The sequence below is a fragment of the Rhizobium sp. SG570 genome, from assembly GCF_012275345.1.
GTDB classification, from domain to species: Bacteria; Pseudomonadota; Alphaproteobacteria; order Rhizobiales; family Rhizobiaceae; genus Rhizobium; species Rhizobium lusitanum.
In genome coordinates this window covers 509,314-709,433 of record NZ_JAAZQI010000002.1, presented here as the reverse complement: position 1 = coordinate 709,433, position 200,120 = coordinate 509,314, and the positions used below count along the sequence as shown (strand labels likewise).

Annotated in this window: 193 protein-coding genes, 8 tRNA genes and 1 pseudogene (1 of these 202 running past the window's edge); 78 read left to right on the top strand and 124 right to left on the bottom strand. The window is 60.0% G+C overall.

All coding sequences use genetic code 11. The annotated features are described in order from the left end of the window. Window positions 1-103: 103 nt before the first annotated feature. From glp to FHT28_RS07260, 5 genes are read right to left on the bottom strand one after another with little or no spacing between them, the layout of a single operon-like run. A complete protein-coding gene (glp, locus tag FHT28_RS07280; RefSeq protein ID WP_168595851.1) occupies window positions 104-1,342 on the bottom strand; it encodes a gephyrin-like molybdotransferase Glp in 1,239 nt (412 codons plus the stop codon). A gap of 3 nt (window positions 1,343-1,345) precedes the next feature. Beyond that, window positions 1,346-1,840 (bottom strand): cyclic pyranopterin monophosphate synthase MoaC, encoded by a 495-nt coding sequence (moaC, locus tag FHT28_RS07275; RefSeq protein WP_037202178.1) that lies wholly within the window; start codon window positions 1,838-1,840, stop codon window positions 1,346-1,348. A gap of 1 nt (window position 1,841) precedes the next feature. Beyond that, window positions 1,842-2,657, bottom strand: a complete 816-nt coding sequence (gene trpC / locus FHT28_RS07270; protein WP_113118615.1) for an indole-3-glycerol phosphate synthase TrpC — start codon at window positions 2,655-2,657, stop codon at window positions 1,842-1,844. A gap of 12 nt (window positions 2,658-2,669) precedes the next feature. Further along, window positions 2,670-3,686, bottom strand: a complete 1,017-nt coding sequence (gene trpD, locus FHT28_RS07265) for an anthranilate phosphoribosyltransferase (RefSeq protein ID WP_037202175.1) — start codon at window positions 3,684-3,686, stop codon at window positions 2,670-2,672. A gap of 25 nt (window positions 3,687-3,711) precedes the next feature. Further along, window positions 3,712-5,604 carry a peptidylprolyl isomerase gene (locus FHT28_RS07260; RefSeq protein WP_037202173.1) on the bottom strand — a complete coding sequence of 631 codons (1,893 nt, stop codon included), beginning with the start codon at window positions 5,602-5,604 and terminating at the stop codon, window positions 3,712-3,714. 181 nt (window positions 5,605-5,785) lie between these two features. Here FHT28_RS07260 and FHT28_RS07255 point away from each other — a divergent pair, with 181 nt between their 5' ends. The 4 genes from FHT28_RS07255 to FHT28_RS07240 all read left to right on the top strand — a co-directional run bounded on the left by FHT28_RS07255 (window position 5,786) and on the right by FHT28_RS07240 (window position 9,588). Next, a complete protein-coding gene (locus tag FHT28_RS07255; RefSeq protein ID WP_047556730.1) occupies window positions 5,786-6,067 on the top strand; it encodes a hypothetical protein in 282 nt (93 codons plus the stop codon). Between the two features lie 300 nt (window positions 6,068-6,367). Continuing rightward, a complete protein-coding gene (locus tag FHT28_RS07250; RefSeq protein WP_037202168.1) occupies window positions 6,368-6,832 on the top strand; it encodes a MarR family transcriptional regulator in 465 nt (154 codons plus the stop codon). Further along, complete coding sequence (locus tag FHT28_RS07245; protein WP_168595850.1) at window positions 6,825-8,051, top strand: HlyD family secretion protein; 1,227 nt, start codon at window positions 6,825-6,827, stop codon at window positions 8,049-8,051. Before FHT28_RS07250 ends, FHT28_RS07245 begins: the two co-directional genes overlap by 8 nt. Next, window positions 8,044-9,588, top strand: a complete 1,545-nt coding sequence (locus FHT28_RS07240) for a DHA2 family efflux MFS transporter permease subunit (RefSeq protein WP_113118611.1) — start codon at window positions 8,044-8,046, stop codon at window positions 9,586-9,588. The genes FHT28_RS07245 and FHT28_RS07240 overlap by 8 nt, the downstream gene beginning before the upstream one ends. Window positions 9,589-9,668: 80 nt before the next feature. On the opposite strand, the gene FHT28_RS07235 is transcribed toward FHT28_RS07240, so the two are convergent. Next, a complete protein-coding gene (locus tag FHT28_RS07235; protein ID WP_113118610.1) occupies window positions 9,669-10,265 on the bottom strand; it encodes a DNA-3-methyladenine glycosylase in 597 nt (198 codons plus the stop codon). A gap of 179 nt (window positions 10,266-10,444) precedes the next feature. On the opposite strand from FHT28_RS07235, the gene FHT28_RS07230 reads away from it, so the two are divergent. Next, window positions 10,445-10,534, top strand: a tRNA-Ser gene (locus FHT28_RS07230). A gap of 86 nt (window positions 10,535-10,620) precedes the next feature. On the opposite strand, the gene FHT28_RS07225 is transcribed toward FHT28_RS07230, so the two are convergent. Beyond that, window positions 10,621-11,340, bottom strand: a complete 720-nt coding sequence (locus FHT28_RS07225) for an SDR family NAD(P)-dependent oxidoreductase (protein WP_037202158.1) — start codon at window positions 11,338-11,340, stop codon at window positions 10,621-10,623. A 134-nt stretch (window positions 11,341-11,474) separates the two neighbouring features. Between FHT28_RS07225 and FHT28_RS07220 the strand changes: the two genes are divergently transcribed. The 5 genes from FHT28_RS07220 (at window position 11,475) to FHT28_RS07200 (ending at window position 17,523) form a co-directional block, all read left to right on the top strand. Beyond that, window positions 11,475-12,404 (top strand): LysR family transcriptional regulator, encoded by a 930-nt coding sequence (locus FHT28_RS07220; protein WP_168595849.1) that lies wholly within the window; start codon window positions 11,475-11,477, stop codon window positions 12,402-12,404. 803 nt (window positions 12,405-13,207) lie between these two features. Continuing rightward, the gene (locus FHT28_RS07215; protein WP_168595848.1) at window positions 13,208-14,377 is read left to right on the top strand and encodes a septal ring lytic transglycosylase RlpA family protein; all 1,170 of its coding nucleotides are present in this window, start codon (window positions 13,208-13,210) and stop codon (window positions 14,375-14,377) included. Between the two features lie 130 nt (window positions 14,378-14,507). Next, entirely contained in the window at window positions 14,508-15,659 is a 1,152-nt protein-coding gene (locus FHT28_RS07210; RefSeq protein WP_244655151.1) for a D-alanyl-D-alanine carboxypeptidase family protein, read from the top strand. Between the two features lie 152 nt (window positions 15,660-15,811). Then, window positions 15,812-16,495 (top strand): dTMP kinase, encoded by a 684-nt coding sequence (gene tmk, locus FHT28_RS07205; RefSeq protein ID WP_168595847.1) that lies wholly within the window; start codon window positions 15,812-15,814, stop codon window positions 16,493-16,495. After that, window positions 16,492-17,523, top strand: a complete 1,032-nt coding sequence (locus FHT28_RS07200; protein ID WP_047638123.1) for a DNA polymerase III subunit delta' — start codon at window positions 16,492-16,494, stop codon at window positions 17,521-17,523. The genes tmk and FHT28_RS07200 overlap by 4 nt, the downstream gene beginning before the upstream one ends. 78 nt (window positions 17,524-17,601) lie before the next feature. Here FHT28_RS07200 and FHT28_RS07195 read toward each other — a convergent pair whose 3' ends face one another. Both FHT28_RS07195 and FHT28_RS07190 read right to left on the bottom strand, forming a co-directional pair. Further along, window positions 17,602-18,234 (bottom strand): CatB-related O-acetyltransferase, encoded by a 633-nt coding sequence (locus tag FHT28_RS07195; RefSeq protein WP_168595846.1) that lies wholly within the window; start codon window positions 18,232-18,234, stop codon window positions 17,602-17,604. Window positions 18,235-18,466: 232 nt separating this feature from the next. Then, complete coding sequence (locus FHT28_RS07190; protein WP_037202813.1) at window positions 18,467-19,267, bottom strand: sulfite exporter TauE/SafE family protein; 801 nt, start codon at window positions 19,265-19,267, stop codon at window positions 18,467-18,469. Between the two features lie 250 nt (window positions 19,268-19,517). Here FHT28_RS07190 and metG point away from each other — a divergent pair, with 250 nt between their 5' ends. The 5 genes from metG to FHT28_RS07165 all read left to right on the top strand — a co-directional run bounded on the left by metG (window position 19,518) and on the right by FHT28_RS07165 (window position 23,727). Further along, entirely contained in the window at window positions 19,518-21,071 is a 1,554-nt protein-coding gene (gene metG / locus FHT28_RS07185) for a methionine--tRNA ligase (protein ID WP_047556750.1), read from the top strand. A 7-nt stretch (window positions 21,072-21,078) separates the two neighbouring features. Next, complete coding sequence (locus FHT28_RS07180) at window positions 21,079-21,861, top strand: TatD family hydrolase (protein ID WP_047638116.1); 783 nt, start codon at window positions 21,079-21,081, stop codon at window positions 21,859-21,861. Between the two features lie 4 nt (window positions 21,862-21,865). Next, a complete protein-coding gene (locus tag FHT28_RS07175; RefSeq protein WP_168595845.1) occupies window positions 21,866-22,693 on the top strand; it encodes an MBL fold metallo-hydrolase in 828 nt (275 codons plus the stop codon). Then, the gene (locus FHT28_RS07170) at window positions 22,690-23,181 is read left to right on the top strand and encodes a YbaK/EbsC family protein (RefSeq protein ID WP_047556756.1); all 492 of its coding nucleotides are present in this window, start codon (window positions 22,690-22,692) and stop codon (window positions 23,179-23,181) included. Before FHT28_RS07175 ends, FHT28_RS07170 begins: the two co-directional genes overlap by 4 nt. Before the next feature lie 66 nt (window positions 23,182-23,247). After that, entirely contained in the window at window positions 23,248-23,727 is a 480-nt protein-coding gene (locus FHT28_RS07165; protein WP_168595844.1) for an SRPBCC family protein, read from the top strand. A 149-nt stretch (window positions 23,728-23,876) separates the two neighbouring features. Here the strand turns inward: FHT28_RS07165 and FHT28_RS07160 are convergent, their stop codons facing one another. Both FHT28_RS07160 and FHT28_RS07155 read right to left on the bottom strand, forming a co-directional pair. Then, window positions 23,877-24,731 (bottom strand): D-alanyl-D-alanine carboxypeptidase family protein, encoded by an 855-nt coding sequence (locus FHT28_RS07160; RefSeq protein ID WP_037202121.1) that lies wholly within the window; start codon window positions 24,729-24,731, stop codon window positions 23,877-23,879. A 242-nt stretch (window positions 24,732-24,973) separates the two neighbouring features. Then, complete coding sequence (locus FHT28_RS07155; protein WP_208865003.1) at window positions 24,974-25,165, bottom strand: DUF1127 domain-containing protein; 192 nt, start codon at window positions 25,163-25,165, stop codon at window positions 24,974-24,976. 138 nt (window positions 25,166-25,303) lie between these two features. On the opposite strand from FHT28_RS07155, the gene FHT28_RS07150 reads away from it, so the two are divergent. Then, on the top strand, window positions 25,304-26,197 hold the full coding sequence (locus tag FHT28_RS07150; RefSeq protein WP_047561777.1) for a LysR family transcriptional regulator: 894 nt from the start codon (window positions 25,304-25,306) through the stop codon (window positions 26,195-26,197). 42 nt (window positions 26,198-26,239) lie between these two features. Here the strand turns inward: FHT28_RS07150 and FHT28_RS07145 are convergent, their stop codons facing one another. Beyond that, a complete protein-coding gene (locus FHT28_RS07145) occupies window positions 26,240-26,896 on the bottom strand; it encodes a dihydrofolate reductase family protein (RefSeq protein WP_168595843.1) in 657 nt (218 codons plus the stop codon). A gap of 230 nt (window positions 26,897-27,126) precedes the next feature. On the opposite strand from FHT28_RS07145, the gene FHT28_RS07140 reads away from it, so the two are divergent. Then, window positions 27,127-29,016 carry an ABC transporter ATP-binding protein gene (locus FHT28_RS07140; protein ID WP_047638110.1) on the top strand — a complete coding sequence of 630 codons (1,890 nt, stop codon included), beginning with the start codon at window positions 27,127-27,129 and terminating at the stop codon, window positions 29,014-29,016. 2 nt (window positions 29,017-29,018) lie between these two features. Beyond that, complete coding sequence (locus FHT28_RS07135; RefSeq protein ID WP_168595842.1) at window positions 29,019-30,920, top strand: ABC transporter ATP-binding protein; 1,902 nt, start codon at window positions 29,019-29,021, stop codon at window positions 30,918-30,920. Window positions 30,921-30,938: 18 nt separating this feature from the next. Here FHT28_RS07135 and FHT28_RS07130 read toward each other — a convergent pair whose 3' ends face one another. Further along, window positions 30,939-31,310 carry a nuclear transport factor 2 family protein gene (locus tag FHT28_RS07130; protein WP_037202105.1) on the bottom strand — a complete coding sequence of 124 codons (372 nt, stop codon included), beginning with the start codon at window positions 31,308-31,310 and terminating at the stop codon, window positions 30,939-30,941. A gap of 335 nt (window positions 31,311-31,645) precedes the next feature. On the opposite strand from FHT28_RS07130, the gene FHT28_RS07125 reads away from it, so the two are divergent. The 4 genes from FHT28_RS07125 to FHT28_RS07110 all read left to right on the top strand — a co-directional run bounded on the left by FHT28_RS07125 (window position 31,646) and on the right by FHT28_RS07110 (window position 34,714). Then, window positions 31,646-32,236: an NADPH-dependent FMN reductase gene (locus tag FHT28_RS07125; RefSeq protein WP_092573732.1), complete on the top strand. Its 591-nt coding sequence runs from the start codon at window positions 31,646-31,648 to the stop codon at window positions 32,234-32,236. A 209-nt stretch (window positions 32,237-32,445) separates the two neighbouring features. Then, window positions 32,446-32,952 carry a helix-turn-helix domain-containing protein gene (locus tag FHT28_RS07120; RefSeq protein ID WP_092573731.1) on the top strand — a complete coding sequence of 169 codons (507 nt, stop codon included), beginning with the start codon at window positions 32,446-32,448 and terminating at the stop codon, window positions 32,950-32,952. Window positions 32,953-32,969: 17 nt separating this feature from the next. Then, window positions 32,970-34,235 carry a beta-ketoacyl-ACP synthase II gene (fabF, locus tag FHT28_RS07115; protein WP_113118253.1) on the top strand — a complete coding sequence of 422 codons (1,266 nt, stop codon included), beginning with the start codon at window positions 32,970-32,972 and terminating at the stop codon, window positions 34,233-34,235. A 59-nt stretch (window positions 34,236-34,294) separates the two neighbouring features. Then, window positions 34,295-34,714, top strand: coding sequence for a DUF4864 domain-containing protein (locus FHT28_RS07110; protein WP_092573730.1), 420 nt, complete (start codon window positions 34,295-34,297; stop codon window positions 34,712-34,714). A gap of 135 nt (window positions 34,715-34,849) precedes the next feature. Here the strand turns inward: FHT28_RS07110 and FHT28_RS07105 are convergent, their stop codons facing one another. From FHT28_RS07105 to coaD, 7 genes are all read right to left on the bottom strand, one after another. Next, entirely contained in the window at window positions 34,850-35,740 is an 891-nt protein-coding gene (locus tag FHT28_RS07105; protein WP_168595841.1) for a cell wall hydrolase, read from the bottom strand. 297 nt (window positions 35,741-36,037) lie between these two features. Then, on the bottom strand, window positions 36,038-36,418 hold the full coding sequence (locus FHT28_RS07100) for a VOC family protein (RefSeq protein ID WP_168595840.1): 381 nt from the start codon (window positions 36,416-36,418) through the stop codon (window positions 36,038-36,040). 242 nt (window positions 36,419-36,660) lie between these two features. Continuing rightward, entirely contained in the window at window positions 36,661-37,791 is a 1,131-nt protein-coding gene (tgt, locus tag FHT28_RS07095; protein WP_113118257.1) for a tRNA guanosine(34) transglycosylase Tgt, read from the bottom strand. 6 nt (window positions 37,792-37,797) lie between these two features. After that, the gene (queA, locus tag FHT28_RS07090; protein ID WP_168595839.1) at window positions 37,798-38,883 is read right to left on the bottom strand and encodes a tRNA preQ1(34) S-adenosylmethionine ribosyltransferase-isomerase QueA; all 1,086 of its coding nucleotides are present in this window, start codon (window positions 38,881-38,883) and stop codon (window positions 37,798-37,800) included. Window positions 38,884-38,957: 74 nt separating this feature from the next. Continuing rightward, window positions 38,958-39,458: a peptidylprolyl isomerase gene (locus FHT28_RS07085; protein ID WP_037202088.1), complete on the bottom strand. Its 501-nt coding sequence runs from the start codon at window positions 39,456-39,458 to the stop codon at window positions 38,958-38,960. Window positions 39,459-39,488: 30 nt separating this feature from the next. Then, window positions 39,489-40,061 carry a peptidylprolyl isomerase gene (locus FHT28_RS07080; RefSeq protein ID WP_037202085.1) on the bottom strand — a complete coding sequence of 191 codons (573 nt, stop codon included), beginning with the start codon at window positions 40,059-40,061 and terminating at the stop codon, window positions 39,489-39,491. Window positions 40,062-40,090: 29 nt separating this feature from the next. Beyond that, entirely contained in the window at window positions 40,091-40,603 is a 513-nt protein-coding gene (gene coaD, locus FHT28_RS07075) for a pantetheine-phosphate adenylyltransferase (RefSeq protein WP_037202812.1), read from the bottom strand. Between the two features lie 199 nt (window positions 40,604-40,802). Here coaD and FHT28_RS07070 point away from each other — a divergent pair, with 199 nt between their 5' ends. The 4 genes from FHT28_RS07070 to FHT28_RS07060 all read left to right on the top strand — a co-directional run bounded on the left by FHT28_RS07070 (window position 40,803) and on the right by FHT28_RS07060 (window position 42,557). Next, complete coding sequence (locus FHT28_RS07070) at window positions 40,803-41,027, top strand: hypothetical protein (protein ID WP_047561764.1); 225 nt, start codon at window positions 40,803-40,805, stop codon at window positions 41,025-41,027. A 93-nt stretch (window positions 41,028-41,120) separates the two neighbouring features. Continuing rightward, window positions 41,121-41,279: a hypothetical protein gene (locus FHT28_RS07065; protein WP_167669546.1), complete on the top strand. Its 159-nt coding sequence runs from the start codon at window positions 41,121-41,123 to the stop codon at window positions 41,277-41,279. Window positions 41,280-41,318: 39 nt separating this feature from the next. Beyond that, window positions 41,319-41,453, top strand: a complete 135-nt coding sequence (locus tag FHT28_RS36650) for a hypothetical protein (protein ID WP_280518123.1) — start codon at window positions 41,319-41,321, stop codon at window positions 41,451-41,453. Window positions 41,454-41,666: 213 nt separating this feature from the next. Further along, window positions 41,667-42,557, top strand: a complete 891-nt coding sequence (locus FHT28_RS07060) for an NAD(P)-dependent oxidoreductase (RefSeq protein ID WP_168595838.1) — start codon at window positions 41,667-41,669, stop codon at window positions 42,555-42,557. A gap of 145 nt (window positions 42,558-42,702) precedes the next feature. On the opposite strand, the gene gyrA is transcribed toward FHT28_RS07060, so the two are convergent. Continuing rightward, the gene (gene gyrA, locus FHT28_RS07055; protein WP_037202078.1) at window positions 42,703-45,501 is read right to left on the bottom strand and encodes a DNA gyrase subunit A; all 2,799 of its coding nucleotides are present in this window, start codon (window positions 45,499-45,501) and stop codon (window positions 42,703-42,705) included. 226 nt (window positions 45,502-45,727) lie between these two features. Between gyrA and FHT28_RS07050 the strand changes: the two genes are divergently transcribed. Continuing rightward, window positions 45,728-46,360, top strand: coding sequence for a MarC family protein (locus FHT28_RS07050; RefSeq protein ID WP_037202076.1), 633 nt, complete (start codon window positions 45,728-45,730; stop codon window positions 46,358-46,360). A gap of 56 nt (window positions 46,361-46,416) precedes the next feature. Here FHT28_RS07050 and FHT28_RS07045 read toward each other — a convergent pair whose 3' ends face one another. After that, window positions 46,417-46,977: a single-stranded DNA-binding protein gene (locus FHT28_RS07045; protein WP_037202811.1), complete on the bottom strand. Its 561-nt coding sequence runs from the start codon at window positions 46,975-46,977 to the stop codon at window positions 46,417-46,419. A 271-nt stretch (window positions 46,978-47,248) separates the two neighbouring features. Here FHT28_RS07045 and uvrA point away from each other — a divergent pair, with 271 nt between their 5' ends. Both uvrA and FHT28_RS07035 read left to right on the top strand, forming a co-directional pair. Then, a complete protein-coding gene (uvrA, locus tag FHT28_RS07040; protein ID WP_047561762.1) occupies window positions 47,249-50,170 on the top strand; it encodes an excinuclease ABC subunit UvrA in 2,922 nt (973 codons plus the stop codon). 33 nt (window positions 50,171-50,203) lie between these two features. Beyond that, the gene (locus FHT28_RS07035) at window positions 50,204-51,010 is read left to right on the top strand and encodes a DUF72 domain-containing protein (RefSeq protein WP_037202071.1); all 807 of its coding nucleotides are present in this window, start codon (window positions 50,204-50,206) and stop codon (window positions 51,008-51,010) included. Window positions 51,011-51,020: 10 nt separating this feature from the next. On the opposite strand, the gene FHT28_RS07030 is transcribed toward FHT28_RS07035, so the two are convergent. Next, the gene (locus FHT28_RS07030) at window positions 51,021-52,496 is read right to left on the bottom strand and encodes an NAD(P)H-hydrate dehydratase (RefSeq protein WP_168595864.1); all 1,476 of its coding nucleotides are present in this window, start codon (window positions 52,494-52,496) and stop codon (window positions 51,021-51,023) included. A 349-nt stretch (window positions 52,497-52,845) separates the two neighbouring features. On the opposite strand from FHT28_RS07030, the gene FHT28_RS07025 reads away from it, so the two are divergent. From FHT28_RS07025 to hspQ, 3 genes are all read left to right on the top strand, one after another. Further along, complete coding sequence (locus tag FHT28_RS07025; protein WP_003579240.1) at window positions 52,846-53,184, top strand: P-II family nitrogen regulator; 339 nt, start codon at window positions 52,846-52,848, stop codon at window positions 53,182-53,184. A 61-nt stretch (window positions 53,185-53,245) separates the two neighbouring features. After that, entirely contained in the window at window positions 53,246-54,655 is a 1,410-nt protein-coding gene (gene glnA / locus FHT28_RS07020) for a type I glutamate--ammonia ligase (protein WP_037202069.1), read from the top strand. A gap of 235 nt (window positions 54,656-54,890) precedes the next feature. Further along, a complete protein-coding gene (hspQ, locus tag FHT28_RS07015) occupies window positions 54,891-55,220 on the top strand; it encodes a heat shock protein HspQ (protein WP_037202067.1) in 330 nt (109 codons plus the stop codon). A gap of 155 nt (window positions 55,221-55,375) precedes the next feature. On the opposite strand, the gene FHT28_RS07010 is transcribed toward hspQ, so the two are convergent. Further along, the gene (locus FHT28_RS07010) at window positions 55,376-56,035 is read right to left on the bottom strand and encodes an invasion associated locus B family protein (RefSeq protein WP_034505055.1); all 660 of its coding nucleotides are present in this window, start codon (window positions 56,033-56,035) and stop codon (window positions 55,376-55,378) included. Between the two features lie 264 nt (window positions 56,036-56,299). Here FHT28_RS07010 and FHT28_RS07005 point away from each other — a divergent pair, with 264 nt between their 5' ends. The 3 genes from FHT28_RS07005 (at window position 56,300) to FHT28_RS06995 (ending at window position 59,424) form a co-directional block, all read left to right on the top strand. Next, on the top strand, window positions 56,300-58,111 hold the full coding sequence (locus FHT28_RS07005) for an extracellular solute-binding protein (protein ID WP_037202064.1): 1,812 nt from the start codon (window positions 56,300-56,302) through the stop codon (window positions 58,109-58,111). 91 nt (window positions 58,112-58,202) lie between these two features. After that, window positions 58,203-58,874, top strand: a complete 672-nt coding sequence (locus FHT28_RS07000; RefSeq protein WP_047561760.1) for a DsbA family oxidoreductase — start codon at window positions 58,203-58,205, stop codon at window positions 58,872-58,874. 22 nt (window positions 58,875-58,896) lie between these two features. Further along, the gene (locus tag FHT28_RS06995; protein WP_168595837.1) at window positions 58,897-59,424 is read left to right on the top strand and encodes a GNAT family N-acetyltransferase; all 528 of its coding nucleotides are present in this window, start codon (window positions 58,897-58,899) and stop codon (window positions 59,422-59,424) included. Here the strand turns inward: FHT28_RS06995 and mfd are convergent. Both mfd and FHT28_RS06985 read right to left on the bottom strand, forming a co-directional pair. Then, entirely contained in the window at window positions 59,393-62,893 is a 3,501-nt protein-coding gene (gene mfd / locus FHT28_RS06990) for a transcription-repair coupling factor (protein ID WP_168595836.1), read from the bottom strand. The two genes, FHT28_RS06995 and mfd, sit on opposite strands and share 32 nt — an antisense overlap. Next, the gene (locus tag FHT28_RS06985) at window positions 62,890-63,204 is read right to left on the bottom strand and encodes a succinate dehydrogenase assembly factor 2 (RefSeq protein WP_037202057.1); all 315 of its coding nucleotides are present in this window, start codon (window positions 63,202-63,204) and stop codon (window positions 62,890-62,892) included. Before FHT28_RS06985 ends, mfd begins: the two co-directional genes overlap by 4 nt. Window positions 63,205-63,377: 173 nt before the next feature. Here FHT28_RS06985 and recG point away from each other — a divergent pair, with 173 nt between their 5' ends. Then, the gene (gene recG, locus FHT28_RS06980) at window positions 63,378-65,483 is read left to right on the top strand and encodes an ATP-dependent DNA helicase RecG (RefSeq protein ID WP_168595835.1); all 2,106 of its coding nucleotides are present in this window, start codon (window positions 63,378-63,380) and stop codon (window positions 65,481-65,483) included. Between the two features lie 42 nt (window positions 65,484-65,525). Here recG and FHT28_RS06975 read toward each other — a convergent pair whose 3' ends face one another. The 12 genes and pseudogenes from FHT28_RS06975 to pcsA all read right to left on the bottom strand — a co-directional run bounded on the left by FHT28_RS06975 (window position 65,526) and on the right by pcsA (window position 79,193). Then, window positions 65,526-67,022, bottom strand: a complete 1,497-nt coding sequence (locus FHT28_RS06975; RefSeq protein WP_168595834.1) for an esterase-like activity of phytase family protein — start codon at window positions 67,020-67,022, stop codon at window positions 65,526-65,528. A 223-nt stretch (window positions 67,023-67,245) separates the two neighbouring features. Beyond that, a complete protein-coding gene (locus tag FHT28_RS06970; RefSeq protein ID WP_047561750.1) occupies window positions 67,246-67,947 on the bottom strand; it encodes a DUF502 domain-containing protein in 702 nt (233 codons plus the stop codon). A 180-nt stretch (window positions 67,948-68,127) separates the two neighbouring features. Then, window positions 68,128-69,954, bottom strand: coding sequence for a glutamine--fructose-6-phosphate transaminase (isomerizing) (gene glmS / locus FHT28_RS06965; RefSeq protein ID WP_047561748.1), 1,827 nt, complete (start codon window positions 69,952-69,954; stop codon window positions 68,128-68,130). 117 nt (window positions 69,955-70,071) lie between these two features. Further along, entirely contained in the window at window positions 70,072-71,433 is a 1,362-nt protein-coding gene (gene glmU / locus FHT28_RS06960) for a bifunctional UDP-N-acetylglucosamine diphosphorylase/glucosamine-1-phosphate N-acetyltransferase GlmU (protein WP_168595833.1), read from the bottom strand. 101 nt (window positions 71,434-71,534) lie between these two features. Next, window positions 71,535-72,281: a FadR/GntR family transcriptional regulator gene (locus tag FHT28_RS06955; protein WP_047561746.1), complete on the bottom strand. Its 747-nt coding sequence runs from the start codon at window positions 72,279-72,281 to the stop codon at window positions 71,535-71,537. Between the two features lie 16 nt (window positions 72,282-72,297). Continuing rightward, window positions 72,298-72,593 (bottom strand): annotated as a pseudogene (locus FHT28_RS06950) (sugar ABC transporter permease YjfF); the annotation flags it as partial. 142 nt (window positions 72,594-72,735) lie between these two features. After that, complete coding sequence (locus FHT28_RS06945) at window positions 72,736-73,812, bottom strand: BMP family ABC transporter substrate-binding protein (RefSeq protein WP_037202043.1); 1,077 nt, start codon at window positions 73,810-73,812, stop codon at window positions 72,736-72,738. A gap of 55 nt (window positions 73,813-73,867) precedes the next feature. Next, the gene (locus FHT28_RS06940; RefSeq protein ID WP_047638091.1) at window positions 73,868-74,788 is read right to left on the bottom strand and encodes an ABC transporter permease; all 921 of its coding nucleotides are present in this window, start codon (window positions 74,786-74,788) and stop codon (window positions 73,868-73,870) included. Then, window positions 74,785-75,870, bottom strand: a complete 1,086-nt coding sequence (locus FHT28_RS06935; protein WP_113118259.1) for an ABC transporter permease — start codon at window positions 75,868-75,870, stop codon at window positions 74,785-74,787. The genes FHT28_RS06940 and FHT28_RS06935 overlap by 4 nt, the downstream gene beginning before the upstream one ends. Then, a complete protein-coding gene (locus tag FHT28_RS06930) occupies window positions 75,860-77,434 on the bottom strand; it encodes an ABC transporter ATP-binding protein (RefSeq protein WP_113118260.1) in 1,575 nt (524 codons plus the stop codon). The genes FHT28_RS06935 and FHT28_RS06930 overlap by 11 nt, the downstream gene beginning before the upstream one ends. 41 nt (window positions 77,435-77,475) lie before the next feature. Next, a complete protein-coding gene (locus FHT28_RS06925; RefSeq protein ID WP_113118261.1) occupies window positions 77,476-78,456 on the bottom strand; it encodes a quinone oxidoreductase in 981 nt (326 codons plus the stop codon). Window positions 78,457-78,467: 11 nt separating this feature from the next. After that, window positions 78,468-79,193, bottom strand: coding sequence for a phosphatidylcholine synthase (gene pcsA, locus FHT28_RS06920; protein ID WP_113118262.1), 726 nt, complete (start codon window positions 79,191-79,193; stop codon window positions 78,468-78,470). Window positions 79,194-79,405: 212 nt separating this feature from the next. Between pcsA and FHT28_RS06915 the strand changes: the two genes are divergently transcribed. Then, window positions 79,406-80,608, top strand: a complete 1,203-nt coding sequence (locus FHT28_RS06915) for a UbiH/UbiF family hydroxylase (protein ID WP_168595832.1) — start codon at window positions 79,406-79,408, stop codon at window positions 80,606-80,608. Here FHT28_RS06915 and FHT28_RS06910 read toward each other — a convergent pair. After that, window positions 80,585-81,547, bottom strand: a complete 963-nt coding sequence (locus tag FHT28_RS06910) for an AEC family transporter (protein ID WP_168595831.1) — start codon at window positions 81,545-81,547, stop codon at window positions 80,585-80,587. The genes FHT28_RS06915 and FHT28_RS06910 overlap by 24 nt on opposite strands. A 52-nt stretch (window positions 81,548-81,599) precedes the next feature. After that, a complete protein-coding gene (locus FHT28_RS06905; RefSeq protein ID WP_047557667.1) occupies window positions 81,600-82,352 on the bottom strand; it encodes a cytochrome c biogenesis CcdA family protein in 753 nt (250 codons plus the stop codon). Window positions 82,353-82,624: 272 nt separating this feature from the next. Between FHT28_RS06905 and FHT28_RS06900 the strand changes: the two genes are divergently transcribed. Both FHT28_RS06900 and FHT28_RS06895 read left to right on the top strand, forming a co-directional pair. After that, window positions 82,625-82,912: a PsiF family protein gene (locus FHT28_RS06900; RefSeq protein ID WP_168595830.1), complete on the top strand. Its 288-nt coding sequence runs from the start codon at window positions 82,625-82,627 to the stop codon at window positions 82,910-82,912. Between the two features lie 404 nt (window positions 82,913-83,316). Beyond that, window positions 83,317-83,529, top strand: coding sequence for a hypothetical protein (locus FHT28_RS06895; protein WP_037202019.1), 213 nt, complete (start codon window positions 83,317-83,319; stop codon window positions 83,527-83,529). 32 nt (window positions 83,530-83,561) lie between these two features. Here FHT28_RS06895 and FHT28_RS06890 read toward each other — a convergent pair whose 3' ends face one another. Further along, window positions 83,562-83,765: a hypothetical protein gene (locus FHT28_RS06890; RefSeq protein WP_168595829.1), complete on the bottom strand. Its 204-nt coding sequence runs from the start codon at window positions 83,763-83,765 to the stop codon at window positions 83,562-83,564. Window positions 83,766-84,208: 443 nt separating this feature from the next. After that, a tRNA-Lys gene (locus FHT28_RS06885) sits at window positions 84,209-84,284 on the bottom strand. 377 nt (window positions 84,285-84,661) lie between these two features. Here FHT28_RS06885 and FHT28_RS06880 point away from each other — a divergent pair. The 3 genes from FHT28_RS06880 (at window position 84,662) to FHT28_RS06870 (ending at window position 86,064) form a co-directional block, all read left to right on the top strand. After that, on the top strand, window positions 84,662-84,919 hold the full coding sequence (locus FHT28_RS06880; RefSeq protein WP_037202013.1) for a GlsB/YeaQ/YmgE family stress response membrane protein: 258 nt from the start codon (window positions 84,662-84,664) through the stop codon (window positions 84,917-84,919). Between the two features lie 168 nt (window positions 84,920-85,087). Beyond that, on the top strand, window positions 85,088-85,294 hold the full coding sequence (locus FHT28_RS06875; protein WP_168595828.1) for a hypothetical protein: 207 nt from the start codon (window positions 85,088-85,090) through the stop codon (window positions 85,292-85,294). Between the two features lie 155 nt (window positions 85,295-85,449). Further along, window positions 85,450-86,064, top strand: coding sequence for a GntR family transcriptional regulator (locus tag FHT28_RS06870; protein ID WP_168595827.1), 615 nt, complete (start codon window positions 85,450-85,452; stop codon window positions 86,062-86,064). A gap of 157 nt (window positions 86,065-86,221) precedes the next feature. Here FHT28_RS06870 and FHT28_RS06865 read toward each other — a convergent pair whose 3' ends face one another. The 5 genes from FHT28_RS06865 to cysG all read right to left on the bottom strand — a co-directional run bounded on the left by FHT28_RS06865 (window position 86,222) and on the right by cysG (window position 91,206). Continuing rightward, the gene (locus tag FHT28_RS06865; protein ID WP_037202007.1) at window positions 86,222-87,034 is read right to left on the bottom strand and encodes a ferredoxin--NADP reductase; all 813 of its coding nucleotides are present in this window, start codon (window positions 87,032-87,034) and stop codon (window positions 86,222-86,224) included. Window positions 87,035-87,224: 190 nt separating this feature from the next. Further along, window positions 87,225-87,737 (bottom strand): DUF934 domain-containing protein, encoded by a 513-nt coding sequence (locus FHT28_RS06860; protein WP_047638313.1) that lies wholly within the window; start codon window positions 87,735-87,737, stop codon window positions 87,225-87,227. Window positions 87,738-87,747: 10 nt separating this feature from the next. Further along, window positions 87,748-89,427 (bottom strand): nitrite/sulfite reductase, encoded by a 1,680-nt coding sequence (locus FHT28_RS06855; RefSeq protein WP_168595826.1) that lies wholly within the window; start codon window positions 89,425-89,427, stop codon window positions 87,748-87,750. A gap of 18 nt (window positions 89,428-89,445) precedes the next feature. Beyond that, entirely contained in the window at window positions 89,446-89,760 is a 315-nt protein-coding gene (locus FHT28_RS06850; protein ID WP_034505099.1) for a DUF2849 domain-containing protein, read from the bottom strand. Window positions 89,761-89,763: 3 nt separating this feature from the next. Next, window positions 89,764-91,206 (bottom strand): siroheme synthase CysG, encoded by a 1,443-nt coding sequence (gene cysG / locus FHT28_RS06845; protein ID WP_246704805.1) that lies wholly within the window; start codon window positions 91,204-91,206, stop codon window positions 89,764-89,766. 287 nt (window positions 91,207-91,493) lie between these two features. Here cysG and FHT28_RS06840 point away from each other — a divergent pair, with 287 nt between their 5' ends. Further along, complete coding sequence (locus tag FHT28_RS06840; RefSeq protein WP_168595824.1) at window positions 91,494-92,081, top strand: nucleoside deaminase; 588 nt, start codon at window positions 91,494-91,496, stop codon at window positions 92,079-92,081. Window positions 92,082-92,104: 23 nt separating this feature from the next. After that, on the top strand, window positions 92,105-92,953 hold the full coding sequence (gene mazG, locus FHT28_RS06835) for a nucleoside triphosphate pyrophosphohydrolase (RefSeq protein WP_092573708.1): 849 nt from the start codon (window positions 92,105-92,107) through the stop codon (window positions 92,951-92,953). Window positions 92,954-93,061: 108 nt separating this feature from the next. Here the strand turns inward: mazG and hflX are convergent, their stop codons facing one another. From hflX to dusB, 8 genes are all read right to left on the bottom strand, one after another. Then, window positions 93,062-94,396, bottom strand: a complete 1,335-nt coding sequence (hflX, locus tag FHT28_RS06830) for a GTPase HflX (RefSeq protein ID WP_037201999.1) — start codon at window positions 94,394-94,396, stop codon at window positions 93,062-93,064. 78 nt (window positions 94,397-94,474) lie between these two features. Beyond that, on the bottom strand, window positions 94,475-94,717 hold the full coding sequence (gene hfq, locus FHT28_RS06825; protein ID WP_003539403.1) for an RNA chaperone Hfq: 243 nt from the start codon (window positions 94,715-94,717) through the stop codon (window positions 94,475-94,477). Window positions 94,718-94,824: 107 nt separating this feature from the next. Next, window positions 94,825-95,688 (bottom strand): D-amino-acid transaminase, encoded by an 864-nt coding sequence (locus tag FHT28_RS06820; RefSeq protein ID WP_047557694.1) that lies wholly within the window; start codon window positions 95,686-95,688, stop codon window positions 94,825-94,827. A 35-nt stretch (window positions 95,689-95,723) separates the two neighbouring features. Then, entirely contained in the window at window positions 95,724-97,088 is a 1,365-nt protein-coding gene (locus FHT28_RS06815; RefSeq protein ID WP_037201994.1) for a sigma-54 dependent transcriptional regulator, read from the bottom strand. Beyond that, window positions 97,078-99,351: a PAS domain-containing sensor histidine kinase gene (locus FHT28_RS06810; RefSeq protein WP_168595823.1), complete on the bottom strand. Its 2,274-nt coding sequence runs from the start codon at window positions 99,349-99,351 to the stop codon at window positions 97,078-97,080. The genes FHT28_RS06815 and FHT28_RS06810 overlap by 11 nt, the downstream gene beginning before the upstream one ends. A 284-nt stretch (window positions 99,352-99,635) precedes the next feature. Beyond that, window positions 99,636-101,087, bottom strand: a complete 1,452-nt coding sequence (gene ntrC / locus FHT28_RS06805) for a nitrogen regulation protein NR(I) (RefSeq protein ID WP_037201990.1) — start codon at window positions 101,085-101,087, stop codon at window positions 99,636-99,638. Continuing rightward, window positions 101,084-102,241, bottom strand: a complete 1,158-nt coding sequence (locus FHT28_RS06800; protein ID WP_037201988.1) for a nitrogen regulation protein NR(II) — start codon at window positions 102,239-102,241, stop codon at window positions 101,084-101,086. Before FHT28_RS06800 ends, ntrC begins: the two co-directional genes overlap by 4 nt. Next, on the bottom strand, window positions 102,238-103,266 hold the full coding sequence (gene dusB / locus FHT28_RS06795) for a tRNA dihydrouridine synthase DusB (protein ID WP_037201985.1): 1,029 nt from the start codon (window positions 103,264-103,266) through the stop codon (window positions 102,238-102,240). The genes FHT28_RS06800 and dusB overlap by 4 nt, the downstream gene beginning before the upstream one ends. A gap of 221 nt (window positions 103,267-103,487) precedes the next feature. Between dusB and FHT28_RS06790 the strand changes: the two genes are divergently transcribed. Both FHT28_RS06790 and FHT28_RS06785 read left to right on the top strand, forming a co-directional pair. Beyond that, window positions 103,488-104,708, top strand: a complete 1,221-nt coding sequence (locus tag FHT28_RS06790; protein ID WP_168595822.1) for a bifunctional 2-C-methyl-D-erythritol 4-phosphate cytidylyltransferase/2-C-methyl-D-erythritol 2,4-cyclodiphosphate synthase — start codon at window positions 103,488-103,490, stop codon at window positions 104,706-104,708. Further along, entirely contained in the window at window positions 104,705-105,202 is a 498-nt protein-coding gene (locus tag FHT28_RS06785; protein WP_047638072.1) for a CinA family protein, read from the top strand. The genes FHT28_RS06790 and FHT28_RS06785 overlap by 4 nt, the downstream gene beginning before the upstream one ends. Window positions 105,203-105,217: 15 nt before the next feature. Here the strand turns inward: FHT28_RS06785 and FHT28_RS06780 are convergent, their stop codons facing one another. Genes FHT28_RS06780 through FHT28_RS06765 form a run of 4 tightly spaced genes read right to left on the bottom strand, consistent with a single transcriptional unit; the run spans window position 105,218 to window position 107,472 of the window. Continuing rightward, a complete protein-coding gene (locus FHT28_RS06780) occupies window positions 105,218-105,664 on the bottom strand; it encodes a type II toxin-antitoxin system RatA family toxin (RefSeq protein ID WP_034505627.1) in 447 nt (148 codons plus the stop codon). A 9-nt stretch (window positions 105,665-105,673) separates the two neighbouring features. Then, entirely contained in the window at window positions 105,674-106,240 is a 567-nt protein-coding gene (locus FHT28_RS06775) for an AAA family ATPase (RefSeq protein ID WP_168595863.1), read from the bottom strand. A gap of 31 nt (window positions 106,241-106,271) precedes the next feature. Next, window positions 106,272-106,865 (bottom strand): AAA family ATPase, encoded by a 594-nt coding sequence (locus FHT28_RS06770; protein ID WP_168595821.1) that lies wholly within the window; start codon window positions 106,863-106,865, stop codon window positions 106,272-106,274. 13 nt (window positions 106,866-106,878) lie between these two features. Beyond that, on the bottom strand, window positions 106,879-107,472 hold the full coding sequence (locus FHT28_RS06765) for an AAA family ATPase (RefSeq protein WP_168595820.1): 594 nt from the start codon (window positions 107,470-107,472) through the stop codon (window positions 106,879-106,881). 143 nt (window positions 107,473-107,615) lie between these two features. Between FHT28_RS06765 and FHT28_RS06760 the strand changes: the two genes are divergently transcribed. Continuing rightward, window positions 107,616-107,990, top strand: coding sequence for a VOC family protein (locus FHT28_RS06760; RefSeq protein WP_168595819.1), 375 nt, complete (start codon window positions 107,616-107,618; stop codon window positions 107,988-107,990). A 38-nt stretch (window positions 107,991-108,028) separates the two neighbouring features. On the opposite strand, the gene lipA is transcribed toward FHT28_RS06760, so the two are convergent. The 12 genes from lipA to FHT28_RS06700 form a co-directional block, all read right to left on the bottom strand. Continuing rightward, the gene (lipA, locus tag FHT28_RS06755; protein ID WP_168595818.1) at window positions 108,029-109,000 is read right to left on the bottom strand and encodes a lipoyl synthase; all 972 of its coding nucleotides are present in this window, start codon (window positions 108,998-109,000) and stop codon (window positions 108,029-108,031) included. 36 nt (window positions 109,001-109,036) lie between these two features. Beyond that, window positions 109,037-109,285: a GlsB/YeaQ/YmgE family stress response membrane protein gene (locus FHT28_RS06750; RefSeq protein WP_037201967.1), complete on the bottom strand. Its 249-nt coding sequence runs from the start codon at window positions 109,283-109,285 to the stop codon at window positions 109,037-109,039. 68 nt (window positions 109,286-109,353) lie between these two features. Then, window positions 109,354-109,608, bottom strand: coding sequence for a GlsB/YeaQ/YmgE family stress response membrane protein (locus FHT28_RS06745; protein ID WP_034480636.1), 255 nt, complete (start codon window positions 109,606-109,608; stop codon window positions 109,354-109,356). A gap of 55 nt (window positions 109,609-109,663) precedes the next feature. Continuing rightward, the gene (gene lpdA / locus FHT28_RS06740; RefSeq protein ID WP_168595817.1) at window positions 109,664-111,109 is read right to left on the bottom strand and encodes a dihydrolipoyl dehydrogenase; all 1,446 of its coding nucleotides are present in this window, start codon (window positions 111,107-111,109) and stop codon (window positions 109,664-109,666) included. 54 nt (window positions 111,110-111,163) lie between these two features. After that, window positions 111,164-111,805: an SGNH/GDSL hydrolase family protein gene (locus FHT28_RS06735; RefSeq protein WP_037201958.1), complete on the bottom strand. Its 642-nt coding sequence runs from the start codon at window positions 111,803-111,805 to the stop codon at window positions 111,164-111,166. Between the two features lie 138 nt (window positions 111,806-111,943). Then, window positions 111,944-113,293, bottom strand: coding sequence for a pyruvate dehydrogenase complex dihydrolipoamide acetyltransferase (locus FHT28_RS06730; protein ID WP_168595816.1), 1,350 nt, complete (start codon window positions 113,291-113,293; stop codon window positions 111,944-111,946). Between the two features lie 15 nt (window positions 113,294-113,308). Beyond that, window positions 113,309-114,685 carry a pyruvate dehydrogenase complex E1 component subunit beta gene (locus FHT28_RS06725; RefSeq protein ID WP_037201952.1) on the bottom strand — a complete coding sequence of 459 codons (1,377 nt, stop codon included), beginning with the start codon at window positions 114,683-114,685 and terminating at the stop codon, window positions 113,309-113,311. A 17-nt stretch (window positions 114,686-114,702) separates the two neighbouring features. After that, window positions 114,703-115,746, bottom strand: a complete 1,044-nt coding sequence (gene pdhA / locus FHT28_RS06720) for a pyruvate dehydrogenase (acetyl-transferring) E1 component subunit alpha (protein ID WP_034505126.1) — start codon at window positions 115,744-115,746, stop codon at window positions 114,703-114,705. Window positions 115,747-115,903: 157 nt separating this feature from the next. Continuing rightward, a complete protein-coding gene (locus FHT28_RS06715) occupies window positions 115,904-116,215 on the bottom strand; it encodes a septum formation initiator family protein (protein ID WP_037201949.1) in 312 nt (103 codons plus the stop codon). A gap of 230 nt (window positions 116,216-116,445) precedes the next feature. After that, entirely contained in the window at window positions 116,446-117,720 is a 1,275-nt protein-coding gene (gene eno, locus FHT28_RS06710; protein WP_037201947.1) for a phosphopyruvate hydratase, read from the bottom strand. A gap of 149 nt (window positions 117,721-117,869) precedes the next feature. Further along, a complete protein-coding gene (gene kdsA / locus FHT28_RS06705; protein ID WP_047638060.1) occupies window positions 117,870-118,709 on the bottom strand; it encodes a 3-deoxy-8-phosphooctulonate synthase in 840 nt (279 codons plus the stop codon). Further along, window positions 118,706-119,593, bottom strand: a complete 888-nt coding sequence (locus FHT28_RS06700; RefSeq protein ID WP_037201942.1) for a VOC family protein — start codon at window positions 119,591-119,593, stop codon at window positions 118,706-118,708. Before FHT28_RS06700 ends, kdsA begins: the two co-directional genes overlap by 4 nt. Before the next feature lie 424 nt (window positions 119,594-120,017). Here FHT28_RS06700 and lexA point away from each other — a divergent pair, with 424 nt between their 5' ends. Then, entirely contained in the window at window positions 120,018-120,740 is a 723-nt protein-coding gene (lexA, locus tag FHT28_RS06695; protein WP_037201940.1) for a transcriptional repressor LexA, read from the top strand. On the opposite strand, the gene FHT28_RS06690 is transcribed toward lexA, so the two are convergent. Beyond that, window positions 120,721-123,180 carry a ComEC/Rec2 family competence protein gene (locus tag FHT28_RS06690; protein ID WP_210255678.1) on the bottom strand — a complete coding sequence of 820 codons (2,460 nt, stop codon included), beginning with the start codon at window positions 123,178-123,180 and terminating at the stop codon, window positions 120,721-120,723. The genes lexA and FHT28_RS06690 overlap by 20 nt on opposite strands. A gap of 280 nt (window positions 123,181-123,460) precedes the next feature. On the opposite strand from FHT28_RS06690, the gene gltA reads away from it, so the two are divergent. After that, window positions 123,461-124,750, top strand: coding sequence for a citrate synthase (gltA, locus tag FHT28_RS06685; protein ID WP_034505135.1), 1,290 nt, complete (start codon window positions 123,461-123,463; stop codon window positions 124,748-124,750). Window positions 124,751-124,776: 26 nt separating this feature from the next. Here the strand turns inward: gltA and lpxB are convergent, their stop codons facing one another. The 18 genes from lpxB to FHT28_RS06595 all read right to left on the bottom strand — a co-directional run bounded on the left by lpxB (window position 124,777) and on the right by FHT28_RS06595 (window position 144,218). Continuing rightward, complete coding sequence (gene lpxB / locus FHT28_RS06680) at window positions 124,777-125,958, bottom strand: lipid-A-disaccharide synthase (protein ID WP_168595815.1); 1,182 nt, start codon at window positions 125,956-125,958, stop codon at window positions 124,777-124,779. Next, entirely contained in the window at window positions 125,955-126,836 is an 882-nt protein-coding gene (locus tag FHT28_RS06675; protein WP_037201933.1) for an LpxI family protein, read from the bottom strand. The genes lpxB and FHT28_RS06675 overlap by 4 nt, the downstream gene beginning before the upstream one ends. 2 nt (window positions 126,837-126,838) lie before the next feature. Further along, window positions 126,839-127,654, bottom strand: a complete 816-nt coding sequence (lpxA, locus tag FHT28_RS06670) for an acyl-ACP--UDP-N-acetylglucosamine O-acyltransferase (RefSeq protein ID WP_037201930.1) — start codon at window positions 127,652-127,654, stop codon at window positions 126,839-126,841. Continuing rightward, entirely contained in the window at window positions 127,651-128,124 is a 474-nt protein-coding gene (fabZ, locus tag FHT28_RS06665) for a 3-hydroxyacyl-ACP dehydratase FabZ (RefSeq protein ID WP_034505141.1), read from the bottom strand. The genes lpxA and fabZ overlap by 4 nt, the downstream gene beginning before the upstream one ends. Further along, window positions 128,117-129,184 carry a UDP-3-O-(3-hydroxymyristoyl)glucosamine N-acyltransferase gene (gene lpxD, locus FHT28_RS06660; protein WP_092573699.1) on the bottom strand — a complete coding sequence of 356 codons (1,068 nt, stop codon included), beginning with the start codon at window positions 129,182-129,184 and terminating at the stop codon, window positions 128,117-128,119. The genes fabZ and lpxD overlap by 8 nt, the downstream gene beginning before the upstream one ends. 51 nt (window positions 129,185-129,235) lie before the next feature. Then, window positions 129,236-131,569, bottom strand: coding sequence for an outer membrane protein assembly factor BamA (bamA, locus tag FHT28_RS06655; protein ID WP_037201925.1), 2,334 nt, complete (start codon window positions 131,567-131,569; stop codon window positions 129,236-129,238). Between the two features lie 200 nt (window positions 131,570-131,769). After that, window positions 131,770-133,443: an RIP metalloprotease RseP gene (rseP, locus tag FHT28_RS06650; protein WP_092573698.1), complete on the bottom strand. Its 1,674-nt coding sequence runs from the start codon at window positions 133,441-133,443 to the stop codon at window positions 131,770-131,772. A 24-nt stretch (window positions 133,444-133,467) separates the two neighbouring features. After that, a complete protein-coding gene (locus FHT28_RS06645; protein ID WP_047557726.1) occupies window positions 133,468-134,301 on the bottom strand; it encodes a phosphatidate cytidylyltransferase in 834 nt (277 codons plus the stop codon). Further along, window positions 134,301-135,047, bottom strand: a complete 747-nt coding sequence (locus FHT28_RS06640; RefSeq protein ID WP_168595814.1) for an isoprenyl transferase — start codon at window positions 135,045-135,047, stop codon at window positions 134,301-134,303. Before FHT28_RS06640 ends, FHT28_RS06645 begins: the two co-directional genes overlap by 1 nt. 107 nt (window positions 135,048-135,154) lie before the next feature. Next, window positions 135,155-135,715, bottom strand: coding sequence for a ribosome recycling factor (frr, locus tag FHT28_RS06635; protein WP_034505150.1), 561 nt, complete (start codon window positions 135,713-135,715; stop codon window positions 135,155-135,157). Window positions 135,716-135,770: 55 nt separating this feature from the next. Beyond that, window positions 135,771-136,490 carry a UMP kinase gene (gene pyrH / locus FHT28_RS06630; RefSeq protein ID WP_034505151.1) on the bottom strand — a complete coding sequence of 240 codons (720 nt, stop codon included), beginning with the start codon at window positions 136,488-136,490 and terminating at the stop codon, window positions 135,771-135,773. 134 nt (window positions 136,491-136,624) lie between these two features. Then, window positions 136,625-137,551 carry a translation elongation factor Ts gene (gene tsf, locus FHT28_RS06625; protein WP_037201915.1) on the bottom strand — a complete coding sequence of 309 codons (927 nt, stop codon included), beginning with the start codon at window positions 137,549-137,551 and terminating at the stop codon, window positions 136,625-136,627. Window positions 137,552-137,825: 274 nt separating this feature from the next. Next, window positions 137,826-138,593 (bottom strand): 30S ribosomal protein S2, encoded by a 768-nt coding sequence (gene rpsB, locus FHT28_RS06620; protein ID WP_168595813.1) that lies wholly within the window; start codon window positions 138,591-138,593, stop codon window positions 137,826-137,828. Window positions 138,594-138,781: 188 nt separating this feature from the next. Next, complete coding sequence (locus FHT28_RS06615; protein WP_168595812.1) at window positions 138,782-139,888, bottom strand: substrate-binding domain-containing protein; 1,107 nt, start codon at window positions 139,886-139,888, stop codon at window positions 138,782-138,784. Further along, a complete protein-coding gene (locus FHT28_RS06610) occupies window positions 139,888-140,505 on the bottom strand; it encodes a 5-bromo-4-chloroindolyl phosphate hydrolysis family protein (RefSeq protein ID WP_168595811.1) in 618 nt (205 codons plus the stop codon). Before FHT28_RS06610 ends, FHT28_RS06615 begins: the two co-directional genes overlap by 1 nt. 7 nt (window positions 140,506-140,512) lie before the next feature. Further along, the gene (locus tag FHT28_RS06605) at window positions 140,513-142,087 is read right to left on the bottom strand and encodes a substrate-binding domain-containing protein (RefSeq protein ID WP_168595810.1); all 1,575 of its coding nucleotides are present in this window, start codon (window positions 142,085-142,087) and stop codon (window positions 140,513-140,515) included. A gap of 5 nt (window positions 142,088-142,092) precedes the next feature. Next, window positions 142,093-143,172, bottom strand: a complete 1,080-nt coding sequence (locus FHT28_RS06600; RefSeq protein WP_168595809.1) for a toxic anion resistance protein — start codon at window positions 143,170-143,172, stop codon at window positions 142,093-142,095. 218 nt (window positions 143,173-143,390) lie between these two features. Continuing rightward, complete coding sequence (locus FHT28_RS06595; RefSeq protein WP_168595808.1) at window positions 143,391-144,218, bottom strand: cell envelope integrity EipB family protein; 828 nt, start codon at window positions 144,216-144,218, stop codon at window positions 143,391-143,393. Window positions 144,219-144,353: 135 nt separating this feature from the next. On the opposite strand from FHT28_RS06595, the gene FHT28_RS06590 reads away from it, so the two are divergent. The 5 genes from FHT28_RS06590 to FHT28_RS06570 all read left to right on the top strand — a co-directional run bounded on the left by FHT28_RS06590 (window position 144,354) and on the right by FHT28_RS06570 (window position 147,629). Beyond that, window positions 144,354-144,821, top strand: coding sequence for a RidA family protein (locus FHT28_RS06590; RefSeq protein WP_168595807.1), 468 nt, complete (start codon window positions 144,354-144,356; stop codon window positions 144,819-144,821). Continuing rightward, complete coding sequence (locus FHT28_RS06585) at window positions 144,821-145,540, top strand: glycerophosphodiester phosphodiesterase (RefSeq protein WP_037201894.1); 720 nt, start codon at window positions 144,821-144,823, stop codon at window positions 145,538-145,540. The genes FHT28_RS06590 and FHT28_RS06585 overlap by 1 nt, the downstream gene beginning before the upstream one ends. 130 nt (window positions 145,541-145,670) lie before the next feature. Beyond that, window positions 145,671-146,858 (top strand): GNAT family N-acetyltransferase, encoded by a 1,188-nt coding sequence (locus FHT28_RS06580; protein ID WP_168595806.1) that lies wholly within the window; start codon window positions 145,671-145,673, stop codon window positions 146,856-146,858. A 41-nt stretch (window positions 146,859-146,899) separates the two neighbouring features. Continuing rightward, complete coding sequence (locus FHT28_RS06575) at window positions 146,900-147,328, top strand: HIT family protein (protein WP_037201889.1); 429 nt, start codon at window positions 146,900-146,902, stop codon at window positions 147,326-147,328. After that, window positions 147,297-147,629 carry a Dabb family protein gene (locus tag FHT28_RS06570; protein WP_052212336.1) on the top strand — a complete coding sequence of 111 codons (333 nt, stop codon included), beginning with the start codon at window positions 147,297-147,299 and terminating at the stop codon, window positions 147,627-147,629. Before FHT28_RS06575 ends, FHT28_RS06570 begins: the two co-directional genes overlap by 32 nt. 90 nt (window positions 147,630-147,719) lie before the next feature. On the opposite strand, the gene clpA is transcribed toward FHT28_RS06570, so the two are convergent. The 5 genes from clpA to cysE all read right to left on the bottom strand — a co-directional run bounded on the left by clpA (window position 147,720) and on the right by cysE (window position 152,837). Continuing rightward, window positions 147,720-150,251, bottom strand: coding sequence for an ATP-dependent Clp protease ATP-binding subunit ClpA (gene clpA, locus FHT28_RS06565; protein WP_037201887.1), 2,532 nt, complete (start codon window positions 150,249-150,251; stop codon window positions 147,720-147,722). Window positions 150,252-150,261: 10 nt separating this feature from the next. Continuing rightward, a complete protein-coding gene (gene clpS, locus FHT28_RS06560; protein ID WP_034505170.1) occupies window positions 150,262-150,615 on the bottom strand; it encodes an ATP-dependent Clp protease adapter ClpS in 354 nt (117 codons plus the stop codon). Between the two features lie 285 nt (window positions 150,616-150,900). Then, window positions 150,901-151,266 carry a phasin family protein gene (locus FHT28_RS06555; protein ID WP_037201886.1) on the bottom strand — a complete coding sequence of 122 codons (366 nt, stop codon included), beginning with the start codon at window positions 151,264-151,266 and terminating at the stop codon, window positions 150,901-150,903. A 376-nt stretch (window positions 151,267-151,642) separates the two neighbouring features. Next, window positions 151,643-151,846 (bottom strand): DUF3126 family protein, encoded by a 204-nt coding sequence (locus FHT28_RS06550; RefSeq protein ID WP_034505173.1) that lies wholly within the window; start codon window positions 151,844-151,846, stop codon window positions 151,643-151,645. A 127-nt stretch (window positions 151,847-151,973) separates the two neighbouring features. Next, window positions 151,974-152,837 carry a serine O-acetyltransferase gene (gene cysE / locus FHT28_RS06545; protein WP_168595805.1) on the bottom strand — a complete coding sequence of 288 codons (864 nt, stop codon included), beginning with the start codon at window positions 152,835-152,837 and terminating at the stop codon, window positions 151,974-151,976. 76 nt (window positions 152,838-152,913) lie between these two features. Here cysE and FHT28_RS06540 point away from each other — a divergent pair, with 76 nt between their 5' ends. After that, complete coding sequence (locus FHT28_RS06540; protein ID WP_047557916.1) at window positions 152,914-153,714, top strand: enoyl-CoA hydratase-related protein; 801 nt, start codon at window positions 152,914-152,916, stop codon at window positions 153,712-153,714. Window positions 153,715-153,732: 18 nt separating this feature from the next. Here the strand turns inward: FHT28_RS06540 and FHT28_RS06535 are convergent, their stop codons facing one another. Further along, the gene (locus FHT28_RS06535) at window positions 153,733-154,515 is read right to left on the bottom strand and encodes an alpha/beta hydrolase (protein WP_037201881.1); all 783 of its coding nucleotides are present in this window, start codon (window positions 154,513-154,515) and stop codon (window positions 153,733-153,735) included. Window positions 154,516-154,715: 200 nt separating this feature from the next. Here FHT28_RS06535 and FHT28_RS06530 point away from each other — a divergent pair, with 200 nt between their 5' ends. Both FHT28_RS06530 and FHT28_RS06525 read left to right on the top strand, forming a co-directional pair. After that, on the top strand, window positions 154,716-154,961 hold the full coding sequence (locus tag FHT28_RS06530) for a zinc-finger domain-containing protein (protein ID WP_037201878.1): 246 nt from the start codon (window positions 154,716-154,718) through the stop codon (window positions 154,959-154,961). A gap of 30 nt (window positions 154,962-154,991) precedes the next feature. Further along, window positions 154,992-156,155: an FAD-dependent monooxygenase gene (locus FHT28_RS06525; protein ID WP_168595804.1), complete on the top strand. Its 1,164-nt coding sequence runs from the start codon at window positions 154,992-154,994 to the stop codon at window positions 156,153-156,155. On the opposite strand, the gene FHT28_RS06520 is transcribed toward FHT28_RS06525, so the two are convergent. After that, window positions 156,156-157,346, bottom strand: coding sequence for a cystathionine beta-lyase (locus FHT28_RS06520; RefSeq protein ID WP_168595803.1), 1,191 nt, complete (start codon window positions 157,344-157,346; stop codon window positions 156,156-156,158). A gap of 372 nt (window positions 157,347-157,718) precedes the next feature. Here FHT28_RS06520 and FHT28_RS06515 point away from each other — a divergent pair, with 372 nt between their 5' ends. The 4 genes from FHT28_RS06515 (at window position 157,719) to FHT28_RS06500 (ending at window position 162,003) form a co-directional block, all read left to right on the top strand. Beyond that, window positions 157,719-158,744 carry an amino acid ABC transporter substrate-binding protein gene (locus FHT28_RS06515; protein ID WP_037201870.1) on the top strand — a complete coding sequence of 342 codons (1,026 nt, stop codon included), beginning with the start codon at window positions 157,719-157,721 and terminating at the stop codon, window positions 158,742-158,744. Window positions 158,745-158,840: 96 nt separating this feature from the next. Continuing rightward, window positions 158,841-160,055 (top strand): amino acid ABC transporter permease, encoded by a 1,215-nt coding sequence (locus FHT28_RS06510; protein WP_168595802.1) that lies wholly within the window; start codon window positions 158,841-158,843, stop codon window positions 160,053-160,055. Between the two features lies 1 nt (window position 160,056). Further along, on the top strand, window positions 160,057-161,211 hold the full coding sequence (locus FHT28_RS06505) for an amino acid ABC transporter permease (protein ID WP_037201866.1): 1,155 nt from the start codon (window positions 160,057-160,059) through the stop codon (window positions 161,209-161,211). 18 nt (window positions 161,212-161,229) lie between these two features. Next, entirely contained in the window at window positions 161,230-162,003 is a 774-nt protein-coding gene (locus tag FHT28_RS06500) for an amino acid ABC transporter ATP-binding protein (RefSeq protein WP_037201864.1), read from the top strand. 94 nt (window positions 162,004-162,097) lie between these two features. Here the strand turns inward: FHT28_RS06500 and FHT28_RS06495 are convergent, their stop codons facing one another. Further along, a complete protein-coding gene (locus FHT28_RS06495; protein WP_168595801.1) occupies window positions 162,098-162,559 on the bottom strand; it encodes an Lrp/AsnC family transcriptional regulator in 462 nt (153 codons plus the stop codon). Window positions 162,560-162,669: 110 nt separating this feature from the next. On the opposite strand from FHT28_RS06495, the gene FHT28_RS06490 reads away from it, so the two are divergent. Then, the gene (locus FHT28_RS06490) at window positions 162,670-163,278 is read left to right on the top strand and encodes a LysE family translocator (protein WP_168595800.1); all 609 of its coding nucleotides are present in this window, start codon (window positions 162,670-162,672) and stop codon (window positions 163,276-163,278) included. A gap of 90 nt (window positions 163,279-163,368) precedes the next feature. Beyond that, a complete protein-coding gene (locus FHT28_RS06485) occupies window positions 163,369-163,530 on the top strand; it encodes a hypothetical protein (RefSeq protein WP_167669545.1) in 162 nt (53 codons plus the stop codon). A 46-nt stretch (window positions 163,531-163,576) separates the two neighbouring features. Here the strand turns inward: FHT28_RS06485 and FHT28_RS06480 are convergent. From FHT28_RS06480 to FHT28_RS06460, 5 genes are all read right to left on the bottom strand, one after another. Next, window positions 163,577-163,653 (bottom strand) — tRNA-Arg (locus FHT28_RS06480). Between the two features lie 91 nt (window positions 163,654-163,744). Beyond that, entirely contained in the window at window positions 163,745-164,050 is a 306-nt protein-coding gene (locus FHT28_RS06475) for an ETC complex I subunit (protein ID WP_092573687.1), read from the bottom strand. Between the two features lie 177 nt (window positions 164,051-164,227). Next, window positions 164,228-164,304: transfer RNA gene (locus FHT28_RS06470), tRNA-Pro, on the bottom strand. Between the two features lie 153 nt (window positions 164,305-164,457). Further along, on the bottom strand, window positions 164,458-164,970 hold the full coding sequence (locus FHT28_RS06465; protein WP_047557768.1) for a DUF192 domain-containing protein: 513 nt from the start codon (window positions 164,968-164,970) through the stop codon (window positions 164,458-164,460). Between the two features lies 1 nt (window position 164,971). Continuing rightward, window positions 164,972-165,550 (bottom strand): cold-shock protein, encoded by a 579-nt coding sequence (locus FHT28_RS06460; protein WP_037201851.1) that lies wholly within the window; start codon window positions 165,548-165,550, stop codon window positions 164,972-164,974. 196 nt (window positions 165,551-165,746) lie between these two features. Here FHT28_RS06460 and FHT28_RS06455 point away from each other — a divergent pair, with 196 nt between their 5' ends. From FHT28_RS06455 to FHT28_RS06435, 5 genes are all read left to right on the top strand, one after another. Next, entirely contained in the window at window positions 165,747-166,187 is a 441-nt protein-coding gene (locus FHT28_RS06455; protein ID WP_047638040.1) for a VOC family protein, read from the top strand. 264 nt (window positions 166,188-166,451) lie between these two features. Next, window positions 166,452-167,186: a hypothetical protein gene (locus tag FHT28_RS06450; RefSeq protein ID WP_246703026.1), complete on the top strand. Its 735-nt coding sequence runs from the start codon at window positions 166,452-166,454 to the stop codon at window positions 167,184-167,186. Between the two features lie 169 nt (window positions 167,187-167,355). Then, a tRNA-Glu gene (locus FHT28_RS06445) sits at window positions 167,356-167,430 on the top strand. 84 nt (window positions 167,431-167,514) lie between these two features. Continuing rightward, window positions 167,515-167,589: transfer RNA gene (locus FHT28_RS06440), tRNA-Glu, on the top strand. Window positions 167,590-167,708: 119 nt separating this feature from the next. Further along, a tRNA-Glu gene (locus tag FHT28_RS06435) sits at window positions 167,709-167,783 on the top strand. A 77-nt stretch (window positions 167,784-167,860) separates the two neighbouring features. Here the strand turns inward: FHT28_RS06435 and recJ are convergent. The 4 genes from recJ to FHT28_RS06415 all read right to left on the bottom strand — a co-directional run bounded on the left by recJ (window position 167,861) and on the right by FHT28_RS06415 (window position 172,997). Next, a complete protein-coding gene (gene recJ, locus FHT28_RS06430) occupies window positions 167,861-169,663 on the bottom strand; it encodes a single-stranded-DNA-specific exonuclease RecJ (protein WP_112440315.1) in 1,803 nt (600 codons plus the stop codon). 59 nt (window positions 169,664-169,722) lie between these two features. Continuing rightward, window positions 169,723-171,042, bottom strand: a complete 1,320-nt coding sequence (locus tag FHT28_RS06425; RefSeq protein ID WP_168595799.1) for a homoserine dehydrogenase — start codon at window positions 171,040-171,042, stop codon at window positions 169,723-169,725. Window positions 171,043-171,106: 64 nt separating this feature from the next. After that, a complete protein-coding gene (locus FHT28_RS06420; RefSeq protein WP_034505203.1) occupies window positions 171,107-172,324 on the bottom strand; it encodes an LL-diaminopimelate aminotransferase in 1,218 nt (405 codons plus the stop codon). A 223-nt stretch (window positions 172,325-172,547) separates the two neighbouring features. Then, on the bottom strand, window positions 172,548-172,997 hold the full coding sequence (locus tag FHT28_RS06415) for a hypothetical protein (RefSeq protein ID WP_168595798.1): 450 nt from the start codon (window positions 172,995-172,997) through the stop codon (window positions 172,548-172,550). 159 nt (window positions 172,998-173,156) lie between these two features. Between FHT28_RS06415 and phaC the strand changes: the two genes are divergently transcribed. The 6 genes from phaC (at window position 173,157) to sthA (ending at window position 179,815) form a co-directional block, all read left to right on the top strand. Continuing rightward, the gene (gene phaC / locus FHT28_RS06410) at window positions 173,157-174,998 is read left to right on the top strand and encodes a class I poly(R)-hydroxyalkanoic acid synthase (protein ID WP_168595797.1); all 1,842 of its coding nucleotides are present in this window, start codon (window positions 173,157-173,159) and stop codon (window positions 174,996-174,998) included. 14 nt (window positions 174,999-175,012) lie between these two features. Continuing rightward, a complete protein-coding gene (gene sfsA, locus FHT28_RS06405; protein ID WP_047557787.1) occupies window positions 175,013-175,762 on the top strand; it encodes a DNA/RNA nuclease SfsA in 750 nt (249 codons plus the stop codon). A 2-nt stretch (window positions 175,763-175,764) separates the two neighbouring features. After that, entirely contained in the window at window positions 175,765-176,601 is an 837-nt protein-coding gene (gene map, locus FHT28_RS06400; protein WP_034505209.1) for a type I methionyl aminopeptidase, read from the top strand. Window positions 176,602-176,604: 3 nt separating this feature from the next. Further along, the gene (gene radC / locus FHT28_RS06395) at window positions 176,605-177,444 is read left to right on the top strand and encodes a DNA repair protein RadC (RefSeq protein WP_047557790.1); all 840 of its coding nucleotides are present in this window, start codon (window positions 176,605-176,607) and stop codon (window positions 177,442-177,444) included. Window positions 177,445-177,723: 279 nt separating this feature from the next. Next, window positions 177,724-178,302, top strand: a complete 579-nt coding sequence (locus tag FHT28_RS06390) for a tyrosine-protein phosphatase (RefSeq protein WP_244655137.1) — start codon at window positions 177,724-177,726, stop codon at window positions 178,300-178,302. Window positions 178,303-178,411: 109 nt separating this feature from the next. Next, a complete protein-coding gene (gene sthA, locus FHT28_RS06385; protein ID WP_037201823.1) occupies window positions 178,412-179,815 on the top strand; it encodes a Si-specific NAD(P)(+) transhydrogenase in 1,404 nt (467 codons plus the stop codon). Window positions 179,816-179,852: 37 nt separating this feature from the next. Here sthA and FHT28_RS06380 read toward each other — a convergent pair whose 3' ends face one another. The 5 genes from FHT28_RS06380 to FHT28_RS06360 all read right to left on the bottom strand — a co-directional run bounded on the left by FHT28_RS06380 (window position 179,853) and on the right by FHT28_RS06360 (window position 184,688). Continuing rightward, the gene (locus tag FHT28_RS06380) at window positions 179,853-180,515 is read right to left on the bottom strand and encodes an HAD family hydrolase (protein ID WP_348644864.1); all 663 of its coding nucleotides are present in this window, start codon (window positions 180,513-180,515) and stop codon (window positions 179,853-179,855) included. 419 nt (window positions 180,516-180,934) lie between these two features. Beyond that, window positions 180,935-182,425: a trigger factor gene (gene tig / locus FHT28_RS06375; RefSeq protein WP_047557800.1), complete on the bottom strand. Its 1,491-nt coding sequence runs from the start codon at window positions 182,423-182,425 to the stop codon at window positions 180,935-180,937. Window positions 182,426-182,705: 280 nt separating this feature from the next. After that, window positions 182,706-182,790 (bottom strand) — tRNA-Leu (locus FHT28_RS06370). A 144-nt stretch (window positions 182,791-182,934) separates the two neighbouring features. Further along, the gene (locus tag FHT28_RS06365; protein ID WP_047557803.1) at window positions 182,935-183,552 is read right to left on the bottom strand and encodes a GDYXXLXY domain-containing protein; all 618 of its coding nucleotides are present in this window, start codon (window positions 183,550-183,552) and stop codon (window positions 182,935-182,937) included. Further along, window positions 183,549-184,688: a DUF2157 domain-containing protein gene (locus tag FHT28_RS06360; protein WP_047557806.1), complete on the bottom strand. Its 1,140-nt coding sequence runs from the start codon at window positions 184,686-184,688 to the stop codon at window positions 183,549-183,551. The genes FHT28_RS06365 and FHT28_RS06360 overlap by 4 nt, the downstream gene beginning before the upstream one ends. Window positions 184,689-185,579: 891 nt before the next feature. Here FHT28_RS06360 and FHT28_RS06355 point away from each other — a divergent pair. The 3 genes from FHT28_RS06355 to trmFO all read left to right on the top strand — a co-directional run bounded on the left by FHT28_RS06355 (window position 185,580) and on the right by trmFO (window position 187,738). Then, window positions 185,580-185,726, top strand: a complete 147-nt coding sequence (locus FHT28_RS06355) for a DUF1127 domain-containing protein (RefSeq protein ID WP_080739469.1) — start codon at window positions 185,580-185,582, stop codon at window positions 185,724-185,726. Window positions 185,727-186,027: 301 nt separating this feature from the next. Then, entirely contained in the window at window positions 186,028-186,171 is a 144-nt protein-coding gene (locus FHT28_RS36805; RefSeq protein WP_080739470.1) for a DUF1127 domain-containing protein, read from the top strand. A 130-nt stretch (window positions 186,172-186,301) separates the two neighbouring features. Then, window positions 186,302-187,738, top strand: a complete 1,437-nt coding sequence (gene trmFO / locus FHT28_RS06345) for a methylenetetrahydrofolate--tRNA-(uracil(54)-C(5))-methyltransferase (FADH(2)-oxidizing) TrmFO (RefSeq protein WP_047557812.1) — start codon at window positions 186,302-186,304, stop codon at window positions 187,736-187,738. 6 nt (window positions 187,739-187,744) lie between these two features. Here the strand turns inward: trmFO and FHT28_RS06340 are convergent, their stop codons facing one another. From FHT28_RS06340 to yajC, 5 genes are all read right to left on the bottom strand, one after another. After that, window positions 187,745-188,206 carry a hypothetical protein gene (locus FHT28_RS06340; RefSeq protein WP_047557815.1) on the bottom strand — a complete coding sequence of 154 codons (462 nt, stop codon included), beginning with the start codon at window positions 188,204-188,206 and terminating at the stop codon, window positions 187,745-187,747. A 77-nt stretch (window positions 188,207-188,283) separates the two neighbouring features. Next, entirely contained in the window at window positions 188,284-189,144 is an 861-nt protein-coding gene (locus FHT28_RS06335; protein WP_168595796.1) for a phytoene/squalene synthase family protein, read from the bottom strand. A gap of 16 nt (window positions 189,145-189,160) precedes the next feature. Beyond that, a complete protein-coding gene (locus FHT28_RS06330) occupies window positions 189,161-189,547 on the bottom strand; it encodes an Mth938-like domain-containing protein (protein WP_037201806.1) in 387 nt (128 codons plus the stop codon). Window positions 189,548-189,551: 4 nt separating this feature from the next. Then, window positions 189,552-192,095 (bottom strand): protein translocase subunit SecDF, encoded by a 2,544-nt coding sequence (gene secDF / locus FHT28_RS06325; RefSeq protein ID WP_092573677.1) that lies wholly within the window; start codon window positions 192,093-192,095, stop codon window positions 189,552-189,554. 158 nt (window positions 192,096-192,253) lie between these two features. Then, window positions 192,254-192,601: a preprotein translocase subunit YajC gene (yajC, locus tag FHT28_RS06320; RefSeq protein WP_037201801.1), complete on the bottom strand. Its 348-nt coding sequence runs from the start codon at window positions 192,599-192,601 to the stop codon at window positions 192,254-192,256. A gap of 207 nt (window positions 192,602-192,808) precedes the next feature. Between yajC and FHT28_RS06315 the strand changes: the two genes are divergently transcribed. Further along, window positions 192,809-193,681 (top strand): ATP-binding protein, encoded by an 873-nt coding sequence (locus FHT28_RS06315; protein ID WP_047638029.1) that lies wholly within the window; start codon window positions 192,809-192,811, stop codon window positions 193,679-193,681. A 78-nt stretch (window positions 193,682-193,759) separates the two neighbouring features. Here FHT28_RS06315 and FHT28_RS06310 read toward each other — a convergent pair whose 3' ends face one another. From FHT28_RS06310 to FHT28_RS06280, 7 genes are all read right to left on the bottom strand, one after another. Further along, complete coding sequence (locus FHT28_RS06310) at window positions 193,760-195,448, bottom strand: peptidoglycan DD-metalloendopeptidase family protein (RefSeq protein WP_047638027.1); 1,689 nt, start codon at window positions 195,446-195,448, stop codon at window positions 193,760-193,762. A 171-nt stretch (window positions 195,449-195,619) separates the two neighbouring features. Further along, entirely contained in the window at window positions 195,620-196,273 is a 654-nt protein-coding gene (locus tag FHT28_RS06305; RefSeq protein ID WP_037201794.1) for a protein-L-isoaspartate(D-aspartate) O-methyltransferase, read from the bottom strand. Window positions 196,274-196,277: 4 nt separating this feature from the next. Continuing rightward, window positions 196,278-197,042 (bottom strand): 5'/3'-nucleotidase SurE, encoded by a 765-nt coding sequence (gene surE, locus FHT28_RS06300; RefSeq protein ID WP_047557828.1) that lies wholly within the window; start codon window positions 197,040-197,042, stop codon window positions 196,278-196,280. 16 nt (window positions 197,043-197,058) lie between these two features. After that, on the bottom strand, window positions 197,059-198,342 hold the full coding sequence (gene serS / locus FHT28_RS06295; protein WP_037201790.1) for a serine--tRNA ligase: 1,284 nt from the start codon (window positions 198,340-198,342) through the stop codon (window positions 197,059-197,061). A 100-nt stretch (window positions 198,343-198,442) separates the two neighbouring features. Further along, window positions 198,443-199,270 carry a twin-arginine translocase subunit TatC gene (gene tatC / locus FHT28_RS06290; protein ID WP_037201788.1) on the bottom strand — a complete coding sequence of 276 codons (828 nt, stop codon included), beginning with the start codon at window positions 199,268-199,270 and terminating at the stop codon, window positions 198,443-198,445. Then, complete coding sequence (gene tatB, locus FHT28_RS06285) at window positions 199,267-199,935, bottom strand: Sec-independent protein translocase protein TatB (RefSeq protein WP_047638024.1); 669 nt, start codon at window positions 199,933-199,935, stop codon at window positions 199,267-199,269. Before tatB ends, tatC begins: the two co-directional genes overlap by 4 nt. A 54-nt stretch (window positions 199,936-199,989) precedes the next feature. Continuing rightward, a protein-coding gene (locus FHT28_RS06280) for a twin-arginine translocase TatA/TatE family subunit (RefSeq protein WP_037202803.1) crosses the window boundary here: on the bottom strand, window positions 199,990-200,120 show its 3' portion. Its footprint extends 88 nt past the window's final position; only the last 131 of its 219 coding nucleotides appear in the window; the start codon falls outside the window, past its right edge; its stop codon occupies window positions 199,990-199,992.

Here is a 200,120-nt window from a genome sequence, read left to right as displayed (position 1 = left end):
CGAAGATCATTTGAAAGAGGTCGAGTCATCAGATGCTGGCCTCCACTCCAGCCAACATCTTGAATCACAAATCAACCAAAAACGGAATCCCTTCCCGATTCAGCTAAAAGCAGAAACGCTCTAGCAGGTCCGGCCGTAGTACTATGACTGGGCAGGGCGAGCCGACGGCAAGTTCCGGCGCATGCGGCGGGCGAACGACAAGGCAATCGGCGCGCGAAAAGACCTTCATCATCGAAGAATCCTGCCTGGAGAAAGGCTCGACGAGCCAGCCGCCGTCGGCAGTCTTCGTCAGGGTTGCGCGCATATAATCCTGGCGCTGATCGTTCGCCGCAAAGGGGACGGCCGCCTTCGCGACGCCGTCGCGCTTCACCGGCGGCAAGGACGCGAGCTTGCGGATCAAGGGTTCGAGAAACAGCAACCCGCAAACCAGGCTGGAGACGGGATTGCCCGGCAGACCGAGGACATGGGTTTCGCCGAGACTGCCGACCATCAGAGGTTTGCCGGGGCGCATGGCAATGCGCCAGAAATCGAGCTGCATGCCGGCGGCGATCATGGTCGCTTGCACGAGGTCATGATCGCCGACAGAGGCGCCGCCGAGCGTGATGATGATATCGGCCTTCGCGACCCGCGCGCGGCCGATCGCGGCGGTGATTTCATCGCTATCGTCAGGAACAATGCCGAGATCCAGCACATGGGCGCCGGCATTGCGTGCCAGCGCCGCAATGCCGAACGTGTTCGACGCAACGATCTGCGAAGCACCCGGCTCGCTGCCGGGCACCACCAGCTCGTCGCCGGTCGCAAGGATTGCAACCAGAGGCCGGCGATAGACATCCAGCGCCGGATGATTCATGGCGGCGGCAACGGTAAGCCGGGAGAAATCCATCACGGTGCCGGCGGACAGCACGACTTCATCCTCGAGGAAATCCTGGCCACGCGGGCGTATATGCTGCCCCTGGCGGATTGGATAGGTGGTGCGAATGCGATCGCCTTCCAGGCGTCCAGCATCCTCCTGGAGGAGCACCGAATCGGCTCCCGCCGGTACCGGCGCGCCGGTGAAGATGCGTACAGTCTCGCCCTTGCCGACTGTTCCTTCGAAGGCATGGCCAGCGGCAGAAGCGCCGATAATCTGCAGTTCCGAGCCGGGCGTTGCCGCATCCTCGAAACGGAGGGCATAGCCATCCATAGCAGAGGCATCGAAGGGCGGCTGCGTCAGGCGCGCTGCCAGATCCCTGGCCAACACCCTACCGACCGCCATATCGAGCGGAACGCTTTCGAAACGATGAAGCGGCGTCGCACTGTTCAGCAGGCGCGCTTGTGCTTCGGCAACGGGTAACAGGCTCATGCGTCAGGCCCCCGGATGGCGGAAATCCCCCGATTTGCCGCCGGATTTTTCCAATAGCATTATGCCGCCGATTTCCATGCTTCGGTCGGCGGCCTTGGCCATATCGTAGATCGTCAGGCAAGCGACGGAGACCGCCGTCAGCGCCTCCATCTCGACGCCGGTGCGGCCAGTGAGCTTTGCCGTCGCGGTGACGCGCAGGCCGGGCAGGGCGGCGTCCTCGGCGATATCGACCGCCACCTTCGTCAGCATCAGCGGATGACACAGCGGAATGAGATTGGACGTCTGCTTGGCTGCCATGATGCCGGCGAGCCGCGCCGTACCGATGACATCGCCCTTCTTGGCGTTGCCATCGCGGATCAGCGCCAACGTCTCCGGCTTCATCCTGACATAACCGCCAGCGGTGGCGCTGCGCGCCGTTTCGGCCTTGTCGCCAACATCGACCATATGCGCTTCGCCCGAGGCGTCGATATGGGTGAGGCCCGTTTTCTCGGTGCTCATTTTACTCGGCCGCCAGAACGCCGGTCTCGCCGTTCAGCAGCAGTCGCGTCGCCGCCGTGACATCGTCCTTGCGCATCAGGCTTTCGCCGACGAGGAAGGTGGTGATACCGACGGCTTCGAGGCGCTTGCAATCGGCATGGGTGAAGACACCGCTCTCGCCGACCAACAGGCGACCCTCCGGCACCATGGCCGACAACGCTTCGCTGACCGTGAGGCTGACCTCGAAGGTACGCAGATTGCGGTTGTTGATGCCGATCAGCGGCGAAGACAGCTTCAGCGCCCGTTCCATCTCTTCGGCATCATGAACCTCGACAAGCACGTCCATGCCAAGGCCGAAAGCTTCGTCCTGCAATCGCTGCGCGTCGTCGTCGGAGAGCGAGGCCATGATCAGCAGGATGCAGTCGGCGCCCCAGGCGCGGGCTTCCTGCACCTGATAGGTATCGAACATGAAATCCTTGCGCAGTGCCGGCAAGGAGCAGGCGGCGCGCGCAGCCGTCAGGAATTCGGGAGCGCCCTGGAAGCTCGGCGTATCCGTCAGTACCGAGAGGCAGGCAGCACCACCCGCCTCATAGGCCTTGGCGAGGGCAGGCGGGTCGAAGTCTGGGCGGATCAGTCCTTTCGACGGGCTTGCCTTCTTGATTTCGGCAATCAGACCAAAAACGCCTGCGCTCTGCTTGGCGAGAAGTGCCTTGTGGAAGCCGCGCGGCGCGGACTGACCTGCCTGCATAGCCTTGAGATCGGCAAGGGGAACCTTGGCCTTGGCCGCGGCGATTTCCTCGCGCTTGTAGGCTTCGATCTTCTGAAGGATATCGGTCATGACGTCCTGAACCTATTCTTCCTCGTTGGAGACGGCGATCAGCTTGTCCAGCGCCGCCGCGGTCGCGCCGCTGTCGAGCGACTGAGCCGCGAGCTTCATGCCATCATGAAGCGTTTCCGCCTTGCCGGCAATGACAAGCGATGCGGCTGCATTGGCAAGAGCAATGTCGCGATAGGCGTTTTTCGCACCGCTGAGCACATCTCGGAGCGCTGCAGCGTTGGCGATGCCATCGCCGCCCTTGAGGTCGGCAAGATCGGCATGCGCCAGACCGAAATCGGCCGGCGTCAGCTCGAAGGTACGGATCTTGCCGTCTTCAAGTGCTGCGACCGAGGTTGCTCCGGTCGTGGTGATCTCGTCCAAGCCATTGCCGTGCACGACCCAAACGCTTTCGGCATTCAGGTCCCTCAGCACCTCGGCAAGCGGTACGACCCATTGCGGCGCAAAGACGCCGAGCAGCTGACGGCGCGCACCGGCCGGGTTCGACAACGGGCCTAACAGGTTGAAGATCGTGCGCGTGCCCAACTCGACGCGGGACGGGCCGACATGACGCATCGACGAATGGTGCAATTGCGCGAACATGAAGCCTATGCCGGCTTCACGAATGCAGCGGGCAATCACCTCGGGACCGATATCGAGCTTGATGCCGAGCACCGACTGCGTGTCGGCCGTGCCGGCCTTGGAGCTCTGGGCACGGTTGCCGTGCTTTGCCACCGGCACGCCTGCGCCGGCGACGATGAATGCCGCCAGCGTCGAGATGTTGTAGGTGCCAACGCCATCGCCGCCCGTGCCGACGATATCGATGGCGTCAGCTGGCGCTTCCACCGACAGCATCTTGGCGCGCATCGTGGTGACGGCGCCGACGATCTCGTCGACCGTTTCGCCGCGGACACGCAGCGCCATCAGGAAAGCGCCGATCTGCGACGGCGTCGCTTCGCCCGACATCAGGATCTCGAATGCCTGCCGGGCTTCGTCTCGTGTCAGCGCCTCACGATTGGCGACCTTGGCGAGGAAAGGTTTCAGTTCGGCCATTGGTTATCCATCCTCCCGACCGGGCCTAGCGGGACATCGCCTGCTCGGCGAGGCTCTGATTGACCGTGACGGCGTATTTGGACTGCAGCTGGCTGACCATCTGGTCGAGGATGTCGTCGCCGGCGGCATTGGCGATCTGAGCGATCTGCTGATCGTCATTGCTCAGGGCATCGGTCGTCGGGTTGTCGTTGACATCGGTGACCTTGAGCAGGATCTGCGTCGCGTCATCTGCGCCGACGGCACTGGCGGCCGTATCGACAGGGCCGGAGAAGGCGGCGGCGATGCCGCCACGGCCGAGAACCGGATCATCCGTCGAGCGCATGATGTTGGCCTTGCTTTCCACGGCGATGCCGAGCGGTGCAGCGATATCGGCAAGCGACTTGCCCTTCTGCACCTCCTGCTTCAGCTCGGTTGCCTTGGCGGCAAGCGCGATCTTCTGCTGCGCGGCAGTCCAGTCGGCAACGGCCTTTTCCCGGACGTCGGCGAGCGAACGATCATGATCGGGTGTGATGCCAAGTATGTCGTACCAGACATAGCCGTCGTTGCCGACCGTCAGCGGCGCGGGATTGCCGCCCTGGTCGGCCTTGAAGACCTCCGAGAGCAGTTGCTGTTTTGCCGGCAGATCCTTGACCTCGTTGCCGGACTGATCGAGGCCGGTCGCATCGATCGAATCGATCGCGACCGTCTTCAGCTTCAGCTGCGTTGCAGCCTCCTGCAGCGAGACGCCGGATCCGCGCAGATCCTCGAACTTGTCATGGACGCTGGTGATTTCATTGGCGGCATTGCTGAGCGCAATCTGCTTGCGGATGTCTTCCTTGACGTCGTCGAAGTTCTTCGCCGTTTCGGCCTTCACGTTGGTGACACGCAGAATGACCGGGCCGAACGAACCGTCGACGACGGGTGTCGTGCCGCCATCCTTGGCGACGGCGAAGGCGGCTTCGGCAATCGTCTTGTCCGGAACCTGATCCTTCGTGAACGTGCCGAGCAGCACGTCGGAAGGCTTCTTGCCCTGATCGGAAACCAGCTGATCGAAGGTCGTGCCGGTCTTCAGCGCGTCGGCGGCCGCAGTGGCCAGATCCTTGTTGGCGAAGGTCAGCTGTTCGATCGTGCGCGTTGCCGGCGTCGTGTAGCTGTCCTTGCGCTTGTCGAACTCGGCGCGCACCTCGTCGTCCGACACACTCGCCGCATCGGCGAGATCCTCTGCCTGCAATTTCACATAGGAGAACTTCCGATATTCGGGAGCGCGGTACTTCGACTTCACACCCTCGAACCATTTGGACAACACGTCGTCGGCCGGTGCCTTGACGGGGTCGATGTTGGCGTTGGTGAGCAGCAGGTAATCGATGCTGCGGTGCTCGTCGTGATACTGCTTGACGGCATCGACCAGAACCTTCGGAGCGACGAAGCCGTTCGACACCGCTTCGACGATCTGGCCGCGGACCGCAACCTTACTGCGCTCCTTGATGTAGTCGTCGGGCGAGATGTTGCTGTTGCGCAGAAGCATCTCGAATTTCTGCCGGTCGAAAGCGCCGTTCGGCGCCTTGAAGGCCGGATCGTCGCCGATCAGCTGCGCGAGCTTGTCCTGGGAAAGGCCGAGGCTCATATCGGCGGCAAGCTGATCGAGCGAAGCGCCGGCAACGAGCTGTGCCACGGTTTGCTGTCCGATACCGAAGGCGCGGGCCTGTTCCGGCGTGATCTGCATGCGCAATTGCTGGCTGATGGCCTGAATCTGGCGGCGATAGGCGAGGCGGAATTCATTGGTATCGATGTGCTGGTCGCCCACGGTCACCACGGTATTACTGTTGCCGCCGGTGATGAGCGAACGTTCGACGCCCCATACACCGAAGGCTGCCGCCAGAAGAAGCAACAAGCCCTTGGCAAGCCAGGTCTGGGCGATTTTTCTCAGCACGTCGAACATTGGAAAGCAAACCTCGTCATAAATACGTCTTCGCCCGTAGGCGAAACAATCGAAGTTCCTTAGAACAATCCGAACCGGAATTGAAGAGCCAGAGGGGAAATCACCCGACGAGGCGCCAAGGTGCCGGAACCTTTGACGAGCCGTGACGTTTTAATCAACAAAGAAACACAAGGAGCACACGATGGCAGAGACGAAATCAGCTTCCGCCCAGTCCTCTTCAGCCCGAGCGCAGACTGAAACGGCAGTGGAAGATTTGGCGGCACAGGTCGCCGCTCTCCGCGAAGATTTATCGAGGCTGTCGCAGAGCCTGGCTGCCGTCGGGCAAGGAGCGACGTCCGTCGTCGCGGAGGAGGCCCAGGAGATCACAGAGCAGTTACGCGAAAGAGTTCGCGAGGAGCCGATTTTCATGGTCGCTGCCGCAGCCGGCATCGGCTACCTTATCGGTCTTCTCAGTCGCCGCTAGCCTATGCTGAACCCCTGACGGATAGGACGGGCCCACGCGCCCATCCAGCTTGCGAAACTGCCGAAAAGGCGCGGACGAATCGTCTGCGCCTTTTCGATTTTGGGCATCGATCGGCAGGTGAACCTCGACTTTCATCGTCTCTTGCCGGGCCCGCGAAGGGAGTGCGACATCTTTGCGACACCCCCGCGACATCTTCGACCATCCCTATTTCTTGATCGCCCACCCTCTTGTATCGCGTGGGCGCTTACTATAGGTGTCGGTAATTATAAGGTTGCTTATGAGTAGCAGGCTTCTTATGCCATGAACACACTACCCACCCTCGGCTTTCTCCTCCATGACGTTGCGCGGCTTCTTCGGAAGCGGTTCGAGCAGCGCGCGAAGGATTTGGGACTGACGCGATCACAATGGCAAACGCTTGCCTATCTCGCGAACAATGAAGGTATTCATCAGGCCGGACTGGCGGAGATGCTGGAGATCGAACCGATCACCCTGGTTCGCATTCTCGACAAGCTTAGCGAGCGCGGTCTGGTGGAGCGCCGGCAACATCCGAGCGATCGGCGGAGCTGGCTCCTTTACATGCGCGAGGAGGCCCGGCCACTGATCGATACCATGCGCAGCATAGGCGACCAAACACGCAAGGAAGCGCTCGACGGAACCTCGCAGGAGGATAACGAGCGCCTTTATGAGTTGCTCACCCTCATGAAATCGAACCTGCTTCACGTCTGCCGCTCGAAGGCAGCCGACAAAGAGATACAACATGGCTGACGCATCCTCTTCGCTCCGCGTACCCGCAAACGCAAATTCCACAGAACAGATTCAAGCCCCTGTGGCCGAGGCACCATCTCCAAACCCGACATCGCCGCCTGCAGCGGTTGCCGCGGCAAGCCCCGTCACGCCTCCCGAAAAGCCGCGCAAGCGCCGCAGCCCGACGCGGCCGATCCTGTTTGCGCTGCTCCCCGTCGCCCTCGTCATCGGTGGCTATTATTACGTCACCGGCGGACAGATCATGTCCACGGACAATGCCTATATCCAGGCTGACATGGTCGGCGTTTCCACCGACGTCTCCGGCATGGTGATATCGGTCGATGTGCATGAGAACGAGGTCGTGAAGAAGGGGCAGGTGCTTTTCCGCCTCAAGCCCGATTCGTTCCGTATCGCGCTCGAGGGCGCGCAGGCGCAGCTCGGCAACGCCAGAAACCAGATCCTGAACCTGCAGGCGAGCTACAAGCAATCCGTGGCCGAGATCGCCCAGGCGCAGGCCGACATTCCCTACTACCAGACGGAGCTCGAGCGTCAGCAGAATTTGATCAACAGTTCGGTTGCCTCCGAGTCGGCCTATGACCAGGCCAAGCACAATCTCGAAGCTGCCCAGCAGAAGGTCTCGGTTGCCCAGGCACAAGCTGCCGCGACCCTCGCACAATTGGGTGGTGATGGCACTGCCGATCTGCCTCCCGAGCAGAACCCGCTCTACCTGCAGGCCAAGGCTGCGGTCGACAATGCGCAGCGCGAGCTCGACGACACTGTGGTACGGGCGCCTTTCGACGGCGTCACCGCCAATGTTCCCTCGCTGCAGGTCGGCGCCTACCTGACGGCTGCGCAGCAGGGCTTCTCGTTGGTTTCCACCACGCATATGTGGATCAACGCCAGCCCGAAGGAAACCGAGCTGACCTATGTACGGACCGGCCAGAAAGTCGACATCTCGGTCGACACCTATCCGGGCGTAACCTGGAAGGGCACCGTCGCCAGCATCGCACCGGCATCCGGCTCGAGCTTCTCACTGCTGCCCGCACAGAACACGACAGGCAACTGGGTGAAGGTCGTGCAGCGCATACCGATGATCATCAGCATCGACGATATGGAGGGCAAACCTCCGCTGCGCGTCGGGATGAGCGTCGTCGCCGGCGTCGATACCGGCCATGCCCGCGGCCTGCCCGACTTCGTCAGCAATCTGCTGGGCCATTCGCGCGGTCAGGACCATGAGTAACGCCACTACCGCTCCGCCGTCAGCGCCCATCGCCAATCGCGGCGCGATCACCGCCTGCGTCATCCTTGCTGTCATCATGCAGGCGCTGGACACCACCATCGCCAACGTCGCGCTGCCACATATCCAGGGCGACGTCTCTGCCAGCGCCGACCAGATCAACTGGGTGCTGACGTCTTATATCGTCGCAGCGGCGATCATGACGCCGCCCTCCGGCTTCCTGTCTGCAAAGTTCGGCCGCAAGCGCGTGCTGCTGGTGGCGATCGCCGGTTTCGTCGCCGCTTCGGTCCTCTGCGGCCTCTCTGAATCCCTGGCGCAGATCGTCGGGTTCCGCCTGTTGCAGGGCCTGTTCGGCGCGGCGCTGGTGCCGCTGTCGCAGGGCATTCTGCTCGATATCTACAATGTCGAGGAGCGCGGCCGCGCCATGGCGCTGTTCGGCGTCTCGGTGATGGTCGGCCCCGTGCTCGGTCCCGTGATCGGCGGCTGGCTGACCGACAATATCAGCTGGCGCTGGGTGTTCTACATCAACGTGCCGATCGGCGCGCTCGCCTTCTTCGGCATCGTCGTCTATGTCACCGAGACCAAGCTGGACACGTTCGCCAAACTCGATTGGTTCGGATTCGGCATGCTCTCGCTCGGTATTGCCGCGCTGCAATTGTTTCTCGATCGTGGCGAGCAGCTCGACTGGTTCTATTCGGGCGAGATCATCGTCGAGGCGCTCGTCTGCGCCTGCGCCTTCTATCTCTTCATCGTGCATATGTTCACGGCTGAGCGAAGTTTCGTGAACCCGAGGCTCTTCCTCGATCAAAACTTTGCCGTCAGCATGCTGTTCATCTTCATCGTCGGCGTGACCTATCTGGCCTCGCTCGCCCTGATGACGCCCTATCTGCAGACGCTGATGGGCTATCCCGTCGTCACCGCCGGTATCGTCATGGGACCGCGCGGCCTCGGCACAATGTTCTGCATGTTCCTTGTGGGACGGCTGATCGGCAAGGTGGATACGCGCTTCTTGCTGTTCATCGGTCTCGCTTTGACCGCGTGGGCCATGTACGAGATGACAGGCTGGACACCGGATGTCTCGCAGGAAACCATCATCTCCGTCGGCTTCGTCCAGGGCGCCGGCCTCGGCTTCCTGTTCGTGCCGTTGACGACGATCGCTTTCGCGACGCTGCCGGCACAGATGCGCGGTGAGGGCACAGGCCTTTACAACCTCTCGCGCAATATCGGCTCCAGCGTCGGCATTTCAGTCGTCTCGATGCTGATCACGGAAAATACACAGGTCAACCACGCGAACATCGCCGCCTATGTAACGCCGTTCAACCGCCATTTCGATGCGACGGCGGCCCAGGGAATCAGTCCCTTGACAGCTGTGGGACGCGCCACGCTCGACAGCATGATCACCACGCAGGCGACGATCATCGCCTACATCGATGACTTCAAGCTGCTGATGCTGATGTCGATCTGCGCCATACCGCTGCTGGTGCTCCTGCGCAAGCCAAAGGCGCCACCGGCCGTCGATCATAGCGTTGCCATGGAATAAGATAGCCGCGCAGTCTTCCAGTTCGCTGCGTGGCCGCATGGGCCGCCGGGCACCACCCCGGCGGCCTTTTTATTGCAACATCAGGGAAAACGACGACTGACGAAGCGCGAACCCGCCGCGCCGAACCGCCAGGGCGCATCGACATTCCTGGTGATTCCAATGCGTTTGCCGGAAGCGACGGTAACGGGTTCCGCCAAGGAAATAGCGAAAGGCGCCGCATCCAGCGACAGGCCATTCAGGCCGATGTCGATGGCCATCGCCTGCGAGAGCTTTCCCGGCCCGTTGCATAGCGACACGATATCGGCAATGCCGCGCCGCCGTATCATTTCCTCTATGCCGTTCTCCGGCTCCAGCGCCCGAATAAGCACGGCGCTTCCAGTAAGGCAGACGAAATTCAGACACCAGTGAATGCCATAGGAGCGATAGACATAGACATGGCCGGCCGGACCGAACATCGCCGCATTGCGCGGCGTTGGACCGCGATAGGCGTGGGAAGCCTCGTCATCAGGCCGATAGGCCTCGGTCTCGACGATACGACCTCCGATGCCGGCAACCGTGAACCGCGTTCCGATCAGATCGGATGCGACGCCAACGGCATCGCGGCCAAAGAAGGCTGCAAGGGCAGGGCCGACCAGGGGCTTGGGACCGAGCGACAGAGATTGATCGTCAGAGGTCATGGGCGAGGGCGATGTCCTTCCGGATAGTCGATGGCGAATCTTTCGCACAAGCAACGGCGTCATGGAATCTTTTTCGCGTGGCCGGTGGCTGCGGATGCACAGCGGCCCAGTTGACGCTTCGGCCCGAATAGCTGTAAAGCCAGCCAACCACTTTTGCTAGGCGTCGAGCCGTAGCGACAGGAAGAGTGTCCGAGTGGTTTAAGGAACCGGTCTTGAAAACCGGCGTGCGGGAAACCGTACCGTGGGTTCGAATCCCACCTCTTCCGCCAAATCTATGGCCTCCGATCACGGTAGAATGCACTGTCACCTTAATTCCAGCGATAGAATATATTCAGAAATGCTGCGCCGGTGACGTTCACCAAGGAACGGTTTTCCCCATACGATCGAGGTATTCGAGACCGGGTCTGCCCCGCTTCGTGAGAAGCACCTCCACGATACTGGGAATAGCCTCTTCCATGCTGAGTGGCGCGTTCGGACCGCCCAGTGCCGTGCGGATCCAGCCCGGAGCCATCAGCACCAAGGCGCGCGGCTCGCTTGCATGGCGCGCAGCGTAGCTTCGCATATACTGGTTCAGCGCCGACTTGCTGCCGCGATAGACTTCAAACCCACCGTTCGTGTTGTTGGCGATGCTGCCCTGTCCTGACGACATGACGCCGATGAGGCCATCTGCGGGGACAAGATCCTGCAGCGCCTCGACGCTACGCATGGGGCCAAGTGCATTCGTGACCATCACGCGGATGAACTCCTCGGTGGATACCTCGGCGATGGTCTCGTTGGGATTCGCATTGGCGGTGCCGGCGTTCACGAACAGGATGTCGAACACCCGGCCCGACAAGCGAGCACGAAGTGCCGCTATCTGCTCCGGTTCGCAGATGTCGACGGTCTCGACCTCGACGCGGCCCGGGTTCTCGTCGGCCAGGTCATGCAGCTCAGTTCGGCCTTCGACCGGGCGCGTCGTGCCGACGACGTTCCACCCCTTTTTCAGGAGCTCGGCGGCCATGGCGTGTCCGAGGCCACGCGATGCGCCGATGAGAAGAATCGTGCCTGCGATGTCGTGTGAAATGGTTGATGACATAGGGGCTATCTTTCGTTGTGCGGTGTCGGCAGCGAATATGAGCGCCTCATTGGATTGACGCCAGACGCACAGGATGCACATTGTTGTTGCGTCAGGCGCTATGTTGTGGGCGTCAAGTGATGTAGGTTGCGGTTGTGGACAATCTCGACCTGAACCTGCTTCCGGCGCTCGACGCACTGCTGACCGAGGTTAGCGTGACCGGCGCTGCGCGCCGTCTCGGCCTCAGTCCTTCCGCCATGAGCCGGACCCTCGCACGGCTCCGGTCCGCCACGGGCGACCCGCTGCTTGTGCGCGCCGGGCGCGGACTTGTCCCAACGCCCCGCGCCGCCGAGTTGCGCGATCGGGTTCACGAGCTTGCTCGCGAAGCTCGAGCCGTTCTCAGCCCGCAGGCTGGCCAATTTGAAATCGCCACGCTGGAGCGGACCTTCGCCATTTGCGCCAACGAGGGCTTTATCGCGCTGTTCTCTGCTCCCCTGGTGGCCGCTATTGCCGACGCGGCGCCAAGTATCCGCCTGCGATTCGCACCTAAACCTGTCAAGGATGCCGCGCCGCTCCGGGAGGGGCAGATCGATCTTGAAATTGGCGTTCTCGGAGAGTTTGCGCCGGAGGTGCGTACTCACTTCCTCTTCCGCGACAAATTCCTGGGTGTAGTCAGGGATGGACATCCTTTGCTGAAGGGTCCCGTAACACCCGAGCGCTATGCGGCGTCCAGGCATATCGCGGCGTCGCGAAAGGGGAGTTTTACGGGGCCAGTCGATGATGCCCTGGAGAAACTCGGTCTCAGCCGGGAGGTCATCGCTGTCGTGCCCGGATTCCCGGACGCCTTGCGCATCGCGCGCCAATCTGACCTGGTCGCGCTTGTGCCGCGCTCGTGTCTCGGAAATGGCCTGGTCGGCACCGAACCGTTCAGCCAGGGCTTGGTGAGCTTCGAGCTTCCCGTCGCTACGCCAGAAATCCTAATATCGGCGATGTGGCATCCCCGCATGGATGCCGATCCAGCCCATCACTGGTTCCGCAATACGGTGGTGGGAGTGTGCCGGAGGGCAGTGCCGTTACTTTCATAAAAGTTGGCGCCATCCGCTTCTTCGGCGAGGAGATCAGACGACTGCCGGTGAGTCGGTCTCCGCAGGACGAACACCATCATTATCCGTGGTAGGGTAGGGAACGGCGGAGCAATCCATAGGCGTCAGAAAGCTATGGAACAAGTTAGGTGGCTATAGAGTAGACATAGTGCCATCTTCTTCGTTCGTGGCCCGTCAGTCATCATTGACAAAAACTAAGCTTGTCTTATTGCTAGGGCGCTTCAGTCGGATTTGACCCCTGACCTGGCAAATGTGGCCTAGTCGTCTCCAGCGGCTAGGCCACTTCAATTCCAGCGTTTTGAAACGGCTCAGCGTCGCCTCATCCAATAGCGCGGCATTCGTCTTTACGAATCTTTCGGTTTCAAAGCGTGGGCCATCGATACCGAGGCGCTGAAGGTCGGCGACGTCTATCACCACGAAACACTGATGCGCCGCGATACAGTTTCCTGAACTGGGCCTTCGCTTCTTGTCAAAGGCACATCTCTGACGGCCACAATTTGCTCTGATCTGTCCCGATCCGGGACCCTTGATGAAGACAGAGGGAAGACCAGCTGTTCGAGCGGTTTGCCGTCTTGCCCGGTACTTCAGGCAAATCCTATTTTACCGCAGATTAACCATGATCTTCGGTATTTCCCCAGTGCGCTCAATTTGCATCGCAAAATCGACAAACTCTAATCATGATTAAAGTACCGTTAGGTGATTGAGGCGTAGCTGGATACCGGAATGAGGGATGTACCGGTTATAGCAGACCTCCGTCAGAATTATTGAGTAGCGGCGTGGGACAGATGAAATTCGAAAATCGTGCGGTGACATACGCAACGGGTATGCGTTGGTTTGCTCTCTCACTGATGTGCGCAACCATCACGGCCTGTGGAACGTCTCAGAAGGTTGCCTCGACGCGCCAGCACGGCAAGGAATATTTCTCCGAGAAGGAATATGGCGTAAAGGCCAGTCCGCGGGTTGTCGCCAACGGGCCTGTTCCCAAGGGCGGCGGCCGCTTCATGGTCGGCAATCCGTATCAGGTGAAGGGCAAGTGGTACTATCCCAAGGAAGACTACGGCTATAACAAGGTCGGTATCGCTTCCTGGTACGGCTCGGCGTTTCACGGCCGCCTGACCGCCAATGGCGAAGTTTACGACCAACAATCGCTGACCGCTGCGCATCCAACTTTCCCGCTGCCGAGCTATGCGCGCGTCACCAATGTCGAAACTGGCTCCTCCATCATCGTTCGCGTCAACGATCGCGGCCCCTATCATCCCGGCCGCATCATCGATCTTTCCAACAAGACGGCGCAGATGCTCGATCTCCAGCACAGCGGCACCGGCGACGTGCGCGTGCAATATGTCGGCCGCGCCCGCATGGACGGCCACGACGACCCCTATTTGATGGCCTCATACATCCCCAAGGGTTCGCGCCTGCCTAGCATCAATCCCGGCGGCCAGATCGCAACGGGCGTGATGGTTGCCTCGAATGTCAGAATGACCGCCGACCAGCTGCCGGATTCGGATAATCCCGTCCGCGTCGGCCGCCAGCAGCGCAGCTTCGATCGCGCGCCGTCGATCGCCCCCATTCCGCGCCAGTCTCCCTATTCGGCCACGGCTTTCGCCGGCTCGACGCCGGACACGGCCTACAACGGCAACAAGCGCAACAATCCGCCGCCGATGACCTGGAACGGCGGCGCGATGCCGTCTGCCGAGCCTTCCGAGCCCGTCATGGTCGTTCTGCCGCTGATCGGACCGATCCCTTACGAACGTCCGGATTTCGCTCCGGGCATGGCAAGCATCAACGATCCGTCGATCGGTTCGATGGTCGCCGCCTATCAGAATGCCCCGGTCAAGACTGTCTATGTCGATCTTGCTTTCGACGCCGTCATGGTTCGCAACGACGGACTGACGCAGGAGTCGATCCTCTCGGCCTATCGCCGCCAGCATCAAGGCACGACGCAGGTTGATTGATCGGCGTCATTGCCTGAATCTTCACCCGTCACTAAAATAAAGGTGCCGGTGGTCGGATTGAGGGGACGGTATGCCAAAGCGCTTGATTCTTTTGTTCCTTTTTCTCCTGGGCATCGGCAATGTGGCAGCCATGGCGCAGCCGGCCGTTCCGGGCGCGTTCGATACGAAAGCCGCCCAGGCATTCATGATCGAGGCCTCTACGGGCACCATTCTCCTTGCGAAAAATGAGGACCAACCGATTTCGCCGGCTTCGCTTGCGAAGCTCATGACTCTGGACGTCGTCTTCGATGCTATTGGGCGAGGGGAGATCTCGCTCGATACGGAATATCCCGTCTCGGAAAACGCCTGGCGAACGGGCGGCGCGCCATCGCGTGCGTCGACGATGTTTGCCGCACTGAAGTCGCGTGTGCGGGTCGGCGACCTCATTCAGGGCGTCGCCGTGCAGCAGGCCAATGATGGCTGCATCGTTCTGGCGGAAGGGATTTCGGTGAGCGAACGCGAGTTTGCCCGGCGCATGACGTCGCGTGCGCGGGAGCTCGGCATGACGCGGGCTGTCTTTACCAACTCCACCGGTTTGCCTGACGCCAACGACCCCAACGGCGGCGGCAAGGTCTCGCTGCGGGAACTGGTGGCCCTGGCGCAGGATCTCCAGCAGAAGCATCAGGATCTCTACAAATATTTCGGCCAGGCGGATTTTACCTGGAACAAGATATATCAGCGCAACAAGAACCCGTTGCTGCTGCTCAATATCGGCGTCGACGGCCTTGGGCTGGGCTTTACCGAAGGCGAGGGCTTTTCGATCGTCGCCTCGGTGCAGCGCGACGGCCGCCGGCTGTTCCTGGCGCTTGGCGGCCTGAAGAACGACAAGGAGCGGACAGAAGAGACCCGTCGTGTGCTCGAATGGGGCCTCAGCAATTTCAAGAGCCAGCGCATTTTCGCCGACGGGGAAGTGATCGGCGATGCCAGCGTCTATGGCGGCGCGCAATCGACGGTGGGGCTGCTGGCCAAGACGCCCGTCGATGTCTACGTGCCGGTCGACACGCCTGACCGTCTGTCCGCGCGAATCGTCTACCGCTGGCCGCTGACGGCACCCGTGGCCGGGGACTATGAAGCCGGGACGCTTCGTGTGTTCCTGGGCGCGCGACTGGTGCGCGAATTGCCGCTTTACACAAAGGAATCAGTCGCTCAAGGCACGCTCAGCCGTCGCGCCTTCGATGCCTTCATGGAATTGACCGAATCCCTGCTATTCTCCTGGCTCTGGGACAAGCCTTTGCCGACCTGACGGGTTGCATGGCTCGCGAAATCCCTGTTCACACCCCATATAGAATGGCGGGCGCCGATACATGCACGGTTCCACCCCGGCATGTCTTGGGTTAAACAAGAGACGTATCGCGTGCCGAGCGGACGGCAGGCGAAAAGTGCAGGACATGATCATTGGCTGATGCAAACGGATTATTCGTAAGCTTCGAAGGCGGGGAAGGGGCCGGGAAATCCACCCAGATCCGCCGGTTGGCCGAACGGTTGCGCGAGCTCGGCCACGACGTGCTGGTCACGCGCGAGCCGGGCGGCTCTCCGGGTGCCGAAGCCGTCCGCCATGTATTGCTCTCCGGGGCCGCCGAGATGTTCGGCACGCGCATGGAGGCCATCCTCTTTGCCGCTGCGCGCAACGATCATGTCGAGGAAGTCATTCGCCCGGCGCTGGCGCGCGGCACCATCGTCCTTTGCGATCGTTTCATGGACTCGTCGCGCGTCTATCAGGGCGTAACCGGCAATCTCGAAGCCGATTATATCGAGGCGTTGCAAAGGGTTGCCGTCAATGGCGTTATTCCCGATTGCACGCTGATCCTCGACATTCCCGCCGAGATCGGGCTTGAGCGCGCGCGCAAGCGCGCCTCTGCCGTCACAGCGCCGGATCGCTTCGAAAAGGAAGAGATGCAGACCCATGAGAAACGCCGGGAGGCCTTTCTCGATATCGCCGCGCGCGAACCGGATCGCTGCCACGTCGTCGACGCGCTCCGCTCGGAAGACGAGATTGCCGAGGACGTCGCCGCGATCGTCGACAGGCGGCTCGGGCCCGCCACCAATATCTCTTCTGCGAGATCGGAAGCGGCGCAATGAGCGAGGAACGGCCCGGCGTTCTCGACGGCGCGATCCCTCCACAGGACAATCCCAGGCTCTTCGGCCATGAGGAGGCGGAAGCCTTCCTGGCGCAATCCTATCGCTCCGGCAAGGGTCATCATGCCGTGCTGATCGAGGGACCCGAGGGGATAGGCAAGGCGACGCTCGCCTTTCGTTTCGCCAATCATGTCCTGTCCCATCCCGACCCGGCATCCGCGCCCGAGACGATCGGAGATCCCGATCCGTCCTCGGCCATCAGCCGTCAGATTTCCGGCGGGGCATCCCACAATCTGCTGCATCTCTCCCGTCCCATCGACGACAAGACCGGCAAGGTGAAATCCGCAATCACGGTGGATGAGGTGCGTCGCGCCGGAAAGTTCTTTTCGCAGACCTCCGGCACCGGCAACTGGCGGATCGTCATCATCGATCCAGCCGACGACCTCAACCGCAACGCCGCCAACGCCATCCTGAAAATTCTCGAGGAGCCGCCGAAGCGGGCGCTGTTCCTCGTCCTGTCGCATGCGCCGGGCAGGCTTCTGCCGACGATCCGTTCGCGTTGCCTGCCATTGAAACTCGCGCCGCTCGGAGACGAGGCCTTGCGCCTAGCGCTCGAAAATCTCGGCGTGCCGGCCGGGAAGGGGAGTGAATTGCTCCCGGCAGCCAAGGGCAGCGTCAGCGAGGCGCTCAAGCTGCTGAACTATGGCGGCGGAGACATCATCGATGCCTATCGGCAGGTTCTCTCGGCGGATGGACCGGCGGCCCGCAAGGCGATGCACCGCCTAGCCGATGCGCTTTCGGGCAAGGACAGCGACACGATCTTCGGCTTCTTCATATCCCATATCGGCGATGATATCGCAGACCGCGCAAGGGCCGCCGCACTTGGCGGATATATCGGCACGGCGGAGAGATTGGCCCGTCTCCACTCCGAGACCACCGAACGGCTCAATATCTCGCAGGCCTACAATCTCGATCGCAAGCAGACGCTCATTACCGTCTTGGGCGAGCTCAAACAACAGCTTTCGGCCTAGATCGACTGCGAAATTCCGGACGAAAAACCGCGTGCGGCCCGAAGCGGACGCCGTAAGACGTCCGAGGTTGCTCGGCAGTCAAGCCATCCTGAGGGCAACCAGGTCACCATCACTCAGGGACGACAGATTGGCTTCAATTTTGTCTATCGGCCAATCCCACCAAGCAATATCAAGAAGTTCGTTGATGACCTCGCTGGGATAACGCATTCGAATGATGGTTGCCGGGTTTCCTCCAACGACCGCGTAAGGTGGAACGTGGCTAGCAACGACCGAAGCAGCGGCGACGATCGCGCCGGCGCCAATCTGCACACCCGGCATGATAGCTGCGTTATGGCCGATCCAGACGTCGTGGCCGACAATTGTGTCCTTCACCGGCAAGTCTTTGTAGCCGAAGGTCTCTGGCTTGAATATGCGGAAAGGATAAACGGTGAAGCCGGTCATGGGATGATTGGCCGAACTGGTGATAAAGTAACTTCCCCGAGCGATCTGCACAAATTTGCCGATTATCAACCGCTCGCGAACGCCGCGGCCAAGGTAGGGTGCCAGTATCTGGGCAGTATCTTCTAGTCTTCCAGAATGGGTGTAATAACTGAATTCGCCTATTTCCATGCGAGGATGGTCAATAACGTTCTTCAGGTAGACCGTATCACGATAGAGGGTGCCATCTGGCAAAGTAATTGGATGGATTGCATCGGCGTCGAGAAGCGGCACGAGAAACCTTTTCTATGAGTTCGCCAGCGTGATTTCACATGGGTAAGGCTACTTCCGCCGAGCAATGAAATCCATCGCGCTACGCAAAAGCTTTCATGAATAATTTAAATGACGATGTTCTCGATACCGACGATATCGGCTAACGACCGCGACGGCGCAATGCGGCCCATCCGGCAACCGAACCTGGTTGGTGGCATCTACTAGACAATTCCGCACTTATCTCGGAATTGCGTCAGGGGAAAATGAGCTTCCAGGCGACGATCGTCAGCGTGACGGCGAGAATGATGCGGACGGATCGCTCGTGCAGACGCGGCGCCAGCAGGCTGCCGGCGACGATGCCGGGAATGGACCCGACGAGCAGCGCAAACAGCATGGTCCAGTTGATCTCGCCGATGAACCAGTATCCCATGCCGCCGATCAGGGTCAGCGGCACCGCATGCACGATGTCCGAGCCGACGATCTCGCGGACGTCCGTTTGCGGATAAAGCACCAGCAGCACGGTGACGCCGAGCGCACCGGCGCCGACCGATGTCATCGTGACGAGTATTCCGAGCAGGAGGCCGAGAGTGACGGTCAGCAAGGCGATGGTGCGCGGCGTGAGCGTGCCGCGCTCGCCGCGCCATTTCCGTATGGCATTCAGTATCTGCCCACGGAAGATCAGCATGAGCGCCGTCAGCAGCAGAAGACAACCGAGAGACAGGGTGATGGTGTGGGCGACCGCTGGGCTCTCGCGATTGACGCCGGCCATGATCCAGAGCATGGCCAGTGCTGCCGGGACGCTGCCCGAGGCCAATAGGCTGACCACTCTCCAATTGACGCGTCCATGCATGCCGTGGACGGCTGTTCCCGCCGTTTTCGTAATTGCGGCATAGAGCAGGTCGGTGCCAACGGCGGTCGCCGGATGCACGCCGAACAGCAGCACCAGCAACGGTGTCATCAACGACCCGCCGCCAACGCCGGTAATGCCGACCAGCATGCCGACGAAGAAGCCGGAAAGGGAATAGAGTGGTTGAAAGGAAGTGATCAAACTCAAAACCACGGCCCTATAAAGCCGTTCGACAGGCTGCTAAAAAAATCAATGAAATTCACGATGATCTCTGTCCTGCGCTTTGGTTCCTCGAAGGGGTAAAGCCGAGGCGGGACCCTGTCAAGCAAGGCACGCTTCTGGAGTTCCGAATGCTGCGCGCGCGAAACTTGGTGTTTCGCTCCCGGCAAACATGCGCTAAAGCGAGCGGAGCCAAGAATAACAGAGACGCAACCGTAAAAGCGGATCCCTGCCTGACATGACCGAAAAGACCCCGTTCTACATCACCACCGCAATCGCCTATCCCAATGGCAAGCCGCATATCGGCCATGCCTATGAGCTGATTGCCACCGATGCCCTGGCGCGATTCCAGCGCCTGGATGGGCGCGACGTGTTTTTCCTGACGGGTACGGACGAACATGGCCAGAAGATGCAGCAGACGGCGCGCGCCGAGGGCCTGACGCCGCAGCAGCTCGCCAACCGCAATTCCGACGAATTCCAGGCGATGGGCAAGCTGCTGAATGCGTCCAACGACGACTTCATCCGCACGACCCAGCCGCGGCACCACGAGACCTCTCAGAACATCTGGAACCTGATGGCCGATGCCGGCGACATCTACAAGGATTCCTACGCCGGCTGGTATTCGGTACGCGACGAAGCCTACTACCAGGAAAACGAAACCGAGCTGCGCGCCGACGGCGTGCGCTACGGGCCTCAAGGCACGCCGGTCGAATGGGTTCAGGAGGAAAGCTATTTCTTCAAGCTCTCCGAATATCAGGACCGGCTGCTGAAGCTCTATGAGGAAAACCCCGACTTCATCGGTCCGGCAGAGCGCCGCAACGAGGTGATTTCCTTTGTAAAATCCGGCCTGAAGGATCTGTCGGTCTCGCGCACCACGTTCGACTGGGGCATCAAGGTGCCAAACGATCCAGCGCACGTCATGTATGTCTGGGTCGATGCGCTGACGAACTACATTACCGCCACCGGCTACATCGAGGACCGCAACAATCCGCGGGCGAAATACTGGCCGGCCGACGTGCACATCATCGGCAAGGACATCATCCGCTTCCACGCCGTCTACTGGCCAGCCTTCCTGATGTCGGCAAAGCTGCCGCTGCCGAAGCGCGTCTATGCCCACGGCTTCCTGCTCAACAAAGGCGAGAAGATGTCGAAGTCGCTCGGCAACGTCGTCGATCCGGTCAACCTCGTAAACCATTTCGGTCTCGACCAGGTGCGCTATTTCTTCCTGCGCGAAGTCTCCTTCGGCCAGGACGGAAGCTATAGCGAAGAGGCAATCGGCACGCGTATCAACTCCGACCTCGCCAACGGCATCGGCAATCTCGCCAGCCGCTCGCTGTCGATGATCGTCAAGAACTGCGACGGGCAGATTCCCGAATGCGGCCCGCTGACCGACGAGGATAAGGCTCTTCTCGCGCAAGCCGACGCGTTGCTGGCCTCGACCCGCGAAGATATGGGCAAGCAGCTCATCCACCGCGCGCTGGCGTCTATTATCGCCGTCGTTTCGGAGACGGACCGCTATTTTGCAAGCCAGGAGCCTTGGGCGCTGAAGAAGACCGACCCGGCTCGCATGGCGACCGTGCTCTATGTCACGGCCGACGTCGTGCGCCAGATCGGCATTCTGCTGCAGCCATTCATGCCGGATTCGGCCGCCAAGCTGCTGGATCTCATCGCCATTCCCTCAGACAAGCGTGATTTCGCAGCGCTCGGCGAGGCAGGCCGCCTCGTTGCGGGAACGCCGCTGGAAGCCCCCAAGCCGGTCTTCCCGCGCTATGTCGCGCCGACCGTCGAATAGGTTTTCCATGCTGATCGATACGCATTGCCACCTGGATTTTGCCGACTTCGAGGAGGAGCGTGACGCGATCGTCTCGCGTGCCCACGAAATGGGCGTCAAGCAGATGGTCACGATCTCGACCAAGGTCCGAAAGCTCGATGGGCTGTTAGCGCTCACCGAGCGCTACCCATCGGTTTTCTGTTCGGTCGGCACGCATCCAAACAGTGCCGATCAGGAACTTGATATCCAGACCGAAGATCTCGTCCGGCTGGCAAACCAGCATGAAAAGATCGTCGCGATCGGCGAGGCGGGGCTCGATTATTTCTACGATACCGTCAAGCCCGAAGACCAGAAGACCGGCTTCCTGCGCCATATCGCGGCTGCCCGCGAAACGCAGCTGCCGCTTGTCATTCACAGCCGCAGCGCCGACGAGGACATGGCCGCGATCCTGACGGAGGAAACAGGGAAGGGGGCCTTTCCGTTCATCCTCCATTGCTTTTCGGCCGGCCCTGCCCTTGCCCGGACGGGCGTCGAGCTTGGCGGCTATATCTCATTCTCCGGTATCCTGACCTTCCCGAAGTCGGAAGAGCTGCGCGACATCGCCAAGACGATCCCGCATGATCGGCTTCTGGTCGAGACCGACGCGCCGTATCTCGCGCCGAAGCGCTGGCGCGGCAAGCGCAACGAACCGTCCTATGTCGTCAACACAGCCGAGGTATTGGCGGAGACGATCGGCGTCAGTATGGACGAGATCGCCGAAATCACCACGGCGAATGCCTTCCGCTGCTTCTCGAAGATGACAAGGGTCTGACAGCGTGACATACCGGCGGCGCTTCACCATATTGGGTTGTTCCTCGTCGCCGGGCGTGCCGCGCATCACCGGCGACTGGGGTGCCTGCGATCCGAAAAACGCGAAGAACCGCCGCACGCGCGCGGCTTTTCTCGTTGAACAAATCGCACCGGATGGCGGCATCACGACCGTCGTCATCGATACGGGTCCGGATTTCCGCGAACAGATGATCCATGCCGGCGTCAGCTCCGTCGATGCCGTGCTTTATACCCATGCCCATGCCGACCATATCCACGGCATCGACGATCTGCGCGGCTTCTTCCATAATTCCCACGAGCTGATCCCGATCTATGCCGATCCGCCGACCATGGATCGCATTCGCGAGGGCTTCCGCTATTGCCTGGAAACGCCGCCCGGCAGCAGCTATCCGCCGATCGTCCGGCCGGTCCTGATTGAAAGCCTCGACAAGAGCTTCACGATCGAAGGGGCAGGCGGTCCGATCCGCTTCTGGCCGCACAAGCAGCTGCATGGCGATATTCACTCGCTCGGCTTTCGCATCGGCAACCTTGCTTATTGCAGCGATATCAGTGATTTCCCGGCAGAATCCGTTGAAAGAGTTCAAGATCTCGACGTCCTGATCATCGATGCCTTGCAGTATCGGTTTCATCCAAGCCACCTGTCGCTGGAGCAATCGCTCGCCTGGATCGAACGGCTGCGGCCGAAGCATGCTATCTTGACCCATATGCATACGCCGCTCGATTATGAAACCGTGCTGGCGGAAACGCCCGATCATGTCGAGCCGGCCTACGACCAGATGCAGATCGAGCTCGACGTGGAGGATGACGATCTATGAGCGAAGACAGCAGGAAGCTTTCGAGCCTGGAACGCGTCGAGCTTGCGGCGCGCAATCTGGGTCTGGATATCTCGATCAAGCGCATGGATCAACCGACGCGGACAGCCGAAGAGGCCGCCAAGGCAGCCGGATGCGCCGTTGGCCAGATCGTCAAGTCACTGGTCTTCGTCAATGCCGATACGCACGGCCTGACATTGCTTCTCGTCTCCGGCGCGCACAACGCCGATACGGCCTATATCGCGGCGACTTACGGGATCCGCCTGAAACGCGCCGATATCGACCGCGTTCGCGACGAAACAGGCTTCGCCATCGGCGGCGTCGCGCCGATCGGTCATCTCGTCGAGCTGCCTGTTTTCGTCGATGAAAGCCTCTTGGCCTATGATCAGGTCTGGTGCGCGGCCGGACGGCCAGACAGCATATTTGCCTGCAATCCGAAGCTGCTTGCCGAGAAGATCGCGGCAAAGGTGATCCGCATCAAGGCAAGCTGATGATGCAATAATCGTCACTTGGGTCACGCGCGGATCGCTGTAGCGGTGCATGACAAGGAGGACGCAGTGAGCGACGCTTCAAGCAAGAAGAGAACGGACACGGCATCGAGAGTGATCCGCGCTTCGCCGCACGCGATCTTTCAGGCATTCGTCGATCCGGCCGCCTTGATCTCCTGGCTTCCGCCGCAAGGCATGACGGGACAGATCCACGCATTCGACCCTCGTGAAGGCGGAAGCTATCGGCTGGCGCTCACATATAACGCGCCGGATCATTCAACACGCGGTAAAACCTCCGAGCACACCGACATCGTTTCCGGGCGGTTCCTGGAAATCGTTCCTGAAGTCCGCATCGTCCAGGCGGTGGATTTTCAATCGGACGATCCGGCATTTGCGGGAACGATGGTCATGACCTGGTCCTTGGACGTCGTTCCATCCGGCACGAAGGTGACCATAATTTGCGAAGACGTGCCGCACGGGATCCGCAAGGAAGACCACGACGAGGGACTGAAGTCGACTCTCGGAAACCTTGCTAAGCATCTGGAGTAGTTCGAATATTCTACAATTCTCGTAGTTCGCTCAACCGCATTTTAGTTCCATAATCTATCTTATCTGATATTATGTTATAGCCTGGGTGGGTTCAAGAATGAAGTGCGACTTGCGAATGATTTCAATGGGTTGTCACTCGCAAGCAGAAATCAGTTCGCCAAGCTCTGCTTTGGGGCACTCGTAGATACCGTGGCCGTCGTTGCCGTCGGAGCCCAATAGGTGTCTAAAAGGCTTGCCATTTTGTCATCGCGAATCCGTGCGGTCTTCTCGCCCATCACCACACCGACGACGCGGCGGCCGTTCTTCGTCGCAGATGTCACGAGATTGTAGCCGGAAGCATCGGTGTAGCCGGTTTTGATGCCATCGGCGCCGGCATAGCGATACATCAGATTGTTATGGCCGCGTAGTTTCATGCCGCGGAATTTTATGCCGCGCATCGAGAAAAGCTTGAATTCCTCCGGAAAGTCTCGCATCAGTGCGACGCCGAGCGTTGCCAGGTCGCGGGCCGTCGTCACCTGTTCGGGATCGGGCAGGCCGGAGGCGTTCTTGAAGACGGTGTTGCTCATGCCGAGTTGATGCGCCTTTTCGGTCATCATCTTGCCGAAGCTGTCCTCGGAACCGCCGAGCTGCTCCCCGATCGCAACGGCCGCGTCATTGGCCGAGAGGACGACGATGCCTTGGACCGCTTCCCGCACGGTGACCTTGCCACCGACGCCGACCGCCAGTTTGAAGGGCTCCTTGCTTTCGGCATTCTCCGACATGGTCAAGTTCTGATCCCACTTCAGGCGGCCGTCATGCAGCGCTTCGAAGGCAAGATAGAGCGTCATCATCTTCGTAAGCGAAGCCGGATAGTTCAGCTCATCCTGGTTCGATGCCTCCAGCGTCTGGCCGCTCTGCACATCCACGAGGTAGCTCGCCTGCCCGGCCTCCGCCGTCGAAAGGGTGCCGAAAAAAAATACGGAAGAGATCGCCGTGGCAAGGAGCAAGGAGGTCGTCTTGAACATGAATGTCTGCAGTCTCTGTGATTGGCGGGCCGGACGGAAAGGCGGTCGCCCGGGGGCGTATGAACTGTCGGCTTTCGAAGGCGATAGATCGGGCAAATCTATGGCGGAAAAAAGAGCGGTGCCACAAAAAATGGGTTATCCACCTCGCTCAAATATCGCTGCTGGGGCCCTCCTCCATCGAACAACCCGCAACATGCCGCCGTTCAAGGTACCCGGCCCTCGGCTCAGGCGCCTTGGACCTTCTAGCCCCAGAACCAGGACTTGTTAATTTCGGCACGCGCTTCCGCGGGTGTCACGCCGATGTCCCGAAGCTGGTCGTCGGTCAGATCGCGCAGATTGCCTCTTGTCTCTCGCTTTTCGAGATAGGACAAAAGCGCTGCCAGTGCCGGCCGCAGGAATCCTGGTTTTCGCTTGTCTTTGTCCACGCTTGGCATCACTGCCGTCGATCTTTCGATATCAATTGTCATCTGCATATTCCCCAAGCTCGTCTCATCGGACATGGTTTAGGATGCACTGGCGCTTGCTGCGAAGGAAGCTTATGGTCTTAATGCAATCCATAAGGAATCCTTCTGATGTTCAATCTGGATCAGCTTGCCGCCTTCGTCAGCGTCGTCGATCTCGGCAGCTTCACGGCGGCTGCCGACAAGGTCGGGCTGACGCAGCCCGCCGTCAGCCTTCAGGTGAAGCTTCTGGAGCAGCGCCTCGGGGTAAGGCTGATCGAGCGCGTCGGACGGCGGGCGCAGCCGTCGCCGGCCGGACTTGAGCTGCTTCCCCAAGCGCGCCGTATCATCGAAGCCTGCACCATGGCAGAAGAGGCGATGACGCCTTTTCGCGACGGATCGGTCGGCCGCGTGCGGATCGGCAGCGGCGGTACGGCATCGATCCATCTGCTACCCCGCGCCATCGCCATAGCGAAGCAGCGCATGCCTGATCTCGAAATCATCGTCCGTATCGGCAATATTGACGAGATTCTGCGCGATCTCGAAGCCAATGCGCTGGACCTCGCGGTGGTGGCCCTGCCCGCCGCCGGCCGTTCGCTTGAGGTCGAACCGTTCCATGATGACGAGCTTTTAGCCGTAGGGCCGAAGGGAAGCGTCATACCGGAAGGCGGACCGGATGCGGACTTCATGAAAGACAAGACGCTACTGCTTTACGAAGGCGGAAACACCCGTCGCGTCACGAACGAATGGTTCGCGGCAGCTGGGGTTCGCCCGGAGCCGGCCATGGAGTTTGGAAGCGTCGAGGCCATCAAGGAGCTGATCGCCGCGGGCCTCGGGTGGTCCATCCTCCCGGATATGGCGCTGAGGCGCGACAAGTCCGACCTGCTGGTGACCTCGCCGCTCAGACCGAGGCTCGTTCGGCAACTCGGCATAGTGTTGCGCCGGGATAAGCATCTCACAAAGGGTCTTCGTGAAATCATCAAATCCCTTCGCGAACTCCGAAGCAGCCGGGAACACGAAGCCTAATCTCGATCGAAAAACACCCCTTCGAGCTCCCCGCCTCCACGGTTATTCCAGGCGGTTGCGCCGCTCGATCTCGTCGTCGGACGGATCCGGCAAGGCGAACGAGCCCGTCTTGACCGGGCCGTCCGGCTTATAAGTCGCGATGATGACACCGGTCGGAGAGATTTGGCTGCGCAGGAGCTTCATTGCTGTGGGAACCGCGCCGTCGCCGAACAGTTTCTTGCCGCCGCCAAGCACAAGCGGAAAGGTCAGCAGGCTGAATTCGTCGATCAGCCCGTTGCGAAGCAGAGTCTGGATGAGGTTGCTGCTGCCCTGGATCAGCAGATCCGGCCCCTCGCCCGCCTTCAATTGCTTTATCGCCGCAACGACGTCGCTGCCGAGCGATCGGCTGTTGTTCCAATCCAGTTTGCCGCTTCCGCGCGTCGCGACATATTTGGTGATCCTGTTAAATTGCTTGGCGATGGGATCATCGTCGCCGACATGCGGCCAATGGGCGGCGAAGATATCGTAGGTCTTGCGTCCGAGCAGTAGGTCGAACGGCTTTTCAAAAACCTCGAAAAGCGCCTTGCCGGTCGCTTCGTCGAAATAATGAAATGTCCAGCCGCCATGCTCGAAACCGCCGGACGGATCCTCCTGTGGACCGCCGGGCGCCTGCATGACGCCGTCAAGGCTGATGAATGTCGCTGCTATGACCTTGCGCATGATGTCCTCCGTGCTTTTGGGGTCGTGCCCAAAGGACGTGTCGCCGATTACCGCTCCGACAACACCTCGAAAAAATTTTCGAACACGCAATCTAACGTTCGCGCGGTACTTGTGACCAATTGACTCTTGAACGTCGCCACGGAATCGGCAAAATTCATCCTATCAATAGTTCCCCTGAGATACGAACCCGACTCTGGGACCGCCTCGTTCGAAAATACCTGGATAAAAGCGTGAGCAGCGATTCATCAAGAAGCGCCGCGAAGTCCTTGGCTTCGCGTGCGCATGTCAATGCGGCCGGTTGGGGGCAAGGTCTCTCGACGATCGTGCGGATCACCCATATGACACTGCGCCATCCATGGCAGACAAGCTTCGCCATTGGGGCAACTTTTGTAGCTGCAACGTTACAGTTGATGATACCGCGCCTGCTTGGCCACGCGGTCGACCAGACGCAGACGGCGGTCGCCGGTGGCGCTGCGGGCCAAATTGCCGAGAATGCACTCCTGACGACCGCCCTGCTCCTGCTCACGGTCAGCATCCTGCGCGGCCTGTTCACGATGGTGCAGAACTACTACAGCGAGGCGGTCGGTCATCACATGGGCTACGAGCTCAGGCTCGCCTGCTACGAAAAGATCCAGCAGCTCTCCTTCAGCTTCCACGACAAGATGCATTCCGGCGATCTCATCACCGTCGGACTGCTCGATCTGGAAGGCGTGCGCATGTATTTCTCCACCGCGCTGGTGCGCATGCTGCTGCTGAGCATGCTGATCGGCGTCGGCGCCTACATGCTGCTGTCGACGGATGTCGTGCTCGGCCTGCTTGCCTTGAGCTTCGTGCCCTTCGTGGCCTGGCGCTCCTCTGTCACGCAGCTGAGACTGCGCTCGACATGGCTCGACCTGCAGGAACGCCTCTCGGTACTCACCCGCGTGATGGAAGAAAATCTTGGCGGCATCCGCGTTGTGCGCGCCTTTGCTGCGCAGGCGCATGAGATCCTGAAATTCGACCGGGCGTCGCATAGTGCGCTGACCCTCGCCCATCGGCGTGTCGGCATCCGCGTCATCAACACCAGCGCCATGAACCTCTCCTTTTTCATCGCCATGGGTCTCGTGCTCTGGATGGGCGGTCTCAAGGTAATCGCGGGCCAGATCAGCGTCGGCACCCTCGCCTCCTTCCTGACCTTCATGACCATCCTGCAGATGCCGGTGCGCCAGCTCGGGCTGATGGTCAATGCCTTCGCCCGCGCCTCGACTTGCGGCTCGCGCCTCTTTGCGCTGCTCGATCTCGATATCGCCATCAAGGACGCACCCGACGCAAAGCCGCTTGCGGTAACGGAAGGTGTGCTGCGCTTCGAGAATGTCGGTTTCAGCTATCCGGGTCCGGAAAAGCGCCCGGTGCTGAAGAATATCAGTTTCGAGGCAAGGCGCGGCGAAACGATCGGCATCGTCGGCCCGCCCGGCAGCGGCAAATCCACCATCGCCCATCTCATCCCGCGTTTCTACGACATCACCTCCGGCCGGATCACGATCGACGGCCAGGATATCCGCAAGGCGACGCTGCAATCCTTGCGACAGAACGTTGCCGTCGTGCAGCAGGATTCCTTCCTGTTCACGACGAGCATCGAGAACAATATCGCCTATGGCGACCCCTGGGCAAAAGAAGGCCGGATTGAGCGTGCCGCCGAGTCGGCCCAACTACACAATTATATTCTCGGCCTGCCTGCCGGCTACACCACTGTCGTCGGCGAGCGCGGCGTGTCGCTCTCCGGCGGCCAGCGCCAGCGCCTGACGATCGCACGCACGCTGATGCTGAAACCGGCTGTCATGGTGTTCGACGACTCGACGGCCGCGATCGACGCGGCGACGGAGCAGCGCATCCGCAGCGCCATGAAACGCTTTGCCCGCGATCGGGTAACGCTGGTGGTGGCGCACAGGCTGAGTTCACTGATGCACGCCGACCAGATCCTGTTCATCGAGAACGGCGAGATCGTCGAGCGCGGAACCCATGAGCAACTGTTGGCCGCGGGAGGGCGGTACAAGGCGCTTTACGATCTGCAGGTTCGCCCGGAGGACGATGTCGTCAAGACATCCGGCGGCAGGCTCGCAAGAGCGAAAGGGGAGGTCTGACAATGTCGGAAACTATCGAAACCGAGCGCAACGACGTGCGCGAGGATGGACGTCGCCCTCCCCGCGCCGTGGTCGGCTCGCATCGCGTCGAAGAGGAAATCTTCGGCAAGGTCTTCGACACCAAGATCATTCGCCGCATCTGGGCCTTCGTCAGCCCCTATCGCCGCCAGATCTACATTTCCGTGATTGCCGTGCTGCTGTTCACGGCGTCGCAGATCGTCATACCGCTTGTCATACGCCACGCGATCGACAATGCGATGGCGCCGGGTGCCATCGATTATTCGGCGTTGTGGCTGGCGCTGGCGATCTTTGCGGTGGCGATCATCGTCAATTATGGTGCGAGCTACGTGCAGGAGACATATGTCGGCCAGGTCGCCGAAGAAGTGCTGTTCGACATACGCCGCGCGATGTTCGCGCATCTCCAGTACGTATCGCTCTCCTTCATGGACAAGACCGAGGTCGGCCGGCTGATGTCGCGCCTGCAAGGCGACGTCAACTCCATGCAGGAATTCCTTGAAACTTCCGTGCTTTCGGTCGGCGACATCGCCCTGCTCTTCGGTATCGTCATCGTCATGCTGTCGCTCGATTTCCGGCTCGGCCTGCTGACGCTGTCCGTCATGCCGATCCTCTTCATCGTGCGGCTTTTCTGGCTGCCAAAGGCGCGCGTCGCCTTCATGAATGCGCACGAGACCAACTCCGTTACCAACGGCGCCCTGGCGGAGGCGATCCATGGCGTGCGCGCCGTGCAGGGCATGCATCGGCAAGGGGTCAACTTCTCGCTTTTCGACGACAAGGCGCATACCAATCTCAATGCGCATCTGACCGCGGCGCGCTATGCCCAGATCATGGTGCCGATCGTCGACACGCTGACCGGCATGGCGATGGCGATCGTTATCATCGTCGGCGGCTCGATGGTTCTGAACCACAGGCTCGATGTCGGCATCATGGTCGCCTTCCTGTTCTATATTCAGCGCTTCTTCGACCCGATCCGTTCGCTGACCATGCAATATTCGGTCATGCAACGCGCTATGGCTTCCGGCCAGCGCTTGACCGAAGTGCTCGACGTTCCGATCGACATCAAGGACGCTCCGGATGCCAAGGAACTTTCGCGCGACATGGACGGCTCGGTCGAGTTCCGTGATGTTGTCTTCGGCTACAATCCCGAGCATCCGGTGCTGAAGAACGTCAGCTTCAAGGTCAATCCCGGAGAGACCGTGGCGCTGATCGGTCCCACAGGCTCGGGCAAGTCCAGTTCCATGGCGCTTATCCATCGTTTCTATGATGTGCAGCAGGGCCAGGTTCTGGTCGGCGGTCACGACGTGCGGTCCCTCACTCAGGATTCGCTTGGCCGGCAGGTCGCCATGGTGCTGCAGGAACCTTTCCTCTTCACCGGTTCGGTGTTGGAGAACATTCGCTACAACAAGGCGGACGCGACACGCGAAGAGGCCATCGAGGCCGCCAAGGCTGTCGGCGCACATGAATTCATCGTGCGGCTGCAGGAAGGTTACGACACCATTCTCGGCGAACGCGGCGGCGGGCTTTCGCTCGGGCAGCGCCAGCTCGTCAGCTTCGCGCGCGCCCTAGTCGCGGACGCCAAGATTCTGGTGCTCGACGAAGCGACGGCGAATATCGACAGCTACACCGAAATGCTGATCCAGAAGGCGCTGGTCAAGCTGCTCGAAGGCCGCACCGGCCTCGTCATCGCCCACCGGCTTGCCACCATCCGCGAGGCTGACCGCATCATCGTGCTGCAAAATGGGCAGCTGATCGAAAGCGGTAACCACAACCAGCTCATGGCCAACGGCAAGCTCTATTCGAAGCTCTACAACCTCAACTACGCCTCGTTCGACGATATTCCGGAGGACGAGGTGACGGCTTCGGTGCCTGCTGAGTCGCAGACCTAGGAGTCCGCCTCATCTCGTTCATTCGACCCATTGCGCTCGCGAGGGTCCCGGCGCAAACGGGTCGCCGAAGTACTGGGTCTCGCGGGCCACTTTGCCGTCCCGGAATTCCATTATGCTCACCGAGTAGGATGGACTGTTGTCATAGGTAAGGATGAATTCCGTAATCCAGAGGTCCCCCGCACCAACAATACGCCGCACGCTGAAGCGCTTGGCGTTGGGTTGCGCGATGCGAGAGGCTTGAATGTTGTTCCGCCCCCTGATGCGTTCGCCCGATTGCGGGTATTCGAGCAGTGCATTCTCCTGATATATATCGTGCTCGACATCGAACTCATTTGCGTCCGAGGCGGCCCAGTGCCGATTGAGCGCCTCTCGAATCTCATTCTCATCCATCTTTGCTATCCCAGATTGCCGATCCTTGAAGCCCGGAAACGCCGTGCTGCGATTGTCTTGTGAGACCTGACAATTTCAAAAGTGGACTTGGATCACAGTGTCGTTCTGATCGACGCTCCAACTCCCAAGCGCTCCCGCCACTCGACGGATCGATCGGTGTCGCGATATCAATTGGAATTGAAAGGCGCGCCATTTTGTTGGAGCGCCTATCAAAGTTCCGGAATTAGACCTATATCACTTTTTATCCGATGTTGCGCGTCGCCTTCCCACTATGAATGTGGTCACGGCTCGCATCTGCTTCATTTCGGAGTTGGCTATGGAGGACATAATCAACAATGACCGACAATATCCTGGTTCTCTATGGCTCCTACCGGTCGGATCGCCTCGGCATCCGTCTCGCGAATTATATCGTAACCAGCCTCCGCCAGCGTGGAAACAATGCGGAACTGATCGACGCGAAGGATGTTGGACTGCCGATGCTCGATCGAATGTATAAGGAATACCCCAAAGGTTCTGCTCCCCCCGAAATGGAGCGGCTTGCCGCAAAAATTCGGGGCGCCGATGCTTTTGTTTTCGTCACAGGCGAATACAACTGGGGCATGCAACCTGGTCTAAAAAACCTGACTGATCATTACCTTGAGGAGTGGTTTTGGCGGCCGGCCGCAATTGTCAGTTACTCCGGTGGCCGCCTTTCCGGCGCACATGCGGCGGTCCCCTGGCATGGCACTCTTTCCGAGATGGGAATGATCGTCATCTCAAGCACCCTTGCCGTCGCCAGTATCTCGACAGCATTGGACGCTGACAATAAACCTTTCGGGAGCGGAGGCGATGCCCTTGCGAGAGCTTTTCCCCGTTTTGCCGACGACCTCTCCTGGTGGACCGAGGCAGTAAAACGACAGCGCGCGCACAAGGCGCCTCCGTACTGAGAACTCAGGGTCCCTTTTGCAGGTAGCACGCCCCGAGTATCTCACCTTCATCGCCGACGCTTTACCGCAGAGCTGCCTTGTTGAAACGACCGCAAACGGATTCCGGATCGCTTCCTTTTATTTCTAAATGCCCTGACGCAAATTCCGGTGGACGCTTGTCACTCGCAGTAACTTGCATGATGATAGCTACTCATGCTATTCGCCTTGCCATGCAGAGAACAAGCTTCAGCACCTTCAAATGTCCGGCCGCGCGTGCGCTTGAGAGCGTTGGTGACTGGTGGAGCATCCTCATCCTGCGGGACGCGTTTCAGGGGCTGAGCCGGTTCGACGAATTCCAGAGAAATCTCGGCGTCGCGCCGAACATCCTCACGCGGCGGCTCAAGCACTTGACCGATGAAGGCCTGTTCGAGCGGCGTCTCTACAATGAGCGACCGCCGCGCTACGAATATGTGCTGACCGCTAGGGGGCGCGACTTCTTTCCGGTTCTGATGGCGCTTTTCACCTGGGGCAATCAGTATCTGCCGGCCGAGGAAGTCGCCATGCGGCTCGCCGATGCCGACACGGGCGAGGATCGGGATCCCCTTCTCATCGACAGGGTAACCGGCCGCGCATTTCATCCCGAAGACACGATATTGGTGCCCGGGCCGGCCGCCGATGACGCCGTTCATGAGCGCATCGCCCAGATGAAAGCATGGTTTTTGGGCTTCGACGCCTGATTAAATAGGAGCAAGACATGGATCGTATCGTCGTAACCGGCATGGGCCTGGTTTCCCCTCTTGGCGTCGGCGTCAATGCGAGTTGGAAGCGGCTGATTGCGGGTCGCTCCGGTCTGAGGCTGCTGCCCGAGGAGATGGTCGGCGATCTCGCCGCCAAGGTCGGCGGCATCGTTCCGAGCATCGATGAGGACCCGGAAGCCGGATTCGATGTCGACCGCTACGTGCCGATCAAGGACCAGAAGAAGATGGACCGCTTCATCCTCTTTGCCATGGCGGCCGCTGAGGAAGCGATCCTTCAGGCCGGCTGGCAGCCGACGGAGCTTCTCGATCTGGAGCGTACCGCCACGATCATAGCGTCGGGGGTCGGCGGTTTTCCGGCCATCGCCGATGCAGTGCGTACGGCCGAAACGCGTGGGGTCCGGCGGCTGTCGCCCTTCACCATCCCGTCCTTCCTCGTCAATCTCGCCGCCGGCCAGGTCAGCATCCGCTATGGATATAAGGGGCCGCTCGGCGCGCCGGTCACGGCCTGCGCGGCAAGCGTCCAGGCAATCGGCGATGCGGCACGGCTGATCCGCTCCGGCGAGGCCGATGTTGCCATTTGCGGAGGCGCCGAAGCCTGCATCGATAAGGTCAGCCTCGGCGGCTTCGCTGCAGCAAGAGCCCTTTCCACCGGCTTCAGCAACCGGCCGGAGGAAGCCTCTCGCCCGTTCGACAGTGCGCGTGACGGTTTCGTCATGGGTGAAGGCGCCGGCATGCTCGTCATCGAGACACTGGAACACGCGCTTGCCCGCGGTGCCACGCCGCTTGCCGAACTCGTCGGTTACGGCACTGCCGCCGACGCCTATCACATGACGGCCGGACCGGAAGATGGTGACGGCGCGCGCCGGGCGATGCTCGCGGCTCTTTCGCAGGCACGGATTTCGCCTGCCGAGGTCAAGCATCTCAATGCGCATGCGACGTCGACGCCGGTGGGCGACCATGGCGAGATGGAGGCTATCAAGACGGTCTTCGGCCGCAACGGCGCAATTGCGGTCAGCGGCACCAAGGCGGCGACCGGCCATCTGCTAGGAGCCGCCGGCGGCATGGAAGCGATCTTCACCATCATGGCGCTGCGCGACCAGATCGCCCCGCCGACGCGCAACCTGCAGGAACCGGATCCGTCGGCCGAAGGCATCGATTTGGTCGGCACGACCGCCCGACCGATGGCCATGGACTATGCCATTTCCAATGGCTTTGGCTTCGGTGGCGTCAATGCCAGCGCGCTGTTCCGCCGCTGGCAATAGCCGCTTTCGCGAAGGCGGGAAGCGCGCTATTCTGGCTGTGACATAGCCGGAGATCGCCCATGCGTGTATTTCCCGTAGCCGCCATGCTCTGCCTCATCCTCGCGTCGACAGCGCGCGCGGAAGACCCGGTGCAGACCGCCCAGAGCCTGATCCAGGAACAGATAGGCGCTTTCCTGCATAACGATGCAACCGCCGCCTATTCCTTCGCGGCACCGGGCATCAAGGCGCTGTTTCCCGACAAGGATACTTTCTTTGCCATGGTGAAGAAGGCCTACCAGCCGGTCTATCACCCCGGCAACTACGCATTCGGGAAAAGCCGCGCGATCGATAACGGCGCCGTCGTCTATCAGGAAGTGCTGATCACAGGCACCGACGGCAAAGACTGGACGGCGATCTACCAGATAACCCGACAGCCTGATGGTGCCTACAAGATCAATGGCGTGCAAATCCTGCCGAATGCGACGAGCGAAGGTATTTGAAGGGAAACGGTGCCGTAGAGGGCGGCGCGTCCATCACGAAAGACAGTACGCGCCGCTAAAAGGCATTGGCTAGAGCATTTCCAGGAAAAGTGCGAAGCGGTTTTCCGTCTGGAATGCGTAAAGAAACAAAACGCTCTAGCCTCGGATTCTCAGAGAGTTGCCGGAAAAGCTGCCGCTGTCGAAATTCGGGCGCGGCTGCGGAACGGCTATGGTGGAGGTCGGCACCGGAGTGGCGACTGCATTTGCATCTGTGACAGGCGCCGAAATCGACATGGAAGTCGGAGCCGGTGTCGGAATGGGAACTTCAGCCGGAACCAGCGTAGTCGTTGTCGGCAAATTGACGGTCGGGTTTGATACCGGCGTAAAGGTGGCGACGGAAGGTGCTGGCTGCATCGGTTGCGTCTCCGGCAGAACGAACGGAGATTGCGTCGCCGACATGCTCTGCCCGGACACGTAGTTCATCGCAACTTCATAGGCCGGAAGCGGTGCGGGGGTCTGCAGTTCGCCGTCGCGACCGCGCTTCTCGTAGAAGGCGTTTCCACCAGCTATGGCAACATAGTGCATGTTATCATAGGGAAATCTCAGACCCTGGGTATGGAAGAACATCGCGTCCTTCACGCCAGGATGTCGCTCTCCCCGCAGAATAGCAGTCGCTGCAAGATCAAGGTCCGGCTGTGCCTGGGCTTTGACTTCCTTGACCATCACTCCGGGCGCGAACTGTCTTTCCTGAGCTACGATACCGCAGATCGTATTCGGATAGGCGCCGGACGTCAGCCTGTTCATCACGACTGTCCCGACTGCCATATATCCATCATGGTCGGAATGTTCCGACTCGAAATACATTGCGCGCTCGAGACAGTCTCTGTCCTTTGCGGTGTAATTATATGTAACTTTCGCTGGACGAATGGGTTTCGTCGAACTGCGGGAGCTCGGTGCTGCCTTCTGCGTCGTCGTGCAGCTCGTGGCTACCAGACCGACAAGCAATAGTCCCGAAAGACATGCCCCCAATTTGCGTTGCGCCCTCAACGGCAAGTGCCTCCTAGTTTCAGTAGAACAGCCCTTATCGACAAAGAGAATGCGTTGTAGCCGGATTTCTTCAAAATTCCAAGCGTTACGCAATCAAATTAGCCAGTGATGCTTATCATTGGCGGAAGGACCGTTTATTCCGATTCGCTATTTTTTCCCAATACTTTCCTATCGCAAAGCCGTCACGAGCTCTGCTGGAGCTCCGGGTGCATCCCTGGCGTCATGCCCCCGATCGGCTCGAAACGATATCAATTAATGATAGCAATCAATTGATAATAAATGATTTACCATGCAGGTTCACTCGCTGCGCCAGCCGACCTCGATGAGAATTTGTCCGGGCGCGAAGCAATAGAACGACCAACCGCCACGCATCGCGGCAGGCGGCTGTCTCATCTCGCAGCCAGCCGCTTTCGCCCGCTCGTATTGTGCATCGACAGCCTCGCGAGACGGGAGCATGAAGCCGATATGATAGGTGTTGCGGCCGACCGATACGGTGTCGGCGCCGCCGAATTTCTCGGTTGGTCGGCTGATGACCAGCTCAAGCCCGGCATCGTCGCATAGGATCGCGAGACCGTTTGCGCCACGTGTTTCGACCTCGGTCAGGCCGAACGCGGAGACAAGAACATCCCGGGTCGCGGCGACATCGGGAACGTGCAGATCTAGATGATTCAGTCGCATGACAGCTCCAAGAGGCTTTCCCGCGGAGACATGTCGGTCGAAACGGCCCACGCCAACGCGGGACACTCGGCCACAATGGCCAAGTTCCGCGTCGTGGGTTCTCACGCCGATGGCGTGGAGCAGAGCTTCCGGGTGGAAGGGGTCGGGCTTACCGAGACCGACCCTGCCTTTTTCGACAAGCATCGAATAGCGCGAAATCGTGACGGGAGCAAGCGTACGCCAACGCCTCCGATATTCACGGCTTACACCGGCTCGAGATCGCCCCTCGCCCAATTTTCCTGAGTCTCCGCCATGAAATCGGCAAAGCGGTCTTCGGCGATTGCCTGGCGAATGCCCTGCATCAGCTCCTGATAATAGGCGAGATTGTGCCAGGAGAGCAGCATGCCACCGAGCGCCTCGTTGGCGCGGACGAGGTGGTGCAGATAGGCGCGGGAGTAGTCACGCGAGGCCGGGCAGTTGGACTGCTCGTCGAGCGGGCGCATGTCCTCGGCGTGGCGTGCATTGCGGATATTGACCTTGCCGCGGCGGGTGAAGGCGAGACCATGCCGGCCGGAGCGGGTCGGCATGACGCAATCGAACATGTCGATACCGCGCGCAACCGATTTCAGGATGTCGTCCGGCGTGCCGACGCCCATCAAATAGCGCGGCTTTTCGGTCGGCAGCTCAGGCAGCGTGATCTCGAGCATGCGCAGCATGACCTCCTGCGGCTCGCCGACGGCAAGGCCGCCGACGGCGTAGCCCTTCAGGTCCAATCCGCTCAAAGCTTGCGCGGAACGGACACGCAGATCGGGGATATCGCCGCCCTGCACGATGCCGAACATCGCCTTGCCCGGCTGGTCGCCGAAGGCCGCCTTGCAGCGATCCGCCCAGCGCAAGGACATCTCCATGGCGCGCTCGATCTCCTTCGGCGTCGAGGGCAAGGCCACGCATTCGTCGAGCTGCATCTGGATATCGGAACCGAGCAGTCCCTGAATCTCGATCGAGCGCTCGGGCGACATATGATGCAGGCTGCCGTCGACATGCGACTTGAAGGTGACGCCCTTCTCGTCGAGCTTGCGCAAGCCCGACAGCGACATCACCTGGAAGCCGCCGGAATCGGTCAGGATCGGATGTTTCCAGCGGATCAGTTCGTGCAGGCCACCGAGACGCGCGACACGTTCGGCGGTCGGGCGCAGCATCAAGTGGTAGGTATTGCCGAGGATGATGTCGGCGCCGGTTTCTCGCACCTGGTCGAGATACATCGCCTTGACCGTGCCGACCGTACCAACAGGCATGAAGGCCGGCGTGCGGATCGTGCCGCGCGGCATGGACACTTCGCCGAGGCGGGCACCGCCATCGTTCTTTTTCAATTGGAATTGAAAGCTCTCGCTCATCTCGTCCTAGTCTTTCCGGTAGAGCAGGCTGCCATCGCCATAGGAATAGAAGCGATAGCCCGTCTCGATAGCATGGGTATAGGCCGCGCGCATCGTATCGAGGCCGGCGAAGGCCGATACGAGCATGAACAGCGTCGAGCGCGGCAGGTGAAAATTGGTCATCAGCATGTCGACGGCCTTGAAGCGGTAGCCGGGCGTGATGAAGATGCCGGTGGCACCCTGCCAGGGCTGGATGGTGCCGTCGTCATCGGCAGCACTTTCGATCAGTCGCAGCGACGTCGTCCCGACGCAGATGATGCGTCCGCCCCTCGCCTTCACGGCATTGAGCTTGACCGCTGTCCCGGCGTCGACATAGCCGATCTCGAAATGCATCTTGTGGTCGTCGGTATCGTCGGCCTTGACCGGCAGGAACGTGCCGGCACCAACATGCAGTGTCACGAAATGCCGTTCGACACCCATGGCGTCGAGCGCTGCAAACAGCGCCGGCGTAAAATGCAGGCCGGCTGTGGGCGCTGCGACAGCGCCCTCTTCCCGGGCATAGATCGTCTGGTAATCGGCGCGATCACGCTCGTCTTCCGCTCGCTTGGCTGCGATGTAAGGCGGCAGGGGAATATGGCCGACCGTGGCGATTGCCTCGTCCAGCGCCGGGCCGGACAGATCGAACCGCAGGGTGATCTCGCCGCCCTCGCCCTTGTCCTCGACCGTGGCGTCAAGCGTGCCGAGCGAACAGACGGTCTCGCCATGGCCGAACTGGATACGATCGCCGATCTTGATGCGCTTGCCGGGCCTGGCGAAAGCCTTCCAGCGATCAGGCGCGCTGCGCATGTGCAAGGTCGCCGAGACCTGCTGGCCGGGCGCGCCCTCGCGATGGCGAATGCCCTCCAATTGCGCCGGTATCACCCTGGTATCGTTGAAGACCACGGCGTCGCCTGGGCGCAGGAAGGATGGCAGATCCCGGACCAGATGGTCGCTCAGCGTGTTGCCGCGGTCATTCGGATCGACGACGAGCAGGCGCGCACTATCGCGCGGGTCGGCGGGCCTGAGCGCGATACGCTCATCCGGCAGGTCGAAATCGAAAAGGTCAACACGCATTCAGCTCATCCAGGCAAAGCGAAACCCGCCCCCACGCCCGAAGCGCAAGAGGCGGGTTTCAGGAATAATCACGATCAGACGTCGGCGGCAACCCGCGCGGAGACGATCGAGTCCGGATCCTTCACCGGCTCGCCACGCTTGATCTTGTCGACATTGTCCATGCCGCTGATCACCTGACCCCAGACCGAATACTGCTTGTTCAGCCAGGGTGCATCGGTGAAGCAGATGAAGAACTGCGAGTTGGCGGAGTTCGGGTTCTGCGAGCGCGCCATCGAGCAGGTGCCCCGCGTATGCGAGGTGGCGGAAAATTCAGCCTTCAGGTCCGGCTTGGACGAGCCGCCGGTACCGGCGCGGGCGGTATTGCCGCCGACCTTGCCATGTTCCACGTCGCCGGTCTGGGCCATGAAGCCATCGATGACGCGATGGAAGACGACGCCGTCATAAGCCTTTTCGCGAGCAAGTTCCTTGATGCGAGCGACATGCTCGGGAGCGACCTGCGGCAGAAGCTGAATGACAACTTCGCCCTTGGTGGTTTCCAGGATGAGGGTGTTTTCGGGATCCTTGATCTCAGCCATGTTCGTTTCCTCGTTCTATATGTTCTACACTTACTTCTTGGTGACGGTGACCTTGACCATCTTGTCCGGGTTGCTCACTTCGCCGTTCTGCCCCTCGCCGCGCTTGATCTTGTCGACGAGCTCCATGCCGGAGATGACCTTGCCGACGACCGTGTACTGGCCGTTCAGCGAATCGCCATCGGCGAACATGATGAAGAACTGCGAATTGGCGGAATTCGGGTCCTGGGCGCGCGCCATGCCGACCGTGCCGCGCGTGAAAGGAACCTTGGAGAATTCGGCCGGAAGGTTCGGCAAATCGGAGCCGCCGGTGCCGGCCTTCTGCGCGTTGTAACCCTTTGTCGTATTGCCGAACTTGACGTCGCCGGTCTGAGCCATGAAGCCGTCGATGACGCGGTGGAAGACGACATTGTCGTATTCGCCCTTCTTCGCCAGCGCTTCGATCTGCGCGACGTGCTTGGGAGCAACCTCAGGCATCAATTGGATGACAACGGGACCATCCTTGAGCTGGATCGTGAGAAGATCCGCGGCTGCTGCCGAGAATGCGCTGCCGGCGAAGGCGGCAAGGCTCAGGAAGCCTGCCAATGCGATATGGAAAAGTTTCATGGGTGCTCCGTTCGGAAATGGATTTCAGCTCAGCTTTTGGCGCTGGCCGCATCTTTGAGTTTGCCAGTCAGGGCTTCCAGAACCGCTGACGGCACGAAGGCGCTGACATCGCCGCCCATGGATGCGATTTGCCGCACCAATGTGGCAGTTATGGGCCGCGACGCTGTGCCGGCTGGCAGAAACAGCGTCTGGATATCCGGCGCCATCTGCCTGTTCATGCCGGCCATCTGCATTTCGTAGTCGAGATCGGTGCCATCGCGCAGGCCGCGCACCAGCAGGGTCGCACCCTGCGCGCGGGCGGCATCGACCACCAGATTGTCGAAGGCGACGACGGAAATATCACCCGCCTTTGGCGGAACGGCCTCCGCGAGCGATCTGCGGATCAGCTCCGCCCGCTCCTCGAAGGAGAAGAGCGGCTTCTTGCCGGGATGAATACCGATCCCGACAATAACCTTCGAGGCGACATTCAGCGCCTGCACGAGGACATCCAAATGTCCGTTGGTCATCGGGTCGAAGGATCCGGGATAAAAGGCTGTCGTCATACCAAGCCGGCTCGTTGTTTCGACGCCTTTTGTCACGGATGGGGCCGTATCGCAAGTCATTTGCAACCCCAGGGCCGCCTCTGAACCGCAGATGAATACGGCGTTCAAGCCTGTTTCAGCTCGCCAATGCTTTGTTGGCACCAACATCGAACGAGCCTGGTTCAACGGCTCGCCTCCCCGGCTCTAGGAACATCCCGCCATGCTTGTCTTCATTATCGCAGGCGCCATCATCGGTTCATTTGTCGTCGAATACCTCGTTCATCTTTTCGCCGATAACTACGCGATCGAATGGGATTCGGCCTCGGAAAGTGCCAAGGGCATCAGTTCTGCCCAAGAAATCGCCATTGCTATGCGCAGGACGCATCGCGAATCTGAACGCCAGATGAACAAGGCATTCAAGGTCGCTTCAGGCACGCATTGCTAAATACCCTCTCAACAACGGCGGAACTATTTACGAACCGCCGCGTTTAAAGTCCGAAACACAGATTTGCACATTGCGGCAAGAAGGAAGATTAGTATGCCCGACAAGATCACCCTTATTAACGTCGTTTGGATGGCCATGATTTCGGGAATGCTTGCAGCTACCATCGCGCTTTACGATCAAAAACCAGACCAGTCGAAGATTTATGGTCCCTTTGCTTCGGCTCGCCCCTTCGTTGCCTCGAGCCAATACTAAGGGATCTGAACGCTAGTCCCACCAAAGGAGGGAGCGATCATGTTCACGATTTTGACGGTGCTTACGCTTTTCATCAGCATCATGTTTATCGTCTCCGTCGCATCCACCATTTCGGCGCTCCATCGCGAAAGCGAAGAGAGCAAGAGGCTGCATAAGCGTCACAAGACGCTCTGATCTCCGCGTACCGAGCACACTTACCCCACCAGGTGCTCGGATGGACTTGAACCGGACGCTCCCTTAGCGTCCGGTTTTTTTGTGCCATGAAATATCACGATCAATTCGCTGATCTTGTTGCCAGATTACCGTTGCGGCAGGACCCTGATTTTGCGACCTTGGACATGCCGATTTCCTCAATCGGAATGTTGCCCATGTCGCTAAGGGATCGAGATGCGCATTGTCCTAACAGGCAGCTCCGGGCGGCTTGGCCGCGCGATTTTCAATGCCTTGGCAGGGGATAGCGAGATCCTGGGGATCGATCGCTCTCCATTCTCGACAACGCATCTTGTCGGGGATTTCGCCGATGCATCGCTTCTGCGGGATGCCTTGGCGGGTGCGGATGCAATTATCCATAGCGCGGCGCTCCACGCCCCTCATGTCGGAAACGTCTCCGACGACGAATTTCGGCGCGTCAACGTCGAGGGGACACGCCTTTTGGGAGAGGTGGCTTTAGCCGCCGGCGTCAAGCGACTGGTATTCACCAGCACCACGGCACTCTATGGTCACGCGGTCGTGCCAGGCCGCTGCATATGGATCGACGAGACCACCGAACCGCAGCCTAGAAGCATCTACCATCGCACGAAACTGGAAGCCGAGAAAATCCTGGAGAACATGGCGGGCCCGGATTTGCAGGTGCGCATTCTGCGCATGTCTCGGAGTTTCCCCGAACCGGGAAATGTGATGGCCGTCTATCGATTGCATCGCGGAGTCGACATCCGGGACGTGGCCGACGCTCATGCGGCGGCATTGAGGAATGGCGGCGATCATTTTCAACGCCATATCGTTTCTGTCGGAACGCTTTTCGAGCGCGGAGACTGCGAGGATCTCGCGATCGATGCGGCGTCTGTCATCAGGCTGCGCGTGCCCGCACTCGCCGCCGAGTTCGAACGCCGAAAGTGGCCCTTGCCGCGAACGATCGATCGCATCTACGCCTCGACTTCGGCGGGTGCCGTGCTTGGATGGCACTCCCGCTTCGGCTATGGCGAAGTTCTGGCGCAACTGCACCGGGGCAGCCTGGACGTGCTGCCGCCCTTTTCCTCGAGCAGCAGCCGGCCGGAATAGAGACCTGCTCATCCACCGCTCTTGCGTATCGCCCAAAAACAAACGCATAAGTCTGCTTTTCAAGGCAGGCTTATGCGTTTGTAGACACTCTACTTTTGACCACGGACGGAGTTGAACCCCGCTTGCGTCGCCGGACGCAGCGAACTTATTCCTCGCTTGCGCCCTCGATGTCGCCGGCCGCTTCTCCTGGCTCGCCAGTGGCCGTGCCGTCATCCTCGATCACTGCATCGTCTTCGCCTTCGGGCTCGCTGATGCGTTCCACGGAGACGACATTCTCGTCCTTGGCGGTCGAGAAGATGGTCACGCCCTTGGTAGCGCGGCTGGCGATGCGGATGCCGCCAACGGGCACACGGATCAACTGACCGCCGTCCGAGACAAGCATGATCTGATCGCTGTCCTCGACCGGGAAGGCGGCAACGAGCTTGCCGATCTCGCCGGTCTTCGACGTGTCGGTGGCGCGGATACCCTTGCCACCACGGCCGGAGATACGGAAATCGTAAGACGAGGATCGCTTGCCGAAGCCCTTTTCCGAAACCGTCAGAACGAATTGCTCCAGCGCCTTCAGCTCTTCGTAGCGCTCGTCACTCAGCTGTCCCTCTTCGGTGACCTCCTCGCCAACCAGCGCGATTTCTTCGTCGTCGCCGGTCGTCGACCGGCGGTCGATGACCGAGCGCTTCAGATAGGCCGCACGCTCCCAGGGTTCCGCATCGACATGGCGGACGATCGTCATCGAAATGATGCTGTCGCCAGACGCCAGGCTGATGCCGCGAACACCGACGGAATTGCGGCCGGCAAAGACGCGCACATCCGAAACCGAGAAGCGGATGCACTGGCCGAGCGCAGTCGTCATCAGCACATCGTCATGTTCGGTGCAGGTCTCGACGGAGAGGATTTCATCACCCGCCTCCTCCAGCTTCATGGCGATCTTGCCGTTGCGGTTGACCTGGACGAAATCGGACAGCTTGTTGCGGCGCACAGTTCCGCGCGTCGTCGTAAACATCACGTCGAGATTATCCCATGTGGTCTCGTCTTCCGGCAGGGGCATGATCGTGGTGATGCGCTCACCATGCTCCAGCGGCAGCATGTTGATCAGCGCCTTGCCGCGCGAGGTCGGCGTGCCGATCGGTAGGCGCCAGACCTTTTCCTTGTAGACGATGCCGCGCGAGGAGAAGAACAGCACCGGCGTATGCGTATTGAGAACGAATAGCCGGGTAACGAAATCCTCGTCGCGCGTGGTCATTCCCGAGCGGCCCTTGCCGCCGCGACGCTGCGCGCGATAGGTCGTCAGCGGCACGCGCTTGATGTAGCCGAGATGCGACACGGTGACGACCATGTCCTCACGAGCAATCAGGTCCTCGTCGTCCATCTCGAGACCGCCATCGACGATCTCGGTACGGCGCGGCGTGCCGAACTCGTCGCGAACGGCGATAAGCTCTTCTTTTACAATGGTTTGGATGCGGACGCGAGAAGAGAGAATATCGAGGTAATCCTTGATCTCGACGCCGATCTGGTTGAGCTCTTCGTCGATTTCGTCTCGGCCGAGAGCGGTCAGACGTGCCAGGCGCAGTTCGAGAATGGCACGCGCCTGTTCTTCCGAAAGGTTGTAGGTGCCGTCCTCGTTTATGCGATGGCGCGGGTCATCAATTAGCTGGATAAGGGATTCGACATCCGCCGCCGGCCAGCGGCGCGTCATCAGTTCTTCACGCGCCGACTGCGGATCCGGAGCGCCGCGAATAACGCGAATGACTTCGTCGATATTGGCGACGGCGATCGCGAGGCCGACCAAGACGTGCGCACGATCGCGCGCCTTGCGCAGCAGGTACTTGGTGCGACGGCTGATCACTTCTTCGCGGAAGGCCACGAAGGCGCGCAGCATATCCAGCAGGTTCAGCTGTTCGGGTTTTCCGCCGTTCAGCGCCACCATGTTGCAGCCGAAGGAGGTCTGCAGCGGCGTATAGCGATAAAGCTGGTTGAGGATGACCTCGGCATTGGCATCGCGCTTCAGCTCGACGACGACGCGATAGCCCTGACGGTCGGATTCGTCGCGCAGATCGGAGATGCCTTCGATACGCTTGTCGCGCACCAGCTCGGCCATCTTCTCGATCATCGACGCCTTGTTCACCTGATAGGGAATTTCGGTGATGATGATGTGTTCGCGATCGCCACGCATCGGCTCGATGACGGCGACACCGCGCATGACGACGGAGCCACGGCCCGTCTCATAAGCGGAACGGATACCCGCACGGCCGAGGATCTTGGCGCCGGTCGGGAAATCCGGGCCGGGGATGATCTCCATGATCTCAGGCAGTTCGATCGCCGGATTGTCGATCAGGGCAATACAGCCGTTGACCACTTCCGAGAGATTGTGCGGCGGAATATTCGTCGCCATGCCGACGGCAATGCCGCCGGAGCCGTTGACGAGCAGGTTGGGGAAGCGGGCCGGCAGAACCTTCGGTTCTTCCGTCGTCGCATCGTAGTTTTCCTGGAAATCGACCGTTTCCTTGTCGATATCCTCAAGAAGCTCATGGGCGACCTTCGTCAGGCGCGATTCCGTGTAACGCATCGCTGCCGGCGGATCGCCATCGATCGAACCAAAATTTCCCTGCCCATCGATGAGCGGTACGCGCAGCGACCAGTGCTGCGCCATGCGGACCAAGGCGTCGTAGATCGAGGCGTCGCCATGCGGATGGTATTTACCCATGACGTCGGCGACGGGACGAGCCGACTTCACGTATTTGCGGTTCCAGTGATAGCCGCTTTCATGCGCAGCATAGAGGATACGCCGATGGACGGGCTTGAGACCATCACGGACATCGGGAAGCGCGCGGCTGACGATCACGCTCATGGCGTAATCGAGATACGATCGCTGCATTTCCTCCATGATGGAAATCGGCTCGATGCCTGGCGGGAGCTTCCCGCCGCCGGGTGGTGTTTGCTCAGTCAAAACAGATCACGATCTCTTTTAGAATCACTGCGAAATTTATAGCCGAAAGGCCTGGCGAGCGCCAATTTAGCCCGATGTTTTTGAACAGGCTTTTGCCCTTTAAGCCGTGAAATCGAACATTTCCGTGGCGCAACATGCCTATAGCGCCGCATTGCGCTTTGCGAAAGCCTATTCCTCGCATAACAATGGGTCATAACAACGACAAAGAACCGTTGCCGGGGACCATATGGCGAGCGCAGATACGCTGATCAATGCCTTCACCACACTGCTCGTCACCGTCGATCCGCCAGGCCTGGCGCCGCTGTTCATCGGCCTCACCGCCGGCATGAACCGCGCCGAACGCAAGCAGGTGGCGCTGCGGGGTTCACTGATAGCCCTCTTCATCCTGGCGGCCTTCGCCCTGTTCGGCGCGAGCGTGCTCGGCGTTCTCGGCATTTCCATCGGAGCCTTCCGCATCGCCGGCGGTCTGCTGCTGTTCTGGATCGCCTTCGAGATGGTGTTCGAGCGGCGGCAGGACAGAAAGGAAAAGACGACGGAGATCGCGATCACGCAGGATCATATCCGCAACATCGCGGTCTTCCCGCTGGCCCTGCCCTTGATTGCCGGCCCGGGCGCGATCTCGGCCACGATCCTGCTGGCAAGCTCGTTGCAGACCACGCTCGACCGGGCGCAGTTGATCGGTGTCATCGCCGTCAATCTTGGGCTCGTCTTCGCAGCCCTTGCCATTTCGGACAGGCTCGACCGTATGCTCGGCGCGACTGGCAGAGCCATCCTCACGCGATTGCTCGGTGTGATCCTCGCCGCACTTGCCGCCCAGTTTGTCGTGGATGGTGCGCGGGCAGCGTTGAAGCTTCCATGAAAAAGGCCCGCCGATAAGGCAGGCCTTCGAAAATCCGGCTGCTCGTACCACCAAGCTCAAAACGGAATATCGTCGTCCAGATCGCGCGAGAAATTGCCACCGCCGCCGCTTGGCGCGCCGCCACGGCTACCGCTTGCTGCGCCGCGGCCACCAGATGGCGGTGAAGACTGACCATAGTCGTCACCACCGCCGTAATCGCCGCCACCAAAGTCGCCGCCGCCGCGTCCACCACGACCGCCGCCCTCAACAGAGCCACCGCCCTCGCCGCGACCGTCCAGCATGGTCAGCGTCGAGTTGAAGCCCTGCAGCACGATTTCGGTCGAATACTTATCCTGGCCGTTCTGATCCTGCCACTTGCGGGTCTGAAGCGCGCCCTCGATATAAACCTTGGCGCCTTTCTTCAAATATTGCTCGGCGACCTTGCAGAGACCTTCATTGAAAATGACAACGCGGTGCCACTCCGTCTTTTCCTTGCGCTCGCCGGAATTGCGGTCGCGCCACGTTTCCGAGGTGGCAATATTGAGGTTGGCGATCGGGCGGCCATCCTGCGTGCGGCGGATTTCCGGGTCCGCCCCGAGATTTCCAACCAGAATTACCTTGTTCACACTACCGGCCATGACATCACCCTGCTTGCCGCCCATCGACGGCTCTTAAATTTCACCAGCACACCTTAGACCATTGCCGCCATCAGGTGTTATCCAAGCACCGCCCAAGGCATCTTCATCCACAAAGAAATATCCAAGGGCGATTTTGTTCTTTATTTGTTCTAGTTTGTCTCTATGATCGTGTCAACTGAATCGAAAACCTGGCTCCGGCCATCATTTCAGCCTCGACTCGCGGGCAGCCATCACTAAATAAAGGCAGACTCCAAGGGACCAGCGTAAAACGATGAGCGAACTGAAGACTATTTCCATACGTGGTGCGCGTGAGCACAATCTCAAGGGCATCGATCTCGACCTGCCGCGCAACAAGCTGATCGTCATGACTGGGCTTTCCGGCTCCGGCAAATCGTCGCTCGCCTTCGACACGATCTATGCCGAAGGACAGCGCCGCTATGTGGAGAGCCTGTCAGCCTATGCCCGCCAGTTTCTGGAAATGATGCAGAAGCCGGATGTCGACCAGATCGACGGCCTCTCGCCGGCCATTTCGATCGAACAGAAGACGACCTCGCGCAATCCGCGCTCGACGGTCGGCACAGTGACAGAAATCTACGACTACATGCGCCTGCTGTTTGCGCGCGTCGGCGTGCCCTATTCGCCGGTTACCGGCCTGCCGATCGAGAGCCAGACGGTCAGCCAGATGGTGGACCGCGTTCTCGCCTACGAGGAAGGCACTAGGCTTTACATTCTGGCGCCGCTGGTGCGCGGGCGTAAGGGCGAATACAAGAAGGAACTGGCGGAGCTCATGAAAAAGGGCTTCCAGCGCGTCAAGGTCGACGGGCAGTTCTACGAGATCGCCGATGTGCCGGCGCTCGACAAGAAGTACAAGCACGACATCGACGTCGTGGTCGACCGCATCGTCGTCAGGCCCGATATGGCGGCTCGTCTGGCCGACAGCTTCGAAACCTCGTTGCGTCTTGCCGACGGCCTTGCCGTTGCCGAGTTCGCTGACAAGCCGCTGCCACCAGAGGAAACCGCTGCCGGCGGCTCGGCCAACAAATCGCTGAACGAGACGCATGAGCGCGTGCTGTTTTCGGAGAAGTTCGCCTGTCCGGTTTCCGGCTTCACCATTCCGGAGATCGAACCGCGCCTGTTCTCCTTCAACAATCCCTTTGGCGCCTGCCCCTCTTGCGACGGGCTGGGGTCACAGCAGAAGATCGATCCAGATCTGATCGTGCCGGAGCCGGAGCGCACCTTGCGGGACGGCGCCATTGCGCCATGGGCCAAATCGACATCGCCCTATTACAATCAGACGCTCGAAGCCCTCGGCAAGCATTATGGTTTCAAGCTTGGCAACCGATGGAACGAGCTGTCGGACGAGGCGAAGGACGTTATCCTCAACGGTACGGAAGACAAGATCGAATTCCATTATGCCGACGGTGCGCGCTCCTACACGACGCACAAGAACTTCGAAGGCATCGTGCCGAACCTCCAACGGCGCTGGAAGGAAACGGATTCCGCCTGGGCGCGCGAGGAGATCGAGCGCTTCATGTCGGCCGCCCCCTGCCCGGCCTGCAACGGCTATCGCCTGAAGCCGGAGGCTTTGGCGGTCAAGATCAACAAGCTGCATATCAGCCAGGTCGCGGAAATGTCGATCCGGGTTGCCCGCGACTGGTTCGACGTGCTGCCCGAGACCTTTACCGACAAGCAGAATGAGATTGCAGTGCGCATCCTCAAGGAGATCCGCGATCGCCTGCGCTTCCTGAATGACGTCGGCCTCGAATATCTGAGCCTGTCGCGCAATTCCGGCACGCTTTCGGGCGGCGAAAGCCAGCGTATCCGGCTGGCGTCGCAGATCGGTTCGGGGCTGACAGGCGTGCTCTATGTGCTCGACGAGCCGTCGATTGGCCTGCACCAGCGCGACAATGCCCGCCTTCTGGAGACGCTGAAGCATCTGCGCGATATCGGCAACACGGTCATCGTCGTCGAGCATGACGAGGATGCGATCCTGTCGGCTGACGACGTGGTCGATATCGGCCCCGCAGCCGGCGTGCATGGCGGCCAAGTGATCGCGCATGGCACGCCGCAGGACATCATGGCGAACCCGAAGTCGCTGACCGGCAAATATCTCTCCGGCGAACTCGGCGTGCCGGTTCCCGACGAGCGACGCAAGATCAAGAAGGGCAAGGAGATCAAGGTCGTCGGCGCAAGAGGCAACAACCTCAAGGATGTCACGGCCTCCATTCCGCTCGGCGTCTTCACGGCGGTTACCGGCGTTTCCGGCGGCGGCAAGTCCACCTTCCTGATCGAGACGCTGTACAAGTCCGCCGCGCGGCGTGTGATGGGCGCGCGCGAGATCCCCGCCGATCACGATCGCATCGACGGCTTCGAGCATATCGACAAGGTGATCGACATCGATCAGTCGCCGATCGGACGCACGCCGCGATCGAACCCGGCGACCTATACCGGCGCCTTCACGCCGATCCGCGACTGGTTTGCCGGGCTGCCGGAGGCAAAGGCGCGCGGCTATCAGCCGGGCCGCTTCTCCTTCAACGTCAAGGGCGGCCGTTGCGAGGCCTGCCAGGGCGATGGCGTCATCAAGATCGAGATGCACTTCCTGCCCGACGTCTACGTCACCTGCGACGTTTGCCATGGCAAGCGCTACAACAGAGAGACACTGAACGTCACTTTCAAGACCAAGTCGATCGCCGATGTGCTCGACATGACTGTCGAGGAAGGCGTCGATTTCTTTGCGGCGGTTCCTGCCGTGCGCGACAAGCTGCAGAGCCTGAAGGATGTCGGCCTCGGCTACATCAAGGTCGGCCAGCAGGCCAATACGCTTTCGGGTGGCGAGGCGCAGCGCGTCAAGCTAGCCAAGGAACTGTCGAAGCGATCGACTGGCCGCACGCTCTATATCCTCGACGAACCCACTACCGGGCTGCACTTCCACGACGTCGCCAAGCTGCTGGAAATGCTTCACGAGCTGGTCAATCAGGGCAATTCGGTCGTTGTCATCGAGCACAATCTCGAGGTCATCAAAACAGCCGACTGGATCCTCGATTTCGGTCCCGAGGGGGGCGATGGCGGCGGCGAGATCGTTGCGGTGGGCACGCCGGAGACCATCGTCAAGGAGAAGCGTTCCTATACGGGGCAGTTCCTGAAGGAGTTGCTGGAGCGGCGGCCGATGAAGAAGGTCGCAGCGGCGGAGTGAGTTTTCACCCGATGAACGTCCATGGAGGAGAGAATGACCAAAGCGGGCGAAATCCGCACAGGCATCGGCGGCTGGACTTTTGAACCTTGGCGCGGGACCTTCTATCCCGACACCCTGAAGCAGAAGGACGAGCTCAATTACGCCAGCCGCAAGCTGAAGGTGATCGAGGTCAACGGCACCTATTACAGCACGCAGAAGCCCGAGGTCTTCGCCAAATGGGCTGCGGACGTGCCTGACGGCTTTATCTTCTCGCTCAAGGCCACACGCTTCGTCACCAACCGCCGGGTCCTTTCCGAGGCCGGTGAATCGATGCAGAAGTTTCTGGGTTCCGGCATCAGCGAGCTCGGCGATCACCTTGGTCCCCTGCTTTGGCAGTTTGCGCCGACGAAGAAATTCGATCCGGACGATTTTGAGGCATTCCTGAAGCTGCTACCGGCCAAGCAGGACGGCTTGCCACTGAAGCACGTCGTCGAGGTCCGCCACGATTCCTTCAAGGTGCCGGAATTCATAGCGCTGCTGGCAAAATACAACATCGCGCCCGTCTGCGCCGAACATTTCGAATATCCGATGATTGCGGATGTCACCGCCGATTTCGTCTATGCCCGGCTGCAGAAGGGATCGGACGACATCAAGACCTGCTACCCGCCGAAGGATCTGAAAGCCTGGGCCGATCGGCTGAAAACCTGGGCCGAAGGCAAGGTGCCGGATGATCTGCCGCTGATCGATCAGGACCGCAAGGTGAAGGTGGAGCCGCGAGATGTCTTCGCCTTCATGATCCATGAGGGCAAGGTGAACGCGCCACCAGGCGCCATTGCCCTGCAGGAAGAAGTGGCAAAATAGCTGTCTGCTTTTAGAAAGGGGTGACGCTGGCGACGAGATCTTCGGCCGTCAGCCCTTTTCCCGCGCGCTGGCCCGCCAGGCCGTGCAGCCAGACGCCGGCGGCGGCGGCTTCGAAAGCGGGCGCACCCTGCGCCATCAGTCCGCCGACGATACCGGCAAGCACGTCGCCCGAGCCGGCGGTGGCAAGCCAGGGCGGCGCATTGGCATTTATCAGTGCCCTGCCGTCCGGAGCGGCAATCACGCTGTCGGCGCCCTTGTAGATGATGGCGGCGTGGGCCCTCGCCGCAGCCGCCCTCGCCTTGTCGACCTTGCTCAATGCACCATCGGCGGCAATATCGGGAAAAAGTCGCGCGAACTCGCCTTCGTGCGGCGTCAGCACCAATCGCGTCGGCCCTTCCGCAAAGGCGTCGAACAGAATTTGCGGATCGTCGCGAAACGAGGTGATGCCATCGGCATCAAGGACCAGATGACGATCCGCGAGCGCGAGGCAGAACCGGCGCGGCTTCTCGCCGGCACCGAAGCCGGGGCCGAGCACGAAGGTCGAGAGCCGCCGATCGGCAAGCCATTCCCGCAGCGACGCATCGTCCTCGACAGTATGCAACATGATCGCCGTGAGCATGCCGGCATTGACAGCCATCGCGTCTTCCGGTGAGGCGATGGTGACAAGCCCCGCCCCCGCCTTCAAACCGGCCATGGCCGACATGCGCGCCGCACCGGTCGCATTTGGCCCTCCCGAGAAGACGACGAGATGCCCACGCTTGTATTTGTGCGTGTCCGCGCCTGTTGACGGTATCTTCTCCTGCCATTGGGCCGGCGTATTCTCGGCGATCATGCCATCGGAATGGGCGCGAACGATGCGTGCGGGAATGCCGATGTCGAAAACCTCCAGCGCGCCGCAAAGATCGCGTCCGGGCAGCAACAGATGACCGGGCTTGCGAGTCATGAAGGTCACCGTGCGCTCCGCATGAAAGGCGGCGCCGAGGAAGTGGCCGCTGCGTCCGTCGACCCCGGACGGCAAATCGACGGCAATGACGGGAACATGCGCCTCCGCGGTCCGCGCGACGACAGCGGTAACCTCATCCGGAACCGGACGCGACAGCCCCGCACCGAAGATGGCGTCGATAGCTACGTCGCCCGGGCGTGGCGCATAGTTTCGGATCGCCTCTCCCTCGATCGGACAATCGGCAAAGGCGCGTGCGGCATCGCCCTTCAGCCGCCGCGGATCGCCCACATGGAACAGTGCAACCTCCACTCCGCTCTGCCTGAGCGCGCGAGCCGCCACGTAGCCATCGCCGCCATTGTTGCCTGGGCCACACAGGACGACATAACGCAGCGCCTCGGGGAAATGCCGAAGCGCGCTTGCGGCAACCGCCTGCCCCGCTTTTTCCATAAGCTGATAGGAATCAATGCCGGAGGCGGCAGCGTCGCGATCGACGGCGGCCATGTCATCGGGAGAGAGCAACAAATCGGCGAGCGGCGTTATCATGACGAACATTATAGATGCGAAATTTGCCTCAAAAACAACCGCGTTTAAATCGCTCAATTAGGTCAATTAATATGCATTTGCATAATAATTATGCGAATGTATTCAAGGCCTTGCTGGAGTACGAATATGACGTGCACGGCATTTTTTTGCGAAATTTTACTTATCCAACGCATTTCAGCGCGAATTCGCTTCCATTTTTCCGAAAAATCCTCATCAATCCATCCTCTCGGCGTAAATTCGCCGGGATTTTTTTACGGTGGTCCATCCGCATCTGGCATGATACGTGCATCACGTTGGCCGAGCGGGGAGTAGTCCTGCTGTAACAGGGGAAGCGGAGAGACATTTTCTCATGAAAAAGATCGAAGCGATCATTAAGCCCTTCAAGCTCGATGAAGTGAAGGAAGCCCTTCAGGAAGTCGGCTTGCAGGGTATCACCGTGACGGAAGCGAAGGGCTTCGGCCGTCAGAAGGGCCACACGGAACTTTACCGTGGCGCCGAGTACGTCGTCGACTTCCTGCCGAAGGTGAAGGTCGAAGTCGTATTGGCGGATGAAAATGCGGAAGCGGTGATCGACGCTATCCGCAAGGCTGCGCAAACCGGCCGTATCGGCGACGGAAAGATTTTCGTCTCCAACATCGAAGAGGTCATTCGAATCCGCACCGGTGAAACTGGCATAGACGCCATTTAACCCGCCCGGCCTTTCGGCCGCGGCTAAAAATCGTCATCTAAGTCAAGGGAAGAGAAATTTAATGACGACGGCAAGCGAAATTCTCAAACAAATCAAGGATAACGACGTCAAGTTCGTTGACCTGCGCTTCACCGACCCCAAGGGCAAGCTGCAGCATGTCACGATGGACATCGTCTGCGTCGATGAAGACATGTTCGCCGATGGCGTCATGTTTGACGGCTCCTCGATTGCGGGCTGGAAGGCCATCAACGAATCCGACATGGTGCTGATGCCTGACACGGACACGGTCCACATGGATCCGTTCTTCGCGCAGTCCACCATGGTCATCCTATGCGATATTCTGGATCCGGTCTCCGGCGAAGCTTACAACCGCGACCCGCGCGGCACCGCCAAGAAGGCGGAAGCCTACCTGAAGGCCTCTGGTATCGGCGATACCGCCTTCTTCGGTCCTGAAGCCGAATTCTTCGTCTTCGATGACGTCAAGTACAAGGCCGATCCTTACAACACCGGCTTCAAGCTCGACTCCAGCGAATTGCCCTCCAACGACGACACGGATTACGAAACCGGCAACCTCGGTCACCGTCCGCGCATCAAGGGCGGCTACTTCCCGGTTCCGCCTGTCGACAGTTGCCAGGACATGCGCTCGGAGATGCTGACCGTTCTCTCGGAGATGGGCGTCGTCGTCGAAAAGCATCACCACGAAGTTGCTGCCGCCCAGCACGAGCTCGGCATCAAGTTCGACACGCTGGTGCGCAACGCCGACAAGATGCAGATCTACAAGTATGTCGTCCACCAGGTCGCCAACGCCTATGGCAAGACGGCAACCTTCATGCCGAAGCCGATCTTCGGCGATAACGGCTCGGGCATGCACGTTCACCAGTCGATCTGGAAGGGCGGCAAGCCGACCTTCGCCGGCGACGAATATGCTGGTCTCTCCGAGAGCTGCCTCTACTACATCGGCGGCATCATCAAGCATGCCAAGGCGATCAATGCCTTCACCAACCCGTCGACGAACTCCTACAAGCGTCTCGTCCCTGGTTACGAAGCTCCGGTTCTGCTTGCCTATTCGGCTCGCAACCGTTCCGCCTCCTGCCGTATTCCGTTCGGCTCGAACCCGAAGGCAAAGCGCGTCGAAGTCCGCTTCCCCGACCCGGCCGCAAACCCGTATCTCGGTTTTGCAGCCATGCTGATGGCAGGCCTTGATGGTATCAAGAACAAGATCCATCCCGGCAAGGCCATGGATAAGGACCTCTACGATCTGCCGCCGAAGGAACTGAAGAAGATCCCGACGGTTTGCGGCTCGCTGCGCGAAGCGCTCGAAAGCCTCGACAAGGACCGCAAGTTCCTGACCGCCGGCGGCGTCTTTGACGACGACCAGATCGATGCGTTCATCGAACTGAAGATGCAGGAAGTCATGCGCTTCGAAATGACCCCGCATCCGGTCGAATACGACATGTACTATTCGGTCTGATACCCAAAGCGAAAGCCCCGGCTAGCCGGGGCTTTCTTCATGCAGGCGAAGATGCGGCGGCCACTTCTCCTGATCGCGCTCCTTCCATCAGAACGCGGAATTCCTACATAGCACTGTCACCCGATGCCGGGGTCGAAAGACCGGCAGAATGTGACGGTTCAGTGAAGGAATGGGGCAAAATCCTTGATATCAGCGGTGAAAGTCACCACATGATTGCCTGAAAGGAAGTCGTACCATGAAACAACGAGACGCAAAATTCAATATTGGCGACGTGGTTCGACACCGGATGTTCCCCTTCCGCGGTGTCATCTTCGATGTCGATCCGGAATTCGCCAATACCGACGAATGGTGGAATTCCATTCCGGCGGAAGTGCGGCCCAGCAAGGACCAGCCCTTCTATCACCTTCTCGCCGAAAACGACGAGACTGAGTATGTCGCATACGTGTCGGAACAGAATCTGGTCAGTGACGAGAGCGGCGTTCCGCTCCGCAATCCACAAGTCGACCAGATCTTCGACAAGGCGCCGACAGGACAGCTCAAGCCCAAGATGAGCTTCGCCCACTAAGCGCCAGTCAAACCAATCTTATTTCTGAAGGGAAGGCTTCCCAAGGCCTTCCCTTTTCATTTTGGCCGGAGTCTCTGTTCGAGGAGCCGGCAGCAAAGAAAAAGCCCGGATTGCTCCGGGCTTTTTCTTTTATGAGATGATGAATTTCCGCAAGTTTACTGCGCTTTGGCGGCCTTCTGGGCATCTTCCAGCTTCTTGCGTGCTTCCTCAGCCTTCTTCTGCATGCTGTCCTGCAGGCTCTTCTGGCTTTCGGCAAGCTTGGAGTCGGAGATCGCCGGGCCGTCAAAGGCGGCGCCAAAGCCGGTCAGCGAAATCTTGATCGGGTTCGGTGCGCGGCGGAAGTTGATCGAGGTGAAGGTCACATCGGTCCCCTTCTTCAGCGACGCGACCATAGCGTCGGTCACAGGCACTTCCGCGGTGCACTTGTCCGGAAGGCAGACGGCGTAATCGAGCTTCTGGCCCTTGCCGCCGTCAATCTGCATGGTGATGCCAGGCGGGATCAGGCGAGCCGTCGGAACGGAAATCTGCAGGATCTTGCGATTGACCTTGCCGTCGACGGAGATGAGGCCGACCGCCGTCACCAGCTGGCCGTTATTGGCCATGATGAGGTTCTGCACGATGCAGATATCGGCATCGTCCTGCTTGGCGCAGGTCTTGTACCAGCCCAGACGCGGTTGATTGGGATCGCCACCGCCGTCGGCGGGAGCTGCATTCGACGCATCCTGAGCGAAGGCAGCTGCCGGGAGCGCCGCACCGATCATGAGAGCCAGAGCAGAGAGACCTGCCCGCATTTTGTTGTCAGTCTTGAACATCATAGCGAAACCGCCTCCTGAAATCCGCTGCGGGACGACGCCTGCCGTCCCATGCCATTCGGGTCAAACCGTCGTCCACCTGTCGAATGAATAAGGCAAATGCATGACCCGGGAAACCCGGCCCCCCTGTTACATCGCACCGACGCGGATATCCAGCTTTTCTTTGACCTTTTCTGTCGAGACCCAAGAATTCCGCGGTCGCGTGTTGAATTCGGCACGCTCGTGATAAGGTTCGGCCGAATCGTAGCCCTTACCGGAAAGGATGCCATGCGAGCGCTCCGGATCGCTGTCTTTGTATTTTTCGCAGCATTATGCAACGCCGCCGCGGCGCAACCACTCTACGGTATCGCCATGCATGGAGATCCGGCCCTGCCGGCGGATTTCAAGCACCTGCCCTACGTCAATCCGGACGTCAAGAAAGGCGGCCGCATCAGCTATGGTGTCGTCGGCACCTTCGACAACCTCAACCCCTTCATTCTGAAGAGCATGCGCACGACGGCGCGCGGCATGTGGGACCCGGAGTACGGCAACCTCATCTTCGAACCGCTGATGGTGCGCTCGCGCGACGAGCCGTTCACACTTTACGGGCTGCTCGCCCAGACGGTCGAATGGGACGAAAGCCGGAGCTACATCCAGTTCAATCTCAATCCCGACGCAAAATGGTCGGACGGGCAGCCGGTCACGCCCGAAGACGTGATCTTCACCTTCCAGCTCCTGCGCGACAAGGGGCGCGTACCAATGTCGTCTTGGCTCGACACGATCGGCACGATCGAGAAGGTCGGTGAGCACGGTGTGCTGATCCGCTTCAACGACAAGGCCAATCGCGAAACGCCACTGATCATCGCCTCGTCGCTGCCCATCCTGCCGAAACACGCGACCGATCCCGACAGTTTTGAACGCACCACGCTCAGCATCCCGATCGGCTCCGGCCCATACCGGGTGAAGAGCGTTGATCCTGGCCAGCGAATCGTTTTCGAGCGTAATCCCGACTACTGGGGCAAGGATATTCCCGCGAAGGTCGGCGTCGACAATTACGACCAGATCGTGGTGAACTACTTCCTGCAGGACACGACGGTGTTCGAGTCCCTCAAGAAGGGTGATATCGATATCTATCAGGACGGCAGCCCGGCCCACTGGCAGCAGGCCTACAATTTTCCCGCTGTTACTTCCAAAGCCGTCGTCAAGGAGGTCTTCACCCCGAAGCTGCCGAGCGGCATGCTGGGTTTCGTCTTCAACACCCGCCGGCCTATCTTTGCAAACAAGAACGTCCGCAAGGGCCTGACGCTCGCCTTCGATTTCGAATGGTTCAACCGCAACCTTGCTTCCGATGCCTATACCCGCACCGAAAGCTACTGGCAGAATTCCGATCTTTCGTCCTTTGGCGTCCCCGCAGACGCCAATGAGCTCGCCCTGCTCGGCCCGATCAAGGACCATATCGACGCCGACGTCCTCGACGGCACCTATAAGCTGCCCGTCAGCGACGGTTCCGGCCGTGATCGCTCGATCCTGCGGAAGGCCGTCAATTTTCTCAAGCAGGGCGGCTATGCGATCAAGGGTGAGCGCATGGTCGACAGTGCCGGACGGCAGCTCAGCTTCGAGATCATGACGCAAAATGCGGATCAGGAGCGAATCGCCATCGCCTACCGCCGCTCGCTGGCCTTGCTTGGCATCGCCGTCACCATCCGCACCGTAGACGATTCGCAATATCAGCTGCGAACGACCAACTACGACTACGACGTGATCATCAAATCCTACCCGTCGTCGCTGTCGCCTGGTATCGAGCAGGTAGGTCGCTGGAGCTCCGCCGCCGCAAAGACGCCAGGCAGCCTGAACTTCGCCGGCGTTGCCGACCCCGATGTCGATACGCTGATCGATCATTTCCTGACGGCGAAGTCAGCGGAAGATTTCCGCGACGCCGTGCGCTCCTTCGATCGCATCCTGATCTCGGGCTATTACGTCGTGCCGCTCTACCATATCGCGCAGCAATGGGTGGCGCGGCGAAGTCATATAGCCCATCCCGACACATTGCCGCTCTATGGCTATTACCTGCCCGTCTGGTGGGACGCATCCGCGCAATGATGTTGATTAGTTCCCTTTCGGTAACCGGTTGAAGCCATCGGCGAGAACGCCTAGATGGTCAGGACAAGCCAAAAACCGAAAGGATAGAGCCATGGAACGCATCACGATCGATATCGTCTCGGACGTCGTTTGTCCTTGGTGCTATCTCGGCAAGGCCCGGTTGGAGCTGGCCATCGCCGAAGTACAGGACGAAGTGGGCGTCGATCTGAACTGGCGGCCCTATCGACTGAACCCCGATTATCCGCCCGAAGGCGTCGACCAGAAGAAGGAATTGGCAAAGAAACTCGGCGGCGAGGAACGCGTAGCACAGGCGCACAAGATGCTCTGCGATCTCGGCCGTGAGATCGGCATCAAGTTCGATTTCGACGCCATCAAAATCGGTCCGAACACGCTCGACGCACACCGCCTCATCCACTGGGCCGGCACCGAAAACCGCGAGACGCAGGAAAAGGTGGTCAACGCCCTCTTCAAGGCCAATTTCGAGGAGGGCCGCAACGTCGGCGACCACGCGGTTCTGCTTGAGATCGCCGAAAAGGCCGGGCTCGACAGATCCGTCATCGCAGCGCTGCTCGCCTCCGACGCCGACCGCGACCTCATCATTGGCGAAATCGACGCCGCCCAGAAGATCGGCGTCAACGGCGTGCCCTTCTTCATCTTCGACCAGCAATATGCCGTCAGCGGCGCCCAGACGCCGGATGTGCTTGTGGAGGCGCTGAGGGATATCGCCAAGATGAAGGCCGAGGCGCGGGCTGGGATGAACTGAGCGCTGGCGCTGAAGGTGACAGATGATCGAGACGGCACGGCTTGTTTTACGAAAGCCTCTGTTATCGGACGCCTCCAGCCTTTTTGAATTTCTGGGCGACCCAGAAGCGATGCAATTCACGCACACCGACGCATCGTTGAAAGATTGCCGTCAGCGCATAGCAGTATATGAGCGGCGGCGCAGGAGAGACGGTTATGCGCCTTGGACAGTTATTCTGAAAAGCACCGGCCGCGCCATAGGTTGGGGCGGTTTATACGACGACCCTTTCGATTCCGGCTGGGGTGTCGAACTCGGCTATTATTTCCACCCTGGCGCCTGGGGTTATGGATATGGAAGCGAATTCGTCTCGGCCGCATTGGCGGAAGCCGATCACACACTGAAACTCGCGAAGGTTGGTGCTTTCGCACGACCGGAAAACAGGGTTTCGAGACGGTTGCTGGAAAAAGCGGGCTTCGAACTTATTCGTTTCGTTCCTGAGATAGAACGCTTCTTCTTCGAACGCCAGCGCCCCACTGCCCTTACTTCGCCAACTCCGCCAATTGCGTCATAACCACGGCCGCCCCTTGCAGCCGCTTTTCCGGTGTCGGAAGATCGCGGGTCAAGAATACGCTGTGGTCCGGGCGGATCTTTGCCATGGTGCCCTGCTTGGCGATATAGCCGACGAGATTGGCCGGGTTCGGGAATTCCTTGTTGCGGAACTGCACGACGAGGCCCTTCGGGCCTGCATCCAGCTTCTCGACATTGGCAATGCGGCAGAGCGACTTGATGTAGACGATCTTCAGAAGATGCTGCACCTCGATCGGCATCGGTCCGAAACGGTCGATCATTTCGGCACCGAAACCGTCGATCTCCTTGATTTCGGTGATTTCGCCCAAGCGGCGGTAGAGCGCCATGCGCAGATGCAGGTCTGGCACGTAATCGTCCGGGATCATGACCGGCGTGCCGACGGAAATCTGCGGCGACCAGCCGGTATCCTGAATCTCGTCGACGCCCTTGACCTCGGCGACGGCCTCCTCGAGCATCTGCTGGTAAAGCTCGAAACCGACTTCCTTGATATGGCCCGATTGTTCCTCGCCGAGCAGGTTGCCGGCGCCGCGGATATCCAGATCGTGGCTGGCGAGCTGGAAGCCGGCACCGAGCGTATCCAGCGATTGCAGCACCTTCAGGCGGCGCTCGGCCGTCGTCGTCAGGACCTTGTTGACCGGCAGGGTGAAGAGCGAGAAGGCACGCACCTTGGAACGGCCGACGCGGCCGCGAAGCTGGTAGAGCTGCGCGAGGCCGAACATGTCGGCGCGGTGGACGATCAGCGTGTTGGCCGTCGGCACGTCGAGGCCGGATTCGACGATGGTCGTGGAGAGCAGCACGTCATAGCGGCCTTCGTAGAAGGCATTCATGATGTCCTCCAGCTCGCCGGCCGGCATCTGGCCGTGCGCCACCGCCACCTTCAACTCCGGCACGTCCGACTGCAGGAAGGCATGGATCTCGGCAAGATCAGTCAGACGCGGGCAGACGTAGAAGCTCTGGCCGCCGCGGTAATGCTCGCGCATCAGCGTCTCGCGGATGACCAGCGAATCGAAAGGCGAGATGAAGGTGCGCACCGCCATGCGGTCGACCGGCGGCGTGGTGATGAGCGACAATTCGCGCACGCCCGTCATGGCCAGCTGCAGTGTGCGCGGGATCGGCGTCGCCGAAAGCGTCAACACATGCACGTCGCTTTTCAGATCCTTCAGCCGCTCCTTATGCTTGACGCCGAAATGCTGCTCCTCATCGATAACAAGCAGGCCGAGATTGGCGAACTTGATGCCGGCGCCGAGCAGCGCATGCGTGCCGACGACGATATCCGTCTTGCCTTCGGCGACTTCCTTCTTTGTCAGCGCCAGCTCCTTGGCGCCGACAAGACGGGATGCCTGCTGCACCCGGATCGGTAGCCCACGGAAACGCTCGGAGAAGGTCTTGAAATGCTGGCGGGCGAGCAGCGTCGTCGGTACGACGACGGCGACCTGTGCACCGTTCATGGCAGCGACGAAGGCGGCGCGCAGCGCCACTTCCGTCTTGCCGAAGCCGACGTCGCCGCAGACGAGGCGATCCATCGGCCGGCCGGCGGCGAGATCGTCGCGCACCGCCTCGATGGCGTTCATCTGGTCTTCGGTTTCGTCATAGGGGAAGCGGGCGGCGAACTCGTCATAGAGGCCGTCCGGGGCGCTGAGCACCGGCGCATGCCGCGTCAGGCGTTCGGCTGCGACGCGGATCAAGGCGCTGGCCATATCCAGCAAGCGCTTCTTGAGCTTGGCCTTGCGCATCTGCCAGGCGCCGCCGCCGAGCTTGTCGAGCTGAGCCTCTGTGCCCTCACCGCCGTAGCGCGACAGGAGATCGATGTTTTCGACCGGCAGGAACAGCTTGGCGTCGTCGGCATAGCGCAGCTCGAGACAGGCATGCGGAGCGCCTGCCGCTTCAATAGTCTTCAGGCCGACGAAACGGCCGATGCCGTGTTCGGCATGGACGACGATCGAGCCTTCGTCGAGGCCGGCCACTTCCGAAATGAAATCTGCGGCGCGCTTACGGCGTTTGGAGCGACGCACCATGCGGTCGCCGAGAATGTCCTGCTCGCCGATGATGACGAGATCGCCAGCCTCGAAGCCCGCTTCCAGACTTAGGACTGCAGCCGCCGCCTCGCCTTTCGCCAAGCCGCCGAGGTCCTTGAAAGCCTCGATAGTCTTGACGCGCGCCAACCCATGTTCGGCGAGCACCTGCAGCAGGCGGTCGAGCGAACCCTCGGTCCAGGCGGTGATCAACACCTTGCCGCCGGAGGCGCGCTTGTCGGCAATGTGCTTGACGACGGAATCGAAGACGTTGACGCGTTCGCTATCGGCGCTCTCGGTCGCCGAGCGCGCCCAGCGAGGCCCTTGCCGGGCGTCGATGCTGACGACGCGGCGTGCCTCGCCCTCATGCTCGTTGAAAGGCGATATGCGGATGGCACTGAAGGCATCCAGCGCCTTGCCGAAGGTGCTGGCATCGAGATAGAGCTGACCCGGCGTTACCGGCTTGTAGGGCGTGCCCTGCGACATTTGGCTCTTGGCCGGCTGTCCGGAATTGAGGCGCGCATCATAATAGTCGAAAACGAGCTTGGAACGCTCCTCGGCCGCTTCCCGCACCGTGTGATCCGTCACCAGCCGGAAGCCCTTGAGATAGTCGAAAACCGTCTCCAGCTTCTCATAGAACAGCGGCAGCCAATGTTCCATGCCGGCATAGCGGCGCCCCTCGGAAACGGCGACATAGAGCGCGTCGTCGCGCGTGGCGGCGCCGAAGGCGGAGAGATAGTTCTTGCGGAAACGGCTGATCGTATCCGGCGTCAGCGTCACTTCGCTCATCGGATTGAGATCGAGGGAGCGGACCTGCCCTGTCGTGCGCTGGCTGGCCGGATCGAAGCTGCGGATGCTTTCCAGCGTATCGCCGAAGAAATCGAGACGCACCGGCTCTTCCGTGCCCGGAACGAAGACATCGAGGATACCGCCGCGCACGGCATATTCACCGACCTCGCGCACGGTCGCGACGCGATCGAAGCCATTCCGCTCCAGTCGGCCGGCAATATCGTCCATGCGCAGCTGATTGCCTGACCTTGCCGAAAACGCCAGGCTTTCGATGATGTCCTGCGGCGCGACCTTCTGCAGCATGGCGTTGACCGTCACCAGCACGATCGCCGCATGCGGCTTGTGATGATAGGCAATCAGGCCGGAGAGCGCGGCCAGACGGCGGGCTGACGTGTCGGAACTCGGCGAAACGCGGTCGTAGGGAAGGCAATCCCAGGCGGGCAAGGTCAGTACCGGAATCTCGGGCGCGAGGAAGCCGAGCATCTGCTCGACATCGGCCATGTGCTGCCCATCAGACATGACATAGGCGATCGGCTGACCGGCTCTTGCCAGCTCCGCAAGCAGGAACGGTTCCATGCCGGCCGGGACATGACCGACCGTCAGCGGCTCGCTTGCGGCGAGCAGTTTCTTCGCATCGAAACCGGGAATCATCTGGTTATGCCGAACCTTTCAGCGATCTCTTCGAAATCGGGCCTATAGGACGCCAGGCGCTGGAACAGGGGGGTCTGCAAATGTTGCGGTGTCGGCTCGGTTCCGAGGATCCACTTGACGAGATCGTTGTCTTCCTCGTCCATGATGCTTTCGAGCTCATCGAGATCGGCTTCGGCCAATCCCGGCAGCTCGTTATCGGCGAACTGGCCGAAGACCAGATCCATCTCGCGGATGCCACGATGCCAACAGCGGAAAAGGATGCGCCGGCGGCGGGGATCGAGATCGGCACTGCTGAGGGTCAGCCCAGTCATCAAAAACACCTTCCTGTTGATGCGTCTCTATAAAACCAGCATTGAAAGGTGGGAACCAGTTTTTCTGAAAAAAGCGACTCGCATGCAATTTTCCGGGGAGTGTTTACCTCAATAGGGCCGAGTTCCCGGCCGCCCCTTGCCAAATCCACCCTGCCCGTCGCATTTTGCCCACCATGCGTCCCGCCATCCTCGATCCGCTGTTTGCCTCCATCTCTTCGCTGCCCGGCGTCGGGCCGAAGGTATCCGAACTGCTGGTCAAGCTGCTCGACCGCGAAACGATCGACGATTGCCGCGTGATCGACCTGCTCTTTCACGCGCCGCACTCCATCATCGACCGGCGCGAGCAGCCGGGCATCGCCAGAGCGCCACAGGGCGCGATCGTCACCATTACCGGCCGAGTCGACCGTCACCAGCCGCCGCCGAATGCACGCAGCAATGTGCCCTATCGTGTCTTCCTGCATGACCAGACAGGAGAACTGGCGCTGGTGTTCTTCCGGGGCAAGGCGCAGTGGCTCGAAAAGCAGCTGCCGATCGACGAGACGGTAACTGTCAGCGGTAAGGTCGACTGGTTCAACGGCCGGCCGTCAATGGTGCATCCGGACTACATCATGCGAGAGAGCGAAGCGGAAAATCTGCCGCTGGTCGAGCCGGTCTATCCGCTCACGGCCGGCCTCTCGCCGAAATTCCTGCGCAAGACCATCGAAGCCGCCCTGCCGCGCATGCCTGACCTGCCGGAGTGGGACGATCTTGCGCTTGTGCAGAAGCAAGGCTTTCCCTCGATCTCCGACAGCTTCCATATGCTGCATGCGCCGCGGGATGCCGCCGATATCGATCCGCAGGCGCCGGCGCGCCGCAGGCTCGCCTATGACGAATTTCTGGCCGGGCAATTGTCGCTCTCCCTTGTACGCCAGCGGCTGCGCAAGGTCGCGGGTCAGCCGGTGCATGCGACTGGGAAAGTCAGTAGCAAGATATTGGAATCCCTGCCCTTCTCGATGACCAACAGCCAGCGCGAGGCCGTTGCCGATATTCTCAAGGACATGGCCGGTACGGAGCGCATGCTGCGGCTGCTGCAGGGGGATGTCGGCGCGGGTAAGACGCTTGTCGCCTTGATGGCGATCGCTGCCGTGATCGAGAGCGGCGGCCAGGCCGTGTTCATGGCGCCGACCGAAATCCTGGCGCGGCAGCACCACGCGACGATCTCGAAATTCGCAGCAGATGCAAACCTTTCCGTCGAAGTCCTCACAGGCCGCACAAAGGGCCGCGAGCGAGATGCCATTCTCGAGCGCATCGCCTCTGGCGAGGCGCAGATCATCATCGGCACGCATGCGCTATTCCAGGACAGCGTCGCCTACGCCAATCTGATGCTGGCTGTGGTCGACGAGCAGCATCGCTTCGGCGTCCACCAGCGCCTGCGGCTGACAGCGAAAGGCATCTCGCCGCATATGCTTGTCATGACAGCGACGCCCATCCCGCGCACGCTGGTGCTGGCCGCCTTTGGCGACATGGACGTTTCCAAGCTCACGGAGAAGCCAGCCGGGCGCAAGCCGATCCAGACGATCACCATCCCAAACGAGCGAACCGGCGAGATCGTTGGCAGACTGAAGAGCGCACTGTCGGAAGGCAAAAAAGCATATTGGATATGCCCACTTGTGGAGGAATCCGAAGAATCGGATTTAATGTCGGTAGAGGAGCGACACGCAACATTGACGAGCGCGCTCGGGGCTGGCGTCGGCCTCATCCACGGCCGGATGAGCGGTCCTGAAAAGGATGCTGTCATGATGGCCTTCAAGAATGGCGAGATCCGGCTGCTGGTGGCGACGACGGTCGTCGAAGTCGGTGTCGACGTTCCCGATGCGACGATCATGGTCATCGAACATGCGGAGCGTTTCGGCCTGGCGCAGCTTCACCAGCTGCGTGGCCGCGTCGGACGCGGCGACGAGGCCTCCACCTGCATCCTGCTTTACAAGGGGCCGCTTGGGGAAACAGGACATGCCAGGCTTTCGATCATGCGCGACACCGAGGATGGTTTCCGCATTGCCGAGGAGGATCTGAAGCTGCGTGGCGAAGGCGAGCTTCTGGGCACGCGCCAGTCGGGTACACCGGGCTTTCGCATCGCCAGTCTCGAAGCCCATGCCGATCTTCTGGAAATCGCCCGCAAGGATGCTGCCTATATTATCGAGCGCGATCCGGAATTAACCGGCGAGCGCGGCATGGCGGTACGCACCCTGCTCTATCTCTTCCGCCGCGACGAGGCGATCCGGTTCCTGCGTGCGGGCTGAATGGGGGACGCGCTAACCGCGTCCACCCCTTTTTCAAATGGCTTACTTGGCAGAGAGACCGGGAATGGTCACCTGAAACACCTGGAACATGGTGTCGACGTCGGCGCCGCTGTCATCCTTGTAGGCGGCTCCCACCTGGAAACCGTCCTGGGTGATGAAGTCGTTGTCGTTGGCGACGAACAGGAAGTAATCATCCGGCAGCTTCGGATCCTGGACGCTGGCAAGCGACATGGCTTCCCACTTTTCCGATAGATTGTTGCGATCGTTCGGAGTGCCGTTGTGAAGGCCGAAGCGAGCGAGATCGGCGGTGTCGTTGATGTCGATGAACTGGCTGAGGACAGCGGGCTTGACCGAGGGATCAAGAACACCCTTCGGAGCGACAGCTGTGTCGCCGTCGAATTTGCCGCCGGCAATATCGGTGGCGGCAGACACATCGACGGCGACGATGTTGCGATAGATCGACTTATCGCCCTTCTGGCCGTAGCCATTGTTGCTATCACGAGCGAGCATCAGGAAGCTCGTCGGCGAAAGCGCCACGATTTCGCTCTGGGCGGCGACGGACGTCTTGCCCTTGTCGTTGGTGAAGACCGGCAAAGGCACGACGTATTCGTGCACGAGTTTCAGGTGGTCGAGATCAGCAGCATCGTAAAGCAGGGCGCGCGTGTTCTGCCTGGTCGAACTGGAATCGCCACCATCCTGGCGCGTCGCAGACTGGAGCACCGCGATGAGGAACTTACCGTCCGGGGTCAGGGACATGCCCTCGAAGCCCTGGTTGTTCTGGCGCCCACTTGTCGGATCCTTCGGATCCGGAGCGGATTCGCCGGGACCCGGATTATTTGAGGAAAAGTTCACGGTGCTGTGGCGCATCGGCAGAAACGCCGCCGGCGGCGCTGTGGCCGAGATCATCCGCCCATCCGCCGAGAAGCGGTAGATATAGGGACCGTATTCATCGCTGATGAACATTGAGCCATCTGGCAGCCGGGCAATGGCTTCGTTGTCGAGCGAGACCTTGCCGTTCGGTGCCAGCGGCAAAAGCGGCATGCCGCCTTCTGCTTGTCGGACGCCGTTGGCGGGGTCAAGGCCGGTGGTTTCGTTGCCTTTATTGTCTTTCAACAGCAGCGTATCGGCGAGCTTGGCTTCGACACCCAACTGCTCCTTGCCGGCCGGCGGCGTTGCGCCGGGAGCAACCGGCGTCAGCTGAATATCGATGGTGTTGAGACGCGCGCGATAATCCGTGGTGCCGGCGACATTGTAGCCACGGTCCGGCAGCAGCCACAGCGATCCCTTGTAGGTACCGTCAGCATTGCGGGTCCAGCTCTTGGCGTCGATGGACATGCCCGAGCCAGAGCCGAAGGTCTCGCCGAACTTGTCGCGCTGGTTGGCTGGAATACGGCCCACGGCAACACGTCCCTTGTTGACGAGCGTCGTGCCTCCGACCGCTACGGAACTTTCGGCATGTGCTACCAGCGGTGTTGTGAAAATGAATGTGGCAAGCGCTGCAGACAGCAGCGGCAATGTCCTTGAACGTGAGTCTCTCAAAAAAATATCCTCCTGATGAAAAACCGTATGGAGGCAACGGTATCCATCCGCGGCTTGATGGAAGCCGTATCGAAGATAGTGTCCGGCACATGCGTCCCGAACATTCGATAGTGAGATACCCATTGCCTATCCCAAGGACGATCTAAGACGTCAACATGATAGAGACATGACAATTCGCGCAGGGCGCGAGAATAGGCTGTCGACAATAGCGGAAGAGCGATTTCTAGGTGAGAGACTTCATCGGAACCGGGGTGCGCGGCCCCTTCATCGCGACCAGCTCTTCCTTGTATTCGGGCGAAACCAGGCCACCGGAAATCAGAAGCTTGGCGCCATCCTCGGGGCTCATGTCGAGAATCGTAATCTTTTCACGCGGCACGAAAACCAGGAACCCGGCTGTCGGCACCGGTGTCGGCGGCAGGAAAACCGCAACCATATCCTGGCCCATGGCGTTGAATTTCGAAGCAATCTCGCCCTTGGCGTCGGTCGATATGAAAACCATGGACCAGAGGCCCGGGCTTGGATATTCGATCAGCCCCACCTTCTTGAACGACGTGCCCTGTTCCTTCAGCACGGTCTCGAAGATCTGCTTGACGCTCTTGTAGATGCTTCGCACGAGCGGAACGCGAGTGACGATCGACTCGCCAAAGCGGACGATGCTCTGCCCGATCAGGTTTTTGGCCAGGAAACCGACAACCGTGATGAAGATCATCGCGATCACGAGGCCAGTGCCGGGGACGGCGAAATTCAGATAGCTTTCAGGGTCGTAACGCGCCGGGATGTAGGGCCGCACCCAACTATCCGCCCAATGCACGACTGACCATGTGAGCCAGAGCGTGATGGCGATCGGAGCGCAGATGATCAGGCCGGCCAGGAAGTTGTTTCTGATCCGCGTCGGCACGGACATTTTGATGAGTTTTTCAGTCATTCGCCGTTCGAAAACTCCGTTCCGCCGCCCACCTTTATCAGGCAAATTTTCCCCCACCATCTCCTTCAAGAAGCGTGCCAGAAATTGGCGCGGCATACAACCCGCCAGTCCCGCCGGCGCACCGAACAGGCGGCCGACTCACGACGACGTGACCGCAGGATGAATGAAAGGAAGTGAGGCCTACTCTACCGTCACCGATTTGGCGAGGTTGCGCGGCTGATCGACGTCCGTGCCCATGAAGACCGCTGTATGGTAGGCCAGCAATTGGATCGGCAGCGAGAAGATGATCGGGGCGATGATTTCGTCAACAACAGGCAGAATGATGGTCGCCATGGTCGGTAGCGTCGATGCGGCGGCACCCGCATCGTCGGTGATGAAGATGATCCGGCCGCCTCGCGCTGCCACTTCCTGCATGTTGGAAACGGTCTTGTCGAAAAAGCGGTCAAAGGGCGCGATGACGATGACGGGCATGTTCTCATCGATCAGCGCGATCGGCCCGTGCTTCAGCTCGCCGGCCGCGTAGCCTTCGGCATGGATGTAGGAGATCTCCTTCAGCTTCAGCGCCCCTTCCATGGCAAGCGGGAAGCTGGTGCCACGGCCGAGATAGAGCACGTCCTTGAACTTGGATATCTCTCGCGCGAGGCTTTCCATCTGCGGCTGAATGATGTTCAGCACGCGCGCCATGATGCGAGGCATCTCGACCAGGTGGCGCACCATGTCCTCTTCCTCCTTGGCGCTCACCGTGCCGCGGGCAACGCCCGCTCCGATCGCGAGGGAGGCAAGGACGGCGAGCTGGCAGGTGAAGGCCTTCGTCGAGGCGACGCCGATCTCCGGGCCGGCCAGGATCGGAAACACGGCATCGGATTCACGCGCGATGGTCGATTCCCTGACATTGACGACGGCGCCGATCTTCAGGCCGTTGTCCCGGCAATAGCGTAGCGAGGCCAGGGTATCCGCCGTCTCGCCGGATTGAGAGATGAACAGCGCCGCCTGCGAGGGCGACAAGGGCATTTCGCGGTAGCGGAATTCGGAAGCTACATCGATTTCCACGGGAAGCCGGGCATAGCGCTCGAACCAGTATTTGCCGATCAGACCGGCGAGATAGGCAGTGCCGCAAGCGGAGATCGCCAAGCCGGAAACGCTGCCGAAATCGATCGCCGATGCGCTCTGACGGACGCGATGACTGTCGAAATCGACATAGTGGCTGAGCGCGTGCGAGATCACCTCCGGCTGCTCGTAGATTTCCTTTTCCATGAAGTGGCGATGGTTGCCCTTATCGACCACATAGGCGGTTGCCTGCGAAACCTGCCGCGGCCTGCTCACGTCGTTGCCGTCGAAATCGATGATCGTCGCGCCGTCGCGGGTGACGATCGCGCAATCACCGTCGACGAGATAGGTAATCTCGTTGGTGAACGGCGCAAGCGCGATTGCGTCCGAGCCAAGGAACATCTCCCCGCTGCCATAACCGACGGCGAGCGGCGGGCCTGAGCGCGCCGCCAGCAACGTGCCGGGATCGCTCTGGAACATCACGGCCAGCGCGTACGCGCCGGTGACGCGGTTCAGCATCTTCAGCATCGCGGCACGCGGATCGAGGCCATCCTGAACGTACTTGGCCAGCAGATGAGCAACGACTTCGGTATCCGTCTGCGAAGCGAACACCTTCCCCTCGGCCTTTAGCTCCTCGCGTAACTCGGAGAAGTTTTCGATGATGCCGTTATGGACGACGGCGACACCTTCGACGAAATGCGGATGGGCGTTGGTTTCATTCGGAACGCCGTGGGTTGCCCAACGTGTGTGGGCGATACCGGTCGTGCCGGGCAGAGGTTCGGCCTCCAGCCGCCTTTCCAGATTGAACAGCTTTCCTTCCGCGCGGCGGCGATCCATCATGCCTTCATGGATGGTGGCGACGCCGGCCGAATCGTAGCCGCGGTACTCGAGGCGCCGCAGCGCATCCACCAAACGGCCCGCTACAGGCTTCATTCCGACGATCCCAACAATGCCGCACATACAACTCTCCGTCTGGCCTCAAATTTGAAGGCAAGTCCTAACTATTCTAACAGTTTTCACAATTGCCACGATGGTCACTTTCGGTTTCCAACCGTTACGGGACCATCTACTTTAGGCTTAGTGGCCACCCTTCTTGGCGGCTTTGATGGCGAGTGCCCTCTCGCGTATCAGCTTGGCACGCTCCGGCTTTACCTCTTGCCGCGCCCGGCCGAAGGCCAGCGCGTCCGCCGGGACGTCATCGGTGATGACGCTGCCGGAGGCGACATAGGCGCCGTCGCCGATGCGCAGAGGTGCCACGAGCGACGAGTTGGAGCCGACGAAGGCGTTGGCGCCGATATGAGTCTCGTACTTGTTGACCCCATCGTAGTTGCAGGTGATGGTGCCGGCACCGATATTGCTGCCGGCACCGACAGTCGCGTCGCCGATATAAGTCAGATGATTGACCTTGGCGCCCTCGCCGATCTTGCCGTTCTTCACCTCGCAGAAATTGCCGACCTTGGAACCGCCGGCGAGATCGGCGCCGGGTCGCAACCGCGCAAACGGCCCGACCGTCGCACCGGCGCTGACATGCGCACCCTCGATATGCGAGAAGGCATGAACGACCGCGCCTCCCTCGATGACGGCGCCGGGACCGAACACGACGTTCGGTTCGATCATCGCATCCTGGCCGATCACGGTGTCGTAGGCGAGAAACACGGTTTCCGGCGCAACCATAGTGACGCCCGACAGCATCAGTTCGTGACGCCGCCGCTCCTGCCAAAGACGCTCGATGACGGCAAGTTCGGCCCGGTTGTTGCAACCGGTCATCTCCACTTCCGGCGCATCGACCGCCACGGCGCGGCCGCCGAGCGAACGAGCGATTTCAACGAGATCGGTGAGATAATATTCGCCCTTGGCATTGTTGTTGCCGATGCGGTCGAGCAGATCGAGCGCCTTGCGGCCGTTGATCGCCATCAGGCCGCTGTTGCACCACGTGACCGCCAGCTCGGCATCCGTCGCATCCTTCGCCTCGCGGATGGCAATCAACTCGCCGTCCTTGACCAGCAGCCGACCATAGGCATTCGGATTATCGGTGTGAAAGCCGATGACCACGATATCATTGCCTTCAGCGAGCCCCTGGCGGGCGGCGCGCAGTGGCACGTCGGTGAGCAGCGGCACGTCTCCGTAGGCAACGAGAATGTCGTCATAACCTCGAGCGATCGCCTCACGGGCTGCAAGCACGGCATGGCCGGTGCCAAGGCGCTCTTTCTGCAGATAGGAGTCCACTTCGACGCCGTCGATCGCCGCTGCCGCACTCACCTCATCGGCGTTGCGCCCCACGACCAGTGCCGCTGCCGAAATATCGGTCTTGGCGATCGATTCCATGACATGCGCGATCATTGGCCGACCGGCGATCGGATGCAGAACCTTCGAGATCGATGATTTCATGCGGGTACTGTCGCCGGCAGCGAGGATGATGGCGAGGCAGGTGCGTTCCATTTCAGGCTCCGAGATAAACATCAGGCGCCGCCCGTGACCGGGCGCTGTCCCCTCATAGCAACTAGTCGAGCGGTGAACTACGGCGAAATTAGAAGTCGCCCTTACGCCTCGACAAGAGCCGCGAAAGCCTCCAGGACGTGTTGACGTCCGTCGATGATGACGAATTCCATGGCCTTGTGCGCCGCCAGGGCATCATGCGCTGCAATGGCTTCGACGATGGCCATATGCGTGTCGGCAATATTGCTGAAGCCGTTGCTGGAGGGTGGCGCACTCATGCGGAACATGCCGACCAGCGCAGCCTCGATAAGCCCGCCGAGCGACCGCATGAACGGATTTTGCGACGCCTCGGTAATGGCCAGATGGAAATGAAGGTCGGCAACGGCCAGACTGTCGGACGTATGATGCGGGGCCGCCATGGAGGCCGCAAGCCGCCGCAGCAAATCGATGTCCTCGCGGCTGGCCCGTTCCGCCACCAGGCTGGCGGCGAAAGGCTCGAACGCCATGCGTATATCGTAGAGGTGGAGAAGAAACTCCTTGTTGACCCCGCTTTCGAAATGCCAGTTGAGCACTTCGTTGTCGAACATGTTCCAATAAATCTTCTCGGTGACACGCGTGCCGACACGCGCGCGCGGCACAACCATCCCCTTTGCCGCCAGGGTCTTCATGCTTTCGCGCAGAACAGTGCGGGATACCTTGAAGCGCTGCAGAAGTTCGCTGTCCCCCGGAAGGATGCTACCGATCGGGAAGACGCCGGAGACAATTGCCTTGCCGAGATCGTCGACCACCTGTGCATGGCTCGTCCGCGACTTTCCCTGGGGTTTTCTCGTATCAAGCATTCGGCTGCGCAAGCACTCTGTCCTTCCCTCAGACGTAACGTCGATTGAAACGAGAAAGCAGCAGAAAACTCTCGGGCATCAGAATATATGCAAACTGCAGCAGGCCGATCAGGCCGTCATCCACCCGTTGGAAAGCGTTCCATCAAAGGCGATGTAGGTCTGAAGCTGATCCTGTATCAGAATTCCGATGAATGCTCCTCCGCCGAACCCCGCTCCTCCCGTTAGCAGTGTTCCGCCCATCACCACGACAAGCTCAATGCTCACCATGACAAGCGAATATCCCGCTGATGTATAAATGGAAAAAACGATTCCGGATAGACCAGCGAAGTCCCGTCAAGGGCCCTCTCCCCGACCCTCGATCAAAAAAACATATAGTAGTACTTTTGTAAATCAGTATTCGCTACCGCAACACAACAAAAAAGGGGCACCAAGGGCGCCCCTTTCAACTCATGCCATTTCGTCTGCCTTACTTCGAAGCGGGCAGCTTGTCGTCGACGCCCTCGATGTAAAAGTTCATGCCGAGCAGAGTGCCGTCATCGGCCTTCTCGCCGGCCTTCAGCCAAGGTGTGCCGTCCTGCTTGTTGATCGGGCCGGTGAAGGGTGCGAGTTCGCCGGACTTGATCTTGGCTTCGGTTTCCTGAGCCATCTTCTTCACGTCGTCGGGCATGTTGGTGTAGGGCGCCATTTTCAGGATGCCGTCCTTCAGGCCGTCCCAGTTCTGCTCGGACTTCCACGTACCGTCGAGCAGCGCGTGAACGCGCTTGGAGTAATAGTTGCCCCAGGTGTCGACGACGGCCGTCAGCTGCGCCTTCGGGCCGGCGGCGATCATGTCGGAAGCCTGACCGAAGGCGTGGATGCCGCGCTCTTCGGCCACCTGCATCGGTGCCGTCGTGTCGGTATGCTGGGTCAGGATATCGACGCCCTGGTCAACCATGGCCTTGGCGGCATCGGCTTCCTTGCCCGGGTCGAACCAGGTATTGACCCAGATGACCTTGAGCTTGAAGCTCGGATCGATCGAGCGGGCGCCCTGCTCGAAGGAGTTGATGCCCATGACGACTTCCGGGATCGGGAAGGAAGCGATGTAGGCGGCGCCGTGATTCTTCGACATCTTGGCAGCGATCTGACCCAGGATATAGCGGCCTTCATAGAAGCGCGAATTGTAGGTCGCGAGATTCGGGCCGCTCTTGAAGCCGGTCGCATGCTCGAACTTCACCTTCGGGAACTTGGCCGCAACCTTAACGGTCGCATCCATGAAGCCGAACGAGGTGGAGAAGATCAGAGAGCAGCCGGAGCGGGCAAGACGTTCGATGGCACGCTCGGCGTCGGGGCCTTCCGGCACGTTCTCGAGATAAGGCGTATCGATCTTGTTGCCGAATTCCTTCTGAATCTGCTGACGGCCGAGATCGTGCGCCTGCGAGTAACCGCCATCCGTGTGCGAACCGACATAGACAAAGCAGACCTTGGTCGGCGCCGCTTCGGCCGCAGCCGCGAAACCAACGATGGCAGCGGCTGTCGTGGCGAGTGCGAGTGCTAGTTTTTTCATGGTTACCCCTATTGGTTTGACATGTTTTTACAAAAATCCGTCCGGCTGTTTGTCCTCAGCGCTCCGGAACGAAGGCCTTGCCGAGCGACGCTGGCGTGTTGATCAAGGTCGCGCGGCGATTTTGTGAGATGATGACGAGAACCACAATAGTCGATGCATAGGGCAGCATCGACAGGAATTGCGAGGGAATGCCGACGCCGAAGCCTTGTGCGTGAAACTGCAGGATCGTCACGGCGCCGAAGAGATAGCCGCCGGCCATGACGCGCATCGGCCGCCAGGACGCGAAGACGACGAGCGCCAGCGTCACCCAGCCGCGGCCGGCCGACATGTTCTCGACCCATTGCGGCGTGTAGACCAGCGACAATTGCGCGCCGGCAAGCCCCGCGCAGCCGCCGCCGAACATGACGGCGAGATAGCGCGTGCGGATGACATCGATGCCCAGCGCATGCGCGGAACCGTGACTGTCGCCGACGGCGCGCAGCTTCAAGCCGGCGCGGCTGCGGAAGAGGAACCAGTTGACGCCGATGAGCAGCGCGATCGAGAGATAGAAGGTCAGGTCCTGCTTGAACAGCACCGGCCCCACGAGCGGAATATCCGATAGCAACGGGAAGACGATTTCTCGCAATTGCACGCCGGGCACGCTGACATAGCCTTCGCCGATCATCCCGGAAAGACCGAGGCCGAGGATGGTCAGCGCGAGACCCGTAGCGACCTGGTTGGTCACCAGCGTCAACGTCAGGAACCCGAACAGCAGGGAAAACAATGCGCCGGCGATGATGCCGGTGACGAGGCCCACATAGGGCGATCCGGTCATCTGCGCGCCGACGAAGGCGGCGACCGCGCCCATGATCATCATGCCTTCGACGCCGAGATTGAGCACGCCAGAGCGCTCCACCACCAGCTCGCCCAAGCCGGCAATGACGAGCGGCGTCGAGGCCGTGATGATGGTGAGGAGGATCGCTTCAAAGACACTCATGCCGCACCTCCTCGAACCCGCGACCAGATCAGGCGGATCTTATAGTAGATTAGCGTATCGCAGGAGAGCACGAAAAACAGCAGCAACCCCTGGAAGACACTCGCCGCCTTGGCGGAAATACCGGGCGACAATTGTGCCGCCTCGCCGCCGAGATAGGTCAGCGCCAGCACGAAGCCGGAAAGGATCGCACCGAGAGGATTGAGACGTGCCAGGAATGCAACGATGATGGCGGTGAAGCCGTAGCCTGGCGAGATCGCCGGCTGCAGATGGCCGATCGAGCCGGCGACCTCGGAAATGCCGGCAAGACCCGAGAGCGCGCCGGAAAAGAGAAAGGCGAACCAGACCATTTTCCGCGAGGAGAAGCCGGCGAACCGACCTGCCCGTGCGGACTGACCAAGCACGGTTATCTCGAAACCCTTCAGCGTATATTTGATCATGAACCAGGCAAGGATCGCCGCGACGACGGCAAAGACGATACCCCAATGGGCACGGCCGGAATCCTCCCAGATCGCCGGCAACACGGCCTCCGGCGGAAAATCGATGCTCTGCGGAAAATTATGCCCCTGTGGATCGCGCCACGGCCCCCGTGACAGCCAATCCAGAAAGAGCTGTGCGATATAGACGAGCATCAGGCTCGTGAGGATCTCATTGGTGTTGAAATGCGCCTTCAGCAGCGCCGGAATAGCGCCATAGAGGGCGCCGCCGATGGCGCCGGCGATCAGCATGAGCGGCAGGATCATCGGCGAATGCCAATCGGTGAAGACGATCGGGATGAGGGAGCCGGTGACCGCGCCGATGGAGAACTGACCTTCCGCCCCGATGTTCCAATTGTTGGAGCGGTAGCAGACGCAGAGGCCGACGGCGATCAGGATCAGCGGCCCTGCCTTGATCGCCAGTTCGTGCAGCGACCAGACTTCCAGCAGAGGCTCGACGAAGAAGGCGTCCAACGCCTCCACGGGGTCCTTGCCCATGACGGCGAACATGATGGTGCCGGCGATCAGCGCCAGCGCGAGGGCAAGCAACGGCGACAGTATGCCGAACAGTTTCGAGACCTGCGGGCGCTTTTCAAGTTCAATGCGCATGCGCGGGCTCCGAATGCGTCCTGGATTCATGCAGACCGCTCATCAGCAGGCCGATCTTTTCGCGGGTGAGTTCGCCGGCGGGGTATGAAGCTGAAAGCCGGCCTTCCGAGATGACGGCGATATCGGTCGCCACTTCGAAGATCTCGTCAAGATCCTGGCTGATAACCAGCACAGCCGAACCGTCACGGGCAAGATCGACCAGTGCCTGACGGATGCGGCTCGCGGCCCCTGCGTCCACACCCCAGGTCGGCTGGTTGACGACCAGCACGCTCGGCTGGCGATCGAGTTCTCGACCGACGATGAACTTCTGCAGATTGCCGCCCGAAAGCGCGCCGGCGGCCGGATCCTCGCCGCTCTTGCGCACATCCATCGCTTCGCAGATCCGCTTGGCGGCCTGCTTGACGACGCCGTGACGGATGATCTTGAGGAAACGACCGCGCAGAAATGCCTTGCTGTCCGATTGGTTGCGCGCCAGGACGAGATTGTCCGACAGCTTCATCGCCGAGACGGCGGCGTGTCCATGGCGCTCCTCCGGCACGAAACCGGCACCGAGCAACCGGCGCGTATTGATGCCCTTGGTGCCGACCGCCTGGCCGCGCACATGGATCAGATCGTCCGATGGGACGGTGTACTCGCCGGAGATGACGTCGAACAGCTCGCCCTGCCCGTTTCCGGCAACGCCTGCGATTGCGAGAATTTCGCCGGCACGCACACGCAACGAAACGTCCTTCAGCGACATGGCAAAGGGAGTCCGCGCCGGGACGGACAGACCAGCGACCTCGAGCTGAATGTCACCCGCACTCCCAAGTCCCTCGTGCTGCACACTGGCAACGTCACTGCCGACCATCATGCGCGCAAGCGAACCCGTCGTTTCCTGCCGCGGGTCGCAGGCACCGGTCACCTTGCCGTGGCGAAGCACGGTGGCGCGCGAACAAATGCGCTGCACTTCTTCCAGGCGATGGCTGATGTAAAGCACCGAGCGCCCTTCGTCCCTCAGCTGGAACAGTGTCTCGAAGAGGCGATCGGCCTCTTGCGGCGTCAGCACCGAGGTCGGTTCATCGAGAATGATCAGCTTCGGATTCTGCAGCAGCGCACGGACGATTTCGATGCGCTGGCGCTCGCCGACAGAGAGATCGGCCACATGAGCGTTCGGATCGAGCGGCAGGCCATAGGCTCGCGACAGCCTCGCGGCCTCTTCCGATATTTTCGCGATCGGGATCTTGCTGTCGAGCGACAGCGCGATATTTTCGGCAACCGTCAGCGCCTCGAACAGCGAGAAATGCTGGAACACCATGCCGATGCCGAGCTTGCGGGCCGTGCCCGGCGAGTCGATCGCAACGGGTTGGCCCTGCCAGACTATTTCTCCATGCGTCGGCTCCAGCACGCCGAACAGCATCTTTACGAGCGTGGATTTGCCTGCGCCGTTCTCGCCGAGCAGAGCGTGAATTTCGCCCGGCTGGATTTCCAGATCGATTTCATTGCAGGCAGCAAAACTACCGAACAGCTTCGTCAGTTTGCGAACCGATAGTAACGCACCGGTTGCCGGCACATCAGATGACGACACGTTCCCCTCATTTCCTTCCCACCGTCCTGCCCTTTATGGATCTATGGGATCAGCAGTGTAGTTCCACTTGTTCTTCTTGCTTCCAGATCCGAGTGCGCGCGCCCAGCATCAACAAGCGGATAGGTCTGATGGACATTGATACGCACTTTGTTGCTTTGCACAACAGCAAATAACGCCCCGGCGCTGCCTCTCAACTCTTCCGGTGTGGAGACATAGGCGAAAAGGCTCGGGCGCGTCGCGAAAAGCGAGCCCTTCTGATTGAGGATGGCGAGATTGAAATTCTCGATCGGACCCGAGGACTGGCCGAAGGTCACCCACATGCCTCGCGGCTTCAGGCAATCGAGCGAATGCGGGAACGTATCCTTGCCGACCGAATCGTAGACGACGTCAACGCCCTTGCCGCCGGTAATTTCCCGAACGCGGTCAGCGAAATTCTCCCGGCTATAGTCAATGACGTGGTCATAACCATGCGCCAGTGCCAGCTCGACCTTTTCAGCCGAACCGGCCGTGCCGATCACGGTGGCGCCCAGCGCTTTCGCCCATTGACCTGCGATCAGGCCGACGCCGCCGGCTGCGGCGTGGAACAGCAGCGTGACGCCGGGGCCGACCTTGAAGGTGCGGTTCAGCAGATATTCGGCCGTCATGCCCTTCAGCATCATCGCCGCCGCCGTTTCGAGCGGGATATCGTCAGGCACCTTGACCAGATGACGGGTCTCGATATTACGCTCGACGCTATAGGCGCCATCGCTGCCGGCATAGGCGACGCGGTCGCCGACTGAGAAATCGGAGACGCCCGCCCCGACCGCGGTGATTGTACCGGCGGCTTCCTTGCCGAGCGGCAGCGGAAAGTAAGGCGCCTTGTAAAGCCCAGACCGGAGATAGACATCTATGAAATTCAGTCCGATCGCGGCATGGCGGAGCTGCACTTCTCCGGCAGCAGGCGGCGGCAGATCCACCTCCTCCAGCTTCATGACATCAGGACCGCCGTTTTCATGGATGCGAATGACCTGGGTCTTGTTCATGATGCGCAATCCTATTGACGCCCGAGGGACGGAAAAAACTGCAACATGGCGCCGATGCAGTAAAGATAGATGCCGCTGATGATGAAGAGGGCAACCGCCCATTGCGGCATGACGAAGTGCATCAGCAGCGAATAGACACCGAGCGCCGACCAGAAGAGGAATATGCCGAGATTGAGCGGCCGCAACCGTCTGACGCGCACGGGGTGCAGGAAATTGATGGGCAGGAAGGTCAAGACGACGGAAACACCCACGAGGATCATGGCGGTCGTGGCGCTGGCATCGATGACGAAGAGCGTGAAGATTACCATGTTCCAGACGACTGGGAAGCCGGAGAAAAAATACTCGTCCGTCTTCATGCCGGTATCGGCGTAATAGATGGCGCTGGAGACCACGATCATGCCGGCGGCGACAAACGACCAAGGCTCGCCGATCATGCCGCTTTCATAGAGCGCGAAGGCCGGTAGCAGCACATAGGTCACGTAATCGATGATATTGTCGAGCGTATCGCCCGACCAATTGGGAAGGACTTCCTTGACCCGGACCTTGCGCGCGATCGGCCCGTCGATACCGTCGACCAGCAGCGCCAGGCCAAGCCACCAGAACATATCGACAAAACGATGCTCCGAGGCTGCAACGACGCCGAGAAAGGCGAGAAAAGATCCGGATGCCGTCAATATATGGACGGAGAAAGCACGAATCTCCGCATAAGGCACCCGCTTGTATTTGAAGATTTTCATCCGCCCCGTGACTCGTCTGCTTATGCACCTGCCCCGGCAGGCGGTTTTTCTCGCTAATATGCATCCTTTGGTCTCTACCGCCAGCGCAAAAGCGTCCATCCCGTCACGCTAGCGCGACTTCCTGTCATTTTCACCCGCTGCGATGTTTCATCCCATGGATTTCAACAGGCTAAGCGCCTATTTTCAGAACGAGTGGCAATTGAGGCATCGATATGAAGCAGATTGAAGTGGCCGTCATCGGCGGTGGCCTGGCCGGCATGATCACGGCGTTCGCGCTTGCGCGCGGCGGACGATCGGTCGCCCTGGTGGCCGCGCCGCACAACAAGGCCGACAGGCGGACGACGGCGCTGATGGATCAATCGATCCGCTTTCTCGAGCGCCTGACGCTGTGGGACAAGATCGCGCCCTCGGCGGCTGCATTGACGACCATGCGGATTATCGACGGCACATCGAGGCTGCTGCGTGCGCCGACTATCTCGTTCAGATCGTCGGAAATCGGCCTCGACGCCTTCGGCTACAATATTCCGAATACCGTGCTGCTTGGCAGCCTCCATGACGCCATCGAGGCGGAAGCAAATATCAGCTGCATCGAGGCCAGCGCCTCGGACGTCACCTTTCGCGACGATGGCGTAACGATTGCGCTCGACAACGGCGATTCGATCGATGCCGCTTTCGTCGTCGGTGCCGACGGACGCAATTCGATGGTGCGCGAGGCTTTGGGCATCAAGGTCAAGGGGTGGTCCTATCCGCAATCCGCCATGGTTCTGAACCTTGCGCACTCCCTGCCGCATCAGAACATCTCGACGGAATTTCACACCGAAAGCGGCCCCTTCACGCAGGTCCCCTTGCCCGGCAACCGCTCCAGCCTCGTCTGGGTGCAGAAGCCGGCGGAAGCTGCCGCCAATGCCGAAAAGTCGCTCGAAGAACTCGGAAGACTGGTCGAGGAGCGCATGCAATCGATGCTCGGTCGGGTGACGATCGAGGACAATGTGCAGGTCTGGCCGCTCTCCGGCATGACAGCGCATCGTTTCGGCAAGGGCCGCGCCGCCTTGATCGGCGAAGCCGCCCATGTCTTTCCGCCGATCGGGGCGCAAGGCCTGAACCTGAGCCTGCGCGATATACTGGCATTGTCAGACATCGTCTGCACCCGCGCTGATCAGCCGATCCCGCGATCGGCCGGCGACAATTTCGACCGCAAGCGCCGCGTCGACATCATCAGCCGGACGACAAGTGTCGATCTCCTCAATCGCTCGCTTCTGTCGGATTTCCTGCCGATGCAAATGCTGCGCGCGGCGGGGCTGCATGTGCTCTCCGCCATCGCGCCGCTCCGGAACATCGTCATGCGCGAAGGTATCGAGCCCGGCGGCAGCCTGCGCAACCTTCCCTCTCTGCTACGGGAAAAGCTGCGTCGGTAAGGCGCCGGAATTTATCAGATAGAGCACCAGCGAGACCGTCACGACGGAACAAGCCGTTGTGATCAGGATGGTGGCGGAGGCTCGCTCCTGCCAGACACCATATTGCTGCCCGATGACGAAGACATTCGTTGCCGTCGGCAAAGCGGCGAGCAGCATTGCCGCTTCGATCCAAATCGGATCGAAGCCACCGACAGCCTGCAGCACGATATAGACGACAAGCGGATGCAGGATGAGTTTCGCCGGCACGATATAGCCGATCTCGACCGGAACCCGCTTCAACGGCCGCAAGGCAAGCGTCACGCCCATGGCAAATAGTGCACAGGGCGCAGCCGCTTGCGCAAGATAATTGACAAATCGCTCGAAGGCGACCGGCTGCTGGAGCGAAAGTGCTGCCACGGCAAAACCGAGGGCAGTCGACAGGATGAAGGGGTGCAACAGCACCTTTCGGGCGATATCCGCGGCAAGGCGCCAGACGGAGCGCTTGTCTCCACCTTCCAGAGCCATCAGAGCCGGCGCGACGATGAAGTGCGGTGCGTTTTCGAAACACACGATCAGCGCGACGGGAACGGCTGCCTTCTCTCCCAGAGCCAGAAGCGCTAAGCCCGGCCCCATGTAGCCGATATTGCCGTAGGCTCCGGCAAAGGCCTGGATCGTGCTGTCTGCGAGCGAATTGCGTCGCAGGAAACGCCCGATCAGAAACAGCAGGAGAAAGATCGAATAGGTCGCGGCGATATCGGTGGCGATGAAATCGATTCGCGTCAGCTGTTCGATCGGCGTTTGCGAAACGAGCTTGAAGAACAGAGCCGGCAATGCCGCATAGATGATGAACGTATTGAGCCAGCCAAGCGCTTCCGCCGGTTGCTTCGTGATGCGCGCTGCAATGTAGCCGATCAGGATCAGGCCGAAGAATGGCAGCAGCAGACCGACAACGTCAGCCATCGGGCATATTCCATTTTGCCGTGAAAAATGAAGGCGAAGGATATCGCCCGACTTAGCCGATTTTCATCAGGATTGGAAAGGTCTGCTGAAACCAGATCGCCATGTCGCTGATATAGCCGAATATGAAGGCGAGCCCGGTCAGCACCAGAAGTCCGCCCATGATCTTCTCGACCGTGCCGAGATGACGGCGGAAGCGAGACAGAAAGCTCATGAAAGCGCCGGAAAAGCCGGCGGCGATCCAGAACGGAATGGCAAGCCCCAGCGAATAGACCGCGAGCAGACCAGCGCCCGCACCAACCGTCTCACGAGAGGCGGCGATGCCGAGGATGGCGCCGAGAACCGGGCCGATGCAGGGCGTCCAGCCGAAGGCGAAGGCAAGGCCCATGATATAGGCGCCCGTCAACGTCGCCGGCTTGCCGCTGCCGTGGAAACGCGCCTCGCGAGCAAGAAGGCCGATGCGGAAAACACCGAGGAAATTCAAGCCCATGATGACGATAATCAAACCGCCGATCTTCGAGAGAACATCGAGATGCTGGCGCAGCAGCAGGCCGATGGATGAAGCACCGGCGCCGAGCGCGACGAATACCGTGGCGAACCCCAGCGTAAAGAACAGCGCCGACATCAGCACATTGCCGCGGACGCTCGGCCCTGCGGCGACAGCTGCTCCACCGCCGCGAAACTGCTCGACCGAAATCCCGGCCATGTAGCAGAGATAGGGCGGCACGAGCGGCAGCACGCAAGGCGAAAGAAACGAAAGCGCCCCGGCGATCAAGGCACTGAGAAGCGAGATATCGGCAAGCGACACGATGGACTCCGGCTATGTCATTTCCCCATCTTCCTAGCTTCGCGAAAGCCTGAAAGCCAATCACCTTTTCGAGGGCGACGGCTGCCAAACCTTTATAGTGAAGCAACCGGAACGCACATCTTGCCGCCCGAGACAGGCGGGCAAAAGGCGCGACCAACAGCCGCAGAGCAGCCCAACGAACAAATTGCTTTTGCTTAAATATTGGTTCAAGCTGTCAACGTTCGTCGAACAACGTACATTCCACCCAAGTTAGTTAGCGGAGGAAAAGCCCCATGCGAATTGCTACCATGTTCACGACTGCAGCCTTTGCCGCCCTCTTCAGCGTAAGCGCCATGGCACAAACGGCGACACCCAGCACAACGACGACGACCCCCAGTGCCGCGACGTCGACACCCGCGATGAAGTCGACGACCAGCACGGTCAAGCCAAAGGCGATGAAGCCTGCTCAAACGTCCGTTTCCAAAGCATGCTCGGCTCAGGCCGACGCCAAGGGCCTGCATGGAAAGGCACGCGCCAAGTTCCGCAGCGACTGCAAGAAGAACGGCGGCAAGGCGGCATAGCATCCGAGGTTCTTCTCCCTCAATGATCAACCTTGCCGTTGAAATGACGGTAAGGTTGATCGCTGCGACGCGTCAGTCGCTCCTGTCAGATATTCCGGATGAAAATGCGCGCGTATGGCTTTGAAGGGCCACCCGTTTGGGGAAGTTCGTCGTTCCCTGGTTATTCCGGAAGAGTGGCGCCCTTTTCATGTTCATCGCACACAGCTCCGTTGCCACCGAGGTCTGTTTTCTACCTCTCATACACGATCGTTGCGAACGGCTATGTCTGCCGGCATCCCGGAGGCTACGAATGATCGCACTCCAGCTACGACAGCAACGTTTCGCAATAAAGGAGCAAAACCTGGGAAACCTGCTGAAATTACAACTCATCCCTGTTCGATCGAATAAATGGACGGAGCAGGAAATTGAAAGCAGCCATAAATCCTCCCCCTTCGGAAGAAGCGTCGCAGGCGAGATATCTGGCCGCCTGCCTTTTCGCCCTTGAACCTTCCATCGAGAGCCTTCTTGCCGCGGCCTTGAAATCCGGCTGGAAACGCGAATATGTTCTCCTGGCGATCATCGCCATCGCCATGAATGACGGCAAGGAGACGGTGCCGCCGAAGCTGCTGCATTCGTAATATGCGGAACTAAATTCCCCGATCCCTCGAGCCTACTTCTCCCTCGGCTTGAGCTCTTTCGTCGCCGGATCGATTTTGCCGTCCGCAAGCCTGTTGCGGGGATCGGCAACCAGCGGCGCCTTTTCGTCCGCGTCCGCCTCCTGTTTTACGCCATGCGCCTTGCTGTGCTGTATCTTCGCGAGCGCCTGCGTATTTTCCTTTCCGCGACGCGGATCATGGGATTCTTCGTCTGCCATCGTATCTCTCCTATTGTCTCAGTGGGAAACACGAGTGACTCGATTAGGTTCCAGAAAACTGACGCGCTGCCGACGCGCGTCGCGCTCTTGAGCGAGCGCCATTAAACTAAATTAGTTTTCACAAAAATAATTCGGGCGCACTGAAACTATCCGTGAGACCGCACCGTATATCCGGAAAAGAATGGAACCGGAATCTGCAAAGACAATCGGACACCTCCACCCGTCCCCGGCGACCCGCCCGGCACCGAAGACGGCGGAAACGGTCACCTCTGCACCGTTTCCGCAGCGTCCGGCGGCGCGGAAGCGCAAAGCCCGCCGTCGGGCGCGCTTTTTGTCCGCTGAGACCGGCGGCATCGCGAAAATCAAGCGCACATTCGCGCCAACCGCGCGACAAACGACGTTGTCTCAAATTAATGATATTCAACTTAAGTTTGAAAAGACTATGGTGAGAGCGATGGGGCTCGAACCCATGACCTACTGATTAAAAGTCAGTTGCTCTACCAGCTGAGCTACGCTCTCCCTCTGCGCGGGCGATTTTCACCCCGGCTGGAAGTGCGCGGAACATATGCAGACGCCCTATTGCGGTCAACCCATAAAATCGAGGCTGTGGCACCCCCAAGGCGCTTTTCCTCATCTCCAGGCGGTCAAAACGCTGCGTTTCGCCGATCGGATTACCCGGACGGCATGCCAAAGCTTGGATTCGAAGCGATGAAGAGGCCGTAATGTCGGAGAATCAGCTCCAACACACCGGAACAATCGTAACAATTACCCCTAATAATCAGGGTTGCGCTCAAGGGATCCAGCAGTTTGCCGTTCGCAATTGTTGGGGGGCGAATCGTTTTTCGTGTATATCAGACATTGTTAACAACCCGTCGGGTCCTCAGGAGGTTCTTTTTATGGAAGATGCACACGTCGGTTGGATTGCAGCAATTATCATTGGCGGCCTAGCGGGCTGGTTCGCCGAGATGATCATGAAAAGCAACACAGGCATCATCATGAACATCATTCTCGGCATTATCGGCGCGCTCGTCGCCAGCTGGTTATTTGGCGTGCTCGGTATCCAGCTGCCTTTCCATCTATGGCTGAATTACCTGATCACGGGCTTCATCGGCGCCTGCATCCTGATCTTCATCGGTCGATTGATCAGGAGATAGCGGCGTATCCGGGCGGAACCCGCCCGAATAGGGACGGAGAAAGAGGGAAGACGGGATTCCGCCTTCCCTTTTTTGTTGCATTCTGCTGGCGCAACGCACGCCAAAGGCCTTTCCAACTCCATCCGCGACGCTATCTAGCAAAGTGGAACCGAAAAGGAGGTTGGAAGGATGACGGAAGACGCCAATCGGACGCCAGCCCGCAAGGTCATACGCGGTCGCCCCTACAGCATCACTGAATTTGCACGGAAATATCGCCTCGACGACGAGGAGGCGAAGCGCCTCTTCTATAAGTTCGGCCCATCGGCCACCGAGCTGGACCTGCTGATGGCCGCCAAGCGGAAGCCGCCAACCTTGTTCTCGGCCATCGAACACTGATGCGATGGCGCCTGCCTCTCCGCCTTAATTCGGCGAGCCGGCGCGACCCGTGACGCCAGCCGCCGGCACTGATATATCACAATTGGTTGCCTTCGGTTGCCTTCGTCGGCGCGAGGTGACACTGTGCGCCATATCTGTTCGGTCGGACGTCTTGCATGCAGAACTCGCTTAGCCACCTCGCCTATCTGGCGCTCGAGTACCAGATCGTGACGCTCGAGCTTAAGCCCGGAGCGCTTGTCACCGAGAAGCAGTTGATTGAGATGGCGGGGCATGGGCGGACGCCGGTGCGCGAGGCGATCCAGAAGCTCGCATGGCAGGGGCTGATCCATGTGCGCCCGCGCGTCGGTCTGCAGATCGCGGAGATTCGTCCCGACGACCATCAGCATGTCATTCAGGTCAGGCGCGAGCTTGAGCCGATCGCTGCCACACTTGCCGCCGTTCATGCGGATGAGCAACAGCGCGAGCAGCTACAGGAATGCGCGCGCCTGATGGCGGATTGCGCGGTAACGGGCGACCTGCCCGGCTTCTTCGCAGCAGACAAGACATTCGACGAGATCTTGGAAGTCGCCTGCCCGAACAACTTCATCATGGCCGCTCTCGGACCGGTGCAAACACATTCGCGACGGCTCTGGTATTCCGGTGCGACGCCCGATCGCACCGATCATTCGATCGCGATGCATATTCGCGTCATAAAGGCGATTCATGATGGCGATGCCGACGAGGCTCGCGCGGCTATGGCATCGCTGATCGATTATCTCGGCAGCCTATGAAAAAGCGGTCCCGTTGCCGCGACCGCTCTTCCATCTCTGCATGCCAGGCAATCGATCCAGAGCATTTTGCGCCTTTCTTCGAATCGCGAAAACGCTCCATTCTCTTGCCTTTCGCATTCCGGACGGAAAACCGCTACGCACTCTTCCTGGAAATGCTTCAGCCGACGAAGGCGCGTTCGATGACGAACTCAGCCGGCTTGCTGTTGGCGCCTTCCGTGAGGCCCGCCTTTTCGAGAAGGTCCTTGGTATCCTTCAGCATTGCGGATGAACCGCAGATCATGCCGCGATCAACTGTTATATCGAGCGGTGGTACGCCCAGATCCGCGAAAAGCTTGCCGTTCTCGATGAGATCGGTGATGCGGCCCGTGAAGGGGAAGTCCTCGCGGGTAACAGTCGCATAGTGGCGCAGCTTGTCGCCGACGACCTCGCTCAGAAGTTCATCGTTGCGAATTTCTTCGACCAGATCGAAACCGTATTTGAGTTCGGCCACATCCCGAGTGGTATGAGTGAGGATGACCTCCTCGAACTTCTCATAGGTTTCGGGATCGCGGATCAGGCTCGCGAAAGGCGCGATGCCCGTGCCGGTCGAGAACATGTAGAGCCGCTTGCCAGGCGTCAGCGCGTCGAGAACCAGCGTGCCTGTCGGCTTCTTGCGCATCAGCACTTCGTCGCCCGGCTTGATATTCTGCAGATGCGATGTCAGCGGGCCATCGGGCACCTTGATCGAAAAGAACTCGAGTTCGTCGGCCCAGGCCGGGCTTGCGATCGAATAGGCGCGATAAAGCGGCTTGCCATCGACCATGAGGCCGATCATCGCGAACTCGCCGGAGCGGAAACGGAAGCCTTGCGGCCTGGTCATCGTAAAGCGGAAGAGCCGGTCGGTATAATGCGTGACGCTCAGCACCTTCTCGGCGAAAACGCCTGCCGGTACTGCGGAAACAAATTCATCTGTCTTGGCGGGGGCGTTCATTCTGTCTCGGATCCCGTATTCGTCTTACACGTCATTCCTGGCAGGCTCATTGCGCGAGGCTAATATTACAATATAGCCCGATTTAAAAGGTATTCCATTTCGCCCGGCCGCACGCGACTAAAATTTGTATATTTCAGTCAAGATTACTTCCAGCCGACGTTACATGCATCGATAGGCGCAAATACGGCAATCAGGCCGACTTTGCCGGCAATCGCCGCCAGCTATAGGCCTGCCCGGCTTCGGCCGGGCGGGCGGTCGGCTGGTAATAATGCGGAATGCCCGGCAACCGGTTTTCCGACAGCCGCTTCAATGCGGTTTCATTGGTAACAGCGAAACTGTCGATGCCGACCCGCAACATCAACGGAATCTGGTCGATCAGCACGTCGCCGACGGCGCGCAGCTCATTGGCGTAGCCAAGGCGCTCGCGAAGCAGCGAGGCATGGCTGAAGGCGCGACCATCATTGAAGGCCGGAAAGGCAACTGCAACGATCGCGAGGCGATCGAGATAGGGCCGCAGCTTCGTCACATCGTCGGCCGGCTTGATTACCACGCCGAGGCCGACATCGTTGCTCTCTTCAGCCTTGGCGATCAGGGCATCGAGGCTGAGCAGCGGCTTCTGGCTCTCGCTCGCCTTGACCTCATCGGTCTCGATGACCCACGGATCGTTTTCTACAAAACCGGCTTCCCGCCAAATCTTCGTCATGGTCATCTCCTTACGCCGCTTCGGCTGCAGCCGCGGAAGAGCCATAAAGCGCTTCCTTGAAGGGCTGCGGTCCGACGCGACGGTAGGCATCGAGGAAAATCTCGGTGGGATCGAGGCGCAGGCCGATATAGGTGTCGACGATGGTCTCGATGGCATCGGTCACCTTGTCGGGCTCGAAGCCGCGGCCGATGATCTCGCCGATCGAGGTATGTTCGTCACCGGAGCCGCCGAGCGTGATCTGGTAGAGTTCCGCACCCTTCTTCTCGACGCCCAGCAAGCCAATATGGCCGACATGGTGATGGCCGCACGCATTGATGCAGCCGGAAATCTTGATCTTCAGCTCACCGATCTCGGCCTGGCGCTCGGCCGAACCGAAGCGCGTGGAGATCTCCTGCGCAACCGGGATCGAGCGGGCATTGGCGAGCGCGCAATAGTCGAGGCCGGGACAGGCAATGATATCGGTGATCAGGCCGGCATTCGCAGTTTCCAGGCCTACAGCGACCAGACCGCGATAAACCGCTTCGAGATCGGCCAAGGCCACATGCGGCAGGATGAGGTTTTGCTCATGGCTGACGCGGATTTCGTCGAAAGCGTATTCCTCGGCGATGTCGGCCACCGCATCCATCTGCGCATCCGAGGCATCGCCCGGAATACCGCCGATCGGCTTCAGCGAAATCGTCACCATGCCGTAGTCGGGGTTCTTGTGCGGCTGCACGTTCTGCTGCACCCAGCGGGCAAAGTCCGGATCGGTCTTCTTCCAGCGGGCGAGGCTTTCCCAGCCTTCGGCCCTTTCCGACAGTGCCGGCGGCGCGAAGTAGGCCGATATCGCCTGAACGTCCGCTTCCGGCAGCTTCAGCTCGGTATCCCTAAGCTTGTCGAACTCGACCTCGACCTGACGCGCCAGTTCCTCGGCGCCGGTCTCGTGCACGAGGATCTTGATGCGCGCCTTGTACTTGTTGTCGCGGCGGCCGTGCAGATTGTAAACGCGCATGATCGCGGTCGTGTAGGACAGCAGGTCCTCTTCCGGCAGGAAGTCGCGGATCAGCTTGGCAACCATCGGGGTACGGCCCTGCCCGCCGCCGACATAGACGGCAAAGCCGATCTCGCCCTTGTCGTTCTTCTTCAGGTGCAGACCGATGTCATGCACCTGGATCGCGGCGCGGTCGCGCTCGGCGCCAGTGACGGCGATCTTGAACTTGCGCGGCAGGAAGGAGAATTCCGGATGCACGGATGACCATTGGCGCAGGATTTCTGCATAAGGGCGCGGATCGGCGACTTCGTCAGCCGCGGCGCCAGCGAAATGATCCGCCGTGACGTTGCGAATGCAATTGCCCGAGGTCTGGATGGCATGCATCTCGACGGAAGCAAGTTCGGCGAGCACGTCGGGCATGTCCGAGAGCTTCGGCCAGTTGAACTGCAGGTTCTGGCGCGTGGTGAAGTGGCCGTAGCCACGGTCATAGGTGCGCGCGATATGGGCGAGCATGCGCATCTGGCGCGAGCTCAGCGTGCCATAGGGAATGGCTATCCGCAGCATATAGGCATGCAGCTGCAGATAGACGCCGTTCATCAGACGCAGCGGCTTGAAGGCATCCTCCGAGAGCTCGCCCGCAAGGCGGCGCTCCACCTGATCGCGGAACTGTGCAACGCGCTCCGCGACAAAGGCGTGGTCAAATTCGTCGTAACGATACATGATTTCCTCGGGACTTCCTCAGACTGCAATGAATTCCGGATCGGCGGCGGCATAGCCGGGCGCGTACTCCATGGTGGGGCCTTCGGCGCGAATACGCTCGCGCAGACGCAGCGGCCAGAGCTTGCCGCCGGTTTCCTGAACATCGATCAGATTGACGTCGACGACCTTGTTGTCTGCATAGGCTTGCTTGCCGATGGCTTCAAGTGCCGCTTCCGCTTCGGCATGGCGCGCGACCAACGCCTCCTGCAACGATGTCACCCACTCACCATTTGCGTTCAGCCAAACGGCAACGCCATCGGTGAGCCGGTTTGCGGTCAGAACCTTGTCGACCATGAATCAGCTCCTCGCATAGTCTTGAACAGCGGTCTCGCGGCGGACCAGCGGCTCGGATTGTTGGAAATTCGCACCGGCGACGGCCTCGCCGATGATGACCATGACCGGACCGCTCAGTTCATCGCGATGCTCGAGGTCAGGCAGATCCTTCAAGGTGCCGTGCATCAGGCGGCGATCGCGGCGGCTCGCATTCTCGATGACGGCGACGGTGGTGTCTGCCGGAAGCCCAGCCTCCATCAGGCGGCCAGCAACGGAGGCAGCGACCGTGCGGCCCATATAGACGGCGATGGTCGCGCCGGAGATGGCGAGGCTCGCCCAGTCCGGGAGGACATCGCCGGTAAGATCGTGGCCCGTCGTGAAGACCAGCGACGAGGCAACGCCGCGCAGCGTCAGCGGCAACTCGAAATCGGCGGCCGCGGCAAAGGCAGAGGTGATGCCTGGAACGATCTCGTAGCCGATACCGGCGGCGCGCAACGCGGCCATTTCCTCGCCGGCGCGGCCATAAACCAGGGGATCGCCGGATTTCAGCCGCACGACGCGCTTGCCTTCGCGGCCAAGCTGCACCAGCAGGTCGTTGATCTCTTCCTGCGATTTGGTGTGGCAGCCCTTGCGCTTGCCGACGGATAGGCGCTCGGCATCGCGGCGGCCCATATCGACGATCGCCTGCGGCACGAGGGCATCGTAGACGATGACGTCGGCTTCCATCATTACGCGCTGCGCACGCAGTGTCAGCAGGTCTTCGGCGCCCGGGCCTGCGCCAACCAGCCACACGCGACCTTCAACCTCCCGCGAAGACTGCAGCAGGCTGTCGGCGGCCTGCTCGGCCTGCTTGACATGACCGGCATTGACGGCATCGGCAACGGAGCCGGAAAAGAAGCGCCGCCAGAAGACACGGCGTGCGACGCCGCGCGGCACGAGGCGGTCGACCGGCTTGCGGTAACGCGTTGCCAGTTCCGCAAGCTTGCCGAGCGAGGGCGACAGTATCTGATCGATCTGCGCGCGGATCATCTGTGCCAGCACCGGACCGGCACCTTCCGTGCCGATGGCGACGGCGACCGGAGCCCGGTTGACAAGCGCCGGCGTATAGAAATCGCAGTAATCGGGCTGATCGACAGCGTTTGCCGGAATTCTTTCGGCGCGAGCGGCGTCGACAATGGCGCGATCGGCCTCAGCATCGCCGGTCGCGGCAAAAACGAGAGTTGCACCCTTCACCTGCTCGGCCGAAAACTCGCCGCGCACGGTCGCGATACGGTTGGCAATCAGGAAGGAATGATAGTCGGCCTCGGGCGTCTGCGCATAGGCGACGATCTTCGCCTGGGTGTTCATCAGAAGCCGGACCTTGGCGAAAGCTTCGTCCCCGTTGCCGAAAACGGACGCAGTCCTTCCTTCCACGCGGAAGAAGGCGGGAAACACCGAAAGCTGTTCAGTCCTGGGAGGCATCGTCATTCCACTTCGAGATTTGCCGAATATCGCCCTTGCGGCCAAGAGATTGAAGAAACAGAAATTCTAATGCCTTGGCGAGTCCGTATTCTTTTGCTCGACATGACAGGGATTTGAGCAAAACTCACCAGACGAGAAATTCGCGATAAATACAGGAAATCTATAGACTTTTATGATTGATCGGCGCCTGCGGTAGTTTTATTGCCTGTGGCAAACCCTGTCCATACGTCATTTGCGCATTCCGCCGGATCGGCAATCCCGCTAGACTGGACGAAATTTTTCGGAGCGTCTCCTTGCCGGATAACACCATTGCAGCCCGCCTTCTCGACGTCGTCGAGCACGATATCCTGCCGCTGACACGGAAGGGCGTGGCGGCCGGCAACAAGGTTTTCGGCGCGGCCATCCTGCGCAAATCCGACCTTTCGCTTGTGATCGCCGAGACGAATAACGAACTGGAAAATCCGCTCTGGCATGGCGAAGTTCACGCCCTCAAGCGCTTCTACGAACTCGGCGAGAAGCCTGCGACCAAGGAGCTGATCTTCCTGTCGACCCATGAGCCCTGCACCATGTGCATGTCGGCGATCACCTGGGCCGGCTTCGACAATTACTACTACTTCTTCAGCCACGAGGATTCCCGAGACGCCTTCGCGATCCCGCATGACCTGAAGATCCTCAAGGAGGTCTTCGGTCTGGAGCCGGGCGGGTATAACAGGCACAACGCCTTCTGGAACAGCTTTGCCATTGCCGACCTGGTCGAGACGGAAGCGGAACCCCGAAAGGCACAGCTCAAGGAACAGACGGCGCGCATCAAGCAAGCCTATGCCGGATTGTCCGACAATTATCAGGCTTCCAAGAGCGATAACGACATTCCCCTCAATTAATCCCAACAGGACCCGAGACCACGATGGAAGCGTCGCGAGACATAAGCAGCCTGATCGAAGTCATGGCGGCATTGCGAAATCCCGAAAGCGGCTGCCCCTGGGATATCGTCCAGACCTTCGAAACCATCAAGCCCTACACGATCGAGGAAGCCTTTGAGGTTGCCGATGCGATCGAGCGCAAGGATATGGACGATCTCTGCGATGAGCTCGGCGACCTGCTGCTGCAGGTCGTCTTCCACGCCCGCATGGCTGAAGAAGCAGGCGCATTCGCCTTCGGCGATGTCGTGCATGCCATCACCCGCAAAATGATCCGCCGCCATCCGCATGTCTTCGCAGTGTCCGATGCCAATACGGAGGATGCAGTCACTTTGCAATGGGATCGGATCAAGGCGGAAGAGAAGCGCGAGCGCGCCGAACGCCGCGCCCGAGCCGGCATCACCGAGGATTTCAAGGCCGGATTCCTGGGCTCGGTGCAGCGGACTTTCCCTGCCCTGACGGAAGCTCTGAAATTGCAGGAGCGCGCCGCCCATGTCGGATTCGACTGGTCGGCGCCGGAACCGATCCTCGACAAGATCGAGGAGGAGATCGGTGAGTTGCGGGCGGCACTTGCAAGCGGTGACAAGGCCAAGGTGAGCGACGAACTCGGCGACCTGATCTTTGCCGTCGTCAATATCGGCCGGCATGTGAAAACCGATCCGGAACAGGCCCTGCGCGGCACGAACACCAAGTTCCGCCGCCGTTTCCATCATATAGAGACGACGCTTGCGGCCGAAGGCGAGACGCTGGAAGGCGCCTCGCTGGAGCGAATGGAAGAGATCTGGCAGGCGGCAAAAGCTATCGAACGACAGCTCGGCGGCGTGGAACGGGCGTAACCTAGAGCAATTCCAGGAAAAGTGCGTAGCGGTTTTCCGTTCGGAATTGCATAAAAACAATAGCATAGAGCGGTCAGGCGATTCCGTGAAACGCGTAAACGCTCTAGCCTATTCCCAATCCTCGCGTTGCGGCTTCGGCCCATTGCCCATGCGCCGCTCCAACTCCACTGCTTCGGACTCGGTGAGGCGGACGTCGAGCGTCACGGTGCCGTCCTCGTTGTCCTCGCGGTTATCGACGATAGCGTGATTGTAGAGCCAGGGCAGCAGAGCCAACCTTTCCACCGGAAGCGTGATCGTCGCCTCCGTCAGCACGCCGGAAAGGCGGCGGCTGATCTCGTCCATCAGGCGATCAACGCCCTCGCCGCTTTTTGCCGACACGGCAATGACGTTTTCGGCGGTGGATGCCTTCTGCACGATGGCATCATGCGCCTCCGGCTCCAGGCGATCGATCTTGTTCCAGACCTCGAGGATGCGCTCGGCGCCTTCGGCCTCGCCGATACCGAGATCGCCAAGGATCCGCATCACATCGGCACTCTGGACCTGATTGTCGTCATCCGAGAGATCGCGCACATGCAGGATCAGATCGGCTTCCAGCACCTCTTCCAGCGTCGCGCGGAAAGCCGCCACCAGATGGGTCGGCAGGTCGGAGATGAAGCCGACGGTGTCGGAGAGAATGACGGTGCGGCCATGCGGCAGCTTCATGCGGCGCAGCGTCGGATCGAGCGTCGCAAACAGCATGTCCTCGGCGAGCACGCCGGCACCGGTGATGCGGTTGAACAGCGTCGACTTGCCGGCATTGGTGTAACCGACCAAAGCGACGATCGGATGCGGCACCTTCCGGCGCTTGGCGCGATGTAGCTGGCGGGTGCGCACTACCTGCTCCAGCTCGCGCTCGAGCCGGATGATCCGCTCCTGCAGCATGCGCCGGTCGGCTTCGATCTGGGTTTCGCCGGGACCGCCCATGAAGCCTGCACCACCGCGCTGGCGTTCAAGGTGGGTCCAGCTTCGGACGAGTCGGCCCTTCTGATAGTTCAGATGTGCAAGTTCGACCTGCAGCGTGCCTTCCTTGGTGGAGGCACGGCGGCCGAAGATTTCGAGGATGAGGCCGGTACGGTCGATGACCTTGGCGTTCCATGCCTTTTCGAGATTGCGCTGCTGCACCGGTGTCAGCGGATGATCGACGATGACAAGTCCGGCATTGAATTCATCAAGCAGCGCGAGGATCTCCTCGATCTTGCCCGTGCCAAGCAGTGTCGCCGGCCTGGGATCGTTGATCGGGACGATGGAACCGTTGACCACGTCGAGATCGATCGCCAGGGCGAGGCCTTTGGCCTCTTCCAACCGGCTTTCGGACGGACGTGAGACCGAGATGGCGCCGTCAGCCTGAGCAGAGCGCGACGCGCGAGCCTGCTTCAGCACAGGCACGACCACAACAGCCCGCATATCATCCCGGTGCTTTACGGACTCCGGAATGAGGGAATCGTTTTTGGTATCGCGTGTCGTGATAGTGGCAAATCCCAGTTAGGATGCGGCTTCTTCGCTCTCGAACATCTGCATCGGCTGACCCGGCATGATCGTCGAGATCGCATGCTTGTAGACGAGCTGCGAATGGCCATCACGGCGGAGCAGGACACAGAAATTGTCGAATGAGGTAACGACACCTGTCAGCTTCACGCCATTAATCAAGAAAATTGTCAGTGAGATCTTTTGCTTGCGAACAGTATTGAGAAATAAGTCCTGCAAGTTTTGAGAACGTTCCGCCATCGCGCCGCTTCTTTCTTTTTTGCCGACCTAAGTCGGTGAAATGTCATGATATACAGAGATCCCGGATAGGAGATACCCTCATTTTCTCCTCCCAGCGAATGTTGGTATCAAATCACAGTCTTTTCCGCAACGTCGAAAAAGGCTTCACGAATTTTCTGTGACATGCTGCCCGGATGGCCGTTGGCAATCGTTTCCCCATCGATCGAAACGACCGGAAAACAGATGCTTGTGGCCGCCGTGATAAACACTTCTCGCGCCGCCATCATCTCCTCAACCGAGAAGAAACGCTCGACGATCGTCACTCCGAGCTTGGCCGCGACATCCATCAGGGTCGTGCGGGTGATGCCTCGCAGAATGCCGTGCTCGGCCGGGCGCGTGACGAGATTCCCGTCGTGATCGACGATCCAGACGTTGGTGGCCGCACCCTCCTTCACCATGCCGTTATGGTCGATATAGATCGCCTCCTGCGCACCGGCCTCCTTGGCCTGCTGACGGGCCAGCGCGTTCGGTAACAGGCCGACCGACTTGATATCAACCCGGTCCCAGCGATTGTCACGGACGGTAATCGCCTTGATGCCGTTGGCATTCTTCTTGGCGATGAGGGATTGGTCGGTACTCTTGGCGGTGACGACGATCGAAGACGGTGTGCCGTCGGCCGGAAAGACATGATCGCGCCGGGCAACGCCGCGCGTGATCTGCAGATAGAACAGGCCGTTGCGGACGTGGTTACGACGCAAGGTCTCGCGAATCACGAGGATCAGCGCCGCTCGCGCCATGGGCCAGGCGATGCGCAGCTCACCCAGCGAGCGGTTGAGGCGATCGAGATGGCGCGTCAGATCGACGATCAGGCCATGACGAACCTCACAAACTTCATAGACTCCATCAGCGAACTGATAGCCGCGATCCTCGATATGCACCATGGCATCGCTGTGCGGGACGTACCGACCGTTCACATAAGCTATTCTTGGCATAAGAATTCCGGACTATTGGAGCGTTGCGCCAGGGATCAGACACCCAGCGATTTCAACTTGCGATGCAGCGCAGAGCGCTCCATGCCGACGAATTCCGCCGTGCGCGAGATATTGCCGCCGAAACGGTTGATCTGCGCGATCAGATAGTCGCGCTCGAACATCTCGCGGGCCTCGCGCAGCGGCAGCGTCATGATGTGATAGTCGTTCTTGGCGGATACCTTCGGCAGCATGTCGCCGAGATCGGTTGGCAGCATTTCGGCGGTGATCGGTGTATCCGCCCCGTCGGTGCGCGCCAGAATCATCAACCGCTCGATATTGTTGCGCAGCTGGCGGATGTTGCCCGGCCAATCATGCGCCTGCAGCACGGCCATCGCATCATCACCGATCCGCCGCGTGCGGATGCCGGCTTGTTCGGAAATCTGCCGCATCAGCTGGTCGACGAGGAAGGGTATATCCTCACGCCGCTCGGCAAGTGCCGGAACACGCACCGGCACGACAGCCAGGCGATGATAAAGGTCTTCGCGGAACAGGCCCTCGGCGATGCGGCTTTCGAGATTATAGGCGGTGGACGAGATGATGCGCACATCCACCTTGACCCGCTTCGAGCCGCCAACGCGCTCGAACTGCTGATCGACCAGCACGCGCAGGATCTTGTTCTGCGTCTCGCGCGGCATTTCGCCGACTTCATCGAGATAGAGGATGCCCCGATGCGCCTCTTCCAGAGCGCCGATCTTGCGCGCCTGCCCCGGAGAGCCTTCCGTGCCGAAGAGGGCGATTTCCATCCGCTCCGGCGTGATCGTCGCTGCGTTCAGCGCCACGAAAGGACCGCCGGAGCGTGCCGACTTCTTGTGGATCATGCGGGCCACCAGTTCCTTGCCGGAACCGGAGGGGCCGAAGATCATGACGCGGCTGTTGGTCGGCGCCACCTTGTCGATGGTCTGGCGAAGCTGCGAGACGGCGACCGAGGTGCCGATGAGCTCCACAGCGTCGCCTGTGCGGCGCTTCAGCTCCGTGACTTCGCGCTTCAGCTTGGAGTTTTCCAGCGCGCGTTCCGCGATCAGGATCAGGCGATCGGCCTTGAACGGCTTTTCTATGAAGTCGAACGCGCCTCGCTTGATGGCTGACACGGCCGTCTCGATATTACCGTGGCCGGAGATCATGACGATGGGCAGATCGGGATGGCGCGCCTTGATCTCATCCAGCAATGCCAGACCGTCGAGCTTGCTGCCCTGCATCCAAATATCGAGGAAGATCAGTCGCGGCGCTCGATCGGAGATCGCCGCGAGCGCACTGTCGCTATCATGCGCGGTGCGGGTTTCGTGGCCCTCATCCGAAAGAATTCCCGAAACGATTTCGCGAATATCTTCCTCGTCGTCGACTACGAGAATATCAGATGCCATAAACACTTTCCTTGTCACTTGCTGTCTGGGTAACGGCGGCCTGCTCACGGCGTGGCAGATGCACGCGGATCATGGCCCCTTTGCCCTGGTCGAATTCGGCGGGAGCGTCGTGGAGTTCGATCTGCCCGCCATGGTCTTCAATGATCTTCTTGACGATCGCGAGCCCAAGGCCAGTGCCCTTCTCACGCATCGTCATATACGGTTCGAGAATGCTGTGCCGGTTCTCCACCGGCAGGCCGCGGCCATTGTCGATGACATCGACGGTAAAGCGATCGCGCTCCGGATCCAAAGAGGCACGTACCAGGATCTTCGGCTGCGCGCGCGCTTCGTCGCTCGGCAAGCCTTCGATCGCTTCAACGGCGTTCTTGATGAGATTGCCGAAGGCCTGGCCGAGCATTCGCGTATCGAACATGCCTTCCAGCCGCTCATCGCCCAATTCACGCTCGAATTTGACGTGGCTGTTGCCCATCTCGCGCAGGAACACCGCATCGCGCAGAACGTCGCGCAGGTCGCTCGGCTCCATCGTCGGCTTGGGCATGCGGGCGAAGGAAGAGAATTCGTCGACCATGCGGCCGATATCGCCGACCTGGCGAATGATCGTATCCGTGCACTGATCAAAAACCGGACGATCGGCTTCGGCGATATTCTTTCCGAAACGGCGGCGAATGCGCTCGGCTGAGAGCTGGATCGGCGTCAGCGGGTTCTTGATCTCGTGGGCAATGCGGCGCGCCACGTCAGCCCAGGCGGTCGAGCGTTGCGCTATGACGAGATCGGTGATGTCGTCGAGCGTAATGACATAGGATTCATTCGCGTCGCGCGATTCCTCTCGCGTCACCTGGACGCTCAGCGTGCGCACCGTCCCGCCCCTCACGAGGCTGATCTGCTTGCGGAAGTCACTGCGATGACGCATCGTCGCCTCTGTCACGACCTGATCGACCTCCGGGGCAATTTCTACCAGGCTCTTGCCGACCAGTTCATCGCTCGTCAGCGTCATCAGATCTTCGGCAGAAGTATTGACGATGGTGATACGGCGGTCATGCTCGACGCCGATCACGGCCGCCGTCACGCCCGAAAGCACCGCCTCGATAAAGCGGCGGCGGTCATCCACCTCGTCTTTCGCCTCGAGGATCTCGTCGCGCTGGGTGCGGATTTCCGAGATCATCTTGTTGAAGGTGCGCGACAGGCTGCCGACGTCGCCATCGGCCGAACGCACCGGAACCAAGACATTCATGTTGCCTGAAGCAACATTGTCAGCGGCGCTGATCAGTAGGCGGATCGGCCGCACGATACGGTCGGCGATCGCAATGGCAGTCCAGATCGCAGCCAGAAGCACGATCAGAGCAAAGCCGATGTAGAGAACGGCAAAGGCGATCTGCAGGGACATGCGCCCCTCTTCCATCGCCTTGTATTCGGCCGTGTTGTCTTCCACCATGCGCATCGCGTTCATGACGCGCGGATCGACGGCCCGCACGGTATAAAGGAACGAGCCGGGAATCTCATCGAGCTTGATGACCGCGCCGACGAGGTTGGTGACACCGGGCGGAATAAGCGTCGGTTGGCCATTGGCGGACGCATCGAGCGCATCCTTCGGAATTGCCGGCAGCGGACGCTCGGTCTTGATTTCGGCCTGAACGATGGCGCTGCCGTCACGACGCACGAGGAAGGCGCCGAGCAGGCCGCGGCCTCTTGCCTGACGGGTCATCAGATCGGCGAAGCCGGTGCGATCCAGACTATAGAGCGAACGGTTACGCTCCAGGTCATTCGCCATCGAGACGGTCTGCCCCTGCAGATAGCTCGCATTTTCCATCAGATAGGCTTGCGCCACACTCTGCGACGAGCTGATGATCTGCTGGGTGCGCACCCCGAACCAGCGGTCGAGGCCGACGTTGAGCGTCAAACTGGCCACGATGGCGACGAGAATGGCCGGCGTGATCGCGACGATCGAAAAGAGGGCTACGATACGAATATGGAGGCGAGCCGCGGCACGACCGCGGCTGCGCGCCTTTACCAGTCGCGCAACCTCCCGCGCAATCAGCGCCATCAACCCAAGAACGAACATGCCGTTGATTACAACCGACGTAAAGACGACGGACGAGGTTGGGGCTACCGGCGTCAGTCCGAGAAGCATCAACAGGGTCGCAATCGCGCACAGCAGCGCGCCGCCGGCCAAGATCAGGCCAGGTAGAGCGAAGGAAGCACGACGGTCCGTCACTCTGACAACCGCCTCGTCGCTCGCCGTCGGCGACACCGCGTCCTGCATCATTCCCATCATCTCCACGCCCGAGCGACGGTCGGCGCCCTGCTCAATTCACGCTGCCGCCATTTTCGGCATCAGCGTGAGTGACAGGCAAGGCGGCAGCTGTCGTCCGGTTTCGCCTAAAAGCGAAATCTTTACTTGAATTCATCTCTGCAATAGGCTGAAAAATCAGGCCAACTGCCGATTTATGGCTGTAAGCCGGACGAATCGCCATCGCGAAAAAGACGAATCTGCTGCGTGACCTTTAAGCAACGCATTGTGGCGAAAATGCAACGCATCCGATCACGTTGTCAAGCCGTGCGGGAGCTTCTGTAGACGGAAACACCCAGTTCCCTGATCTTTTTGCGCAGCGTATTGCGGTTCAGCCCCAAAAGATCGGCGGCCTTGATCTGATTGCCACGCGTGGCGGTCAAGGCCGCAAGGATCAGCGGGTACTCCATTTCGGTCAGAACACGGTCGTAGAGGCCGGGAGGCGGGAGATTGTCGCCGAAGCTTGAGAAATAGCTCCGCATGTTTTCCTCGACCGCCTGGGCAATGGTCATGCTGCCGCTGCGGACAGGGCCCTTCTCGATCGGGCTGTCGGGAACGTCGGCGCGCAATTCGGCATCGATGATCTCGCGGGTGATGACATCCTGCGGATAAAGCGCCATCAGCCGGCGGATGAGGTTTTCCAGCTCGCGGACGTTGCCTGGCCAGGGATAGGCCTTCATCAGTTCCAGCGCTTCCTGATCGAAACGCTTGGAGCCGAGCCCCTCCTTCTCGGCCTGCTGAATGAAATGACGCACCAGATCGGGAATATCTTCCGCACGGTCGCGCAGCGGCGGCAGGCGCAAGGGCACGACGTTGAGGCGATAATAGAGATCCTCACGGAACATGCCCTGATTGATCGCCTGCTTCAGATCCTTGTTGGTGGCGGCAACGATGCGAACGTCGGTGCGGATCGGCGTGCGGCCGCCGACGGTCGTATATTCGCCCTGCTGCAATACGCGCAGAAGACGCGTCTGCGCGTCCATCGGCATATCGCCGATTTCATCGAGAAACAGCGTACCGCCCTCGGCCTGCTCGAAGCGCCCCGTCGAGCGGGTCTGTGCGCCGGTAAAGGCGCCCTTCTCATGGCCGAACAGTTCCGACTCGATGAGGTCGCGCGGGATCGCCGCCATGTTGATGGCAACGAAGGGACCGTTGCGACGCTTGCCGTAGTCGTGCAGGGCGCGCGCCACCAGCTCCTTGCCGGTGCCGGATTCGCCGGTGATCATCAGCGTCAGGTCGGTCTGCATCAGGCGCGCCAGCACGCGATAGATTTCCTGCATGGCAGCCGAGCGGCCGACAAGCGGCATACCGTCCTGCATGTCGTCCTCGAGCTTCGCCGGCTTGCGCTTGGGCTCGGACAGGGCACGGCCGACGATCGCGATCAACTCCGTGAGGTCGAACGGCTTCGGCAGATAATCATAAGCGCCCTTCTCCGACGCCTTGATCGCCGTCATGAAGGTGTTCTGCGCGCTCATAACCAGAACAGGCAAATCCGGTCTCGCCTTCTTGATGCGCGGCAAAAGGTCGAACGCATTTTCGTCGGGCATGACGACGTCGGTTACAACGAGGTCGCCTTCGCCGGCGGAAACCCAGCGCCAGAGCGTGGCGGCGTTGGACGTGATGCGTACGTCGTAACCCGCGCGGCTCAAAGCCTGGTTGAGCACGGTACGGATGGCCGCATCGTCATCGGCGACAAGGATCGTGGCTGTCATCGAGTAGTCCCTGTAGAGTTCGGAAAGGGGGCGTCTTCAAGCGTGATGCCTTTGGAGGCCGGCATCAAAACGCGGAAAGTAGTGCGATGGTTCTGGCTGTCGCATTCGACGATGCCGCCATGGTCGCCGATGATCTTGGCGACCAGCGCCAGACCGAGGCCGGTACCGTTGGTTTTGGTCGTGATGAACGGATCGAAAAGATGCGGCACGAGATCGGCCGGCACGCCGGGACCATTGTCGATCACGCAGAATTCGAGCGGCAGCGAGATCTTTTCACGGGTGCCGGCGACGGAAAGGCGAATGCCCGGACGATAGGCCGTCGTCAGCATGATCTCGCCATCCGGCCGGTCGCCGACCGCCTCCGCGGCATTCTTCACCAGATTGAGGAAGACCTGCACGAGCTGGTCCCTGTTTGCGAAAACCGCCGGCAGTGACGGATCATAATTCTCCGACAGTTTGATGTTGCGGGCAAAACCGGCCTTGGCGACCGCCTTCACATGATCGAGGACGGAATGGATATTGACGGGCACGCGATCGATCGGCCGCTCATCGGAAAAAACCTCCATGCGGTCGACCAGCGACACGATACGGTCGGTTTCGTCGCAGATGAGGCGCGTCAGCGCGCGATCGTCGTCCTCGACGGATTGCTCGAGCAGCTGCGCAGCGCCGCGAATACCAGACAGCGGGTTCTTGATTTCATGCGCCAGCATGGAGGCAAGGCCGGTGACCGAGCGGGCGGCGGCGCGATGCGTCAATTGCCGGTCGATCTTGTCTGCCATCGAGCGTTCCTGGAACACCACCACCACGGAGCCGGGCTCGCTGGAAATCGGCGCGACGTAGAGGTCCACCAGCTTGTCCTGCCCGAGACGCGGCGAGCTGAGATCGACGCGATATTCGTTGACGGGCGCGCGGCGCTCGCGCACCTGGTCGATCAGCGCCAGCAACGGACTGCCGAACGGAATGAAGGTCGAGATCTTGTAGCGCGACAGATGCGAGGCGCTGGCGCCGAAGAAGACTTCCGCCTCCCAGTTGGCGAAAGCGATGAGACCCGCCTCGTCGACCATGACGACCGGGTTCTGGATCGCGTTGAGAACGGCCATGGCGACGGAATTGCCCGCGCTCTCCCCGGTCCCGGAGCTGGATTTTGAAGTCATGCCGCCTCCTGGACGCATGGGGCGAGATTCGCCCCGGCCTGCAATGCCGCATGGAATGATGCGGCTACCTCGCGGCTATCTTTCGAAGTCATGATTTTCGCCTTGTCGGCGCCGGTGGTCGCCGAAGCATGGCGATCCAGATACCAGGCCAGATGCTTGCGGGCATGACGGATGCCGACAGCCTCGCCATAGAAATCCAGCATCGTCTGATAATGCTCCAGGGCGATCTCGACGATCTCATGGCGTCCCGGCGCGCGATGACCGGCCAGAACGCCCGCATGCCAGGGGCGACCCTGGCAACCGCGACCGATCATGACGGCATCGGCGCCGGACCGGCGCAGGATTTCCCGCGCATCCTCCGGTGTCTCGACATCGCCATTGGCGACCAGCGGAATGGAGACGACGTCACGCACGGCGCGGATCGCATCCCAATCCGCCCTGCCCTCGTAGAACTGCATGCGCGTGCGGCCATGGATGGTCACAAGCTGAATGCCGGCCTCTTCGGCACGGCGCGCGATCAATGGCGCGTTGATGGAATTCTCGTCCCAGCCGAGCCGCATCTTCAGCGTGACGGGAATATCAACCGCGCCCACCGTCGCCTCGATCAGGCTGAGCGCGTGATCCGGATCGCGCATCAGTGCCGAGCCGGAATAGCCGCCGATGACCTTCTTGGCCGGACAGCCCATGTTGATATCGATGATATCGGCACCGTTGCCGGCAGCGATCCTGGCCGCCTCCGCCATCCAGTGAGCCTCGCGGCCGGCAAGCTGCACCATGTGCGGCTTCAGCCCGGCGCTCTTCAGTCGTGCCCAGGATTCGGCCGTGTCCTGCACCAGCTCGCGGCTAGCCACCATCTCGGTCACGACAAGGCCCGCCCCATAGCGCAAAGCCAGCTGCCGGAAAGGCAGATCGGTCACGCCCGACATCGGCGCAAGGACGACGCGATTGCGGATAGACACCGGGCCGATGGAAAACGAAGTTGCAAGCTCGGATGAAAGCAAATGATTATCTTTCGGGCACACCATACATCTGCACTATTTTTAGACAGGCTTGAGAAGTTTGCCAAGAGGTTTCGGAGAGGCCCGATATTTTTTGGCAAATGCTGGAAAATACCCATTCAAGACGATAGACCCTGCTGGAGCGAGATCCCGCTTTGGCGATCTATTTAGCATGTGCTTGTTCAAAAGAAAGCTCTACGCTTTTCAGAAGCATGCTGGAGACGGAGCCTTTTATTCCTCGGGGGTTTATGACGCAAATGCATTCAACGCAACCGCTGTCGGTGGGAATCGTGATCGTTGCCGCCGGACGCGGCGAACGGGCGGGGTCGCCTGGCGAAGGTCCCAAGCAATATCGCGCGATCGGCGGCAGAGCGGTTATTGCGCATACGCTTGAAAGATTCGTGACATGGCCGCAGGCGGCGAAGATCGTCATCGTCATCCACCACGACGATGAGAGCCTGCTGCGGTCGGCGCTGAATCAGGTGGCCGGCTCGCCCGACGTCGAGATCGCTTTCGGCGGCGCGACGCGGCAGCAATCGGTGCTCGCGGGATTACGGCAGTTGCAGGGGAGCGGCGTGACGCATGTCATGATCCATGATGCCGTGCGCCCCTTCTTCGACCACGATCTGCTGGATCGCGTTGCCGAGGCCCTTGCGGCCGGTGCGCCGGCAGTTCTGCCCGCAATGCCTGTCACGGACACGCTGAAGCGGGCAGATGGACATGCGCTGGTCGTGGAAACGGTGCCTCGCGCCGGACTTCATGCCGCGCAGACGCCGCAATCCTTCCGGTTTGCCGATATTCTCGCCGCACATGAAAAAGCGGCTGCCGACGGCAGGACCGATTTTACCGACGATGCCGCTATCGCCGAATGGAACGGTTTACCTGTCACGCTCGTGACCGGCAGTGCCGACAATATCAAACTGACCATCAAAAGGGATATCGCCATGGCCGATGAGAAGCTCAGCGCCACTCTTCTGCCCGATGTGCGCACCGGCAACGGTTATGACGTGCACCAGCTGGAGCCGGGTGACGGCGTCACGCTCTGTGGCATCTTCATTCCGCACGACCAGACGCTGAAGGGACATTCCGACGCCGACGTCGCGCTGCATGCATTGACGGATGCCTTGCTCGCGACCTGCGGCGCAGGCGATATCGGCGACCACTTTCCGCCCTCCGATCCCCAATGGAAGGGTGCGGCATCCCGCATCTTCATCGAGCATGCGGCGAAGATCGTCCGCGAGCGCGGCGGAACCATCATGAACGCGGATGTCTCGCTGATCGCCGAGGCGCCGAAGGTCGGGCCGCATCGCGACGCCATGCGCGCAAAGCTCTCCGAATTTCTGGGCATCAGCCTCGATCGCTGTTCGGTGAAGGCAACCACAAACGAAGGGATCGGCTTCGTCGGTCGCCGCGAAGGCATCGCCGCTATCGCAACGGCAACCGTGGTCTATCGCGGAGGCAAGGCGTGACGCATTTCCCGGAGGACATACTTGCGCTCGCGCAAACCATCGTCACGGACTTCACGGCAAAGGGCCGAATGGTCGCCACGGCGGAATCCTGCAGCGGTGGATTGATCGCCGGCGCATTGACGGAAATCCCCGGCTCGTCGTCTGTCGTCGACCGTGGTTTCGTCACCTACACCAACGCGGCGAAGATGGAGATGCTCGGCGTTCAGGAGCAGACGCTTGCGCGTTTCGGCGCCGTCTCGAAGGAAACGGCACTGCAGATGGCGCACGGCGCCCTCTTCCGTTCGCATGCGGATCTTGCAGTCGCAGTCACCGGTATAGCCGGTCCCGGCGGCGGGTCAGCGGAAAAGCCTGTGGGTCTCGTCCACCTTGCCGCCAAGGCGCGTAACGGCGCGCTGATCCACCACGAGATGCGCTATGGCGACATCGGCCGCGACAAGGTGCGGCTTGCTACCGTGAAGACGGCGCTGGAAATGCTGATCGCTCTCGACCGGTGACGCCGAAATCCGGCCTTACGCGTAGATCTTGTTCGCGCGCGTCTCGAAGGCATCCGTGAACATGCGAAATGCACGATCGAACATCGATCCCATCAAGGCGCCGAGAATGCGGCTCTTGAACTCGTAATCGATGAAGAAATCGATGCTGCAGCCGCCGTTTTCCAACGGCGCGAAGCGCCAGCGATTGTCGAGATATTTGAAAGGGCCGTCGATATATTTCACATCGATGGCGCGTTCGAGCTTGTTCAGCAACACCTGCGTGGTGAAGGTTTCGCGGATCGCCTTATAGCCAACGGTCATGTCGGCGATCAGCAACACCTTACCGTCGCGTTCCTTGCGGCTGCGAACGACAAGCCCGTCGCAAAGCGGCAGGAATTCCGGATAGCGCTCGACGTCGGCGACGAGGTCGAACATCTGGTCAGGCGAATGCGGAACGGGGCGATGGGTTTCGAATTGAGGCATGATCGGCAATTAAGCAGGACGGCCAAGAAGATCAAGAAGCTGACGCATTTCGCCGCGGGATTTTAACTGTAAAACAGGCACATCGGGGCCGTGTTGAGCTAAGCCTGCAAGAATTTTCGGAACGGTCATCCTCTCGAAATTCCAGATATAGCGCAGGAATTCTCCATCGATCCGCTCCGGACAACCCTCCGCCATTTCCGGCCGTGTCCTGCCGTAACCCATGACCGCTCTGGAGAGGGCGCCCCAGAGACAGAGCCATCGCGGCATACGCACCCACAGAATCAAATTCGTGCGCGGCAGTCGCAAATCGAAAGAGGATTGCCCGCTGCCATCCATCAGCCAGCGCTCCTCCGCGACTTTGGCGGCGATCAGGCTACGCTCCTCTGCTCTTGCGCGTTTGATCCATCCCGGCAACCAATAGAAGTCACGATCCATGGAAACATAAGGCAGATTCAGGCGCTCACAGATCGTTTGCGACAGGGTCGACTTACCGCCACCGGAACATCCTATAACGAGAACCCGATCGGCCGCAGTAAGCCGTGTGGCAGCTTCGGTGAGATCACTTAGCACCTTCATATTCTCATCTCCCGAAAGCAAGGAATCTCAGTCAAACAGAGGCCGCAAGCAGATCAAGAAGCCGGCGCATCTGCCGGCGGCTAGTCAGTTGAAGGACCGGTACATCCGGGCCATGTTCGACAAGGCCGGTGACGACGCGCGGCGTAAACTTTTCCTCGACCGTCCAGATGAAGCGCAGAAATTCCCAGTCGACTTTCTCTCTGCAGCCGGGCGCCATTTCCGGGCGCGTGCGGCCGATCCATTTGACCCAGCGGGAGACGGCACCCCAGATGCAAAGCAGCCGTGGCATCCGCACCCAGATGACGAAGTCGGTTCGCGGCAGGCGTATGTCGAAGGTGGAGGGATTCGTGCCGTCCATGACCCAGCGCTCGCCCGCGATCTTGGAAAGGATGATTGCTCGCTGCTCGGCCTTGTCGCGCTGCTTCCAGCCCGGCAACCACAGCACATCGCGATCGATCGAGACATAAGCGAGGCCGAAGCGGGCGGCGATCTGCAGCGACAGCGTCGATTTGCCGCCGCCGGAGCAACCCATCACCAGGATACGGTTCGCCCTGCGGATACGATCGGCGGCCTGGGCGAGGTCGTCTATTTCGTTGCGCAGCGCAGGCATCGTCATCTGATCCATGATACCACCCGCTTCAGATCTTGCTTTGCAGACGTGCCAGCAGCTCCTCGCCGTCGTGATAGGATTTCAGCGTCAAAACAGGCACGTGGCGGCCATGCAGCGCGAGCATTTCCTGAAACTGCGGCACTTCGTTACGCTCGAAAGTCCAGATGTAACGCAGGAATGTCCACGTCAGTTGCTCCGGGCATCCAGCCGCCATCTCCGGTCGAGTGCTGCCCCTGTAGCGCAGCCAGCGCGAAAACACGCCCCATAGCGCAACATGCCGTGGAGGGCGGCGCCACAGGACGATCTCCGTGCGCGGCAGCCGCAGCGGCAGGGTTCCGGGGCTGTTGCCATCCATGATCCAGCGCGGCCCGGCGACCGCCTGCTCGATCCGCGAGATCGCTTCCGGACGCGAGCGAGACTTCCAACCCGGCAGCCAGAAGATATCGCGGTCCATGGACACGTAGGTCAGACCGAGCAACGAGGCGATCGCCTGCGCCAGCGTGCTTTTGCCGGTACCGGAGCAGCCTATGACGAGGATGCGGTTCGCCTCTTTGATAAGCGCAGTCGCCTCTTCGATATCAACGGCACGGACATGCGTCTGCGGCGCGACGATCTGCTCCACGGTACAGCTCCATAATCGAATCGAAAGTGCCGGTACCGGCAACAAACGGCGGGCATGTTTCCTAAATCAAACGGATGACGATCTTATGGCGAAGCACGCGAAAACCGTGGTAGCATCCCTTAGCCAGATCGAGGAGCAGCGCAATGGCGACGGTGCGGTACATAGTCGAGGATGTCGAAACGGCAGCGGCATTCTATCTGAAGCATTTCGGCTTTACGCTAAAACAACAATTCGGACCGGCAATGGCGATTCTGACGCGGGACGACCTCACATTGTGGCTTGCAGGCCCGATGGCGTCGGCTTCCCGGCCAATGCCGGATGGCCGCAAACCTGAACCGGGCGGCTGGAGCCGGTTCGTGCTTGAGATCCAAGGAGAATTGCCTGCGCTCGTTTCCACTCTGCGCGAACATGGTGTTCATTTCCGCAACGACATCATAGAGGGACCAGGCGGACGACAAATCCTGTGCGAAGACCCGTCCGGCAACGCGATCGAATTATTCGAACCCAAAAGTTCCTGAGATCTCTGCGCCCTCCTGAGGACGGAGAGACTGTTCTCCTATTCCGCCGCTAGCAGAACCTTCTTCTCGCGCGCAGCCCGCAGCCGGGCGAAATCGTCGCCAGCATGGTGGGAGGAGCGCGTCAACGGGCTGGAGGCGACCATCAGGAAACCCTTGGTGTAAGCCACGGTCTCGTAGGACTGGAACTCTTCCGGCGTGACGAAGCTCATGACCTGATGATGCTTGCGCGTCGGCTGCAGATACTGGCCAATGGTCAGGAAGTCGACGTCAGCGGTGCGCAGGTCGTCCATCAGTTGCAGCACTTCGTTGCGCTCTTCGCCGAGGCCGACCATGATGCCCGACTTGGTGAACATGGTGGGATCCAGTTCCTTGACCCGCTGCAGCAGGCGGATCGAATGGAAGTAGCGTGCGCCCGGACGGACCGTCAGATAGTTGCCTGCCACGGTTTCCATATTGTGGTTGAAAACGTCGGGCTTGGCGGCGACGACGCGCTCCAGCGCGCCCGGCTTCTTCAGGAAGTCCGGCGTCAGGATTTCGATCGTCGTCATGGGCGAAGCGGCGCGGATCGCCCAGATCACCTTCTCGAAATGCTCGGCGCCGCCGTCCGCAAGATCATCGCGGTCGACCGACGTGATGACGACGTGGCTGAGGCCCATCTGCTTGACGGCCTTGGCGACATTTTCCGGCTCGGCCATGTCGAGCGCGTTCGGCTTGCCGGTGGCGACATTGCAGAAGGCGCAGGCGCGCGTGCAGATCTCGCCCATGATCATGAAGGTGGCGTGCTTCTTGTCCCAACATTCGCCGATGTTCGGGCAGCCCGCTTCCTCGCAGACGGTGACGAGCTTATGCTCCTTCACGATCGAGCGGGTTTCGGCATAGCCCTTCGATGTCGGCGCCTTGACGCGAATCCAGTCCGGCTTGCGCAGGACTTCCGTATCCGGCCGATGCGCCTTCTCCGGGTGTCGTACGCGCTTGGCTTCCGGGTTGATCGTGTCGAGAATCGTGACCATGAAACGTCTACTTTCCGCCGCTTAAGTGCGGCCCATTCATCGCCGTGCGAATTTAGCGAGGAATATCAGAATGCATGCACCGATGAAACCGGTGATAAAAAAACCGAGGCGGCCGCCGGGCACGCCGACATGCAGGGCCACCATCAACGCCGCGGCCACCACCGAGCCGGCGATGCCGAGGATGATGTTGAGGATGATGCCGTAGCGCGCATCCATCAGCTTGCCCGCGAGCCAGCCAGCAAGACCGCCGATGATGATCAGACCCAGCCAACCTACGCTTTCCATCAAACCCTCGATCAGGCGCTCCTCGGAATGATCCTGCCGGACGCCGTGTTGCATTTTGCCAAGGTGCCCTAGACGATCAATCTCGCCAAGAGCACCACGATGATCGCGCCGACCGTGGCATGGATGATCTCCACGACAAGCGCATTTTCAATACCCAGCGAAATCCCGAACCAGTGGAACAGGAAGCCGCCGACAAAGGCCCCGATCACCCCGCTCACCAGGCAACCGATGAGCCCGCCGCCTCCGACCACCAGGCTCGCGAGAAAACCCGCGACCAGCCCAATGAGAAGAAAGACGATCCAACCTTGAGCAGCTATAGACATGTTGATTTCCTTTGCTGTTTTCCACCCTTCGGATAAAGGGCGGGGCAGGAAACTATCAAGCGTTCAGCACCCGGCCGTAGGCGTCGAGCACCGCCTCCTTCATCGTTTCCGAAACGGTCGGATGCGGGAAGATCGTGTGCATCAGCTCTTCTTCCGTCGTCTCCAGGTTCATGGCGACGACGAAGCCCTGGATGAGCTCGGTGACCTCGGCGCCGACCATATGCGCGCCCAGCAGTTCGCCGGTCTTCTTGTCGAAGATAACCTTGCAAAGACCCTGGTCCTCGCCGAGCGCGATCGCCTTGCCGTTGGCGACGAAGGAGAAGCGGCCGACGCGGATATCGTGGCCGAGTCCCTTGGCCCTGGCTTCGGTGAGGCCGACGGAGGCGACCTGCGGCTGGCAATAGGTGCAGCCCGGAACCTTGCTCTTGTCGGTCGGATGAACATTCGGCAGCCCGGCGATCTTCTCGACGCAGACGACGCCCTCATGCTCAGCCTTGTGGGCCAGCATCGGCGGGCCGGCAACGTCGCCGATCGCGTAGATGCCCGCAACATTGGTCTTGCCGTAGCCGTCGATGACGACGCAGCCGCGATCGGTCTTCACGCCGAGCGCTTCGAGCCCAAGGTTTTCGATGTTGCCCTGGACGCCGACGGCCGAAATCATGCGATCGGCAACGATCTGCTGAACCTTGCCGTCTTCGGTTTCGACATGGGCGGTGATGCTGTTGGCAGCCTTGTCGACCTTTGTGACCTTCGCCTTGGTGAAAATCTTCAGGCCGCGCTTCTCAAGCTGCTTGCGAGCAATGCCCGAGATTTCGGCATCTTCGACCGGCATGATGGTCGGCATGACTTCGACGACGGTGACGTCGACGCCCATCGAGCGATAGAAGCTTGCGAATTCGATGCCGATGGCGCCGGAGCCCATGACCAGCAGCGACTTCGGCAGGAAATCCGGCTTCAGCGCTTCGAAATAGGTCCAGATCAGCTTGCCGTCCGGCTCGATGCCCGGCAGCGCGCGCGGACGGGCGCCGGTCGCGACGATGATGTGCTTGGCGGTGTAGGTGCCCTCACCCTTGACGTTCTTCGGCAACGGATGCTGTGGCTCGACGGCCGGCTTACTCGCCTTGCCGACGACGATCTCGCCCGGCTTGGTTATCTTGGCTTCGCCCCAGATGACGTCGACCTTGTTTTTCTTCATCAAGAAGCCGACGCCTTGGTTGAGACGGGCGGAAACGCCGCGCGAGCGAGCGACGACCGCCTTCACATCCGCGCTCACCTTGCCTTCGAGAACGAGGCCGTAATCCTTCAGATGATTGGAATGATCGAGAATTTCGGCAGAGCGAAGCAATGCCTTTGTGGGTATGCAGCCCCAGTTGAGGCAGATGCCGCCCAGATGTTCGCGCTCGACGATTGCGGTTTTCAGGCCAAGCTGGCCGGCACGCACGGCAGCGACGTAACCGCCGGGACCGGAACCGATGATAATGAGGTCGTAATTCTCAGCCATATGTTTCCTGCCTTATTGGTGGCGGCGGATCGGAAGCCCCGGCGCCTTAATTTATCAGAGACCGAGCATCATCCGCACGATCGGCTCTAGGCCGCGACCGAGCGCCCGGGTGTTTTCCACATCGAGATGCACGCCGTCGAGCGGCGTGGTGATGGCAACCGAACCTGCATCAAAGAAGCCGCAGCTCTCCTCATCGGCAAGATCACGGTAAAGCGTCGCAAGCATTGCCGATTCCTCGATCGCGCCGCGATAGTTGGCGGCAAAGACCGGGTTGGCCGTTTCGGAGATGACGGGCGGCGCCACGATCAGAATATCCGGGACGTCGTAACCGAACCCCCATGTATGATTGCGCACGAGCTGAATCAATCGCCGCACACCTTGCGTGGCCGCGAAAGCGGCACCCGCCACGACCGGTTTCATGTCGTTGGTGCCGAGCAGGAGGATGACGAGATCGAGCGGGTTGTGGGTCTGCAGGATCGTCGGCAGAATCCTCGCACCATTGCGGTCGCAATCGGCGAGATGATCGTCGAAAGCGGTCGTGCGGCCGTTCAGCCCTTCCGGGATGATGCGAACCTGATTGCCGAGCGCCCTTTGCAGCACGCTCGGCCACCGGTCTTCGTAGGCATGACGGCCGATCGTCTCCGCGTTATAGCCCCATGTCAGCGAGTCGCCGTAACACAGAACAGTTTTGGTCATTCATGCCTCCGTGTCGCGACGAGAGCGTGATGCCGAAAAGTGTGAGGGGATTTCGGGCGACATCACGCTCTACCTATTTCATTCCAGAGCGGATTCAGATTTTAGGTCGATCAGACCTAAAATCATCCGGCTCTAAGCTCAGACGAGCATTCCCATCGGGTTTTCGATGTAGCCCTTGAAGGCCGCCAGGAGTTCGGCACCGAGCGCGCCGTCGACGGCACGATGGTCGGTCGACAGCGTGACGCTCATCACGGTGGCGATCGCCATCTCGCCCTTCCTGACGATCACCCGCTGCTCGCCCGCGCCGACGGCCAGAATGGTCGCATGCGGCGGGTTGACGACGGCGGCGAAGTTCTTGACGCCCATCATGCCCATGTTCGATACGGCGGTCGTGCCGCCCTGATACTCCTCGGGCTTCAGCTTGCGCTCCTTGGCGCGCTTGCCGTAGTCCTTCATCTCGTTGGAGATGGCGGAGAGCGTCTTCAGTTCGGCACTGCGGATGATCGGCGTGATCAGACCGCCCGGAATGGAAACGGCAACGCCGACATCGGCATGCTTGTGCTTGACCATATTGCTGTCGGTCCAGGAGACGTTGGCATCCGGCACGTCACGCAGCGCGAGAGCCAGGGCCTTGATCACCATGTCGTTGACCGAAAGCTTGTAGGCCGGCGCGCCGTCCTTCGACTTCGGAGCGGCATCGTTGAGCTGCGTGCGAAGCGCCAGCAGCGCGTCGAGTTCGCAATCGACTGAGACGTAGAAATGCGGGATGGTCTGCTTGGATTCCTGCAGGCGCTTGGCGATGGTCTTGCGCATGCCGTCATGCGGTACGAGCTCGTAGGAACCGGGCTCGAACAGCTTGAGGACGGTCTCTTCCGACATGCCCTTAGGTGCTGCGGCCGGAGCAGCAGCAGGCTGTGCGGCTGGCGCTGCCGATGGAGCAGCCTTGGCAGTACCGCCTGATATCGCGGCTTCGATATCCTTCTTGACCACGCGGCCATGCGGGCCGGAGCCGGCAACTGCCGTCACATCGACGCCGGCTTCCTTGGCAAGGCGACGTGCGAGCGGCGAAGCGAAGGTGCGATGACCATCCGTTGCTGCCGGGGCCGGAGCGGATGCAGCGGGAGCCGCGACGCTTGCCGCAGCAGGTACTGTAGCCGGCGCAGCCGCAGGAGCTGCTTCCGCCTTGGGGGCCGCGGCAGGAGCCGGAGCGGTACCAGCACCAGAGGCGGCAGCGGCAACGTCCTCGCCATCGCCGGCGAGCACAGCGATCAAGGCATTGACCTTCACGCCTTCGGTGCCGGCGGGAACGACGATCTTGGCGACTGTGCCTTCATCGACGGCTTCGACTTCCATCGTTGCCTTGTCGGTCTCGATCTCGGCGATGACGTCACCGGACTTGATCTTATCGCCTTCCTTGACCAGCCACTTGGCGAGGTTGCCCTCTTCCATGGTCGGCGAGAGGGCAGGCATGGTGATGTTGATAGGCATCGATGAGCCCTCCCCTTATTTGTAGCAAACGGCTTTCACCGCATCGACCACTTCACCGACATTCGGCAACGCCAGCTTTTCGAGGTTGGCGGCGTAAGGCATGGGCACGTCCTTGCCGGCAATCGTCAGGATCGGCGCATCGAGATAGTCGAAAGCCTGCTGCATGACGCGGGTGGCGATTTCCGTGCCGACGGAGGACTGCGGATAGCCTTCCTCGACCGTGACAAGGCGGCCGGTCTTCTTGACGGATTCGATAACCGTCGGAAGATCCATCGGACGGATGGTGCGCAGGTCGATGAGCTCGACATCGATGCCCTGGGCTTCCAGCTCGGCCACGGCCTTGGTGGCATAGGTCATGCCAATACCGAAGGATACGACCGTGACGTCCTTGCCGGGACGATGGATGCGGGCCTTGCCGATCGGTACAACGAAATCATCAAGCTTCGGCACGTCGAAGTGCTGGCCGTAGAGAATTTCGTTCTCGAGGAAGATGACCGGGTTCGGATCGCGGATCGCCGCCTTGAGCAGGCCTTTGGCGTCGGCTGCCGTATAGGGCATGACGACCTTGAGTCCCGGTATGTGGCTGTACCAGGAGGCATAGTCCTGGCTGTGCTGAGCGCCGACGCGAGCTGCCGCGCCGTTCGGGCCGCGGAAGACGATCGGTGCGCCCATCTGGCCGCCGGACATATAGAGCGTCTTGGCGGCGGAGTTGATGATCTGGTCGATCGCCTGCATGGCGAAGTTGAAGGTCATGAACTCGACGATCGGGCGAAGGCCGGCCATGGCGGCACCGACGCCGATACCGGCGAAGCCATGTTCGGTGATCGGAGTGTCGACAACGCGGCGGGGACCGAACTCCTGCAGCAGGCCCTGCGTGACCTTGTAGGCGCCCTGATATTCGGCGACTTCCTCACCCATGACGAAAACGTCCGGATTGGCGCGCATTTCCTCGGCCATCGCGTCGCGCAGCGCTTCACGCACCGTCATCGACACCATTTCCGTGCCGGCCGGGATTTCCGGATCGGCGGGAGCGGCTTTGGGCTGAGCCGGAACAGGTGCCGGCGCGGGAGCGGCCGCTGCAGGCGTTTCGACCTTGGCAGGCTCGGCAGCGGGTGCTGCCTTGACGGCGGAAATATCGGAAGCGGATTCGCCGTCCTGCAGCAGGATGGCGATCTTGGCGTTGACCTTGACGCCTTCGGTGCCGGCGTCGACCAGCAGCTTGCCGATCGTGCCTTCGTCGACGGCTTCCACTTCCATGGTCGCCTTGTCGGTTTCGATTTCGGCAATGACGTCACCGGAAACGACCTTGTCGCCTTCCTTCTTGAGCCATTTCGAAAGGGTGCCCTCTTCCATCGTCGGAGAAAGGGCGGGCATAAGGATATCGATGGGCATGAATGTCCCTCCCCGATCTAGAGCAGAATGTCGGTGTAGAGCTCGGAGGCATCCGGCTCAGGATCGTTCTGGGCGAAATCGGCACTGTCGGCGACGATATCGCGAACATCCTTGTCGATACCCTTGAGATCGTCTTCCGTTGCCCAGCCCTTTTCGAGAAGGCGAACACGAACCTGTTCGATCGGATCATGTTCGGAGCGCATCTTCTGCACTTCGTCCTTGGAACGATACTTGGCCGGGTCCGACATGGAGTGACCACGATAACGATAGGTCAGCATTTCCAAGATGATCGGGCCCTTGCCGGAACGGCAGTGCTCGACAGCCTCGTCAGCCGCAGCCTTGACGGCGCGAACGTCCATGCCATCGACCTGGATGCCCGGGATGCCGAAGGACGCACCACGCTTCGAGAAATCGGCCTGCGCGGTGGCGCGCGCCGTCGACGTACCCATGGCGTAACGGTTGTTCTCGATCACGAAAATCACAGGCAGCTTCCAAAGCTGCGCCATGTTGAAGCTTTCGTAGACCTGGCCCTGGTTGGCGGCGCCATCGCCGAAATAGGCGACGCTGACATTGTCATTGCCACGATACCAGTTGGCAAAGCCGAGACCGGTGCCGAGCGAGACCTGCGCGCCGACAATGCCGTGGCCGCCGTAGAAATTCTTTTCCTTGGAGAACATGTGCATGGAGCCGCCCTTCCCTCGGGAATAGCCGCCCTGGCGCCCGGTAAGCTCGGCCATGACGCCGCGTGCTTCCATGCCGGTTGCCAGCATGTGCCCGTGGTCGCGATAACCGGTAATGACCTGGTCGCCGTCCTTCAAAGCCATCTGCATGCCGACGACGACAGCTTCCTGACCAATGTAAAGGTGACAGAAGCCGCCGATGAAGCCCATGCCGTAAAGCTGGCCGGCCTTCTCTTCAAAACGGCGGATCAGGAGCATCTCACGATAAGCCTTGAGCTCAGCATCACGGTCGAAATCCGCGATTGGACCGCCATTGGTGTCCTTGGCGGGTTTGGATACTGTCTTGCGGCTGGAAACGGACGCGGTTTTTCGCGGCGCCATTCAACCCTCCCTGTGTGAGTAGCCTCGTTTTATGGTGAGGCGTAACATAGGCAAGATTGTTCGCCACAGCAATGCTATAATTGCATGGCTCATATTATTCGTAAGTTATTGTTATAACTACAAAAAGAATGATTAACCGAAATCCGGTTAATTATGGCTATTTGTTGAAAATGACGATCTCGTTCGCCTTGGAATAGGTCAGCTGATAGCGCGCGTATTGGTCGAGCATATCCTTGTCCAGAGAGCCGTCGCTGAGCAGAGCGACCTCTTTTTCGAGGTGCTCGCGCTTCGCGACCAGATCGGCAAGTTCCTTGCTGCGGTCGAGCCGACGCCGCTCGAAAACCTCGGTCGCCTTCAGGCCGTAGTCGCCGTGCACACAGTGATAGCCGAAGTAGCTAACAAAAGCGACAGTTACGGCGGGAAGGACGAAACGGCCGAACCTTCTCTTCTTATGATATTTTGTCCACATACTCGCTCGAAACGCCCTGCCGTAGGCAATCTCAAACCTCAGACGATGCGACGGAAGCATTGCGGCTGCGGATAAGATCACGTCAAATCAAACACCTAGAGCAACTTTAGCCGTGAGAGATTAACCGTCCGTTGACTCTACCGCGCGCCCAACAAAAAACCGCGCCCGAGGGCGCGGTTCAAGATCAGCGAATATGAACAGCAAAATCCGACGGATCCTGCGGGTCAAGCTCAGCCACGAAGAATGGAGCGGCCGGCATACTTCGCCTGCGGGCCGAGACCTTCTTCGATGCGGATGAGCTGGTTGTACTTGGCAAGACGATCGGAGCGCGACAGCGAGCCGGTCTTGATCTGACCGCAGTTGGTGGCAACCGCAAGATCGGCGATGGTCGAGTCCTCGGTTTCACCGGAGCGGTGCGACATGACGGCCGTGTAGTTGGCCTTGTGCGCAGTTTCGACAGCGTCGAGCGTTTCCGTCAGCGTGCCGATCTGGTTGACCTTGACGAGGATCGAGTTGGCGACGCCCATGCGGATGCCATCGCGCAGACGAGCGGAGTTGGTGACGAACAGGTCGTCGCCGACGAGCTGCGTCTTCTTGCCGATCAGGTCGGTGAGCGTCTTCCAGCCTTCCCAGTCGTCCTCGGCCATGCCGTCTTCGATCGAAACGATCGGGTAGTTGGCGGCGAGTTCAGCGAGATATTCGGCCATGGCGCCGGATTCCAGCGTGCGGCCTTCGCCTTCGAGCACGTACTTGCCGTCCTTGAAGAACTCGGTCGAAGCGCAATCAAGGCCAAGAGCGATTTCTTCGCCCGGCTTGTAGCCGGCTTTTTCGATCGACTTCATGATGAAGTCGAGAGCGGCAGGGGCGCTGGAGAGGCCAGGCGCAAAGCCACCTTCGTCACCGACGTTCGTGTTGTGGCCCTGGGAAGCCAGTTCCTTCTTGAGGACGTGGAATACTTCCGAGCCCATGCGCACGGCATCGCGGAAAGTGTCTGCGCCGAGCGGCAGGATCATGAATTCCTGGAAATCGATCGGATTGTCGGCATGGGCGCCGCCGTTGATGATGTTCATCATCGGAACCGGGAGCAGGCGAGCGTGAGCGCCGCCGACATAGCGATAGAGCGGCAGGTTTGCACTCTGGGCAGCGGCCTTGGCGGCGGCGAGCGATACGCCGAGGATGGCATTGGCGCCGATGCGGGACTTGTTCGGCGTGCCGTCAAGCTCGATCATGATGTCGTCGATCTGGATCTGATTTTCAGCGTCCATGCCGCCGATCGCGTCGAATATCTCGGTATTGACGGCTTCGACAGCCTTCTCCACGCCCTTGCCATGATAGCGCTTGCCGCCGTCGCGAAGCTCGACGGCTTCATGCGCGCCAGTCGACGCACCCGACGGAACCGCCGCGCGGCCCATGCTGCCATCTTCGAGGTAGACATCGACTTCGACAGTCGGATTGCCACGGCTGTCGAGAATCTCGCGGGCGATAATGTCGGTGATTGCGGTCATGATAGCTTCCTGCTCGCTGGTTTATAAATCGATTGAAATGGTCTTAATCGAAGACGCGGAAATTACAATGCCGCTCCGCACCCCGATTTCGCACTCCTTCAGGCCCCGTAACGCAAATACATGTCAGCCTGTTGAATGCCTGATATTTCTCAAGCCTTGGCGATGGCGTCGAAGGCAAGCAGCTTCTCAAGAAGCCGCGGCATATCCTTCAGATAGACCATGTTCGGGCCGTCCGACGGCGCATTGTCCGGATCTTCATGCGTCTCGACGAAAACGCCGGCGACGCCAACGGCGACGGCGGCGCGCGCCAGCGTCTCGACGAATCGGCGATCGCCGCCCGTCGAACCGCCCTGCCCGCCGGGCTGCTGCACGGAATGGGTCGCATCGAAAATCACCGGCGCGCCCATCGCCGCCATGATCGGCAGCGAGCGCATGTCGGAGACCAGCGTATTGTAGCCGAAGGAGGCGCCGCGCTCGCACAGAAGAATGTTCGGGTTACCGCTGTCGTTCAGCTTGGCAAGCACGTTCTTCATGTCCCAGGGAGCCAGAAACTGTCCCTTCTTGACGTTGACGACGCGGCCGGTCTTGGCGGCGGCAACCAGCAGGTCTGTCTGGCGCGACAGGAAGGCCGGGATCTGCAGGATATCGACCGTCTTGGCGACGACAGCACACTGCTCTTCCGTGTGAATGTCGGTCAAGACCGGAAAACCGTATTCCTTTTTCAGATCGGCAAAGACTTCCATGGATTTTTCAAGGCCGATGCCGCGCTTGCCGGAGAGCGAAGTCCGGTTCGCCTTGTCATAGGAGGATTTGTAGACAAGGCCGATGCCAAGCTTGCCGCAGAGTTCCTTCAGGACGCCAGCAACCATAAAAGCATGCTCGCGGCTTTCCATCTGACACGGACCAGCAATAAGCGACAGCTTGGCGGTGTTGGAAAACAGAACCTTGGAGGCTCCCTCGCCGACGATCACTTCAGAATTCGTGCTCATGCTATCTCCTCGAAGGCGAACAGGGCGCCCGGTCCGGGGGCCAGCCTTGTCAATATACGATTGTTCTTACGCGTGTAGGTGACGCCGTTAGCAGCGAAATGCGACGATGTCACGGAAAGATCGCGTGTTTTGAAAAGGATTGCGCGCGCCTGCAAGCCGGGATCGTCCGAGTGAACAGGCAAATCGTAAAACGCTTCCATGCCTGCCGGCGTCAGGAGCTCGATATCGGCATTGGCCGCCCTGATCGTCAGACCGAAAGAATGTTCCGATATCCAGGGTTCACCGACGATCGCTTCGAAGAAAGTGCGGAACGCGGCCGGGGTGGGTGTCGATATCGCCACCCGCGCAATGCCGGTGACGCCGTTTTCATGGCGCTCCAGCACGCTGCGATCGGCGGGCAGCGGATTGATGCGCTGGCAGCAGAAGGCCAGAAAATCCGGCGCACGCAGATCGGCGGCGAAAGCGAGACGAAAACCGGCGACGGTCTCGGTTCCATCCGGCATTTTCATGGGACGCGAGAAATCCAGCATGCGTCCCGCCGAGATGGCGCTTACCCGAAAGCGCTCGTCATCGGCGACAGCATCCTCCGAGCCGAACACCACGGCTGAAAAGCCGTCTTCACCGAGCCGGAAGCGATAGGCCTGATCGCGCGCAACGAAGACATTCCCCGCGCCGACGCTCTCCTCACATTGCTCAGGGGATGCCACTGCCAGCGGTTCAAGATAGGTCTTGTCCGCAAAGAAGACACAGGCATTCTCGGTGCCGAACGGATGCCGGGCGTCGGGCGCGACGGTGAAACCGAGCTTGCCGAGCCGCTCGCGCGCCAAAGCGAGATTGACGGTCGGCAATACGAGATGATCCAGCGGATGCGGCGACAAAGTCATGATGTCTCCTATTTTCCTGCGCCCGCAGGTTTGCGCCCATCCATCCTCCAATTCAAGATGAAAGCAAGACGATAGAGGCGCAAGACGACCGCATGTCCTGTCGAAGACGCTAGATCATGCGGCTGATTCTTTGATCGGTACCGGAATCGCATGTCGTGAAAATGGCTTTCATCCATGCGTCAGCTACTCAAGGTAGGCTGCATGCGCCCAATGAAGGGCTAAACAGCATTTCCTTATGTTTTCCGATATGTTAGCGCGGATATAACCATATGAGACTTTTATCGGGTCCACCCAGTGATGTCGAATATTTAACTGTCCGTGCAAAGCTTTACCGAAATTTAAGTACTTGCGGAACACATATGGAACATATAGTGTCCGTTCTGGATTTGTTTCACGCTTTTCTCGATTCTGGGGTTCCAAGACGATGTTGACGCGCAAGCAGCAGGAACTGCTTCTCTTCATTCACGAACGGATGAAGGAGTCCGGCGTGCCACCATCTTTCGACGAGATGAAGGACGCGCTGGATCTTGCATCCAAATCCGGTATTCACCGTCTGATCACGGCTTTGGAGGAACGAGGGTTCATCCGCCGGCTACCGAACAGGGCCAGAGCGCTTGAGGTCATCAAGCTGCCGGATGCCTATAATCCAAGCCTGCAGCCGCGCCGCGGCTTTTCGCCGAGCGTCATCGAAGGCAGCCTCGGCAAACCTCAGCCAGTTGCGCCGCCTGCTCCGCCAAAAGTTGCGAACGACGACCAGAACAGTTCTGTTTCGGTACCGGTCATGGGCCGCATCGCCGCTGGCGTTCCGATCTCGGCCATCCAGAATAATACCCACGACATAACCGTCCCTGCCGACATGCTCGGCTCGGGCGAGCACTATGCGCTGGAAGTAAGAGGCGATTCGATGATCGATGCCGGCATTTTTGACGGCGATACGGTCATCATTCGCAATGCAACGACTGCCAATCCGGGCGATATCGTCGTCGCGCTCGTCGACGACGAGGAAGCGACGTTGAAGCGCTTCCGCCGCAAGGGGGCCTCCATCGCGCTCGAGGCAGCCAATCCCGCTTATGAAACCCGCATCTTCGGGCCGGATCGCGTCAAGGTGCAAGGCAAGCTCGTTGGCCTCATTCGCCGTTATCACTGACCGGTGATGCTCGGACGATCGGCGCGCCGAATGTGCCTGTGCGCCAATTGTATGTTCTGTGCCGAGCCCATGGGCGCTGTGGATTTTCGAACGCAGTTACCACATTTGGCTTGTCGGTGCTGAGGTCCATCTCAATGGACCCTGTCTGCCGCAATGTGGCGCCTGTGAAAAGCATGGCGCCGGAGCGGCAGCGATCCAGGCGCAGTCGTACGGGAGTGACGACGATATTGGCCGTATCGCAGGCCGGCGACAGGTAAGCTGCGTCCTCGATGGTGACCAGCATCGCGCCATTTTCAAGCATCGCGACGCACCATGCGCCCTTTTGGCAAGCAAAACTGCCCTGCATGGCCTGGTCGAGTGCTTCATCCATTGCCTTGCGAACTGCGCCCTGCTCTTCGACGCTCAATCGCCGGCGATGATCCGTCTTGCTTATCTGGGGAAGGCGGCTGTCAACAGGAAGGATAGTCGGAGGTTGATGCTCGCTCGCAACCAGCGCTCTCTGCCACTGTTCGAAAATGAAAGCCTGCGGTCTTTCGCGATTTGTTGCCAGTATGTCGTCCTGTCGCAAGGCAACCAGAACACCATCCTCGGAAATCATGAGATCCGGTTTGGGCACGCCAGAGCCGAATGCTGCCACGCCGAGGGAAGAAAGCAGCAACAGCAGGCCAACATGGCGCACGCTCGTTCGCAACATCGTCATGAGCAGAAAGCCTGCGATGAATGTCGGCATAAGCCAGGCGGGCTGGCGGCCGAAGGTAATATCGCCGCCCCATCCCGCCACCGTTTTGGCGATAGCGATGACCAACTCCAGTCCCTCGCCGGTGATTTGCCAAAAGGGCCCGTCGAGACCAAATGGCATAAGCAACATGGCCGCCATGCCAAACGGCATGACGACGACGGAGACGATCGGCATCGCAGCGAGATTGGCTGCAAGGCCGTATGTCGCCAACCGGTGAAAATGCTCGATCGAGAAGATCGCCGTCGACGCGCCGCCAATGAAGGAGGTCGACAATATGCCGCCGAAGAAGCGCGTAACGAACAGCAGCGGGCTCAGGAGCCTGGAGCGCGAAAGAATATTTTCCCGATGCTGGCGCCGTTTCCAAAGCGTGTAGCCGGATACCAGCGCCAGCGTCGCGGCGTAGGACATCTGAAAGCTCGGTCCGAGCACCTGCGACGGCGACAGGCTGAGAATGACGATTGCCGAGAGCGCGACGTTGCGCAGACTGATCGACGGCCGGTCGAAGAGCACGGCAACCAGCATGATCGCCATCATGATGAAGGCGCGTTCGGCCGACACGCCAAAGCCGGAAATGAGATAGTAAGCCGTCAGGGTTACCAGCGCGCCGAAGGCGGCTATCTTCTTGGTCGGCCACGCCTGCGCCATGCCGGGAAACAGGCTGAACAGATAGCGCAGGCCGATATAGAAGATGCCGGCCGAAAGCGCCATGTTGAGGCCGGAAATGGCAATGATATGCGTGAGCCCGGCCATTCGCAGCGCTTCGGTCGTTTCGTCCGAAAGCGCGCGTCTCTCATCGGTGACAAGCGAGGCCGCGAAAGCGCCGGTGTCGCCGGGCAAGGTCCTTCTAATCCTGTCGCCTATGCTGTTGCGCAGGCCGGCAAGCCAGATATCCGCCTTGTCCGACACCGAATCCGCAGCGACATCACTGGCCGGTGACAGTAGGGTCGGCTTTCCAAAGGCAAAGCCGTTTGCACCGATGCCGTTGAAATAGGAACTGAACGCGAAATCGTTGAGATCAGGCAGAGCAGGTCCGGCCGGAGGCGTCAGTCGCGCCTTGCCCTGGATGCGGTCGCCGAGGTTGAACGGTTCTGCCTGTTTGCGCACGAAAATGGTGACGCGCTCCGGCGGTCTGCGAATGGCCGGCTTTTCTGTCTTGTCAACTTTGACGACGTATCGCCAACCTCCGTTATCGTAGGACTCTCGCCTTTCGATCCGACCTGTGACGGTCGTGGTCACAGCCGAGTCAAGCATGACGGTCGATGCCCGCCAGCTTTCCCATTGCGCCAGAGCCATGCCCAGACAAACCAGCATGCCGGCGAAGAGGACATGCCGAAGCACGCGGCCCGCTTCGCGCCTGAAAAGAAAGCTGCCAGCCAGGACCAGGAGCGCAGCAAGGACCGTCTGCGGCGGCGGATCGATATCGGCCTTGAACCAGAAGATCGCGCCGAGGCCCATATAGATCGGCGCAAACAGGATGGCACGACCATGCGCGGCCTCCTCTTCGATCAGGCGCCAAACAAAGGATCTGATGCGACTGACAGCCAGGTAGAAACGCGCGACCGGCGGCGCCTGATCCTGCGTCCGCTCCCGCTGCTCCGCTTTGGCACGAGAAACAAAGGGCGTGGCGGCATGGTGAGGCTCTGCAGGCCCAGGAAGATTCCTGCCATCCTCCTGCTGCTCCGGTGCCTCTAAATTAGGCATTCACTGCCTGCCCCACGCAAAACTACAGCTATGACGCGATTTTTGCCGTCACCATTCGGTGAATTCAACCAAAATCGGCACACCCACTGCCAAATTGCGCCATTTACCGGAACGGGGGGATCAAATGCCCTACTGCATTGCCCAAAAGTTGATACCGCAATGCACAATTCGGCATTAGGATAACTTGGCATTAGGCTCTGGATCATATAGCTAGTCGGTAGTCGCTTAACCTTTTGGCGCTTTTTATGGCGTCAATCCCGCCAAATCTTGGAGGATCAGCATGACGGAACAAAGCGCGAAACTAACTTGGGGTGAGAAGACGGTAGACCTGCCGGTCAAAACCGGGACCATCGGCCCGAGTGTCATTGATATTGGTGCCCTTTATAAGAACACCTCCACTTTCACTTACGATCCTGGCTTCACCTCGACCGCGTCGTGCGAGTCCAGCATCACCTATATTGATGGCGACGAAGGCGTTCTGCTGCATCGCGGCTATCCGATCGAACAGCTGGCCGAACACGGCGATTTCCTCGAAGTATGCTACCTGCTACTCTACGGCGAACTGCCGACAGCCGCACAGAAGAAGGACTTCGACTATCGCGTCGTGCACCACACCATGGTGCATGAGCAGATGTCGCGCTTTTTCACCGGCTTCCGCCGCGACGCGCATCCGATGGCAGTCATGTGCGGCTGCGTCGGCGCTCTGTCAGCCTTCTACCACGACTCGACCGACATCACCGATCCGCATCAGCGCATGGTCGCGAGCCTGCGCATGATCGCCAAGATGCCGACGCTTGCCGCCATGGCCTACAAGTACCATATCGGCCAGCCCTTCGTTTATCCGAAGAACGATCTGGATTACGCATCGAACTTCCTGCGCATGTGCTTTGCCGTTCCCTGCGAAGAGTATGTCGTCAATCCGGTGCTGGCACGCGCCATGGACCGTATCTTCATCCTGCATGCCGACCACGAGCAGAACGCTTCGACCTCGACGGTTCGCCTCGCAGGCTCCTCGGGCGCAAACCCGTTTGCCTGTATCGCTGCAGGCATCGCCTGCCTCTGGGGCCCTGCTCATGGCGGCGCCAACGAAGCCGCGCTGAACATGCTGACGGAAATCGGCTCTGTCGACCACATTCCGGAATACATCGCCCGCGCCAAGGACAAGAACGATCCGTTCCGCCTGATGGGCTTCGGCCACCGCGTTTACAAGAACTACGATCCGCGCGCCAAGATCATGCAGAAGACGGCGCATGAGGTTCTCGGCGAACTCGGCATCAAGGACGATCCGCTGCTCGACATCGCGATCGAGCTGGAACGCATCGCGCTGACCGATGAATACTTCATCGAGAAGAAGCTTTACCCGAACGTCGACTTCTACTCCGGCATCACGCTGAAGGCCCTCGGCTTCCCCACCACCATGTTCACCGTACTGTTCGCGCTTGCCCGTACCGTCGGCTGGATCGCTCAGTGGAACGAGATGATCGAGGATCCGCATCAGCGCATCGGCCGTCCGCGCCAGCTCTATACCGGCGAACCGCCGCGCGAATACGTTCCGGTCTCCAAGCGCTAAGCTCCGGACTTGAAACAAAAAACCGGTCAGAAATGACCGGTTTTTTTATTGGACAAGACCTCCAGGAGGATGGCGGCGGCCTTGTCACCAGGCGGCTCCTCCGTCTGCATGCGCTGCCAGACGACATCATAGCCTGCGAGCATTGCCGATAGCTCAGGCGTGTCGTTCGACAGGCGCTCCATATAGCGGGCCAGCAGGCCGGGCCGCAAAATGTCGTTGATGAGTTCAGGCACGACAGCGTAATCGGCAATCAGGTTCGGCAAGGCCGCCGTCCATACCTTGATGCGCGCCATCACAAATCTGGCCAGCCATTCCGTCTTGTAAGTCGAGACCACCGGAACGCCGGCAAGCCCCAACTCCAGGATCACCGTGCCAGACGCTGCCATGGCGACATCCGCCTGCGCAAAGGCCTTCCACTTCGCATCCTGACCAACGAGGATATCCGGCTTGATGCTCCAATTTTCGAGAAGCGACCGCACTAGGGCCTCCTGCCTCGGCACCGTCGGCAGCAGATACCGGACGCCATCGTTTCGCCGGCTAAGTTCATCGGTAGCCCGCTCAAAAACCGGCAGGAGTTGGCGGATTTCCGAAGCGCGCGACCCCGGGAGAAGAAGGACCGTCATTGGGGCGTCGGCAGCACTCGTGCCGCGCACCGCGCGTTGTCGGCGCGTCTTCAGCAGATCGACGTCCACCGTCAGGCGATGGCCGACATAGGTTGTCGCCGGCCCGCCCAAGCGCTGCATGGCTTCTGGCTCGAACGGCAGCACGGCCAGCACATGATCGACATAGGCGAGCATTTCCCGCGCACGGTACTCCTTCCACGCCCAGACGCTGGGGCAGACATAGTTGACGACCGGAAGGCCGGGCAATGCCTTGCGCACCCTTCTCGCCACGCGGTGGGTGAAATCCGGGCTATCAATGATCAGAAGCACATCGGGCTCGGCCGCTATGATGGCTTCGGCCGTCTGCCGGATGCGGGCAAGCAGTTTCGGCAGTCTCTTGATCACCTGGATGAAGCCCATGATCGACAATTCGGAATAGTCGAAAAGCGAGCGCAGGCCTTGCGCCTCCAGCGCCTCGCCACCGACGCCGATCAACTCCACGCGACCGCCATGGCGCCGCTTCAACGCCGCGACGAGATCGCCGCCCAGCAGATCGCCGGAAACCTCTCCCGCAACGACAGCGAGCTTCAAGGGAGCGCCGCTCACATGAAGCCCTCTGCGCTCAGACCACGATCAATACCGCAGACGAAGATGCCGGCTTCATCGGCCGCGGCAATCACCGCCTCACGGTCGAGAACCAGCGCCCTGCCCGCTTCCACCGCAACGCCGGCAAGGCCGGCCTTCTTGGCGTTCAGCACGGTCGAGACACCAATCGAGGGCAGATCGGCGCGCACATCCTGCTGCGGCTTGCAGAGCTTGACCAACACGCCGCGACGGCGTGTCGATATACGGCCCTCGGCGCGCAAGCCGGCAACACGCTCGATCATCTTGTCCGTGCCCTCGGCGCCCTCAAGCGCCACGACACGGCCACCGACGCTGACGGCGCCCTGGCCGACATCCAAAAGCCCAAGCGCGTCGGCTGCCTTCGCACCTTGGGCGATATCGCGCAAATCCTCTTGCGAGGGTGCGTGCCGCCCGAGCGGCCCGGTGGTCGCCAGCAGGTCGGGCGCAATCTCGTGCGCACCGACGACGCGGACGCCACCGGCCTCGATCAAGCGGATGACCATCTGCAGCACGGCATTATCGCCGCCGGAAAGAAGCGTGCGGATAGTCGAGGGTAATTCTTTGATCACGCGCCACGTCGGATGCACCTCCCGCCAAGGCGGACGGCGCGCGACGCCGCCGGACATGACGACCCGGTCAACGCCATAGCGACGGAACGTGATTTCAAGGCCGGCGAAATTGCCGACACCGAGATTGGCGTGATCAAAAGCGGACCAATCCCTATCCGCCTCGTTCGTCAACGCAATGATGACAGGATTTTCGCCGGCCTGGCGGGCAGCTTCAGCAACGTAAGCCGGCAGAAAACCACTGCCCGCGATGATCGCCAACCTACCCTTGCCGTCTTGGCCGGCGGAGACCACCGTCAACTCTTGCCGCGATTGGGCGACGACAGTGCGCGATCGCTATCGGCTGCGATGAAATCGAGGATCTCAATCACTTCCTTGCAATCGGCATATTCGTCACGGATCGCCGCGGCATTGTCGCGGATCGAACCTTCGCCTTCGAAGATACCCTTGTAGGCGCGTCGAACCCTGTGAATGACCGCGCGGTCTATGCCTGCGCGCGTCATGCCGACAATGTTGAGGCCGGACAGCACGCCTGGATTTCCGTTCAGCATGCCGTAGGGAATGACATCGTAGCTTGCAGCCGAAAGTCCTCCGATGAAAGCCTGCCGACCGATGCGGGTGAACTGGTGCACGGCGCAGCCACCGCCCAGAATGGCGCGATCTTCGATGGTCACATGCCCCGCCAGCATGACATTGTTGGACATGATGACATTGTTGCCGACGCGGCAATCATGCGCGACATGGGAATTGGCGAGGAACAGATTGTTGTTGCCGACAATCGTCTTGCCGCCGTAGTCGGCCGTGCCGGTATTGATCGTCACGCCTTCACGTATCGTGCAGTTCTCACCAACATCCAGCGTCGTCTCTTCGCCGCCGTGATGAACGCTCTGCGGGTCGCCACCGACAATGGCCATCGGAAATATCTTCGTTCCCTTGCCGATCGTCGTGCGACCGGTGACGATGGCATGCGTCAGCAGATGGACATTATCATGCAGCACGACCTTGGGGCCGACGTGGCAGAAAGGCCCGATCTCGACGTTCTCGCCGATGATGGCACCATCCTCAACGACCGCGAACTTATGAATGCTCGCGCTTTTTGCGATGCTGCTCATGCCTCGTCCTGATCCTTCCTCACAATCATCGCGCCGATATCGGCTTCGGCAACCAGGATGCCATCGACCTTGGCATCACAATGGAACTTCCAGATCGTACCGCGCTGCTTCTGCTTGACGACATGGAATTCGACGCGGTCACCGGGAACGACTGGCTTGCGGAAACGGGCATTGTCGATCGTCATGAAATAGACGAGATTGCCGCCGATGCCATCCTTGCGGGCGCAGATCGCGCCTGCCGTCTGAGCCATGCCTTCGATGAGCAGTACGCCCGGCATGATCGGGGAACCTGGAAAGTGCCCGGTGAATTGCGGCTCGTTGGCCGTCACGTTCTTGATGCCGATCGCGGAATTATCGCTATCGATCTCGATGATCTTATCGACCATCAGGAAGGGATAGCGATGCGGCAAAAGCTTCATAATTTCCAGAACGTCAGCCGATGACAATGATGTCTTGGCTTCCTCAGTCATGCTCCGCACTCCCGTCCTTCTTTTCTCTGGCTCCCGACCGCTTCGCGATCTCTGCCGATTCCCTCAGAAAATCCCACAGGGGCCGCGCCGGATGACCAGCGTAACGCTCGCCCGCCGGAATGCTGTTCATAACACCGCTCTTGGCGCCGATCTGTACACCGTCGCCAATGTGAATATGGCCGTTCAGCCCCGCCTGACCGCCGATTTGCACACCGTCACCAATCAGCGTGCTGCCAGCTATGCCGACCTGGCTGACGACGGCGCAATGGCGGCCAATGCGAACGTTATGTCCGATCTGGACCTGATTGTCGATCTTGGTGCCCTCGCCGATCACGGTATCATCCATCGTGCCGCGATCGATCGTAGTATTGGCGCCAATCTCGACATTATCCTGGATGATGACGCGGCCGATCTGCACGATCTTCACCATTCCGCGAGGCCCTGGCGCATAACCGAAACCATCCTGGCCGATACGCGCGCCGTTGTGAATGATGACGCCATTACCGAGGTACGAGCAGAGGATGCTTGCGCCACCGCCGATGGTGCAATTTCGTCCGATCTTCACACCCGGTCCGATAAGTGCATTGGCACCGATCCACGTGCCCTCGCCGATCTCGGCGCCAGGTCCAATGACCGCGCCCGGCTCCACACCAATATTGGCTTCCAGCTTGGCTGTGGCATCAATGACGGCGCCAGGAGAGATCACGCCGGGGTTCGACGTGAACGCGATCGGACGCATGGCTTCCGGATGCAACAACGCTCCGGCAAGCGCAAAGTCCGTATGCGGCTTCTTGGAGAGAAGCACCGGAATGTGCGCGGGGACGAAGGATTTCAGCGCCGGCAGGCAAATGATCGCCGAAGCCTTGCACGTCTCAAGCTCGGCGCGATTCTTCCGGGAAAGGATATAACAAATGTCGCCTTCGCCTGCCCTATAGACAGGAGCGATCGACTTGATGACGACCTCCGCGAAGGTCGCATCAATAAGATCCGCCCCAAGATGTTCAGCCAACTCTCGTAAGCTGACGCCACCGTGGGGCGGGAAGAAACCGATATGTTCCATAAGCACCAGCTCCAGAACGGTGTTCAAGCCCGTTGTTCTAGGCTGCCGATATCAGAACTGGTTGGCGATGCCAAACCGGAAATTCTCAGTCTTGTCGTAATCTTCCTTGAGAACCGGCACGGCATAGTCAACACGGATGACGCCGAACGGCGAAGACCAGATCAGACCAGCACCCAGCGAAGCTCGGATGGAGCTGTCGTTATGCAGGATGTCGCCGAACAGATTGGCCTTGTTACCGTAGAGGCTACCCGCATCGGCAAAGGCTGCAATGCGCAGACCGATATCCTGCGGAACACCCGGCATCGGCATGCTTGCTTCCGCCGAAGCCGTGAAGTAGGTCGTGCCGCCCAGCGGATCGCCGTTGGACGAGCGCGGACCAATACCGGCATTCTCAAAGCCGCGGATTTCACGACCACCAAGCGTAAACTGGTCGAAGACGTTCAGCTTGCCATCCGTCGGCATCACGTAGCCCGCACCGACTGTCAGCGAGCCGATAATATCGGCTTCGTCGCTGATCATCTTGTAGTAACGCGCCTTGCCACTCAGCTTGTAGAAGTCGGAGTCGCCACCCAGGCCCGCATATTCATGCGTGAACTTGGCGATAATACCTTCACGCGGCAGATTCTGGTCATCCAACGTGTTGTAGGTAAAGGTCTGCGAAATCGTCGACTGCACCCAAGGGCCGTTTTCGACGAGGTTGAGATATGGATTTGAAAGATTGTTCTGCCAATCGTTCGTGCCGTCGTATGTCAGGCGCTTGTAGTTGTAGCGCAGGGTCGTCGCCAAGTTCTCGGTGATCGGCGCGGTCACGCGCAGCGAGAAGCCTTCCTCCGAATAGTCGTAGAAGTCGTCGCTCGACGTCTGGTTCTTGAAGATATCGAAACCTGCAGCGAGACGATAACCGAGGAAGTAGGGCTCGGTGAACGAGATGTTGTAGGTACGATTGCCTTCCGTGCCGGCACCCGCAGCGATGCGGATGTACTGACCGCGGCCGAGGAAGTTCTTTTCCTCAACCGAAGCTTCCAGCAGCAGACCACCGTTGTTGCCGACGGCGTAACCGGCACCGATACCGAACGAGCCGGTCGGCTGATCTTCGACGTTGACGACGACGACAACACGGTCCGGAGCACTGCCCTGTGCCGTGGTGATGTCAACCTTGGTGAAATAGCCGAGTGCGTCGAGGCGACGCTTGGCGCGCGTGATCATTTCCTGGTTGAAGGCATCGCCTTCATTCAGGTCGAACTCGCGGCGGATAACGTAGTCGCGTGTGCGGGTGTTGCCGCGGATTTCGATACGCTCGACATAGGCGCGCTCGCCCTGATCGACCAGGTATTCGATGCCGATCGTATGACCGGTCAGATCACGGTTGCCGCGCGGCGTGATGCGGGCGAACGGATAGCCGGCGGAAGCCACGCGCTTCGAAATATTCTCGATCGAAGTCTGAATGTCCTTGGCGCTGTAGACATCGCCCTTGTGGGTGATGACCAGGCCCTTAAGATCCTCGGCATTGATGCCGTCGACCGTCGAGATGACATTGATGTCGCCATAGGTGTAACGCGGACCTTCATCGACATTGAAGTTCAGCGTGTATTCGTTGTTCTGCTCGTTCAGCGTCGCATCGGCGCTGACGACGCGGAAGTCGGCGTAACCATGGTTGTAGTAGAACTGACGCAGCGCATCCTGGTCAGCCTGCTGGCGATCCGGGCTGTAAACGTCCTTGCGGGTCAGGAACGACAGGAAGTTGCTCTTCTTCGTGCTGATCACCGAAGCGAGACGGCCGCTGTTGTAAGCCTGATTGCCCGAGAAATTGATCTTGTCGATCTTGGTACGATCACCTTCGTTGATGACGAAAGCGACGTTGAGACGACCCTGAGCGACCTCGGCGGTCTGCGTCGTTACCTGCACATCGTTACGGCCGATGGCGGCATAGGCATCCTTGATGGTCTTGACGTCAGCCTGGACGGTGGCCTCGTTATAGGGGCCGGCAGCGTGGGTCTGAACGATCCCCTGCAGCTTGTCGTCCTTGATCTTGCGGTTGCCGTTGAAGACCACGGCGTTGATGAGCTGATTCTCCTTGACCGATATGACCAGGGCGCTGCCCGAAACGGTCATATGGACGTCGGAGAAATACCCGGTGGCGTAAAGCTGCTTCACCGATGCGTCGATATCGCTTGGCGAGAAGCTCTTGCCAGGCTTGATCGTGATGTTGTCTCGAACAGCTTGCGCGCCGACGCGCCCAGCTCCCTGAACATCAATCCGCTGGATAACAGCGGCCTCCGCGACTGAGGTAGAGGCAAGGGTGATAACACCAGCGCCCGACGCAACAACACCAGCAGACAGCGCTACCGCCGACACTGCGTTCAATAATCTTGAACCAGCCTTCATTTTCACTTCTTACCTTTTTTTCAGTCGTCCCCAGCCCCAGGCGAACCCGATTCCGGCCACGTGTGTCGTTTTACCCGCTTTTGACATACAAGCAAGGGAGCAAGTTAATTTCCGTTTACTTCATTTCAAAGCGTGACCCATTCGCCACTACAGCTTTGAAACATCGTAAATAAATCGTAATTTCCTCTCGCGTTGCCCCACTAGCCTATTCGGGAACTAATATCGTTCCATGTCGCAAACACCATGAGTGACAGCACCATCGCAAATCCGATCCGGAAAGCGATATCCTGTGCCCGTGCACCCAAGGGTTTTCCCCTGACGGCTTCAATCGCATAGAACATCAGATGGCCGCCATCAAGTACCGGGACGGGCATCAAATTTAATAACCCTATTGAAACAGAAAGTATGGCGGCGAACTGGAGCACCGCAGAGAAACCTAAGGTTGCCATTTGTCCGGACAGCTGCGCAACCCGAATCGGCCCGCCAAGCTGGTCGGCCTTCATGTAGCCGCCGATAACGTTGGCGATATATTCGAAGGTGCCGGAGACGATGCTGCCCGTTTGCTTCACCCCTTCGCCGAGCGCCTGGAACGGCCCGTAGGCTTCGTAGCGCAGCCTGATCGGCTTCTGACCGTCGGTGATGCCGATGGTGGCTATTTCGATCTGCGCGCCGAAAATATCGGTCTCCGCGGATTTCTTCGGCGTAACCGTCACATCGCGTGTCTGGCCGCCGCGCTCGACGGACAGGGCCACGGGCTTGTCGGCGTGAGAGGCGGCGTAACGCTGCACTTCGCTGATGGAGCCCACGGCCTGTCCATCGACGGAAAGGATGCGGTCGCCGAGTTCAAGACCGGCAGCTTCAGCGGGGCTATCCGGAGCGATCGACGCCACCAACGGATCGATCGGCGCAATGCCGATGCTGCCGACATCCTTCTTGTTTCCGGAGGCATCCGTTTCCGTCAGCGTTTCCGCCACAATCGGAAAATCGCGTATCTCGCCGTTGCGCTGTATCGTCAGTACGATGCTCTTGCCGGCGCGGTCACCGATATAGCGGCCGATATCGTAGTAGGTCGCTATAGCATTGCCATCCGCGGCGATCAGGCGATCTCCAGCCACTATGCCGGCCTTTGCCGCCGGTCCATTCGGCTCTACGCCTGTAATCAGTGGATCTACGAGCGCGATGCCTATGCGGCCCATCTCCATCTTGTTGCCGAATTGATCGGTGTCCTCCACCAGCTTCGGCATGATACGGAAATCGCGCATCTGGCCGTCGCGCTCGACCGTCAGAACGATCGTGCGGCCAGGACGCAGGCCGACATAGCGCTGCACTTCGTCAAAGGTCTTCACCTTGACACCGTCGATGGCCATCAGCCGATCGCCGGGCTCGATACCGGCTTCTGCAGCGGCGCCATCACGCGTCACCATGGCGACGACCGGATCGGCGACGGTGCGACCGTAGACACTGAAAAGAACGGCAAAGATTGCTATGGCGAGAATGAAGTTTGCGATCGGACCGGCGGCAACGGTTGCCGCCCGCTTCCAGAGCTTGGCCCCTGCGAAGGATTGGGCGCGCTCTTCTTCCGTCATGGCCGCGAGTTGATCCGTATCGGTCTTGCTCGAGGCATCCTCGTCGCCAAAGAAGCGCACATAGCCGCCGAGCGGGATGAGCGAAAGCTTCCAGCGCGTGCCGTGCCGATCAGTATGCCCCAGGATTTCGGGGCCGAAACCGATCGAAAATGCCATGATGCGGATACCGGACCAGCGCCCGACCAGATAGTGACCCATCTCGTGCACGAAAACGAGCAGCGACAGGACGAAAACAAACGTTATGACGTTGTTCGTCAAAAAACCAATGAAGCTAGCCGCGCCACCCATGCAACGATCCTGTTCGCGTTAATTTCAGACCCCGAGCAGAACGCCGCCCAATGACAAGGTCTCGCCGCTCATTGTCAGCGATATTACGATAGCCAACAAAAACGCTGCAAAACAAGCAAAAATTAGTCCATCGACTCGATCCATGACGCCGCCATGGCCTGGAATCAGATGGCTGGAATCCTTCACACCGAAACGGCGCTTGATGAAAGACTCAAACAAGTCCCCGATCTGGCTGCAAACCGACAGCACCAGCGCAAGCACCGGGATCCTCAAATCATCGGCGGAAAAGAAGCTCCAGACAACAGCGGTTCCCGCAATGATGGCGGCAACGGCACCGCCGATTGCGCCCGACCAGGTCTTGCCCGGCGATATGCGGGGCGCAAGCTTCGGACCGCCGATCGCCCGGCCGACGAAATAGGCAAATATATCGGTAGCCCATACCGTCGCGAAGACGAACAGCATCAACACGAAGCCGCGCAGATCATCGTCGCGAATTTCGGCAAGGGCGATCGCTGTCAATCCGGAATAGAATATGCCGCCCGGCAGCCACCAGGTCGTCCGCCGAACGGCAACCATAATCGTCGTCGCCGCGACAAAGGCAACCAGAACCTCGATGGAATAGACCGATTCGCTCATCAGCGTTGCGCCGGCAATCAGCACAAGACCGAGCCAGCCGAGCGCATTTCCCTGGGGATCGCGTCCATGCAAGTCAGCTATCGTCGACCATTCATAATAGACGAGCAGGCCGATTGCCGCCGCCAGAAGGCGAAAACTCAGGCCGCCATACCAGGTAGCCGCAAGAACAATGACGGCAAGGACGATGCCGGAGATGACGCGCAGCCTGAGTTCACGGCTCATCAGGACCCCACGGCCGCCGCCTGCTTGCCGGAGAGGCCGCCAAAGCGCCGGTCGCGCGCGGCATATTTCTCAAGCGCTGCGAAGAACAGGTCACGGCTGAAATCGGGCCAGTATTCCGGCATGAACATGAATTCCGAATAGGCGGCCTGCCACAAAAGGAAGTTCGATAGCCGCTCCTCGCCGCTCGTGCGGATAATGAGGTCTGGATCGGGAATTCCTGCGGTATCCAGGCGGGCGTCCAAAAGCTCCGGGCTGATATCCTGCGGACGCAGCCGCCCGGCTTCGACATCCTTCGCCAGGCCGACGACGGCGCGGGCAATCTCGTCGCGAGAGCCGTAGTTGAAGGCGATGACCAGCGTCAGGGCCGTATTGTCCCGGGTGGTCTCCTCAGCCTCGATCAGCAACGGCAGAATGTCGCCGCGCAGATTGCTGCGGTCGCCAATGACGCGGATCCGCACATTCTGACGATGAAGCTCGGCGAGATCCCGCCGGATGAACGCCTTGAGGAGCCCCAGCAGGTCGCTCACCTCGGTCTCGGGGCGACGCCAGTTCTCGGAGGAAAAGGCGAAAAGCGTGAGATACTTCACGCCGATATCACCAGCCGCTCGAACAGTTTCCCGAACTGCCTCCACGCCCTTGCGGTGGCCCATGGTGCGCGGCAGGCCGCGCGCGTTGGCCCAGCGCCCATTGCCGTCCATGATGATGGCAACGTGTTCGGGTACGGCAGAAAACGTAGGATCTGACATATGGGTCCGGTTTCGTTCGGCGGGAAGAATGCTCTGATCTCGTAATCTAGGGCGCCGTCACCGCTTTCAATGTTTCCAAATCGAAAGCACGACACCCCAGCGTACGATTAGACCTGCATGATTTCCTTTTCTTTGTCGGCTAGCAAGCGGTCGACATCCGAAATCGTCTCATCCGTCATCTTCTGCACACGCTCGGAGAGGGAGCGGCTCTCATCCTGACCGATTACACCATCCTTTTCGGCCTTTTTGAGGCCATCCATGCCGTCACGGCGAACATGGCGAATCGCGACCTTGGCCTTCTCGGCATATTCGTGCGCGACCTTGACCAGCGAGCGGCGGCGCTCCTCGTTGAGCTCCGGCAGCGGGATGCGCAGATTCTGGCCGTCGATGATGGGATTGAGGCCGAGATTGGATTCGCGGATCGCGCGCTCGACGGCACCGACCATCGCCTTGTCCCATACCGATACGGTCAACATGCGCGCTTCCGGCACGGTGATGTTGGAGACCTGGTTCAGCGGCATGCGCGAACCATAGGCTTCGATCGTAACCGGATCCAGAATGTTAGCGGATGCGCGGCCGGTGCGCAGCGAGGCGATGTCGCTCTTGAATGCCGCGATGGCGCCGTCCATGCGGCGCTTCAGTTCCTTGAGGTCAGTGCCTTCACTCATGTCTATACTCCCCTGTAATAAGGCGACGCCGGGCAGGCCCGGCGCCACAGGAACGTCAGTTGTCTGATACGATGGTCTTGCGGCCGCCGCCGGTCAAGATTTCCGCGAAGCCGCCCTTCTCGTGGATAGAGAAAACGATGATCGGAATTGAATTTTCCCGCGCAAGCGCCACGGCGGCTACGTCCATGACCGCCAGCCCCTTTTCCAGCACCTGACTGTGGGTCAGATGATCGAAACGCTCGGCATCCGGAAACTTCTTCGGATCGGCGGAATAGATGCCGTCGACCTGCGTGCCCTTGAAGATGGCCTGCGCGCCCATTTCGGCGGCGCGCAATGCGGCTGCGGAATCAGTGGTGAAGAACGGATTTCCGGTGCCACCAGCAAAGATCACCACACGGCCCAGCGAGAGATGATAGAGCGTGGCGCGCTGCGAGAAACTCTCGCAGATCTCCGGCATGGAGATGGCCGAGAGCACGACGGTCTCGATGTCGAGCTTGCGCAGCGAGGTTGCCAGCGCCAGCGCATTGATGACGGTTCCGAGCATGCCCATATGGTCGCCGGTCACGCGATCGCCGCCCTTGGAGGCCACGGCGACACCGCGGAATATATTGCCGCCGCCGACGACCACGCCGACTTCGACGCCCATTGCGCGCGCTTCGGCGATATCGGATGCAATCCGGTCGGAGACGGTAACATCGATACCGAACCCCTGGCTACCCATGAGGGCTTCGCCGGAGGCCTTGAGCAGTACGCGCTTGTAGATCGGCTGAGACATCGTGGCTCCTTGAAGTGATCGCGGGGGATGATTGTGAAAGCCGGATACACGAAGGGCACCGCGTTGTCACGCGATGCCCTGAGGTTTTCCCTGATATGGTTTCACCAATCCGGGAGATGGCTTCTTTTTGCCAATCAGCCCTTGGCGACAGCCGCAACTTCGGCAGCGAAGTCGGTTTCTTCCTTCTCGACGCCTTCGCCGAGGAGCAGACGGGCCATGCCAACGACTTCGATCGCGGCGCCGGCGGTCTTTTCAGCTTCCTTGATGGCAGCAGCGACCGTCAGGTCCGGGTTGATGACGAAGGCCTGCGAGAGAAGAGCGACTTCCTCGAAGAACTTGCGCATGCGGCCTTCCACCATCTTTTCGATGATGGCTTCCGGCTTGCCGGATTCGCGGGACTGCTCGATGAAGACGTTGCGTTCGCGCTCGGCGACTGCGGCATCGACTTCTTCGGCGCGGATAGCCAGCGGGTTGGTGGCAGCAATGTGCATGGCAACCTGGCGGCCGATCGACGTCAGAACGGCCTTGTCACCGACCGACTTCAGGGCGACCAGAACGCCGAGCTTGCCGATACCGTCGCCGGCAGCGTTGTGGATGTAGGTCGCCACGACGCCGTGTTCGACTTCCAGCTTGGCCGCGCGACGAAGCGTCATGTTCTCGCCAATGGTTGCGATTGCGTCCTTGATGGTGTCGGCGACCGGCTTGCCGGATGCGGGATAGGTCGCAGCCGAAATGGCTTCGACCGTGCCGTCGGTGGACAGTGCAACTTCGGCGATGCCGCGAGCGAGTTCCTGGAAGGCATCGTTACGGGCAACGAAGTCGGTTTCGGAATTGAGCTCGACGACAACGGCCTTGTGACCGGCGCCGGCAATGGCGATCAAGCCTTCAGCGGCGGTACGGCCGGACTTCTTGTCGGCCTTGGAGATGCCCTTGGCGCGCAGCCAGTCGATCGCGGCTTCGATATCGCCGTTGGTTTCGATCAGCGCCTTCTTGCAGTCCATCATGCCTGCGCCAGACTTTTCGCGCAGTTCCTTCACCAGTGCAGCCGTAATCTCGGTCATAAGCTTCCTCTTTGTCGGTTCATACGGTGCGGCAAGCGGCTTTGAACCGAGGCGGCACCGATTTGAGGGACGAAATGTACCCGTAAGTATGACAGCGTTATGAAGCCGCGTCACACTCTGGAATTCTTGATTGGAACATGCCTGGATTTACCGCCCAGGCAAAGCGTTACCCAAAACGCGATAAGGCCGCTCGAACTTCTTGAAGTCGCAAACGGCCCTATCCCGGATGTCAATGCGCTTGGGCGGACAGTCTCCTGCCCGCCTCGAGGCGCGATCAGGCTTCGGCGCCGTCCGCCAGGGTCGGCTCAACCGGAGTTTCCTCGGAAGCACCGAGGTCACGGCCCGATGCGCTCTGCTGGCGAGCGATGCCGTCGATGGCAGCGCGCGAGATCAGGTCGCAGTAAAGAGCGATGGCGCGCGAAGCGTCGTCGTTGCCCGGGATCGGATAGTCGATCAGGTCCGGATCGCACTTCGAGTCGATGATGGCGACGACCGGGATGCCGAGGCGCTTGGCTTCGTCGATCGCGATCTTTTCCTTGTTGGTGTCGATGATGAACATCAGGTCCGGCGTGCCGCCCATGTCCTTGATACCACCAAGGGCCTTGTCAAGCTTTTCGCGCTCGCGCTCGAGGTTCAGACGCTCCTTCTTGGTGAAGCCCTGGGCGTCGCCGGAGAGGATTTCGTCGAGCTTGCGCAGACGCTGAATCGAGTTGGAGATCGTCTTCCAGTTGGTCATCATGCCGCCGAGCCAGCGGGCGTTGACGTAGTACTGGGCCGAACGCTTGGCGCTGTCGGCGATCAGTTCGGACGCCTGACGCTTGGTGCCGACGAACAGAACGCGGCCACCACGGGCAACGGTGTCGCTGACGACCTGCAGGGCGCGGCTCAGCATCGGAACCGTCTGAGCGAGGTCGATGATGTGGATGTTGTTACGATCGCCGAAAATGTACGGCTTCATCTTCGGGTTCCAGCGATGCGTCTGGTGGCCGAAGTGAACACCAGCTTCCAGAAGCTGGCGCATAGAAAAATCAGGCAATGCCATGCCTTTGACTCCTTTTCCGGTTGAACCTCCGCAAGGCGAACAGCACGCTCTTCGAGAATGCCACCGGGCGGAACGATCCGGATTTCTCCCGGACAATCCCATGCCTTACGTGTGGAATGTGGCTGGCCATACATTCGATTTGCCGGGAATGCAAGGCTTGGGACGAAAAATAGCTGCGCGCCCTGCCCTCAAGCCGCCAGTTTATCGAGCAATGCCAGCATGACATTGGCGTCCGGCATCGGCAGGACGGCGTCGATTTCCGCCGGAAGCAAGCCGGCGATGGCGCTGTCGGCATCTCCGGTCGCCGTTCCGAGCGGCCCGCGGAAACCATGCTTGGTCCAGGCAAGCTCCTGCAATCGCGGGCTGATCAACGCCTCGATCATGCGGTCGACCTGTTCGTCTATGGCGATGAGCGGATGGGCGGAATAGACGGTCGGATGCGGATAGAGCACCACGGGCTTTGCGCCATTGCTGGCCTGGACCCGGTGCCACCGCTGCGGATCGGCGATGATCCATTCCACCAACTGATTCTCGTAGCCGACGATCATCGGTTCGCCGCCGATGCCGCCGGCGAGATACTGTTCGAAAAGCTTGCCTGATGACGACGACTTGAAGCCCATGTTGCGGAAGATGGACTGCGTCTTGTCGCCGAATTGCGCGAGATTGTCGGCGCTGGCCACGTTGCCGCTCAGGAGGCTGAGCACGAGGCCGGAAAACATGAAGCCTGAATTGGAACGATTGGGATCGGTGGAAACGATCCGGGACTGTCCATAGAGCGCGTTGACGCCGAGCTTCGACCAGGTTGTTCCGGCAAGGACGGCATCCAGCAGCGCCTTCAGATCGAGCTGATGCTGTCCTTCCGATGTCGTGGTGACAAGCCCGGCCTTGGTCAATCCATCGACGACAGGCTGCCACGAATAAACGACGACGGGTGTGTTGAGGATGACGCGATCGTTGCGGATCTTGATGCCGCTCTGCCGGGCTATGTCGACCATGATCGAGGAGGAAGGCCAGAGGAACGCGGGGTTCTGCGAGAGGAGCGCCTGCTCCCGGACCATCTCGACGGAGCCAGCGACGCGGCTGTTGATCTCCAGCCCATGGCTGTGGAGGGCGCCGATCACATCGCTGTCGGCCAGAAATGCTTCCTTCTCGCCACCGATGAAGCCGAAAAGCTTGGTGCGGTTGCCAAGCAACCCCTGAAGCTCCGGCCTGTCCTTGATGGCGAAATAGCCACCGGTGCCTGCGACCCCGGCAGCAAGAAGCCCTACTCCAAAAGCGCGGCGGGAAATGGCCATCAGCGTCCTATATCCTCTTTGAGCGAGGCCTGTATCAGGCGCAGCTCCGTATCAAGCGTATCGAGCCTGTTGTCGACCAGGCTGTCCGAATAGTGGACGAAGGCATCTTCGAGCTTGGTCAGAACCAGATCGACCTCCTGAAGGCGCGTCGCATCCGGCTGGCGCTTCGCCTCGATAACGGCAAAACCCTCCGCCACCTCGGCGGCTCGCGGCAGATAGTAGCTGAGGAACCGCCTCACCGTGCCGGCACTCTCCGGATTGGCCTCGACCTTGGCGAAGACGTCGGCGGCGATCTCCGCCAGATGCCGCACCCGCTTTGCCGTCTCCTTGCTGGCGATCTGGGCCGCAGAAGCCTCCAGCCTTCGCGCGGCGGGTGTCGCCGAATTCAGCAGATCGCGGGCGAATTCGAGCCGGCCCCTGCCGATGGCCCTGGCGTCCAGCCCTTCGAAGAGGCCGCGTGGTGCCAGCACAAAGATAAGACCCACGAAGACGAGCAGGCCGATGACGGCCGCGATCCATATCGGCATGCCGGCATAAAAGCTCAGCACAGGAACGACAATCGCGGCGACAAGCCCCGCCACGATCCAATTCCAGTCATTGCCGAACCAATTGCGCATTATCGTCCTAGTTATAGCCGCGCACTGCCCGGAATGCGCTGACGAGATCGCCGCGGCCATCGAACACCCGCGCCGAGGTCTCCTGCGCCAAGGCATCCAATTGCCGCTTGTCCGCATCGCCGAAGGTGATGCCGAAGACAGGCACATGCGGGTTGACCGATCTCCACCGGCTCATGAAATCGCCGTTGGCATCGTCGGACTTGCCGTCGGTCATGATGACGATCGCCGGCAGATAGGAGGACAGGTCCCGCGTACTCTTCATCCAGTCAAGCGCCCTGCCCGCGCAGGCGTACATATCCGTACCGCCGCCGGCATGCTGCAGCGAGACCTTATCGACCAAGCTCTTCTGCTGCGCCGGATTTCCCGTCGCCTCGAAGGTCGTGCGCACATCGGCGTCGAAGGGGATGACCATGATGCGGTCCGCCGGCGTCCACTGCGCCAATACCTTGCCGGTCTCATCCGGATTGAACAGGAACTGCATGGCCGCCTGCAGCTGGTTCTCGCCCTTACCTTCCATCGAACCCGAAAAATCGAGGCAGAGGGCGGTCAGCGACGGCTTACGCAATGCAACTTGATAGAGATCGAGCGCCTGGCGGATCACCGCGGGCTCGGGCATGCGAATTGCCGTCACGAGATGCGTCGGATCGAAATTCCACGACGGATCCGGCTTGGCGGTGACATCCGCGAGCGGAATGCGACGGCCGGTATCGGCGATGCGCTTCTGCACCGGTGCAGAACGCAAGTAGTCAAGGAGTTGGTTGAAGAAGGCCTCAACCTCCTGCCCACGCCCATGATCGACGAAACCGATCGGCGAATCGGCAACCACGACGCCATCGGCCGGATAGATGGCATAAAGCGGCTCCTTGCCCATGCCGGCCAGCTTATCGTTGGTCTCCTTCAGCACGGCTTCGTAATTCCACATGGCGTCGTAGAGCACGCCCTTTGAAGCCTGGTCCGTATAGAGATCCGCGAGCCAGCCAGAGGAACCAGAAGAGCGCTCAACGCCGGCAAGCAGGGACCGGACGGCACCCTGGACATCCGGCTTGTCAAGATCGCCCGGCTCGATGACGGGTTTGTTGCCGAGCGCGCTCGACAGCATTGCGAGATAGGCGCTGGCGCCCGAGTTGGATTGCGTCGCGGATGTCATCAAGAACTTCAGCGAGCCGTTCTTCACCGCCGCCAATATGTCCTTCATGTAGACAGGCTTGCCGATCCAGCCGAGCGCCTCGGCCTTGGATTTGCGCACGCCGAAAATGACCGGCATCTGCGCCACCGACGTCAGCGACTTCACCCGGCGCTTGACGTCGAACATATCGACCCAAACGCTCGATGCCGGCCAGACAGCATCCTGTTCGACGCCTTGTTCGCTCTGGAGAGCGAGCCCGATATCCAGCGTGCCTTCATAGGTGAAGCTGCAAGTCGCTTTCTTTTCCTTGCAGAACTCTTCGACGATCGGCTGAATGACGGTGTTTTCCGAGCCGGAAACGATCGAGAACTTCGGGCCATCACCGCCGACATTGCAGCCGCTCAGCGCAAGAACTGCGGCGAGCGTCAGGCCGGTAACGAATGTGCGGATCTTCATGCAGTTCACCGCGCCTCGATCATCGCCTTCTTGAGCTCTATGGTCATTTTCTGCATCCGCTGCTCGGCCTCGGCCCGCTTGGCGCGACCATCTTCCTGCACCTTCAGCACGCCGCTGATCGTGTCGATCAGGTCGCGGTTGGCGGCGGCGAGCGTATCGATATCGACGATGCCGCGCTGCGATTGCTGCTCGATGGCAATCGCCTGATCCTTCATCATCTTCGATGCCTCGCGGATCATGTCGTTGGTGGCGTCCGTCACCGTCTTTTGCAATTCAAGCGCCGATTTCTGCTGGCTCAGGCCGAGCAGGATGACCATCTTCTGCTTCCAGGCCGGCACCGTCAGCGCCGAGGTTGCCTGCAGGTTCTCGATCAGCGTTTCGTCGCCGGACTGCACGATGCGGATCTGCGGCAATTGCTGAATGCCGAGCTGGCGCGCCTGCTGCAGATAGAAAACCCGCTTCTCGAGACGATCGAGAGCTTGCAGGCTGTCCTGATAGACCTGCGCCTCCAGCATGCCCCCGCCCGGACCGGTGGAGGCCGCATCGGCAGTACTCTTCAGCCGCGGAAGTTCGGTGGCGCGAAAGCGCTCAACGAAATTCTTGCCGGCCTGCACATAGGCATCGAGCTGCAGGATGGACTGCTTCGTCTCTTCGTGCAGATCATCGAGAAGGGCAATGTCCCGGCGCAGGATATCCTTGTGACGATCAAGCTCGAGCCCGATGCGGTCGATCTGGCCCGCCACATCCTCGAACTCTTCCTTGAAGCGCTGCACCCTGGCCCTGAATGAGGAAAACACACGCGACAGGAAGCTTTCGTCCTTCAAGGAAGCCGGATCGAGCTTCTTCGACTTTATGATGATTTCGGTCAGCAGCCTGCCCACCTCGCCGAGATCCCGATTGCGGACCTCCCGGAGAATCCGGTCGGAATAATCGGAGACCGACTGCTGGGCGCGGTCGCCGTAGACGGAAATCCCGGCGCGGTCGGTGATGTCGATGCTATCGCCGATGCGGGCGATCTCACCCGGATCAGCGGCGACCACAGGCAGAGTCTCGTTGGAACCGGCGGAGATATCGGTATTGCTCATAGATTGTGCTTTCTCGTCCATAAAACACAGAGCCGACCGCAAAACATTGTCGACCGCCCCAAGACGATCAATCCCCCCGCGCGCCCCAATACAATTCCAGATCGGCACGGGCAAAAGTTAGACTCACCCAAGCGTGCCGATCGTTTCACACAATAGTGAAACTTGGATCACAGTTTTATGACGAAAATTTTGCCCTTTGCGCCGCGGCCCGGCGAGAGCTATTGGCAGGCCTTCGTATCGAGAACCTCGAGCTTGGTGAGCTTGCCGGTGAGGACGAAGTCGCCGTAATCCATGGTGAGATCGCGCGTTATGCCGTTCTCGTAAAGCTTGAACGACATGCGGTAGACCGGTATGGCGTCGCCCGTGGACTTCTCGTTGAAATAGGCGACGGACACCGGCCAGAAGGCGGTCTTGGCAAAGGCGCCGGCCTTGTCGGCGTCGGGATCATCCGTGGCGGGCGTCTCCTGCTTGCCGACGACGGTGGTCGCGATCAATGGCTTGTCGCCGTCGTCGGAACCGTCGAAGACCTGGGCCTCGAAGAAATTCTTGCCGAGTTTGGCGTTGCGGATGATGTCAAGCATATGCTCGGTCGGGAAACGGCTCTGGATGAGTTCGACCTGCTTGCTGTGCGGCTGAGTCAGATCGACCTTGATGCCCTTCTGGTCGTCGGTCGCGGCGCCGCGCACGTCCTTGTCGAGCTGGCTGTCGGTATAGGACTTGGTTTCGAAGCGGAACACCCGCTTGGCCAGATCCTCGAACGTCGTCGTCTGCTGGTCGCTGACCCGTGTGGAATCGCCCGTGTCGATCTGCGTGACGAAGCGGAAATTGGTGGTGAACCCTGTGCAATCGGAGCCCTCGAATTCATAGACCATGCGACCGAACATGCCGGCGATGCCGGAACGATCGGAAGCGTCCTTCAGTTCGAGATCATAGACGGCGCGATGTGCAATGAGGCCACTCGGAACGGCCGCATGGGCTGCCGGAGTTCCCAGAGATAGAACGCCCAGACCCGAAACGACAGCTGCAGCAAGACTCGAGCGGATCATTCATTATCTCCTGTTGGACTCGCACGCGATGTTATAAGAACGCTTTCGGCTTAAACGAGGCTGCCGGTCCTAATTGACGGAATTTAGTCTTGATGCCGGATTTTTGAAGTTTTTACAACAAAACGGGAGATGAAAATGTCCGACGCTATAGAGGGTCGTCTGAAGGAACTTGGCATCGTTCTGCCGCAGGCCGCCGCACCGGCCGCGAATTACGTTCCCTATGTCATCAGCGGCAATCTTCTCTATCTGTCCGGGCAGCTGCCGATGGAAAACGGCAAGGTCGGCGTGACAGGCCATCTCGGCAGGGATGTCGACGTTGCCGGCGGCCAGCGCGCCGCCCAACTCTGCGCCATCAATATTCTTGCGCAGGCAAAGGCAGCGCTCGGCGGGGATCTTGGCCGCATCAAGCGCCTCATCAAGCTGAACGGCTTCGTCGCCTCGACGCCTGATTTCGTCGAACAACACCTTGTGATCAACGGCGCCTCCAATCTTCTGGCAAACGTGTTGGGAGACGCCGGCAAGCACGCCCGCGCCGCCGTCGGCATGGCAGCCCTGCCATTCAATGCCGCCGTTGAAATCGATGCCATTCTGGAAATCGCCTGATGAGCAAGCATGCCTGGTTGACCGAACGTCCCGTCGCCCATCGCGGCTATCATGACATGAACAAGGAGGTCTGGGAGAATACGCTCTCTGCGTTTGCCCGGGCCATCGAGGCAGGTTTTGCCATCGAATGCGACCTGCATTATGCCTCGGACGCCGTCCCGGTCGTCTTCCACGACGACGATCTGCAGCGCGTCTGCAATCTGCCCGCTCAGCTGCGCGATCGCACATCGGCCGAACTCGGCCTGCTTTCGGTCGGCGGCACCAAGGACAAGATCCCGACATTGAAGCAGCTCCTGCGGCTTTGCGACGGCAAGGTACCGCTGGTGCTGGAGCTGAAGGGCCGCGAAGGCGACGACGAGGGCTTTGCGGAAGCCGTGCTCGAAGTGCTGGAAGGCTACAAGGGACATGTGGCCCTGATGAGCTTCGACCATTGGCTGCTCAAGGACCTCAAGGCGCTGGAAGCACCCTACCCGATCGGTCTCACGGCCGACGGAAATGAGCCCGAGGCGTTTTTTAAGCATGACGAAGCCATGCAGCTTGGGCTAGACTTCATCTCGTACTTCTACGGCCACCTGCCGAACCCCTTCATCACGGCGCAGCGCCAGCGCGGCATTCCGGTCATAACCTGGACCGTGCGCGACGAAGCGGCCCGCAAACATACATTTGCCAATGCAGACCAGATGACCTTCGAAGGTTTTGACCCGCGCATAGCCTCATAAATCGGGATCGATTGAAGGAGGGACTTATGCGCAAACTTGAAATTCCGCTGCGTCCTTTGCATATCCGACTGGACGCGTGGCGCAGCGGTTGAGAGCCCCATCCATCCTTCCTTCCAAGCGCAAGAATTTGATGACAGACGAATTATCCATTCGAGTCGAACGATCCTTCAAGAACATCGCCCCGGAAAGCTGGTCCAAGCTCGCCGGAGCGTCCAAGGCAAGCAAGCTGCTGCCATATAACCCGTTTGTCTCGCATGCCTTTCTGTCCTCGCTTGAGGAGTCGGGCTCAGCAAGCGACAAGACGGGATGGCTTGGCAACCATTTGCTGCTCGAAACCGATGGCGGCGACTTGATCGGCGCCGTTGCGGGTTATCTGAAGAGCCACAGCCAGGGCGAATATGTCTTCGATCATGGCTGGGCCGACGCCTTCGAGCGTGCCGGCGGCCGCTATTATCCCAAGCTGCAATGCTCCGTGCCCTTCACGCCGGCCACAGGGCCGCGGCTGCTCGTCGCCGAAGGCCAGGACCGGCAGGCTATCCAGCCGGCGCTCGCCGAAAGCCTGAAGGAAGTGACACGACAACTCGGCGTCTCCTCCGCGCACATCACCTTCTTGCCTAAAGACGAGGTCTCGGTCTTCGAAACAGATGGCTATCTGCATCGCACCGACCAGCAGTTCCATTTCATCAACGAGGGCTATGCCGACCACGATGCCTTCCTGGAAACCCTCGCGTCGCGCAAGCGCAAGGCACTGAAGAAAGAGCGTCGCGCAGCACTCGAGCACGGCATCAGCATCGATTGGCTGACCGGCAGCGATCTGACAGAAGGCATATGGGATCAGTTCTTCGCCTTCTACATGGATACGGGCAGCCGCAAATGGGGCCGCCCCTACCTGACGCGAAAATTCTATTCGCTGATCGGCGAGCGCATGCCTGAGGATGTCCTGCTCGTCATGGCGAAACGCGAGGGACGCTATATCGCCGGCGCCATCAATTTCATCGGCGGAGAAACGCTCTACGGCCGGCATTGGGGCTGCATCGAGGATCATCCCTTCCTGCATTTCGAGGTCTGCTATCATCAGGCGATCGATTTCGCGCTCAGCAAGGGATTAAAGCGAGTAGAGGCCGGCGCTCAGGGCGAGCATAAGCTCGCGCGCGGCTATCTTCCTGTCATCACGCATTCGGCGCATTATATCGGCCACCAGGGCTTGCGACGCGCCGTTGCCGACTATCTGCAGCACGAGCGGGAGCAGGTGGAGGAAATGAGCGAAGTCCTTACCGAACACAGCCCCTTCCGCAAAGGCGAACGGCAAGATATCTAGCCGTTCTGGACAATCATAAACGGAAGACGAGGAGATCCCGGATGACCAGCTCGGCCTACGACACCAACAATATCTTCGCGAAGATCCTGAAAGGCGAGATCCCTTCCTATCGTGTCTACGAGGACGAGCACACGGTCGCCTTCATGGATGTCATGCCACAATCGCCGGGCCATACGCTGGTTCTGCCGAAATCTCCGTCCCGCAACATCTTCGATGCCGATCCTGCCGCACTTCAGCACGCGATCACCATCGTCCAGAAGGTCGCCATCGCCGTCCAGGAAGCCTTCGATGCCGACGGTGTCTACATCGCCCAGTTCAACGAGCCTGCCGCAGGGCAGACCGTGTTCCATCTCCATTTCCACGTCATTCCGCGTCACGAAGGCGTGGCGCTGAAACCGCATTCGGGCAAGATGGAAGACGGTGCGGTGCTGGCTGATAATGCCAAGAAGATCATCGAAGCCCTGGCTTGACCTGGAGACACATGATTCGCCATCTGTCGCCTTTCGCCTGAAACATAAAGCCGGTTCGGTTGAGGAGACCAGTTTCCTCAAAGACGCCCTCGTTCTCAAAGAGATATTGAGCGTCCGAAACTTCAAGCAGCTTCGGCAGACCAGTCCAAAGAATGATTTTACTTTCGGGTTCTCAACGGAGTTCGATAGTCGATCAGGCTACGACGCCTATAACATCGACCCCGACCACGTCGCTTTCGTGCGCGATCGCTGGGGGCCCGAAGTCGAGTCCTTCCTCGAAATCGACAATACGAACCTGTAGCACTTAATTATTATATCAAAATAAGCATATGAAAAGGCTGCATTGTTTCCAATGCAGCCTTTTCATTTTTCTCAAGCAGCCAATCGGCAGTTACTTGCGCGGAACCTTCGGCACCGTGCCGCCCTTGCGCGGCGACTTGCCTTCCGGCTCGTCGTTTTCGCTGGCCGCCGCGGCCTTGGCCGAACGGCGGGCATCCGCGGCTGCACCGGCCTTGCCCACGCGGCTTCTGGCCTTGACGGTGGTGTCACCGTCATCCTGCTCCACCTCGAGCGGCGCATCGCCGACCTCGGCTTCCGGCTTCGGCCGGATCGGTGCCGTATCAGCGGTTGCTTCGAGCACGATGCCGGTGGTGCCGTCTTCCTTCGTGCCGACCGTGACGGTAACGACGCCACCCTTCTTCAGCTTGCCGAAGAGGATTTCGTTCGCCAGCGGCTTCTTGATATTTTCCTGGATGACGCGCGCCAGCGGACGGGCGCCCATCTTTTCGTCGTAGCCCTTTTCGGACAGCCAGGCGATCGCGTCTTCGTGCAGATCGAAGGTAACATTCCGTTCGGAAAGCTGAGCCTCCAGCTGCATGATGAACTTCTGCACGACCTTGTGGATGACAACGGTCGGCAGCGGCGCGAACGGAATGGTCGCATCCAGACGGTTGCGGAATTCCGGGGTGAACAGGCGGTTCAGAGCCTCTTCATCCTCGCCCGTACGCTTGGCCGAGCCGAAGCCGATCGCGGCCTTGGCCATTTCCGATGCGCCCGCATTGGTCGTCATGATCAGGATGACGTTGCGGAAGTCGATCTTCTTGCCGTTGTGGTCGGTCAGCGCGCCATGGTCCATGACCTGCAGCAGGATATTGAAGATATCCGGATGCGCCTTCTCGATTTCGTCGAGCAGGACAACGCTGTGCGGATGCTGGTCGACACCGTCGGTCAGCAGGCCGCCCTGATCGAAGCCGACATAGCCGGGAGGTGCGCCGAGCAGGCGGGAAACCGTGTGACGCTCCATATATTCCGACATGTCGAAGCGCAGCAGTTCGACGCCGAGCGACGAAGCAAGCTGCTTGGCGACTTCCGTCTTGCCGACGCCCGTGGGGCCGGAGAAGATGTAGCAGCCGATCGGCTTGTTCGGTTCGCGCAGGCCCGCACGAGCCAGCTTGATCGCCGTCGACAGAGCCTCGATCGCCGTGTCCTGGCCATAGACGACCGAACGCAGCTCCTGCTCGAGATTGGCGAGAACCATCTCGTCATCCTTGGACACCGTCTTTGGGGGAATACGGGCCATGGTGGCGATCGTGACCTCGATCTCCTTCTCGGTGATCAGCTTGCGACGCTTGGACGGCGGCAGCAGCATTTGCGCAGCACCGGTTTCGTCGATGACGTCGATCGCCTTGTCCGGCAGCTTGCGGTCGGAAATGTAGCGAGCCGACAGCTCGACAGCCGACTTGATGGCGTCGTTCGAATAGCGCAGGTGATGATACTCTTCGAAATAGGGCTTCAGGCCCTTCATGATTTCGATGGCATCCTCGATGCTCGGCTCGTTAACGTCTATCTTCTGGAAACGGCGGACGAGTGCCCGGTCCTTCTCGAAGAACTGACGGTATTCCTTGTAGGTGGTCGAACCAATGCAACGGATCGCACCCGAGGAGAGAGCCGGCTTCAGCAGGTTCGAGGCATCCATCGCACCGCCGGAAGTGGCGCCAGCGCCGATGACGGTGTGGATCTCATCGATGAACAGCACGGCGCCCGGATATTCCTCGAGCTCCTTGACGACCTGCTTCAGGCGTTCTTCGAAATCGCCGCGATAGCGGGTGCCGGCAAGCAGCGTGCCCATATCGAGCGAAAAGATCGTGGCGTCGGCGAGCGCCTCGGGAACCTTGCCCTCGACGATGCGCTTGGCAAGACCTTCGGCAATCGCCGTCTTGCCAACGCCCGGGTCGCCGACATAAAGCGGGTTGTTCTTCGACCGGCGGCAAAGCACCTGGATCGTGCGATTGACCTCTGAATGACGGCCGATCAGCGGATCGATCTTGCCGTTCTTGGCCTTCTCGTTGAGGTTGACGCAATAAGCCTTCAGCGCATCCTGCTGCTTCTTGCCGTTGCCTTCCTCCTGCTCACCGCGGGCGGTCGGCTTGCTCTCGGATTCGCTTTCCTCGGCGCCGCGCGGCGTGCGGGTTTGGGAGGAACCCGGACGCTTGCCGATACCGTGAGATATATAGTTGACCGCGTCGTAGCGGGTCATTTCCTGCTCCTGCAGGAAGAATGCAGCATGGCTTTCCCGTTCCGCAAAAATCGCGACGAGAACGTTGGCGCCCGTCACTTCCTCGCGACCGGACGATTGTACATGGATCACGGCGCGCTGAATGACACGCTGGAAGCCGGAGGTCGGCTTCGAGTCCTCATCATAGCCCGTAATCAGGTTTGAAAGTTCATTATCGACGTATTCAGTCAGAGTCTTACGGAGCGCGTCGAGATCAACATTGCACGCGCCCATGACAGCTGCGGCGTCGGCGTCGTCTACCAGCGCCAAAAGCAGATGTTCCAGCGTGGCATACTCGTGATGCCGCTCGTTCGCGTAAGTCAGTGCCTGGTGCAGCGCCTTCTCAAGACTAGGCGAAAATGTTGGCACGTTCAGATCCTCACTTCTTTTCCATAACACATTGCAGCGGATGCTGGTGCTGCCGGGCAAAATCCATCACCTGGCTCACCTTCGTTTCGGCTACTTCATATGTATATATCCCGCATTCACCCACGCCATGGTTGTGGACGTGAAGCATGATGCGAGTGGCACTCTCAAGATCCTTTTGAAAGAAACGCTCCAGGATGTGGATCACAAAATCCATGGGCGTATAGTCGTCATTCAGAAGCAGCACGCGGTATAGATTGGGCTTCTTGGTTTTGGGCTTGGTGCGTGTAATCACCGAGGTCCCGCGATTTCCGTTGTCCCCGTTCCTTTCGCCATTGTTTTGCATCCGGATCGGCTCAGCGATCATTTCGTTCTTTCCTCAAATCATCCGGCAGAAGCTATCGCATTCCGACTTGGCAACTGGGTTGGTTTATTGACTCGGTCGGGCCGAATATCCGAACCTATAACTTAGTTCATATCGGCGTGATTTTAAGCCCCTTGCGGGACACTGCAATCACAATTCGCTGACAAAGCGGGCTGCGGCCAAAAAAGTTGCAGCTATTGTCGAACCAGGCACGACTATCGGAAACGCAAAGGACCGACTGCGCATCGCGCAGTCGGTCCTTCCGGAATTGTCGCCTTGGGCGAGTTCTTAAGCGGCGGTGGCAGTCGCTGCCGCCTTGCTAGCAGCCTTCGTCGCTGCAGCGACAGGCGCTTCGTAAGGCTTGTAAGCGTTCTTGGCGAGATCTGCATACATTTCGCCGAGCTTGGTGGCTTCGGCGACGAAATTTTCGTAGGCCGACTTCACGTAGGTGCTCTGGAGTTCGAAAGCAGCTTCGAAGCTCTTGACGCCGGCGAGCGTTTCAAAGTGCGTAACACCATCCTGGAACGACTTCTTCGAATATTCAGCAGTTTCGGCGGCAATAGCCTGGAAACCCTTGCTGACATCGGAGTAGCTCTTCAGCGCCGTGTCCATGGCTTCCTTGCCCTTTTTGTTCGCTTCATCGAAATTGAACATGTTTCTCCGTCCCTTGTTGGCCGGCCCACGGCCGGTTTACGCAGACAAGACTTAAATGCGATGCACAATTAGTCAAGTAGTCTTGTGCATCGCAATATCACCCGCAGATTGCATTTCCGATGACGGCACAATGTCATCGACGAGAGCGCAGACGCATCCGTTTGTTTTTTCTAATATATATCAATGTCTGTGCAACTACAGGCTTTGGCAGAAATATTGCGATTTGGCGGAAAATCCCATCTGGGTGGATGGAAGGTTCAACCACCCGTTCAGAACGACGAATCGGATCATTTTCAGTCGGCATCCAAGAAAAGAGCCGCATTTCGATGAAATGCGGCTCCGAAATCGGACTGGAATATTGGACACTTACAGCGACTTAGAGATCGACGTCCAGGATAGCCATCGAGAAATTGTAGGAACGGTCGCCGTCTTCATCATCGATATAGACAACACCCAGGAACTCTTCGCCGAGATAGACTTCTGCCGAATCATTCTTGCGCGGCCGGGCCTTCACCACCATCTGCGGATTGAACATGCGCTTGAAGTAGGCGTCGAGTTTCTTGATTTCGTCAGGCTTCACAATGCATCTCCGTGAGGATCTCTGTTTGGCCGCTTCTTGCATGGGAAAAGCGGCGGTGTAAAGACCGGAACCGCGCCAAATACCTTCAGCAATGGCGCTAAATCCCGAAGTTCAGGTTGGACTTTGCCTAGATTCCGGCGCCCATGATCTGGTCGACAACCATGCGTTCGGCCAGCAGCTGATCCATGGAGCGGGATGGCTCCGAGCAGCCTGCCTCGCCGACAACCTTGGCTGGAACGCCGGCGACCGTCGTCTTCGGCGGCACTTCCTTCAGAACGACCGAGCCGGCGGCGATACGCGAGCAATGGCCGATCTGGATATTGCCGAGGATCTTCGCTCCGGCGCCGATCAATACGCCATGGGCGATTTTCGGATGGCGGTCGCTGCCTTCCTTGCCGGTGCCACCGAGGGTGACGCCATGCAGGATCGATACGTTGTCGCCGATAACGGCCGTTTCGCCCACGACCAGGCCGGTCGCGTGATCGAGGAAGATACCCTTGCCGATCCGCGCAGCCGGGTTGATGTCGGTCTGGAAGACGCTCGAGGATCGGCTTTGCAGATAAAGCGCAAAATCACGGCGGCCGCGATTGTACAGCCAGTGCGCGAGACGATGGGTCTGCAAGGCATGAAAGCCCTTGAAATAGAGAACCGGCTCGAGGAAACGGAGACAGGCGGGATCGCGATCGTAGACGGCCTGAATATCGACACGCAGGATCGATCCCCATTCCGACCAATCGCTCAGCATTTCCTCGAAAGTCTGCCGCAGGAGAACGGCCTGCATATCCGGATGGTCGAGGCGCTCGCAAATGCGATAGATGACGCATTCCTCCAGCGAACGGTGATTGATGATCGTCGAATATAGGAAGGCGGCCAGAAGCGGGTCCCGGTCAGCGGCCGAGCGAGCCTCCTCGCGCATGCTATCCCAGATGGGATCCACGATCTTAACCGCGCCTAGGCCCTCCAGAGGGCGAATGTCCGTTACTGCGACCATTGGCGGTCTCCCGATTTGCTGCCAGTGGTGCATTATATAGAATAAATGCCACACAAGACAAATGGGTCGGACGCGCATGAATTTCGAGCATGATTTTGCCGGCGGTCTCCTTCGTGCAACCAGCAGCGATGCCATAGGCACGATCGCCATCAACAACCCCGGCAGCAAGAATGCCGTGACGGCCGCCATGTGGCGTGCACTTCCTCAGGCCGTGCGCATTTTGACCGACGAGGCGCACGCCCACGTTATCATTCTTCGCGGCGCCGGCACGGATTTTTCCGCGGGCGCCGACATCCGCGAATTCGATAGCGTGCGTAAAGATGCCGAAACGGCCGTCGCCTACGAGGCTTTAAACAGTCAGGCCTTCACGGCCATTCGTCATTGCCGCGTGCCGACGATCGCGGCGATCCGCGGCGTCTGTTACGGCGGCGGCTTCGGGCTCGCCGCTGCCTGCGATCTACGGATCGCGGAGCAAGGTGCGCGTTTCTCCATACCCGCCGTCCGCCTCGGCATCGCCTATCCCGCCGACGCCGTGCAGGACATCGTCAACGCGCTTGGGCCGCAGATGGCCAAGGTCGCGCTTTTTACGGGCGCTCCCATGTCGAGCGAGAAGATGGCTGCGGCCGGATTTCTGCTGGAAGAGATAGAGGCCGGCGCGTTCGACGCTGAGGTTTCCGCCCTCGCCCATGCGATCGCTGCCAATGCGCCGATCGCGCTGCATGCCTCGAAACTCGCAATCCGCGCCGTCATCGAACAGGATGGCGATCTGCTGCGCGAGGCGGAAGTGATCGGCGCCGAGACTTTCGACAGCGCCGACTATGCCGAAGGGCGGGCGGCCTTTGCCGCGCGACGGAAACCGCATTTCACCGGCAGGTGACTTGATCGATCCAGCCCGTCAGTTCTCCAGCCGCTTATAGAATTCAAGAACCGCCGTCTTGAAGACCTTGTCGCCGACGGCGAGCATATGATCGCGGTTGGGGATGTCGACGACTTCGGCATGAGGCATCAGATCAGCAAGCTCCTGCGCCGAGCCGGCAATATCGTCCTTGGTGCCGACGGCGATCAGGGTCGGCGCCTCGATCCTCGCCACATCCTCCTTTGCGGCCAGATCGCGCGACCCCTGGATGCAGGCGGCAAGCGCCTGCCGGTCGCTCCTGGTCTGCTCGGCAAAAACGCGGAACATGCGGCCGCGCAGATGCATGACATCGTCCAGCGATGGCGCCAGCAGGGCGTCCGCGATCGGATCCCAATCGCCGACTCCTTCGACCATGCCGATGCCGAGGCCGCCGAGCACCAGCGAACGAACACGGTCAGGATGCGTGATCGCCATGAAGGTCGAAACGCGCGCGCCCATCGAATAGCCCATGACATGCGCCTCGGGGATGCCGAGGTGATCGAGCAGAGCGACGGCGTCTTCGGCCATGATCCAGGGATGATAGACATCGGCATCATAGGGCTTGTCGCTCATGCCGTGACCGCGATTGTCGATGGCGATCACGCGGTAACCCGCCTCATCAAGCACCTTGAGCCAGCCCGGATTGACCCAATTGGCAACCGCGGTCGAGGCAAATCCGTGAATCAGCAAAACCGGCTGACCATTCGGATTGCCCTCGTCGAAATAGGCGAGCTTCAATCCGTCGCTGACAAAATAGGAAATCGGAGGAACATTCAAATTCATGGCTGTATCTTCGCAAACAGGGCTTATTGGCGCCGGACCATATTTTATCGGCGATATCAGGTGAACCCCGCTTTCGCGAAAATCTCTGCGCCGAGCCGGACTTTCGCACTACACAATCGGCGAGAAGGATTATAAAGAGGGGCTACCAAGTCTGGCGCAACATTCATGCCGCTCAAGGCAAGACGCATTTGGAGATCATCATGGCCGGCCACAATATTCCCCATTTCCAGAACGATGGCGGACACCGCGTTATCGAAATCGGCGTGAAGGAATTCATGTGCACCGGCGCCTCGGTTCCCTACGACCATCCGCATATCTTCATCGACCTGGGCGACGATAGCGAGAAGGTCTGCTCCTACTGCTCGACGCTCTACCGCTACAATCCGTCGCTGAAGGCGGACCAGACCAACCCGCCCGGCTGCGTCTTCCACTTCAAGGCCGCGTGACCCTCCTGGATCGCGATCGGACATAGCCGAATGCCGATCAAAACAGCTGCCATCATCGGCGCCGGAATAGCCGGGTTGACGGCGGCGCTGGCGCTGGCAAGGCATGGCATCCGCTCGGAGATTTTCGAACAGGCGGACGTGTTGACCGAAGTTGGCGCCGGCCTGCAGATTTCCCCAAACGCCTCCCGCATTCTCAATGCGCTGGGCGTGCTCGACGCGCTTCTGCCCATCTGGCTCGAACCGCAGGACGTGCGGCTGGTTTCCGGCTATTCGCTGCGGCCGGTCGCATCCGTTCCATGCGGCGATTTCGCCAAGCAGCGATGGGGATCCCCCTACGGCACGGCGCATCGCGCGACCCTGCAGAAAGCACTTCTCGATGCGGTGACAGCCAACGCGCTTTGCACGCTGCATCTCGGCCGACACGTCGATATCAAAGACAGACGGGGATTGGATGGGATCGCCGGCCGGGACATGGATCTCGTCATCGGCGCGGACGGCGTCTGGTCAAAGGCACGCGCCTTGGTGCCCGGCGCCCCCTCGCCGCTCTTTTCCGGCAACATCGCGTGGCGTTTCACTCTTCCGGAGGCTTCCGCACCGGCCATCCTGAACAAGACCAGCGTCACGGCGTTTCTCGGTCCCTCCAGCCACCTCGTCTGCTATCCGATCCGCGAAACCGCCGCCTTCAATATCGTCGCCATCGTTTCCGGCAGCAGCGCGAGCCACGATTGGAGCGCTATCGGCAGCAAGGCCCAAAGAGACAATATGCTGCGCGGCTTCTCCGGCTGGAACAACGCAATTCTGCGGATGTTGGAAACGCAGGAGCAGGCAAGCTTCTGGCCGCTTTACGAAATGGGCGTCGGCCGATGGCACAATGGCAGCGACACGATCCTGATCGGCGATGCGGCTCATGCGATGATGCCATTCGCCGCCCAAGGCGCGGCCATGGCAATCGAGGATGCGTTCGAATTGGCAGGCATGCTCGCAACGCGCTCTGTCTCTGAAGCACTCGATCTTTATGAGAAGCATCGCGCGCCGCGCATCGCCCGCCTGCGCCAGCGCGCCGCCTTCAATCAGTTCGCCTACCATGCCCGCGGGCCGATACGGATGGCGCGCGACCTCGTTCTGTCCCTGCGCCCGCCGCAAAGTCTTGCGGCGGACATGGACTGGATCTACGGCTATCGCGCCATCGGCTGATCAAGCCTCCTTGGCTGCCGCAAACCCCTTTTCGATATCCGCCTTGATATCGGCCACGTCTTCCAGGCCGATCTGCAGGCGCAATACCGGCCCCTCCGTCGGCGCCTTGGCGAGGCGGCGGTCGTTGAGGCTGACGTGCAAAGCGAGGCTTTCGAAGCCGCCCCAGGAATAGCCGAGACCGAAAATCCGGAGCGCATCGAGGAAGGCATGCGCCTTGGCCTTGAATTTCTGAGGGCTGTCGACAGCCAGCACGAAGGAGAAAATGCCGCTCGATCCCTTGAAGTCGCGCTTCCAAATCGCATGGCCTGGGAAGCTCGGCAGCGCGGGATGCAGTACGCGCGCAACCTCCTCCCGTCCCTCCAGCCATTGGGCGATGGCAAGCGCGCTCTGCTGATGGCGCTCCAGCCGCACACCCATAGTGCGCAAGCCCTTCAACACCTGGTAAGCATCATCCGGTGCGCCGCAGATGCCGAGTTGACCATGGGCGTCCAGCAAGCGCTTCCAATGCGCCGCATTGGCGGAAACGGTCCCCATCAGAATATCGGAGTGGCCGGCCGGATACTTGGTCACCGCATGGATCGAGATGTCAACGCCGTGATCAAGCGGCTTGAAATAGAGCGGTGTTGCCCAGGTATTGTCCATCGTGACGACGCAGCCGTGCCTGTGAGCAGCCGTCGAAATCGCTGATATATCCTGCATTTCGAAGGTATTGGAACCCGGCGCCTCTGTATGCACCAATTTGGTGTTCGGCCTGATCATCTGCTCGATGCCGGCGCCGATGAGCGGATCGTAGTATTCAACCTCGACACCGAGCCGCTTCAACATCGTATCGCAGAAGTGGCGCGTCGGCCCGTAGACCGAATCGACGACCAGCGCATGGTCACCGGCGGATAAAAACGCAAGAAAAGGTATGGTGACAGCCGCAAGCCCGGACGGGACGATGACCGTTCCCGCCGATCCCTCCAGCGCGTCGATCGCCTCGCAAAGCGCATCCGTCGTCGGCGTGCCGCGCGTGCCGTAGGTATATTTCTGGTCGTGCGTTTCCATGGTCCGTGCATTCGGAAACAGCACCGTGGACGCATGAACCACGGGCGGATTGACGAATCCGTGGAAATCGGAGGGCGAATTGCCGATGTGGGATAAACGCGTATTGATGCCGGCGTTCTGCAGCAATGTGTCTTTGTCTTTCATGTCCGGATATGCCCTTGGCGCTGTAGGAACCTCGATTTGTGGCGAGCAAGTCCAGCGGGGTCAACCCTGATCCGTCTCAGTCCTCTTATTACTAGAAGGCTAAAATAACGAAAATAGCGAATTAACCTCCGTTTTCGCGTAGTTTTTTGGCAAAATGCCGCTTATTTTCACGCCAAACGCTCATTTTTCGAACGCCCCGGGCGAAAATGCCGAATAAATCCGCAATAATTGGGCCAATGTCTTGACCGCAAATCCATTTACGACTGTGATAGGACCACTCGCACCGGGAGAGTGAGGGAACGTGGTTCTCCGAGAACCTGCTTCGGGAGCGATACATTTTAACTATAAAACAATAGTCAAAGGTAGGGAAAGATGAAAAAGTTTGCGCTGTCCGTATTGCTGGGAGCCGCGGCACTGGCATACACCGCCTCCGGCGCTTCGGCTTCGACGCTGAGCGACGTGAAGGCCAAGGGCTTCATTCAATGCGGCGTGAATACGGGTCTTCTTGGCTTCGCACAGCCAGACGCATCCGGTAACTGGGCCGGTTTCGACGTCGACTTCTGCAAGGCAGTCGCTTCGGCTGTCTTCGGTGATGCGACCAAGGTCAAGTACACCCCCCTCAGCTCCAAGGACCGTTTCACCGCGCTGCAGTCCGGTGAAGTCGATCTGCTGTCGCGCAACACGACCTGGACCATCAACCGCGATACGGCGCTCGGCCTCAACTTCCGCCCGATCACCTACTATGACGGCCAAGGCTTCATGGTCCGCAAGGAACTGAACGTCAAGTCCGCTCTGGAACTCTCCGGTGCCGCCGTCTGCGTCCAGTCCGGTACCACGACGGAACTCAACCTCGCCGACTACTTCAAGGCTAATAACCTTCAGTACAATCCGGTGGTCTTCGACAAGCTCGAGGAAGTCAACGCCGCCTATGATTCCGGCCGTTGCGACGTCTACACCACCGACCAGTCGGGCCTCTATTCGCTGCGTCTGACTCTGAAGAACCCCGACGACAACGTTGTTCTGCCGGAGATCATCTCCAAGGAGCCGCTTGGACCGGCCGTTCGCCAGGGCGACGAGCAGTGGTTCGACATCGTCAGCTGGACCGCTTACGCGCTGATCAACGCTGAAGAATTCGGCATCACGCAGAAGAACGTCGACGAGATGAAGGGTTCGGCAAACCCGGACATCAAGCGCTTCCTCGGCGCTGAGCAGGGTTCGACGATCGGCACCGACCTCGGTCTGACCAACGACTGGGCCTACAACATCATCAAGGGCGTCGGCAACTACGGCGAAGTCTTCGACCGCAACATCGGCGCCGGCAGCCCGCTGAAGATCGCTCGTGGCCTGAATGCGCTGTGGAACAAGGGCGGCATCCAGTACGCACCGCCGGTCCGCTAAGCCGCGAACGGCATAAACTTATGGAGAAAGGCGGCTTTCGCCTTTCTCCCCTCAAGAAAACAAGCCTGAAACAGGCACATTGGGGAAAATTTCTGCATGGCAATTACTACAAATTCGCCTGAGGGCGAGCGTTCATTTGTATCTGTGGTCCTATCTGTGATCATACCTGTTATAAACAACCCGAAAGTCAGGGGGGTGTTTTATCAGGCCGTCACCATTATCATTCTTGTGGCTCTCGTTTGGTTCCTGATCCACAATACGGCCGACAATCTACGCGCATTGAACCGTTCCTTCGGCTTCAGCTTCCTGGAAGGCCGCTCCGGCTTCAATCTCGGACAGGCGCTGATTCCATATTCCAGCGATTCCACCAATACCCAAGCGCTCATCGTCGGCCTGCTCAATACACTTCTCATTTCAGTGGTCGGCATCGTCTGCGCAACGATCGTCGGCTTCATCATCGGCATTGGCAGGCTTTCAAACAATTGGCTGATCGCCAAGCTTTCCCAGACCTACGTCGAAATCTTCCGCAACATTCCGCCATTGCTCGTTATCTTCTTCTGGTACAGCGGCGTTCTGGTGCTGCTGCCGCAAGCGCGAGATGCCGTGCATCTGCCGTTTTCCACCTATCTCAGCAACCGTGGCCTCGCCTTCCCCAGCCCGATTTTCGGCGCTGGTATGTGGGCCGTCGGCGTTGCCTTCGTTGTCGCTATCGTGGCGGTAGTTTTCCTGGCGCGCTGGGCACACAAGCGCCAGGCGGCGACAGGCCAGCAATTCCATACGATCTGGGTGTCGGTCGGCGTGCTGATCGGCCTGCCGCTGTTGACCTTCCTTGCGGTGGGCCTGCCGCTCTCCTTCGATTATCCGGTCGCCGGCAAATTCAACCTGACGGGCGGATCCGTCGTGGGACCGGAGTTCATTGCACTTCTCCTGGCATTGTCTCTTTACACCGCGACCTACATTGCCGAAATCGTGCGCGCCGGCATTCGCGGCGTAGCGAAAGGCCAGTCGGAAGCGGCAGGTGCGCTCGGCCTTCGCGCGTCGGCGATCACCAGGCTCGTGGTCATTCCGCAGGCAATGCGCATCATCATTCCACCGTTGACGAGCCAATATCTCAACCTGATCAAAAACTCTTCGCTCGCCATCGCCATCGGCTATGCCGATCTCGTCGCAGTCGGCGGCGTGATCCTCAATCAGTCCGGCCGCGCGGTCGAAGTCGTGATCATATGGATGATCATCTATCTCGCCTTGAGCATCGCAACGTCGCTGTTCATGAACTGGTTCAATGCCAAGATGGCTCTGGTGGAGAGATAGGATGTCAAACCCAAATCAAAGCTTGGTCAGCAAGACCCTCCTTCTGGCGCAACCAGCACCGGCTGGCGAGAAAGGTGCGTGGCATTGGATCAGGAAGAACCTCCTGGCGACACCAAAGGACGTTGTTCTGACCGTGATCGCTATTGCCTTCCTTGCATGGGTGATCCCGCATCTGGTCAATTGGTTGTTCGTGCAGGCAGTCTGGAGCGGAACCGACCGCACTTTCTGCGCCACGACCGTTCAGGGCGGAACCCAGCCGGACGGTTGGAATGCCGCTTGCTGGGCTTTCATCCGCGCGAAATTCGTCATCTTCATGTTCGGCCTCTATCCGCCGGATGAACGCTGGCGGCCTGTGCTCGTTATGATTCTGACGATCATCGCCTTCGTGCCGCTCATGATGCCATCGCTTCCCAGGAAGGGATTGAACGCGATTCTCGCGTTCTTCGTGCTGCCGATCGTTTCGTTCTTTCTGCTCCATGGCGGTTTAGGCCTAGAGGTCGTGGAAACGGAAAGATGGGGCGGCCTGCTGGTGACGTTGGTGATTTCCTTCGTCGGGATCGCGGTCTCGTTTCCATTCGGCATCGTGCTTGCACTCGGGCGCCGCTCGAAAATGCCTGTCGTCCGTATGCTGTGCGTGATCTTTATCGAGGTCATCCGTGGCGTGCCATTGATCACGGTGCTGTTCATGGCCAGCTACATGCTGCCATTGTTCATGCCACAGGGCTGGACCGTCGATAAGCTGCTGCGCGCTATCGTCGGCGTCGCGATCTTCACCTCGGCCTATATGGCCGAAGTCATTCGCGGCGGCCTGCAGGCCGTGCCGAAAGGCCAGTTCGAAGGCGCAGACTCGCTCGGCCTCGGCTATTGGCAGAAGATGCGGCTGATCGTTCTGCCGCAGGCCATCAAGCTGGTCCTCCCGGGCGTCGTCAACACCTACATCGGCATGTTCAAGGACACGTCGCTGGTAGCGATCATTGGCATGTTCGATCTGCTCGGCATCGTCCGCCAGAATTTCTCCGACGCGAACTGGGCGAGCCCCGTGACACCGATAACGGGGCTGGTCTTCGCCGGCTTCATATTCTGGCTTTTCTGCTTCGGCATGTCGCGTTATTCAGGCTTCATGGAACGCCATCTCGACACCGGCCACAAACGATAAGAACTGAGGGAAGATAATATGGCTGACGCCCAACCGAAAAAACTGACCATTTCCGAGACGGAAGTCGCGGTTGAAATGATCAACATGAACAAGTGGTACGGCGATTTCCACGTGCTGCGCGACATCAACCTCAAGGTCATGCGCGGCGAGCGCATCGTCATCGCCGGTCCGTCCGGCTCCGGCAAATCGACGATGATTCGCTGCATCAACCGCCTCGAAGAGCACCAGAAGGGCAGCATCGTCGTCGACGGCGTGGAACTCACCAACGATCTGAAGAAGATCGATGAAGTCCGCCGCGAAGTCGGCATGGTGTTCCAGCACTTCAATCTCTTCCCGCACCTGACGATCCTGGAGAACTGCACGCTGGCGCCGATCTGGGTGCGCAAGATGCCGAAGAAGCAGGCGGAAGAAATAGCCATGCACTTTCTCACCCGCGTCAAGATCCCGGAGCAGGCGAAGAAATATCCCGGCCAGCTTTCGGGCGGCCAGCAGCAGCGCGTGGCGATTGCCCGTTCGCTCTGCATGAACCCGAAGATCATGCTGTTCGACGAGCCGACCTCGGCGCTCGATCCGGAAATGATCAAGGAAGTGCTCGACACCATGGTGGGTCTTGCCGAGGAAGGCATGACCATGCTGTGTGTCACCCATGAAATGGGCTTTGCCCGCCAGGTCGCCAACCGCGTCATCTTCATGGACCAGGGCCAGATCGTCGAGCAGAACTCGCCGAAGGAATTCTTCGACAATCCGCAGCATGAGCGCACCAAGCTCTTCCTCAGCCAGATCCTGCACTGAGTTCGCGCAAATTATAGGACAATGAGGAACCCGCCGGCTGCGATGCAGCCGGCGGGTTTTTCGTCGATACTCCGCACCAGCGGAGCCAAAGCGGTCAGCGCAAGGGCAAGGCGTAGGTCTGCTTGACGATCTGGCTCGGCACATCGGTCTTGACGTTCTGGATGCCGTTGATCTTCGTCAGATGCGTGGACTGGAACTGTCTGTAGTCGTCGAGATCGGATACGGCGACGCGCAACAGCGCATCGCTTTCGCCAAGCATTATGTAGCACTCCATCACCTCAGGCAGCTTCTTCATTGCCGCTATGAAGCGATCGATCGTTTCTGCATCCTGGGCCGTCAGCCAGACGCGGGCAAACATGGATAGCGGCAGCCCGACCTTGGCCGGATTGAGGACGGCCACATAGCGGTCGATCATGCCGGCATCCTCAAGGAGCTTGACGCGCCGCAGGCAAGGCGATGGAGACAACCCCACCTCCCTCGCCAGTTCCACATTCTGAATTCGCCCGTCGCGCTGCAGAGCGCGCAGAATACGCTTATCGATCTCGTCCAGCCGCATTGGCATCCTCTATCAACAAGAGCGCAATCATGGATTCCAATGCCAATTAATCGATCAGAATTGACACCTTCGCAAGCCGATTGCCTCGCCAGGCCTTTAGACTGCCATTCATGGAAAACATCGAGCTTCTTCTCTTCGCGGGCACTGTCCTGCCCCTCATCTGCACACCGGGGCCGGACATGCTCTTCGTGGCATCGCAGGCCATGTCCGGCGGCGCCGTGGCCGGACTGCGCTCGACGGCCGGCATCTGCATCGGCTATGTCGTCCATTCGACGCTTGCAGCCCTCGGCGTGGCCGCCATCATCGCCACCTCACCCGCCCTGTTCATGCTCCTGCGTTGGCTCGGCATCGCATATCTGGCTTACCTTGCGTCTCGACTGATCGCATCCTCGCTCAAAGCCGGAAAAGCCGCGCAACCGTCGGCTTCGGCGACGAACTCGTTTCGGCGCGGCCTCCTGACAGCTATTCTCAATCCCAAGGGCATGATGATCTATTTCGCCATCCTGCCGCAGTTCATAAAGCACGATGGGAGCATCGCCCTGCAGGCGAGCCTCCTATCCGCAATCTTCATCGGGCTGTGCGGGGTCTTCTATGCGCTCCTCAGCTTCGCCATTGCGGCCGTTGGCTCCCAGGGAAGCTTCACCGATCGCGGTCGAAGATGGAGCGAAGGCATCGCCGGCGGCCTTCTGCTGATCGCCGCCGGGCGACTGGCGACTTGAACAAGCCGAGTAGCGCTTCACGTAGAACGCGATATACTGCCTACCACCGCGAAACACGCGGCATTCACGAGGCGTCAGGGGAAGCGGGCCGTGAAGAAAAGCGACAAAATCGTCGGTGGGCTCGCGCTATTGAGCGCGGCCATCGTCGTCATCAAACTGGCCGGGGTAATGACCGGCTACGACCTCTTCCAGATGGCAGTCGACGCGACGAGGCCGAGAGATGCCGGCGGGTGGCTGGCGGCGACGAAATGAGGGTAGCGCAGCGTGAAAGGCGTCCTGGAAAAAAATCGGAAAGGATTGGCGACCCCTGCAGGATTCGAACCTGCGACCACCTGCTTAGAAGGCAGGTGCTCTATCCAGCTGAGCTAAGGGGCCGTGAGCCGAGCCGCAAGTTGTTCGCGGCCGCCAACACATGCCTGAAACCGCCGTCAAACTCAATGGGCAGCGGTTTCAATAAGCGCCTGTTTCAGTGTGTCCAGGGCTGGATGCGCGAGTAACGGAAATTATCGGAATAGGAAACCGTCTGGCGCGTGGGATCCTTGGGGGCGATGACGCGGTATTCTATGCCTTCGCGCTGGGCATAGGCCTCGGCCAACTCCTGCGTATCGAAGGTCAGCTTGAGCTGCTGGCGCGTGTCGGCCGAAGACGTGTAGCCCATGATCGGATCGATCTTGCGCGGGATCTCCTGATCGAATTCGAGAACCCAAACATTGGTCTTGGCCTTGCCGGACTGCATGGCGGTCTTTGCGGGACGATAAATCTTGGCAGGCATTGCTGCAGCGCCTCCGAATAAAGCGGGAGCAACCCGCTTCTTTGCTTCTCTTGCCTTGGCTCGATCTTTAAAGATCTAGCGAACACGACCTTTGCTTAGCCGCGAATCCCTTTGTTTTCAAGCGAAAAGGCGGCCGGTATCAGCGCGAATTCATCGATATAGATGGGGATTTTAAAGTGGTCGGAGTGGAGAGATTCGAACTCCCGACCCTCTGGTCCCAAACCAGATGCGCTACCAGACTGCGCTACACTCCGTACCTCAAGCATGATCCCTTGGAATATTGCGTTTCTGCAGGGATCACGTTGCACCGCCTGACACCCGTCCAGCGGAACGAGTGCGGAGATACACGGTTCGTCTGCACGCTGCAACAGCTAAAATCGTGCCGGGCAGTTCTTCCTGGTGAAAACCTATTTGTTCAGTTTTGCCGAAATGGTGGCGCTCGTCGCCTTGTCGCCGACGGCAAGGCCGAGCTTTTTGACAATTCCACCATTCAGCTCGATGACGTAGGCAACCGGCCCATTGGAATCGATAATCGCCTCGGAATAAGGCACGGCGTCCTCCTGAATGTGGGTAACGACGCCGGTCTTGTCCAGGAAAAGCATGTCCAGCGCCAGCTTGGTGTTCTTCATCCACATCATGACGGGCCGCGACGTGCCGAAATCGAACAGCATGCCGTGATCGGCGGGCATCCTGTCACGATACATGAGTCCGAATTCCAGCTGCGGCGGCGTCAGGGCCAGTTCCACGGTGAGCTTATGCGTCTTGCCACCAGCCGATGTGATCGTCAGCGGCTCCGAATCGAATGCCATCGACTGCTGGCTTGTCGTCTGCGCTGCGGAGGAGGAAGGAGCGGCAGCTCCAACGAGAAAAAGCGCCACGACGGCGCTTTTCAAAACTCTGAGAAACAAATCTCCGGTCATATTAGTGCGGCCGCGTTGCCGGGCTCGGTGCGTCCGGGTGAATTTCCGCCGCCATCAGACCCTTCTCGCCGGGTCCGAAGCGGACAAGCACCACCTGCCCTGGCCGCAGCTCCGCCAGGCCGAACCGACGCAGTGTCTCCATGTGCACGAAGATATCCTCGGTGCCCTCGCCGCGCGTCAGGAAGCCGAAGCCCTTAGTGCGGTTGAACCACTTGACCAAGGCGCGTTCCAGGCCACTGGTCGCCGTTACCTGCACATGCGTGCGCACCGGCGGCATCTGCGAGGGATGCACGGCAGTCGATTGATCCATGGAGAGGATCTTGAAGGCCTGATAGCCCCTCTCCCTGCGCTGGATCAGCGCGACGATGCGTGTTCCTTCGAGAATCGTCTGATAACCGTCCCGCCGCAGGCACGTCACGTGCAGCAGCACATCCTGCATGCCATTGTCAGGCACTATAAAACCGAACCCCTTGGCGACATCGAACCACTTGACGACGCCCGAGATCTCGATGAGCTCGACGGCATCGCCCGACATCTCCTCGAAGTCGTCAACTCCCTTCGATGAAATTCTGTCACCCATCCTAGCCAGCCCTCGATTACGCGTCACACTGTTACGGTTAACTGATTCCCTGATATCAAGATTAACATCTTGGTAACGGAAAAGCGCAAGTCCTAGTTTTCTTTATTCCCACCCTTAGATTATCCCGCAAAGACTTGCGCGAAGCTGGTGTCGCGATCCAAGATCGGCCCAGCCCAACATTAAGAGAGGAAATAGAATGCGTTATCTCCACACAATGGTCCGCGTGACCGATCTGGACGCCTCGTTGCATTTTTATAGCACCCTGTTCGGCCTCACCGAAACCCGCCGTTATGAGAACGAGAAGGGTCGCTACACACTCGTATTCCTTGCAGCCGGCGAGGATGCCGAATCATCCCGGAGCAACGGCGCCCCCAGCCTGGAACTGACCTACAACTGGGATCCGGAGGAATATACCGGAGGACGCAACTTCGGCCACCTTGCCTATGAGGTCGACGATATCTACGCGACCTGCCAAAAGCTCATGGACAATGGCATCACGATCAACCGACCGCCGCGTGACGGTCACATGGCGTTCGTGCGTTCTCCGGACGGCATATCCATCGAGATCCTGCAGAAGGGCGCCAATCTTCCCTCGTCCGAGCCCTGGGCTTCGTTGCCCAACACCGGCTCCTGGTAAGGCGCAAGCTTTCGCGAGGCTTACGGCACGCGCGGAGCCATCCGTTTCGCGCTTGCCGCCCATGCCCATCCTCGGCATGCTTGGACGACTCGAAGCATCATGCATCGGATATCGCGCCGTCATCGTTCCCAGTCGGCGCACGCGATATCATCGTCCCTCGCAGGAGGCCGTTCCGATGCAAACCTTTTTTGCGGGGAACATCCTTTGTGCGATCAACAGATTTTATACGGCAGGAAGAAGCTAGCAAGCACTATTGCGGTCGTCATGTCATTTGTGATGATCGCCGGCTGCGCGACCACCGGAACAAAGCCGAAAGAGACATCGGAGGCTGCTCCGCAGCAGACAACAGCCGAACAGCTCGCGGCCAGCTTGAACAACAAGGCTGAAGCGCGACGGCAGAAGGGCGATGTCGCCTATCGCGACCCGCTGGTCCACAGCGTCAGCGGCACGCGGCAGCAGGTGATCGCCGAACAGAACCAAGCCCTCTACCCCGCCGCACCAACGGCCGCGCCTTCGGATGCGTCCGCAAGCATTGCCGGCCTGGTCACGCAACCGACCGCCGTCAATGCGAACAGGAGCAGCATCTATTCGAGCCCACCGCCGATCGCCGTCAATCCGGACGGGACCTTGGCAACCACCCAGCCTGGCGCGGGCGGCCAAGGAATCACGCCGATGATGCGCAGCGTCTACAGCATGCCGCCGAGCGCTGTGCAGGACGTTGCGCCGCAATCCGGCAATCCCGGCTTGTCCCCCGACCGGACCTCGGAGGCCATTCTGCCGCCGCCCGTCATCCGCAATGCCGCCGCATCCACTTCCACGAACCCCACGAAGCCGACAGCCGATGCGACGCCTTCGAAAATCATGCCACTGCCCGGCTCCAACGTCCGCAAGCTGGACAGCAAGGAAGCAGCGATGCTGGCGAACTTCATTGCATCGAAGAACCAGGGCAAGGACGGCAAACTGCTGGTGCAGCCGATACAAAACGGAAGCGGCCAGTAAAGGCGGACGTTTCCAGGCAACCTCGGCCACCTCCGATAACATCCTGTTAAGTCTCGCTTATTCGAGCACGGCAGCGATTTCACTCATCTGTCATTTTTTCCACAAAAAAGCAAAATTGCCGCTTGCGGGAATGAAATCACCCCGCTATAAGCGCGCCACACAACAGCACGCGCCCTTCGTCTATCGGTTAGGACGACAGATTTTCATTCTGTAAAGAGGGGTTCGACTCCCCTAGGGCGTGCCACTGTTGTTCTCCCGGCCATCTGTCAGTTAATCGAGCTTCCGCTTGCGGTCGCAATGCGCTATTCCTATGTACCTCTCACGGCCTGCGCCCTTCGTCTATCGGTTAGGACGACAGATTCTCATTCTGTAAAGAGGGGTTCGACTCCCCTAGGGCGTACCAGATCGCGATGTCCCGACGTTTTCCACAAATGCATCGAAAAATCTGCGTCTAGTCGTGGATTTTTCTCGATTTTCCGCTTGCGGGAACAAAAGGTGCTGACTATAAGGGCGCCACAGCACGCGCCCTTCGTCTATCGGTTAGGACGACAGATTTTCATTCTGTAAAGAGGGGTTCGACTCCCCTAGGGCGTGCCACTGTCTTTCCCCTGAAATCTTTGAATTTATGCCGTTATTTTCGCTGGCGTTCCCCGCCCATGCGATCTCGTCTATGATCAGGGTGCCTTGGCCGCGTCCGTGACGCGAAGCTGCACGCGTCGGCTTCCCTGCCAATGATCGGCGCCGAGCGTGCCGGCAACGTGGATCTGCGCACCGCGGGAAGACAATAGCAATTCACCCAGAGGCGTCTCTGCCGCGCGAAAGGCTATGCCCTCCACCCGGCCGCCATCCTGCGCTTCCAGCGTGACCTTGATATGCGATTGGCCGACAAGGCGCGAATCGCGCAGCCGGTGGCTCGGCAGGGCAAAGACCGGCTGCGGATGGCCTGAGCCGTAAGGACCGGCGGTTTCGAGCCTGTCTATCAGTTCCACGGTCGCACCGCTTGCGCCGAGTGCACCGTCGATCTTCAGCGTCTCATTGGCCACCAGCCCGGCAACCTGCTTTTCCGCCTTCTCGGTGAAGAAGGCGCGCAGTTTTCCCAGATTGCTGCGCTCCACCGTCAAGCCGGCCGCCATCGCGTGGCCGCCGCCCTTGACCAGCAGGCCGGCATCGACGGCGGCGCGGACCATGCGGCCCATGTCGAAGCCATTGATCGAGCGGCCGGAGCCGGTGCCCTTGCCCGACGAATCGAAGGCAATCGCAAAGGCCGGCCGGCGAAACTTGTCCTTCAGGCGCGACGCGATCAGACCGACGATGCCGGGGTGCCAATTCTCCCGTGCAGTGATGATGACGGAAGCGCCGTCGCCATTGCCATACTCTGCCAGCGCTTCGCCCTCCGCCTCCTGCAGCATGGCGGCCTCCATGGCCTGCCTTTCGCGGTTGAGCTCGTCAAGCTTGGCGGCGATCGTCTCGGCTTCGGCAGTATCGTCGAGCGTCAGCAAGCGCGCGCCGAGTGCCGCATCGCCGATGCGGCCGCCGGCATTGATGCGCGGGCCGATCAGGAAGCCGAAATGATAGGGCGTCACCGGGCCGCCGAGCCCTGCCTTGCGAAACAGAGCGGCAAGCCCGGGATTACCTTGATGACGGGCAGCAATCAGGCCCTTGACGACGTAGGCGCGGTTGAGGCCCTTCAGCGGCACCACATCGCAGACGGTCGCCAGCGCGACGATATCCAGCCATGCGAGCAGATCCACCGAGCGTGCCCGGGAATCGCCCGCTTCACGCAGCTGACGCAGGGCAGCAACCAGAACCAGGAAGACGACGCCGGCAGCGCAGAGATGCCCCTGCCCGGACAGATCATCCTCGCGGTTCGGATTGACCAGCGCATGGCATGGCGGCAATTCGTGCGCGACCTGGTGGTGATCGATAACGACGACGTCGATATCGCGCGCGCTTGCCGCCTCCAGCGCTTCGAAACTGGTGGAGCCGCAATCGACTGTTGCGATCAGAGTTGCACCATTGTCGATGAGCTGGTTGATGGCGTTGGGATTGGGGCCGTAGCCTTCGAAGATACGATCGGGGATGTAGATGCTGGCCGAAACGCCGAAATGGGTCAGGAAGCGATAGAGCAGCGCTGACGAGGCGGCACCATCGACATCATAGTCTCCGAAGATCGCGACGGTCTCGCCCGCCTTAATCGCGCGCAGGAGGCGCTGAGCCGCCTTCTCGCAATCGGTCAGCAGATAAGGATCCGGCATCAGACTGCGGATCGTCGGGTCGAGGAAGGCCATGGCCTCGTCGATACCGACGCCACGGCCAGCAAGCACGCGGGCGATCAGCTCCGGCAGGCCGTGCACCTGCGCGATGGCCAGCGCCCTGTTCTGACCGGCCTGGTCGAGCCGGGAAACCCAGCGATTGCCGGAAACCGAGCGCTCCACGCCCAGAAAGGCCCGTTGAACTGGATCGACCGGTTGCTCCACCATCTCTCCCAAAATTTGCAGGCGGCAGCGCTCCTTTGAAGCGTGGTGCCGTGGTCAGCCTATTCCTTCGGCCGTTCGATACGGATGACCTGCGGTTCGCCGACGAGGTAGCCTTCGGTCTTGATGGCCGCAACCGCCTTGCGCACCGAATCCTCTGTTGTCGCATGGGTGACGAGGATGATCGTTTGGTGTGCCGAGGGCGACAGGTGCTGCGTCGACCGCTGCACGATCGATTCGAGCGAAATATGGTTCTCCGCCATGCGGGTCGCGACGCTTGCAAAGACGCCGGTGCGGTCGAGAACCGTCAGGCGGATGAAATAGCCGCCTTCGTGGCTCCGCATCTGCGCCTTGCGATAGGGCTCGAGCGCCTTGGCCGGATGACCGAGCACCGGCACGCGCTGTTCGCCCGGCCGGCTCTTGGCGATATCGGCGATGTCACCGAGGACGGAGGAGGCCGTGGCGTTGCCGCCGGCGCCGGGGCCGACCATCAGCAATTCGCCCAGAATATCGGATTCGATCGCGACGGCATTGGTGACGCCATCGACTTGGGCGATGACCGAATCAAGCGGCACCATGGTCGGATGCACGCGCTGTTCGATACCGCTTTCGGTGCGCTGGGCAACGCCGAGCAGCTTAATGCGATAGCCGAGATCAGCTGCGGCGCGGATGTCCTCGATGGAGACGTTGGTGATCCCCTCAAGATAGATGTCATCGGCCGCGATACGGTTTCCGAAAGCAAGCGTCGTCAGGATGGCGAGCTTGTGGGCGGTGTCGTTGCCCTCGATGTCGAAGGCCGGATCGGCCTCGGCATAGCCGAGACGCTGGGCTTCCTTGAGGCAATCGGCAAAGGACAGGCCTTCCTTCTCCATCCGGGTCAGAATGTAGTTGCAGGTGCCGTTCATGATGCCGTAGACGCGCGAGATTGTATTGCCCGTCAGGGATTCCCGCAGGGCCTTGATGACCGGAATACCACCGGCGACGGCCGCTTCGAAGTTGAGCAGGACGCCCTTCTCCTCCGCGATCTCAGCGAGTTCGACGCCGTGATAGGCAAGCAGCGCCTTGTTGGCGGTAACGACGTGCACTCCGCGAGCAAGAGCAGCCCGCACGGCCGCATTGGCGGCGCCCTCGGAACCTCCGATCAGTTCGACGAATACATCGATATCGGCCTTCTGAGCCAGATCGACCGGACCGCCGAACCATTCGACATCAGTCAGGTCGATGCCGCGATCCTTCGTGCGATCGCGCGCAGTGACGGCGACGATCTTGACGGGACGGCCGCAGGTGACGGCAAGCTCGTTGGCGCGGCTCTGGATGATGCGGACGAGCGAGGCACCAACGGTACCCAAGCCCGCAATGCCGATTTTGAGGGCATCTGCCATGGAAAATTCCTGATCAGTATCTTGGGACGGCAGCCGCGGGAACGGCTGCCGTGTAGTAACATTACTAACGATGGGCGTTCAGCGAAATCACATTGTGCATCGTCTCATCCGCCGTGGAGAGGAAGCGCTTCAGATTGCGCGCTGCCTGGCGGATGCGATGCTCGTTTTCGACGAGAGCGATGCGGACATAATCGTCGCCCTGCTCGCCGAAGCCGATGCCCGGCGCAACCGCGATGTCGGCCTTCTCGACCAGAAGCTTGGAAAACTCCAGCGAGCCAAGATGACGAAACTTCTCCGGGATCTTCGCCCAGGCGAACATGGTCGCTTCCGGCGGCGGTATCTCGAAGCCCGCCTTGCCGAAGCTGTCGACCAGAACGTCACGACGACGCTTGTAGATGCTGCGCACTTCGGCGATGTCGGAACCGTCGCCGTTGAGCGCATGCGTCGCCGCGACCTGGATCGGCGTGAAGGCGCCGTAGTCGAGATAGGACTTCACCCGCGTCAATGCTGCGATCAGCCGCTCGTTGCCGACGGCGAAACCCATGCGCCAGCCGGGCATGGAGAAGGTCTTCGACATCGAGGTGAACTCGACCGTCACGTCCATCGCGCCGGGAACTTCGAGCACCGACGGCGGCGGCGCGTCGTTGAAATAGATTTCCGAATAGGCGAGGTCCGACAGCACGATGATGTCGTGCTTTTTGGCGAAGGCGATGACTTCCTTGTAGAAATCCAGCGTCGCCACATAGGCCGTCGGGTTCGACGGATAGTTGAGAATCAGGGCCAGCGGCTTCGGGATCGAATGGCGCACGGCCCGTTCCAGCGGCGGAAAGAAGCTGTCGTCCGGCTCGACCGACATCGAGCGGATGACGCCGCCGGCCATCAGGAAGCCGAAGGCATGGATCGGATAGGTCGGGTTCGGGCACAGGATAACGTCACCCGGCGCCGTGATCGCCTGCGCCATGTTGGCGAAGCCTTCCTTGGAGCCGAGGGTGGCGACCACCTGCGTATCCGGATTGAGCTTGACGCCGAAGCGACGGGCATAATAGGCGGCCTGCGCCCGGCGCAGGCCAGGAATGCCCTTGGAGGAGGAATAGCGATGCGTGCGCGGGTCCTGCACCACTTCGCACAGCTTGTCGACGATCGCCTTCGGGGTCGGAAGGTCCGGATTGCCCATGCCGAGATCGATAATGTCCGCCCCGCCCGCTCGCGCGCTCGCCTTCAAACGGTTGACCTGTTCGAAAACGTAGGGCGGCAAACGCCGGACTTTATGAAACTCTTCCATTTCTTTCCCCATGGGACAGCGGCCCTTGTAACCGCAATGAAGTTCGTCGATCTCCCGGTGAGCCGCGATACGAACTCCGGAATCGCGGCACCGCAACTATGCTGACACGAAGGATAAGGTGAATCTTGGGCGGCTGCGCGCAGAAAGCACACTTAACCGATAAAGACACATCCAAATTCGGCCCATCCGAACGCTTTGCGTCCAAATCGCCTGAAACGCAAGGCTAATTCTGCGTCTGGCTCGGCTGATCGCCCTGCTGCTTGATTTCCTGCAGCGTATCCTGGCCATGTTCGGCGGCGAGCTTGCGCATCTCGGCCACGCGCTTCTGATATTCGGTTTCCGATATCGTGCCTGCCTTGCGCTGCGATCCGAGCGCGGTCAGCTGCTTGACCAAATCACCCGCCTGCTGATCGTTGATCTGCACATTTGCGGCTGTCGGCGGCGCGTTGAAGGACGGATAGCCGTCCTTGTAGTGCTGCTGCGTGCTGCCTTCATCGACCGGGCTGCCGTTGGCGGATTTGACGATGACCGCCTGTGGCGGCTGCTTGCGCTTGGCGAAGGCCGCTTTTTCCTCAGGGGTCGAGCAGCCTGCGAGGGTCAATGCGAAAATGCCGCACATCGCGCCGCAGAGTACGGAATACCGGTTCAGTCTTGCCACCATGCCGCCGCCCATAATTGTCTTCCTGCCCAATTCCTTGCCTTGGGTTGCGACTGTTAAATTTGTCGCAGCAGCAAAGCAAGAGCAGGCTTGCGTTTCATTCGACTTGTATTCCTTTTCCCGCAAGATGTACAAATGGAAAACAGAACACAGCTGCCGCCGGGAGGATGATGCGTGACCGACAGCAAGCGGGATAACAGTGAAGGAAACAACGGCTTTCCGGGCTTCGACCCGAAGTCGGTCGAGCCTTACATTGTCAGGGATCCCGAGGCGATGGCCGTCAATTTCGCCCGCGCGCTGGAAAATCTTGGCAAGGCTGCATCCGCCTGGCTTGCGCCGCGCGAGCGCGGCGAGAAGGTCGACACCGTCGCCGATCCGATGACCGACATGGTCAAGACGCTTTCCAAGGTCGGCGAATATTGGCTTTCCGATCCGCGCCGTACGCTGGAGGCGCAGACCCATCTGCTGACGGGCTATTTCGGCCTGTGGACGCAAACCCTGCAACGCCTCAGCGGCGATTCGCCCGCCGCGCCAGAGCCGGTCAAGGACAAGCGCTTCGCCGACGAAGACTGGCAGAAGAACCCCTTCTTCGACTTTCTGAAGCAGACCTATCTTCTGACGGCCGGCTGGGCCGAGAAGCTGGTCGGCGAGGCCGAAGGATTGGATGAGCACACCCGCCACAAGGCGACGTTCTATACGAAGCAGATCACGGCAGCCTTTTCGCCGAGCAATTTCATCGCGACCAATCCGCAGCTCTATCGCGAAACGGTCGCCTCCAACGGCGAGAACCTGGTGCGCGGCATGAAGATGCTCGCCGAGGATGTCAGCCTCGGCCACGGCGAACTGCGGCTGCGGCAGACGGATATGACGAAGTTCGCCGTTGGCCGGGACATGGCGCTGACACCCGGCAAGGTGATCGCGCAAAGCGACGTCTGCCAGGTCATCCAATACGAGCCGGCAACGGAAAAAGTGCTGAAGCGGCCTTTGCTGATCTGCCCGCCCTGGATCAACAAATTCTACATTCTCGATCTCAACCCGCAGAAATCCTTCATAAAATGGTGTGTGGAACAGGGGCACACCGTCTTCGTCATCTCCTGGGTGAACCCCGATCAGCGCCATGCGGCGAAAGACTGGACCTCCTATGCGCGAGAGGGTATCGATTTTGCGCTTGATACGATCGAGAAGGCGACAGGCGAACAGGAAGTCAATGCCGTCGGCTATTGCGTCGGCGGCACGCTGCTGGCCGCGACGCTCGCCCTCCATGCCAAGGAAAAGAACAAACGCATCCGCACCGCGACCTTCCTGACGACGCAGGTCGATTTCACCTTTGCCGGCGATCTCAAGGTTTTCGTGGACGAGGAGCAGATCGCGTCGCTCGAACAGCAGATGAGTGCGGTCGGCTATCTGGAAGGCTCGAAGATGGCCGCCGCCTTCAACATGCTTCGCGCCTCCGAGCTCATCTGGCCCTATTTCATCAACAGCTACCTGAAGGGCCAGGAACCCATGCCCTTCGATCTTCTGTTCTGGAATGCCGATTCCACGCGAATGGCGGCAGCCAACCATTCGTTCTATCTGCGCAATTGCTATCTCAACAATACACTGAGCCAGGGCAAGATGGTGCTCGACGGCAAGACATTGTCGCTGAAGGATGTCCGCATCCCGGTCTACAATCTGGCGACGCGCGAAGATCATATCGCCCCTGCCAAGTCCGTCTTCGTCGGCAGCCAGTGCTTTGGCGGGCCGGTGGAATTCGTCCTGACAGGGTCCGGCCACATTGCCGGCGTCGTCAACCCACCGGATAAGCACAAATACCAGTTCTGGACCGGCGGCGCGGTGAAGGGCGATTACGAGCAGTGGCTGAAAGAAGCGAATGAGACGCCGGGTTCCTGGTGGACGCACTGGCATGCATGGATCCTATCCCAGGACCATCGTATGGCAGCCGCCCGCCAACCCGGCGGCAAAGCTCTCAACGCACTTGAGGAGGCGCCGGGCAGCTTCGTCATGGAACGTGCCTAGGCGATCAATCACTCATGCTCTTCAATCCGCCTCTCGTCCCTGCCCGGCTGATCGCACGCTACAAACGCTTCCTTTTCGATGCCGAGCTGGAAGACGGCACGTTCATCACCGGCTCCTGCCCGAATACCGGCTCGATGCTGGGGCTGACGACACCCGATTCGCGCATCTGGCTCTCGGAGCATGAAGGCGCAAAGCGCAAATATCGCCATGTCTTCGAGCTGATCGAAGCCGATGGCACGACGGTCGGCGTCAATACCACTATGCCCAACCGCATCGCGGCGGAGGCGATCGCCCTCGGTCAGATCGCCGATCTCGGCGATTACACGACGGTCAGGCGCGAGCAGAATTACGGCCGCAATTCCCGCATCGACCTGCTCTTGACCGATCCCTTGAGGACAACCACCTATGTCGAGGTGAAGAACGTCCATTTCATGCGGCAGCCAGGCCTTGCGGAGTTTCCCGATACGGCAACGGCGCGCGGCGCCAAGCATCTGGAAGAGTTGGGTGACATGGCGCAAGCTGGCTACCGCGCGGTCATGCTGTTCGTGATCCAGCGGCTTGATTGCCATCGATTCCGGATTTGCGGCGATCTCGACCCCGTCTATCTCAAGGCTTTCGAGCGGGCGTTGGGACGCGGCGTCGAAGTATACGCTCTGAAATGCAGGGTTTCGGCGACGGAAATAACGCCTGCCGGGTTGATCCCGATAGACGAACCCGGCATAGCTGCATTAGATACCAGTATAAAGATTTCTGCTGAAGGCTAACCATGGTGAATTACATCGAAGCGGCAACGGCGCCGGCGAAAAATACAGGCGCGATTCGCCTCTATGGGCAGGATGCCTTTGCTGGAATGCGCAAGGCATGCCAGTTGACCGCACGTTGCCTCGATGAGCTGGCGGCGATCGTCGAGCCCGGCGTGCCGACCGATGTCATCGACCGTTTCGTGTTCGAATTCGGCATGGATCACGGCGCCTTTCCGGCGACGCTGAACTATCGCGGCTACATGAAATCCTCCTGCACGTCGATCAACCATGTCGTCTGCCACGGCATTCCCAATGACAAGCCGCTGCGCGAAGGCGATATCGTCAATATCGACGTGACCTACGTGCTGGGCGGCTGGCATGGCGATTCCAGCCGCATGTATCCCGTCGGTGAAATCAAGCGCTCGGCGGAGCGGCTTCTGGAAGTCACCTACGAATCCCTGATGCGCGGCATCGCCGCCGTGCGCCCCGGCTCCCGGACAGGCGCCATCGGCGAAGCGATCCAGACCTATGCCGAGGCAGAACGCTGCTCCGTCGTGCGCGACTTCTGCGGCCACGGCGTCGGCAGCCTCTTCCATGACTCGCCCAATATTCTGCATTATGGCCGCGCCAGCGATGGACCGGAATTGCGCGAGGGCATGATCTTCACCATCGAGCCGATGATCAATCTCGGCAAGCCGCATGTGAAAGTGCTTGGCGACGGCTGGACGGCGGTCACCCGCGACCGCTCGCTGTCGGCGCAATACGAGCATACCGTCGGGGTTACGGCGACAGGCTGCGAGATATTCACCCTGTCTCCCGGTGGTCTCGACCGCCCGGGCCTGCCGCCGCTGCAGGGGTAATTCATGGCGAAACGTCCCGCCTCCTCCACCGGACATGGCGACATGCCCCTCGACGGCGGCGGAACAGCGGATGCTTTGGAAGAAGCGCCTGTTTTCGACGAGCGATTGTTCTTCCCGACGCAAGCCGCCAAATCAGCACCAACTGCGGCCAAATCAGCCCCAACTAACGCCGAAGCCGATTATCACGGCCACCGCGAGCGGCTGCGAAACCGCTATCGCGACGGTGGCGATGCGGCGCTGGCCGACTATGAAATACTCGAACTGCTGCTCTTCCGGCTGATCCCGCGGCGCGACACCAAACCGATCGCCAAGGCCCTGCTTACCCGTTTCGGGACACTCGGCGGCGTCTTCGGCGCGCCGGTTAGCCTGCTGAAAGAGGTCAAGGGCGTCGGCGACGCTGTGGCTCTCGAGCTGAAGCTCGTCGCAAGCGTTGCGCAGCGCATGCTGAAAAGCGAGCTGACGGGCAAGCCGGTGCTTTCCTCCTGGAAATCGCTGATCGATTATTGTCATACCGCCATGGCGCACGAGGCGCGGGAACAGTTCCGCCTGCTGTTTCTCGACAAGCGCAATGCCTTGATCGCGGACGAAGTGCAGGGCCTCGGCACGGTCGATCACACGCCGGTCTATCCGCGCGAAGTCGTCAAGCGTGCGCTGGAACTTTCCGCCACGGCGGTGATTCTCGTGCACAACCATCCGTCAGGAGATCCGACGCCTTCCCGCGCCGATATCGACATGACCAAGACGATCATCGACACGGCCAAGCCTCTTGGCATCACTGTTCACGATCATGTTATCATCGGCAAGAACGGTCATGTCAGCTTCAGAGCATTGCGCTTGATTTAAAACTGTCGCACACGCGATGAAGTATTAGTTTAGATAAAGATCATATCACTTTAATTTCAAATATATATTTTAACCGTTCCTCATTGCGGATCTCTCCACAACCGCTCCGTTGCGTCTTTGCAACCGTGATTTCCGCTTTCAGTTCTGCATCAGGATGATCTGGCAGAAGAATCGCCGCATCCAAATCGGCGAATCTGCCGTCGGAAGCCGTTGTTTTGATTTGGCCGATCCGCTTGAGCGTTCGGCCTGTCCGGAGATCATATGCAGGAGATGCCGTCGATGCTTACCCAACGCCTTCTCCGTGTCGGTCGCGGCGCGCTCGTCGCTTTGGGTGCTTTCGGAGCAGTCGCAGGCGGTTTCTATGCCCATATGCTTTGGACGACGAATTTCCATCCGGTCATCGCAGGCGAACTCTATCGCTCCTCCCAGCCGTCGGCCGCAACGATCGCGGAGCTCCAGAAGCAATTCGGCATCAAGACCATCATCAACCTGCGCGGCAACAACGGCGGTCATCATTGGTACGACCAGGAAGTCGCCGAGGCAACGCAGCTCCATATCAATCATATCGATTTCCGCATGTCCTCAAACCGGGAACTGACGCAGGCGCAAGCCGCGCAGCTCGTCGAGATCATGCGCGACGCGCCGAAACCGCTTCTCATTCACTGTCAGGCCGGGGCAGACCGCACCGGGCTTGCGGCGGCACTTTACCTCGCCGCCATTGCCAAGACCAACGAGGCAACAGCGGCGGGCCAGATGTCGATCATATACGGGCATTTGCCGCTGTCCTTCACGCGCGCCTATGCCATGGACCGGACGTTCCAAAAGCTGGAACCCTGGCTTGGCCTCGCATCCTCCTGAGGACCGGCGTTTCCTGTTAGATAATCTGTAACATTGAGCCGCTACCGGTTGACGGACAGCATGTTGCGTTGCGACATTGATTCCCGATCCAATCATCCGAGGCTTCCCAATGGACCAATTCGATCTCCTAGTCGTGGGTAGCGGCCCTGCCGGCCGCAGAGGCGCCATTCAGGCCGCCAAACTCGGCAAGAAGGTGCTGGTGATCGAACAGGGCAAACGCGTCGGCGGCGTTTCGGTCCATACCGGCACCATCCCCTCCAAGACATTGCGCGAGACCGCGCTCAATCTCTCTGGCTGGCGCGAACGCGGCTTCTATGGGCGCGCCTATCGCGTCAAGCAGGAAATCAGCGCGGAGGACCTGCGCCGCCGCCTGCTGATCACCCTCGATCATGAGGTCGAGGTGCTGGAACATCAGTTTGCGCGCAATCGCGTGCAGCACATTCGCGGCAAGGCGAGTTTCGTCGATCCGCAGACCATGCAGGTCGTCAAGGATGACGGCGAGGTCGTCACCGTCTCCGCAGCCAGCATCCTGCTGGCGGTCGGCACCAAGCCGTTTCGTCCCGATTACATGCCCTTCGACAACAAGACGGTTCTCGATAGCGACGAGCTGCTGGAGATCGCGGAGCTGCCGCGGTCGATGGTCGTCATCGGCGCAGGCGTCATCGGCATCGAATACGCGACCATCTTCAGCGCGCTCGATACGCAGGTGACGCTGATCGATCCGAAGTCCACCATGCTCGACTTCATCGACAAGGAGATCGTCGAGGATTTCATCTACCAGCTTCGGGATCGCAACATGAAGCTGCTCCTCGGCCAGAAGGCGGAAAAGGTCATCCGGCAGAATGGCAAGGTGGAACTGACGCTCGACAATGGCCGCCGCCTCATGACTGACATGGTGCTGTTCGCCGCCGGTCGCATGGGGGCGACAGACACGCTCAATCTTCCTGCAGCAGGGCTCGAAGCCGACGCCCGCGGCCGCCTGAGCGTCAATCCGGAAACCTTTGCCACCAAGGTTCCGCATATCTTTGCCGCCGGCGACGTCGTCGGCTTCCCAAGCCTTGCCTCCACCTCCATGGAACAAGGCCGCATCGCCGCCCGCGTCGCCGTCGGCGCGATCGCCAAAGAGCCGCCGAAGTATTTCCCCTACGGCATCTATGCCGTGCCTGAGATCTCCACCTGCGGCCTCACGGAGGAAGAGGTCAAGGAGCGGCACATTCCCTACGAATGCGGCATCGCACGCTTCCGCGAGACCTCGCGCGGCCACATCATGGGCCTCGACACCGGCCTGCTGAAGATGATCTTTTCGTTGAAGACACGCCGGCTGCTCGGCGTCCATATCGTCGGCGAAGGCGCAACCGAACTCGTCCATATCGGCCAGGCGGTGCTGAACCTGAAAGGCACGGTGGAATATTTCGTCGAAAATACCTTCAATTATCCGACGCTTGCCGAAGCCTACAAGATCGCCGGCCTCGACGCCTGGAACCGTATGGGTGATATCAAGTCGGAGCTTTGAGCGGCTATAGGCTGGGGTCAGGTGCAGACGCCAGAGTTCACGCAAGAGCTTCGATAAGAGGTAGGACTTCGACGAGAGTTTCGACGCTGTATTTCGGCGATGGCAATGTGTCCGGCCACGAACACCCGGCACTGTAAAATATGCCTGTCATTCCGGATGCTTCCGCACCCAGGACATCTGCCTCCGGGTTATCACCGACGAAGATGCAGCGCGCCGGAGTTGCGCCCAGCCGTTCAGCGGCGAGTTGAAAAATTCGTGGATCTGGCTTCCGCAGCCCGACATCCTCCGAAATGACAACAAGATCGACGGCATCTTTGAGTCCGGTGATCTCAATTTTTGCCGATTGAACCCCGGTGTGGCCGTTGCTGATGATGGCTGTCTTTAAACCACGCGCCCGTAGCGCACTGAGCATTTCGAGGGCACCAATTGATAGCCTTGCAAAATGCGGATATCGCGTTTGAAAATCGGAAAGCAAACGATCTCCACAACGACTGCCCACACCGAGCATCGCCGCCAATCTCGGGTAGAGTTTTTGTTTGTCGACGAGACCTTCTTTCTCCAACGCAAAGAACGTTGCCTCGAAAGTCTGAAACGTTACGCCCTGCAGTTGATCCCTGAACCGCTTGAATTGATCCGGCAGGAACGCCTCTAGCGCCGCACGCCGGTCGATGAGGGTTTCATCGAGGTCAAACATCACCACTTCAATCAAGTCAGGTATCCTTCGTCATCTCATCGCGCCGCTTTTCTAGACAATGTGCGTGACGCCGCTAAGAAATATCCAGCGCAATCGATAGAGACCCGGTGCCGCGGGGTGATGCCTAGAATCGCATGGGCGATATCAAATCGGAGATTTGAGTGGGTTGTGATAGTTCACCGCCGCCCTCGTGGTTCGGGGCTTCGGCCTTACAGCCTGCGCACCTCACCATGAGGGCTAACCTTCAGCCCAAGACTGCCACGTTGAGCTGACTTTATGTCGCGACGCGCTCTCCATCCCCACTCTGAGGTGTGGAAGCCGAAGGCTGGAGCCTCGAAGGGCGAGGATGGCCCCCACGCCCCTTAGTAACAAAAAAGCCCCGCCGCGAACGGCAGGGCTCAATTTCAGTCCAGAAGAAAATCCGATTATTCGGCGCTGTCTTCAGCAGCCTTCTTCTTCGGAGCTGCCTTCTTCTTCGGAGCAGCAGCTTCTTCGCCTTCGGCGGCAGCTTCGGTCGCTTCAGCTTTGGCGGCAGCCTTCTTCTTCGGAGCGGCCTTCTTGGCAGCCGGCTTGTCTTCGGCTTCGTCGTCGGCCAGCAGCGCTTCCTTGGAGACGGTCTTGTCCGTTACGTCGACTTCGGTCAGCAGGTGATCGATGACCTTCTCTTCGAAGATCGGCGCGCGCAGGTTGGCGGAGGCGCCGGGCGTGTTGCGGAAGAATTCCAGGATTTCCTTTTCCTGGCCCGGGAACTGCTGGAGCTGCGAGTAAAGTGCACGCTGCAGCTCGTCTTCGCTGACTTCAACGCCGGCCTTCTCGCCGATTTCGGAGAGAACGAGGCCGAGACGGACGCGACGCTCGGCGAGCTTGCGATATTCTTCGCGAGCCTTCTCCTCGGTCGTGTCTTCGTCTTCGAAGGTCTTGCCCGATTCAGCGAGGTCGGTCTGGATCTGGCGCCAGATGCTGGCGAATTCGGCTTCGACCAGCTTCTGCGGGGTGTCGAACTGATACATTTCGTCGAGCTGGTCGAGGATCTGACGCTTGACCTTCTGACGGGTAACCGAGCCGTACTGGCTTTCGATCTGGCCGCGGACGATTTCCTTCAGACGATCGGCCGATTCGAGGCCGAGCTTGGAGGCGAGTTCGTCGTTGATTTCGATTTCGCCGGCAGCGGCCACTTCCTTGACGTTGATGTCGAAGGTTGCTTCCTTGCCCGCGAGGTTCTTGGCCGGGTAGTCAGCCGGGAAGGTCACGGTGATGGTCTTCTCGTCGCCAGCCTTGACGCCGACGAGCTGCTCTTCGAAGCCCGGGATGAAGCGGTTGGAACCGAGGACGAGCTGTGCGTCTTCGTCCTTGCCGCCATCGAAGGCTACGCCGTCGACCTTGCCGAGGTAATCGATAGTGACGCGGTCGCCATTGGCGGCCTTGCCCTTCTTGGCTTCGTAGCTGCGAGCGCTTTCGGCGATCTTGAGGATCTGCTCGGTGACTTCGTCTTCGCCGATCTCAGCAACTTCGCGCGTGATCTTGATGCCCTTGACGGACTTCAGTTCGATTGCCGGGATGACTTCGTAGGACAGCGTGAATTCGAAATCGGCCTCGGCAGCGAGGATCTTCTCGGCTTCGTCCTTGTCCTCGGTCATGGCGACTTCCGGCTGGGTTGCCGACTTTTCGCCGCGCTCGGTCAGGATCGCCGGCGGCTGGTCGCGAACGATCTCGTTGACGAGATCGGCCATGATCGACTTGCCGTAGACCTTCTTCAGATGCGCGACCGGCACCTTGCCCGGACGGAAGCCGTTGATACGGACCTTGTCCTTGACCTCGGCCAGGCGTTCGTTCATGCGAACTTCCATGTCCTTGGCGGGGATGACCACCTTGATTTCGCGCTTCAGCCCTTCAGCGAGCGTTTCGATAACCTGCATTGTCCTACCTTCATTCATGGCGGCCGTGCCCAGACAGCCGTTCGTTTCAGTGAGCACGACGCCGGAAAATCCCGAGCGTGGCTTGGATGCAATTCCCTATCACTTTGCCAAGAGCGCCGCGCCTTCGAATGAACGCGCAAAAGGCAGCCCTATCCCGTTACGAGCCAAAGCACCTTATCCACTCCCTATCCGAAAGCGGGATGCTCTGGGCAAAATGGCGCGTCCTGCGGCATATCGGAAGACGGACCTGTTCAGCCTCCCCCTGTCCACAAGACAGTCCTGGTGCGGGTAGAGAGACTTGAACTCCCACGCCTTGCGGCACCAGAACCTAAATCTGGCGTGTCTACCAATTTCACCATACCCGCGTTCCCAAAACCGCACGGCGATGCCTGCCCATGGGGCCTTCCGGAGCGCGGCGTCTCTATATCACCCGTTTCAAACCACGCAAAGGAAAAATGACGGTTCCACGACCATGCGCAAGCTTATCCGGCTTCCACAGATAAACTTCATCAATAAAGCGGCTCTTCGTAGACGGATTTGCCGTCGAGAAGCAGGCTTCTGATATGGGCGGCGCCATCGGAAGAGACGCGGGCCGCGATCGCGACGCGACTGTCGTTGCGCGCATTCTCGATGTCGTGCCCCTGGCCTTCCGGCACGTAATAGCGCTCGATGCCGTATGTAACTGCGATCGTCGCCTGAGATGTGTCGGCCAAATCGCCATAGGACACATAATCGAAGGGCAGGCTTTTCAGCACGACCGTATCAGGCTTGGCGTCCAGCGTTGCGAAAGACGATTCGACAATGCCCCAATAGCCGTCATCCTGCTTCTTAAGGCGGACGGACAGGACCTGATTATTCAGGCTTTCCTTCGGCGGCCCACCGACTAGCGCCGAGACGGGAACCCGCGAAATATCGTAGTTCAAAGTGACGTAGTCGCCACGCAGAAGATCGCGCGGATCGACCGGCGCCGTCTTCAGGATAACCTCGACGCCGCTTCGCAGTCCCCAGGCCCGCTCGCCGACCATATAGCCCAGAACGGCCGTCTGCAGGGCTGCAACGATGATAGCGGCGATCCACAAGCGACGAGGATTACTTATAGCAGCGCTCTTGTCAGCCAGATAAGTCATGCCCGCGTCCCCTGCCCGCCATGATCGGAAAATCGTCGTTCCAGCCGGATGACCAGCCAGGCGGCGAATGCCGCCAGCAAGCCGGCAACTAGAAAGAAGCCCGCCGTACCGATGATCGAGCCGATCGTCTCGCTGGCGAGATAGAGAATCTCGCAGGCGAAGACGAAATAGGCGAGATAGCGCACCGCGCCATTATCCCGGCCGCCAAGGGCGATCGCGATCACTGAGCTCGCCAGCGTCGCGGCAGCCACAATGATGAGCGGAAGCTTGTCTTCCACCCAGACATTATTGTCGAAGGATCCGTTGCTGATTTCTGCATGGATCAGAAAGAAGCCGATCGCGGCGACAAGAAAGGCATAGAAGGCGGGCGCTGCCCCTGCCGTTCGCACGAGAGGCATGAGCGGCGAGGCCGGGATGCTGACGACAAGAAAGGCCGCCATTCCGAGGGCAGCGAAAAGGATTGCCGCACTCAGGCTCTCATGCAGGCCAAAAAGCCAGGTCAACCACCCAACAAGCACAAGATAGGCGAAGTGCCGCGCGCTCGGCGCATCAACATACCTGACGAGCGCAATCAGAACTGCGGCCATCAGAGGCGGCACCCATGGCATGACGCCATGCCACTGATCGAAATTGTCCCATAGATAGACGCCGCAAAAAGCCCAGGCGAGGAAGCCGGCAAGCGCGACCTGCGCGCTGGATCGAAACAACGCCGCCACGATGCAGGCCGCGGCGAACCAGACGATCATCATCGTCAGTTCATCGCCGGACATATTGTACATCTGGCCGACGAGCGCCATGGCGCCGCCGAAACTCAGCGTACCGAGGATCAGCAACCCCGAGGCCAGTATCGAACGCTTCAGGGCCAACAGATAGGCGGCGCCGAGATAGAAGCCCCATATCATTGCCACGAGCGCCGCGAGACGTACGATCCTCGGAATCGCTTCCCAATTCGCAGAAACGAAAAGCAGTATGGCCAAGCCAAGAAGCACGGCTGCTATGATGGTCAGCACCCGCCCCGCGCTGAAACTCGTCTGACGGCCGTCATATTCGCGCAGCACAGCCTCTGCCGCCGCCGTATCGACAAGACCTTTGTCGACCCAGATCTTCAGATCCCGCTCCAGCCTGCCTCTGTACATCCCTGCCCCCTGCGACTCCCGTATAATGAAGAGTTAGCACAAATCGGCATGCAATCGATGCCGGCCCGCACGCATTTGCGATTGGCACTCTCCACTCGAATATGTCCCTCGTTAATACAGCATTAAGCGATCCTTTAGTATTATGTGGCGCGGTATCTTGATACCCATGAGAGGCATGCGTCGAATACATACCTCCCATGAAATTATTGCGCTGCACAAAATCGAAAAATCATACTATTTGTAAAACAACAAACACGGCGATGGCGCGCCGGGCCGATGCAAATCGGAACAGCCTGAGGGTTTAGATCCTGACACGGAATTCGGAGCCGCACACTCCTCCTCCCAGTGCGCTCCGATAGATTGACGACACTCCTCCTCCCAGTCGTCAATCATCACAAATGACGCCCACCGCACCTCCTCCCGCGGTGGGCGTTATTTTTTCTTCCCGATTCAACCGTTTAGCTACCGCTAAAGCGGCGTTCGTGGCCCTTGAGGAGCTACCAGCCACCGAATAGCTGCGCGCCGGAAACACGGCAATCGCCGGCATGAAGATCGCTTTTCGCCATCCCGCAAGGTCCCTCCTGACCACCTCCAAACGCGCAGGGCTGGCGGAAACGTGGCCGAACGCAGGCAGCCGGAGGAATTCCTCTCGGAAACCTCGGCCTTATTCGAAATCCGACCTGCCAGCCATTCTCCACTTTGCCGCGATATGCACATAAAGCAGCCATACCCCCAGGTAAATCGCCTGCAAGACTTGCGCAAACCGCATAGGTGGCATGAAGCATTCGCTCTTTTAGTTCTTGCGGTGCAGCATATATTGGGAAGCATCAGATCAAGGACGGAACCGATTGCGGAGCCGCGAGATCTTCAAATCCTCGAAAGGGACTTAAAATGAACCTGACCCGCTCTTTCAACAACTGGCGCAAGTATCGTCAGACCGTTACCGAACTCGGCCGCATGAGCTCGCGTGAACTGCACGACCTCGGCATCGACCGCGCAGACATTCATCGCGTTGCTCGCGAAGCCACCGGCCGCTAATCGCCGGATAGGCTTCGCCCAACAGCGAGAGCCTTCTCAACGCCCGTTGCGGACCACCGCGACGGGCGTTCTTTTTGTGCCCGCTTCGCAACGCAGCATCGGTCCGCCCTCCTGAAGCTATTCGCCCTGTGCACAGCATATAAAATTTAGGCATTGATGGCTTTTTGGGCGTCACACTGCACAAATGCATGGCAGACGCCTTTAATTTGCACTGCACAAAGCACGTCCTCGCGCCTATATAGAGTGCAAGCGCTGAGGCGGTAATCGTACCGCTCGCAACAAAGACACTGAGGACAAGATCATGAACCCGCTTCGTATTGCCAAGAACTGGATTAGCTACCGCCGCACTCTGAACGAACTCGGCAACCTTTCCAGCCAGACCCTGTCGGACATCGGCGTCAGCCGCTACGAGATCCGCGACATCGCTTCCCGCTCCTTCCGTTAATCGATACGGACCGAGTAGACTGCTTCAAGACGGCGCCTTCGGCGCCGTTTTTGATTCCCGCACTGTTTTTGATCTCGGCATTTGCGCAAAGCAATTGGATCGCCGCCCGCCCCGTGGTAATGACGCGCGCATGACACAGACCAATTCCCACTCCCCTATCCACGTTATCGGCGGCGGCCTGGCCGGCTCGGAAGCCGCATGGCAGATCGCCAATGCCGGCGTGCCCGTCATCCTGCACGAGATGCGTGGCGTGCGCGGCACCGAAGCGCACAAGACCGATGATTTGGCCGAACTCGTCTGTTCCAACTCCTTCCGCTCCGATGACGCGACCAGCAATGCTGTCGGTGTCATCCATGCGGAAATGCGCCTGGCCGGTTCGTTGATCATGGCCTGCGCCGACAAGCATCAGGTTCCGGCCGGCGGTGCGCTGGCGGTGGATCGCGACGGATTTTCGGCGGCAGTCACACAGGCAGTCCAAAGCCATCCCTTGATTACGGTCGTTCGCGAGGAAATCCAAGGCTTGCCGCCGAAGGAATGGGATCAGGCGATCATCGCCACCGGCCCGCTGACTGCGCCCGGGCTTGCCAGCGCCATTCAGGCCGAGACCGGCGCGGATGCCCTCGCCTTTTTCGACGCCATCGCCCCGATCGTCTATCGCGACAGCATCGACATGGATATCTGCTGGTACCAGTCGCGCTACGACAAGGTGGGACCGGGCGGCACGGGCAAGGATTACATCAACTGCCCGATGGACCAAGCCCAATATAATGCCTTCCTCGATGCACTGATCGCCGGCGACGCCGTCGGCTTCAAGGAGTGGGAAGGCACCCCCTATTTCGACGGCTGCCTGCCGATCGAGGTCATGGCTGAACGCGGGCGTGAGACGCTGCGTCACGGGCCGATGAAGCCGATGGGCCTGACCAACGCCCATAACCCAACCGTCAAAGCCTACGCGGTGGTGCAGCTGCGCCAGGACAATGCGCTCGGCACGCTCTACAATATGGTCGGCTTCCAGACGAAGCTGAAATACGGCGCACAGGCGGAGATCTTCCGCCTGATTCCGGGCCTGGAGAATGCCGAATTTGCAAGGCTCGGCGGCCTGCACCGCAATACCTATATCAATTCTCCGACCCTGCTCGACCGCTCACTGACGCTGAAGTCGCGGCCGGGCCTGCGCTTCGCCGGCCAGATTACCGGCTGCGAAGGCTATGTCGAAAGCGCCAGCATCGGGTTGCTCGCCGGCCGTTTCGCCGCCGCGGAACGCAAGGGGGAAGCGCCGTCCCTGCCGCCGGCTACGACGGCTCTCGGCTCGCTGCTCAGCCACATCACGGGTGGGCACATCGTATCCGACGAAGAGCCGGGCAAGCGGTCGTTCCAGCCGATGAACATCAATTTCGGGCTCTTCCCGGAACTGGAGCCGGGTTCGATCGTCAAGCCGGAGGGCATCAAGCGCTTTCGCGGCAAGGACAAGACCATCATGAAGCGCCAGCTCATCGCCAAACGCGCGCTTGCCGATTGCGCGGAATGGCTGGGCGTGCAGACGCAGATGCTCGCCGAAAGTGCCTGAGATGTCTCAGGCCTTCGCCGGCGGCATCAAATGTATTGGTTTAGCGTCGTCGTTGACAACATAGTTGCCAAGCAGCCACAGAGAGACTTCCGCCGCCTCCGCTGGCGTTGCGAACTCGAATGTCCCGTTATGATGGGGAGCATCGAGGAAGTCGACCGTCAGTCCGCGGCCCGTGCCCGAATCCTTGGCGTGCGCGCGACCGGGCTCGATCAGGTGGACGCTGAAATGATTGTGCAGGCTGCGCATGAAGCCGGCCTTATCGTCATGCAGGCGGACGAACACCGCCTGACCATTCGCTGTGATCTGCAATTGTCGGATGGCTTCGGTCGGAAAGGCACGACCGAATTCGAGGATGGCAAGGCCGGTGTCGTGCAGGCCGTCTTCCTTGTTCTGCGATGCCATGCGCGTGGCGAAGAAGGCGAAAAAGACGACGATCGCAAACAGTATGCACCAGACGACAATACCCACGGCAACTCCCCCTGATATGCAAATCAAGTGCTCGACCATCTCCATACACGCCGAGACTTGCGCGAGCTTGACGTATTTTAGATTTGCTTTGTGATTGATGCCAGCGCCATGCGCATCTGCCTGCGCCATTGCGGCAGCAGCAGGGAGCGATCAAACAGGCCCGATCCGAGCCTCTGCGCCTTCTTCAAGACCGGCTCCGCAAGGGTTGCCGGCAGAAAGGCCGGAAACACCGCCGGCGGTATGGCGCCCGCCGCCCTCGCCTTGGCCAGATGCTCGCGGCCAAGGCCGGCAAATGCTTCGATCGCGGTCGAAATACGCGCCTTGTCCTCGCCTGCGAGGAAGGTGCTGCGATCAAGGCCCGTCGCGGTCAGGATTTCGAGCGGCAGGTAGAGCTGACCGCGATGGCGGTGCAGCGGCATCAGCAACAGCAGGCCGGCAATCGCCTGCGCAACGCCCGTATGACCGGCCGCATCAGCCGAACCCCTAGCCTCCTCCGGCGACAGAACCAGGCTTGCAAGCTGAATGAGGGCCGAGGCGGTCTCGCCGGCATAGCCTTCCAAAGTGACGCGCGTCTCCATCGGATCGTCATAGAGGTCGAAGATGCGCGCATCGATCATGTCGATCAGCGTCTGACGCGGTAGCCGGTGCTGCTCGATCGCAATCAAAAGCTCTGAGGCGATCGGATTGGCCTCGCTCGATCCGTGAGCCTGCCCTTCGAGAAGATCGCGCCAATACTGCATGCGCACTTCGCCGGGCAGCGGCCCGTGCACGAGATCGCGCACACGTGCCAGCTCGGCATTGAAGGCATAGAGCGCGGCAAGTGCTGGACGTTTCTCCTCCGGTGCCAACAGGCAGGCAAGGTAGCGATCGCGATCGGTATCGCGAAGCGTCGCGAGGCAGATATCCCGATTGCCACGGGGCGCAGCTGATGTCGTCATGCTCACGATCCGGAGGTCAAACGGCGATCAGCGCCGCGGCCACCGCGCGCGACTCGGACAGCATGATATTGAAGGTGCGAACCGCCGCCCCGGTGCTCATCGGGTCGGAAGAAATCTGTCTGGCGCGCAGGGCTGCCTTTAGATCAGCCGGCAACGGCCGCAATTCCATGCCGGTGCCGACAAGCAGGACTTCGATCTGTGCTGCCTCGTCGAGCACCTTCTGGAAACGGTCCGGCGTCAGCGCGTCCCCCAGCATCATGTCCCAGCCATAGATGCCCGAGGGCAGGCAGAGCAGCGAGCCGCGATGCGACATGTCGGCAAAGCGGAAGCCGCCGTTGCCGTAAGCGTCGATCGGTGCGCGCCCCGGAAAATGCGCGCTACGGATTTCTATACCTTTTGCCAATGTATCACACCGCTGGTTTGCCTGACTGGATGTCGCCGGCCGCAGGCCCATTGCTTTGGCTGCCGGTCTGGAACTTGTCCGGACGCAGCTTGAACAGGATCAGCACGGGCGCCGCAATATAAATCGACGAGAAAGTTCCGACTGCGACGCCGAAAAGCAGCACGAAGGTGAAGGCACGGATCACCTCCCCGCCGAATATATAAAGGGCGAGCAGCGCCACAAGCGTCGTCGCCGATGTCAGAATGGTCCGCGATAATGTCTGATTGATGGAGGCATCGATCAGGATCGGCAAAGGCATTTGCGGATAGCGCCTGAGATTCTCGCGCATGCGGTCATAGACGACCACGGTATCGTTCAATGAATAGCCGACAATGGTCAGAATGGCGGCGATCCCCGTCATGTTGAATTCCATGCCGGTGAGGACGAACAGGCCGAGCGTCAGGATGACGTCATGCAAGGTCGCGATAATCGCGCCGACTGCAAACTGCCACTCGAAGCGCAGCCATATATAGACGAGAATGGCAATCAGCGCCGCCAGTACGGCAAGCGAAGCGGTCGTCGTGATCTCCCCGGATACGGCGGGGCCGACCACCTCGACGCGGGAGAAATCGTAATCCTTGTTCAACTCCTCGCGCACGAGGGTCACGGCCGATTGTTCCGCATTCTCGCCGCCTTCCTGGGCATGCACGCGGATCAGCGCGCTCAGCCGATCGTCGAGCCGTTCGACCCGCACGTCGCCTGGAATCGCGTCCTGCAGGCGTGATTGAATATTCGCCAGATCCGCGACACCCTGCTTGGCGCGAACCTCGATGATCGAGCCGCCGGCAAAATCGACGCCGAGATGCATGCCGACCGTCGCAAAGGCGAGAAGCGTGACCACCGACAAAGCCGCCGATACCGTGAACGTGTAGCGGCGAATGCCCATGAAACGGATATTGGCATTATCGAAAATGCCGCTTCGCACGCCGACCAGCAAGGTGCGCGGCTTGCGGCGCGATATCCACATGGTGATGAGCGAACGCGTCACGAAGCAGGAGGTGAAGAAGGTGGTGAAAACGCCGACAATCAGGGTCGCGGCAAAGCCGCGTACGGCGCCGCTGCTCGCATAGAAAAGAATGGCCGCGACGATGAGCACCGTCAGGTTGGCGTCGGCCACGGTGGCGGCAGCCCTGTTGAAGCCATGGCGCAGCGCATCGACGAGAAGATGCGTGTTCTTTTCCTCCTCACGAACCCGCTCATAGATCAGCACCACCGCATCCAATCCGATACCAATGGTGAGCACGATGGCGGCAACGCCCGGCAATGTCAGCGTGATGCCGAACAATCCCATGATCGCCACCACCATGATGATGTTGATGACAAGCGCGATCGTCGCCACGATACCGAGGATACGATAGAAGCCGATCATGAGCACGGCGACGAAAATTGCCGCCGCGATGCAGGCAAGGACGCTGTAGCGCGTCATCTCACCGCCGAGGCCGGGCTGGATGGTCCGCTCCTCGACCGGCGTCATTGTTGCCGGCAGTGGCCCGCTCTTGAGCATGACCGCCAGGTCCCGCGCGCCCTGAGCGGTGAAATCCCCAGGGATGTCGATTTCCCCGGTGGCGATCACCGTCTTCAAGGTGGCAGCGGAGATGACCTGATCGTCGAACACGACGACGACAATCTTGCCGAGATTACTTGCGGTCGATTGCGCGAAGCGGCTGGTCGCTTCCTGCGTCAGCTTGACCGAGATCTTACCGTCATTGCTCTGGCCGTTGACGGCGGCCAAGGCGTCGGCGAAGTCGACGTTGGAGAGCAAAGGCTGCCTTTGCACGAGATAGCCGACCGGCGGATCGTCTTCGGAAAACAGCACGTCCGACCCGGCGGGCGGGCGACCGTTCATGGCGTCCTGAACCGACATCGATTGATCGATAAGGCGGAAACTGAGCTTGGCAGGCTGGCTCAGAAGGTTCTTCAACCGTTGCGGGTCGGCAAGATCAGGCACCTGCACGAGAATACGATCGGCACCCTGTCTGCGGATCAGGGGTTCGCCCACGCCGAGCTGCGCGATACGGCTGCGAATGATCCTGAGCGCCCGCGCTACCGCGGAAGACACATGATTATTGATATCGGCATCGGTGATATTAAGCGTCATCGCGCCGTTGTCGCCCTGGGAAAGCGCAACAGCCGGCTTGTCCGAACCCGAGGTGAGCGGCTTCAATGCATTGACCGCAGGCTGAACCTGCGCGGGATCGTTGATGCGGAGCTCGATCTTGCGGCCGGTTCCGGCGAGGCCGGAATAAGCGATGTTCATCGTGCGGAGCCGGGTGGCAATGTCTCCGACGATCGTTTCCAGGCGGTCCTTTTCGACATCGTCCCGCTCGATTTTCAGCAGGAGATGGGAACCGCCGCGAAGATCGAGCCCGAGCTCGATCTTTCTATGCGCCAGCCAGGCCGGAAGAGAGGAAAGCGCACGCTCACCGAGCAGGTTCGGCGCGGCAAGAAGAACGCTCGCGAGGACGGCGAACCAGATCAGGGTGGTCTTCCACCAGGAGACGTGCAGCATCGCTCTCTCGAGTTTGGGCTTCCCTACTGCGCCCCGCTTTCCATAGGGATTGCGAAGGGCGCAGTAACACCTTGAATTTGTGCACAGTCCTTCAAGAAAGTCGATCCCGATTTTCGAGGACGCGCACCAGCCAGCCGAGCTGCCTGCACACGAGAAGCTTACGCCGCGTCGGCCTTGACGGGCTCACCCTTGACGCGAACTTCCGAAATGGCGCTGCGGACGACGCGGATGCGCACGCCTTCGGCAATCTCGACTTCGAGTTCCTTGTCGTCGATGACCTTGGTGACCTTGCCGACGATGCCGCTGGTGACGATCTGATCGCCGCGGCGAATGTTCTTCAGGATTTCGTCACGCTTCTTTGCCTGCGCACGCTGCGGACGAATGAGGAGGAAATACCAAACGACCATCAGCGGCACAAACAGGATGATCATTTCAAAGCCGGAACCGCCGAAGGCGCCCGCGACCGAATCTGTCGCGCTTTGCGCATATGCGTTGGTGATAAACATCAAAAACTCCCTTGAACTCCTTGCGGGGACGGTGCCCGCGTCAGGTGGCCGGAATATAGTTAGGCGCATGGCGATTGCAACAAAAACAGCCATGAACCGTACCGTTTTCCCGGCCTCTTAGCCTTTCAGCCCCGAAAGGAGCATGATACGCGGCAATACAGCGCGCGCATTTTACGACTTTCTTGAACAATATTCAGGAGGAAAACGGTGAGTGAAGACCAAAACGCCCTGATCCTTGCGGAAGTCCGCCGCCTTGCCGACGCGCTCGAACGTCTGGCCGGGCCGGCTCCGGCAATCAACGACTGGAATGCGGCCGACTGTTTCGTCTGGGCCCCTGCCCGGCTCCATCTGCAACCCGTTGCGCGGCCGAACCGCGTGGCGCTTAGCCTCATTCGCGGCGTCGATCACGTACGCGATATTCTTCACGAGAACACATTGCGCTTCGCGGACGGCTTTGCCGCCAACAACGTCCTGCTCTGGGGCGCGCGCGGCATGGGCAAGTCCTCCCTCGTCAAGGCGGTGCACGAGGATGTGCGCCGCGCCACCGGCATCTCGCTGAAACTGATCGAAGTGCACCGCGAGGATATTTCCTCGCTGCCGGTGCTGCTCGACATTCTGAAGGCGACGCCGCATCGCATCATCCTCTTCTGCGACGACCTGTCCTTCGATCACGACGATACCGCATACAAGTCGCTGAAGGCCGCACTTGACGGCGGTGTCGAAGGACGGCCCGACAACGTGCTGTTCTACGCCACATCGAACCGCCGACATCTGCTGCCGCGTCACATGATGGAGAATGAGCAGTCGACGGCGATCAATCCGTCCGAAGCCGTGGAGGAAAAGGTTTCGCTTTCCGATCGCTTCGGTCTCTGGCTCGGCTTCCACAAGTGCAGCCAGGAAGATTATCTGCAGATGATCGACGCCTATGCCGATCACTTCAAGCTCAAGCTGGATCGTACCCAGATGCACCACGAGGCTTTGGAATGGGCGACGACGCGCGGTGCGCGGTCCGGCCGCGTCGCCTGGCAATATATCCAGGATCTGGCTGGACGATTGCGCATCGTGCTGGAGCGGGACTGATCCGAGACATTAAGGCCCCCGAACGACAAAAAGCCCGGTGATAGCCGGGCTTTTTGCAGACTCCTTGAGACGCACTACCTATTCAAGGAACGTCATTGGGTTAACCGGAGCCGAATTCTTGCGGACTTCGAAGTGCATTTGCGGCTGGGTGACGTTGCCGCTCATGCCCGACGTTGCGAGCGTCTGGCCGCGCTGAACCTTCTGCCCGCGTGTGACGCTGAGCGCGTCAGCGTGGCCATAGACAGTCACCGTGCCATCGTCGTGACGGATCAGAACCGTGTTGCCGAGCTCCTTCAGGCCATTGCCTGCATAGATGACGACGCCGTTCTCTGCCGCCTTGATCGGCGTTCCCTCAGGAACGGAGATATCGATACCGTCGTTACGGCTGCCGTTGACGTTGGCGCCGTAGCCGGCAATGACCGCGCCGCGAACCGGCCAGCGATACTTGCCGATGCCGGTTGCTTCCGGCGCGTCGGCCTGTGCATCGGACTTGGCGGCGTCGTTGACGGCCTGGCTCGGAGAAGCGGAGGCGACCACCTGCGGCTTGGCGGCAGCGGCATCGGGTGCCGTATCCGCGTGGGCGACGGCCTTCGGCGCCTGCTTTGCCACCGGCTCCGCTGCCGCCTGCTTCGGCTCTGCAACCGGCTTGGCGGAAACCTTCTGCGGCTCGATCGAAGCGGTCTTGACGGGGTCGGCGGCAAGCGCTCCATGCGGCAGCGTCAAAGTCTGGCCTATGCGAACGCCATCGCCGGCCTGCATGCCATTTGCCCGCTTGAGCTCGGCGACGGTTACGCCGCTTTCCTTGGCAATCCTGGCCAGCGAATCACCTGGCTTGACAACATAGGTGCCCTTCGGCGTCGGTCCCTTGCCGTTGCCGGCAGCGAGCTTGTTCGGATCGGCAAGGCCTGCCTGAGACTTGCCGCGCATCTGGCCGTTGGACGGCAGCGCAAGGACTTCCTGTTGCGGCGCCTTGGCCGGGCCCGGCATTTTGCCGCCCTTGGAAAGATCGGTCGCCTCCGATGCCATCTTGGCCGGGCTGGCAGCGCCTGCACCGTTCATGGTCGGTATAATGATCTGCTGGCCGGGCTGAGCGCCGGCGCCGTTGCGCAAGCCATTGGCGCGCAGGATTTCCTTCTCCGGAACACCATAACGGCGGGACAGCAGCGCGATATTCTCGCCCGGATGCAACGTCACGCTCGGAGCATTGACGGTGGTCCAACCCGAGGACGGCTGAGGGGCCGAAGCGGTCTTGATCGTGCCTGTCGACAATGTGTCCGGAGCAAGAGCCGGCCTGGCGCGCGAGCCATCATTCCTGCGCGACGACGGGAACGGCTGGGCGAGCGCTTCGTTTTCTGCTCTGGGTGCCGCATGCGGGCGAGTCATGTCGGCAGACGCACCGGGAGGCGCCAGATCGGAACGCTGGATCGCGACGGGCGCCGTGGACACACGAGCACTGGAATAGGATGGGTTATAGCGAGCCGGCGAATTCGGGTAGGGTTGCGTTACCGGTGCGCTCGACTGCGAATAATCCTGCTGGCCATAGCCGCCGGCCTGCGCGACATCGGCTCGCGGCACCGGATCGCCATTCGGACCATTCAGGCTGCGACGGTTGATGGAACCCGTCGTCACATTATCCGTGTTCTTGGAGAAGAGCCCGCTGAAGCGGGTCGTGTCTGAACTACAAGCCGTTGCAGTGCTCGCCAGGAGGATGGCCACCAGGACTTTCCCTGCCGATTTACCGAAGTTTGAAGAAAGACTGAAACCCATGACTCAACCCACTTAAGACGCAACCGATTATGGGTCGATTAAAGCGCGTTAATCTTACCATGCGGTTAAAGCACTGGTGCGGCATGTGTTTTTTTGAGGAATTGCTAACCATAGAAAATGAAACAGCGGGCCGGCGGCCCGCTCACCATCCTCATCGATCAAAATTGGGCCTCAAAGATAGGAGGCGAGCATCGGCACGATGGGCTGATAGGGAACGTCGAAGAGTTCTTCGCGCTCGAAGCGGCTGCCGGTCTTGGTCAGGCGTACCAGGCGGCAGAGACCATCGGACACGATCAGCGGCGCGATCATGGATCCGCCCGACACCAGCTGCTCGGCATAGAAGCGCGGCATGGCCGTGAACGCGGCGGTCACCAGGATGCGGTCGAAAGTGCCCTCGCCCTGCAGCCCGGCGCTGCCGTCGGCCTGCCGAATGATGACGTTGCGGAGCCCGAGCGCATCCATGCGCTGCTGCGCCGCCGTCGTCAGCGTCTTGTAACGATCGACCGTGAGGACCCGCTCCACAATCCGCCCCATGACGGCGGCGGTGAAGCCACTGCCAGTTCCGATCTCGAGAACGCGGTGGCCCGGCTTGATCTTGAGGCCGTGAAGAATCCGGACGACAAGATCCATGCCTTCCATGAAGGCCCCGCATTCGATCGGGATCGTCCGGCTGGAATAGGCATCATCGACAAATTGCGGCGGCACGAAAGGCAAGCGCGGCGTCTGCTCGACCGCCGTCATCAGATCGATATCCAATATGCCTTCTGCCCGCAGCCGCAGAACAACGGCTGCAAAGCCTTCCTTCTCGACCAAACGAGGTGTCAATCCGCTACTCCATACCGAGCGCCCGCGCCACGCGGTCCTGCGCCGAATAATCCGTCAAATCGAGTTTCAAAGGAGTTACCGAAATACGATTTTGTTTCAACGCCTGAATATCGGTACCCGGACGGAACACGCCGCTACGTTCGCCGAATCTCAGCCAATAATATGGGAAGCCGCGGCCATCCGCACGCTCCTCCACTTGTATGTTGAAGGCGAGATTGCCCTGCGCCGTCACTTCCGTCCCTGCGACCTCGTCGGGGCGGCAATTCGGGAAATTCAGGTTCAGGAAAGTACCGTCGGGCAAATCGATATCGATGAGCTTGCCAAGCAAGGCCGGAGCATGCGCCTCGGCTACTTCCCAAGGCACGACGCGCCCGCCGTTCTGATGGACATAGGCTTGGCTGAGGGCGAAAGAACGCACACCCTGCAGCGTCCCCTCGATCGCCCCGGCGATCGTTCCGGAATAGGTGACGTCGTCTGCGACATTCGAGCCGGAATTGACGCCCGAAAGCACCAGATCCGGCTTGATGTCCAGCACCTGCCGGATGCCCATGATAATGCAATCCGTCGGCGTTCCTCGCAGCGCATAGTGCTTGTCGGAGACCTTGCGCATCCGCAAGGGCTCGGAAAGGCTCAGCGAATGAGCAAGGCCACTCTGATCGGTCTCGGGTGCGACGATCCAGACATCGTCCGACAGGGTACGGGCGATACGCTCCAACACAGCCAAGCCTTCGGCGTGAATACCGTCATCGTTGGTCAGAAGTATGCGCATCGCCCCACCGCCTGATTTATGCTGCTTTCTCGATCCTTGTCACACCACCCATATATGGCAGCAGTGCGTCCGGTACAGTGACAGAGCCATCGGCGTTCAGATAATTCTCAAGGACGGCGATCAGGCAGCGGCCGACGGCGGTGCCGGAGCCGTTCAGCGTGTGAACGAACTTCGTGCCCTTGTCATCCTTGCCACGGTAGCGTGCATTCATGCGCCGGGCCTGGAAATCGCCGCAGACCGAGCATGACGAGATCTCGCGATAGGTATCCTGTCCCGGCAGCCAGACTTCCAGGTCGTAGGTCTTGCGCGCGCCGAAGCCCATATCGCCCGTCGATAGGGTCATGACGCGATAATGCAGGCCGAGGCGTTTCAGCACTTCTTCGGCACAGGCCGTCATGCGCTCGTGCTCGGCAATCGAGCTTTCGGCATCGGTGATCGACACCAGCTCGCACTTCCAGAACTGGTGCTGACGCAGCATGCCGCGCGTATCGCGGCCGGCGGAACCGGCTTCCGAACGGAAGGACGGCGTCAGCGCCGTGAAGCGCAGCGGCAGCTTTTCCTGATCCAGAATCTCGCCGGAGACCAGATTGGTGAGCGTCACTTCGGCAGTCGGGATCAGCCAACGGCCGTCCGTGGTCCTGAACAGGTCCTCGGCGAATTTCGGCAATTGGCCGGTGCCGAACATGGCCTCGTCGCGCACCATCAGCGGCGAGCTGACTTCGGTGTAACCGTGCTCGCTCGTATGGAGATCGAGCATGAACTGGCCAAGCGCACGCTCGAGGCGCGCAAGCTGCGACGTCAACACGGTGAAGCGCGAACCAGAAAGCTTGGTCGCGCGCTCGAAATCCATATAGCCGAGCTCTTCGCCGATCTCGAAATGCTCCTTCGGCTTGTGGTTCCAGGTCGGCCTGGCGCCCCAGGAATGCTTGACGACATTGTCGTGCTCGTCCTTGCCGACAGGCACATCCTCAAGCGGGATATTGGGAATGCGCGACAGGGCGTCGTTGAGCTCGGCCGTCAGCGTGCGCTCCTCCTCCTCCGCAGCCGGAAGCGAAGTCTTGATGTCGGCGACCTCGGCCTTCAGCTTCTCGGCAAGTTCGGCGTTCTTCTGCGCCATGGCCGCGCCGATCTCCTTCGAGGCGGCGTTGCGGCGGGACTGCATATCCTGGACTGATTGAATGACGGAGCGGCGCTTCTCGTCGAGCGCAATGAGGCCTTGCGACAGAGGCTCCGCGCCGCGCTTGGCAAGCGCTGCATCCAGAGCCTCGGCATTCTCACGAATCCATTTGATATCAAGCATCGTCGTTCCAGATCGTTACACATGACTGCGGCTCCGACCGAAATATCGGTCGGAGATCGATCCGGCAAACCCTCAGGGGAGAACGATCCTCGCCCGTCGCTCAGACATTATCCGTCTTGGTGACATCGGACGTCTCGTCATTCTCCTCAAGCGTCTGCCGCGCACGCTGGCGTTCCACGAGTCGCGCCGCGTAGATGGAAATCTCGTAGAGAAGGATCGTCGGCACTGCAAGGCCGATCTGGGACATCGGATCCGGCGGCGTCAGCACGGCGGCTATGATGAACGCGAAGACGATCGCGAACTTGCGCTTTTGCGCCAACCACTCCGATGTCAACAGTCCGACGCGGGCCAGCAGCGTGGTGATGACAGGCAACTGGAAGACAAGGCCGAAGGAGAAGACCAGCGTCATGATCAGGCTCAGATATTCCGAGACCTTCGGCAGCAGCGCAATGCCGATCTGACCGTCGGCTGGCGCCTGCTGCATCTTCAGGAAGAACCACATGACCATGGGGCAGAAGAAGAAATAGACGAGCGCCGCACCCATCAGGAATAGAACGGGCGACGCGATCAGGAACGGAAGGAAGGCAGAGCGCTCGTTCTTGTAAAGACCGGGCGCCACGAACTTGTAGATCTGCGCGGCGATGATCGGGAAAGCGATGACCAGCGCGCCGAACATAGCGACCTTCACCTGGGTGAAGAAGAATTCCTGCGGCGCCGTATAGATCAGCTCGGCCTTGCTAAGATCGAGACCGGCCCAGACGACAGCCCATTTATATGGGTAGACCAGATAGTTGAAGAGGTGTTTCGCCACGGCGAAGCAGCCGATGAAGGCAATGAAGAACGCCACCAGCGACCAGATCAGCCGCGAACGCAGTTCCATGAGGTGTTCGATAAGCGGCTGCGGCTTATCGTCGATATCACCTGTCATGCCTGGTCCTTCTTCTTCGGCGTTGTCTTACTGGCTGTAGCGCGCTTCCTGGGGGCAGTGGCGGGCGTTTCCTCAGCAGCAGCGGCTACCGCCACCTTGCGTGGCGCACGTTTCGGCTTTTCCGCAACGACGGAGGTCTGCACGGCGGCGGCAGCGACATCATCCGCCTTGGCCCGCGGTTTGCGCGCAGCCTTCGGCTTGGCGGTTGTTTCGCTTGCAGCGGCAACCGATTGTGGAGGGGGAGCAACCACGGGCGCCGGCTCGTTCGACGCTGGGATCGTCGAAAGCGCTTCCGGCAATCCAGCCGCGACACCGGGCACCGGTTCGTCCGTAACAGACGTTGCGGTCGCGGGTTTGTCCATCGTCGTCGAACGCTGCAGATCGGCTTTTATCTCGTTGCCCATCTGCCGCAACGGGTTCATGGCTTCCCGCAACGAATTGACGGGATTGAGCTTCTGGGCATCCGAGATCGTCTGGCGCACATCGTCCAGCTCTGCCTCGCGCATCGCCTCATCGAACTGTGCACGGAAATCTCCCGCCACTTTTCGGGCGCGCGCGGTCATCTTGCCGATTGTCCGCAATGTTGCCGGCAGCTCCTTCGGGCCAATGACCACAAGTGCCACGATGGCAATAATCACGAGCTCCGACCAGCCTATATCGAACATGCAAAGGCTCCTGGGCCAACGGCAAGCCTTTCAGCCCGCGCCCGCCCGACTTGATTACTTCGTTTCGTCAGCCTTGTGCTCGACCGTGCGGGACGTCGTCGTCGCCGCCGGGGTCGGCTGCGCCGAAGTATCCTCGTCGTCGTTCATGCCTTTTTTGAAGCTCTTGATACCCTTGGCGACGTCAC

Coding starts and splice junctions, on each gene's coding strand:
- glp (WP_168595851.1), bottom strand. CDS start 1,342: ATGAGCCTGTTACCCGTTGCCGAAGCACAAGCGCGCCTGCTGAACAGT.
- moaC (WP_037202178.1), bottom strand. CDS start 1,840: ATGAGCACCGAGAAAACGGGCCTCACCCATATCGACGCCTCGGGCGAA.
- trpC (WP_113118615.1), bottom strand. CDS start 2,657: ATGACCGATATCCTTCAGAAGATCGAAGCCTACAAGCGCGAGGAAATC.
- trpD (WP_037202175.1), bottom strand. CDS start 3,686: ATGGCCGAACTGAAACCTTTCCTCGCCAAGGTCGCCAATCGTGAGGCG.
- FHT28_RS07260 (WP_037202173.1), bottom strand. CDS start 5,604: ATGTTCGACGTGCTGAGAAAAATCGCCCAGACCTGGCTTGCCAAGGGC.
- FHT28_RS07255 (WP_047556730.1), top strand. CDS start 5,786: ATGGCAGAGACGAAATCAGCTTCCGCCCAGTCCTCTTCAGCCCGAGCG.
- FHT28_RS07250 (WP_037202168.1), top strand. CDS start 6,368: ATGAACACACTACCCACCCTCGGCTTTCTCCTCCATGACGTTGCGCGG.
- FHT28_RS07245 (WP_168595850.1), top strand. CDS start 6,825: ATGGCTGACGCATCCTCTTCGCTCCGCGTACCCGCAAACGCAAATTCC.
- FHT28_RS07240 (WP_113118611.1), top strand. CDS start 8,044: ATGAGTAACGCCACTACCGCTCCGCCGTCAGCGCCCATCGCCAATCGC.
- FHT28_RS07235 (WP_113118610.1), bottom strand. CDS start 10,265: ATGACCTCTGACGATCAATCTCTGTCGCTCGGTCCCAAGCCCCTGGTC.
- FHT28_RS07225 (WP_037202158.1), bottom strand. CDS start 11,340: ATGTCATCAACCATTTCACACGACATCGCAGGCACGATTCTTCTCATC.
- FHT28_RS07215 (WP_168595848.1), top strand. CDS start 13,208: ATGAAATTCGAAAATCGTGCGGTGACATACGCAACGGGTATGCGTTGG.
- FHT28_RS07210 (WP_244655151.1), top strand. CDS start 14,508: ATGGCGCAGCCGGCCGTTCCGGGCGCGTTCGATACGAAAGCCGCCCAG.
- FHT28_RS07200 (WP_047638123.1), top strand. CDS start 16,492: ATGAGCGAGGAACGGCCCGGCGTTCTCGACGGCGCGATCCCTCCACAG.
- metG (WP_047556750.1), top strand. CDS start 19,518: ATGACCGAAAAGACCCCGTTCTACATCACCACCGCAATCGCCTATCCC.
- FHT28_RS07180 (WP_047638116.1), top strand. CDS start 21,079: ATGCTGATCGATACGCATTGCCACCTGGATTTTGCCGACTTCGAGGAG.
- FHT28_RS07170 (WP_047556756.1), top strand. CDS start 22,690: ATGAGCGAAGACAGCAGGAAGCTTTCGAGCCTGGAACGCGTCGAGCTT.
- FHT28_RS07160 (WP_037202121.1), bottom strand. CDS start 24,731: ATGTTCAAGACGACCTCCTTGCTCCTTGCCACGGCGATCTCTTCCGTA.
- FHT28_RS07155 (WP_208865003.1), bottom strand. CDS start 25,165: ATGCCAAGCGTGGACAAAGACAAGCGAAAACCAGGATTCCTGCGGCCG.
- FHT28_RS07150 (WP_047561777.1), top strand. CDS start 25,304: ATGTTCAATCTGGATCAGCTTGCCGCCTTCGTCAGCGTCGTCGATCTC.
- FHT28_RS07145 (WP_168595843.1), bottom strand. CDS start 26,896: ATGCGCAAGGTCATAGCAGCGACATTCATCAGCCTTGACGGCGTCATG.
- FHT28_RS07135 (WP_168595842.1), top strand. CDS start 29,019: ATGTCGGAAACTATCGAAACCGAGCGCAACGACGTGCGCGAGGATGGA.
- FHT28_RS07130 (WP_037202105.1), bottom strand. CDS start 31,310: ATGGATGAGAATGAGATTCGAGAGGCGCTCAATCGGCACTGGGCCGCC.
- FHT28_RS07125 (WP_092573732.1), top strand. CDS start 31,646: ATGACCGACAATATCCTGGTTCTCTATGGCTCCTACCGGTCGGATCGC.
- FHT28_RS07120 (WP_092573731.1), top strand. CDS start 32,446: ATGCAGAGAACAAGCTTCAGCACCTTCAAATGTCCGGCCGCGCGTGCG.
- fabF (WP_113118253.1), top strand. CDS start 32,970: ATGGATCGTATCGTCGTAACCGGCATGGGCCTGGTTTCCCCTCTTGGC.
- FHT28_RS07110 (WP_092573730.1), top strand. CDS start 34,295: ATGCGTGTATTTCCCGTAGCCGCCATGCTCTGCCTCATCCTCGCGTCG.
- FHT28_RS07100 (WP_168595840.1), bottom strand. CDS start 36,418: ATGCGACTGAATCATCTAGATCTGCACGTTCCCGATGTCGCCGCGACC.
- tgt (WP_113118257.1), bottom strand. CDS start 37,791: ATGAGCGAGAGCTTTCAATTCCAATTGAAAAAGAACGATGGCGGTGCC.
- queA (WP_168595839.1), bottom strand. CDS start 38,883: ATGCGTGTTGACCTTTTCGATTTCGACCTGCCGGATGAGCGTATCGCG.
- FHT28_RS07085 (WP_037202088.1), bottom strand. CDS start 39,458: ATGGCTGAGATCAAGGATCCCGAAAACACCCTCATCCTGGAAACCACC.
- FHT28_RS07080 (WP_037202085.1), bottom strand. CDS start 40,061: ATGAAACTTTTCCATATCGCATTGGCAGGCTTCCTGAGCCTTGCCGCC.
- coaD (WP_037202812.1), bottom strand. CDS start 40,603: ATGACGACAGCCTTTTATCCCGGATCCTTCGACCCGATGACCAACGGA.
- FHT28_RS07070 (WP_047561764.1), top strand. CDS start 40,803: ATGCTTGTCTTCATTATCGCAGGCGCCATCATCGGTTCATTTGTCGTC.
- FHT28_RS07065 (WP_167669546.1), top strand. CDS start 41,121: ATGCCCGACAAGATCACCCTTATTAACGTCGTTTGGATGGCCATGATT.
- FHT28_RS36650 (WP_280518123.1), top strand. CDS start 41,319: ATGTTCACGATTTTGACGGTGCTTACGCTTTTCATCAGCATCATGTTT.
- FHT28_RS07060 (WP_168595838.1), top strand. CDS start 41,667: ATGCGCATTGTCCTAACAGGCAGCTCCGGGCGGCTTGGCCGCGCGATT.
- FHT28_RS07050 (WP_037202076.1), top strand. CDS start 45,728: ATGGCGAGCGCAGATACGCTGATCAATGCCTTCACCACACTGCTCGTC.
- FHT28_RS07045 (WP_037202811.1), bottom strand. CDS start 46,977: ATGGCCGGTAGTGTGAACAAGGTAATTCTGGTTGGAAATCTCGGGGCG.
- uvrA (WP_047561762.1), top strand. CDS start 47,249: ATGAGCGAACTGAAGACTATTTCCATACGTGGTGCGCGTGAGCACAAT.
- FHT28_RS07035 (WP_037202071.1), top strand. CDS start 50,204: ATGACCAAAGCGGGCGAAATCCGCACAGGCATCGGCGGCTGGACTTTT.
- FHT28_RS07030 (WP_168595864.1), bottom strand. CDS start 52,496: ATGATAACGCCGCTCGCCGATTTGTTGCTCTCTCCCGATGACATGGCC.
- FHT28_RS07025 (WP_003579240.1), top strand. CDS start 52,846: ATGAAAAAGATCGAAGCGATCATTAAGCCCTTCAAGCTCGATGAAGTG.
- glnA (WP_037202069.1), top strand. CDS start 53,246: ATGACGACGGCAAGCGAAATTCTCAAACAAATCAAGGATAACGACGTC.
- hspQ (WP_037202067.1), top strand. CDS start 54,891: ATGAAACAACGAGACGCAAAATTCAATATTGGCGACGTGGTTCGACAC.
- FHT28_RS07010 (WP_034505055.1), bottom strand. CDS start 56,035: ATGATGTTCAAGACTGACAACAAAATGCGGGCAGGTCTCTCTGCTCTG.
- FHT28_RS07005 (WP_037202064.1), top strand. CDS start 56,300: ATGCGAGCGCTCCGGATCGCTGTCTTTGTATTTTTCGCAGCATTATGC.
- FHT28_RS07000 (WP_047561760.1), top strand. CDS start 58,203: ATGGAACGCATCACGATCGATATCGTCTCGGACGTCGTTTGTCCTTGG.
- FHT28_RS06995 (WP_168595837.1), top strand. CDS start 58,897: ATGATCGAGACGGCACGGCTTGTTTTACGAAAGCCTCTGTTATCGGAC.
- mfd (WP_168595836.1), bottom strand. CDS start 62,893: ATGATTCCCGGTTTCGATGCGAAGAAACTGCTCGCCGCAAGCGAGCCG.
- FHT28_RS06985 (WP_037202057.1), bottom strand. CDS start 63,204: ATGACTGGGCTGACCCTCAGCAGTGCCGATCTCGATCCCCGCCGCCGG.
- recG (WP_168595835.1), top strand. CDS start 63,378: ATGCGTCCCGCCATCCTCGATCCGCTGTTTGCCTCCATCTCTTCGCTG.
- FHT28_RS06970 (WP_047561750.1), bottom strand. CDS start 67,947: ATGACTGAAAAACTCATCAAAATGTCCGTGCCGACGCGGATCAGAAAC.
- glmS (WP_047561748.1), bottom strand. CDS start 69,954: ATGTGCGGCATTGTTGGGATCGTCGGAATGAAGCCTGTAGCGGGCCGT.
- glmU (WP_168595833.1), bottom strand. CDS start 71,433: ATGGAACGCACCTGCCTCGCCATCATCCTCGCTGCCGGCGACAGTACC.
- FHT28_RS06945 (WP_037202043.1), bottom strand. CDS start 73,812: ATGAAAAAACTAGCACTCGCACTCGCCACGACAGCCGCTGCCATCGTT.
- FHT28_RS06940 (WP_047638091.1), bottom strand. CDS start 74,788: ATGAGTGTCTTTGAAGCGATCCTCCTCACCATCATCACGGCCTCGACG.
- FHT28_RS06935 (WP_113118259.1), bottom strand. CDS start 75,870: ATGCGCATTGAACTTGAAAAGCGCCCGCAGGTCTCGAAACTGTTCGGC.
- FHT28_RS06925 (WP_113118261.1), bottom strand. CDS start 78,456: ATGAACAAGACCCAGGTCATTCGCATCCATGAAAACGGCGGTCCTGAT.
- pcsA (WP_113118262.1), bottom strand. CDS start 79,193: ATGAAAATCTTCAAATACAAGCGGGTGCCTTATGCGGAGATTCGTGCT.
- FHT28_RS06915 (WP_168595832.1), top strand. CDS start 79,406: ATGAAGCAGATTGAAGTGGCCGTCATCGGCGGTGGCCTGGCCGGCATG.
- FHT28_RS06910 (WP_168595831.1), bottom strand. CDS start 81,547: ATGGCTGACGTTGTCGGTCTGCTGCTGCCATTCTTCGGCCTGATCCTG.
- FHT28_RS06900 (WP_168595830.1), top strand. CDS start 82,625: ATGCGAATTGCTACCATGTTCACGACTGCAGCCTTTGCCGCCCTCTTC.
- FHT28_RS06890 (WP_168595829.1), bottom strand. CDS start 83,765: ATGGCAGACGAAGAATCCCATGATCCGCGTCGCGGAAAGGAAAATACG.
- FHT28_RS06880 (WP_037202013.1), top strand. CDS start 84,662: ATGGAAGATGCACACGTCGGTTGGATTGCAGCAATTATCATTGGCGGC.
- FHT28_RS06875 (WP_168595828.1), top strand. CDS start 85,088: ATGACGGAAGACGCCAATCGGACGCCAGCCCGCAAGGTCATACGCGGT.
- FHT28_RS06870 (WP_168595827.1), top strand. CDS start 85,450: ATGCAGAACTCGCTTAGCCACCTCGCCTATCTGGCGCTCGAGTACCAG.
- FHT28_RS06865 (WP_037202007.1), bottom strand. CDS start 87,034: ATGAACGCCCCCGCCAAGACAGATGAATTTGTTTCCGCAGTACCGGCA.
- FHT28_RS06860 (WP_047638313.1), bottom strand. CDS start 87,737: ATGACGAAGATTTGGCGGGAAGCCGGTTTTGTAGAAAACGATCCGTGG.
- FHT28_RS06855 (WP_168595826.1), bottom strand. CDS start 89,427: ATGTATCGTTACGACGAATTTGACCACGCCTTTGTCGCGGAGCGCGTT.
- FHT28_RS06850 (WP_034505099.1), bottom strand. CDS start 89,760: ATGGTCGACAAGGTTCTGACCGCAAACCGGCTCACCGATGGCGTTGCC.
- cysG (WP_246704805.1), bottom strand. CDS start 91,206: ATGACGATGCCTCCCAGGACTGAACAGCTTTCGGTGTTTCCCGCCTTC.
- mazG (WP_092573708.1), top strand. CDS start 92,105: ATGGAAGCGTCGCGAGACATAAGCAGCCTGATCGAAGTCATGGCGGCA.
- hflX (WP_037201999.1), bottom strand. CDS start 94,396: ATGCGGGCTGTTGTGGTCGTGCCTGTGCTGAAGCAGGCTCGCGCGTCG.
- hfq (WP_003539403.1), bottom strand. CDS start 94,717: ATGGCGGAACGTTCTCAAAACTTGCAGGACTTATTTCTCAATACTGTT.
- FHT28_RS06820 (WP_047557694.1), bottom strand. CDS start 95,688: ATGCCAAGAATAGCTTATGTGAACGGTCGGTACGTCCCGCACAGCGAT.
- FHT28_RS06815 (WP_037201994.1), bottom strand. CDS start 97,088: ATGGCATCTGATATTCTCGTAGTCGACGACGAGGAAGATATTCGCGAA.
- FHT28_RS06810 (WP_168595823.1), bottom strand. CDS start 99,351: ATGATGCAGGACGCGGTGTCGCCGACGGCGAGCGACGAGGCGGTTGTC.
- ntrC (WP_037201990.1), bottom strand. CDS start 101,087: ATGACAGCCACGATCCTTGTCGCCGATGACGATGCGGCCATCCGTACC.
- FHT28_RS06800 (WP_037201988.1), bottom strand. CDS start 102,241: ATGACTTCAAAATCCAGCTCCGGGACCGGGGAGAGCGCGGGCAATTCC.
- dusB (WP_037201985.1), bottom strand. CDS start 103,266: ATGGTGTGCCCGAAAGATAATCATTTGCTTTCATCCGAGCTTGCAACT.
- FHT28_RS06790 (WP_168595822.1), top strand. CDS start 103,488: ATGACGCAAATGCATTCAACGCAACCGCTGTCGGTGGGAATCGTGATC.
- FHT28_RS06780 (WP_034505627.1), bottom strand. CDS start 105,664: ATGCCTCAATTCGAAACCCATCGCCCCGTTCCGCATTCGCCTGACCAG.
- FHT28_RS06775 (WP_168595863.1), bottom strand. CDS start 106,240: ATGAAGGTGCTAAGTGATCTCACCGAAGCTGCCACACGGCTTACTGCG.
- FHT28_RS06770 (WP_168595821.1), bottom strand. CDS start 106,865: ATGGATCAGATGACGATGCCTGCGCTGCGCAACGAAATAGACGACCTC.
- FHT28_RS06760 (WP_168595819.1), top strand. CDS start 107,616: ATGGCGACGGTGCGGTACATAGTCGAGGATGTCGAAACGGCAGCGGCA.
- lipA (WP_168595818.1), bottom strand. CDS start 109,000: ATGGTCACGATTCTCGACACGATCAACCCGGAAGCCAAGCGCGTACGA.
- FHT28_RS06750 (WP_037201967.1), bottom strand. CDS start 109,285: ATGGAAAGCGTAGGTTGGCTGGGTCTGATCATCATCGGCGGTCTTGCT.
- FHT28_RS06745 (WP_034480636.1), bottom strand. CDS start 109,608: ATGTCTATAGCTGCTCAAGGTTGGATCGTCTTTCTTCTCATTGGGCTG.
- lpdA (WP_168595817.1), bottom strand. CDS start 111,109: ATGGCTGAGAATTACGACCTCATTATCATCGGTTCCGGTCCCGGCGGT.
- FHT28_RS06735 (WP_037201958.1), bottom strand. CDS start 111,805: ATGACCAAAACTGTTCTGTGTTACGGCGACTCGCTGACATGGGGCTAT.
- FHT28_RS06730 (WP_168595816.1), bottom strand. CDS start 113,293: ATGCCTATCAACATCACCATGCCTGCCCTCTCGCCGACCATGGAAGAG.
- FHT28_RS06725 (WP_037201952.1), bottom strand. CDS start 114,685: ATGCCCATCGATATCCTTATGCCCGCCCTTTCTCCGACGATGGAAGAG.
- pdhA (WP_034505126.1), bottom strand. CDS start 115,746: ATGGCGCCGCGAAAAACCGCGTCCGTTTCCAGCCGCAAGACAGTATCC.
- FHT28_RS06715 (WP_037201949.1), bottom strand. CDS start 116,215: ATGTGGACAAAATATCATAAGAAGAGAAGGTTCGGCCGTTTCGTCCTT.
- eno (WP_037201947.1), bottom strand. CDS start 117,720: ATGACCGCAATCACCGACATTATCGCCCGCGAGATTCTCGACAGCCGT.
- kdsA (WP_047638060.1), bottom strand. CDS start 118,709: ATGAGCACGAATTCTGAAGTGATCGTCGGCGAGGGAGCCTCCAAGGTT.
- FHT28_RS06700 (WP_037201942.1), bottom strand. CDS start 119,593: ATGACTTTGTCGCCGCATCCGCTGGATCATCTCGTATTGCCGACCGTC.
- lexA (WP_037201940.1), top strand. CDS start 120,018: ATGTTGACGCGCAAGCAGCAGGAACTGCTTCTCTTCATTCACGAACGG.
- FHT28_RS06690 (WP_210255678.1), bottom strand. CDS start 123,180: ATGCCTAATTTAGAGGCACCGGAGCAGCAGGAGGATGGCAGGAATCTT.
- gltA (WP_034505135.1), top strand. CDS start 123,461: ATGACGGAACAAAGCGCGAAACTAACTTGGGGTGAGAAGACGGTAGAC.
- lpxA (WP_037201930.1), bottom strand. CDS start 127,654: ATGAGCAGCATCGCAAAAAGCGCGAGCATTCATAAGTTCGCGGTCGTT.
- fabZ (WP_034505141.1), bottom strand. CDS start 128,124: ATGACTGAGGAAGCCAAGACATCATTGTCATCGGCTGACGTTCTGGAA.
- lpxD (WP_092573699.1), bottom strand. CDS start 129,184: ATGGAACATATCGGTTTCTTCCCGCCCCACGGTGGCGTCAGCTTACGA.
- bamA (WP_037201925.1), bottom strand. CDS start 131,569: ATGAAGGCTGGTTCAAGATTATTGAACGCAGTGTCGGCGGTAGCGCTG.
- rseP (WP_092573698.1), bottom strand. CDS start 133,443: ATGGGTGGCGCGGCTAGCTTCATTGGTTTTTTGACGAACAACGTCATA.
- FHT28_RS06645 (WP_047557726.1), bottom strand. CDS start 134,301: ATGAGCCGTGAACTCAGGCTGCGCGTCATCTCCGGCATCGTCCTTGCC.
- FHT28_RS06640 (WP_168595814.1), bottom strand. CDS start 135,047: ATGTCAGATCCTACGTTTTCTGCCGTACCCGAACACGTTGCCATCATC.
- frr (WP_034505150.1), bottom strand. CDS start 135,715: ATGAGTGAAGGCACTGACCTCAAGGAACTGAAGCGCCGCATGGACGGC.
- pyrH (WP_034505151.1), bottom strand. CDS start 136,490: ATGTCTCAGCCGATCTACAAGCGCGTACTGCTCAAGGCCTCCGGCGAA.
- tsf (WP_037201915.1), bottom strand. CDS start 137,551: ATGACCGAGATTACGGCTGCACTGGTGAAGGAACTGCGCGAAAAGTCT.
- rpsB (WP_168595813.1), bottom strand. CDS start 138,593: ATGGCATTGCCTGATTTTTCTATGCGCCAGCTTCTGGAAGCTGGTGTT.
- FHT28_RS06615 (WP_168595812.1), bottom strand. CDS start 139,888: ATGGCCATTTCCCGCCGCGCTTTTGGAGTAGGGCTTCTTGCTGCCGGG.
- FHT28_RS06610 (WP_168595811.1), bottom strand. CDS start 140,505: ATGCGCAATTGGTTCGGCAATGACTGGAATTGGATCGTGGCGGGGCTT.
- FHT28_RS06605 (WP_168595810.1), bottom strand. CDS start 142,087: ATGAAGATCCGCACATTCGTTACCGGCCTGACGCTCGCCGCAGTTCTT.
- FHT28_RS06600 (WP_168595809.1), bottom strand. CDS start 143,172: ATGAGCAATACCGATATCTCCGCCGGTTCCAACGAGACTCTGCCTGTG.
- FHT28_RS06595 (WP_168595808.1), bottom strand. CDS start 144,218: ATGATCCGCTCGAGTCTTGCTGCAGCTGTCGTTTCGGGTCTGGGCGTT.
- FHT28_RS06590 (WP_168595807.1), top strand. CDS start 144,354: ATGTCCGACGCTATAGAGGGTCGTCTGAAGGAACTTGGCATCGTTCTG.
- FHT28_RS06585 (WP_037201894.1), top strand. CDS start 144,821: ATGAGCAAGCATGCCTGGTTGACCGAACGTCCCGTCGCCCATCGCGGC.
- FHT28_RS06580 (WP_168595806.1), top strand. CDS start 145,671: ATGACAGACGAATTATCCATTCGAGTCGAACGATCCTTCAAGAACATC.
- FHT28_RS06575 (WP_037201889.1), top strand. CDS start 146,900: ATGACCAGCTCGGCCTACGACACCAACAATATCTTCGCGAAGATCCTG.
- FHT28_RS06570 (WP_052212336.1), top strand. CDS start 147,297: ATGCCAAGAAGATCATCGAAGCCCTGGCTTGACCTGGAGACACATGAT.
- clpS (WP_034505170.1), bottom strand. CDS start 150,615: ATGATCGCTGAGCCGATCCGGATGCAAAACAATGGCGAAAGGAACGGG.
- FHT28_RS06555 (WP_037201886.1), bottom strand. CDS start 151,266: ATGTTCAATTTCGATGAAGCGAACAAAAAGGGCAAGGAAGCCATGGAC.
- cysE (WP_168595805.1), bottom strand. CDS start 152,837: ATGGTCGCAGTAACGGACATTCGCCCTCTGGAGGGCCTAGGCGCGGTT.
- FHT28_RS06540 (WP_047557916.1), top strand. CDS start 152,914: ATGAATTTCGAGCATGATTTTGCCGGCGGTCTCCTTCGTGCAACCAGC.
- FHT28_RS06535 (WP_037201881.1), bottom strand. CDS start 154,515: ATGAATTTGAATGTTCCTCCGATTTCCTATTTTGTCAGCGACGGATTG.
- FHT28_RS06530 (WP_037201878.1), top strand. CDS start 154,716: ATGGCCGGCCACAATATTCCCCATTTCCAGAACGATGGCGGACACCGC.
- FHT28_RS06525 (WP_168595804.1), top strand. CDS start 154,992: ATGCCGATCAAAACAGCTGCCATCATCGGCGCCGGAATAGCCGGGTTG.
- FHT28_RS06520 (WP_168595803.1), bottom strand. CDS start 157,346: ATGAAAGACAAAGACACATTGCTGCAGAACGCCGGCATCAATACGCGT.
- FHT28_RS06515 (WP_037201870.1), top strand. CDS start 157,719: ATGAAAAAGTTTGCGCTGTCCGTATTGCTGGGAGCCGCGGCACTGGCA.
- FHT28_RS06510 (WP_168595802.1), top strand. CDS start 158,841: ATGGCAATTACTACAAATTCGCCTGAGGGCGAGCGTTCATTTGTATCT.
- FHT28_RS06505 (WP_037201866.1), top strand. CDS start 160,057: ATGTCAAACCCAAATCAAAGCTTGGTCAGCAAGACCCTCCTTCTGGCG.
- FHT28_RS06500 (WP_037201864.1), top strand. CDS start 161,230: ATGGCTGACGCCCAACCGAAAAAACTGACCATTTCCGAGACGGAAGTC.
- FHT28_RS06495 (WP_168595801.1), bottom strand. CDS start 162,559: ATGCGGCTGGACGAGATCGATAAGCGTATTCTGCGCGCTCTGCAGCGC.
- FHT28_RS06490 (WP_168595800.1), top strand. CDS start 162,670: ATGGAAAACATCGAGCTTCTTCTCTTCGCGGGCACTGTCCTGCCCCTC.
- FHT28_RS06475 (WP_092573687.1), bottom strand. CDS start 164,050: ATGCCTGCCAAGATTTATCGTCCCGCAAAGACCGCCATGCAGTCCGGC.
- FHT28_RS06465 (WP_047557768.1), bottom strand. CDS start 164,970: ATGACCGGAGATTTGTTTCTCAGAGTTTTGAAAAGCGCCGTCGTGGCG.
- FHT28_RS06460 (WP_037201851.1), bottom strand. CDS start 165,550: ATGGGTGACAGAATTTCATCGAAGGGAGTTGACGACTTCGAGGAGATG.
- FHT28_RS06455 (WP_047638040.1), top strand. CDS start 165,747: ATGCGTTATCTCCACACAATGGTCCGCGTGACCGATCTGGACGCCTCG.
- FHT28_RS06450 (WP_246703026.1), top strand. CDS start 166,452: ATGTCATTTGTGATGATCGCCGGCTGCGCGACCACCGGAACAAAGCCG.
- FHT28_RS06425 (WP_168595799.1), bottom strand. CDS start 171,042: ATGGCAGATGCCCTCAAAATCGGCATTGCGGGCTTGGGTACCGTTGGT.
- FHT28_RS06420 (WP_034505203.1), bottom strand. CDS start 172,324: ATGGAAGAGTTTCATAAAGTCCGGCGTTTGCCGCCCTACGTTTTCGAA.
- FHT28_RS06415 (WP_168595798.1), bottom strand. CDS start 172,997: ATGGGCGGCGGCATGGTGGCAAGACTGAACCGGTATTCCGTACTCTGC.
- sfsA (WP_047557787.1), top strand. CDS start 175,013: ATGCTCTTCAATCCGCCTCTCGTCCCTGCCCGGCTGATCGCACGCTAC.
- map (WP_034505209.1), top strand. CDS start 175,765: ATGGTGAATTACATCGAAGCGGCAACGGCGCCGGCGAAAAATACAGGC.
- radC (WP_047557790.1), top strand. CDS start 176,605: ATGGCGAAACGTCCCGCCTCCTCCACCGGACATGGCGACATGCCCCTC.
- FHT28_RS06390 (WP_244655137.1), top strand. CDS start 177,724: ATGCTTACCCAACGCCTTCTCCGTGTCGGTCGCGGCGCGCTCGTCGCT.
- sthA (WP_037201823.1), top strand. CDS start 178,412: ATGGACCAATTCGATCTCCTAGTCGTGGGTAGCGGCCCTGCCGGCCGC.
- tig (WP_047557800.1), bottom strand. CDS start 182,425: ATGCAGGTTATCGAAACGCTCGCTGAAGGGCTGAAGCGCGAAATCAAG.
- FHT28_RS06365 (WP_047557803.1), bottom strand. CDS start 183,552: ATGACTTATCTGGCTGACAAGAGCGCTGCTATAAGTAATCCTCGTCGC.
- FHT28_RS06360 (WP_047557806.1), bottom strand. CDS start 184,688: ATGTACAGAGGCAGGCTGGAGCGGGATCTGAAGATCTGGGTCGACAAA.
- FHT28_RS06355 (WP_080739469.1), top strand. CDS start 185,580: ATGAACCTGACCCGCTCTTTCAACAACTGGCGCAAGTATCGTCAGACC.
- FHT28_RS36805 (WP_080739470.1), top strand. CDS start 186,028: ATGAACCCGCTTCGTATTGCCAAGAACTGGATTAGCTACCGCCGCACT.
- trmFO (WP_047557812.1), top strand. CDS start 186,302: ATGACACAGACCAATTCCCACTCCCCTATCCACGTTATCGGCGGCGGC.
- FHT28_RS06335 (WP_168595796.1), bottom strand. CDS start 189,144: ATGACGACATCAGCTGCGCCCCGTGGCAATCGGGATATCTGCCTCGCG.
- secDF (WP_092573677.1), bottom strand. CDS start 192,095: ATGCTGCACGTCTCCTGGTGGAAGACCACCCTGATCTGGTTCGCCGTC.
- yajC (WP_037201801.1), bottom strand. CDS start 192,601: ATGTTTATCACCAACGCATATGCGCAAAGCGCGACAGATTCGGTCGCG.
- FHT28_RS06310 (WP_047638027.1), bottom strand. CDS start 195,448: ATGGGTTTCAGTCTTTCTTCAAACTTCGGTAAATCGGCAGGGAAAGTC.
- surE (WP_047557828.1), bottom strand. CDS start 197,042: ATGCGCATACTTCTGACCAACGATGACGGTATTCACGCCGAAGGCTTG.
- serS (WP_037201790.1), bottom strand. CDS start 198,342: ATGCTTGATATCAAATGGATTCGTGAGAATGCCGAGGCTCTGGATGCA.
- tatC (WP_037201788.1), bottom strand. CDS start 199,270: ATGACAGGTGATATCGACGATAAGCCGCAGCCGCTTATCGAACACCTC.
- tatB (WP_047638024.1), bottom strand. CDS start 199,935: ATGTTCGATATAGGCTGGTCGGAGCTCGTGATTATTGCCATCGTGGCA.